The organism is Streptomyces sp. NPDC088794 (assembly GCF_044750545.1).
In the GTDB taxonomy this organism is placed as follows: Bacteria; Actinomycetota; Actinomycetes; order Streptomycetales; family Streptomycetaceae; genus Streptomyces.
This window is the reverse complement of sequence record NZ_JBIVKB010000006.1, coordinates 222,401-437,672: the sequence shown is the minus strand read 5'-3', so window position 1 is coordinate 437,672 and position 215,272 is coordinate 222,401. Positions and strand designations below refer to the sequence as shown.

At 70.3% G+C, this 215,272-nt stretch carries 205 protein-coding genes, 2 tRNA genes and 4 pseudogenes (1 of these 211 only partly in view); 125 read left to right on the top strand and 86 right to left on the bottom strand.

What is annotated here, in order from left to right:
* Nucleotides 1–216: pseudogene (locus ACIP6U_RS20545) on the top strand (ABC transporter permease); the annotation flags it as partial.
* On the opposite strand, the gene ACIP6U_RS20540 reads toward ACIP6U_RS20545, so the two are convergent.
* Both ACIP6U_RS20540 and ACIP6U_RS20535 read right to left on the bottom strand, forming a co-directional pair.
* On the bottom strand, nucleotides 194–3,388 hold the full coding sequence (locus ACIP6U_RS20540; protein WP_401719596.1) for an ATP-binding protein: 3,195 nt from the start codon (nucleotides 3,386–3,388) through the stop codon (nucleotides 194–196). The pseudogene ACIP6U_RS20545 and the gene ACIP6U_RS20540 sit on opposite strands and share 23 nt — an antisense overlap.
* An 83-nt stretch (nucleotides 3,389–3,471) precedes the next feature.
* Complete coding sequence (locus ACIP6U_RS20535) at nucleotides 3,472–3,921, bottom strand: DUF5707 domain-containing protein (protein ID WP_401719594.1); 450 nt, start codon at nucleotides 3,919–3,921, stop codon at nucleotides 3,472–3,474.
* 271 nt (nucleotides 3,922–4,192) lie between these two features.
* On the opposite strand from ACIP6U_RS20535, the gene ACIP6U_RS20530 reads away from it, so the two are divergent.
* From ACIP6U_RS20530 to ACIP6U_RS20510, 5 genes are all read left to right on the top strand, one after another.
* Nucleotides 4,193–6,523: a histidine kinase gene (locus ACIP6U_RS20530; protein WP_401719591.1), complete on the top strand. Its 2,331-nt coding sequence runs from the start codon at nucleotides 4,193–4,195 to the stop codon at nucleotides 6,521–6,523.
* Nucleotides 6,520–7,203 (top strand): response regulator, encoded by a 684-nt coding sequence (locus tag ACIP6U_RS20525; protein WP_401719588.1) that lies wholly within the window; start codon nucleotides 6,520–6,522, stop codon nucleotides 7,201–7,203. The genes ACIP6U_RS20530 and ACIP6U_RS20525 overlap by 4 nt, the downstream gene beginning before the upstream one ends.
* A gap of 25 nt (nucleotides 7,204–7,228) precedes the next feature.
* On the top strand, nucleotides 7,229–7,573 hold the full coding sequence (locus ACIP6U_RS20520; RefSeq protein ID WP_401719586.1) for an SCO4225 family membrane protein: 345 nt from the start codon (nucleotides 7,229–7,231) through the stop codon (nucleotides 7,571–7,573).
* Nucleotides 7,574–7,648: 75 nt separating this feature from the next.
* The gene (locus ACIP6U_RS20515) at nucleotides 7,649–8,194 is read left to right on the top strand and encodes an RNA polymerase sigma factor (protein WP_401719583.1); all 546 of its coding nucleotides are present in this window, start codon (nucleotides 7,649–7,651) and stop codon (nucleotides 8,192–8,194) included.
* Nucleotides 8,191–9,396, top strand: coding sequence for a CU044_5270 family protein (locus ACIP6U_RS20510; RefSeq protein WP_401719580.1), 1,206 nt, complete (start codon nucleotides 8,191–8,193; stop codon nucleotides 9,394–9,396). The genes ACIP6U_RS20515 and ACIP6U_RS20510 overlap by 4 nt, the downstream gene beginning before the upstream one ends.
* Nucleotides 9,397–9,408: 12 nt before the next feature.
* Here the strand turns inward: ACIP6U_RS20510 and ACIP6U_RS20505 are convergent, their stop codons facing one another.
* Nucleotides 9,409–9,591 (bottom strand): hypothetical protein, encoded by a 183-nt coding sequence (locus ACIP6U_RS20505; RefSeq protein ID WP_401719577.1) that lies wholly within the window; start codon nucleotides 9,589–9,591, stop codon nucleotides 9,409–9,411.
* A 134-nt stretch (nucleotides 9,592–9,725) separates the two neighbouring features.
* Nucleotides 9,726–9,947 (bottom strand): hypothetical protein, encoded by a 222-nt coding sequence (locus ACIP6U_RS20500; RefSeq protein WP_123998827.1) that lies wholly within the window; start codon nucleotides 9,945–9,947, stop codon nucleotides 9,726–9,728.
* Nucleotides 9,948–10,249: 302 nt separating this feature from the next.
* Between ACIP6U_RS20500 and ACIP6U_RS20495 the strand changes: the two genes are divergently transcribed.
* The 3 genes from ACIP6U_RS20495 (at nucleotide 10,250) to ACIP6U_RS20485 (ending at nucleotide 13,661) form a co-directional block, all read left to right on the top strand.
* Nucleotides 10,250–12,181: a serine/threonine-protein kinase gene (locus ACIP6U_RS20495; RefSeq protein ID WP_401719573.1), complete on the top strand. Its 1,932-nt coding sequence runs from the start codon at nucleotides 10,250–10,252 to the stop codon at nucleotides 12,179–12,181.
* Entirely contained in the window at nucleotides 12,181–12,975 is a 795-nt protein-coding gene (locus tag ACIP6U_RS20490; protein WP_401719570.1) for an FHA domain-containing protein, read from the top strand. Before ACIP6U_RS20495 ends, ACIP6U_RS20490 begins: the two co-directional genes overlap by 1 nt.
* 161 nt (nucleotides 12,976–13,136) lie before the next feature.
* Nucleotides 13,137–13,661 (top strand): hypothetical protein, encoded by a 525-nt coding sequence (locus tag ACIP6U_RS20485; RefSeq protein ID WP_401719567.1) that lies wholly within the window; start codon nucleotides 13,137–13,139, stop codon nucleotides 13,659–13,661.
* Nucleotides 13,662–13,707: 46 nt separating this feature from the next.
* Here the strand turns inward: ACIP6U_RS20485 and ACIP6U_RS20480 are convergent, their stop codons facing one another.
* Nucleotides 13,708–14,445, bottom strand: a complete 738-nt coding sequence (locus ACIP6U_RS20480; protein WP_401719564.1) for an alpha/beta fold hydrolase — start codon at nucleotides 14,443–14,445, stop codon at nucleotides 13,708–13,710.
* Between the two features lie 78 nt (nucleotides 14,446–14,523).
* Between ACIP6U_RS20480 and ACIP6U_RS20475 the strand changes: the two genes are divergently transcribed.
* Nucleotides 14,524–15,183 (top strand): TetR/AcrR family transcriptional regulator, encoded by a 660-nt coding sequence (locus ACIP6U_RS20475; protein WP_401719561.1) that lies wholly within the window; start codon nucleotides 14,524–14,526, stop codon nucleotides 15,181–15,183.
* Here the strand turns inward: ACIP6U_RS20475 and ACIP6U_RS20470 are convergent.
* Entirely contained in the window at nucleotides 15,159–16,445 is a 1,287-nt protein-coding gene (locus tag ACIP6U_RS20470) for a helix-turn-helix domain-containing protein (protein ID WP_401719559.1), read from the bottom strand. The genes ACIP6U_RS20475 and ACIP6U_RS20470 overlap by 25 nt on opposite strands.
* Before the next feature lie 214 nt (nucleotides 16,446–16,659).
* Here ACIP6U_RS20470 and ACIP6U_RS20465 point away from each other — a divergent pair, with 214 nt between their 5' ends.
* Nucleotides 16,660–17,412 (top strand): DUF4232 domain-containing protein, encoded by a 753-nt coding sequence (locus tag ACIP6U_RS20465; protein ID WP_401719556.1) that lies wholly within the window; start codon nucleotides 16,660–16,662, stop codon nucleotides 17,410–17,412.
* Between the two features lie 76 nt (nucleotides 17,413–17,488).
* On the opposite strand, the gene ACIP6U_RS20460 is transcribed toward ACIP6U_RS20465, so the two are convergent.
* The 3 genes and pseudogenes from ACIP6U_RS20460 to ACIP6U_RS20450 form a co-directional block, all read right to left on the bottom strand.
* Nucleotides 17,489–18,274, bottom strand: a complete 786-nt coding sequence (locus tag ACIP6U_RS20460; protein ID WP_401719639.1) for an amino acid ABC transporter ATP-binding protein — start codon at nucleotides 18,272–18,274, stop codon at nucleotides 17,489–17,491.
* Between the two features lie 63 nt (nucleotides 18,275–18,337).
* Nucleotides 18,338–18,991 (bottom strand): annotated as a pseudogene (locus ACIP6U_RS20455) (amino acid ABC transporter permease); the annotation flags it as partial.
* Nucleotides 18,992–18,997: 6 nt separating this feature from the next.
* The gene (locus ACIP6U_RS20450) at nucleotides 18,998–19,807 is read right to left on the bottom strand and encodes an ABC transporter substrate-binding protein (RefSeq protein ID WP_401719553.1); all 810 of its coding nucleotides are present in this window, start codon (nucleotides 19,805–19,807) and stop codon (nucleotides 18,998–19,000) included.
* Nucleotides 19,808–19,989: 182 nt separating this feature from the next.
* On the opposite strand from ACIP6U_RS20450, the gene ACIP6U_RS20445 reads away from it, so the two are divergent.
* Nucleotides 19,990–20,700, top strand: a complete 711-nt coding sequence (locus ACIP6U_RS20445; RefSeq protein WP_401719551.1) for a GntR family transcriptional regulator — start codon at nucleotides 19,990–19,992, stop codon at nucleotides 20,698–20,700.
* Nucleotides 20,697–21,581 carry an urea carboxylase-associated family protein gene (locus ACIP6U_RS20440; protein WP_401719548.1) on the top strand — a complete coding sequence of 295 codons (885 nt, stop codon included), beginning with the start codon at nucleotides 20,697–20,699 and terminating at the stop codon, nucleotides 21,579–21,581. Before ACIP6U_RS20445 ends, ACIP6U_RS20440 begins: the two co-directional genes overlap by 4 nt.
* 96 nt (nucleotides 21,582–21,677) lie before the next feature.
* Here the strand turns inward: ACIP6U_RS20440 and ACIP6U_RS20435 are convergent, their stop codons facing one another.
* Nucleotides 21,678–23,939 carry an MMPL family transporter gene (locus ACIP6U_RS20435; RefSeq protein ID WP_401719544.1) on the bottom strand — a complete coding sequence of 754 codons (2,262 nt, stop codon included), beginning with the start codon at nucleotides 23,937–23,939 and terminating at the stop codon, nucleotides 21,678–21,680.
* 128 nt (nucleotides 23,940–24,067) lie between these two features.
* On the opposite strand from ACIP6U_RS20435, the gene ACIP6U_RS20430 reads away from it, so the two are divergent.
* The 4 genes from ACIP6U_RS20430 (at nucleotide 24,068) to ACIP6U_RS20415 (ending at nucleotide 27,048) form a co-directional block, all read left to right on the top strand.
* Complete coding sequence (locus ACIP6U_RS20430) at nucleotides 24,068–24,721, top strand: TetR/AcrR family transcriptional regulator (protein ID WP_401719542.1); 654 nt, start codon at nucleotides 24,068–24,070, stop codon at nucleotides 24,719–24,721.
* A 62-nt stretch (nucleotides 24,722–24,783) separates the two neighbouring features.
* The gene (locus ACIP6U_RS20425) at nucleotides 24,784–25,356 is read left to right on the top strand and encodes an RNA polymerase sigma factor (protein WP_401719539.1); all 573 of its coding nucleotides are present in this window, start codon (nucleotides 24,784–24,786) and stop codon (nucleotides 25,354–25,356) included.
* Nucleotides 25,353–26,018, top strand: coding sequence for a hypothetical protein (locus tag ACIP6U_RS20420; protein WP_401719537.1), 666 nt, complete (start codon nucleotides 25,353–25,355; stop codon nucleotides 26,016–26,018). Before ACIP6U_RS20425 ends, ACIP6U_RS20420 begins: the two co-directional genes overlap by 4 nt.
* Before the next feature lie 199 nt (nucleotides 26,019–26,217).
* Nucleotides 26,218–27,048, top strand: coding sequence for an alpha/beta fold hydrolase (locus ACIP6U_RS20415; protein ID WP_401719534.1), 831 nt, complete (start codon nucleotides 26,218–26,220; stop codon nucleotides 27,046–27,048).
* Between the two features lie 121 nt (nucleotides 27,049–27,169).
* Here the strand turns inward: ACIP6U_RS20415 and ACIP6U_RS20410 are convergent, their stop codons facing one another.
* A complete protein-coding gene (locus ACIP6U_RS20410; protein ID WP_401719531.1) occupies nucleotides 27,170–27,772 on the bottom strand; it encodes a TetR/AcrR family transcriptional regulator in 603 nt (200 codons plus the stop codon).
* A 124-nt stretch (nucleotides 27,773–27,896) separates the two neighbouring features.
* Here ACIP6U_RS20410 and ACIP6U_RS20405 point away from each other — a divergent pair, with 124 nt between their 5' ends.
* Nucleotides 27,897–30,173: an MMPL family transporter gene (locus tag ACIP6U_RS20405; protein WP_401719529.1), complete on the top strand. Its 2,277-nt coding sequence runs from the start codon at nucleotides 27,897–27,899 to the stop codon at nucleotides 30,171–30,173.
* Nucleotides 30,174–30,223: 50 nt separating this feature from the next.
* On the opposite strand, the gene ACIP6U_RS20400 is transcribed toward ACIP6U_RS20405, so the two are convergent.
* Nucleotides 30,224–30,871: an Lrp/AsnC family transcriptional regulator gene (locus ACIP6U_RS20400; protein WP_401719526.1), complete on the bottom strand. Its 648-nt coding sequence runs from the start codon at nucleotides 30,869–30,871 to the stop codon at nucleotides 30,224–30,226.
* A gap of 205 nt (nucleotides 30,872–31,076) precedes the next feature.
* Between ACIP6U_RS20400 and ACIP6U_RS20395 the strand changes: the two genes are divergently transcribed.
* The 7 genes from ACIP6U_RS20395 (at nucleotide 31,077) to ACIP6U_RS20365 (ending at nucleotide 38,155) form a co-directional block, all read left to right on the top strand.
* Nucleotides 31,077–32,663 (top strand): ABC transporter substrate-binding protein, encoded by a 1,587-nt coding sequence (locus ACIP6U_RS20395; RefSeq protein ID WP_401719523.1) that lies wholly within the window; start codon nucleotides 31,077–31,079, stop codon nucleotides 32,661–32,663.
* 37 nt (nucleotides 32,664–32,700) lie between these two features.
* Complete coding sequence (locus ACIP6U_RS20390; protein WP_401719520.1) at nucleotides 32,701–33,804, top strand: ABC transporter permease; 1,104 nt, start codon at nucleotides 32,701–32,703, stop codon at nucleotides 33,802–33,804.
* On the top strand, nucleotides 33,801–34,691 hold the full coding sequence (locus tag ACIP6U_RS20385) for an ABC transporter permease (protein ID WP_401719518.1): 891 nt from the start codon (nucleotides 33,801–33,803) through the stop codon (nucleotides 34,689–34,691). Before ACIP6U_RS20390 ends, ACIP6U_RS20385 begins: the two co-directional genes overlap by 4 nt.
* The gene (locus ACIP6U_RS20380; protein ID WP_401719515.1) at nucleotides 34,688–35,473 is read left to right on the top strand and encodes an ABC transporter ATP-binding protein; all 786 of its coding nucleotides are present in this window, start codon (nucleotides 34,688–34,690) and stop codon (nucleotides 35,471–35,473) included. The genes ACIP6U_RS20385 and ACIP6U_RS20380 overlap by 4 nt, the downstream gene beginning before the upstream one ends.
* The gene (locus ACIP6U_RS20375; protein WP_401719513.1) at nucleotides 35,470–36,420 is read left to right on the top strand and encodes an oligopeptide/dipeptide ABC transporter ATP-binding protein; all 951 of its coding nucleotides are present in this window, start codon (nucleotides 35,470–35,472) and stop codon (nucleotides 36,418–36,420) included. The genes ACIP6U_RS20380 and ACIP6U_RS20375 overlap by 4 nt, the downstream gene beginning before the upstream one ends.
* A 91-nt stretch (nucleotides 36,421–36,511) precedes the next feature.
* On the top strand, nucleotides 36,512–37,639 hold the full coding sequence (locus ACIP6U_RS20370; RefSeq protein WP_401719510.1) for a M24 family metallopeptidase: 1,128 nt from the start codon (nucleotides 36,512–36,514) through the stop codon (nucleotides 37,637–37,639).
* A gap of 57 nt (nucleotides 37,640–37,696) precedes the next feature.
* Nucleotides 37,697–38,155: a DUF4440 domain-containing protein gene (locus ACIP6U_RS20365; protein WP_401719507.1), complete on the top strand. Its 459-nt coding sequence runs from the start codon at nucleotides 37,697–37,699 to the stop codon at nucleotides 38,153–38,155.
* Nucleotides 38,156–38,160: 5 nt separating this feature from the next.
* Here the strand turns inward: ACIP6U_RS20365 and ACIP6U_RS20360 are convergent, their stop codons facing one another.
* Nucleotides 38,161–39,330, bottom strand: coding sequence for a serine hydrolase domain-containing protein (locus tag ACIP6U_RS20360; protein WP_401719505.1), 1,170 nt, complete (start codon nucleotides 39,328–39,330; stop codon nucleotides 38,161–38,163).
* A 291-nt stretch (nucleotides 39,331–39,621) separates the two neighbouring features.
* Between ACIP6U_RS20360 and ACIP6U_RS20355 the strand changes: the two genes are divergently transcribed.
* Complete coding sequence (locus tag ACIP6U_RS20355) at nucleotides 39,622–40,848, top strand: serine hydrolase domain-containing protein (protein WP_401719503.1); 1,227 nt, start codon at nucleotides 39,622–39,624, stop codon at nucleotides 40,846–40,848.
* Between the two features lie 13 nt (nucleotides 40,849–40,861).
* On the opposite strand, the gene ACIP6U_RS20350 is transcribed toward ACIP6U_RS20355, so the two are convergent.
* The 7 genes from ACIP6U_RS20350 to ACIP6U_RS20320 form a co-directional block, all read right to left on the bottom strand.
* A complete protein-coding gene (locus ACIP6U_RS20350) occupies nucleotides 40,862–41,437 on the bottom strand; it encodes a hypothetical protein (RefSeq protein WP_401719500.1) in 576 nt (191 codons plus the stop codon).
* A gap of 56 nt (nucleotides 41,438–41,493) precedes the next feature.
* Nucleotides 41,494–42,921, bottom strand: coding sequence for a hypothetical protein (locus tag ACIP6U_RS20345; RefSeq protein WP_401719497.1), 1,428 nt, complete (start codon nucleotides 42,919–42,921; stop codon nucleotides 41,494–41,496).
* Entirely contained in the window at nucleotides 42,918–43,727 is an 810-nt protein-coding gene (locus tag ACIP6U_RS20340; protein ID WP_401719494.1) for an ABC transporter ATP-binding protein, read from the bottom strand. The genes ACIP6U_RS20345 and ACIP6U_RS20340 overlap by 4 nt, the downstream gene beginning before the upstream one ends.
* A gap of 55 nt (nucleotides 43,728–43,782) precedes the next feature.
* Nucleotides 43,783–44,628, bottom strand: a complete 846-nt coding sequence (locus ACIP6U_RS20335; protein ID WP_401719492.1) for a zf-HC2 domain-containing protein — start codon at nucleotides 44,626–44,628, stop codon at nucleotides 43,783–43,785.
* 17 nt (nucleotides 44,629–44,645) lie between these two features.
* Nucleotides 44,646–45,206: an RNA polymerase sigma factor gene (locus ACIP6U_RS20330; protein WP_401719489.1), complete on the bottom strand. Its 561-nt coding sequence runs from the start codon at nucleotides 45,204–45,206 to the stop codon at nucleotides 44,646–44,648.
* 118 nt (nucleotides 45,207–45,324) lie between these two features.
* Nucleotides 45,325–46,095, bottom strand: coding sequence for a polysaccharide deacetylase family protein (locus tag ACIP6U_RS20325; RefSeq protein ID WP_401719636.1), 771 nt, complete (start codon nucleotides 46,093–46,095; stop codon nucleotides 45,325–45,327).
* Between the two features lie 167 nt (nucleotides 46,096–46,262).
* Entirely contained in the window at nucleotides 46,263–49,487 is a 3,225-nt protein-coding gene (locus ACIP6U_RS20320; protein ID WP_401719486.1) for an alpha-L-rhamnosidase, read from the bottom strand.
* Nucleotides 49,488–49,785: 298 nt separating this feature from the next.
* Between ACIP6U_RS20320 and ACIP6U_RS20315 the strand changes: the two genes are divergently transcribed.
* Nucleotides 49,786–52,410, top strand: coding sequence for a hypothetical protein (locus ACIP6U_RS20315; RefSeq protein ID WP_401719483.1), 2,625 nt, complete (start codon nucleotides 49,786–49,788; stop codon nucleotides 52,408–52,410).
* An 86-nt stretch (nucleotides 52,411–52,496) separates the two neighbouring features.
* On the opposite strand, the gene ACIP6U_RS20310 is transcribed toward ACIP6U_RS20315, so the two are convergent.
* Complete coding sequence (locus ACIP6U_RS20310; RefSeq protein ID WP_401719480.1) at nucleotides 52,497–52,934, bottom strand: hypothetical protein; 438 nt, start codon at nucleotides 52,932–52,934, stop codon at nucleotides 52,497–52,499.
* 89 nt (nucleotides 52,935–53,023) lie between these two features.
* Between ACIP6U_RS20310 and ACIP6U_RS20305 the strand changes: the two genes are divergently transcribed.
* From ACIP6U_RS20305 to ACIP6U_RS20295, 3 genes are all read left to right on the top strand, one after another.
* Nucleotides 53,024–53,260 (top strand): hypothetical protein, encoded by a 237-nt coding sequence (locus ACIP6U_RS20305; protein WP_401719478.1) that lies wholly within the window; start codon nucleotides 53,024–53,026, stop codon nucleotides 53,258–53,260.
* A 183-nt stretch (nucleotides 53,261–53,443) separates the two neighbouring features.
* Nucleotides 53,444–53,989 carry a hypothetical protein gene (locus ACIP6U_RS20300; RefSeq protein ID WP_401719475.1) on the top strand — a complete coding sequence of 182 codons (546 nt, stop codon included), beginning with the start codon at nucleotides 53,444–53,446 and terminating at the stop codon, nucleotides 53,987–53,989.
* 75 nt (nucleotides 53,990–54,064) lie between these two features.
* A complete protein-coding gene (locus tag ACIP6U_RS20295; RefSeq protein WP_401719474.1) occupies nucleotides 54,065–54,523 on the top strand; it encodes a hypothetical protein in 459 nt (152 codons plus the stop codon).
* Here the strand turns inward: ACIP6U_RS20295 and ACIP6U_RS20290 are convergent.
* Both ACIP6U_RS20290 and ACIP6U_RS20285 read right to left on the bottom strand, forming a co-directional pair.
* Nucleotides 54,501–55,214 carry a hypothetical protein gene (locus ACIP6U_RS20290; RefSeq protein WP_401719471.1) on the bottom strand — a complete coding sequence of 238 codons (714 nt, stop codon included), beginning with the start codon at nucleotides 55,212–55,214 and terminating at the stop codon, nucleotides 54,501–54,503. The genes ACIP6U_RS20295 and ACIP6U_RS20290 overlap by 23 nt on opposite strands.
* 55 nt (nucleotides 55,215–55,269) lie before the next feature.
* A complete protein-coding gene (locus ACIP6U_RS20285) occupies nucleotides 55,270–56,166 on the bottom strand; it encodes an alpha/beta fold hydrolase (protein WP_401719468.1) in 897 nt (298 codons plus the stop codon).
* A 295-nt stretch (nucleotides 56,167–56,461) separates the two neighbouring features.
* Between ACIP6U_RS20285 and ACIP6U_RS20280 the strand changes: the two genes are divergently transcribed.
* Entirely contained in the window at nucleotides 56,462–56,989 is a 528-nt protein-coding gene (locus tag ACIP6U_RS20280) for a MarR family winged helix-turn-helix transcriptional regulator (protein ID WP_401719465.1), read from the top strand.
* A gap of 171 nt (nucleotides 56,990–57,160) precedes the next feature.
* Here the strand turns inward: ACIP6U_RS20280 and ACIP6U_RS20275 are convergent, their stop codons facing one another.
* Nucleotides 57,161–58,099, bottom strand: a complete 939-nt coding sequence (locus ACIP6U_RS20275; protein ID WP_401719462.1) for a sigma-70 family RNA polymerase sigma factor — start codon at nucleotides 58,097–58,099, stop codon at nucleotides 57,161–57,163.
* Nucleotides 58,100–58,109: 10 nt separating this feature from the next.
* The gene (locus tag ACIP6U_RS20270; protein ID WP_401719459.1) at nucleotides 58,110–59,312 is read right to left on the bottom strand and encodes an NAD(P)/FAD-dependent oxidoreductase; all 1,203 of its coding nucleotides are present in this window, start codon (nucleotides 59,310–59,312) and stop codon (nucleotides 58,110–58,112) included.
* Nucleotides 59,313–59,565: 253 nt separating this feature from the next.
* Between ACIP6U_RS20270 and ACIP6U_RS20265 the strand changes: the two genes are divergently transcribed.
* Nucleotides 59,566–59,763, top strand: a complete 198-nt coding sequence (locus ACIP6U_RS20265; protein WP_401719457.1) for a hypothetical protein — start codon at nucleotides 59,566–59,568, stop codon at nucleotides 59,761–59,763.
* A 615-nt stretch (nucleotides 59,764–60,378) separates the two neighbouring features.
* Here the strand turns inward: ACIP6U_RS20265 and ACIP6U_RS20260 are convergent.
* Both ACIP6U_RS20260 and ACIP6U_RS20255 read right to left on the bottom strand, forming a co-directional pair.
* Nucleotides 60,379–61,530 carry a hypothetical protein gene (locus tag ACIP6U_RS20260; protein ID WP_401719455.1) on the bottom strand — a complete coding sequence of 384 codons (1,152 nt, stop codon included), beginning with the start codon at nucleotides 61,528–61,530 and terminating at the stop codon, nucleotides 60,379–60,381.
* A gap of 695 nt (nucleotides 61,531–62,225) precedes the next feature.
* Nucleotides 62,226–63,338, bottom strand: coding sequence for a DUF1152 domain-containing protein (locus ACIP6U_RS20255; protein ID WP_401719452.1), 1,113 nt, complete (start codon nucleotides 63,336–63,338; stop codon nucleotides 62,226–62,228).
* 83 nt (nucleotides 63,339–63,421) lie between these two features.
* On the opposite strand from ACIP6U_RS20255, the gene ACIP6U_RS20250 reads away from it, so the two are divergent.
* The 3 genes from ACIP6U_RS20250 (at nucleotide 63,422) to ACIP6U_RS20240 (ending at nucleotide 65,687) form a co-directional block, all read left to right on the top strand.
* The gene (locus ACIP6U_RS20250) at nucleotides 63,422–64,162 is read left to right on the top strand and encodes a GntR family transcriptional regulator (RefSeq protein ID WP_401719449.1); all 741 of its coding nucleotides are present in this window, start codon (nucleotides 63,422–63,424) and stop codon (nucleotides 64,160–64,162) included.
* Nucleotides 64,163–64,437: 275 nt separating this feature from the next.
* Nucleotides 64,438–64,875, top strand: a complete 438-nt coding sequence (locus ACIP6U_RS20245; protein WP_401719446.1) for an ATP-binding protein — start codon at nucleotides 64,438–64,440, stop codon at nucleotides 64,873–64,875.
* Nucleotides 64,876–64,958: 83 nt separating this feature from the next.
* Nucleotides 64,959–65,687 carry a GntR family transcriptional regulator gene (locus ACIP6U_RS20240; protein ID WP_401719444.1) on the top strand — a complete coding sequence of 243 codons (729 nt, stop codon included), beginning with the start codon at nucleotides 64,959–64,961 and terminating at the stop codon, nucleotides 65,685–65,687.
* A 13-nt stretch (nucleotides 65,688–65,700) separates the two neighbouring features.
* Here the strand turns inward: ACIP6U_RS20240 and ACIP6U_RS20235 are convergent, their stop codons facing one another.
* A complete protein-coding gene (locus tag ACIP6U_RS20235) occupies nucleotides 65,701–66,138 on the bottom strand; it encodes a hypothetical protein (RefSeq protein ID WP_401719441.1) in 438 nt (145 codons plus the stop codon).
* Nucleotides 66,139–66,318: 180 nt separating this feature from the next.
* Between ACIP6U_RS20235 and ACIP6U_RS20230 the strand changes: the two genes are divergently transcribed.
* From ACIP6U_RS20230 to ACIP6U_RS20185, 10 genes are all read left to right on the top strand, one after another.
* Nucleotides 66,319–66,675, top strand: a complete 357-nt coding sequence (locus tag ACIP6U_RS20230; RefSeq protein ID WP_401719439.1) for a hypothetical protein — start codon at nucleotides 66,319–66,321, stop codon at nucleotides 66,673–66,675.
* A 5-nt stretch (nucleotides 66,676–66,680) separates the two neighbouring features.
* Complete coding sequence (locus ACIP6U_RS20225) at nucleotides 66,681–68,066, top strand: FtsK/SpoIIIE domain-containing protein (RefSeq protein WP_401719436.1); 1,386 nt, start codon at nucleotides 66,681–66,683, stop codon at nucleotides 68,064–68,066.
* 3 nt (nucleotides 68,067–68,069) lie between these two features.
* Complete coding sequence (locus tag ACIP6U_RS20220) at nucleotides 68,070–68,699, top strand: DUF2637 domain-containing protein (protein WP_401719434.1); 630 nt, start codon at nucleotides 68,070–68,072, stop codon at nucleotides 68,697–68,699.
* A gap of 19 nt (nucleotides 68,700–68,718) precedes the next feature.
* Nucleotides 68,719–68,910, top strand: coding sequence for a hypothetical protein (locus ACIP6U_RS20215; RefSeq protein WP_401719431.1), 192 nt, complete (start codon nucleotides 68,719–68,721; stop codon nucleotides 68,908–68,910).
* Complete coding sequence (locus ACIP6U_RS20210; protein WP_401719428.1) at nucleotides 68,910–69,101, top strand: mobile element transfer protein; 192 nt, start codon at nucleotides 68,910–68,912, stop codon at nucleotides 69,099–69,101. Before ACIP6U_RS20215 ends, ACIP6U_RS20210 begins: the two co-directional genes overlap by 1 nt.
* A 9-nt stretch (nucleotides 69,102–69,110) precedes the next feature.
* Nucleotides 69,111–69,305 (top strand): hypothetical protein, encoded by a 195-nt coding sequence (locus ACIP6U_RS20205; protein WP_401719426.1) that lies wholly within the window; start codon nucleotides 69,111–69,113, stop codon nucleotides 69,303–69,305.
* A 13-nt stretch (nucleotides 69,306–69,318) separates the two neighbouring features.
* Complete coding sequence (locus ACIP6U_RS20200) at nucleotides 69,319–69,561, top strand: SpdD protein (RefSeq protein WP_401719423.1); 243 nt, start codon at nucleotides 69,319–69,321, stop codon at nucleotides 69,559–69,561.
* A 129-nt stretch (nucleotides 69,562–69,690) separates the two neighbouring features.
* Nucleotides 69,691–70,992 carry a replication initiator gene (locus tag ACIP6U_RS20195; RefSeq protein ID WP_401719421.1) on the top strand — a complete coding sequence of 434 codons (1,302 nt, stop codon included), beginning with the start codon at nucleotides 69,691–69,693 and terminating at the stop codon, nucleotides 70,990–70,992.
* The gene (locus ACIP6U_RS20190) at nucleotides 70,989–71,201 is read left to right on the top strand and encodes an excisionase family DNA-binding protein (protein WP_401719418.1); all 213 of its coding nucleotides are present in this window, start codon (nucleotides 70,989–70,991) and stop codon (nucleotides 71,199–71,201) included. Before ACIP6U_RS20195 ends, ACIP6U_RS20190 begins: the two co-directional genes overlap by 4 nt.
* Nucleotides 71,201–72,394, top strand: a complete 1,194-nt coding sequence (locus tag ACIP6U_RS20185) for a tyrosine-type recombinase/integrase (protein ID WP_401719415.1) — start codon at nucleotides 71,201–71,203, stop codon at nucleotides 72,392–72,394. Before ACIP6U_RS20190 ends, ACIP6U_RS20185 begins: the two co-directional genes overlap by 1 nt.
* Nucleotides 72,395–72,443: 49 nt before the next feature.
* Here the strand turns inward: ACIP6U_RS20185 and ACIP6U_RS20180 are convergent.
* Nucleotides 72,444–72,517, bottom strand: a tRNA-Gly gene (locus ACIP6U_RS20180).
* A 515-nt stretch (nucleotides 72,518–73,032) separates the two neighbouring features.
* Between ACIP6U_RS20180 and dcd the strand changes: the two genes are divergently transcribed.
* Nucleotides 73,033–73,608 carry a dCTP deaminase gene (gene dcd / locus ACIP6U_RS20175; RefSeq protein WP_401719412.1) on the top strand — a complete coding sequence of 192 codons (576 nt, stop codon included), beginning with the start codon at nucleotides 73,033–73,035 and terminating at the stop codon, nucleotides 73,606–73,608.
* Nucleotides 73,609–73,610: 2 nt separating this feature from the next.
* Nucleotides 73,611–74,120 (top strand): phosphoribosyltransferase, encoded by a 510-nt coding sequence (locus tag ACIP6U_RS20170; protein ID WP_401719409.1) that lies wholly within the window; start codon nucleotides 73,611–73,613, stop codon nucleotides 74,118–74,120.
* A 334-nt stretch (nucleotides 74,121–74,454) separates the two neighbouring features.
* On the opposite strand, the gene ACIP6U_RS20165 is transcribed toward ACIP6U_RS20170, so the two are convergent.
* Nucleotides 74,455–74,874: a hypothetical protein gene (locus ACIP6U_RS20165; RefSeq protein ID WP_401719407.1), complete on the bottom strand. Its 420-nt coding sequence runs from the start codon at nucleotides 74,872–74,874 to the stop codon at nucleotides 74,455–74,457.
* A 122-nt stretch (nucleotides 74,875–74,996) separates the two neighbouring features.
* A complete protein-coding gene (locus ACIP6U_RS20160; protein WP_401719404.1) occupies nucleotides 74,997–75,458 on the bottom strand; it encodes a pyridoxamine 5'-phosphate oxidase family protein in 462 nt (153 codons plus the stop codon).
* Nucleotides 75,459–75,733: 275 nt separating this feature from the next.
* On the opposite strand from ACIP6U_RS20160, the gene ACIP6U_RS20155 reads away from it, so the two are divergent.
* Complete coding sequence (locus tag ACIP6U_RS20155) at nucleotides 75,734–75,958, top strand: hypothetical protein (protein WP_401719401.1); 225 nt, start codon at nucleotides 75,734–75,736, stop codon at nucleotides 75,956–75,958.
* 101 nt (nucleotides 75,959–76,059) lie between these two features.
* Here ACIP6U_RS20155 and ACIP6U_RS20150 read toward each other — a convergent pair whose 3' ends face one another.
* The 5 genes from ACIP6U_RS20150 to ACIP6U_RS20130 all read right to left on the bottom strand — a co-directional run bounded on the left by ACIP6U_RS20150 (nucleotide 76,060) and on the right by ACIP6U_RS20130 (nucleotide 82,173).
* A complete protein-coding gene (locus ACIP6U_RS20150; RefSeq protein WP_401719398.1) occupies nucleotides 76,060–77,112 on the bottom strand; it encodes a Yip1 family protein in 1,053 nt (350 codons plus the stop codon).
* Nucleotides 77,113–77,173: 61 nt separating this feature from the next.
* Nucleotides 77,174–78,622 (bottom strand): FG-GAP repeat protein, encoded by a 1,449-nt coding sequence (locus ACIP6U_RS20145; RefSeq protein ID WP_401719395.1) that lies wholly within the window; start codon nucleotides 78,620–78,622, stop codon nucleotides 77,174–77,176.
* Nucleotides 78,619–80,052, bottom strand: coding sequence for an FG-GAP-like repeat-containing protein (locus ACIP6U_RS20140; protein ID WP_401719392.1), 1,434 nt, complete (start codon nucleotides 80,050–80,052; stop codon nucleotides 78,619–78,621). The genes ACIP6U_RS20145 and ACIP6U_RS20140 overlap by 4 nt, the downstream gene beginning before the upstream one ends.
* A gap of 168 nt (nucleotides 80,053–80,220) precedes the next feature.
* Nucleotides 80,221–81,495 (bottom strand): FG-GAP repeat domain-containing protein, encoded by a 1,275-nt coding sequence (locus tag ACIP6U_RS20135; protein WP_401719390.1) that lies wholly within the window; start codon nucleotides 81,493–81,495, stop codon nucleotides 80,221–80,223.
* Between the two features lie 150 nt (nucleotides 81,496–81,645).
* The gene (locus ACIP6U_RS20130; RefSeq protein ID WP_401719387.1) at nucleotides 81,646–82,173 is read right to left on the bottom strand and encodes a peptidoglycan-binding protein; all 528 of its coding nucleotides are present in this window, start codon (nucleotides 82,171–82,173) and stop codon (nucleotides 81,646–81,648) included.
* A gap of 167 nt (nucleotides 82,174–82,340) precedes the next feature.
* Here ACIP6U_RS20130 and ACIP6U_RS20125 point away from each other — a divergent pair, with 167 nt between their 5' ends.
* Nucleotides 82,341–83,432, top strand: coding sequence for an ArsR/SmtB family transcription factor (locus tag ACIP6U_RS20125; RefSeq protein ID WP_401719384.1), 1,092 nt, complete (start codon nucleotides 82,341–82,343; stop codon nucleotides 83,430–83,432).
* A gap of 36 nt (nucleotides 83,433–83,468) precedes the next feature.
* Here ACIP6U_RS20125 and ACIP6U_RS20120 read toward each other — a convergent pair whose 3' ends face one another.
* Nucleotides 83,469–85,751 carry a (Fe-S)-binding protein gene (locus ACIP6U_RS20120; RefSeq protein WP_401719381.1) on the bottom strand — a complete coding sequence of 761 codons (2,283 nt, stop codon included), beginning with the start codon at nucleotides 85,749–85,751 and terminating at the stop codon, nucleotides 83,469–83,471.
* Nucleotides 85,752–85,956: 205 nt separating this feature from the next.
* On the opposite strand from ACIP6U_RS20120, the gene ACIP6U_RS20115 reads away from it, so the two are divergent.
* From ACIP6U_RS20115 to ACIP6U_RS20095, 5 genes are all read left to right on the top strand, one after another.
* The gene (locus tag ACIP6U_RS20115; RefSeq protein WP_401719378.1) at nucleotides 85,957–86,976 is read left to right on the top strand and encodes an MraY family glycosyltransferase; all 1,020 of its coding nucleotides are present in this window, start codon (nucleotides 85,957–85,959) and stop codon (nucleotides 86,974–86,976) included.
* Nucleotides 86,977–87,070: 94 nt separating this feature from the next.
* Nucleotides 87,071–88,918 carry a molecular chaperone DnaK gene (gene dnaK / locus ACIP6U_RS20110; RefSeq protein ID WP_401719375.1) on the top strand — a complete coding sequence of 616 codons (1,848 nt, stop codon included), beginning with the start codon at nucleotides 87,071–87,073 and terminating at the stop codon, nucleotides 88,916–88,918.
* Nucleotides 88,915–89,568 carry a nucleotide exchange factor GrpE gene (gene grpE, locus ACIP6U_RS20105; RefSeq protein ID WP_401719372.1) on the top strand — a complete coding sequence of 218 codons (654 nt, stop codon included), beginning with the start codon at nucleotides 88,915–88,917 and terminating at the stop codon, nucleotides 89,566–89,568. Before dnaK ends, grpE begins: the two co-directional genes overlap by 4 nt.
* A 33-nt stretch (nucleotides 89,569–89,601) precedes the next feature.
* Nucleotides 89,602–90,795, top strand: a complete 1,194-nt coding sequence (dnaJ, locus tag ACIP6U_RS20100; RefSeq protein WP_401719370.1) for a molecular chaperone DnaJ — start codon at nucleotides 89,602–89,604, stop codon at nucleotides 90,793–90,795.
* Nucleotides 90,796–90,800: 5 nt separating this feature from the next.
* Nucleotides 90,801–91,262, top strand: coding sequence for a heat shock protein transcriptional repressor HspR (locus ACIP6U_RS20095; RefSeq protein WP_401719367.1), 462 nt, complete (start codon nucleotides 90,801–90,803; stop codon nucleotides 91,260–91,262).
* An 84-nt stretch (nucleotides 91,263–91,346) separates the two neighbouring features.
* On the opposite strand, the gene ACIP6U_RS20090 is transcribed toward ACIP6U_RS20095, so the two are convergent.
* Nucleotides 91,347–93,314 (bottom strand): PA14 domain-containing protein, encoded by a 1,968-nt coding sequence (locus ACIP6U_RS20090; RefSeq protein ID WP_401719364.1) that lies wholly within the window; start codon nucleotides 93,312–93,314, stop codon nucleotides 91,347–91,349.
* 5 nt (nucleotides 93,315–93,319) lie between these two features.
* Nucleotides 93,320–95,356, bottom strand: a complete 2,037-nt coding sequence (locus tag ACIP6U_RS20085; protein WP_401719361.1) for a PA14 domain-containing protein — start codon at nucleotides 95,354–95,356, stop codon at nucleotides 93,320–93,322.
* 295 nt (nucleotides 95,357–95,651) lie between these two features.
* Here ACIP6U_RS20085 and ACIP6U_RS20080 point away from each other — a divergent pair, with 295 nt between their 5' ends.
* Nucleotides 95,652–96,767 carry a sugar ABC transporter substrate-binding protein gene (locus tag ACIP6U_RS20080; RefSeq protein ID WP_401719358.1) on the top strand — a complete coding sequence of 372 codons (1,116 nt, stop codon included), beginning with the start codon at nucleotides 95,652–95,654 and terminating at the stop codon, nucleotides 96,765–96,767.
* Nucleotides 96,768–96,872: 105 nt separating this feature from the next.
* Here the strand turns inward: ACIP6U_RS20080 and ACIP6U_RS20075 are convergent, their stop codons facing one another.
* The 3 genes from ACIP6U_RS20075 to ACIP6U_RS20065 are packed head-to-tail and all read right to left on the bottom strand — an operon-like array spanning nucleotide 96,873 to nucleotide 100,190.
* Nucleotides 96,873–97,715 carry a transglutaminase N-terminal domain-containing protein gene (locus tag ACIP6U_RS20075; RefSeq protein ID WP_401719357.1) on the bottom strand — a complete coding sequence of 281 codons (843 nt, stop codon included), beginning with the start codon at nucleotides 97,713–97,715 and terminating at the stop codon, nucleotides 96,873–96,875.
* A 1-nt stretch (nucleotide 97,716) separates the two neighbouring features.
* On the bottom strand, nucleotides 97,717–98,649 hold the full coding sequence (locus ACIP6U_RS20070) for an alpha-E domain-containing protein (protein ID WP_401719354.1): 933 nt from the start codon (nucleotides 98,647–98,649) through the stop codon (nucleotides 97,717–97,719).
* Nucleotides 98,646–100,190, bottom strand: coding sequence for a circularly permuted type 2 ATP-grasp protein (locus ACIP6U_RS20065; protein ID WP_401719351.1), 1,545 nt, complete (start codon nucleotides 100,188–100,190; stop codon nucleotides 98,646–98,648). Before ACIP6U_RS20065 ends, ACIP6U_RS20070 begins: the two co-directional genes overlap by 4 nt.
* Before the next feature lie 300 nt (nucleotides 100,191–100,490).
* Between ACIP6U_RS20065 and ACIP6U_RS20060 the strand changes: the two genes are divergently transcribed.
* A complete protein-coding gene (locus ACIP6U_RS20060) occupies nucleotides 100,491–101,528 on the top strand; it encodes a LuxR C-terminal-related transcriptional regulator (protein ID WP_401719348.1) in 1,038 nt (345 codons plus the stop codon).
* Here the strand turns inward: ACIP6U_RS20060 and ACIP6U_RS20055 are convergent.
* Both ACIP6U_RS20055 and ACIP6U_RS20050 read right to left on the bottom strand, forming a co-directional pair.
* On the bottom strand, nucleotides 101,491–102,468 hold the full coding sequence (locus tag ACIP6U_RS20055) for a LuxR C-terminal-related transcriptional regulator (RefSeq protein ID WP_401719346.1): 978 nt from the start codon (nucleotides 102,466–102,468) through the stop codon (nucleotides 101,491–101,493). The two genes, ACIP6U_RS20060 and ACIP6U_RS20055, sit on opposite strands and share 38 nt — an antisense overlap.
* Before the next feature lie 50 nt (nucleotides 102,469–102,518).
* On the bottom strand, nucleotides 102,519–103,463 hold the full coding sequence (locus tag ACIP6U_RS20050) for a helix-turn-helix transcriptional regulator (RefSeq protein WP_401719633.1): 945 nt from the start codon (nucleotides 103,461–103,463) through the stop codon (nucleotides 102,519–102,521).
* Nucleotides 103,464–103,645: 182 nt separating this feature from the next.
* On the opposite strand from ACIP6U_RS20050, the gene ACIP6U_RS20045 reads away from it, so the two are divergent.
* From ACIP6U_RS20045 to ACIP6U_RS20020, 6 genes are all read left to right on the top strand, one after another.
* A complete protein-coding gene (locus tag ACIP6U_RS20045) occupies nucleotides 103,646–103,873 on the top strand; it encodes a hypothetical protein (protein WP_401719344.1) in 228 nt (75 codons plus the stop codon).
* Nucleotides 103,870–104,205, top strand: coding sequence for a hypothetical protein (locus ACIP6U_RS20040; RefSeq protein ID WP_123998759.1), 336 nt, complete (start codon nucleotides 103,870–103,872; stop codon nucleotides 104,203–104,205). The genes ACIP6U_RS20045 and ACIP6U_RS20040 overlap by 4 nt, the downstream gene beginning before the upstream one ends.
* A gap of 223 nt (nucleotides 104,206–104,428) precedes the next feature.
* A complete protein-coding gene (gene clpB, locus ACIP6U_RS20035; protein ID WP_401719341.1) occupies nucleotides 104,429–107,026 on the top strand; it encodes an ATP-dependent chaperone ClpB in 2,598 nt (865 codons plus the stop codon).
* Nucleotides 107,027–107,172: 146 nt separating this feature from the next.
* A complete protein-coding gene (locus tag ACIP6U_RS20030; RefSeq protein WP_401719339.1) occupies nucleotides 107,173–108,453 on the top strand; it encodes an ATP/GTP-binding protein in 1,281 nt (426 codons plus the stop codon).
* Nucleotides 108,431–109,027 carry an RloB family protein gene (locus tag ACIP6U_RS20025; RefSeq protein ID WP_401719336.1) on the top strand — a complete coding sequence of 199 codons (597 nt, stop codon included), beginning with the start codon at nucleotides 108,431–108,433 and terminating at the stop codon, nucleotides 109,025–109,027. The genes ACIP6U_RS20030 and ACIP6U_RS20025 overlap by 23 nt, the downstream gene beginning before the upstream one ends.
* A 100-nt stretch (nucleotides 109,028–109,127) precedes the next feature.
* On the top strand, nucleotides 109,128–109,664 hold the full coding sequence (locus ACIP6U_RS20020) for a YbjN domain-containing protein (RefSeq protein WP_401719333.1): 537 nt from the start codon (nucleotides 109,128–109,130) through the stop codon (nucleotides 109,662–109,664).
* Between the two features lie 28 nt (nucleotides 109,665–109,692).
* On the opposite strand, the pseudogene ACIP6U_RS20015 reads toward ACIP6U_RS20020, so the two are convergent.
* Both ACIP6U_RS20015 and ACIP6U_RS20010 read right to left on the bottom strand, forming a co-directional pair.
* Nucleotides 109,693–110,869: pseudogene (locus ACIP6U_RS20015) on the bottom strand (mannosyltransferase family protein).
* 132 nt (nucleotides 110,870–111,001) lie between these two features.
* Nucleotides 111,002–112,228, bottom strand: coding sequence for a pyridoxal phosphate-dependent aminotransferase (locus ACIP6U_RS20010; RefSeq protein WP_401719330.1), 1,227 nt, complete (start codon nucleotides 112,226–112,228; stop codon nucleotides 111,002–111,004).
* Nucleotides 112,229–112,357: 129 nt separating this feature from the next.
* Between ACIP6U_RS20010 and ACIP6U_RS20005 the strand changes: the two genes are divergently transcribed.
* The 8 genes from ACIP6U_RS20005 to ACIP6U_RS19970 all read left to right on the top strand — a co-directional run bounded on the left by ACIP6U_RS20005 (nucleotide 112,358) and on the right by ACIP6U_RS19970 (nucleotide 120,400).
* On the top strand, nucleotides 112,358–112,654 hold the full coding sequence (locus ACIP6U_RS20005; protein WP_401719327.1) for a hypothetical protein: 297 nt from the start codon (nucleotides 112,358–112,360) through the stop codon (nucleotides 112,652–112,654).
* Between the two features lie 440 nt (nucleotides 112,655–113,094).
* Nucleotides 113,095–113,631: a DUF2617 family protein gene (locus tag ACIP6U_RS20000; RefSeq protein WP_401719324.1), complete on the top strand. Its 537-nt coding sequence runs from the start codon at nucleotides 113,095–113,097 to the stop codon at nucleotides 113,629–113,631.
* A 91-nt stretch (nucleotides 113,632–113,722) separates the two neighbouring features.
* The gene (locus ACIP6U_RS19995; RefSeq protein WP_401719322.1) at nucleotides 113,723–115,366 is read left to right on the top strand and encodes a polyamine aminopropyltransferase; all 1,644 of its coding nucleotides are present in this window, start codon (nucleotides 113,723–113,725) and stop codon (nucleotides 115,364–115,366) included.
* 113 nt (nucleotides 115,367–115,479) lie between these two features.
* Nucleotides 115,480–116,262 (top strand): SRPBCC family protein, encoded by a 783-nt coding sequence (locus ACIP6U_RS19990; RefSeq protein ID WP_401719320.1) that lies wholly within the window; start codon nucleotides 115,480–115,482, stop codon nucleotides 116,260–116,262.
* An 87-nt stretch (nucleotides 116,263–116,349) separates the two neighbouring features.
* Entirely contained in the window at nucleotides 116,350–117,138 is a 789-nt protein-coding gene (locus tag ACIP6U_RS19985; RefSeq protein WP_401719317.1) for an aldose 1-epimerase, read from the top strand.
* A 10-nt stretch (nucleotides 117,139–117,148) separates the two neighbouring features.
* Nucleotides 117,149–117,697 carry an orotate phosphoribosyltransferase gene (pyrE, locus tag ACIP6U_RS19980; protein ID WP_401719315.1) on the top strand — a complete coding sequence of 183 codons (549 nt, stop codon included), beginning with the start codon at nucleotides 117,149–117,151 and terminating at the stop codon, nucleotides 117,695–117,697.
* A 113-nt stretch (nucleotides 117,698–117,810) separates the two neighbouring features.
* Nucleotides 117,811–118,842, top strand: a complete 1,032-nt coding sequence (gene fbaA, locus ACIP6U_RS19975) for a class II fructose-bisphosphate aldolase (RefSeq protein WP_401719312.1) — start codon at nucleotides 117,811–117,813, stop codon at nucleotides 118,840–118,842.
* A 91-nt stretch (nucleotides 118,843–118,933) separates the two neighbouring features.
* Complete coding sequence (locus ACIP6U_RS19970) at nucleotides 118,934–120,400, top strand: MFS transporter (protein ID WP_401719309.1); 1,467 nt, start codon at nucleotides 118,934–118,936, stop codon at nucleotides 120,398–120,400.
* Nucleotides 120,401–120,418: 18 nt separating this feature from the next.
* On the opposite strand, the gene ACIP6U_RS19965 is transcribed toward ACIP6U_RS19970, so the two are convergent.
* On the bottom strand, nucleotides 120,419–120,838 hold the full coding sequence (locus ACIP6U_RS19965; RefSeq protein WP_401719306.1) for a DUF3151 domain-containing protein: 420 nt from the start codon (nucleotides 120,836–120,838) through the stop codon (nucleotides 120,419–120,421).
* Nucleotides 120,839–120,974: 136 nt separating this feature from the next.
* Between ACIP6U_RS19965 and ACIP6U_RS19960 the strand changes: the two genes are divergently transcribed.
* From ACIP6U_RS19960 to ACIP6U_RS19940, 5 genes are all read left to right on the top strand, one after another.
* Nucleotides 120,975–121,814: a tryptophan 2,3-dioxygenase family protein gene (locus ACIP6U_RS19960; RefSeq protein WP_401719304.1), complete on the top strand. Its 840-nt coding sequence runs from the start codon at nucleotides 120,975–120,977 to the stop codon at nucleotides 121,812–121,814.
* Nucleotides 121,807–123,012: a kynureninase gene (gene kynU, locus ACIP6U_RS19955; RefSeq protein WP_401719301.1), complete on the top strand. Its 1,206-nt coding sequence runs from the start codon at nucleotides 121,807–121,809 to the stop codon at nucleotides 123,010–123,012. The genes ACIP6U_RS19960 and kynU overlap by 8 nt, the downstream gene beginning before the upstream one ends.
* 200 nt (nucleotides 123,013–123,212) lie before the next feature.
* Nucleotides 123,213–124,097, top strand: coding sequence for an alpha/beta hydrolase family protein (locus ACIP6U_RS19950; protein ID WP_401719299.1), 885 nt, complete (start codon nucleotides 123,213–123,215; stop codon nucleotides 124,095–124,097).
* Nucleotides 124,098–124,242: 145 nt separating this feature from the next.
* Nucleotides 124,243–125,595, top strand: coding sequence for a sensor histidine kinase (locus ACIP6U_RS19945; RefSeq protein ID WP_401719297.1), 1,353 nt, complete (start codon nucleotides 124,243–124,245; stop codon nucleotides 125,593–125,595).
* Nucleotides 125,592–126,257 (top strand): response regulator, encoded by a 666-nt coding sequence (locus ACIP6U_RS19940; protein ID WP_401719294.1) that lies wholly within the window; start codon nucleotides 125,592–125,594, stop codon nucleotides 126,255–126,257. The genes ACIP6U_RS19945 and ACIP6U_RS19940 overlap by 4 nt, the downstream gene beginning before the upstream one ends.
* Here the strand turns inward: ACIP6U_RS19940 and ACIP6U_RS19935 are convergent, their stop codons facing one another.
* Complete coding sequence (locus ACIP6U_RS19935; RefSeq protein WP_401719293.1) at nucleotides 126,258–127,193, bottom strand: GntR family transcriptional regulator; 936 nt, start codon at nucleotides 127,191–127,193, stop codon at nucleotides 126,258–126,260.
* Between the two features lie 321 nt (nucleotides 127,194–127,514).
* A complete protein-coding gene (locus ACIP6U_RS19930; RefSeq protein WP_401719292.1) occupies nucleotides 127,515–127,937 on the bottom strand; it encodes an ATP-binding protein in 423 nt (140 codons plus the stop codon).
* A 220-nt stretch (nucleotides 127,938–128,157) separates the two neighbouring features.
* On the opposite strand from ACIP6U_RS19930, the gene ACIP6U_RS19925 reads away from it, so the two are divergent.
* From ACIP6U_RS19925 to ACIP6U_RS19915, 3 genes are read left to right on the top strand one after another with little or no spacing between them, the layout of a single operon-like run.
* A complete protein-coding gene (locus ACIP6U_RS19925; RefSeq protein WP_401719290.1) occupies nucleotides 128,158–129,009 on the top strand; it encodes a helix-turn-helix domain-containing protein in 852 nt (283 codons plus the stop codon).
* Nucleotides 129,010–129,201: a DUF397 domain-containing protein gene (locus tag ACIP6U_RS19920; RefSeq protein ID WP_401719287.1), complete on the top strand. Its 192-nt coding sequence runs from the start codon at nucleotides 129,010–129,012 to the stop codon at nucleotides 129,199–129,201. It begins immediately after the preceding gene.
* On the top strand, nucleotides 129,198–129,383 hold the full coding sequence (locus ACIP6U_RS19915; protein ID WP_401719284.1) for a DUF397 domain-containing protein: 186 nt from the start codon (nucleotides 129,198–129,200) through the stop codon (nucleotides 129,381–129,383). The genes ACIP6U_RS19920 and ACIP6U_RS19915 overlap by 4 nt, the downstream gene beginning before the upstream one ends.
* On the opposite strand, the gene ACIP6U_RS19910 is transcribed toward ACIP6U_RS19915, so the two are convergent.
* From ACIP6U_RS19910 to ACIP6U_RS19890, 5 genes are all read right to left on the bottom strand, one after another.
* Nucleotides 129,368–129,772, bottom strand: coding sequence for a nuclear transport factor 2 family protein (locus ACIP6U_RS19910; RefSeq protein ID WP_401719282.1), 405 nt, complete (start codon nucleotides 129,770–129,772; stop codon nucleotides 129,368–129,370). The two genes, ACIP6U_RS19915 and ACIP6U_RS19910, sit on opposite strands and share 16 nt — an antisense overlap.
* 34 nt (nucleotides 129,773–129,806) lie before the next feature.
* A complete protein-coding gene (locus tag ACIP6U_RS19905; protein ID WP_401719279.1) occupies nucleotides 129,807–131,093 on the bottom strand; it encodes a hypothetical protein in 1,287 nt (428 codons plus the stop codon).
* A gap of 187 nt (nucleotides 131,094–131,280) precedes the next feature.
* A complete protein-coding gene (locus tag ACIP6U_RS19900; protein WP_401719276.1) occupies nucleotides 131,281–132,225 on the bottom strand; it encodes a hypothetical protein in 945 nt (314 codons plus the stop codon).
* A gap of 64 nt (nucleotides 132,226–132,289) precedes the next feature.
* Nucleotides 132,290–132,691, bottom strand: coding sequence for a hypothetical protein (locus tag ACIP6U_RS19895; RefSeq protein WP_401719274.1), 402 nt, complete (start codon nucleotides 132,689–132,691; stop codon nucleotides 132,290–132,292).
* A 218-nt stretch (nucleotides 132,692–132,909) separates the two neighbouring features.
* A complete protein-coding gene (locus tag ACIP6U_RS19890; protein ID WP_401719271.1) occupies nucleotides 132,910–133,773 on the bottom strand; it encodes a helix-turn-helix domain-containing protein in 864 nt (287 codons plus the stop codon).
* Between the two features lie 999 nt (nucleotides 133,774–134,772).
* Here ACIP6U_RS19890 and ACIP6U_RS19885 point away from each other — a divergent pair.
* On the top strand, nucleotides 134,773–135,978 hold the full coding sequence (locus tag ACIP6U_RS19885; protein WP_401719268.1) for a cytochrome P450: 1,206 nt from the start codon (nucleotides 134,773–134,775) through the stop codon (nucleotides 135,976–135,978).
* Nucleotides 135,979–136,050: 72 nt separating this feature from the next.
* A complete protein-coding gene (locus ACIP6U_RS19880; RefSeq protein ID WP_401719630.1) occupies nucleotides 136,051–136,647 on the top strand; it encodes a Uma2 family endonuclease in 597 nt (198 codons plus the stop codon).
* Nucleotides 136,648–136,659: 12 nt separating this feature from the next.
* On the opposite strand, the gene ACIP6U_RS19875 is transcribed toward ACIP6U_RS19880, so the two are convergent.
* Together ACIP6U_RS19875 and ACIP6U_RS19870 are read right to left on the bottom strand one after the other, a co-directional pair.
* Nucleotides 136,660–138,228 carry an ABC transporter permease gene (locus ACIP6U_RS19875; RefSeq protein ID WP_401719265.1) on the bottom strand — a complete coding sequence of 523 codons (1,569 nt, stop codon included), beginning with the start codon at nucleotides 138,226–138,228 and terminating at the stop codon, nucleotides 136,660–136,662.
* Entirely contained in the window at nucleotides 138,225–139,145 is a 921-nt protein-coding gene (locus tag ACIP6U_RS19870; RefSeq protein ID WP_401719262.1) for an ATP-binding cassette domain-containing protein, read from the bottom strand. Before ACIP6U_RS19870 ends, ACIP6U_RS19875 begins: the two co-directional genes overlap by 4 nt.
* Nucleotides 139,146–139,219: 74 nt before the next feature.
* Between ACIP6U_RS19870 and ACIP6U_RS19865 the strand changes: the two genes are divergently transcribed.
* The gene (locus tag ACIP6U_RS19865) at nucleotides 139,220–139,747 is read left to right on the top strand and encodes a GbsR/MarR family transcriptional regulator (protein ID WP_401719259.1); all 528 of its coding nucleotides are present in this window, start codon (nucleotides 139,220–139,222) and stop codon (nucleotides 139,745–139,747) included.
* Between the two features lie 47 nt (nucleotides 139,748–139,794).
* On the opposite strand, the gene ACIP6U_RS19860 is transcribed toward ACIP6U_RS19865, so the two are convergent.
* Nucleotides 139,795–141,360 carry a hypothetical protein gene (locus ACIP6U_RS19860; protein WP_401719257.1) on the bottom strand — a complete coding sequence of 522 codons (1,566 nt, stop codon included), beginning with the start codon at nucleotides 141,358–141,360 and terminating at the stop codon, nucleotides 139,795–139,797.
* Nucleotides 141,361–141,485: 125 nt separating this feature from the next.
* A complete protein-coding gene (locus ACIP6U_RS19855) occupies nucleotides 141,486–142,994 on the bottom strand; it encodes an APC family permease (RefSeq protein WP_401719254.1) in 1,509 nt (502 codons plus the stop codon).
* A gap of 150 nt (nucleotides 142,995–143,144) precedes the next feature.
* Here ACIP6U_RS19855 and ACIP6U_RS19850 point away from each other — a divergent pair, with 150 nt between their 5' ends.
* Together ACIP6U_RS19850 and eutC are read left to right on the top strand one after the other, a co-directional pair.
* Entirely contained in the window at nucleotides 143,145–144,536 is a 1,392-nt protein-coding gene (locus tag ACIP6U_RS19850; protein ID WP_401719251.1) for an ethanolamine ammonia-lyase subunit EutB, read from the top strand.
* A complete protein-coding gene (eutC, locus tag ACIP6U_RS19845; protein WP_401719248.1) occupies nucleotides 144,533–145,282 on the top strand; it encodes an ethanolamine ammonia-lyase subunit EutC in 750 nt (249 codons plus the stop codon). The genes ACIP6U_RS19850 and eutC overlap by 4 nt, the downstream gene beginning before the upstream one ends.
* Nucleotides 145,283–145,335: 53 nt before the next feature.
* Here eutC and ACIP6U_RS19840 read toward each other — a convergent pair whose 3' ends face one another.
* Nucleotides 145,336–146,217 carry a diacylglycerol kinase family protein gene (locus ACIP6U_RS19840; protein WP_401719245.1) on the bottom strand — a complete coding sequence of 294 codons (882 nt, stop codon included), beginning with the start codon at nucleotides 146,215–146,217 and terminating at the stop codon, nucleotides 145,336–145,338.
* Between the two features lie 196 nt (nucleotides 146,218–146,413).
* Here ACIP6U_RS19840 and ACIP6U_RS19835 point away from each other — a divergent pair, with 196 nt between their 5' ends.
* The 4 genes from ACIP6U_RS19835 to ACIP6U_RS19820 all read left to right on the top strand — a co-directional run bounded on the left by ACIP6U_RS19835 (nucleotide 146,414) and on the right by ACIP6U_RS19820 (nucleotide 150,821).
* Nucleotides 146,414–147,697 (top strand): adenylosuccinate synthase, encoded by a 1,284-nt coding sequence (locus ACIP6U_RS19835; RefSeq protein ID WP_401719242.1) that lies wholly within the window; start codon nucleotides 146,414–146,416, stop codon nucleotides 147,695–147,697.
* Between the two features lie 137 nt (nucleotides 147,698–147,834).
* Nucleotides 147,835–149,190, top strand: a complete 1,356-nt coding sequence (locus ACIP6U_RS19830) for an aspartate aminotransferase family protein (RefSeq protein WP_401719239.1) — start codon at nucleotides 147,835–147,837, stop codon at nucleotides 149,188–149,190.
* A gap of 139 nt (nucleotides 149,191–149,329) precedes the next feature.
* Nucleotides 149,330–150,025: a GntR family transcriptional regulator gene (locus tag ACIP6U_RS19825; RefSeq protein WP_401719236.1), complete on the top strand. Its 696-nt coding sequence runs from the start codon at nucleotides 149,330–149,332 to the stop codon at nucleotides 150,023–150,025.
* A gap of 145 nt (nucleotides 150,026–150,170) precedes the next feature.
* Nucleotides 150,171–150,821 carry a hypothetical protein gene (locus ACIP6U_RS19820; protein ID WP_123998725.1) on the top strand — a complete coding sequence of 217 codons (651 nt, stop codon included), beginning with the start codon at nucleotides 150,171–150,173 and terminating at the stop codon, nucleotides 150,819–150,821.
* Here the strand turns inward: ACIP6U_RS19820 and ACIP6U_RS19815 are convergent.
* The gene (locus ACIP6U_RS19815) at nucleotides 150,818–151,108 is read right to left on the bottom strand and encodes a hypothetical protein (RefSeq protein ID WP_401719233.1); all 291 of its coding nucleotides are present in this window, start codon (nucleotides 151,106–151,108) and stop codon (nucleotides 150,818–150,820) included. The two genes, ACIP6U_RS19820 and ACIP6U_RS19815, sit on opposite strands and share 4 nt — an antisense overlap.
* Nucleotides 151,109–151,295: 187 nt before the next feature.
* On the opposite strand from ACIP6U_RS19815, the gene ACIP6U_RS19810 reads away from it, so the two are divergent.
* Nucleotides 151,296–152,159, top strand: coding sequence for an NAD(P)H-binding protein (locus tag ACIP6U_RS19810; RefSeq protein WP_401719230.1), 864 nt, complete (start codon nucleotides 151,296–151,298; stop codon nucleotides 152,157–152,159).
* A 22-nt stretch (nucleotides 152,160–152,181) separates the two neighbouring features.
* On the opposite strand, the gene ACIP6U_RS19805 is transcribed toward ACIP6U_RS19810, so the two are convergent.
* Nucleotides 152,182–152,634, bottom strand: coding sequence for a pyridoxamine 5'-phosphate oxidase family protein (locus tag ACIP6U_RS19805; RefSeq protein ID WP_401719227.1), 453 nt, complete (start codon nucleotides 152,632–152,634; stop codon nucleotides 152,182–152,184).
* A gap of 83 nt (nucleotides 152,635–152,717) precedes the next feature.
* Complete coding sequence (locus ACIP6U_RS19800) at nucleotides 152,718–154,538, bottom strand: bifunctional metallophosphatase/5'-nucleotidase (protein WP_401719225.1); 1,821 nt, start codon at nucleotides 154,536–154,538, stop codon at nucleotides 152,718–152,720.
* Nucleotides 154,539–154,823: 285 nt separating this feature from the next.
* Between ACIP6U_RS19800 and ACIP6U_RS19795 the strand changes: the two genes are divergently transcribed.
* The 6 genes and pseudogenes from ACIP6U_RS19795 (at nucleotide 154,824) to ACIP6U_RS19770 (ending at nucleotide 162,354) form a co-directional block, all read left to right on the top strand.
* The gene (locus tag ACIP6U_RS19795) at nucleotides 154,824–155,270 is read left to right on the top strand and encodes a hypothetical protein (protein WP_401719222.1); all 447 of its coding nucleotides are present in this window, start codon (nucleotides 154,824–154,826) and stop codon (nucleotides 155,268–155,270) included.
* 34 nt (nucleotides 155,271–155,304) lie between these two features.
* Nucleotides 155,305–155,859 carry a hypothetical protein gene (locus ACIP6U_RS19790; protein WP_401719219.1) on the top strand — a complete coding sequence of 185 codons (555 nt, stop codon included), beginning with the start codon at nucleotides 155,305–155,307 and terminating at the stop codon, nucleotides 155,857–155,859.
* Between the two features lie 106 nt (nucleotides 155,860–155,965).
* Nucleotides 155,966–156,595 (top strand): LUD domain-containing protein, encoded by a 630-nt coding sequence (locus tag ACIP6U_RS19785; protein ID WP_401719216.1) that lies wholly within the window; start codon nucleotides 155,966–155,968, stop codon nucleotides 156,593–156,595.
* Between the two features lie 128 nt (nucleotides 156,596–156,723).
* Nucleotides 156,724–159,153 carry a protein kinase gene (locus ACIP6U_RS19780; protein WP_401719213.1) on the top strand — a complete coding sequence of 810 codons (2,430 nt, stop codon included), beginning with the start codon at nucleotides 156,724–156,726 and terminating at the stop codon, nucleotides 159,151–159,153.
* Nucleotides 159,154–159,248: 95 nt separating this feature from the next.
* Nucleotides 159,249–160,825: pseudogene (locus ACIP6U_RS19775) on the top strand (PstS family phosphate ABC transporter substrate-binding protein).
* A gap of 122 nt (nucleotides 160,826–160,947) precedes the next feature.
* Nucleotides 160,948–162,354: a M20/M25/M40 family metallo-hydrolase gene (locus ACIP6U_RS19770; RefSeq protein WP_401719210.1), complete on the top strand. Its 1,407-nt coding sequence runs from the start codon at nucleotides 160,948–160,950 to the stop codon at nucleotides 162,352–162,354.
* A gap of 24 nt (nucleotides 162,355–162,378) precedes the next feature.
* Here ACIP6U_RS19770 and ACIP6U_RS19765 read toward each other — a convergent pair whose 3' ends face one another.
* Together ACIP6U_RS19765 and ACIP6U_RS19760 are read right to left on the bottom strand one after the other, a co-directional pair.
* Complete coding sequence (locus tag ACIP6U_RS19765; RefSeq protein WP_401719207.1) at nucleotides 162,379–162,984, bottom strand: DNA-binding response regulator; 606 nt, start codon at nucleotides 162,982–162,984, stop codon at nucleotides 162,379–162,381.
* Complete coding sequence (locus ACIP6U_RS19760; protein ID WP_401719204.1) at nucleotides 162,981–164,213, bottom strand: histidine kinase; 1,233 nt, start codon at nucleotides 164,211–164,213, stop codon at nucleotides 162,981–162,983. The genes ACIP6U_RS19765 and ACIP6U_RS19760 overlap by 4 nt, the downstream gene beginning before the upstream one ends.
* Nucleotides 164,214–164,414: 201 nt before the next feature.
* Here ACIP6U_RS19760 and ACIP6U_RS19755 point away from each other — a divergent pair, with 201 nt between their 5' ends.
* Entirely contained in the window at nucleotides 164,415–164,972 is a 558-nt protein-coding gene (locus tag ACIP6U_RS19755) for a hypothetical protein (protein ID WP_401719201.1), read from the top strand.
* Between the two features lie 31 nt (nucleotides 164,973–165,003).
* Here ACIP6U_RS19755 and ACIP6U_RS19750 read toward each other — a convergent pair whose 3' ends face one another.
* A complete protein-coding gene (locus ACIP6U_RS19750) occupies nucleotides 165,004–165,753 on the bottom strand; it encodes an SLATT domain-containing protein (RefSeq protein WP_401719199.1) in 750 nt (249 codons plus the stop codon).
* 261 nt (nucleotides 165,754–166,014) lie between these two features.
* Here ACIP6U_RS19750 and ACIP6U_RS19745 point away from each other — a divergent pair, with 261 nt between their 5' ends.
* From ACIP6U_RS19745 to ACIP6U_RS19730, 4 genes are all read left to right on the top strand, one after another.
* Nucleotides 166,015–166,359 carry a YbaB/EbfC family nucleoid-associated protein gene (locus tag ACIP6U_RS19745; RefSeq protein ID WP_401719196.1) on the top strand — a complete coding sequence of 115 codons (345 nt, stop codon included), beginning with the start codon at nucleotides 166,015–166,017 and terminating at the stop codon, nucleotides 166,357–166,359.
* Between the two features lie 89 nt (nucleotides 166,360–166,448).
* Nucleotides 166,449–167,048 (top strand): recombination mediator RecR, encoded by a 600-nt coding sequence (recR, locus tag ACIP6U_RS19740; RefSeq protein ID WP_401719193.1) that lies wholly within the window; start codon nucleotides 166,449–166,451, stop codon nucleotides 167,046–167,048.
* Nucleotides 167,041–167,700, top strand: coding sequence for a DUF5063 domain-containing protein (locus ACIP6U_RS19735; RefSeq protein ID WP_401719191.1), 660 nt, complete (start codon nucleotides 167,041–167,043; stop codon nucleotides 167,698–167,700). The genes recR and ACIP6U_RS19735 overlap by 8 nt, the downstream gene beginning before the upstream one ends.
* Before the next feature lie 173 nt (nucleotides 167,701–167,873).
* Complete coding sequence (locus tag ACIP6U_RS19730; RefSeq protein ID WP_401719188.1) at nucleotides 167,874–168,371, top strand: SgcJ/EcaC family oxidoreductase; 498 nt, start codon at nucleotides 167,874–167,876, stop codon at nucleotides 168,369–168,371.
* Here ACIP6U_RS19730 and ACIP6U_RS19725 read toward each other — a convergent pair.
* Together ACIP6U_RS19725 and ACIP6U_RS19720 are read right to left on the bottom strand one after the other, a co-directional pair.
* Nucleotides 168,337–169,629, bottom strand: coding sequence for an ATP-binding protein (locus ACIP6U_RS19725; RefSeq protein WP_401719186.1), 1,293 nt, complete (start codon nucleotides 169,627–169,629; stop codon nucleotides 168,337–168,339). The two genes, ACIP6U_RS19730 and ACIP6U_RS19725, sit on opposite strands and share 35 nt — an antisense overlap.
* Complete coding sequence (locus tag ACIP6U_RS19720) at nucleotides 169,626–170,309, bottom strand: response regulator transcription factor (protein WP_401719184.1); 684 nt, start codon at nucleotides 170,307–170,309, stop codon at nucleotides 169,626–169,628. Before ACIP6U_RS19720 ends, ACIP6U_RS19725 begins: the two co-directional genes overlap by 4 nt.
* A 187-nt stretch (nucleotides 170,310–170,496) precedes the next feature.
* Between ACIP6U_RS19720 and ACIP6U_RS19715 the strand changes: the two genes are divergently transcribed.
* The 4 genes from ACIP6U_RS19715 (at nucleotide 170,497) to ACIP6U_RS19700 (ending at nucleotide 175,095) form a co-directional block, all read left to right on the top strand.
* Complete coding sequence (locus ACIP6U_RS19715) at nucleotides 170,497–171,780, top strand: aspartate kinase (RefSeq protein ID WP_401719181.1); 1,284 nt, start codon at nucleotides 170,497–170,499, stop codon at nucleotides 171,778–171,780.
* Nucleotides 171,780–172,838 (top strand): aspartate-semialdehyde dehydrogenase, encoded by a 1,059-nt coding sequence (locus ACIP6U_RS19710; protein ID WP_401719178.1) that lies wholly within the window; start codon nucleotides 171,780–171,782, stop codon nucleotides 172,836–172,838. Before ACIP6U_RS19715 ends, ACIP6U_RS19710 begins: the two co-directional genes overlap by 1 nt.
* Before the next feature lie 401 nt (nucleotides 172,839–173,239).
* Nucleotides 173,240–173,917, top strand: a complete 678-nt coding sequence (locus ACIP6U_RS19705) for a SigE family RNA polymerase sigma factor (RefSeq protein WP_401719175.1) — start codon at nucleotides 173,240–173,242, stop codon at nucleotides 173,915–173,917.
* Nucleotides 173,914–175,095, top strand: coding sequence for a hypothetical protein (locus ACIP6U_RS19700; protein ID WP_401719173.1), 1,182 nt, complete (start codon nucleotides 173,914–173,916; stop codon nucleotides 175,093–175,095). The genes ACIP6U_RS19705 and ACIP6U_RS19700 overlap by 4 nt, the downstream gene beginning before the upstream one ends.
* A gap of 55 nt (nucleotides 175,096–175,150) precedes the next feature.
* On the opposite strand, the gene ACIP6U_RS19695 is transcribed toward ACIP6U_RS19700, so the two are convergent.
* Nucleotides 175,151–175,930 carry an SURF1 family protein gene (locus ACIP6U_RS19695; protein ID WP_401719170.1) on the bottom strand — a complete coding sequence of 260 codons (780 nt, stop codon included), beginning with the start codon at nucleotides 175,928–175,930 and terminating at the stop codon, nucleotides 175,151–175,153.
* A 44-nt stretch (nucleotides 175,931–175,974) separates the two neighbouring features.
* The gene (locus ACIP6U_RS19690; RefSeq protein ID WP_401719169.1) at nucleotides 175,975–176,343 is read right to left on the bottom strand and encodes a nuclear transport factor 2 family protein; all 369 of its coding nucleotides are present in this window, start codon (nucleotides 176,341–176,343) and stop codon (nucleotides 175,975–175,977) included.
* Between the two features lie 162 nt (nucleotides 176,344–176,505).
* On the opposite strand from ACIP6U_RS19690, the gene ACIP6U_RS19685 reads away from it, so the two are divergent.
* The gene (locus tag ACIP6U_RS19685; RefSeq protein ID WP_401719166.1) at nucleotides 176,506–178,332 is read left to right on the top strand and encodes a prolyl oligopeptidase family serine peptidase; all 1,827 of its coding nucleotides are present in this window, start codon (nucleotides 176,506–176,508) and stop codon (nucleotides 178,330–178,332) included.
* A 106-nt stretch (nucleotides 178,333–178,438) separates the two neighbouring features.
* Here the strand turns inward: ACIP6U_RS19685 and ACIP6U_RS19680 are convergent, their stop codons facing one another.
* Complete coding sequence (locus ACIP6U_RS19680) at nucleotides 178,439–180,346, bottom strand: NAD-binding protein (RefSeq protein ID WP_401719628.1); 1,908 nt, start codon at nucleotides 180,344–180,346, stop codon at nucleotides 178,439–178,441.
* A 170-nt stretch (nucleotides 180,347–180,516) separates the two neighbouring features.
* Here ACIP6U_RS19680 and ACIP6U_RS19675 point away from each other — a divergent pair, with 170 nt between their 5' ends.
* The 3 genes from ACIP6U_RS19675 (at nucleotide 180,517) to ACIP6U_RS19665 (ending at nucleotide 183,108) form a co-directional block, all read left to right on the top strand.
* Nucleotides 180,517–181,599 carry a permease gene (locus tag ACIP6U_RS19675; protein ID WP_401719164.1) on the top strand — a complete coding sequence of 361 codons (1,083 nt, stop codon included), beginning with the start codon at nucleotides 180,517–180,519 and terminating at the stop codon, nucleotides 181,597–181,599.
* A complete protein-coding gene (locus ACIP6U_RS19670; RefSeq protein WP_401719162.1) occupies nucleotides 181,596–182,354 on the top strand; it encodes a TIGR03943 family putative permease subunit in 759 nt (252 codons plus the stop codon). The genes ACIP6U_RS19675 and ACIP6U_RS19670 overlap by 4 nt, the downstream gene beginning before the upstream one ends.
* Nucleotides 182,355–182,523: 169 nt before the next feature.
* Nucleotides 182,524–183,108: a hypothetical protein gene (locus tag ACIP6U_RS19665; protein WP_401719159.1), complete on the top strand. Its 585-nt coding sequence runs from the start codon at nucleotides 182,524–182,526 to the stop codon at nucleotides 183,106–183,108.
* Between the two features lie 33 nt (nucleotides 183,109–183,141).
* On the opposite strand, the gene ACIP6U_RS19660 is transcribed toward ACIP6U_RS19665, so the two are convergent.
* The 10 genes from ACIP6U_RS19660 to ACIP6U_RS19615 all read right to left on the bottom strand — a co-directional run bounded on the left by ACIP6U_RS19660 (nucleotide 183,142) and on the right by ACIP6U_RS19615 (nucleotide 195,815).
* Nucleotides 183,142–183,891: a GAF domain-containing protein gene (locus ACIP6U_RS19660; RefSeq protein ID WP_401719156.1), complete on the bottom strand. Its 750-nt coding sequence runs from the start codon at nucleotides 183,889–183,891 to the stop codon at nucleotides 183,142–183,144.
* Nucleotides 183,888–184,643: an ANTAR domain-containing protein gene (locus ACIP6U_RS19655; RefSeq protein WP_401719154.1), complete on the bottom strand. Its 756-nt coding sequence runs from the start codon at nucleotides 184,641–184,643 to the stop codon at nucleotides 183,888–183,890. Before ACIP6U_RS19655 ends, ACIP6U_RS19660 begins: the two co-directional genes overlap by 4 nt.
* A gap of 39 nt (nucleotides 184,644–184,682) precedes the next feature.
* Nucleotides 184,683–184,970 carry an SCO5918 family protein gene (locus tag ACIP6U_RS19650; RefSeq protein ID WP_401719151.1) on the bottom strand — a complete coding sequence of 96 codons (288 nt, stop codon included), beginning with the start codon at nucleotides 184,968–184,970 and terminating at the stop codon, nucleotides 184,683–184,685.
* Nucleotides 184,971–185,126: 156 nt separating this feature from the next.
* Nucleotides 185,127–186,647 carry a DEAD/DEAH box helicase gene (locus tag ACIP6U_RS19645; RefSeq protein WP_401719148.1) on the bottom strand — a complete coding sequence of 507 codons (1,521 nt, stop codon included), beginning with the start codon at nucleotides 186,645–186,647 and terminating at the stop codon, nucleotides 185,127–185,129.
* Between the two features lie 329 nt (nucleotides 186,648–186,976).
* On the bottom strand, nucleotides 186,977–187,180 hold the full coding sequence (locus ACIP6U_RS19640) for a cold-shock protein (protein ID WP_055489522.1): 204 nt from the start codon (nucleotides 187,178–187,180) through the stop codon (nucleotides 186,977–186,979).
* Nucleotides 187,181–187,424: 244 nt separating this feature from the next.
* Nucleotides 187,425–187,763, bottom strand: a complete 339-nt coding sequence (locus tag ACIP6U_RS19635) for a MerR family transcriptional regulator (RefSeq protein WP_401719145.1) — start codon at nucleotides 187,761–187,763, stop codon at nucleotides 187,425–187,427.
* A 312-nt stretch (nucleotides 187,764–188,075) separates the two neighbouring features.
* Nucleotides 188,076–192,134 (bottom strand): polymorphic toxin-type HINT domain-containing protein, encoded by a 4,059-nt coding sequence (locus ACIP6U_RS19630; protein WP_401719142.1) that lies wholly within the window; start codon nucleotides 192,132–192,134, stop codon nucleotides 188,076–188,078.
* A 131-nt stretch (nucleotides 192,135–192,265) separates the two neighbouring features.
* Nucleotides 192,266–193,030, bottom strand: a complete 765-nt coding sequence (locus ACIP6U_RS19625; protein ID WP_401719139.1) for a DUF6193 family natural product biosynthesis protein — start codon at nucleotides 193,028–193,030, stop codon at nucleotides 192,266–192,268.
* Between the two features lie 27 nt (nucleotides 193,031–193,057).
* The gene (locus ACIP6U_RS19620) at nucleotides 193,058–195,205 is read right to left on the bottom strand and encodes a trypsin-like serine protease (RefSeq protein WP_401719136.1); all 2,148 of its coding nucleotides are present in this window, start codon (nucleotides 195,203–195,205) and stop codon (nucleotides 193,058–193,060) included.
* Nucleotides 195,206–195,311: 106 nt separating this feature from the next.
* Nucleotides 195,312–195,815 carry a hypothetical protein gene (locus tag ACIP6U_RS19615; protein WP_401719133.1) on the bottom strand — a complete coding sequence of 168 codons (504 nt, stop codon included), beginning with the start codon at nucleotides 195,813–195,815 and terminating at the stop codon, nucleotides 195,312–195,314.
* Between the two features lie 1,190 nt (nucleotides 195,816–197,005).
* Here ACIP6U_RS19615 and ACIP6U_RS19610 point away from each other — a divergent pair.
* Nucleotides 197,006–197,323: a hypothetical protein gene (locus ACIP6U_RS19610; RefSeq protein ID WP_401719130.1), complete on the top strand. Its 318-nt coding sequence runs from the start codon at nucleotides 197,006–197,008 to the stop codon at nucleotides 197,321–197,323.
* A gap of 417 nt (nucleotides 197,324–197,740) precedes the next feature.
* Nucleotides 197,741–198,199: a hypothetical protein gene (locus ACIP6U_RS19605; RefSeq protein WP_401719129.1), complete on the top strand. Its 459-nt coding sequence runs from the start codon at nucleotides 197,741–197,743 to the stop codon at nucleotides 198,197–198,199.
* A gap of 38 nt (nucleotides 198,200–198,237) precedes the next feature.
* Here ACIP6U_RS19605 and ACIP6U_RS19600 read toward each other — a convergent pair whose 3' ends face one another.
* Both ACIP6U_RS19600 and ACIP6U_RS19595 read right to left on the bottom strand, forming a co-directional pair.
* The gene (locus tag ACIP6U_RS19600) at nucleotides 198,238–199,485 is read right to left on the bottom strand and encodes an XRE family transcriptional regulator (protein WP_401719126.1); all 1,248 of its coding nucleotides are present in this window, start codon (nucleotides 199,483–199,485) and stop codon (nucleotides 198,238–198,240) included.
* 158 nt (nucleotides 199,486–199,643) lie between these two features.
* Entirely contained in the window at nucleotides 199,644–199,979 is a 336-nt protein-coding gene (locus ACIP6U_RS19595; protein WP_401719123.1) for a winged helix-turn-helix domain-containing protein, read from the bottom strand.
* A gap of 512 nt (nucleotides 199,980–200,491) precedes the next feature.
* On the opposite strand from ACIP6U_RS19595, the gene ACIP6U_RS19590 reads away from it, so the two are divergent.
* The 10 genes from ACIP6U_RS19590 to ACIP6U_RS19545 all read left to right on the top strand — a co-directional run bounded on the left by ACIP6U_RS19590 (nucleotide 200,492) and on the right by ACIP6U_RS19545 (nucleotide 207,067).
* Nucleotides 200,492–200,779 (top strand): hypothetical protein, encoded by a 288-nt coding sequence (locus ACIP6U_RS19590; protein WP_401719121.1) that lies wholly within the window; start codon nucleotides 200,492–200,494, stop codon nucleotides 200,777–200,779.
* Nucleotides 200,776–201,375, top strand: a complete 600-nt coding sequence (locus ACIP6U_RS19585) for a hypothetical protein (protein WP_401719118.1) — start codon at nucleotides 200,776–200,778, stop codon at nucleotides 201,373–201,375. Before ACIP6U_RS19590 ends, ACIP6U_RS19585 begins: the two co-directional genes overlap by 4 nt.
* Complete coding sequence (locus ACIP6U_RS19580; RefSeq protein WP_401719115.1) at nucleotides 201,372–202,349, top strand: DUF2637 domain-containing protein; 978 nt, start codon at nucleotides 201,372–201,374, stop codon at nucleotides 202,347–202,349. The genes ACIP6U_RS19585 and ACIP6U_RS19580 overlap by 4 nt, the downstream gene beginning before the upstream one ends.
* Complete coding sequence (locus ACIP6U_RS19575) at nucleotides 202,346–202,996, top strand: GGDEF domain-containing protein (RefSeq protein WP_401719112.1); 651 nt, start codon at nucleotides 202,346–202,348, stop codon at nucleotides 202,994–202,996. Before ACIP6U_RS19580 ends, ACIP6U_RS19575 begins: the two co-directional genes overlap by 4 nt.
* The gene (locus ACIP6U_RS19570) at nucleotides 202,996–203,379 is read left to right on the top strand and encodes an RRQRL motif-containing zinc-binding protein (protein ID WP_401719110.1); all 384 of its coding nucleotides are present in this window, start codon (nucleotides 202,996–202,998) and stop codon (nucleotides 203,377–203,379) included. The genes ACIP6U_RS19575 and ACIP6U_RS19570 overlap by 1 nt, the downstream gene beginning before the upstream one ends.
* 95 nt (nucleotides 203,380–203,474) lie before the next feature.
* Entirely contained in the window at nucleotides 203,475–205,700 is a 2,226-nt protein-coding gene (locus tag ACIP6U_RS19565) for a cell division protein FtsK (protein WP_401719107.1), read from the top strand.
* Between the two features lie 140 nt (nucleotides 205,701–205,840).
* The gene (locus ACIP6U_RS19560; protein ID WP_401719104.1) at nucleotides 205,841–206,095 is read left to right on the top strand and encodes a hypothetical protein; all 255 of its coding nucleotides are present in this window, start codon (nucleotides 205,841–205,843) and stop codon (nucleotides 206,093–206,095) included.
* Between the two features lie 20 nt (nucleotides 206,096–206,115).
* A complete protein-coding gene (locus tag ACIP6U_RS19555) occupies nucleotides 206,116–206,370 on the top strand; it encodes a hypothetical protein (RefSeq protein WP_401719102.1) in 255 nt (84 codons plus the stop codon).
* Between the two features lie 14 nt (nucleotides 206,371–206,384).
* A complete protein-coding gene (locus ACIP6U_RS19550; protein WP_401719099.1) occupies nucleotides 206,385–206,579 on the top strand; it encodes a hypothetical protein in 195 nt (64 codons plus the stop codon).
* A gap of 14 nt (nucleotides 206,580–206,593) precedes the next feature.
* Entirely contained in the window at nucleotides 206,594–207,067 is a 474-nt protein-coding gene (locus ACIP6U_RS19545; protein WP_401719097.1) for a hypothetical protein, read from the top strand.
* A gap of 11 nt (nucleotides 207,068–207,078) precedes the next feature.
* Here ACIP6U_RS19545 and ACIP6U_RS19540 read toward each other — a convergent pair whose 3' ends face one another.
* Complete coding sequence (locus tag ACIP6U_RS19540; protein WP_401719094.1) at nucleotides 207,079–207,765, bottom strand: hypothetical protein; 687 nt, start codon at nucleotides 207,763–207,765, stop codon at nucleotides 207,079–207,081.
* Here ACIP6U_RS19540 and ACIP6U_RS19535 point away from each other — a divergent pair.
* The 6 genes from ACIP6U_RS19535 to xerC all read left to right on the top strand — a co-directional run bounded on the left by ACIP6U_RS19535 (nucleotide 207,764) and on the right by xerC (nucleotide 213,417).
* Nucleotides 207,764–209,134, top strand: a complete 1,371-nt coding sequence (locus tag ACIP6U_RS19535) for a DNA cytosine methyltransferase (protein ID WP_401719092.1) — start codon at nucleotides 207,764–207,766, stop codon at nucleotides 209,132–209,134. The genes ACIP6U_RS19540 and ACIP6U_RS19535 overlap by 2 nt on opposite strands.
* Nucleotides 209,135–209,294: 160 nt before the next feature.
* Entirely contained in the window at nucleotides 209,295–210,185 is an 891-nt protein-coding gene (locus ACIP6U_RS19530; RefSeq protein WP_401719089.1) for a bifunctional DNA primase/polymerase, read from the top strand.
* Complete coding sequence (locus tag ACIP6U_RS19525) at nucleotides 210,182–210,535, top strand: hypothetical protein (RefSeq protein ID WP_401719087.1); 354 nt, start codon at nucleotides 210,182–210,184, stop codon at nucleotides 210,533–210,535. The genes ACIP6U_RS19530 and ACIP6U_RS19525 overlap by 4 nt, the downstream gene beginning before the upstream one ends.
* Nucleotides 210,532–211,698, top strand: coding sequence for a DUF3631 domain-containing protein (locus ACIP6U_RS19520; RefSeq protein ID WP_401719085.1), 1,167 nt, complete (start codon nucleotides 210,532–210,534; stop codon nucleotides 211,696–211,698). Before ACIP6U_RS19525 ends, ACIP6U_RS19520 begins: the two co-directional genes overlap by 4 nt.
* Before the next feature lie 230 nt (nucleotides 211,699–211,928).
* A complete protein-coding gene (locus ACIP6U_RS19515; protein WP_401719082.1) occupies nucleotides 211,929–212,138 on the top strand; it encodes a helix-turn-helix domain-containing protein in 210 nt (69 codons plus the stop codon).
* A gap of 73 nt (nucleotides 212,139–212,211) precedes the next feature.
* On the top strand, nucleotides 212,212–213,417 hold the full coding sequence (xerC, locus tag ACIP6U_RS19510; RefSeq protein ID WP_401719079.1) for a tyrosine recombinase XerC: 1,206 nt from the start codon (nucleotides 212,212–212,214) through the stop codon (nucleotides 213,415–213,417).
* Nucleotides 213,418–213,500: 83 nt separating this feature from the next.
* Here the strand turns inward: xerC and ACIP6U_RS19505 are convergent.
* From ACIP6U_RS19505 to ACIP6U_RS19495, 3 genes are all read right to left on the bottom strand, one after another.
* Nucleotides 213,501–213,574, bottom strand: a tRNA-Pro gene (locus tag ACIP6U_RS19505).
* A gap of 40 nt (nucleotides 213,575–213,614) precedes the next feature.
* On the bottom strand, nucleotides 213,615–214,394 hold the full coding sequence (locus ACIP6U_RS19500) for a Pr6Pr family membrane protein (protein WP_401719076.1): 780 nt from the start codon (nucleotides 214,392–214,394) through the stop codon (nucleotides 213,615–213,617).
* Between the two features lie 283 nt (nucleotides 214,395–214,677).
* Nucleotides 214,678–215,272, bottom strand: partial view of a metallophosphoesterase gene (locus ACIP6U_RS19495; protein ID WP_401719073.1) — the 3' portion only. 350 nt of this gene lie beyond the right edge of the window; only the last 595 of its 945 coding nucleotides appear in the window; its start codon lies off the right edge, out of view; the stop codon is at nucleotides 214,678–214,680.

The window sequence follows — 215,272 nt, the reverse complement described above, 5'->3', positions numbered from 1 at the left end:
AGCGCGTTCGTGCCGGTGGACGCCATGCCGGGCTGGTTCCGCTGGTTCGCCGAGTACCAGCCCTTCTCGCCCGCCATCGAGACCCTGCGCGGACTGCTCCTCGGGACCGAGATCGGCACCAAGAACGCGCTGCTGGCCGTCGGTTGGTGCCTGGCCATGACCGTCCTCGGCTACCTGTGGTCCAAGGCGAAGTTCAACCGCGAGCCCCGGCACTGAGCTCGTGCAGTGCGGCGGCCCGCAGCTCCTCCCGGTTCAGGGTGGCGTACGTCGACCTCGCGTCGTCGTAGGCCGCCCTGTCGGCGTTCTCGGCCGCCCGCCGGGACCGGGCCGAGGACAGGGTGGGGAACTCCCGTACCGCCGGCATCCGTTCCGCCAGCGCCACCAGCCGTACGGCCGTCGGGTCGCCCTCGGCCAGCCCGGCGAAGCCGAGCGCGGTCAACATCGTGCCGTGGACCTGGAGTTCAAGGGGGGAGCTGGTCTCCGAGGGATCAGAAGAGCCGGAGGAGCCGGACGAGCCGGAGGAAGCGGTCAGCATCGCGAGCAGCCGCTCCCGCAACTGCCCGGCCAGCGCGGCCACCGGCTCCGGTCGCCCCTGCTGCGCATGCGCGGCCACCGCGGCCGCCTGCACCTCCAGGGCCCACGGGTCCACGAACGGATCGCCGTCGCGCAGGGCGAGCACCGCGCTGTCCTCCCGGATCCGCTCCACCGCCCGGCGCCACAGCCCGAGCCCGACCTCGGTCAGCCCGCGGGCCAGCGCGATCTCCGCGCGGGCGGCCAGATCGGGGGCGTAGATCCGGACGGACTCCGGCTGCTGGTCCAGGGCCGCGAGCCCGAGCCAGTACTCCGCCTCGTCGATCTCCCCGCGTTGCAGACAGGCCAGGACCAGGCCCCAGCGGACGCCGATCGAGTCCGGCCAGCCGTCGAACTCCTCCAACGTGCGCAGCGCGGCCCGCAGATGGTCGTACGCCTCCGCGCCCCGCTCGGCCTGCATGCACAGTTCGCTGATCCGCCCGTGGCTGAGCAGCCGCATGGCGGGGTTGGCCAACTCGCCCAAGGTGTCGGGCATACGGCGGGCGCACTCCAGGGCGCGCTCGGTCTCGTGCTCGGCCTCCCAGACGTAACTGAGGACGCCCCAGGCCATGCCCGACAGCAGGGGCGCGTCGGACGCGCACAGTTCCTGGAGGCTCGCGTACTCGGGCGGGCGCATGTCCGGGGTGGCCCTGAGCACCACGGCCATCGCGCGTACGACCGTGTCCGGCGGGGCGGGCGGCAGCCGGCGCACGGTGGCGAGCTGCCGTACGGCGTGCGGGCCCAGGCCCATGAAGAGGGCGCCCGCGCACATGGTGGCGGCGGTGCGGGCGGTCTCCACGTCCTCGGGGCTGTCGGGCCCGGGGCGGAAGTGGGACAGCGGGCCGCCGGTCTCGGCGCACAGGGTGATGACCCGGCCGAAGCTGGAGTCGGTGACCCACAGGGAGGCCAGTACGGCGGTGAGGGCGGCGGTGGTGGGTCCGTCGGCGCGGGCCAGCGCGTGGCGCAGGGCCAGGACGAGGTTGTCTCGCTCGGCGCGGATGCGGTGCCAGGCGGGCAACGGGTCGGCGCGGAACAGGACATCGTGGTGGGCCCGCCCGAAGTCCCGTGCCCAGAGCAGGAACCGGTCGGTGACCACGTCGTCCTCGCCGGCCTCGGCGCGCCGGGCGGCGCTGAACTCCCGTAGCGTCTCCAGGAGATGGAAGCGGACGCCGGCGGGGCTGTCGCCCACCTTGAGCAGGGACTGGCCGGCCAGCTGCTCCAGCAGGAACAGCGCGTCGCCGCTCTCGCCGAGCACGTACTCGGCGGCCTCCTCGGAGAAGCCGCCGGGGAACACCGACAGCGCGCGCAGCGCGGCCCGGCCGTCGGGCTCCAGCAGGTTCCAGCTCCAGTCGACCACGGCCCGCAGGGTGCGGTGCCGCTCGGGCGCGTCCCGGGCGCCGCCGCGCAGCAGCGCGAAGCGGTCCTCCAGTCGGCGCGCGATGTCGGCCACGGACAGCACCCGTACGCGGGCCGCGGCGAGTTCGACGGCGAGCGGCAGGCCGTCCAGATGCCGGCAGATCTCGGCGACCCGCTCGGGGTCCAGCTCCACCCCGGGCCGCGCGGCCCGCGCCCGCTGCTCGAACAGCTCGACCGAGGTGGCCGGCGACAGCTCCGGCAGCGCGTACACGGACTCCGAACTCAGCCCGAGCGGCGCCCTGCTGGTGGCCAGGATCCGCAACTCCTTGGACCGCGACACGAGTTCCCGTACGAGGTCGGCGGCGCCGTCGACGACGTGCTCGCAGTTGTCCAGCACGAGCAGGGCGGGGCCGGTGCCCAGCGCGGCGACGATGCCGCTCACCATGTCCCCGCCCCCGGCGAACCGCCCGCCCTCACCGGCGCCGACGGCCGAGGCGACCTCGTCGGTCACGTCGGCGTCGGAGGTGACACCGGCCAACGGTACGAAGTGCACCACGGGTTGGGCCGCGGCCCGGCTCACCGCGTGCGAGAGCCGGGTCTTGCCCAGCCCGCCGGGTCCTACGACGGTGACCACCCGGGCGTCCCGCAGCAGCGCGCCGACGGCGGCGATGTCGGCGTCCCGGCCGAGCAGCGGGTTCGGCTCGTGCGGGACGTCGTGCCGGACGGGCGGCGCGTCCGCCTTGAGCAACTCCTGGTACACGGACCGCAGTCCGGGCCCGGGGTCGGCGCCCAGCTCCTCGCGCAGCCCGCGCCGATACGTGTCGTACCGCCCGAGCGCCGCGGCCCGTCCGACGGTCACCGCCTCGCAGCGCAGCAACTCGGCGAGGACCTCCTCGTCCCGGGGCACCTCCAGCGCCAACTCGCCGAGCGGGCCCGCCGCTTCCTCCCGCCGCTCCAGCCGCGCCAGGGCGAGCGCCCGGGACCGCACCAGCGCACGGAAGGTCCGCATCCGGGCGACGCGCAGCGCGATCACCGGATCGTGCAGATCCTCACCGGCCCCGGCGCCCACGCTCCCGTCCCACAGCGCCAGCCCCGCCTCGGCCTGCGCCAACGCCCCCGCGTGGTCCCCGTTCCGCGCCCGCTCGGCACTGCCCGCCTCGAACAGCAGCAGCGCGGAACTGTCGATCCGCGCGGCCTCAAGCCCGAGCCGGTACCCGGTGGGCGTACTCAGAACGACATCGGCCCCCAACTGCCCCCGCACCCGGGACACCAGCACCTGCACGGCCTTCCCCGGCCGCTCCGGCACCCCGTCGTCGCCCCACAGCCCCTCCGCCAGCCGCCCCGTGCTGCACCCGCCCCGCGGGTCCTCCGCCAGCAACGCCAACAGCCCGCGCAGCCGGGGCGCGGTGATCTCCCGGCCGCGGAAGGCGACACGGGACAGCAGGGCCAGGTCGGTGGTCATGCGTGCAGGTTATCCACAGGGCGAAGCCCCGGCACCGGCGTGCTGCCGAGACCGGGGCCGGCCCATCACCTCGGCTCGTCACTTCAGCCCTTCATCTCGAAGGTGGCCGCCGCCGGGACGTACAGCGTGTTTCCGTCCTTGGCCGTGAGCAGCGCGGAGACGTTCCAGGTGCCCTGCGCGGCCTCGGCCGCCTCCTTCTCGGTGACCTTGAAGGTGTAGGTGCAGCGGGACGTCTCGTCCGAGGTGCGCACGCAGGTGGCGGTGTCCACGAACCGCAGGTCCCCCTCGGTCGGGGCCAGCTCCGAACTCGCGGGCCAGGCAACGACGTTGAGGCCGCGGATGCCGGAGTCGTCGCTGACGTCGGCGGTGTAGGTGAACGTGCCGGCGCGGGCGCCGGTCGGGGGGACGTAGCGGGCGGAGCCGTTGGTCAGGGTCGGGTCGGTGGCCGAGGAGGCCATGGCGATACCGCCGGCGGTGATGGCGCCGACGGCGGCGACGGCGAGGAGCGAGGAGACGAGAGCGCGCTTGGACATGGGAGATCCCCCTGTGTGGTGGTGTGGGTGAGGTGGAAGCGCTGGTCCGGCGCTTCCTCGATGTGATCGAGCCTAGGTCCGGGGACCCGGCGCGGTCCTCGGGCGGAAGGACGATCGCCGCGTGGAACCGGAGGTAGAGAGAGCCCTTCGGCCGTCCACCCAGGGACGGCCGGGACCGCTCGCGGCCCGCGTCTGCAACCCAGGTAAGAGACGCGAATCCCCCTTCAGCCCGAGCCGGGCCCCGCACCCCCGCCCATAGCCTTGAACCGTCATGAATCGAACCGATGACCGGTTGCTCCCGGTCCTGCTGATCTGCGCCCAGGCCGCCGTGTGGCCCGGAGCCGCGCTCGCACAGGGGACCGTCCCGGACGGCTCCGCCCTGCTGGTGGCCGCCCTGGTCGCCGGCCCGGTGACGGCCGCGCTCGCGCTGCGCCGCACCTACCCGGTGGTCGCCCTCATGGTGATCGCCGTCGCCTGCGCGCTCGGCGCCGGACCACTGCCCACCGGCGGTACGGCGGTCCTGGGCACGGCGGGGGTCGCGCTGGCCCTCTTCACGGTGGCCACCGAGCGGGACACCTTCACCGCCGTGCTGTGCGTCGCGACCCTCGCCGCCTGGCAACTCGCCCAGAACATCACCCTGAACGGCCTCAGCGACCGCGACGGCCTCGACCTCGTCCTGACGGCGGTGCTGTACGCCGCCGCGTGCGGCACGGGCCTGTTCGTACGACGCCTGCGGCACGCGCGACAGGCCGCCGAACACCTGCTGAAGCGGGCCGAGACCGAGCGGCACCGGCTCCCGGCGGTCGAACGACGCCGGATGGAAAGGGAGTTGCACGACGTCAGCGCCCACCATCTGACCGCTGTGGTGGTCACGGTGGGCGCGGCCTCCGGACTGCGCGAGCGACGCCCCGAACTGGCCGACGAGGCGCTGGAGTTCGCGGTCGAGACGGGCCGCGAGGTCACCCGGGCGCTGGGCTCCGTACGGGCCCCGGCCCCCTCACGTGAGGAACTCCCCTCCCCGGAGGAGCGGTTGAAGGCCCTGGTGGCCGGCTTCCGCCGCCTCGACCAGCCCGTCGACTTCGAGATCGACCCCCTCCCCGACGGCGCCGTCGCGGACGCGGCCTACGGCATCGTCCGCGAGGCCCTCACCAACGTGGCCCGGCACGCCCCGGGAGCCCGCACGACCGTGCTGTGCCACTACGGCGACACCCGCACCGACGTCGTCGTCACCAGCGCACCCCCGCCGACCGGCGTCGTGGCGCACGGCGCGGGCCTCGGCGGCGGCCGCGGCACCGGCTTCCTGCGCTCCCGAGCCCGTGAGGCGGGCGGCACCCTGACCACCGGCCCGACGGCGGAGGGCGGTTGGGAGGTACGGGCGACCCTGCCCGGCCGCACCGCGGCCCCGGTGGAGGAGGCGGTCCCGCCGAGTTACCGAGCGGCGCAGCTGGTCGCCGCGTTCGGCCTCTTCGCCCAGCCCCTGCTCGGGGTGGTCGTGATCCGCGACGGATCGGCGTCCGCCGGCTCGCAGGTATCGGCGGGTGTGCTGTTCGCCCTGCTGGCAGCGGCCCAGGCGGTGGCATTGCTGTGGCTACGCAGGGCTCCGGGGTGGGCGCGGGGCGCACTGCTGGGCTTGGCGCTGCTCTGGCCGATGGCGATGACGGTGGGCGACTACAGCGGCCCAGTCCTGCTGCCCCCAACGCTGAGCACCTTGGCAACATGCGTGGCGCTGGCCGACCTGAAGGGGCGCGGGGAACTGCGCGACCAGCCCCCACAGGCGCGCACATACCGACTGCCTCAAGTCCCCCTCTCTTTCTTTCCCATCGCAGCCGTGGCGGTACATGCCACCGCTGTCACCACCGCCGTACTCCACCGCGGAACACCCCTCCCCACCTGGGTGGTAGCCATGGCAGCAACTGCAGGCACCGCCTTGGTGGTCGGCGCGGCCCACTACGGCGGAGCCGTGCGTCGGAAGCACGACAGGACAACTCGGGCAACGCAGACCCAACACCTCGCCACGTGGACGGAGGCCGCCGTAAGAGACGCCTGGGCGGAACGCCAACGCATCGCCGCCGGCCTGGAAACCACCGTCCTGGCCCGCACCGCCGACATGATCGCCGAGGCACACGCGGGCCGCCTCGACGCGACAGCGACCCGCGCCCGCGAGGCACTCGCCGCGATGCGCGCCCTGCTGGACACCGTCAGGGACGGCGAGACCGGCGGAGCCGACCTGCGTCCGCAGCCCACCCTCCAGGCCCTCGACCTGCTCGCCCAGCAGTGCCGGGCCACCGGCCGTGACATCGAGATCCGGCTCACAGACCGGGTGCCGGACCGCCTGCCCACCGAGGTCGACCTCGCCGCCTACCACGCCGCCGAGACCCTGCTGGCGACCGGCGACGACGAGCCGGCCGTCCTCGAACTCGACGCGGCCGACGGTACGTTGACGCTCACGGCCACCGGGGTCCCGGGCGCCGCCGGCGCCGCCGTACGGGAACGGCTGACGGCCCGGATCGCGCCGCTCGGCGGCACACTGACCGCCGGCCCGCCGGGCACGGTCGGTCTGCGGCTGCCGCTCGCGCCGGCCGTCGAGGAGGGGGAGCGATGAGTCTCAAGGTGCTGGTCGTCGACGACCAGGGCATCGTCCGGGCGGGCTTCGCCGCGGTGATCGACGCGGAGGACGACATGACGGTCGTCGGCGAGGCCGCCGACGGTGTCGCCGCGGTCCGGCTCGCCGAGCAACTGGCCCCCGACGTCGTCGTCATGGACGTACGCATGCCCGAACTGGACGGTATCGCCGCCACCCGGATCATCACCGGGCGCGAGAACGCGCCCCGCGTCCTGGTGTTGACCACCTTCGACCTCGACGCGTACGTCTTCGACGCGCTGCGCGCCGGGGCCTCCGGGTTCCTCCTCAAGGACGTGCACGCCTCCGAACTCCTGCACGGCATCCGAGTGGTGGCGACCGGCGAGAGCGTCCTCGCCCCGTCCGCGACCCGTCGCCTCATCGGCCACTACGCGTCGGGGCCGGTGACCGGCGCGCGGTCCGGCAGCGGTCCGCGTGAGCTGGAGACCCTCACCGGCAGTCAGCGCAACGTCCTCGCCCTGCTCGCGACCGGCCTCAACAACTCGGAGATCGCCGAGCAACTCGGCATCACCGTGGGCACGGTGAAGTCGCACGTGAACGCGCTGCTGCGCAAGCTCGGCCTGCGCGACCGCGTCCAGGCGACGATCCTCGCCTACGACCTCGGCCTCACCCGCCCGAACCCACCCGGCCCTCACCTCTGACGGCCCTGAGCTCAAGGAGACCCCTGTGACCGGCACCGGTACCGGCCGATCCGGCCTGCCCTCGTCCCGTTCCCCTTCCCCGCCCCCGTCCCTGCTCCGACGGCTGCGCCACTACCTCACCGACTTCGTCGCCCTCGGCTACCTGGCCGTCTGTGCCGGCCTGCTCGGGTGGCTGCTGTTCCTGTTCCTCGACCCCGACGCGGACATCGGCTTCGCGCCCGTCGTCCCGGCATTCGCCACCGCCCCGGCCAGCTTCGTGTGGTTCCTCCTGCCCGACAGCACCGTCCTGCTCTTCGTCGCCCTCGCGTTCGGCGCCCTGGTCAACGCCACCGTCATCGGCTGGTGTTCGCGCACGCTGCGCCGTCGCTGAATTTCCCCGTGCCCTGTAATAACCCGGCCGCCCCACCCATTCCTCGGTGACAGAGCCGACACGAAGGGACGGCGCGTGACTGAAGCCCAACGCTTCCGGGACGTCTACGAGGAGTGTTATCCGCGCGTGCTCGCCTATGCCACGAGCCAGGTGGGACGGCAGGTCGGGGAGGACATCACCAGCGAGACCTTCACCGTGGCGTGGAGACGGATGCGGGATCTGCCGCAGCCGGCGCTGCCGTGGCTGCTCGGCGTGGCCCGCAATCTGGTGCGGGAACTGCGCCGCCGGGACAGCCACCAGTACGCCCTGGCGGCGCGGGAGGCACAGCGCGTCGGCAGCGGCGGCGCCGAGGCGGCGGACGTGGCGACGGGCGTGATCGACCGGCAGGCCGCGTTGCAGGCCCTGGCGAGTCTGTCCGAGGCCGACCGCGAACTGCTGACGCTGATCGCCTGGCACGGACTGAGCCCCAAGGACGCCGCGCGTGTCCTGGGCTGCGCCACCGCCACCCTGACCGTCCGGCTGCACCGGGCCCGCCGTCGGCTGGAGCGGGCGATGGACGCCCTGCCCGTTCCGCCCGCCCCGGCGGCCCGCCGCACCGACCCCGAAGGAGTACTCGCATGAGGAACACGAAGGAACGCTCCGCGCGGCGGCGCGACGTCATGAAGGCGCTCGCGGACGCCCGCCCCGACGAGCTGGACCCGGTGCTGCTGGCCGGCTCCCGGCGCCAGCGCGAGGACCTGGCCCGCATCACGGCCGAGGCACGCGAGGAGACCGCGGGGCCGCACCCCCTGGCCTGGCTGCGCCCCCGGCTGCTGCCGCTCGGTGCGGTCGCGACCGTCGCCGCGTCGGCGATCGTGGTCGCCGGCCTCGTACAGACGCAGTCGGACGGAACGGCGGGCACCCGCGCGGACAGCCGGACCCCGGCCGCGAGTGCCACGGCGGTGAACGGCCGTATGGAGCTGCTCGGCGTGGCGAAGGCGGCGGCGAGCCCGGCCGCCGAGGGCACGTACTGGCAGGTGACGACAGAGACGGCGAATGTCGACGTCGTGGGGGAGAAGGGGCGGCGCTACACCCTGCTCAGCACGTCGCACGGCGAGTGGTCGGTCGGGGTCCGTCCGGGGACCGAGAGCCTGATGGTGTCCGGCCTCGACTCCGTGACCGGGCCGCGCACGCCGGCGGACAAGAAGGCCTGGGCGGCGGCGGGTTCACCCCGTCGGGTGGAGGGGCCGGCGAGTACTGACGGGCGGATGCGGCTCGGTCACACCGTCGGGTCCGGCACTCCGACCGTCCTGCACACCAATGCCGACGACAAGATCTACGCGCTCGGGCCGGAGAACATCTCCTACCGTGACCTGCGTCAACTCCCGACGGACGCCGACAAGTTGAGCGGTGAACTGGAGCGGTTGTACGAACAGGAGGGGGGCGCCGGGACCAGTGCGGGGCGCACCGCCTGGATGCTGCGCCACACCGCCGACCTCATCACCATGCCGGTCGCGCCGGCGACCCGGGCCGCCGCGTACCGCGTGCTGGCGGAGCTGCCGGGTATCGGGGTGCAGCCCGCCGCCACCGACCCGCTGGGCCGCAAGGGGATGGCCGTCACCCTGCCCGTCGACTCGGCGACCGTACTGGGCGGGGTCGAGCAGCGCCTGGTGGTGAATCCGTCCACCGGCGCGTTGCTCTCCGAGGAGACCGTCCTGACCGCTCCCTCGGCCATCGCCCGCGAGGCGGGACTGACCGCCGGTACGACGGTGAATTACGAGGCGACCACGCGGATGGGGTGGTCGGAGCGGCAGATCACGGTGCCGGAGAACGCGAAGTACTGAAGAGCCTCGGGGTCAGCCGGCCCTGCGTCGGGAGGAGCCGTTGCCCCGGTTGTTGTTGCCCCGGCCCGAACCCGTGCCCCTGCTCGTGGCGATCGCGACGGGTACGACAGGTACGTCGACGTCGTCGTCGAGCAGGGCGGTCTCGTCCTCTTCGAAGTCCGATGCGAAGTCCGGAGCCTGGAAGGGGTTGGTCACCGGAGTGGGCGAGCCCGCGACGGCACGGTCGTGCGCCCCCTCGGGGGCGGAGAACAGCGAGGTTTCGATGAGAGTGCTTCCAATCGTTACAGGGAGATGAGCAGGCCGGCCGTGCCCGACCGGGCACGGCGGTCCTACAGCTTGCTCATCTTGGAGTACGGACTGAGGATCCGGTGCTGAACGGATCCGAAGTCCACCAGCGTCGCGATTCCTTCTTCGACGCCGATCACCCGGCCAAGGCCGTACATGTCGTGTGTGACCCGGTCGCCCACGGCGAAATGCTTGGGAGCTGCCGTGACCGGGGCCTTGAAGGGGCTGGTAGGCAAATAGCGCTTCGGTGCAGCTGGCTTTGTCATTGTCACCAGTATGCGCCCGCGGGCACCTCTTCGGTGCGGTCGGCGGACTTCGTTGCGGCGCTGGAATGTATGACGGACCGTGTTCGCGGGAACGCGTGCGCGGTACTCACGGTCACGTCTGCACCGCCCTTCGCAGGTTGTGTCTACACAGAGTGACGAGAACGTCCAGGATCGGCTGTGCGGGTTCTGCGCTCGTCCCAGTGAAGTTCTGTGAACAGGATCACTGCTGTGTGCACGCTGAGTACACTCCGTGACCGTCGGCGGGGCCACGCGGGCGGGTGGGGCGGGCGAGGAGTGGGGCAGTGCTGGTGACGCCAGAGGCGGGCGATCGGGTCGCCGGCCGGTATCTGTTGCAGGAGACCATCGGCAGCGGCGGCATGGGAGTCGTGTGGCGGGCCTGGGACGAGCGGCTCCAGCGTCGGGTCGCGGTCAAGTGCGCGCGCCTGGACGACGACCGGGCCACCCGGCGGCTGATGGGCGAGGCGCGCAACGCGGGCCGGCTGCACCACCCGAACATCGTGGGCGTCTTCGACTACATAGACGAGGGCGTCACCTGCTGGATCGTGATGGAGTACGTCCCCTCGCGCAGCCTCGCCCAGATCATGGCCGAGCGCGGTCCGCTGCCGCCCGAGGAGGCCGGTTCGATCGGCTGCCAGATCGCGGACGCGCTGGTGAAGTCGCACAACGAGGGCGTGGTGCACGGCGATGTCACGCCGGAGAACATCCTCGTCACCGACGAAGGCGTCGCGCGGCTCACGGACTTCGGGATCTCCCGCGCCCTGTGGAGCGAGGTCACGCACAGCGGCACGCACGGCATGACGGGCGGTGTGCGCGGCAAACCCCGGTATCTGGCCCCCGAGTTGGCCAAGGGGCTGCCCATGGGGGAGAAGGCCGACGTGTTCTCCCTGGGCGCCTCCCTGTTCGCGGCGGTCGAGGGCCGGTCCCCGTACGGGGAGGCCGAGCACCTCATGACGTATCTGGCCCGGGCCGTGGAGGGCCATATCGAACCCGCGCGCCGGGCGGGCCCGTTGACCGAACCGCTCGCCGCGCTGCTGACGGTGGACCCCCGCCACCGCCCCGACGCGGCCGGCGCCCGCAAGCTCCTGACGCAGGCGACCCCACCGCCCCCGCACCTCCAGGCGCAGCTGCACGACCACTCCACCCGCACCCTGGACCTCTCGGCATTGACCCTGCACCTGCCGCGTCTGGTACGTCGTCGGCGGCGCCCCCTGGCGATCGGCGCGGGCGCCCTGGTCACCGCCGGGGCGATCACGGCCGGGCTCGTCCTGTTCGGCCCCTGGGACTCCCACGGCGGGGGCGACCGGGCCGCCGGTGCCGACGCGAAACCCTCGGCGTCCGCGGCGACTTCGGCCGCGGGACGCGCGGGCACCATCGGCGACGACCGCACGGCGGACCCCTGCGCGCTGCTCGACGCGGCCTCCCTGAGCCGGTTCGGGACCACCGAACTCGACCCGGACTACGGCGAGATCGACCGCTGTGACGTCCTGGTGGAGAACAGCAGCGGTGACGACACCGCCGACCTCCAGGTCAACCTCGACGCCGACCGGGACGAGTACGACGGGGTCCAGGCCACCAGGGTCGTCGACGGTCTCACGGTCGTGACCCTCAAGCGGGACGGCGACGTGTGCGAACGGGCCGTGCAGACCGCCGACAGCCGGCAGATCCGGATCATCGGCAAGCGGCTCGCGTCCTCGTCCCCGGACCCGTGCGCCCTCGCGGACGCGGCGACCGACCGCGTGGTGGGCATCCTGGCCGACAGCCCGGTCCCGCGCCGCCCGTCACCTCCGGCGGCCGACTCGCTGGCCCGGGTGGACGCCTGCGCCCTGCTCGACGCCACCGCCCTCGAGCGCCTGCCCGGTGTCGAGGCGGACAACGACGACCGCGGCTTCGGCGGCTGGGACTGCGACTGGTCCAGCGACGACGGCGAGCGCGAGGTGCAGATCCAGTACAGCCGCGACAACTCCCTGACGGACGACGGGAAGCCGGTGGACGTCGCCGGCACGAGGAGCTACTACGTGGCCGACGAGGCCGAGGACGACAGCTGCACCGTACGGACCCCGCACCGCACGTACACGGACTCCGTCGGCGACGAGACGATCGAGCTGTTCCAGCTGACGGTGTACGCGCCGGAGCCGAGCGGGCAATTGTGCGACACCGCGGTGGAGTTGGCGGGCGTGGTCGTGCGGAACATCGCGAAGCGGCTGCCGGAGTGATGACCGCGCATCCGTCGGCTCCGGGCGGCCGTTCGCTCCCCGCGAGCCACGGCAGTCTCGCCCGGGGTGCGTCCGCGCCGCTGCCGGGCACCGTCTTCGCGCTCGCGCTGACCGGCGGGATGACGCTGGGCCCCGGGGAAGGGCGTGAGGTCCTGTTCGGGCGCAACCGGCCCGAGGTGCACGTCTGTCTCGGCGAGGACGACCCCCAGGTGAGCCGCCACCAGGGCACGCTGACCCATCGCGGCGGCCGCTGGTGGGTGAGCAACGCGGGGCGGCTGCCGATCCGGTGCGCCGGTGCCCGGCTGCTGTTCCGGGACGAGGAGCCGCTGCCGCTGGACCTCGGCTACACCCCGCTGTTCGTCGGCGGTTCACGCGGACGGGAGCACCTGCTGGAGGTCTACGTCACCGGCCCCGAGGGCGAACGGCCCCAGCCGCGGCACGGGGACGTCACCCGCCCGCCCCGGATCTGGGTCCTCACCGAGCAGGAGAAGCTCGCCCTGGTCGTCCTCGGCCGGCGCTACCTGCTGCACGAGCCGCGACCGCAGCCGCTGACCTGGCGTCAGACCGCCGCCGAACTCGCCGAGTTGCAGCCGGGCGCGGGCTGGACGGACAAGCGCGTCGAGCACCTGGTCAACGGCGTCCGCACCCGCCTGTCCCGGGACGGGGTGCCCTGGCTGACCCGCGAGGAACTCGGCGAACCGGTCGGCAACGCGCTCAACGACCACCTGATCCGGGCCCTGTTGACGTCGACGACGCTGGTCCCGCTGGACCTGGCACTGATCGACGCGGCCTGAGTCCGCCGCCGACCCCGACCCGGGTGTCGATCTTCTGTAACAGATACCGGCGGTTCACCTCGACCGTGCAACAGCGCCCGGCGCCGGTGAACCGCCTTGCCGCGTACGGCATTTCACAGGGTGAGCTGCACGACGACCCCACGCCGAAAGGGCACCCCGACATGTCTCTCCGCCGCACTCGCACCCGCTCCCGTACCCTCGCCGCCGTCGGTCTGCTGGCCGCCGCCGGTCTGTTCCTCACGGCGTGCGACTCCGGCTCCCCCGCCGCCGAGTCCAGCCCGAGTGCCGTCTCCAGCTCGTCCGGCTCCGCCGAGGACCCGTCCTCCAGCCCCACCGAAGACCCCTCCGCAGGCTCCTCCTCGGTCCCTTCCTCCGCCCCTACCGCCTCCCCGTCCGCCACCTCCGCCCCCTCCGGCGGCACGGGCGCCAGCTCCGACAACCGCGTCGACGGCACGGTCACCGGCAGGCTGACCTTCCTGGCGCCGGGGAAGCTGGAGGTGGACGGGCGTCCCTTCTACGTGGCCACGGACACGGAGATCCGGGGCGGCGACATCTGCGGCGACCCCGAGAGCCAGTCGGCGGAGAAGTGCACCGCCGACGAACTGGACGCGGTCGCCAAGGACGGCAACCTGACCGTCGAGGTCACCATCGAGAAGGGGATCGCCGGGCGGGTCACCCAGGTGTAGCTCGCCCAGGTGCGGCTCACCCAGTGGCAGCTCACCCAGGTACGGCTCACCGGGGTGTCGGGCGACCGGCCGTGGCCACGCGCCCCAACAGGCCGGCGACGGCCTCCGGTTCGGTGATCATCAGGTCGTGGCCGGTGTCGATGTCCCAGAGGCGGCCGGCCGCGCGGGCCGGTTCCAGGTCGGCCGGGGCGCGGAAGGGCAGGGTCTCCGTGCACACGATCTGGGTCTGCGGGAGGGCGCGCAGACGTGCCTCGTGCGTCAGGCGCAGGGGCTGGGCGAAGCACTTCCAGGGGTGCGGGGTGATCTTCGGCGCCAGCCAGGCGATGTCGTCCGGATCGGTCAGGCCGAAGTGCGGCATGGGGCCCTCGCCGGGGAAGTTGACGAGCTCCACGCCGTCGACGGTCCGGGCCGAGGCGCGCGAGGCCGCCATCGGCTCGGGCGCGAGGTCGGCGAGCGACTGGCCGTTCGCCGGGGTGGCGGCGTCCAGGTAGACGAGGTGGCCGACGCGGTTCAGGGCGCGGTCGGCGACGCCGGTGACGACCATTCCGCCGTAGCTGTGGCCCACCAGGATCACCTCGCGCAGGTCCTCGTAGCGCAGGACCTGGACGACGTCCGTGATGTGGGTGTCGAGGTCGATGCCGGGGCCGAGCAGATGCGCCCGCTCGCCGAGGCCGGTCAGGGTCGGGGCGTACACGTCGTGCCCCGCCGAGCGCAGGAGCCGGGCGACGCGCTGGTAGCACCACCCGCCGTGTCCGCCGCCGTGCACGAGAACGTACGTGGCCATGAGGAGCCTCCCGTCCGACGCACCGTGTCCGACGCATGTCGGTTATCCGTCAGATGTGGGAGAGAATAGTGTTGTCCCATGCCGGCGCAACCCCTGGACCGACGTGTTCTCCGTTCCCGAGCCGCCCTCGAAGCCGCCCTGCGCGACCTGGTCGCCGAGCGTGATCTGAACCAGATCTCGGTCGCCGACCTCACCAAGCGCGCGGGCGTCAACCGCTCGACCTTCTACGAGCACTACACGGACGTCCACGACCTGGCCGTGGCCGCCTGCACCTCGACGTACGAGCAGCTGGTGGCCGTGGCGCCGATTCCGCACGGCACGCTCGGGCCCGACGGGCGGCCGTTGGCCAACCCCATGCCCGGCCTGTTCGCCCATGTCGCCGCGCACGCGCCCCTCTACCGGGCGCTCCTGTGCGACGAGGGCAGCGCCCGGATGATCAACCACCTGCTCCACCGCATCGCGCTCGCGGCCCGCAGCAGCCTGGCCCCGGCCGAGGAGGGTCCCCGCGACGGGACGTCCGCCGTCGGGACCCCGTCCGCCGAGACGCCCCACGACCCGGTCGCCGCCTTCCTCGCGGGTGCCGTCCTGGGCACGGTCATCGACTGGCTGCGGCGGGACTGCCCCGGCACGCCCGAGGAGATCGGCGCCGCGATCTGGCCGTATGCCCTGGCCTGCGCCGAAGCAACACCAGGAATCCGTCGGGCGGGACCGGATCAGCCGGGAACGTCAGGATCGTAAGGGTGTCGGATCCACTCGGAGCCACCGAGCGGATAGATGTACGCCGGCCGCCCCACGTGCCCGCTCGTCCGGAAGGGGTTGCCCTTGTCGTCGACGCGGACCACACCGCTCCGGTCGCCGCTGGACCACTCCAGCTCCAGGTACCAACTCACGTTGTACGTCCGCGCGTCGGCGAAGACGTAGAAGACCTCGGGGTCCGACTCGCTCACCTTGTACGGGAAGTCGCGCTGCCCGGCCCTGGGCGCGAGCGCGGGCCGCCCGGCGTCGAGGTTCACCCCGAACGCCGTCGTGCGCACACCGCCGCCGCACCCGTCGCCCATCGCGAAGTCGTTCCAGGCGAGCGGGGCGCTCTTGTCCACCACCCGCACATGCAGCGCCTCCAGGACGACCGTTGCCTTCCCGGTGCCCTGCACGGTCAGCGCGAGCATCTGCTCCCCGGCGGCGATCCCGCCGAGCGCCTTGACCCAGCCGCGCGCGTCCGGCTCGGACGGCGGCGGAGGCACCTGGTCGGCCTTCTGGTCGACCAGGTAGTGCTGGCTGCACTGGTCCTCCCACTTGTACGGGTTGACCGAGACGGTCGGCGCGGTGGCCCCGTCCTCGGTGCCGCCGCCCACCGCCCCGCCGCTGCGGGAGGCCGAGACGGAAGCGGTGGGATCGCCGCTGCGGGAGGCGGTCGGCGAGGGCGACGTGCTCTTCGCGCCGGTCGGCTTCGTGGTTCCGGGACGGTCGGTCGCGGACTCGGAGGCGGCGGCGGCCCCCACCGGCTGCTTCCCGCTCCGGTCGTCCTTGCCGCCGTCGGGCACGAGGTTCACCACGAGCGCGGCCGCGACGACGGCGGCGACCACGGCGGCACCGGCGAGGACGACGGTACGGCGACGGCGGGCGGGAGGACGGTGAACCTCCGGGGTGACGCGCTGGACGTCGGGAACGTCTGCGGGAGCTTCCTCGCCGGGACCTTCCTCAGCCGGAGCTTCCTCAGCGGGAGCGTCCTGCGCGGCGGGAGCCGTCTCGCTCGGCTTCTGCCCCCGGCGGGCGTCCGCGAGGATCCACTGCCGGTGCAGTTCCACCAGTTCCTCGGGGGTCGCCCTGCACAGCCGGGCGAGCCGCTCCACGGGTGCGTAGTCGGTCGGTACGGCGTCCCCGTTGACGTACCGATGCAGCGTGGACGCGCTCATGTGCAGCCGTTTCCCGAGCACTCCGTAACTGAGCCCGGATCGCTCCTTCAACCGGCCGAGCAGCGCCGGGAAGTCGTCCCCCGTCACCGTTCCTCCCTCTCTCCACGTTCCGGCCCGTCATTCCAGGCGGAGGCTGTTCCTGCAGGTCAGAGTGTTCCAGGCGTTCCAGCGTTCCGGATCTCCCGGCGGCCCTGGCGGCCGGGACGGATCACGCCACAAGCTCTGGTCATCCAAGCACGCCGCTCCCGGCACCCGGTCGAGCGGCCTGCGCCACAGACCCGTACCGCACACAGGGGATCACATGTCCACTCGTACCGACCGCACCCGTCTGCTCGCCGCCGCCGCGATCGCGGTGGCCACCCTGACCCTGACGGCCTGCAACGACGGCACGGGCACCAAGGACGAGGGCGCGGCCGAAGTGTCCACGTCCACCTCCACGCCGGCGGCATCCGACGCGTCCCCGTCCAGGGCGAGCGGCGGAACGTCCTCGGGAGCGGGCAAGGCCGACCCGGCCGCGAAGGACTCGACGGGCGGTACGACGGGTTCGAACGGCACGTCCGGCACGTCCGGTACCTCGGGCTCGTCGGGGTCCACCGGCGCCAAGAACTCGACCGGCGGCGGCTCGGACGACTCGGGCGCCCGGCTCAAGCCCTGCTCCCCCTCCGCCACGCGGACGACGGCCACGGTGGTCTCCCGCCCGCTGAACCACCTGCTGCTCAGCGTCACCAACACCGGTTCGAAGAACTGCGACCTCGTCTACTACGCGGCCGTCCAGTTCCAGGACGCCCAGTCCGTCCCGCCGGTCATCAAGGACTCCCAGCCGCAGGCCGTGGTCACGCTGGCCCCCGGCGAGTCCGGCTACGCGAGCGTCCTGCTGTCGGCGGCGGACGGCAGCGGCTCCAACGGCTACACGGCCAAGTCCCTGGCGGTGTACTTCAACACGGACGCGACCGCCGCCGCCCACCCGTCGCTGCCCTCGAAGGGCGTCTACATCGACGACTCGATCAAGGTCACGTACTGGCAGGCGGACATGGCGGACGCCCTGAACTGGTGACTACGGCGGCTGCCGGTGACCCCCACCGGGTCACCGGCAGTTCGTGCACGCCGTGGACGCTCCGCGGTTCCAGGCGTCACGCGGAGCCGATCGCGGCGAAGAACCGTTCCAGGCGCGGTTCCCCGGAGTTGTCGAAGACCTCCTCGGGCGGCCCCTGGACCAGAACGCGGCCCTGGTCCATGAAGACCACCCAGTCCGCGACCTCGCGGGCGAAGCGCATCTCGTGCGTGACGACGACCATCGTCGTGCCGTCGACGGCGAGTTCACCCATCACCGACAGGACCTCGCCCACGAGTTCGGGGTCCAGGGCGGAGGTCGGCTCGTCGAAGAGGAGCACGCTGGGGTCCATCGCCAACGCGCGGGCGATGGCCACCCGTTGCTGCTGGCCGCCCGACAACTGGTGCGGGTACTTGTGCGCGTGGGCGTCCATGCCGACCTTGCGGAGCAGGTCCCGCGCCCGGTCCTCGGCGGCCGCCCGGCCGGCGTGGAGCCGCTGCTGGAGCGGGGCGAGGGTGACGTTCTGGAGCGCGGTCCGGTGCGGGAAGAGGTTGAACCGCTGGAAGACCATGCCCACCCGGCGGCGCTGCGCGGCGAGTTCGCGGTCCCGGCCGCCCATCGGCCGCCCGTCGATCTCCACGCTGCCGTGGTCGGGCTGTTCGAGGTGGTTGAGGGTGCGGACGAGGGTGGTCTTGCCGGAGCCGGAGGGACCGATGACGGCCACCACCTCGCCGCGGTGCACATCGAGGTCCACCCCGTTCAGGACGGACACCGCGCCGAAGGACTTGCGCAGACCCCGGGCGCGTACGACCGCCTCGCCCTCGTGCGGGGTGCGGGGGCGGGGCCGGGTCGGCGCGGCAGGCACCTCACGCTCCGGGATGCCGGCGACCGTCGCTTTCGTACGGCGCTTACGCACGTCCAGGCGGCGTTCGAGTAGGGCGCGGAGCCGGTCGAAGAGGGTGACGAGCAGGACGTAGTAGACCGCTACGGCCAGCAGGGTCTCCAGGACCAGGAAGTTCTGGGTGTAGAGGCGCTGGCCGACCAGGAGGAGTTCGGCCAGGGAGATGGAGCTGACCAGGGAGGTCAGCTTGAGGATGCTGATGAACTCGTTGCCCAGCGCGGGGAGGGCGACGCGGAAGGCCTGCGGCACGACGACATGGCGCTGGACTCCCGCGTACGGGATGCCGAGCGCCTGTGCCGCCTCACCCTGGTCCTTGCCCACGGCGAGCAGGCCGCCGCGGTGGATCTCGGCGATGTACGCGGTCTCGCTGAGCACGAGCGCGACCAGGCCGGCGGCGAAGGGGCTGGAAAGCAGGGGCCTCAAGTCGGGGAAGAGCTGCGGGGAGTTGTAGACGAAGATCAGCAGGACCAGCAGCGGCAGACTGCGGAAGAACCAGACGTACGCGCCGGCGAGCAGCCGCAGCGGGCGCAGCCGGGACTGCTGGGCGAGGGCCACGAGCAGGCCGAGGGCGGTGGAGATCACCCAGGCGGAGACGGCGAGTTCGACGACGAGCAGCGCCGCCCGCCACAGGTCGGCATCGGCGAACAGGCCGATGGCGTAGTTCCAGTCGAAGCTGCCCATCGTCCGTCAACTCCCTTCGGCCTGGCCGAGGTTGTACTTCTTCAGCAGCTCGGCGTAGGTGCCGTCCTGCTTGAGCTTGTCGAGCGCGGTGGTGAGGGTCTTCTTCAGGGCGGTGTCGCCGCGCTTGACCGCGAGGCCCGACTGGACGGGATAGATCAGGGACGTGGAGGAGATGGTGAGCCGGCCGCTCGTCCTGTCGGCGGCCGCCTTGGCCACGGCACCGTCGGTGACCTGGGCGTCGACCTGGCCGGACAGCAGCGCCTGGGTGCCCTCGGGATCGGTGCCGAACTCCCTTACGTCGACGGCCTTTTCGCCCTTGCCCTTGCACTCGGTGCCGGCCTCGCCGCGCAGCTTCTCGACGATCTGACCGCCCTTGATCACCGCGACGGACTTCCCGCACAGGTCGGTGACCACGGTCGGCCGGTAGCCGCCCGAGGACCGCACCACGATGGAGTTGCCGGTGGTGAAGTAGGGGACGAAGTCGACCTGCTTCTTGCGCGCGTCGGTGATGTAGAGGTCGGACGCGATCACGTCGAAGTGGCCGGTGCCGAGCCCGGCGATCAGCTGCTCGAACCGCGTGTCGACGAACGTCGACTTCAGCCCCGCCGCCTTCGCCAGGGCGCGTGAGATGTCCGGGTCGAAGCCCGCCGGGGTCTTGCCGTCGAGGTAGGCGTACGGCGGATAGGTCAGGTCCGATCCCACGGTCAGGGTGCCGGCGGTCTTCGTGCCCGAGCTGTCCGAGGAGGAACCGCTGGAACAGCCGCACAGGGCGAGGAGCAAGCCGGCGGTGAGGGAGCGGAGGAGGGTCACGCGCATGAGGAGGCCTCTCGACCGGGGAACTGAAACTGTTGAACAATCTGGCTGCTGATGATGGTGACGCCTTGGTGTTTCAGTCAAGTAAAAGGTCGGAATTTCCCTGGAAGCAGGACAGGTGGCCTGTGCGCATGGCTGCTCATAGCCCCTGTTTTGTTCAACAGATCGTGCGCTAGGGTGGGGGCATGTCGACTCTGAACGGCGCGGCGGCGGCCGCCGGACGGCCCGTCCTGGTGACCGACGTGCTGCGCGAACGCATCGTCGAGGGCGAGCTCCTGCCCGGCACCCCGCTGCGCGACGTCGCGCTCTCCGCCGAGCTCGGGGTGTCCCGCAACACCCTGCGGGAGGCCCTGCGCACCCTGCACGACGAGGGCCTGGTGGTGCAGCAACTGCACAAGGGCACCGCGGTGAAGACCCTGTCCGCCGAGGACGTGACGGACATCTACGTGGCCCGCCGCACGCTCGAGCTCAGCGCCGTCGACGCGAGCCCGCTCGCCCCGGAGCCGCTGCTCGACGCGATGGAGGCCAAGGTCGCCGCCGCCGAACTCGCCGTCGACGTCGAGGCCTGGGACAAGGTCGGCACCGCGTCCCTGCGCTTCCACCAGTCACTGGTCGCCCTGCTGGGCAGCGCCCGCCTCGACGGCTTCTTCCGGGTGACGATCGCCCAACTCCGCCTGGCCTTCGCGGTGATGGCGGACCAGGGCGCGTTCCAGGCGCCGTGGGTGGCCCGCGACCGCGAGATCTGCGACCTGATCCGCGGCGGCCGGCGCATGGACGCCACGGCCGCGCTGCGGCTCTATCTCGACGACTCCGAGCGGACGGTGCTGGACGCCGTACGCGCCAACTCCCGTACGGCCAACGGCCGTACGACCACGGCAGCGAAAGGCAAGCGATGACCTCCCGCACGGAATCCGCGACGACCGTGGCACCTACGGCGTCCAAGGCCGCGGCCGCCTACCAGGCCACCCAAGGCGGCGCCCTCGACGTCGACCGCGCCTTCTACGACCGTTTCGCCGGGGTGCGCCACGAGCTCGTGGACTCCTTCGAGATCCCGATCCGCTCCGGCCGCGCCTGGACCGTCCCGCAGGGCCATCTGTGCCGGATCGTCACCGTCGAGGGCCCACAGGTCGGCGACCTGAACGTGTGGAACCTGCACGACCCGCGCGAGCGCATGTGGGCCGCCCGCACCCGCCAGTTGCAGCGCGCGCACCTCTCCACCTACGACCGCGTCTGGTCCACTCTCCCCTTCCTGCGGCCCCTGCTCACGGTCACCGCCGACACGCTCGCGGAGTACGGCGTGGACGGCGACGGCGGGCGCGTGCACGACCTGTTGGGCACCCGCTGCGACCCGTACGTCAACCGGATGCTCACCGGCGAGGACTTCGACTTCCACTGTCACTCGAACCTGGTCCGGGCCGTACTGCCGTACGGACTCACCGAGTTCGACGTGCACGACGTGCTCAACGTCTTCCAGTGCACGGGCCTCAACGACGACGACCAGTACTTCATGAAGGACTGTCCGGCCCGCGTCGGCGACCACTTCGAGTTCTTCGCGGAGACCGACCTGCTGTGCGCCCTGTCCACCTGCCCCGGCGGCGACCTGTCCGTCCCGCTGTGGGGCCCGGACGCCCGTGACCCGCTGGACGTCTGCCACCCCCTCGGCATCGAGGTCCTCCGCCCCGACGCCGCCCTGCTGGACGGTTGGGTCCCGCCCGTCAGGGCCGCCTATCGCAACCTTCACGGTATGCGGCGGCCCGAATTCGCCGAAGGCGGCTGACGCGAGGACGAACCGGGTGGGCCGGACCGCCCGCCGGGCCCGCCTCCGTGGTGCAGAGGCGGGCCCGAAGCGGTGTCAAGGGAGTGGGCGCCGGCGTCAGACCTCCGTCGTGTCCTTCACGTACGGCGTCGTAGCGGGGGCGGGTCCGGTGGAGGGCGCGTGTTCCGGGCCGCCCTCGCTGAGGCCGAAGCGGTTGTGGAAGCGGCGGAGGAAGCCGGGGGCGTACCAGGCCGAGCGGCCCAGGAGGCGCATCGCGGCGGGGACCAGGACACCGCGGACGGCGAGGGCGTCGATGAGGACGGCCAGGCCGCTGCCCAGGCCGAACATCTGCATGAAGCTGATCTTGGCGGTGCCGAAGGCGAAGAAGCTCACCGCGAGCAGGAAGGCCGCCGCGCTGACGATGCGTCCGGTGTGGCCGAGGCCGTCGGCGACGGCGGTCTCGTTGTCGGCGCCCTGGTCGTGCAGTTCCTTGATCCGGCTGGTGACGAACACCTCGTAGTCCATGGACAGTCCGAAGGCGATGCAGAACATCAGGACCGTCATCGACATCTCCATCGGCTGGGCCGTGAAGCCGAGCAGGGAGGAGAGGTTGCCGTCCTGGAAGATCCAGGTCATCACGCCGAGGGTGGCGGCCAGGCTGACGCCGTTGAGGAGCAGGGCGCGCAGTGGCTGCACGACGCTGCCGGTGAAGAGGAAGAGCAGGACGAAGGTGGTCAGGGCGATCAGGGCGATGGCGATCGGGAGCCGGCCGCCGATGGAGTCCTTGGAGTCGACCAGTACGGCGTCGGTGCCGCCCACCAGGGGGTGGGTGCCGGCGGGCGGGGCGAGGGCCCGCACCTGCTCGACCAGGTTCTGGGCCGCGTCCGACTTCGGGGTGAGGGAGCTGACCACGCTGAGGCGCTGCGCGTCGGGCCGGCCGAGGGCGGGGTTCGCGGGGCCGGCCGCCGCGGACTGTCCGCCGGCGTAGGTTCCGGTGCTGGTCTCGACGCGGACGACGCCCTCGAGGCCGGACAGTTCGGTTGCGTACGACTCCAGCGGGGCCTTGCTCACGGGCTGGTCGATGACGATGTTGAGGGCCGAGGCCTCGCTGCCGTCGAAGTTCTCCCGCAGTGCCGTGGAGACCTGGCGGCTCGCGGTGTCCTCGGGCAGGACGCGCTCGTCCGGGGTGCCGAAGGTGATGCCGAGGAGCGGGCTCGCGGCGACCAGCAGGACGGCGAGGACGGGGAGCGCGGTGAGCGCGGGCCGCCGCATGACGGTGCGGGCGAGGCGGCCCCACAGCGGCGCCCGGGAGTCGGACCGGCCGGTCTGCGCGGTCCGTGCGGACTTCGCCCACGGCAGCCGGCCGCTGTTGACCCGGTGGCCCAGGACGTACAGCAGGGACGGCATCACGAACAGGGTGCTGAGGGCGGCGATGGCGACGACCCCGACCCCGGCGAAGCCGAACGAGCGCAGGAAGTACTGGGGGAAGACCAGGAGCGCGGCGAGTGCGGCCGCGACGGTCGCCGCGGAGAACGCGACGGTCCGGCCGGCGGTGGCCACCGTGCGCCGTACCGCGTCCTCGACGCTCGTGCCCGTCGCGAGCTGCTCACGGAACCGGCTGACCATCAGTAGCGCGTAGTCGATGCCGAGGCCCAGGCCGAGGGCGGTGGTCAGGTTGGTCGCGGTGTCGGCGACGCTGGTGACGCTGCCGAGCAGGAAGAGCTGGGCGAAGGAGCCGACCACGGCGATGATCGCGATGGCCAGCGGCAGCAGCGCGGCGACCACACTGCCGAAGACGAACAGCAGCAGTACGAGGGTCAGCGGGATGGCGATGGACTCGGCCAGTACGAGGTCGTCGACGACCTGCTCGGACAGTTCGCTGTTCACGGCGGCGCCGCCACCGGCCTCGATCGTGAGCGTGCCCCGGTCGGCGTCGCCGGTGTAGGCGTCGAGGATCTTCGTCGCGTTCTCCTTGCGCTCCGTCTCCGTGCCGGTCACATGGGCCAGCACCATCGCCTCGCGGCCGTCCCGGGAGAGCAGGGCGGGGCTGTCGGTGTCCCAGTAGGAGACGACGTTGGTGAGCGTCTTCTCCTTCTTGAGGTCGGCCACCAGGCTCCGGCCGCCGCGGGTGGCGTCGGGGGCGTCGACGCGGCCCTCGTCGGCCCGGACCAGCAGGACCAGGTTGGTCTCCCCGCCGAACTTGTCGTCGATGACCTTCGCGGCCTTGGTGGACTGCGAGGCGGGGTCGTCGAAGCCGCCGCCGAGCAGCTTGCCGAAGGCGCCGGCACCCAGCACGCCCATGAGAGCCACGGCCACGACGGCGACGACGAGGACCAGTCGGGACCGGCGTATCGCCAGGTCGGCCAAGCGTTCAAACACGGCGTTCTCCTCGATAGTTATTCGCTCTCGGGTTCGTTAGAAGTTGTAACGCATCGACGGAGGGAGTGTCAATAACCTTCGTGATAGCCTCTAACGAAACAATGCGGGGACGAGGGAGGGCAGGTCGCATGGCCGGAGCAGGGACGACGACACCGCGTGAGCGCTACCGCGCCCAGGTGCGGGCGGAGGTCAAGGAGCGGGCCTGGCAGCAGATCGCCACGGCGGGCGCCTCGGCGCTCTCCCTCAACGCGATCGCCAAGCACATGGGCATGACCGGACCCGCCCTGTACCGGTACTTCGCCAACCGCGACGAGCTGATCACCGAGCTGGTCAGGGACGCCTACCGGAGCCTCGCCGACGGAGTGGGCCAGGCGCGGGCCGCGGGCGCGGACGCGGTGGGACTCGGGCACGCGCTGCGGGAGTGGGCGCTGGCCGATCCGCAGCGGTACTTCCTCGTCTACGGGACTCCCGTGCCCGGGTATCACGCGCCCGACGACATCACCGCGATCGCCGCGGAGATCATGGGGCATCTGCTGGACGCGCTCAACTCGCCCGAGGCACCGGCGACTTCGCCGGACGCTCCGCTCGACGCCCACCTCGCCGACCACCGCGACTGGGCCGGCGACCACCCCGCCCCGCCCGCCGTGCTCCACCGGGCCCTGACCTTCTGGACCCGCCTGCACGGCATCCTGTCCCTGGAGCTGGCCGGCCACTTCACCGGCATGGGCTTCGACCCCGCGCTGTTCTACGAGGCCGAACTGACCGAATTGCTGCGGCGCTGAGCCGAGTCGCGGCGGCGCTGAAAGGAAACGGCCGCCGCCGGACAGGACGGTTCGTGGAATCCATGACGGAAGAGGAAGCGCGCCGGAAGCAGCGAGCGCGCTTCGAAGGACTGGCGCACGTGGTGGCGGCACCGCTGCACCGCTATCTGCTGCGGCGGGCGCGCCCCGACCTGGTCGACGACATCCTCGCGGAGACGATGCTGGTGCTGTGGCGTCGTATCGACGACGTCCCCGGCGCCGGGACGGATTCCGTGCCCGAGCCCGATGACGTACTGCCGTGGTGCTACGGCGTGGCACGGGGATGTCTGTCCAACGCCCGCCGTGCGGACGGGCGTCGGCTCCGGCTGATGGAGCGGCTGATCCGGACGCAGGAGGCGCGGCCGCCGGCCGGGGACACCGATCACAGCGACCTGCACGCCGCGCTCGACACCCTCGCGGCGCTGGACCGCGAGGTGCTTCAGCTGTGGGCGTGGGAGGGGCTCGCGCCGCGGCAGATCGCGGACGTCACGGGGATGACGTCCAACGCGGTCAGCATCCGGCTGCACCGGGCGAAGAAGAAACTCGCCGCGCAGTTGGGGCGAAAGGATACGGATCGGTCCGGACACAGGACAGGTGAAGGAAGGAGCAGTCAGTGAACGACGACGAACTGCTGGCCCGGATGAAGGCCGCGGACCCGGCGCTGACATCCCAGGCTCCGCTGCCCGACATCACCCGTCTTGTGGAGACCACTGTGAACACCGACACCGACACCGCGCTCAGCTCGGCGACGAACACCTCCGGCGACAGCGCCGGCACCACCACTCACCCCGTGCGGACCCGTGCGGGACGGGGACGCCGTCAGCTCCTCGGGCTCGCGGCCGCCGGTCTGCTCCTGCTCGGCGGCGGCATCACCGGAGGAATCATGGCGAACAGCGGAAACGGCGGCGGCAACGGCAACGTCCCCGGTCACTCGGCCAAGACCGCCCCAGGTCTGACGCTCAGCGCCGCGCCGGGCGGCATCACCGGCAAGTGCGTGGAACCCACGCCCGACCTCCTGCGCACGTACCCGACCCTCTTCATCGGAACGGTCACCTCCGTCAAGGGCGCCACGGTCACCTTCCGCGCCGACCACTGGCTCAAGGGCGGTGACGCGGAGACGGTCGTCCTCGACAACGGCCCGCAGGACGTGGAGCACCTGACGTTCTCGAAGGGCGAGCGGTACGTCGTGGCCGCCAAGGACGGCGTGGTCCCGATGTGCGGCGCGAACTGGGCCTCGCCCGAGACCGTCACCGAGTTCCGCCAGGCGTTCGGGAAGTAGTTCCGGCAGGCGTTCGGCAACGGTAAGGCTTACCGGACTTCCACCGCGGGTGCGGCTTTGAGGTGTGCCCCCAAAGGCCCCGGCGTAGTGTGTTCGAGGTACATCCGGACCGCGCCTCAAGGCGTCAATTCGTCGGTCCCGCGTGCCCCGCGCACCCCCGAGCAGCCCGGGGCACGAACGGGCGAGCGGAGGATCAGGTATGGGTACAGTCACCACCGACGACGGCACCACCATCTTCTACAAGGACTGGGGTCCACGCGACGCCCAGCCGGTCGTCTTCCATCACGGATGGCCACTGAGCGCCGACGACTGGGACAACCAGATGTTGTTCTTCCTGGCGCACGGCTATCGGGTCGTCGCCCACGACCGCCGCGGGCACGGGCGGTCGAGCCAGACCGCCACCGGCCACGACATGGACACCTACGCCGCCGACGTGATCGCCCTCGCGGCCGCGCTCGACCTGCGGGACGCGTGTCACATCGGCCACTCCACCGGCGGCGGCGAGGTCGCGCGCTACGTCGCCCGCGCCGAACCCGGCCGGGTCGCGAAGGCGGTACTGGTGGGCGCCGTACCGCCGGTCATGATCAAGTCGGAGTCCAACCCGGGCGGCCTGCCCCTGGAGGTCTTCGACGGCTTCCGCGAGGGAGTCGCCGGCAACCGTTCACAGTTCTTCATCGACGTACCCTCGGGCCCGTTCTACGGCTTCAACCGGCCCGGCGCGAACGTCTCGCAGGGGCTGATCGACAACTGGTGGCGGCAGGGCATGATGGGCGCCGCCAACGCGCACTACGAATGCGTCAAGGCGTTCTCCGAGACCGACTTCACCCAGGACCTCCAGCAGATCGACGTCCCGGTCCTGGTCGCCCACGGAACCGACGACCAGGTCGTCCCGTACGAGGACTCCGCGCCGCTGACGGTCGCGCTCCTGAAGAACGGCACGCTCAAGAGCTACGAGGGTTACCCGCACGGGATGCTGTCCACGCACCCGGAGGTTCTCAACCCCGACATCCTGGCGTTCCTGAAGTCCTGACAGCGGCAGTCCTGAGCAGTAGTCCGGGCGGCGCCTTCTCCGTGTGACGGAGGGGGCGCCGCCTCCGGCCCGAGCGGCTCGGCACTACCAGCGTCACCGCACGGGAGCCCACCGCCTCGGGTCAGCCCCGCGCGCTCGCGGTCATCGTCTCGATACCCCCGCTGAGGAAGGTCATCGCCGCACTGATCGCCTGGTCGCGGGCGGGGCCCTCGGACTGGGCGAAGATCTCGGTGACCAGGGCGGCGGCCGCGGCGGCCGCGAGGCGGGGGCCGATCCCGTCCGGGGACTGACCGGTGTCCTCGGCGATCATGCGGGCGCCTTCCTCGATGGCCGCCGTCATCCGCGCGGTGCGCACCGCCCGCAGTTCCGGGTTGACCTCGAACATGCGCCGTTCGAGCTCGTCGGTCCCGTCGTGGCAGGCCATCTCCTCGCGCAGCCAGCCCTCCAGGGCGTGCACGACGGTCTCACCGGAGGCCCGCGTGCGCAGTGTGTCGGTCAGATGCAGCGCCGTGGCGTCGAAGGACGCGAAGGCGATGTCCTGCTTGGAGCGGAAGTACAGGGTCACCGTGCGCGGGGACACCTCGGCCGCCCCGGCGATCTCCGCGATCGTCGTGTCGTCGTAGCCCTGCGCGGCGAACAGCTCGAAGGCCGCCTGGACGATCGCGGCCCGTCGTCTGGCCTTGCCGCGTTCCCGCAGGCCGTCCCCCGTCGCAACCCTGTCCATGGGGCCCAGCATACCCGGCGGACCGCATTTTTACTTCCCATGGTAAACATGCATTACGCTGTAAAAATCGTGCTGGACCGACGGGATCGACTGCTGCCGAACCCCGGAACGAAAGAGACCTGCCGTGGCGAAACGCTTGTACGCGCTGGGACGTTGGGCGGCGCGCCGCCGGGGCCGGGTGCTCGCGGTGTGGGTGCTGCTCCTCGCCGTGGCCGCCGGTCTGGGCACCACCCTCGGCGGAAAGGTGACGACCGAGTTCTCGGTGCCGGGGGTCGAGTCCCAGCAGGCCCAGGACCTGCTGAAGGCGAAGTTCCCGCAGGCGGCCGGCGGCACGGCCCGGGTCGTGTTCGCCGCACCCGAGGGTGCGAAACTCGGCGACGCGAAGGAGCGCCGGGCCATCGCCGCGACCCTCAAGGAGGTCGCCGCGGTGCCCGGGGTCATCAACGTCACCGACCCCGCCACGACCGGAGCCGTGTCCCGGGACGGCACCGTCGGCTACGCCGACGCCCTGTTCGGCAAGCCCGCGAACAGCGTGCCCCAGTCCGCCAAGGACCGGCTCGACGACGCCCTCGACCCGGCCAGGAAGGCCGGCCTGGACGTCGAACTGGGCGGCACCGTGTCCACCCCGCCGGCCGAGGTCGGCGGCCCCGCCGAGGTGGTCGGCGTGGTCGTGGCCTTCGTGGTGCTCGCGCTCGCGCTCAGCTCGCTCGTGGCGGCCGGACTGCCCCTGGTGACCGCCCTCGTAGGCGTCGGGGTCGGCGTGATGACCGTCCAGTTCCTGTCCCGGTACATCCAGATGACGAGCACCGCGACCGTCCTCGCGCTGATGATCGGCCTGGCCGTCGGCATCGACTACGCCCTGTTCATCGTCTCCCGCCACCGCGAACAGCTCGCCGATCCCGAGCAGGACGTGTCCGACTCGATCGGCCGCGCCACCGGGACCGCGGGCAGCGCCGTGACCTTCGCGGGCGTCACGGTCATCATCGCGCTGGCCGCGCTCGCCACGACCGGCATCCCCTTCCTCACCGTGATGGGCCTGGCCGCCGCCGGGACCGTACTCCTCGCGGTCCTGGTCGCCCTGACCCTCGTACCGGCTCTGCTGGGCTTCCTCGGCGAGCGCCTGCGGCCCAAGAGCGCCGACAAGGGAGCCGACAAGGGAGCCGACAAGGGCGGCGACAAGAGCGTCGACAAGAGCAACTCCCGTGCGCGCAAGCCCGGTTCCTGGGGTCTGGCCTGGGGCCGTCTCATGACGCGCTTCCCCGTTCCGGTCCTGGTCGTGAGCGTCCTCGGTCTGCTCGCCCTCGCCCTGCCCGCCACCGGACTGCGCCTCGGACTGCCCAGCAACGAGACCCAGCCCACCGCCAGCACCCAGCACAAGAGCTACGAACTCCTCACCAAGGGCTTCGGTCCCGGCTTCAACGCGACCCTCGTGGTCGTCGTGGACGGCACGCACGTACCGGCCGGGCAGCGCGAGACGGTCGTCAAGAAGGTCGCCGACACCGTCGGCAAGGACCCGGGCATCGCGACCGTGGCCCCGCCCAACGCCACCCCGGACGGCGCGATCACCGTGTTCGGCGTCGTGCCGAGGACCGGCCCCGACGACCGGCGGACCACCGACCTGGTGCACCGGCTGCGCGACGACGCCGTGACCCCGGTGACCGACGCGGGCGGCACGGCCTACGTCGCCGGCGCGACCGCCGCCGGCATCGACGTGTCGGCGAAGCTGGCCTCCGCGCTGCCGCTGTTCGTCACGATCATCGTGGTGCTCGCGCTGCTCCTGCTGATGCTGGCCTTCCGCTCGATCCTGGTGCCCCTCAAGGCCGTTCTCGGCTTCCTGCTGTCCATCGCGGCCAGCGTCGGCGCGGTCGTGTGGGTCTTCCAGGACGGCCACCTCACCGGACTGTTCCAGGTCGCGGCGGCGGCCCCGATCGCGTGCTTCGTGCCGGTCCTGCTGATCGGCGTCCTGTTCGGCCTCGCGATGGACTACGAGGTGTTCCTGGTCAGCCGGATGCGGGAGCACTTCCACCACCACCGGGACGCGCGGGCCGCGGTCGAGCACGGCGTGGAGCGCAGCGGCCGGGTCGTCACCGCGGCGGCGCTCATCATGGCGGCCGTCTTCGGCGGCTTCATCTTCAACCACGACCCGACCGTCAAGACGATCGGCTTCGCGCTGACCATCGGCGTCCTCATCGACGCCTTCGTGGTCCGCCTCACGATCGTCCCCGCGGTGCTGAGCCTGCTCGGCCGCCACGCGTGGGCCCTGCCCAAGTGGCTGGACCGCGCCGTCCCGAACGTCGACATCGAGGGCGACTCCCTGCCCCCGCGCACCACGACCGGGCAGGCGGCGGAGCGGACGGCGGCTCCGGCCGACCCCGAGCCCGTGGGGGCCGACAAGAACTGATCAATAACTGATCAAGAACTGATCAGGCGGTACGGGCGTCCGAGCCGGAGTCACTCCTCCGGCTCGGACGCCCTTTGCAGGTCCGCCCGCCCCTCGGCCGCCCGGATGAAGCGGGTCATGCCGAACTGGCTCGTACCGGGGGCGTCCTGGGAGGTCACACCGGCGGACTCGGGGGAGCGGGGCTCGGCCGGCAGGACGTAGGGCCGGCGCAGCACCTCGTCGAGGATGATCACCGTCTCCGTCGCGCGGACCGCGGGAATGGTGGAGAGCCGGTCGGTGACCAGGCGGTGGACGGCGGTGACGTCGGCCACCCGGATCTGGATCATGGCGTCGTGCTGGCCGGTGGTGACGGCGCAGTACTCCACCTCCGGCATCTGGGCCAGCGCGGTGCGGAACTGTTTCCACAGCTCCTGGCGGACCGTGACGAAGATCAGCGCGCAGATCTCCAGACCGACCCGGGTGTGGTCGACGCGGGCGCTGAAGCCGTTGATCACGCCGTCGGCGCGGAGGGCTTCGAGGCGGGTGTAGGCGTTCGCGCGGGAGACGCCGACACGCTCCGCGAGGGCGGCGACGGAAATACGTCCCTGGGAACGCAGGACGTCGAGGATCTTGAAATGCACCGAATCCAGGGCAAGACCGATGCCGATCCGTCCAGATCGGCGTTCGCCCGAGGTCTCCGGGGTCGACAGATCTTCCATGTTCGCGCCTCTCCGTCACATTTCGTCTCGCGCTGGTCCCGTCGGCCGAGAGTCCTGGTTATTTTCGGCCCACCCTAACGGCGAATCGTCCAGACCCTTCCCGGCGTCCGCCCGTACCCGCCAGGCCTTCTTCCGCTCCGCCCCGGCTCGACCCCCGCTCCGCCCCTCGCGCAACCCTCGCTCCGCCCTGCTCACGGAGGCACGCATGCCCAGACTCAGTGCCGGGTCCTACCCGGCGGCACTCTCCCTCGTCGCGGTCGCGGCGCTCGCCCTGAGCGCATGCTCCGGCGGTTCGAGTGCCTCCGGCTCGTCCGCCGGCAAGACCCTGGTCGTCGACACGTCGTTCAACCTGAAGACCGCCGACCCGGGCCGTGAGTTCGAGCCGACCGGCCAGATCGTGGACAAGGCGCTCTACGAGACGCTGCTGACCTTCAAGGGCGGCGACGTCACCAAGCCGGTGCCGGGCCTGGCGTCCTCGTACGAACTGTCCACCGACGGCAAGACGCTCACCCTGCACCTGCGGACGGGCGCGAAGTTCGCGGACGGCAGTGCGGTCACCGCCGACGACGTGGTCTTCTCGCTGAACCGGGTGATCGCGCTCAAGGGCAACCCGTCCTTCCTGCTCGACGGCGTCACCGTCAGCAAGACCGACGCCTCCACCGTCACCCTGGTGTCGAAGAAGGCGAACCCGGCGCTGCCCTTCATCCTCCCCAACCCCGCGCTCGGCATCCTCAGCGAGAAGACGGTCCAGGCCCACGGCGGAAGCGCGACCTCGGCGGACGCGGCGGAGAAGTACCTCAACACCAAGTCGGCCGGCTCCGGCCCGTACACGCTCACCTCGTTCAACACGAACACGCAGGTCGTCCTGGAGAAGAACCCCAAGTACACCGGCTCGGACAAGCCGACCTACGACAAGATCGTCCTCCGCAACGTCCAGGCGCCCACCCAGAAGCTGAACGTGCAGCGCGGCGACAGCCAGATCGCCCTCGACCTCACCTCCGACCAGGTCAGCGGGCTGACCGGCGGACTCACGGTGGACAGCGGCGCGTCCTCCGACGTGATCTTCCTGCTGCTCAACCAGAACACCAAGGTCAGCAGTACGACGGCCAACGCGAAGTTCGCCGAGGCGGTGCGCAAGGGCATCGACTACAAGAGCCTGCTCTCGCTCGCCGGCAAGGGGTCCGTCCAGTCCGCCGGGATCATCCCGTCGACGTTCCTCGGCGCGCTGCCCGCCTCGCAGGCCGCCGGCCGGGACCTGGCCGGCGCGCAGGCGGCCCTCAAGGCGAGCGGCATCAGCAAGCCGTCCGTGACCCTCGGCTACGCCAGCGACCTGACCGTCGACGGCCTCTCCCTCCAGACCCTCGCCGAACGGGTCCAGGCCCAGCTGAAGGAGGTCGGCATCACCGTCACGCTGGCCCCCGCGCCGACCACCACGGAACTCGACAACTACCGCAACGCCAAGGAGCAGGTGGGCCTCTGGTACTGGGGCCCGGACTACCCGGACCCCAGCGACTACCTCGCCTTCCTGCCCGGCAACCTGGTGGGCCTGCGCGCGGGCTGGAAGGCCGGCGCCGACCCCACCCTCACCGCGCTCGGCGACAAGGCCGCGACCACGATCGGCGACGACGCCCGCAAGGCGCTGTACGAGCAGATCCAGACCCGGCTGAACGCCTCCGGGCCCTTCATCCCGCTGATGCAGCCGAGCCGCAACACCGTCTCCGCCGCGTCCGTCACCGGCGTCGCCTACAACCCCGTATGGACGATCGATGTCGCCGCGCTGGGCGCCAAGTAAGGGAGCGGGCGGGAAAGTCGCGGGTGGCGCCGGTGGCGTGGAAGGCGGTGACGGCGACCGTCTTCCCGACGACCGCCCTCCCGTCGGCCGGCCGGTCGCCCGCCGTCGGCTCCTCGCCCGCCACCCCCTCGCCCGTTTCCTGCTCCGCCGCACCGCCACCGCCGTCCTGCTCGCCCTCGGCGTGACCCTGGTGACGTTCGTCCTCACCAACCTCGTCCCCGGCGACCCGGCGGCGGCCAACCTGGGGCAGCGGGCGATCGGCGACCCGGCGATCGTCGCCCAGTGGCGGCACGCGAACGGCCTCGACAAGCCGCTGCCCGTCCAGTACGTCACCTACCTCGGCAACCTGCTCCAGGGCGACCTCGGCGAGTCCCAGCAGAGTCACCAGCCGGTCCTCGACGACCTGTCGACGGCCGTCCCCGCCACCCTGGAACTCGCCGGGGCCGCGATCGTGGTCTCGCTGGTCGTGGGCGTGGCGTTCGGTGTCGTCGCGGCCCTGCGCCGGGACCGCTTCACCGACCAACTCCTGCGGGTGGTCAGCCTGTTGGGGGTGTCGGTGCCGACCTTCTGGCTGGCGCTGCTCGCCTTCTACGTCTTCTTCTACCGGCTCGGCTGGGCCCCGGGCAGCGGCCGCCTCGACCCCGGCATGACCGCCCCGCCGCACGTCACCGGCCTCTACACGGTCGACGCCGTACTCGCCGGACAGTGGCCGGTGTTCTGGAGCGCGGTGGGCCATCTCGCCCTGCCCGCCCTGGTGTTGACGGCGTACACCGTCGGCCTGCTCACCCGCTTCACCCGCTCCGCCGTCCTGGAGGTGCTCAACCAGGACTACGTGCGCGCGGCCCGCGCCAAGGGCCTGCCCGGCCGCACGGTTCTCTTCCAGTACGTGCTCCGGGCGGCCCTCGTGCCGGTCATCACGGTCGCCGGACTGGCCTTCGGGGCGCTGCTGTCGGGCACGGTCCTGGTGGAGTCGATCTTCGCCTGGCCGGGCCTGGGCGCCTACGCCTACCGCAGCGCGACCACCCTCGACCTGCCCGCCGTGATGGGCGTGGGCCTGGTCGTCGGCCTGGTGTACCTGACCGTCAACCTCGCCGTGGACGTGTTGTACGGCGTGATCGACCCGAGGGTGAGGGTGCAGTGAAACGCAGTCCTGAAAGGGGAGCGAAGTTCTCCCTGCTCCGGCGGCTGCCACCCGCCTGGCGCCGGCCGCTCGCCGTCACCGGCGGTCTGGTCGCCGTGGTCTGGCTGGTCATCGTGGTCGCCGCCCCGCTGCTCGCCCCGCACGACCCCCTCGCGCAGAACCTGCCCCGGCTGGCGTCCCCCGGCTCCGGACACTGGTTCGGCACCGACGAGTTGGGCCGGGACGTGCTGAGCCGGGTGCTGTACGGGGCCCGGGTCTCCATCCCGCTCGCCCTGCTGCTGGTGGCCATGTCGCTGCTGGTCGGCGGGGTGTTGGGAGCCTGCGCCGGGTTCTTCGGGCGGTGGGTGGACGAGACCGTGATGCGGATCGCGGACCTCGTGTTCGCCTTCCCCACCGTCATCCTCGCGATGGTGGTCGCCGCCGCGCTCGGCGCCAGCCTCCAGAACGCGGTGCTGGCCGTCCTGGTGGTGTCCTGGCCGTCGTACGCACGCGTCACCCGGGGCCTGGTCATGGGTCTCAGGAACCGTGAATTCGTGCTCAGTGGACGGCTGTTGGGCTTCTCCGCCTGGCGGTCCCTGCGCGTCGACATCCTGCCCAACGTGCTCGGCCCGTTGCTCGTCCTGGCCACCCTCGACATCGGCACGGCGACGCTGCTGCTGTCCGGGCTGTCCTTCCTCGGGCTCGGCGCCAAGCCGCCGACGGCCGAGTGGGGCGCGATGGTGGCGGACGGCACCCAGCAGTTCGACAAGTGGTGGATCGGGGTCTTCCCGGGCCTGGCCATCCTCACCGTCGTCCTCGCCTTCAACTTCCTGGGCGACACGCTCCGGGACGCCCTCGACCCCGGCACCGCCCGCACGATCGGCGCGGAGAAGGAGCGGGTCGCATGACCGACGGCAACGTGCTGGAGATCAGCGGCCTCACCCTCGACCTGGGCGGCCGACGCATCCTCGGCGGCGTCGACCTCGCGCTGCGGCCGGGGCGCGTGCACGGGCTCGCGGGGGAGAGCGGCTCGGGCAAGACCATGACCGGTCTCGCCGCGCTCGGTCTGCTGCCGCCCGGCTCGCGCACCGGCGGCCGGATCGAGCTGGAGGGCACCGACCTGCTCACCCTTCCGCCCCGCCAACTCGCCGCCCTGCGCGGGCGATCGGTGAGCATGGTGTTCCAGGACCCGTCCACCAGCCTGCACCCCATGCTCGGCATCGGACACCAGCTCACCGACCATCTGCGCCACCACCTCAAGCTGGACCGCAAGGCCGCGAAGGAGCGGGCCGCCGACCTGCTCACGCAGGTCCGTATCCCCAACCCCCTTGAAGCGCTGGGGCGTTACCCCCACCAGTTCTCCGGCGGCATGCGCCAGCGCATCGCCATCGCCATCGCGCTGGCCTGCGAGCCGAAGGTGCTGATCGCCGACGAGCCGACCACCGCCCTCGACGTGACCGTGCAGGCCGGTGTGCTGCGGCTGCTGCGCGGCCTCTGCGACGACCTCGGCCTCGCCGTCCTGCTGGTCACCCACGACCTGGGCGTGATGTCCGCGATCGCCGACGAGGTGAGCGTGATGCGCCACGGCCTGGTCGTGGAGACGGGTGCGCGCGGCCAGGTCCTCACCGAGCCGCGGCACGAGTACACCCGTACGCTCCTGGACGCGCTCCCCGGAAGGAGCACCGCATGACCCCCGACCCCACGGCCCCTCTCCTCTCCGTCGACGACCTCGTCGTCCAGTACCACCGGCCGGGCGCACCGCCCACCCGCGCCGTCGCCGGGGTCAGCCTCCAGGTGCGGGCCGGTGAAGTCGTCGGCCTGGTGGGCGAGTCGGGCTGCGGGAAGTCGACGCTGGCCCGCGCGGTCTGCGGGCTCGTCCCACCGGCGGAGGGGCGGATCGTCTACGACGGCACGCCGGTACGCCCGTTGCGGGTGCGCCGGCGCGAACCGGCCCTGACCGGTGTCCAGATGGTCTTCCAGGACCCGTACGGCTCCCTCAACCCCCGGCGCCGGGTGGGCGCGCAGCTCTCCGACGGCATCCGCACGGTGGCAGGGCGGGGCGAGGCGGCCGAAGGCGCCACCCCGGAGGACCTGTTGGAGCGGGTGGGGCTGTCGGCGGACGCCGCCGGGCGCTATCCGCAGGAGTTCTCCGGCGGCCAGCGCCAGCGCATCGCCATCGCCCGCGCGCTCGCCGCCCGCCCCCGGCTGCTGGTCGGCGACGAGCCGATCTCCGCGCTCGACGCCTCCGCGCAGCTCCAAGTGGCCACGCTGATGCGGTCGTTGGCCGTCGAGTCGGGCGCCGGGCTGCTGTTCATCAGCCACGACCTGTCCGTCGTCCGGCTGATCGCCGACCGGATCGCCGTGATGTACCTCGGGCGGATCGTGGAGACCGGCCCCACCGCCGAGGTCTGGGCCGCACCACGGCACCCCTACACGCAGGCCCTGCTGGCCGCCGTACCCAAGCCCGACGGGGCGGGCGTGCTGCCCGCCGAACTCCCCGGCGACGTGCCCGACCCGGCCGAACCGCCCACCGGCTGCCGCTTCCACCCCCGCTGCCCGCAGGCCTTCGACGGCTGCGACCGGGAGGAACCGCAGCTGATCGCCGGGGGCGTGGCGTGCCGGCTGTACGCGGCCTGACCCGGTCCGGACCGAACGGTCCGGCCGCACGGACACCTTTCACGATCCCTCACGACCTCTCACGATCTCTCACGACCCTCACGGAGGACCGATGCCTGACGACGGACAGCTCGCCGACCTGTATCCGGCCGATCGCCTCCACAGCGCCCGGGAGGCCACGGCCCGGGCCGGTCTGGACGCCCTGCTGATCTCGCCCGGCGCCGACCTGCGCTACCTGACCGGCTACGACGCCCTGCCGCTGGAGCGGCTGACCTGCCTGGTGCTGCCGGCCGACGGCGACCCCTTCCTCCTCGTCCCGGCCCTGGAGGAACCCGCCGCGCAGGCGTCCCCGGCCGCGGACCTGGGCATCGAGATCACCGGCTGGCAGGAGACCGAGGACCCCTACGCCCTGGTCGCGGCCCGGCTGCCCGCCCGCACGGCCCGGATCGGCGTCGACAACCACATGTGGGCGGAGAAGACCCTCGCCTTCCGTGCCGTACTGCCGGGCGCCGAGCAGGAGTTGGCCGGACGAGTGCTCAACGGGCTGCGGATGCGCAAGACCTCGCAGGAGGAGGCCGCCCTGCGCCGGGCCGGGGCCGCCATCGACCGGGTGCACGCCCGCATGGGCGAGTGGCTGCGGGCCGGACGCACCGAACGCGAGGTCGGCCGGGACATCGGGGACGCGATGCTCGACGAGGGGCACGTCCGGGTCGACTTCGTCATCGTCGGCTCCGGCCCCAACAGCGCCAGCCCGCACCACGAGGTCTCCGACCGCGTGATCAGGGCCGGGGACCCCGTGGTGGTCGACATCGGCGGTACGACCAAGGACGGTTACTGCTCCGACTCCACCCGGGTGTACGCGGTGGGCGAGCCGCCCGCCGAGTTCCGCCGCCTCTACGACGTGCTGCTCAGCGCCCAGCGCGCCCAGACCGACGCCGTCCGGCCGGGCATCAGCGCGAGTCAACTCGACGCCGTGGGGCGGGACATCATCACCGACGCCGGGCACGGGCCGCACTTCGTCCACCGCACCGGACACGGCATCGGCCTCGACACCCACGAGGAGCCCTACATCGTGACCGGCAACCCGCTCCCGCTGGCGCCGGGCATGGCCTTCTCCGTCGAACCCGGCATCTATCTGCCCGGCCGGTACGGGGCACGGATCGAGGACATCGTGATCTGCACGGAGGACGGCGGCGAGCGCCTCAACCGCACACCCCGGGACCTGGTCGTCCTCCCCTGACCCGAGCCCCACCCGCGTCCCGTCGCTCACCGCCCGCACCCACGCAAGGACCCCGCCATGCCCGCTTCTCCGTCCCGTTCCGCCACCCCCGCACCCGGCGGTGGTGCCCGCCCGGGTGGCGCGCCCGCCGATCTGGCCGAGGTGTGGGCGGTGATCACCGGCATGTACGAGGGCTACACCGCGGGCGACCGCGAGCGCATCGACTCCTACCTCGACCCCGAGGCCACCGTCTGGGACTCGGCGACCCCCGAACTCCTCTGCGGCAAGGGCGAGTTGGACCGCGTCCGGGACGGCCGTCCGACAGCCGACGGCGCACCCGCCGAGACCGGCCTCACGGCGTACGGCCAAGTCGTCGACGTCTTCGGTGACCTGGCCGTGGCCCGCTACTGGCTGCGGGTCCACTACCGTGCGGCCCCACCGGACCTGGCCCGCAACACGGCGATACTCCGGCGGGCCGACTCCGGCGGGCAGTGGCTCGTGGTCCACCTGCACGAGGACGTCCAGAGCACGCCGTAGAACAGCTACTTCTTCGTGGCGCCGCACAGTTCCGTGTCGATCAGCGCGTTCTGCGCCAGCTCCGTGGACAGGTCGGGCGCGCCGTCGCCGGTCGCCTCCAGGACGACGGTGTGGCGGCCGTCGGCGGTGACTCCGTCGCGGGTGGTGTAGCCCATGAGGTCGCCGGCGTGGCTGTAGTAGACGCCGCCGCAGGTCAGCGGGATCTCCATCAGGCCCAGGCCGTAGCGGGCGCCGGGCCAGACGGGGTCGAGGGAGGCGGCCCGTACCGTCGTCTTCATCTCGGCGAGCTGGGCCGGGCGCAGCAGCCTGCCGCCCAGGAGCGCCGAGAAGAAGCGGGTCAGGTCGCCGGTCGTGCTGATCATGGCGCCGGCCGCTCCGGCGGCCGTCGGGTTGAGGTCGGTGACGTCGATGGTGGGCCCGCTGTCGCCGAAGTCGGAGTAGCCGTGCAGGTGTCGGCCGGGGATGCGGGCGGCGGTGTCGGGGGCCGAGGTGTCGCGCAGGCCCAGCGGACGGATGACGCGCCGGGTCACCTCCTGCTGCCAGGTGTGCCCGGTGGCCTTCTGGATGATCATCCCGGCGACGATGTAGTTGGTGTTCGAGTACTCCCACTGGGTGCCGGGCGCGAAGTCCGGCGCGTGCCGCATCGCGATCCCGACCAACTGGCGCGGGGTCCAGGTGGTGTAACGGTCAGCCTCGAAACCGTCGACGCTCGCGATCTCGGGGAAGTCGGCGGTGTAGTTGAACAGCCCGCTGGTGTGGTTGAGCAACTGCCTTACGGTGATGGCGTTTCCGTCGTTGCCGTTGCCGTCCACCAGGCCGGGCAGCCAGTGTTCGACGGTGTCGTCCAGCGACACCCGCCCCTCGCCGACCAGTTGCAGCAGCACCGTGGAGACGAAGGTCTTGGTGGAGCTGGCGATCCGGAACCGGTCCGTGGCGCGTGCCGCTCGCCCCGTGGCGGTGTCGGACACCCCGGCGGTGGCGTACCGCCGTCCGTCCGGACCCGTCGACTGGGCCAGGACGGCCACGGTCCCCGTCTTCTGGATGGCGTCCACGCTCCGCTGGAGGGTGGAGCGGCGGGACTCCGTGGCGTTCGTGGCGCTCGCCGCGGGCGTCACGAGACCGAGCCCGAGGGCGGCCAGCGCGGCTGCGGCGGTGAGGTGACGGATCGTCATCATGGGCTGTCTCCCGGGGAGTTGGCGATCGGGTGCACCGGGCCTCCGGTGTGCTCACCAACCTAGGAAGCAGCCGCACGGTGATCGATCCAGCTTGCGGGCCGGTCCGTCGTACAGCCTGCTGTACCGCCGCGACCCCGCCCGCCGGCCGGATCAAACCTGAACCCGTGTGGTACGGCCGAACGCCGGTCCGATCGAGTGGACTCCAAGGGGCGCGCACGGCGGGAGGGCCTCGCGGCGGACTCCGGATGGTGGCGTGACACCCTCAGCCCCGATCGGAAGAAGCACCCCCACATGCGACGTACTCCCTCCCGCCGCCTGTTCGCAGCTGTGCTGCTGGTGGCGTCCGTACTGACCCCGATGACGGCGGTCTCCGCCACCGCCGCCACCCCCACGGCTACCGTTGACCCTGTGGCTGCGGACCGGCACGACCATGACGAGTGCCCGTCGGGCGGCCTCGGCCATGACCTGACCGCCCGGCTGGACAAGGCCGTCGCGGACGTCCGCCGACAGGCCGGCATCCCCGGCGTCACCGTCGGCCTGTGGATGCCGGGCAAGGGGTGCTACGTCCGCTCGACCGGCGTCGCCGACAAGGCCACCGGCGCGCCGATGAGCCCCGACATGTACCTGCGGATCGGCAGTGAGACCAAGACCTTCACGGTCACCGCGCTGCTCCAGCTCGTCGACGACGGGCGGATCCGCCTCGACGACCCGATCGACCGCTACGTCCACGGCGTGCCGAACGGCCGCCGCATCACCCTGCGCCACCTGGCCGAGATGCGCAGCGGACTGTTCCCGTACAGCTCCGACCCCGACTTCGTGCACGACCTGCTGAGCGACCCGACCCGTTCGTTCACCCCGGACGAGCTGCTCGCGTACGGCTTCAAGCACCGCAACACCTCCGCGCCGGGCAAGGTGTTCGTCTACAACAACAGCAACCTGGTGCTGCTCGGCCTGGTGATCGAGAAGGTCACGGGACACCACGTCGCCGACGTCATCGACCGGCGGGTGCTGCGCCCGGCCGACCTCGACCACACGCTGTTCCCCGACGGCCCGAACGTCCGTGAGTTCCCCGAGCCGCATCCCCGCGGCTACACCAACCAGACGCTGAGCGGCGAGGTCGTCGACTCCACGGACTGGAACCCGAGTTGGGCCTGGTCGGCCGGCGCGATGATCTCGAACCTGCACGACCTGCACCGCTGGGCGAAGATCGTCGCCACCGGCACGCTGCTCAGCCCGGAGACCCAGAAGCAGCGCCTGAAGACCCTGCCGACCGGATTCCCCGGGCTCGGCTACGGCCTCGGCATCTTCGACAGCGGCGGCTGGATCGGGCACAACGGCTCCATCCCGGGCTACGAGAGCGTGACCGTCTATCTCCCCTCGCGGAAGGCGACGTTGGTCGTCCTGCTCAACACCGACATCACCTCCGGCGGCCAGGAGCCGTCCTCCCTGGTCGCCCGCGCGGTCACCGAGATCGTCACCCCGGACAACGTCTACGACCGCCCGGTGCCCACGAGTTGACGGGTCGCGCCGCCTACCGCCTCGGTCCCGCCAGGGCGTAGGCGGTCGTGCCGCCCGCCAGGAGGAGCAGGGCCGTCCAGCCGGCCGCCGGGGTGCCGGGCGGCAGCAGCAGCCAGGACGTCACCCGCGTCGGCGTACTCGTGGCGGGCGGGGCGACGAACGACAGGGAGAGCCAGGCGAACGGCGGCGTCCACGCGTACCGGCCGCCCGACAGCGCCGCGCCCAGGGCGGCCAGTCCGGTCAGGCCCGCGCTGTCCCGGACGACGAACCCGGCACCGGCCAGGGGCGCGCCCATCGCCTGCACCGCCAGCAGCACCGCGGCGACGACCGTCCCGGCGAGCAGTACGTGCGCCGCTCTGCGCGGCACCCAGCGGATCGCGGCCGTCCGGTCCAGCGCGAGGTCCTGTCCACCGAGCCCGATCGAGGCGGCCATCGTGCCCATGGCGAGCACGAGCACGGGCAGCCGCGGATCACCGGGCGCCCGGCCGCCGTCCGGGGCGAGCGCCCAGATCACCACCGTGCCGGTCACCACGGCGGCGAGCGACGCGGGGACCTGACGCGAGCGGGCGTACAGCGTCAGCCATCTCAACGGCGGCCATCTGGACGGGAGCCGTGCCGATGCCGGCCGTCTCGCGGGAGCGCGCCTCACCGGGCCGTGCCGCCGGACAGCACCTCGAACGGGTCGCCCTCGCAGGACAGCGCGGTCGCGCGCATCGCGTTGATCCGCGCGAGCTGCTCGGACCACGGCAGCGCCTTGAGCTTCTTCCACACCGGGCGCGTCTCGGCCTCGACCTCGCGACGCATGCTCGCCGACGTGCCGGGCAGCGGCCTCAGCTCCCCGAGGATCCAGGCCACCGCGACGGTCTGCGCGTAGTCGGCGCTCCCGAAGCCGCTCCAGCCGACGGGGGTGCAGTCCGGCGCCAGCCCCTTGGCGAGCAGGGCCCGGGTCAGCTCCTCGCCCTTCGCGTCGGCGACGACGGCGTCGTCGAAGCCGAAGAGCACGGTCGTACGGGACCACCGTGGCGTCGACCCGTACGGCAGTACGGCGGTGTTCTCGCGGACCGCGACCGGCGCCCGGTCACCCAGCGCGCCGTGCAGCAGGCGCAGCGCCTCCTTGCCGGGAGCCGCCAGGCCGGCCAGCCGGTCCTGGTGCGCCCTGGCCACGCACACCGGGCCGTCGCACACCGACTCGGCGGCGGCCCTGTCGACGACGTACATCCGGCGTGGGTCGGAGGGCAGGACGAGCAGGGCGAGCACCGCGCCCGCGACGACGGGTGTCAGGGCGAGCAGCCGGGTGCGCGGGGTCGCGGCGACCAGCAGCGCGAAGCCGGTCACGGCCATGCCGAGGAGCCAGATCGTCTGGCCGACGTGCACGGGGGTGGAGACCGTGACGAGGACGTTGTGCACCTCCTCGACCTCCGGTGAGAGGAGGGAGACGCGTTTCGGCTGCGTGCTGTCGAACCCCGTCGCCGGATCGATCGTGCTCGTCCGGCCCAGGGACATGTGCATGAGGGCGGTGAACACGAAGGCACCGACGGCCAGCAGGGGCGGGGTGAGCGCGGAGGGCAGGGCCCGTCCGGCGCCCATGCCCAACAGGGCCCCCGCGACGAGGAAGAGCGCGCCGATCAGGGAGATCGGCAGCCAGCCGAAGTGCAAGTAGTCGGTGTGGGCGGGCACTTGGACGCCGCCCACGAGGACGAGGAGCGCGAAGGCCGAGGTCAGCGTGATCGCCGTGGCGCCCGCCGGCACGGCCGCGCGATGCCGGGCGGGGCGCGGTGTGCTGGTCAGCAGCTCGATCATCTTCGAGCGGTGGTCGCGCAGACCCTGGAGGGCGCCGAACCCCACGGCGAGCGGCCACAGGTAGAACAGCAGGCTGCGGGTCCACATCGCCAGAGACGTCCACTGGGCCGTCCACGCGGTGGTGCCGTTCCACCACGAGGCGTTGCCCAGCAGGTACAGGAACGCGAGCGCGCTCGTCAGGACCACGCCGCCGGCCCATGGGGCGACGGAACGTCTCAACTCGGTACGCAGGACACGGAAGTCGACGTCGAGGCGCGGGACACGGGCGTTCACCAGGAACCCCTCTCCCGCTCGGGGTTCTGGAGCAGCGCCGAGTAGCCGCGCTCCAGCGGGCTGTCGCCCACGTGCTCGGGACCGCCCGCGGCGGCCAGTTCGTCCGGGGTGCCCTGGAAGACCAGCCGGCCCTCGGCGAAGAGCACCACGTCGGTGCAGGCGGCGGCGACGTCCTCGACGAGGTGGGTCGAGACGACCACGCAGGTGTCCGCGCCCAGCTCCTGCAACAGCTCGCGGAAACGCAGCCGTTGGGCCGGGTCCAGGCCGGCCGTCGGTTCGTCGAGGAGCAGGATCGCCGGATCGTTGACGATGGCCTGGGCGATGCCGACCCTGCGCACCATGCCGCCGGACAGCGCCTTCATCCGCTCGTCGGCGCGGTCCGCGAGGCCCACCCGCTCCACGGCACGCTGCACCGCCCCGGGGATGTCGGCCTTCGGCACCTCCTTCAGCCACGCCATGTACTCGACGAACTCGCGCACGGTGAACCGCTTGTAGTAGCCGAACTCCTGCGGCAGATAGCCGATCCGGCGACGCACGGCCCGGTGTTCGCCCATGCCGCCGGCGGACTCGCCGAGCAGTTCGAGGGTGCCCTCGGCGGGGCGCAGCACGGTGGCCAGCGCCCTGATGAGGGTGGTCTTGCCGGCCCCGTTGGGCCCGAGGACACCGTGCACACCGGTGCCGAGCGACAGGTCGAGCCCGTCGACGGCCATCCGCTTCCGGCCGACCCTGACCTTCAGTCCGGTGGCCCGGATCTGCCAGGCGTAGGGCGTCGGCGCGATGTCGGCCGCGCTCACCGCGGGCATCATGGGGCGCTCCTTTCACTTGTCTTCGTGGTGGGTTGTCCGACGGGTGTCTCGGTCGTCATCGATGCGCCCCCAGCACGGAGTACGCACCCCTGCGGGCGATCACGACACCCACGCCGAGCGTGAGGACCAGCCCCCACACCGGCAGACCGCCCGTCTGCAGCGCGAAGGTCGCCCGGCTCGCGGCCACGGTCGGTGTCACGACGACGGCGGCCCATACGACCACCACCGCGACGGCGGCCCGGGTCACCCCGACGACACCGCCGAGCGCCAGGGTCGTCGAGGTGAAGGCCAGACAGGGCAGCAGCCACTGCGCGGCCGTCACGCCCGGCACCCCCGTCGCCCAGCCGGCGACCAGCAGCGCCGGCACGACCACGGCGAGCACGGAGGCCGTACGCCGCAGCACGAGATGGAGCCCGGCCCTGGGCACCGACGCCGTCAACTCGTAGGCGGGATCGAGCCCTTGCGACCAGGAGGCCGCGACGCCGAGCACCGGCAGGATCGGGGCGAGCAGCAGCACCAGCGACACATCGCGGGGTCCGGAGCCGAGGCCGAAACCGCCGCCGACCACGTCGAGCAGGAGCGCGAGCAGGGTGACGCTCACGACCATGGCCAGCCACGGCACCATCGTGGGCGTCAGCCAACTCGACAGCCGTACCGACCGATACCGGCGGCGCGGTACCGGGGTGGTGGCGGCGAGCCGGGGTTCGAGGCCGGACCAGACGGTGCCGACGAGCGCGGCCACGGCGGGCGCGTGCGCGGTGACGGCCGCCGAGAGCCGGTCCCGGCAGACCCGGCACGCCTCCAAGTGGGCTTCCACGGCCCATACTTCGTCGGCGGCGAGGTCCGTGCCGCCGCGTGCGTAACCGTCGATGATCCGCGTCGACGCGTGTTCCCCGTCCATGTCAGCGCCCTCCGCCCTCATGTCAGCGCCCTCCGCATCGCGATCCGGGCCCGGCGCGCACGGGTCTTGACCGTGCCTTCGGGCAGCCCGAGCAGGACGGAGGTCTCCCGGACGGAGAGCCCGTCGAGGACCATGGCCTGTAGTACCTGCCGCAACTCCGGCGCGAGGCGGCGCAGCGCGTCACCGACGTCTCCGCCGACGGTCGCCGCGAGCGCCTCCTCCTCGGCGGCGGGCGCCGCGTCGGCGGGAGCGGCGGCCAGGGGCGGCTCGGCGTGGTGGGCCCTGCGCCGGAAGGCGTCGACGAGCCGGCGTGCGGCGATCGTCCACAGCCAGCCGACGGCCGTCCCGCCCACCGAGGCGCCCGCGAACGCGCCGGCCGCGCGCCACACCGCCAGATACGTCTCCTGCATCACCTCGGCGACGATCTGCTCGTCGCCGCAGCGCCGGCGCAGCCGCACCGCGAGCCACGGCGCGGTACGCCGGTACAGCTCCTCGAACGCCGCGCGGTCACCCTTGGCGACCAGCCGGACGAGACGTTCCTCGTCCGGCTCGCCGGGTGCCTTCCTGACTGATCTCACACCGGCTAGACGCGGGACGCGGTCCGCGGGTTTTCCCTACGAAGTGAGCCCCGTCACACGGTTGGCGTGGACGGGGCCGGAGACGAGAGCGGGGCCTGGGCCGGGGCGGGGCCGGGTCTCAGCACACCGGGAAGCCGAACTCGTATCCCTGCTGCTTGAGTTGGGGCAGGATCCGGCGCAGGGCCTCGACGGTCTGGGAGCGGTCCCCGCCGGCGTCGTGGAAGAGCAGGGTCGGACCGTTCGGCAACTCCCGCTGCACGGTGGCGACGATGGCGTCCGTGCCGGGCTGCTCGAAGTCCTTGGTGTCCACGTTCCAGCCCAGCGGGCGCATGCCGTGGGAGGCGGCGAGCTTGCGGCTGTAGGGGGTGAAGGCCCCGCCGGGCGCCCGGTAGTACATCGGCCGGACGCCCCCGGACGCCTCGGTGATCATGCGCTCGGCGTCGAGGATCTGCTGCGACTGGTAGGCCTGGGACTTCTTGTCCATCGTGGTGTCGTGCGACACCGAGTGGTCGCACAGGCGATGCCCGGCGGCGACGACCTGCTTCACGAGGTCGGGGTGGGCCTGCGCCTGCGTCCCCACCATGCAGAACGTCGCCTTGACCCCGAACTCCTTCAGTACGTCGAGGACTTGAGGGGTCCACTCGGGGTCGGGGCCGTCGTCGATGGTGATGTTGACGCCGCGCGTCCCCTTGTCCGAGGCGTGCGCGATGGTCACGGCGACGCGCTCGACGTGGCCGCCCGCCGCCGAAGGCGCCGACGCGGCGGCCTTCGGCGACGGGGCACCGGCCTGCGCGGTCCAGGTCGAGGCGCCGGCGGCGAGCAGCGCCACCCCGAGCGCCGCGCCGAACACCTTGCCGTACCACCCGTGCCCGCCGCCGTGCCGCGCCATGTCCGCCCCGCTCTCCCGCAGTTCCTCGCCGAATCCCTGGTCACCCAACGACCAACTGGCAGGACGAGAAGCGGCGGCGAAGGGATGCGTCCGTTACCGATCAAGGACAAATCCGGGGTGATTCACGGACGATCGGCGGGCGGCGAGCGGTGGGTACCGGACGTTCGTCAGGTGGTGAAGCGGTGGGTACCGGAACCGACCCGGTAGACCGCGCAGCCCTCCTCCTGCCGCAGGAACGTCCCGTGCGTGTGTCCGACCGCCGCCGGGCCGGACGCGGGCACCCACACCTCCGCGGTCGTGTTGGGCGGCACCTCGCAGGTCAGGGTGAAACGGCCGCCCTTCAGGCGCCACCGCGTGGCGACCGGGCCGTAGAGCGAGGTGAACTCGGCGCGGGCGGAGGTGACGTCCTTGCCCGGGCGGGGCCGGACGACGATCTCGCGGTAGCCGGGCCCGCCCGTCGAGATACCGGCGATGTTCGTGTACATCCATTCCCCCACCGAGCCGTAGGCGTAGTGGTTGAAGGAGTTCATGCCCGCGTCCTGGAAGCTGCCGTCGGGCCGGATGGAGTCCCAGCGTTCCCACATCGTGGTGGAGCCCCGGTCAATCGGATATCCCCAGCTGGGGAAGGTGCGTTGCAGCAGGAGGCGGTAGGCGACGTCGGTGTGACCCGTGTCGGTGAGGACGGGCAGCAGTCGGGGAGTGCCGAGGAAACCGGTCGACAGGTGCCAGTCCTTGGCCTCGATCAGCGCCACCAGCCGGTCCGCCGCGGGCCCCCGCGCCGCGTCCGGCAGCAGGTCCATCGACAGCGCCAGGACGTACGCCGTCTGCGTATCGCCCTTGATCCGGCCGTCGGCGGCGACGTAGGCGTTCTGGAAGGCCGTCCGGATGCGCCCGAACAGACCGCGGTACAGGCCCGCGTCCGCGTCCTCGCCGAGCTCCCCGGCCATCCGGGCGGCGAGGTCGGCGCTGTGCGCGAAGTACGCGGTGGCGACGACGTCCTTCGGCGTCTCGTCCTCGACGTTCAGCCAGTCGCCGTATCCCTGTGCCGGGCGCAGCAGTTGAGCGCTGTTGCGCTCCAGGTACGTCAGCCAGGTCTTGACCGACGGCCACGCGTCCCGCAGGACCTGCTTGTCGCCGTACGCCTGGTAGAGGGCCCAGGGGACGGTGACGCCCGCGTCGCCCCAGCCCGCGGTGCCGCTGCCGAGCGCGCCGACCACCGGCGCCACGTCCGTGAACGCGCCCTCCGAGGTCCGTGAATCCCGCAGATCGACAAGCCACTTGGACAGGAAACGGGCCGATTCCATCGTGTAGGCGGCCGTGGGCGCGAAGACGTTGATGTCTCCCGTCCAGCCGAGCCGCTCGTCGCGCGCGGGCGTGTCGGTCGGCACGGACAGGAAGTTGCCGCGCTGTCCCCAAGTGATGTTGTGGTGCAGCTGGTTGAGCATCGGTACGTCGGTCTCGAAGTCCAGCGTGAAGGGGGCGGACGTGTGCATGACCCGCCCGGTGACGGCCTTCGCGGTCGGCGTGCCCGGGAATCCGGTCACCTCGACGTAGCGGAACCCGTGGAAGGTGAACCGGGGTTCGTAGACCTCCTCCTTCCCGCCGCCCTTGAGGGTGTACGTGTCGGTGGCCGCCGCGGTCCGCAGGTTCGCGGTGTAGATCGTGCCGTCGGGGTTGAGCACCTCGGCGTGTCTGAGCCGGACGGTCCCGCCCGCGGCGCCGGACACCCGCAGCCGCACCGAGCCGACCATGTTCTGGCCGAGGTCGAACACGTGGACGCCGGGCCTGGGTTGGGTGATCGCCTTCGGCGTCAGCTCCTGCTCGACCCGTACCGGGGCGTCCACCTGCGCGACGATCAGGCCGGGCCCGAAGGCACCGGCGCCGCCCCTGCCCCGTACGCCGAGCCAGCCCGTGTCGTCGAAGCCGGGCGCGGCCCAGCCGGGGGTCTCCTTGCGCGCGTCGTACGTCTCGCCGTTGAGCAGGTCGGCGGCGACGATCGGCCCGGCGGCGGCCCGCCAGTCGCCGCCCGAGGTGATGCGCTCCCTCGTCCCGTCCGCGTACTCCACCTCCAACTGCGCGAGCAGCGCCGGTACTTGGCCGTACTGCCCGGGCCCGAACATGCCCACGTTGCCCGCGTACCAGCCGGGTGCCAGATACGCCCCGATCGCGTTGGCGCCGGGCCGCAGCAACTCGGTGACGTCGTGCGCCTGGTACTGCACACGGGTGCGGTAGTCCGTCCAGCCGGGGGCGAGTTCGTCGCGGCCCACCCGGCTGCCGTTGAGGTGGGCCTCGTACAGACCGAGCGCCGTGGCGTACAGCCGCGCGCGTGCCACCTTCCGGCGCGGCAGCCGGAACTCGTGCCGCAGCTGGGTCACGGCGTACGACACCGGAACGACCCGTCCCCACGGTCCGGCGCCCCACGCGGCGGCCACTCTCGCCGCCGGCCAGCCCCCGTCGTCGAACCCCAAGTCCCGCCAGCCCGCCGGGGGTTCATGATCCGTGGCTTTCCAGGAGCCGTCGGTGAACATCTTCTGCTCACCGGTCGCGGTACGGACCACGAGGACGGCGACGAGCCCCGCCGGGCCTTCGGTCGCGTTGGTCGCGGCGACGGCGATAACGTTGTCGCCCGCCCGCACCCGGTCCAGTACGTCGACCACGGCCGGGCGTTTCCAGTCCTCGTTGTCCGTGTCGAGGTCGGTGTGGGCCACCTCGACCCCGTTGAGGGAGACGGCGTACACGTTGTCGACGGTGATCGCGAGCGTGGCCGACGTGATCCCGTCGGGGAGTCGGACGGTCCGCCGGAACCAGCGGGTGGCCGCCGGCACACTGCTCGTCGGATCGCCCTCGGGGAACCAGATCCACGAACCGCCCTCGAAGGACGGCGCGTCGACGAGGCCGGCCGGCGCGGAGATCCACTCGGCGGTCCACTCCCCGCCCGTCATGAGTCCGGTCTCCCACCACGAGGGCGCGCTCCAGCCGGAGACCCGGCCGTCGTCGTCCCACACGCGAACGGACCAGTGGTAGCGCGTCCTTGGCGCGAGCGCGGGACCTCCGTAGGACACGAGGACGGACTCGCCGGACATGACCTTCCCGCTGTCCCAGACGTCCGGCCGGGACAGGCGCGACGCGGTGGTGGCGACCCGGACCTGATAGGCGCTCTGCCGCACGTCCACCCTGTCGGACACCAACGGCCAGCTCAGTCTGGGCCGTTGGGCGTCGAGGCCCAGCGGGTGCCGGACGTACTCCACGGTCGGCGCGGCGACGCGCAGCCCGCCGGCTGTCCGCGCCTGACCCTGCCCGGCTGCCGGCGCGGCCACCGCCGGTACGCCCTCGGCGGTCACCGCCGCGACCGTGGCGACGGCACCCGCGAGGATGCTCCTCCTGCTGATCACTACGACTCCTCACTCGCACGCACTGCTGGAATGGACGACTCGATGAATCGATTCATATGTGAGAGGCGTGGGTAACGTAGAGCCGCGTGGGGTCGGGGTCAATCGTCGTGGCGTTGTTTTCTTGACGTGGATGGTTCGTGATGCGTCGGTGCCGGGGCGGTCCGCGAGTCGAGGCCGATCGGATTGAACGGTTTCAATCAACGCGACGGACCTTAGAGTGAGCTGATCGACTCCTGTGACGGATGTGCCGGGAGTCGGTTCTCAAGGGGACTCAAGGGGAAGGCACAGGGGGCAGTTGATGGCGGGCTATGTGGGTGGGCTGCTGCGAAGACCGGTCGCGGCGGGAGTGAGCGGGGCGTTGGTGACGGCCTCGGTGCTGCTCGCGCCCTTGGCGAGTGCCGCGGACCGCGGGCCGGCCACGGTGGGTGTGGTCTCCGCGGCGCCGGGATCGGCCCAACGCGGGTCGCTGAGTGCCGAGTTGGGTGACGGCGGCCGGGTCGAACTCGTCGACGGACGGGACCTCCGGGTCACGACGGACCCGGAAGGCGCCGGGGGCCGTCCGGCCCGCTACACGGTCGCCGCCACGAACGGCACGGTCTCCATGCGGCCGACCGGTAAGTCCGCGGCGGACCGCAGGGCGGCGACGCTGCCGCTGACGGCGACGGGCACGCGTGTGGGTGTGGGTGCGGGTGCTGGTGCTCGTGCGGGTGCGGCCACGAGTACAGCCGCCGCGCGTGGCGGTCTCGGTACGGCGAGCGCCGCCGCATCGACGTACACGGTGAAGCTGAGCATCACGCACGCCGACGTCCGGTCCAAGATGTTCTACGTCTGGGACCGCAGGACGTGGGCGTCGTACGCCGTCAACATCGGTACCTCGGGCGGCACTTCGAGCGTGAAGCTGCCTCCGGGCGACTACTTCTCGGTGGCGTTGCACGACGACTGGATGGAGCCGAGCTACCTGCTCACCCGTACCTTCACCGTCGGTTCGGCCGCCACCACGGTCACCTTCGACCAGCGTGCGGCCAAGGAGACCGCGATCCGTACCGACGACACCACCGCCGGCCGGGACTCCTCCGCCGTGTGGATCAGCGTCCCGGGCGGCGACCTGGCGGGCTTCGCCGGCGCGGGGCCCGACAAGGTGTACGTCACCCCGTTCTCGGTGCCCGGTGTCTCGCTGCGGCTGCACGAGGTGCTCGCCAAGAAGGGCGCCTCCGCGAGCGCCCCGAGCCCCTACCGCTACGACCTCACGCACAGCTTCACCGGCATGGTGCCCGCGTCGCCCGTCAAGACGGTCCGTACCGCCGCCCTGGCGAAGACCGTCACGAAGATCAACGCCCCGGGCACCCGCACCACCGCGTACCTGCAGAGCGTCCCGTCCTTCGGCGAGTGGACGGGCGTGTTCATCGGGGACTCGGTGCCGGCCGCCGGTTCGGTCACCGAGTACACCACCCCGGACATCACCTACAGCCGCCTGCTCAACTACGGCACCGGCGAGCTGAATCTGAACCTCCCCGACCGCACCCTGCCCGCCGGGGCCAGCCCGGGCGAGGTCCTGGGCGCGGCCCCGCTCCAGCCGGTGCGCGGCCAATCCATCGGCTCACAGCGGTACTTCGGGAAGATCTCGCTGTACGAGGGAAGCGCCTTCGGCGACACCGAGGGCAACACGGGCCTCGACCTCCGCGCGACCTACGCCTACAGGCTGACGTCCGACGGCGTCACCTACGCCCAGGCCTCGGGCCTCGACAGCTCCCAGGGCGTGACGTCGTCGAGCCTGCCGTCGCTGGAGAAGACGTACACCCTCGACCAGACCGTCCACCGCCGCGTCCCGTACGCCCGGTTGTCGACGGACGTGCACAACGAGTGGACGTTCCGCTCGGGTTACGCGGAGGGCAGGGAACTCCCGCTGATCGACGCCCCGTTGAAGGTCTCGGGGCTGGACAGCCTGGGGCGCGCGGCGGCCGGGACGGTCCGGATCGACGCGAGCGCGCGCACCCGCAACACGTCGTCGGAAGCGGCGAACACGAGGATCACGGGCCTCGCGTACTCCACGGACGACGGCACGCACTGGACCGACCTGCCCGTCGGGACCGACGGCTCCGCCACCCTGGACGTACCGGCCACGGCCTCCTACGTCACGCTGCGCGTCACCGCGGCCGACGACAAGGGCGGCAGCCTCGTCCGCACCATCGTGCGGGCGTTCGGGGGCCCGGCCCCGCAGAGCGACGAGACGGTGGGCGCGACGCGCATCTCGAACGTCGTGGTGAACGGCGGAAAGCCGGTGGAACTGACCGACGAGCCGCTTCAGGAGTTCACCGCGAAGTTCACCGCGACGGATCCGTCCGGGATCGCGAGCGGCGACCTCTACCTCTACCGGGGCTCGTACACCACGCCCGACGCCGTCCTCTACGGCACCTGGCCGGCGACCTGCACCAAGGTGAACGCCACCACGTCCACCTGCGCGGCACAGCTGGCCTACATCCAGCCGCGCTGGACCCTCGGCCGCAACTCCCTCGCCGGCGCCTGGAAGGTCGCCGCCTGGACCGAGTCCGCGGACGGCACGGGACACACCGACCTGCACGCCGCCAAGTCGGCCTCGGTGGTGCGCGATGCGACGGTGACGGTGAACGCGTCCCCCGAGCCGGTCACCAAGGGCAAGACCCTCACGATCACCGGCAAGCTCACCCGCGCGGACTGGGAGACCCTCGGCGGCTACCACGGCTACGCCGCCCAGAAGGTGAAACTCCAGTTCAGAAAGAAGGGCACCTCCACGTACACGACGGTGAAGACGATCACCACGAGCAGCACAGGAGCCCTGAAAACCACGGCGAAGGCCACGACGGACGGCTACTGGAGATACGCCTTCACAGCCACCCCCACGACGGCAACGGCCACGTCGGGCGGCGACTTGGTGGACGTGCGCTGACCTGATCGCACCTCGCCGGGCCCTGGATCGCTCCGGGGCCCGGCAGTCGAGCAGCGAAGGACGGCGGCCGTGGGCGCGCCTCTTCCTCACACCCGTGGCTGCCGACTGGCGACCCGGTAGATCAGGTACGTGATTCCGAGGATGAAGTCCACGGCCACCCACAGCCCGATGATCAGGCCCACGCCGATGGTGGTGCCGACGTCGTTCGCGTCGTTGCACAGCTGCAGTCGTGCGCCGGTCCTCCCCTGACATGACTCAGGTGTGCCGTGGCCGCTCGCGGCTCCGGCGATCACCCAGATCAGGAACAGGATCTGGACGGCCAGGAAGACCCAGAAGAAGACGCGATGTCGCTTGCGGCGGAGGGGTGTTGCTGCCTCGCTCTGGTACGGGGATTGGCCAGGTGGGATGCCCTGAGGCTGTGCCGGCCAGGGGTGTGACGGTGACGCTTGCGCCTCGGGATTCCGTGGGCCCCAGGTCTGTGCTGGGGCGGTCCTGGGATGCCGAGCGTGATGCAACTTGCTCATGATCCGGCCCTTCTGGGCGTTACTCATTCCATCGTCCGCCTCGGGGGTCGCATGTGCTCGCCGAGACACCGGGCTCGAACATTTGTCCGTTGAGCTGCACGCGCCGAGTGCCGCCCGACCGCCTCCAGGGCGAACAGCGCACCGACCGCGGCGACGAAACCGCACGTCCGCCAGGCCACCACCCCGGGCCCGTCGTCCAGACCGGCCGCCGCGGAGTACAGCTCACCCGCCAGTACGACGCCATCCTGATCTGGCTCTCCACCGCACTGTGGCGCACGACCCCGGCCGCGGAACACACCACGTCCCCGAACCGGGTGCCGGCCTGAGCCGAACCTCTGCTCTCGCGCACCTTCGAGCGACGCGACTGCGGCCAACTCGCACTCTCAGCCTGGGAAGCCCAGCCCAGCCCAGGACATCCAAGGACATCCAAGGCTCGCCGCTGGAGCTCCACCCGGGACTCCACCCATGGGTCCAGGTGCGGAAAGCCTTGTCCCAGCAGGCTTGAGGGCATGACAACGACCGACTGGATCATCGACATCGCCCTCGTCCTCGTCGTCTTCCGGCAGCTGCGGGAAGACCGGCTCGACCTCAAGACCTTCCTGATCCCGCTGGGCATCGTGGCCTTCGTGGCGCACAGCTACCTCGACTCGATCCCCACCGCGGGCAACGACCTGGTGCTGATCGGATCCCTGATGGGTACAGGCGCCGTCCTCGGTATCGCCGGCGGCGTCTACACCCGGATCCGCTCCGCCGGCGGTCACCTCCTGATCAAGGCGGGCGCGGTCTCGGCGATCCTGTGGGTGCTGGGCATGGGCGCCCGGATGGGCTTCCAGCTGTGGACCGAGCACGGCGGCGGTTCCGACGACGTCGCCCGGTTCAGCCTCGCCCACCACATCACCAGCGAACAGGCCTGGGTCGCGGCGTTCGTCCTGATGGCGCTCACCGAGGTGGTCACCCGGGTGGCCACGATCTACGTACGCAGCCGGATGGTCGACCGTACGCAGCCGGCCGTGACGGCAGTCCCCGCCGCGTCCTTCTCCGGCCGCACGGCCTGACCGCGGGCCACACCCCGACATCCGTCAGGGCCACGACGTCGCATCGGACGACGGGCCGCTGCGATGGTGGTGACGATGATCGCCGGAGTCCTTGTTCCGCCGCCGGCGGTACAGGCACCAGCACAGGCAGCATCGAACGTTGCGGCCGGAACGGCCGGATGGACACCGGAGATCTACCCGCTGTGCTCAGGCGAGTGGGCAAAGCGGGATGTGTCGAGTGCCCAGCGGCCCGATGAGCTGATCGCGCGCTGCTGGGCATCTGGCATTGCCTGCGTGGCGGTTGGTCAGGGCGACGGCAAGCACGGCATCTTCCACCTGTTCAAGTGCGATACGCGGTCGCTCTCGAACTTCGTGGACGCGCTCTCTGTTCGCAACAACCAGACCGGCGCAGCCCAAGTCCGTGTCGGACGCGCACCTGCACAAGGTGGCGAGTTGCGCTCGGAGATGGTGCCGGGTCGCGTACAGCAGAGTCTGGACGACACGAACTCGGCGTCGTACTTACAGGCCTGGATCAGTCGACGGCGATGTTGGTGAGGTCGATGGTGATGATGGGGTTGGGGAGGGGGTGCCCGTCGGCCACGGGCAGTACGTAACGGTGGGTTGGAAAGACGAGACCGGCGACGGTGCGGTGTGCCTCTGTTCGATGGGCAACGGGTCGGTCACCCATGACGTACGGATGGTAGTCGTGGCGGCGCAGCAGGCCTGAGGTGTCGTAGGAGAGGATCTGTTCGGTGCTGTGGGTGGCGATGTGCGGGGGGAAGACGGCTCGGAGTCGACGCCACTGCTCGCCGTCCGGCTGCCAGGGTGCGAGTTCCTCGGTCCGGACGTCCGGGTGCGCGAGAAGGTAGGGCGTGGTCAGGTAGTTCCACATCGCGTATCCGCCGAAGTAGAGGGCGTGCAACTCGTCCCAGGCGCTGGTGAGTTCCTGCCCCTGGTACGCCTCTCGCGGGGAGTGGCGTTCTAGGACGACCTTCCCCGTCGGATCCTCGATCGCCACCCGCCCGGGGGTGTAGACGCCGCGCAGCCCGGGGGTGGTGAAGTCGGTGAAGATCACGTGCTGCTGCTGCACGTCGACTACGAGGTGGGCCTTGCTGAAGATCCCCGCTTGGCCGCGCCGTGCCCACATCGGACCGCCGATGTCGGCCGTTGCGCGGATCGAGGCGGCCTGACTCCAGCGTCGGAGGCCGCCGTGCGCATCGAGCACGGTGTTCAAAAGGTCGTTCACTTGCTTGCTTCCTTGTCGGAGACACCGCGGTGGCGGTTGGCACCTGCGGTGCTTTCTATGTGGTCTGGATGAAATGCTGGAGGAGCGCGATCAGGGCGTCCGGTGCATCCTCCTGGCTGAAGTGGCCCGCGTTCGGCAACTTGATGACGGGGCGGTCCGGCCAGACGGCCTGAAAATCCGCGATCTGCCGGGAGGGCAGGATGGCGTGGTCCTTCATGCCGACAGTGAGCATCGCCGGCTTGGACCTGAGGTTCTCCAGCAGGGGGAAAAGCTCCTTCACATAGGGCGTGAAGCGCCTGAGCACCGCGTCGAGCATGAGTCCTGCCGAGCCGACGGTCTCGTCCTTCGTGGGGAAAGGAGCGCTGTAGGCCGCGAGCCAGTTCGCGTTCACGACTGCGGAGTTTTCGAAGCCGATGCCCTTCATCACGCTGAGGATGTTGACTCCGAGGTTCCCCAGGATCTCCTCCACCGTTCCGGCGTCGTGGTGGTCCTGCACGACCTGGAACCAGGGGCTTGTCTCAGTGGCCGGCGCCAGGCCGAACCCTGTCAGCGTGTTGACCAGGAAGACCCGCTTGATCCGGTCGGGGTGGAGCATGGTGTACGCGGATCCGATGAAGCCGCCCCAGTCCTGGATCACCAGTGTCACGTTCTCCAGATCGAGGTCATCGATGAGGTTCGCGAGGTTCTCGACGTGAGCCTTCGGGGCGTAGTCGCGGTCGCGGGGCGTTCCGCTCTTTCCGAAGCCCATGTGGTCGGGTACGACGACCCGGTGGGTCTCTGAGAGCGGCGGAATGAACTTCCGGTACAGATACCCCCAGGTCGGATCGCCGTGAAGGAGTACGACCGGGTCTCCGTGCCCCTCGTCGACGTAGTGCATCGGAAATCCGTTGCCCTCGAAATAGTGAGGGGCAAAGGGCCATGTTCCACCGAACGTTTCCTTTGCGTCGATCATGCTGACTCTCCTTGATAGTGGTCGCCGAATGCACGTGGGCGACATCGTTGAGTGCTGCGACGCGTGACGCATCCGCAGCGTCTGTCCGGGTCGAGTGCGGCCTGGCCCTCTGCGCGGACCACGGTCGTGGGACGGTGCCCCGATGGACTGCGCGGCTTCCGCATGTGGGTGAACACCCGCAGCGAAATTCCGTACACGGACTATAAGCTCCGTGCACGGACTAGTGCAAGGTCCGTGTACGGAGTATTCTCGGTGGCGGATGTCAGTGGGTCTACGAACTCCGAGGTGGGGCAGCATGACCGGCAACAACGCGCAGTCCGAGGCGGAGTCCTCCGCGCCAGGCCGTGACGGTCAGTTGACACACGGGGGCCCCAGGCGCGTCGACGGCAGCCGGGTGTTCTGTCACCCCGACAGCCCCGCGTACATCATCCGGCGGCTGTGGCAGCGGCGTACACAGCTGTGGCAGGACGTCGCGCCCGGTGATCTCACCTTCGCCCAGTTCATGGTTCTGGCCGTACTGAGCGAGCACGGCCGGATGGACCAGCGGACCCTGGGAACCCACACCTGGCTGGACAAGTCCACCGCCGGCCCTTTGATCAACCGTCTCCACGCGAACGGTCTGATCGACATTGCTCAAGACCCCGCCGACAGGCGTCGCAAAGTACTCGGCCTCACGGACGAAGGCCAGAAGGCGCTGACGGTCGCCGCGCCCTCTGCGGCCGTCGTCGAGGACATGTTGCTCGCGCCTCTGTCCTCTGCCCAACAGGCAGATTTCCTGGCCCTGGCCACGTGCATCCTCAACGCCGAGGAAGGGGACGGCTGATTCGCTCCGGTGAGCGGGGTTCCCGCGATGTGCTCGTACTCAGGCCTTCCGCAGCCAAGGGTGCCGTCGTACCAGGTCCCGTCCACCTGAGATCGGCTGAAGAGCTTGGGCTATCTGCTCGGCGTCCTCTGGCGAGTGCGCATCTTTGGTTGGCTCCTGCGGTGGCTCCGATCACCATGCGTTGATGAACGGTGCGTCGGGTGTGCGCTGCCGCCAGACCTCGTTGAGGCGTGCGAGCCGGTCCGCGGCGGCGATGCCGCGCAGGGACGCGACCTTGCCGTCGCTGACCACGAACGCCACGGCGCCCACGACCCGGCCGTCGACCACGGCGAGGACGGTCGGGGAGCCGTTGACCAGGGCGATATGCATCGCGGGCGAGCCTCCGGCCAGCCGCCGCTTCGCCGGCGTGGGTTTGAAGCCGGCCCGCACGTAGGAGGCGACCCGCTCGCGCGTCTCGTACTGCAACAGCCGCGTGCTCAGTCCGTAGCCGTCCGAGACAGCCGTCACATCGTCGGTGAGCAGTGCCACCAGCCGTTCGGTGCGCCCCGACGTGGCAGCGGCGAGGAATTCCTCGACGACCCGGCGCGCGGACGCGGGGTCGGCCTCGCCGCCGCGGCGGCGCTCGGTGGCGACGCGGATCCGGGCCCGGTGGACATGCTGCTGGCTCGCGGACTCGCTGATGTCGAGGATCCCGGCGATCTCGGCGTGGCTGTACGAGAAGGCCTCACGCAGGACGTAGACGGCCCGTTCGACCGGCGAGAGCCGCTCCATCAGGGTCAGGACGGCGAGGGACACCGATTCGCGCTGCTCGAAGGTATCGGCCGGACCGAGCATGGGATCGCCGTCAAGAAGCGGCTCGGGCAACCAGGTCCCGGCCGCTCGCTCGTGGCGCGCCTGCGCCGAGCGGAGCCGGTCGAGGCAGAGATGGGTGACGACCTTGGTCAGCCAGGCTTCCGGCACTTCGACCCGTTCGCGGTCTGCGGCCTGCCAGCGCAGGAACGTGTCCTGCACGGCGTCTTCGGCGTCGGCGGCCGAGCCGAGCAGACGGTACGCGAGCGAGGCCAGCCGGCCCCGGCTGGCCTCGAACCGATCGATGGCCGCGCTGTCCATGCGCAGCAGCCTATGCAGCGGCCCTTGCACCGGCCCTTGCACCGGCCCGGTCAGGCACGGTGGCCAGGCGGCGCTTGCGCTTCGGCATGCCGAAGGTCGGGTGGGCGATGCCCCACCCGGCCCCCTTGAGCACGCCCGACTTCAGCCGCGCGGCGGCCTTGCCGCCCAGGTACCAGGACTTCGACCGGACGTCCGTGTCCACCATCTGGAAGATCGCGTCCCGCCGCCCGAGGCTGATGTGGTTGCCGTAGTACTTCAGCCCGATGGTCGGCACGTCACGAGCGGTCAGGCGCGCGATGATCGCGGCGGTCGCCTGCATGTTGGTGAAGCCGGCCGAGGCGCAGGACATCGGCAGCGGCCGGCCGTTCTCGCCGATCGCGTAGGCGCAGTCACCAGCGGCGTAGACGTCCGGGTGCGACACCGAGCGCATGGTGCGGTCGACGACGATCTGGCCGGTCTCGGCGACCTCAAGGCCGCCGGCAGCCGCGATGGGGTGGACGGCGAACCCGGCCGACCACACGGTCACATCGGCCGCGATGGATGCACCGTCGGCGGCGATCGCCCGGGTCGGCTCGACGGCTTCGATGCCGGTGTGCTCGTGCACGGTGATGCCGAGCCGGTCGAAGGCATGGCGCAGGTGACGGCGGGCCTTCGGGGAGAGCCAGGCGCCCAGCTCGCCGCGGGCGGCGAGCGCGACCGAGAGGTCGGGCCGGGACTCGGCGAACTCGGTGGCGGTCTCGATGCCGGTCAGCCCCTCACCGACGACCAGCACGGCGGCGCCCGCACCCAGGCCGGCCAGGCGCTCGCGCAGACGCAGCGCCGAGGACCGGCCGGTCACATCGAAGGCGTACTCGGCCACGCCGGGGACGCCATGGTCGGCCACAGAGCTGCCGAGCGCGTAGAGGAGCGTGTCGTACACGAGCTCGCCCTCGCCGTCCTCGCCGGTCACGGCAACGGTCCTGCGCCCGGGGTCGACACCCGTGACGCGCGCCAGGCGCAGCCGCACCCCGGTGCCCTCGAACACGTCGGCGAGCTTGCGAAACGCGAGGTCCTGGCCGATCGCGAGCTGGTGGAGCCGCATCCGCTCAACGAAGTCGGGCACGGCGTTGACGACGGTGATCTCGATATCCGAGGGAGAGAGCCGCCGGGCCAGGTTCCCGGCGGCGAACGCCCCGGCGTATCCGGCACCGAGTACGACGATGCGGTGCTTCATGGCGATGCTCCTGTCTCGTTCGTGTGCCCTTCGAACGAGACGGCGCCCCGATTACTGACAGGAGCCAGGTGTGACGCGGGTCACCAACCCAGGACGAACGACTGGACCGCCACAGGCGTTTGGGCCTGTTTTGGGCAGCCGGAACGGGGCGATGGGGCGACCATCGAGTCGGTGTCACACCCTGACATCGTCCTGTACGGCCAAGTCGAGGTCGCTTCCTCGCACGCTCACGGTGAGGTGGCCCCGGCCTCGGTTGCTGGTGGAACTGCGACTCCATATGGAGCTCTTCGCGGGCAAGGGAGCCGACGGACTCGTGTTCTCGGCGGAAGGTGCTGCCGGGTTCGACGCGACCGTACGCAAGGGTCGCCAGGAAGCTGCGGCCGTGCCAGATGAAGACTCGGTTGATCCAGACGATCAACGTTCTGGCACGGATCTGGCACGCGACGAGTGATCGCTATGGACAGCAAAAAGGCCCCGGTCGATGACCTGGGCCTTGTCGTGAACCATGGAGCGGGTGACGAGAATCGAACTCGCACTCTCAGCTTGGGAAGCTGCGGTCTTCTGGGCGCTATTACCGTACTGACCTGCGGTGGAACTGGGCTCCGGCCCATGGCGGTCTGTGGTCAACTCCCCGTTGATCCCCGTGAGTCCCCGCAGGTTCTGGCACGCGAATGGCACGCCTGTTGTCCTCGTCGTCCCCGAACTGCCGGGCCCTGGACCTTGGACGTCTGAGCCTCAGCCGACGAACGTCAACCACGATGGTGGGTCGTCGAACGATCAGGCGCGCGTGTCAGAGCAACCACCACTGGGCCTCAGCCACGCTGCCCGATAACGTCCGTGAGAGCAAGCCGCACCGCCAGAGGCGGGATGGTGGGCCGTCGGGCGATGACTTCTTCGTCCCGAAGTAACTTGGGTGAGGACGGTGCCTTGGGCTGCTGTGCCCCTCAACTCGGTCCGAAAGGAAACGGCCGGTCAGAACGTTACAGATAGCGGGCTGGGTCAGCCCAGCCCACGGGTAGCCCATTGCCGCGGTATCAGCGCCCGTCCGACGGGGAATACCCGGTTATCATCCCCCCAACAGCGTTACCAGCGCACCTGTAATAGCACCCGAAATTGCACCACCTGCTGTAGCGAAAGAAATTAGGCGATTGTCCAGGCGTGATTCTACCTGGTTGCTGACACTCTCCAGTCGTGAAAGGTCGATAGACTCGATCACCTTTACTTCGTCCGAGTAGTCCATCTCAAAAATTGGCATAGAGGATCCCTCGGAGACTTCGTCTGAGAAATCGTTCTTGAGCTCGCTCCACCTACGCATCATGACTTCGATTCCAGTCATGCATACCCATGTCTGGGCAGAAAGGGATCGGACCTCTCTACGCCACCCACGGTTACCCCAGCGCATTTTGATCCGTTTGCGAATTGGGGCCGCAGATGCTTCAACGTGGGCAGAGTAGTGCGACAGCAGGTGGGAAGCTCGCCCCCATGCCTCAGCTTCTAGGTCGATGATCCGCCGCCCCAAATTCTTTTGTCGGGCGAAAATAAGTGACGTGCGCCCGAAAGTGTAGAAGAGATCAAAAAGAACGCCTTCTGGCTCATCACTTACGGGGGCTGTGATGTTTACTGTGGTCCGGTCTACGCTCTCGACCTTGCAGTCATTTGCGTCTTCCAATTGCCTCACGATGAGATCAGAGTGCATGAAGACATTCGTGCACGCGGGAGAGCACGCCTGATTGAACGCCCCAAGTCCGATTGCTTCGCAAGCTTGCTCAAGCACCTGCATCACAATTTGCCCACCCGACTGCGGGATGCTCGTCGCCTCGTGGCGCCAGAGCACCATAACGACGACGCCATCCCAGGCGATCCAATAAGTATCCGTCGGGATATCGTCCGCGTGATGATGTTTCGGTTGGTTCTTTATCGGCACCACGATCTTAAATAGAAGTGGGCGATCAAGCTGCACGGCCCGCAGAGCGTCGGAGCCGTGCATAACTGCATCCGAATTAGAGTTTTCAGAATTCGGATAGACAGCGAGATGGCTACAGAAATCTGTGTTCAACCTTGGCTGCTTGACCCACTGCACTCTCGGATCGTCCTGGAGGGCTCCTTTCAGATCGTTAGCGTATTCGTCGAATTCCTTCTTTTCTGGAGAGAGGAGGAAAATAGTTCCAATCCGGCAGAGGAAGGTGTCGCTATTTTCCGGCGCATTAGGATTCGTCATTGATTTACCCAACCCTTGTAAGTCAGAAGAGTGCAAGCACTGGGGAGATCATAGAGCGAGGTGACGTCTGGAGTTGGCTGTTTCTGGCGGGTAACTTGAGCGTGAGGTCGGTGTAGCGACTTTGGCCGGGAGCTGCTTTGGCGCGAGTGATCATGGCTCCGTAACCTTCCGGTGCATCGGGCAGTCTGTGGACCGGCCTGTTAAAGCACGACGTTGGGGCCATGATCACTCGCGCCAAAGCAGCTCCGTAAAGCCGCGGAGCTGACCGCCCCAGCAACGGCATGCCCCATCTTTGGCATCAGGCGACTGATTGCCATGAGCGCGGCCCGGGCGCCGGCCGGGCTGGAGCGGGGCGGAGACAGGAGCGCAGGCCCGGCCGGGGGTCGGGCCGCGCGCGGGGAGCGGAGCGAGCCGCCTTGAACCCGTAAGGAAGGTTGTTACTCAGGTGTCTGACGGGTGTTGTGAGCCCGGTGCGCTCTCTGGCTTCGAGGCTGCTGCCATGCTTCGGGATTCCGCGGCTGCTCGCTGAAGTGCCTGGGCTACCTGATCGGCGTCGTCCGGGGAGAGCTGCATTTCTTGGGTCCAGAGGATCGACAGCCTGATGTTGCCGGTCACTAGGTTCAGAGCAACGTCGGCTTCGGCACCGGTGCCAGTGGCGTCCTGCACGGCCAAGTCGAGGTCGCTTCTGAACACGCTCACGGTGAGGTGGCCCCGGCCTCGGTGCTGGTGAGATCCCAGAGGGGAGCCGCGTACCGCTCTGGCCTGGTCTCCATGAGTAGTGCTCGTAGAGCTTCTCGCTGGCTGCCGGGAAGGCTTAGTGCTTCTGTGAGGCGGCGAAACGTCGTGTGAGTGACTCCGCGGCTTCTGGCCTCGTCCTCGAAGGCGTCAAGCTGCGACAGCACGGTACCGGGATCGAACTCCTCCGCCGGCTGGTCCTTGAGCCACGTGGCCTTGTTGCGCTCGTAGTCGATTTCCGAGTAGCCGCAGACTTCCCGGCTACGTGCTTCGGCCTCGTCGAGGGTGGTCGTAGACAGGATGGCGCGAGCCAACTCGTTGCGGCTCAGGGCCTCGTCCAAGTCGACTTCATGGACCGTCGGGCCGTCGTCCGTGAGCGGGATGGGGAGTCCGGCGTCCCGTACTTCGCAGATGCCTCGCACTCCTCGTGCAGTTGCGGCGAGCATCCCGGTTGCCTCAGAAGGGTGCCATTCCAGCACCGAGCTGACTGGCTCCGCGTCCTTCGCTGTGAAGGTGTGGACGAGAGGCCCGAGCAAACCGCGCATCTTCTCGATGGGGAGTTCACCGTCCAGACCGGGGCCGGCGACCAGGAGTCGGATGGACGCGTTCACCTGGCAGCACGCGGCCAGCGTCAGCGCATCGGCCAGCGGGCTCTTCAGCGTCGGTTCGTCGCCTCGCGCGAGGATGTCGCCGCCCACGTCCAAGAGGTCGATCGACGTAGGCTCCAAGTGGCTCACCAGCTCTTCGAGTTGGCGAGTCATGCCCTCGGCGCCGTACTGCGGATCGATCAGCGCGAAGGTGTGCGGGAGCTCTGCCGCAAGCCGCGGGAGGGTGGATCCCGCTGGAGCGATCGGGCGGGCCTCGGCCGGCACCGACCACACCAACTGAGTGACGGGTGCGAGTCCCGTGAAGTCGGAGGGATTTCGAGGGCCTGGGACGGGGTCGACCAACAGGCGGTCCCACGCGTACGTGAGGATCACCGCCTGGTCCTCGTCGCCGTACAGGGCCGCGTCGAGCATTGCGGCGGCGACTGCGTCCCCTCCTCCACCTGCTGCGACGATCAACCGCGTCATGTGGGCAAGATTACGGGTTCGGCCCCTGGCCACTCACCCTATAGTGGCTAGAGGCCATAGCCACTTGGATGGGGAGGGTACACATGCCTCAGATCGAAGAGGCGCAGCCGAAGTATCTCCAGATCGCTCACTTCATCCGCGATCAGATCCTTCGGGGCGACTTGAGGCCGGGGGACGAGGTCCCCTCGGAGCGACAACTGGCGGCGAACTGGAAGGTGTCCAGGCCGACCGCCGCGCGGTCGTTGGAAGCGTTGAGTCATCAAGGGCTCGTGGAGAAGCGGCAGGGTTCGGGCACGTACGTGCGGAGCCTTGAAGTCAACCGGCGGGCACGGGAGTTGTACGGTCGGGCGCGGCAGACCGGGAAGATCTACACCTCTGGTGAGTACGCGGTGATCACTTCGACCGGTTGGCTGGAGGCACCCGATCACGTCGCTGAGGCGCTGGGTCTGGTGAAAGACCGTCGGGCAGTGCACCGCCGGCGCGTGACCAACAACCAGGACGGGCCCATCAACCTGTCCACTTCGTGGTTCGCGCCGGACGTCGGGGAGCGGGCGCCCAAGCTGCTGGAGCCGGAACGGATCCAGGAAGGCACCCTGATGTACGTCGAGAACATGACTGGACGGCAAGGGAGTTACGCCGAAGACCGCATGTGCGCTCGGCCGGCGACAGAGGAGGAGGCTGTGGATCTTCAACTGGAGCCCCAGTCTGCTGTTTTGATCGTGAATCACGTCGTGTTCGATCTCCAGGACAGGCCGTTGGAGTTCGCCGAGGCCACCTATCCGCCGCACCGCTGGGCGTTCGAGCAGGGATATCCGCTCACCTGATGGTTCGTCATTTCGGCGAACCACTTGCGTAGCGCGAGTGGCTAATGCCACTATCCAGTAAGTGGCTAAGGCCACTTACTGGAAGGGGGTACGGCGTGACGGGGCAGCGGCCGGAACAGGACGCGCACTTACCTTGCCGGGGGTGTCGTGGGCGAGGCTGGAAACGAGTCAGTTCACGCACCTCGCTGGCGCTGTCCATCGTCAACGACCGTACCCGTGCCGCATCGAGACGGCGCTGCCTCGACTGTGACGGCAGCGGCAAGGAGTGAGCACGGATGCGCTACACGATCGATCGCAATCCCTCTGAGGGCTCACCACGCCTTGGCGCGATGACCATGGAGCCGTTACCTGACTCGGTGGGGATCGCCCGACGCTGGTTTCGGAAGCTCATCGCCCCGTACAACCCCAACTGCTCGGTCGATGACTGCGTGTTGATGATCTCGGAGCTGGTGACCAACGCGATCATCTACGGCCGGTCGGAGGGCTCGTGGGTCGTCAAGGTTGAGTGGTTCCGCGAGGGAACATCCCTCCGGGTCGAGGTACACAACCCGGGGTTTCCCGCGAACGTGAGGATGCGGCGACCGGAGGCGGCTGACGCGCATGGGCGCGGACTGCTTCTCGTCGACTCCATCGCCGAGTCCTGGCATGCCGGGCCCAGCCGTTTCGGCGGGACGGTCGTTTCCTTCGTGATGGCCGATGCTTGGGCTGCCTGACTGGTCGCCCTGGTTCTCTTCTATAGGCACTGACGCTAATCTGGTTGACCAGTTGACTTGGCCAATCGTGACGGGCGGCGTTCATGGCGTATGAAGTGGAGGCGCCCAAGTACGTACGCCTCGCTCAGACGATGCAAAGCCGCATCGAGGACGGTACGTACCCGCCGGGCACTCGGGTTCCCAGTGAGAATCAGCTGGTCCAGGAGTTCGGGATGTCCCGCCCCACGGTGGTCCGGGCGCTTGAGCTGTTGAAGCGGGACGGATGGCTGGAGTCTCGGCAGGGGTACGGCACGATCGTGCGGGGACGACCGGCCGTCGTCGAGCAGAAGGACCGTCGAGGGCGCCAAGCGCTGGAGCGTGACGAGTCGCGGACTCCTGGGCGTCTGGTTGTAGTCGACCAAGTTCCGGTTCCGGCGCGCGTTGCCTCTGTGCTGGGGCTGCCCAAGCGGGCCGAAGTCCTCATGCGCCGGTTTCTCATCGAGGAGGACGGGGAGGCGGTCGAGCTCGTCTCGTCGTACTTCCCCGCCGGCCTCGTCGATGGCACGGAGCTGGCTAGCCCGAAACCGCTGGCCGTCGGCGCCCGGGAGCATCTTGAGGGCCGCAAGAAGGTGCGCTTCGACCACGTGACGGAACGTGTCTCGGCCCGCTTGCCTGACGCCGTTGAGTCTGAGCTTCTCGGCCTGTCCGATGGCGTCCCAGTCCTCAGCGTCCTGGTCATCGCGCGTGATGCGTCCGGCCAGGCGTTGCAGGTCTCTGACGTGCTGCTTCCTGCCGATGGGCAGGAGCTCGAAGACACCTACCGGCTCAACTGACAAGCCCGGTGCCTCATACTCGCGGCTGCCGAGTGGCAAGTCGGTAGATCAGGTACGTAACTCCGAGGACGAAGTCCGCGGCCACCCAGAATCCAACGATCAGGCCGACGCCGATCGTGGTGCCGAGATCGCTCGCGTCGTTGCAGAACTTCAGGTCATCGCCGGTCATCCCCTGGCACCCCTCCGGTGTGCCGCTGCCGCTGGCGGCTCCGGCGATCACCCAGATCAGGAACAGGATCTGGACGGCCAGGAAGACCCAGAAGAAGACGCGATGTCGCTTGCGGGGGAGGGGAGTTGTTGCCTGGCTCTGGTACGGGAATTGGCCAGGTGGGATGCCTTGGGGCTGTACCGGCCAGGACTGTGACGGCGACGCTGGCGCCTCGGGATTCCGCGGGCCCCAGGTCTGTACTGGGGCGGTCTTGGGATGCCGAACGTGATGCAACTTGCTCATGATCCGGCCCTTCTGGGCGTTACTCATTCCATCGTGCGCCTCGGTCCTCGCTTGCGCTCGCCGGGTGGCTGGAGGTCGCTAGTGAAGTCACTTGACAAGTCAACTTGGCAACTCTACTTTCGAACTTGCTAAGTCAACCTGTCGGGTGACGGGTTGTTGATCTCAGAAGGAGAAGTCTCTGTGCGTGTAATCCGAGTTGACGCCTCGACCGCCACGATCCTGCTCACCGAAGCGCCGGCACCGAAGGTGCGCGACCGGCAGACCGGTGAGATCGCCAAGGACGCCGTGAGCGGTGAGGCGCTGATGACCGTGGGCGTCGTCTACATCGACGAGGGCGACTCGTCGATCGTCCAAGTCACCATCCCTGAAAGCGGAGTGACGGAGGGCCTGACCGTTGGCGCGCCCGTGTCCCTGCCGGGCCTCATCGCCCGGCCGTGGGAGAGCGTGTTCAACGGCCAGCAGCGGCACGGCATCGCCTACCGCGCGACCGCGATCGCGCCGGGTGCCTTCCCGGTCTCGGCCGCTCAGGCGGGTTGATCGTCGTGACGAACCTGATCACCCTCGCCGAGGTGGGCGGGCCGCTCGCTGCGATAGGCGGGGCGGCTTACGCCCGGCACGCCAACCCGGCGGCGTATTGGTCCACGGTCGGGCTGCCGGTTTCAGTGGCCCGGCTGCTGGCCTCGTACTCCTCGACCATGGACGCCTGCGGTCTGACCGTCCAGCCGTCCCGGTTACGGATGCTGGCCGTCAAGGCCACCACTCGCCGGGAGATTCGTCCGGTACCGCCCCGCCGGGGGCTCATCCGGCCCACCACGACCGGCCTGCGCCTCCGGCTGCGGCTCGCGCCGGGCCAGGAACCCGCCGACGTCGCTGCCTCGGCCGAGCGCCTCCGCCATGCCTGGGGCGTGCACGCCGTGTACGTGAAGGACGTCAAGCCCGGTGTCGTCGAACTCCGGCTCATCGGCTTCGACGTCCTCAGCAAGGTCCGGATGCCTCGCCGGATAGAGGGCGGGCTACTCAAGGTGCCGGTCGCGCTTCGGGAGGACGCCACGGCGTTCTTACGGGACTACCGCGCCGTTCCGCATGAACTCGTCCTCGGCGCAACGCTGTCGGGCAAGTCCATGTACCTGCGGAACTTGATCGCTGGTCTCGCTCGACAGCCGGTCGCCCTGGTCGGCATCGACTGCAAGCGGGGCGTCGAGCTGGCGCCGTTCGCTTCGCGCTTCGCCGCGCTGGCGACCGACCCTGACGAGGCGGCCGAGCTACTGCCGGTCCTGGTCAAGGAAATGGAGGACCGCTACGACCTGATCAAGGCCCGGCAGGGGATCGCCTCCGGCACCCCCGACGAGGAGATCACCTCGGACATCTGGGGCTTACCCGAGGGTGAACGCCCTGTGCCCGTCGCCCTGTTCGTGGACGAGGTGGCCGAACTCTTCCTCGTCGCCACGCGCAAGGACGAGGAGCGGCGGGACGAGATGGTCACTCACCTCATCCGGCTCGCTCAACTTGGCCGCGCGGCCGGTATCTACCTGGAGGTCTGTGGGCAGCGCTTCGGCGCCGAGTTGGGCAAGGGCGCAACCATGTTGCGGGCCCAACTCACAGGCCGCGTCTGTCACCGCGTCAATGACGAAGCCTCCGCGAAGATGGCGCTCGGCGACATCGCACCCGAGGCGGTCTATGCCTCCTGCGCCATCGCCGCCGAGCTGCCGGGCCTGGCCGTGGCGGGCGACACCTCCGGCGGCTGGTCCCGCATCCGCACTCCTCACCTGTCCCTCGCCGACGCTGCGGCCACCTGCCGTGACGCGGCCCACGTCGCACCAGACGTACCGGCGCTCACGCCCTTCCGGCCGTATGTCCCGCCCGTGCTGGTCAGCAGCCCCGAGGCGGTGCCCACCGCACGCCTGGCCACTGAGACAGCGGGGGACTGAGTGATGGGCGCCCACCGCATTCGGCTGGACCCGGTCCTGGTCCAAGCGGCCATCGCCGCAGCGCTGTCCTTCGCCCATCTGCACGACCTCGCTGCGGCGGCCGGACAGGCGGGGTGGAAGGCGTGGGCCTACCCGATCAGCGTTGACCTGCTGCTCGTTGCCGCCTGGCGACGCCTGCGCTCCGGTGCGGCGAAAGCCCCGGGCTGGTGCTGGTTCACCGTTGCCCTGACGGCGTCGCTCGGGGCCAACATCGCGACAGCCGGCCTGCTCGACCTCGGAGCGGTCCCGGCCTGGCTGCGCATCCTCGTGGCGGGCTGGCCCGCCGTCGCCTTCCTCGGCGGAACACTCCTCGCCCACGGTGCCCCGGACCGCGACGAAGCGGCGGTGCCGAACCACGACGAGTCACCCGTGCCGCTACTCACGCCAACGGCCCGTGAGCTGCCCGTCGCTGAGTCACAGCCAGTCGCGCAGCCAACCGCCGCCCCTGTCCCACCTGCCCTCGTCGCCCTCGCCCGCAAGGTCGCCGACGACCACCGGACTCGGACCGGGACGGACATCGACACCCCGACCCTTCGCACCCGGCTCGGCGTGCCGCTTCCGCTCGCCGAAGCCATCGCCGCCCAACTCGCCTGATCCCGGAGGACTTTCCACCGTGCGTCCGACCACGCTCCGCGCGCTCAAGCGTGCCGCCGAGCTGACCCGACAGAACCGCCTCACCGAAGCCGTGCTGATCGCCGAACCGGTGATCCTCGCCGCCGACACCTACGAGGGCGACGAGATCTTGCGCTGGCTCGCCGACCACGTCACCGACTTCACCGGCGAGACCGACAAGGAGTTGCCCTGATGCCCGCCAACCGTCGCTTCCGCCGAGTCGTTCGCATCGGCCCCGTCCAGGTCGCCACGTACTTCGACGATCGCGGCCGAGAGAAGCACACCGCTGCCTGCACCGCTCCGCGCTGCGGCTTCTCCAACGACTACGACAGCCGCGCCGCCGCCGAACTCGCCGCCCGCACCCACCGCTGCCGAGTCCGCTGAGGAGATCCCGTGACCGTCACTTTCCCGCTCGTCTTCGTCCTGGGCGTCATCGCCTGGGCCGCGATCAAGTTCCTCGGCGTCCGCATGTGGGTCGCCGTCGTGATCGCCCTGTTCGGCTTCTGGCTCTCCCACACCTTCCTTGCCCCCGCCATCGAGTCCGGCACCCGCTCCGGGGTCGGCGTCGTCGACGGCACCAACCGCTGAGAGGAGCTCCGCCATGTTCCGCCCCAAGCTGCCCGACGTCCCGACTCCACCGTCGGCCCTCTCCCACCACCAACCGCACGTCCCGGCCCCCACCGCCGGCCGCTCGCTCAGCCCCTACGTGGTGCCGGTCGCCGCAGTCCTCGTCGGTGGGGTCGTCCTCACCGCGCTCCTGGCGGCCGTCGCCATCACGGCCGTGTCCGTGGCCATCGCCGCCGTGGTCCTGCGCTCGCTCCTCAACGACGCCAACAGGCGCTGACCGGCCCCGGGGCGGCAAACGCCGCCAAGCATCCCGCCGCCCCGGGGCCGTCCCTCCCAACCGCAGAAACAGCCGAAAGGAAGACCCATCATCACCCGGCAGACTCCGCCCCCGCTGGCGGAACTCTCCATGCTGGCCTCCCTGGGCACCATGCCCGAACTGGCCCAGCAACTCTCCGGACTGGGCGGATGCACCCGCCCCATACGCCTCGACGGCCACCGCACGGAGTACGCGGTCGACACAGCAACCGGCGAGATCGGCCGAGCCGTGCACCATCTCGACTCCGCCACTCTCCCCGCCGGCCAACTCCTCGTCCGCTGCAACAACCGCCGCGCCACCCGCTGTCAGGCCTGCGCCGAGACCTACCGTCGAGACACGTACCACCTGATCACTGCCGGACTGCGTGGCGGTAAAGGCACCTCGGACCAGGTCGCCAAACACCCGCGCGTCTTCGCCACCTTCACCGCCCCCGGCTTCGGCCCGGTCCACAACCGCCCGTCCAGCGGGCGCCCTTGCCGCTGCGGTACCCGGCACGCCGAGGACGACAGAGCGCTGAGCACGCCTCTGGACCCGGACACCTACGACTACGAAGCGGCCGTGCTCTGGAACGCCCATGCAGGGCTCCTCTGGCGGCGCTTCTCCATCTACCTCCGTCGGGAGGTAGCCAAGCGGGCCGGCCTCACGCAGCGCACCTTCCGCGAGCACGCGCGCATCTCGTTCGCGAAAGTCGCCGAGTACCAAAAGCGCGGCGCAGTCCACTTCCATGCGGTCATCCGCCTGGACGGCCCGGAAGGCGGCGACACCTCACCACCGGTCTGGGCGACGGCGGAGCTCCTGACGGACGCCATCGAGGCCGCAGCCACCGCCGCGCGCGTCAACGGCCCGGAGATTGACGGCAGGACGCACACCTTCGTCTTCGGTCGCCAACTCGACGTCCGTACGATCCGATCCGCCGACTTCGACAACGGCCAGGAACTCACCGAACGAGCGGTTGCCGCATACATCGCCAAGTACGCGACCAAAGGCGCCGAGACGGCGACCGGCACCCTCGACCGACCGATCAAGTTCCTCGCCGAGCTGGCCCAAGCGCGCATCACGGACCACGCCCGACGCATGATCCGCGTCGCCTGGACCCTCGGCGCACGCCCCGAACTCGCCGAACTCCGCCTTCGGGTCTGGGCCCACATGCTTGGGTTCCGCGGCCACTTCTCCACCAAGTCCCGCCGCTACTCCACCACCCTCGGCGCGCTTCGCGATGCCCGCGCCGAGTGGCGCCGCGCCCAAGTCGCTCCGGTCATCGACGTCGACCCGGACTCGACTCTCGTCCTCTCGCACTGGGTCTTCGCCGGGACGGGCCTCTCCCGCGGCGAAGCCTGGCTCGCCGCATCCCTTGAACCCGCTCCTGGAACGGAAGGAGAGCCGACCCCATGAACGAGCGCTACCTGTCTGTCGATCAGGTCGCCGAGTTACTCGGCACGAGTGCCCGCTTCCCCCGAAGGCTCGTCGAGGAGCGGCGCATTCGGTACGTCAAGGTCGGCCGGCACGTCCGCATCCCGGAGAGCGCGGTTGAGGCGTTCATTCGGTCCCGAACAGTCGAGCCGCTGAGGCGTCCTCGCCCGCGCTATGGGAGGGCTGCCTGATGGCCAATGACAAAGGCAGGCGACGTCGCTTCGGCGCGATCAGGCGCCTTCCGTCCGGCCGCTATCAGGCGCGCTATCCGGGGCCCGACGGAGTGATGCGACCGGCGCCGGAGACGTTCGAGACGATCGCCGACGCTGACGACTGGCTTGCGGAGAAGCAAACCGAGATCCGGCGTGGTGACTGGCGCGACCCGGATGCGGGGTCGGTCAACTTCAAGGTCTACGCGGAGAAGTGGGTGGAGGAACGAGAGCTGTCCGTCCTCAGTGAGGACCTGTATCACTACCTCTTGGACGATCACATCCTTCCCACCTTCGGTGAATCGGACCTCGACGAGATCACCGCGCCCCTGGTCCGTGAGTGGCGCGCGGAGCGTCTCCGTACGACCAAGGCGAAAACCACGATCGCGAAGGCGTACCGGCTCCTGAAAGGCATCCTGGAGACGGCTGTCGACGACGACCTGATCAAGCGCAATCCGTGCCGGATCAAGGGCGGCGGAAAGGAGAAGGCGGCTGAACGTCGTATCGCCACCGTCGCTCAGGTCGACGGCCTTGCCGACCAGCTCGGACCGCGCTGGCGCCTCATGGTCTACCTCGGTGCTTACGGTCCTCTCCGCCCCGAGGAGCTGGCGGGCCTCCGCCGCCGGGACATCGACGTCGAGGCTCTGAAGATCATGGTTCGGGTCGCCGAACCCGAGCGGACGAACGGTCGACGAGCTCCGGGCGATACCAAGTCCGAGGCAGGAACCCGGACCGTCTTCCTCCCGGAGTTCCTCCGCCCGGAATTGCGACTCCACATGGAGCTCTACGCGGGCAAGGGAGCTGACGGACTCGTGTTCGTCGGCGAGAAAGGGGCGGCTTTCCGGCGCAGCACCTTCGGTCGGAAGTGGCGCAAGGCTCGTACGGTCGTCGACGTGCCCGACGGCTTCCGCTTCTACGATCTTCGCCACACCGGACACACGCTGTCGACGCGTTCCGGCGCCACGCTGAAGGACACGATGGTGCGGGCCGGCCAGTCGTCGGAGAAGGCCGCGTTGATCTACCAGCACTCCGACGACGACCGACAGCAGGAAGTTGCTGCCGGGCTCGACGCGACCGTACGCAAGGCACGGCAGGAAGCTGCGGTCGTGCCAGATGAAGACTCCGTTGATCCAGACGATCAACGTTCTGGCACGGATCTGGCACGCGGCGACTGATCGTCGAGGACAGCAAAAAGGCCCGGGTCAATGACCTGGGCCTTTGTCATGGAGCGGGTGACGAGAATCGAACTCGCACTCTCAGCTTGGGAAGCTGATGTTCTACCACTAAACTACACCCGCGTAAGACGCCGGTTGAGCCGGTGTCGAATGCCCGCTCACTCTACCTCATGCCTGGCCCCCGGCGCTGAAGCCGTGGGGCCAGTTGGCGTTTCGGAGGGTGGACGCGCGTGCGGGCGGCCGGAGTTGGGGCGTACGGTGGAGACGTGGAAGAGGGTCCGGGCGGGACCGGAGTGCCGCCTGGTGAGTCGTCTCTTTGATCCCGTAATGTGGCTTTTCGTCGTCAGGTCAGCAGCAGCCAGACGCGGCTCTTGGGGAAGGGACTCATGGACTTGATGGAGCGCACCGTCGTCCGTTGTGCGGATGGGCACGTGTTCAGTACCGCTTCGTTCCCGATGCAGCAGGCCGAGCGACTCGGCCCCGGCCGGCTCGTGCGGTGTCCACGGTGTGCCCGGCTCCGAAGTGTGGTGCCGGTCAGCCTTGAGAAGCAGTAAGCGGCAGTAGGGAAGCGACAGAGAAGCAGGCGCGCGGGTCCGTCCGATTGTGGTCGGTCCGCGCGTCTTGCGTATCCTCGGGGCGTGCTTCTCTCAGACAAGGACATCCGGGCCGAGATCGACTCCGGGCGAGTACGGATCGATCCCTACGACGAATCCATGGTGCAGCCGTCCAGTGTCGACGTGCGCCTCGACCGCTACTTCCGGGTGTTCGAGAATCACCGCTACCCCCACATCGACCCGTCCATCGAACAGGCGGATCTGACGCGGCTGGTGGAGCCGGAGGGTGACGAGCCGTTCATCCTCCACCCCGGGGAGTTCGTGCTCGCCTCGACGTACGAGGTCATCAGCCTCCCCGACGATCTCGCCTCGCGCCTGGAGGGGAAGTCCTCCCTCGGCCGGCTCGGACTCGTCACGCACTCCACCGCCGGGTTCATCGACCCGGGCTTCTCCGGTCACGTGACCCTCGAACTCTCCAACCTCGCCACCCTCCCCATCAAGCTCTGGCCGGGCATGAAGATCGGCCAGCTGTGCATGTTCCAGCTCAGTTCGGCGGCGGAATTCCCCTACGGCAGTGAGCGGTACGGCTCTCGCTACCAGGGCCAGCGCGGCCCGACCGCCTCCCGCTCCTTCCTCAACTTCCACCGGACGCGGGTGTGAGCATGAGCGACATACGGGAGAACCTGACGTACGAGACGTTCGGCGTCGCCGTGCGCGAGCTCGCGCAGACCATCGCCGACGACGGGTACGAGCCCGACGTCGTCCTCAGCATCGCCCGCGGCGGCGTCTTCGTCGCCGGCGGGCTCGCCTACGCCCTGGACTGCAAGAACATCAGCCTCGTGAACGTCGAGTTCTACACGGGCGTAGGCACCACCCTCGAAATGCCGGTCATGCTCGCGCCCGTCCCCAACGTCATCGACTTCTCCGACAAGAAGGTCCTGATCACCGACGACGTCGCCGACACCGGCAAGACCCTCAAACTGGTCCGCGACTTCTGCCTCGACGCGGTCGCGGAGGTGCGCAGCGCGGTCATCTACGAGAAGTCGCAGTCGCTGGTGAAGTGCGAGTACGTGTGGAAGCGGACGGACGAGTGGATCAACTTTCCGTGGAGCGTTTTGCCTCCGGTCCATAGGTCGGGAGAGGCGCCGAAGGAGAACACGGAAGCGGTCTGACGCGTTTGCGCAGGCCGCTGAGAGAGCGTGCCGGCCCGTGGCGCCGAGGCGCAGATTCCTGAACGATCTCTGTTGTCAGTGGCCATGGCTAGGGTTTTGGTCGCGCGGTCGGCTTCCGAGGTGTCCAGCTCTGTAGAGCAGTTGCATCCCCGGTTCTGTCTGGGGGCGGCCCGGGAGCAACCCGGGACCTAACCGACGGTCGGGCTTCGTCGATGGCCAAGAGTGAGACCTGTCAGCGCCGACCGCGCACCAGTCGCCGTTGCCTGTCGACCGTAGGTGCACGCTTTCCAACTGTGCGGTCCTCGCTGAACGGCCGTGAACGGGGGGCGTGCCCCTACGGGCGCGACAGGTCGTGGGGCAGGTCGCAGGCGTCGTCGCGTATGTGCAGTCTGCGGAGGTCCTGGACCAGTGCGACGGGGTACGGATGCATCGCCCACTTGGCGAGATAGCCGGCCTCGCCGTGTTCCGTGAGCACCGTGTGGGCCGCGTCCAGAACAGCGTGGGCGAATGCCGGACGGGGATGGGTCGACTGCCAGATCACCGTGCCCTGGGAGTCCGGAAAGTCGGGGCTGACGGCGACGTCGGGGAACTTGTGGACAGTCACGTCGACCGTGTCATCTGTTGCGCGGAGCACCCAGCGAAGTTCCTGCGGCTCGGCGTCGAAGAAGAACCGGGCCGAGCGCTGTCGCCCGTACAACTCACCCGCTCCCGCCACAAGGTCCGCCAACGCGTCGGTGCAGTAGCCGGCGACCACCGATGCCGTCTGAGCGCCGTCGGACAGGTGGCATCTTGCCCAACCATGGCCTGTGAGTTCCCACTTCAGCTGAAAGGCACCGGCTGGGAGATTGAGGGCTCCCTTCCGCAGTCCCCGCGCCGCTATCCCAGCCACCCCCCGTCCCGCATGACGACCCTCCCCCGGAGTTCCGGCTCGCCGTGCCACGCGCGCACCGTCCTCGGGGCCACTCGTATGTACAGGAACGCGCCCTCTTCGGCCCGCGGATCCCACCCGAACTTGGCGGCGAACGCCTCCGCCGCGTCTGCGGGCACCTCCTGGTCCGGGAAGCACTCCGCCTCACCCTGGAGGAGCACCACGTCGGAGGTGTCCGGCAGGGCCAGGCGCACGCGCGGCTCTTCGTGGACGTTGCGTGCCGTCACAGACGTGGCGCCGGTGCACATCCACACGGCCCGCCCGTCCCACACGAACCACAGCGGCACCTGGTGCGGCCCGTGATCAGGGTGCGCCGTCGACACCCACACATCCCGCTCGGCAACGAGCCGCGCCATGGCATCGCGCACCCGCTCGGCCGTCCCGCGGCGGACGAATCCCGTGGTCTCCATGAGGATCGACCCTAGCCAGGCAGGCGTGCGGCGCGCCTGAGGCGCAGGACCTACTCCCATCGACCTCCCATCGACCGATGGAGCCCTCGGCTTCCGGTTCGGGAGGCCGACTTCGATGCCCACATCGGCCGGTCCCGCGGACGTCATCTTGGCGTGGCACCCTGCAAGGCGGGTATAGGCGTACTGTTCCGAGGTAATCGAACATTTGATCGAGCTGCGAGGGTCGCATGACGCACCGGAGTGCGGGGCCGTACATCCCGGATGATCCTGAGGACATGTCCGGACAGATTCGGGTGATCGTGCTTCCTCCGTCGCCGACGGGAGGTCGGCGGGTGCGTGTGGACGGCGAGATCCTCGGGTTGGCGCACAACGTGGTGGATCTCGCCGAGTTCCTGCGCCGGGCCGGCCTTGAGATCGATCCGGCGGAGGTCGCGCACGTGTCTTGGATCGACTGGCGTGGGGTAGGTCCCGAGCAGTGGGGGCCCGAGGCGGACGCCTGAGGGGTGAGGGGTGAGGGGGAGCAGATCGGAAAGGGCACCCGCTATCAGAAGGGGGCCCCGGCGATCAGATCACCGGGGCCCCCTCCACGTACCGCCAAAAATCAGAACGTGCCCAGCTTCACGATCGACAGCAGCGCGATCAGCTGGATCGCCGACGCGCCCAGGGCCTTCGGCCAGGGGAGGTCGTGGGAGCGGCCGACCATCATCGTCAGGAGGACACCCGCGGCCACCCACGTGGCCCAGCCGAGGAGTTGGACGAAGGTGGCGTCGCCGCCCAGGAACATCGCCACGACCAGGCGGGGCGCGTCCGTGAGGGACATGATCAGCATCGAGAGGCCGACCGTGGGCTGCCAGGCGCCGTCGCCGCCGAGCTGGCGGGCCAGGGTGTGGGTGACCACGCCCAGGACGAAGGACGACAGCACCATCGCGACGGCCGTGGTCAGGACGATCGGGATGGCGTTCGACAGCGTGGCGTTTATCGCGTCCTTCCGCGCACCGTCGAAGCCGAAGACCGCCAGCAGGCCGTAGAGGAACGTCACGATCAGGGCCGGGCCCCACATCGCGTAGTCGCGCATGCGGAGGAACGTCTGCTGGGGGGCCAGGAAGATGCCCCTCAGCAGGTCCTTCCAGTGCAGGCGCGGGCCGGTCGGGCCCGCCGGGGCGGCCGAGCCCGCGTGGTAGGTCCCGCCCTGGTTGTACGCGTCGTCCGGACCGCCCTGGTGGTACGGGGCCTCGCCGACCGAGAACGCCTGGGTGCTGCCCGGGTTGTTGGCCGCGTACGGGTCCGGGTTGCCCTGCGGTGCGTACGCGCCGCCACCGTCGCCGAAGTACTCCGGCTCACCGTGGTTGCCGTAACCGCCGTGTCCACCCGGCCCGCCGGGGCCACCGTTCGGCTGCGGCCACTGGCCGCCGCCCCCGTTGCCGTACTGCTGCTGCCCGGGGTGGGGCTGCGGCGCGGGCGGGTAGCCGTACGCCGGTCTCTGCGGCGCCTGCTGTCCGTACGGGGGGTTTTGCGGTCGCGTATGCGGAGCGCCGTTGTTTCTGCCGCCGCGTCCGATCCTGAATCCAGCCACGTTGTCGAACGTACCTGGTTCCGAAGGAACGCGTGTCGGGCCCGGCGCCCCGGGGCCGCCTTTGCTGCGGAGCTGTGACATCCCTTAGGGGGCCCGCGAGGGGCGCCCTAAGGGACGAGGAGAAAGACGGAAAGGTCCTCGGTCAGCCGCCCAGCGTCTTTCCGTACCCCGGGCTGCCCGTCGTCCCCACCCCCGTCGCCGACGGGCCGAAGTTCACCGCGCCCGAGGTCGTCGGGCCGGTGGTCGTGGCGCGCAGCGACCACACCGAGCCGTCGCCCGCGTTCTCGCCCGGCGCCGAGACGGTCAGCTCGCCGCGCTTGTCGCCGGAGTGGTCCGCGAGGGAGACGCGGGCACCGAAACGGTCGGACTTCTCGCTGCTGCCCGGGACGCCGGCCGTGTTCTGGGTGTACGCCTTGGCGCCCGTGGTCTTCAGGCCCGTCGCCGAGCCGTACAGGACCGTCACCGAGCCGCCCCCGGAGTTCTCGCCGGACGCGCCGATCGCGAGGTCGGCGTACCCGTCGCCGTTGATGTCGCCGAGCGAGACACTGGAGCCGAAGGCGTCACCGGTCTCGGAGGTGTCGGGGACGCCCGCGGTGTTCTGGGTGAGGGTGAGCGGGGCGCGGCCCGTGTTCACGCCGTCCGGACCGCCGTAACGGACGGTGACCTTGCCGCCCTTCGCGCCCGCCGGGTCGGCCGAGGTCTCGCGATGGTTGCCGACGGCGATGTCGTCGTAGCCGTCGCCGTCGATGTCGCCGACCGCGGAGACGTACCCGCTGGGCAGGGTGACCAGCCAGTCGGTGAAGTTGCCGATGCGGCCGTCCGCCAGCGTGGTGACCGCGTCGTCGGTGCCCTCCTCGCGCCCGTGCACCACCAGCCAGTCGTAACCGCTGCCGGTGACATCGCCGGCGGCGAGGTACTCGATGCCGTACGACTCCGAGTACGGGCGGGTGAGATACGAGAAGGAGGCGCCGTTGCCGCCGCCGAACGCGCCCGTCTTGGTGAAGGGGCCGGAGACGAAGTTGAGGCCGAAGAGGCCGGTCGAGCCGATCGCGATCTCGGGCATGCCGTCACCGGTGAAGTCACCGGCGGCCAGCGCCTTGCCGTAGCCGTCGTTCTCGCGCTCGTTGTGGTTGACGAGGTTGCGGGCGCCGCTCAGGCCGGACTTGGCGCCCCACACGATCAGCACCGAGCCGTCGTCGGTGTCCCCGTCGACGTCCTCGCCGGGCGCGCCGACCAGCAGGTCCGCGTAGCCGTCGCGGTTCAGGTCGGCGGAGGCGAGCGAGGAGCCGAAGGCGTCACCGGTCTCGGCGGCGCCGGGTACACCGGCCGTGTTCTGCGTGAGCAGCTTGTACGAGGCCGGCTTGAGCCCGCTCGAACCGCCGTAGACGACGGAGACCGCGCCCGCCCCCTTCTTGCCCCCGACGGTCGCGGCGGGCGCGCCGATCGCGAGGTCGGCCCTGCCGTCGCCGTTGAAGTCGTACGGCTTCGCGGGCGTCGCGGCTTGAGCTGCGGGGGCGGTGAGGGCGAGCGGGGTGAGGCCGGCTGCGAGCAGGACGGCCAGACGGCGGTAGGTCACTCGGCGGTACGTCACTGGCCGATCACCCAGCCGAAGGACGCGTCGCCCTTGAGGGAGACGTCACGGGCGCTGAGGAACTTGGCGCCGCTGGTGGTGAGGCCGGAGGCGGAGCCGCGCAGGACGGTGAGCGCGCCGTAGCCGTTCTCGCCGCCGGCCCCGACGACCAGGTCGGCCTTGCCGTTCTTGTCGAGGTCGACCAGGCGGACGGACTGCCCGAAGGCGTCGTAGTCCTCATCGGCGCCGGGCACGCCCGCGGTGTTCTGCGTGTACACCTTGGCGCCCGAGCCCTTGAGGCCGGTGGCCGAGCCGAACAGGACCGTCACCGAACCCGACTCCTCCGCCTTGCCGTTGTCCTCGCCGAAGGCGCCCACCGCGACGTCGGCGTACTTGTCGCCGTTGATGTCACCGACGCTCAGCGCCGAGCCGAAGAGGTCCGCGGTCTCGCCGGTGCCGGGCACGCCCGCCGAGTCCTGGTGGATCAGCGTCGGCTTCTGCGCCGGGTCGGGGCCGTTCGGGCCGCCGTACCAGACGCTGATCCGGCCGCCCTTGTGGCCGGACTTCTTGTCGCTGCGCGGGTCCTCGTGGTCGCCGAGGACGAGGTCGCCGTAGCCGTCGCCGTTGATGTCGCCGACCGCGCCTTGGTCGCCGTCGGCCAGCGGCAGGTCGGTCTGGGCGTAGTCCGAATCCGGGTGGGAGCCGGCGCCCTCGGGGTCGTAGCCGAAGTAGCCGATGACCCCGCCGAGGTCGCCGTCGGTGGCGTACGGGTACACGCGCTCGGCCGCGCCGTCGGCGTCCAGGTCGCCCGCGATCACGTTGTACGTCGAGCCGAGCTCGGAGACGTCGGTCAGGCTCGCGGGCTTGCCGGCGCGGGTGAACGGGCCCAGATAGAAGCCGGTGCGGCTCTGGCCGGTGATGGTGACGTCCGTCCTGCCGTCGCGGTTGAAGTCGCCGGTCGCGATGCCGGAGGAGTAGCCGCCCCACTCGGTCAGACCGCCCGGCGAGGGCAGCACCGAGCCGCCGGTCAGGCCGGACTTGCCGCCCCAGATGACGGTGGCGGTGCCGACGCCGTCGCGGGAGCCGATGCTCTCGTACTGGGCGCCGACGACGAGGTCCGCGTACCCGTCGGCGTTCAGGTCGCCGGCGGCGAGGCTGTTGCCGAAGCGGTCGCCCTGCTCGGCGGCGCCGGGGACGCCGGCCGAGTTCTGGGTGATGACCGTCTTCTTCGCCTTCGAGACGCCGGAGGCGGAGCCGTACAGGACGACGACCGCGCCCGCGTACGGGACGGAGCCGACGTCGGCGCTGTCCGCGCCGATGGCGACATCGCGGTAGCCGTCGCCGTTGAAGTCACCGGCCGGCCCGGAGGGCGCCGCGGTCGCGGCGCCGGGCAGGGCGGTGAGCAGGCCGGTGGTCAGCCCGACGGCCAGCAGAAGCGTGCGCTTGCGCAAGGAGGCGCTCCAGGGAGGAAAGGTGAGGAACTCCGGGGAGGTGCGGGGCCTGCGCGGGTGCTGCGCCGGGTCCAGCGATCAAGAGACCGGCGCGGACGGGTAAGGGTTGTACATGAGTTCGGTTAATTTTCGCCACGAGCCTCACGAGCCTCACGAGCCTCACCCGTCTTACGGCGTGAGGAACTCCGACGTCGAGAAGGTGACCGTCGGCCGCCCCGCGACCAACCCGTCCCCCTTCACTCCCGCGTAGACCGCCACCGTGTCCTTCGTCTCGCTCCGATACGTCCGCACCACCATGTCGGCCCGTCCGTCGCCGTCGAAGTCGGCCGCCGTGACGAGGCGGGTGGTGCCGTGGGCGGGCGGCTGGACGATGACCGTGCCGGCCGTGGTCAGGCCGGTCGTACGGCCCTTGAAGACCCGCAACCGCGAGCCGCTGGAGACGAGTTCGCTGAGGCCGTCGCCGTTGAAGTCGGCCGCGTCGAGCACGGAACCGGGGGAGGCGAGGGTGGCGCGGGTGGGGTCCGGCAGGTCGTAGCGCAGGGACGTTTCCCCCATCGCGCCGACCGCCGCGTCCAGCGCCTTGCCCTTGCCGAAGCGGCCGAGCGCCACGTCGATGCCCTCCGGCAGGACCACGCCGGTCTCGGCCGGGCCGTCCGGTCCACCGAGGACGACCGCGGACGTGCCGGCGCCTTGTGCGGTACGGACCATCAGGTCGTCGTACCCGTCGCGGTTCACGTCGGCGGCCGGACCGGTGGGCACCTCGCCCGGCGAGGGGAGGGGCGCGCCGGCCTTCTTGGGGGCGCCCTTGCGCGTGAACGGGCCCCGCAGATAGGTGAGTCGGCCGCCGGACGCGTGCAGGACCAGGTCCTTCGCGCCGTCCCCGTCGAAGTCGCCGCACACCGGCTGGTCGGCCCAGTCGTTGCCGAAGCGGGCGGCGGGCGGGACGACGAGCTGGACGGCGCGGGTGGTCAGGCCGCCGGGGGAGCCGAAGAGGAGTTGGAGCGGGACCGGCGGCTGCCCCTGGCCGTCGTAGGGCGGGTCGGTGGAGACCACGAGGTCGGTGAAGCCGTCGCCGTCCAGGTCGCAGCTCTCCTCCGCGTCGAAGACGGCGGGGAGTTGACCCTTGGTCGGCGCCGCCTGCTTCCTCGGACTGAGCAACTGGCGTGCGCCGGGCGTGAGTCCACGCGCGCCGCCGTAGACGATGCCGATCCCGGGGTCGTCGGCGTGCGCCTGATCCTTCACCAGGTCGTTGAGCACGAGGTCGCGGTGCCCGTCGCCGTTGAAGTCGTCCGGGGTTCTGCTGCCCTTGCCGTGCGGGATCGGGAGCTCGGCGGGCGCGTTGGCGATGGACACGGGGGTGTGGGAGGCGGAACCGGCGCCGGAGTTCGTGCCCGGGCCGCAGGAGGCGAGGAGGAGGGTGCCGCAGAGGGCCGCCGTACACACAACACCTCTATGGGCGCGCACCGTTCACCTCGTCAGCATCTTTGACAACGATCGATCAATGATGCACGTGTTCGAGGTGGAGCGACAGTCCTGGGCCCTTGCCGTGCGCGAGGGGGGCGGACAGTCCTCGCGCACGGCGGGTGGTCGGTGCTAGCTGCAGGTCCGGTAGTTGTAGCCCGCGATGCGGCCGGAACCGGTGCCGTCGAGGAAGTGGTAGTAGCCGTCGCTGTCGCGCGTGACGTCGATGATGAACTCGGTGCCGATGTACCGGGCCACGGTGCCGTCGAATCCGTTGGACGAGTTGCGCAGCCAGTTGCCGGCCGCGGTCCAGGTGTTCTGTCCGGCCGAACCGTCGCTGCCGACCTGGAACTTGGTCTGCCACCTCGCGGTCGCGGCCTTGGTGGTGGGCCCGAAGTCACCGTCGATGTCTGCGGCGGCGAGTTCGCCGTCGGCCCACAGGACCTTCTGCCACAGGCAGGTCGCGTTGGACGCGGTGTTGTGGCTGGTGGCCACGATGCCTTCGTTGTCCCAGTCGTCGGTGAAGACCCCGCCACCGTAGACGTAGGCCAGGCCGCTGTAGCTGCCGCTCGCGGACGCGGGTGTGGCGCTCAGGGCGAGGACCCCGGCGGTCAGGGCCCCGATGGTGCCGGCGGTCACCTTGGCTCTCTTCGAAAACACGCGAGTTCCTCCTGGTTCGAGCGATCGTTCAGGCAGCCGTTCAGGCGGTCGAACGCGGGATTCGGCCATTGCGCCTTCTTGGCCTGGCGGAACCTTGGCAGGGCCTCGTCAACGGCGACACACTCTTGCGCCTGGGCGCAAATGTGGAGTTCCTCGGGGGGAATCACGTGCTCCGTATCCACTTCACCGAGGTCGACCTCGCCCGGGTCCGCGTCGCGGCCGAGCCGGACCCGATGTGGGAAGTGCTCTCGACGCTCCACCGACTGCAGTCGCGCGGCGGCCGGTGGCAGTTCGCCGACTGGCGTCGGACGGTCCGTGCCGACCTGGACGCGGCCGGACTGGCCCGGCCCGTGCGCAAGGTGCTGTTCGCCCTCTATCCCCTCGGGCCCTACCAGCCCGACTTCCTCACCCCGCCCGAGTCCGAGGGCGGGATCACCGCGGCCCTCGACGGCATCCTCCGTATGCCCCGGCGGGACGTGCTCACCGAGTTACGGCAGCTCGACCGCGTCTCGCCCGTGCCGTCCTGGGCGCTGCGGCTGGATCAGGGGGCCGAGCGGCGGGAGTTCACCGAGCTGGTCCGCCGGTATCACGAGGTGGCCGTCGCGCCGTTCACGGAGCGGGTGGCCGGCGGGATCGTCGCGCACCGCGGCCTGCTCGCCCGCGCGTTGCTGACCCGCGGTGTCGAGGGGCTGCTGTCGAGCCTGGGGCCACGGTTCCGCTGGCGTCGGCCGGTGCTCGAAGTGGACTACCGCACGGACCGCGACCTCCATCTGCGCGGCCGCGGGATCAGGATCGTGCCGACGTACTTCTCGTGGGGGACGCCGGTCGCCTTGGCCGACGCCGATCTGCCGCCCGTGCTGTCGTACCCGCTGAACCATCCGACGGTTCCCGAGGAGGCGCTCCCCGCGGAGCGCGTGCCGCTGGCCGCGCTGCTCGGAGGCACGCGCGCGCGTGTCCTGCGGTGCGTCGCGGACGGTCTGACCACGGGAGAGCTCGCGCAGGTCGTGGGGGTCTCGCTGTCCGCCGCCAGCCGGCACGCCTCGGTGCTCCGTGACGCCGGCCTGACGACCAGCCGGCAGATCGGCCCGGCGGTCCTGCACACGCTGACCCCGCTCGGGGCGGCGCTGCTGCGGCAGGCGCTCGGCGGAGGGGCCGGCGAGTCCGGCGGGTCCGGCCGGGGGCCGGGCGGCGGGCCCGGGAACGGCGATGCCCCTCAGGCCCTGCCCGGGCGTGAGGGGCATCGAACGGAACAGCTGTGACCGGCAGCGCTACTGCACGTACGGCACGGGGTCCGGCTACTTCACCGGCTCCGGCTCCGGAGCGTCCGCCGTCTCCTCGTCGCCCGCCGGGTCGACCGGCGTCCTGACGGAGTCCAGCAGGAGCTGGGCCACGTCGACGACCTGGATGGACTCCTTCGCCGAGCCGTCGTTCTTCTTGCCGTTGACCGAGTCGGTCAGCATGACCAGGCAGAACGGGCAGGCCGTCGACACGATGTCGGGGTTGAGGGAAAGAGCCTCGTCGACGCGCTCGTTGTTGATGCGCTTGCCGATCCGCTCCTCCATCCACATCCGCGCACCACCGGCGCCGCAGCAGAAGCCGCGTTCCTTGTGGCGGTGCATCTCCTCGTTGCGCAGACCCGGGACGCTGGCGATGATCTCGCGCGGGGGCGTGTAGATCTTGTTGTGCCGGCCCAGGTAGCACGGGTCGTGGTAGGTGATGATGCCCTCGACCGGCGTGACCGGGATCAACTTGCCCTCGTCGACGAGGTGTTGCAGCAGCTGGGTGTGGTGGATGACCTCGTAGTCGCCGCCGAGCTGCGGGTACTCGTTGCCGATCGTGTTGAGGCAGTGCGGGCAGGTGGCGACGATCTTCTTCGCTGACCTGGGCTTCGCCGACTCGGCGACCACCTTGCCGTCGTCGTCCAGCTCCTCGCCGAACGCCATGTTCAGCGCCATGACGTTCTCCATGCCGAGCTCCTGGAACAGGGGCTCGTTGCCGAGCCGCCGTGCCGAGTCGCCCGTGCACTTCTCGTCGCCGCCCATGATCGCGAACTTCACGCCCGCGATGTGCAGGAGCTCCGCGAAGGCCTTCGTCGTCTTCTTGGCGCGGTCCTCCAGGGCGCCCGCGCAGCCGACCCAGTAGAGGTACTCGACCTCGGTGAGGTCCTCGATGTCCTGGCCGACGACCGGCACCTCGAAGTCGACCTCCTTGGTCCACTCCAGGCGCTGCTTCTTGGCGAGCCCCCAGGGGTTGCCCTTCTTCTCCAGGTTCTTGAGCATCGTCCCGGCCTCGGAGGGGAACGCGCTCTCGATCATCACCTGGTAGCGGCGCATGTCGACGATGTGGTCGACGTGCTCGATGTCGACCGGGCACTGCTCGACACAGGCGCCGCAGGTGGTGCAGGACCACAGGACGTCCGGGTCGATGACGCCGTTCTCCTCGGCGGTGCCGATGAGGGGACGCTCGGCCTCGGCGAGAGCCGCCGCGGGCACGCCCGCCAGCTGCTCCTCGGACGCCTTCTCCTCGCCCTCCATGGACTTGCCGCCACCCGCGAGCAGGTAGGGCGCCTTGGCGTGCGCGTGGTCGCGCAGGGACATGATCAGGAGCTTCGGGGAGAGCGGCTTGCCCGTGTTCCAGGCGGGGCACTGCGACTGGCAGCGCCCGCACTCGGTGCACGTGGAGAAGTCCAGCAGGCCCTTCCAGGAGAACTGCTCGACCTGCGACACACCGAAGACGTCGTCGTCACCCGGGTCGGTGAAGTCGATCGGCTCGCCGCCGGAGGTCATCGGGAGCAGGGCGCCCAGCGAGGTGCCGCCGTCCGCGTTCCGCTTGAACCAGATGTTCGGGAAGGCCAGGAAGCGGTGCCAGGCGACGCCCATGTCGGTCTTCAGGGCGACCGTGATCATCCAGATGAAGGAGGTCGCGATCTTCACGCCGGCGAAGAGGTAGGTGAGGTTCTGGAGCGTGGAGACGTCCAGGTGCTCGAGCGCCGAGATCACCGGGTACGAGATGAAGAAGGACGCCTCGTACGCGTCGACGTGGTGCTGGGCGCCCTCAAGGGCGTGCAGCATGAAGATGCAGACGCCGACGATGAGGATGACGGCCTCGACGAAGTACGCCTGGCCGAAGTTGGAGCCGGCGAAGCGGGACTTGCGGCCCGGCTTGTTCGGCTTGCTGAGCTGGCGGATCACGATCAGCGCGAGGATGCCGAGCACGGTCATCGTGCCGATGAACTCGACGAAGACGTTGTACGGCGCCCACTCGCCGATGACCGGCAGCAGCCAGTCGGCCTGGAAGAGCTGGCCGACGGCGTTGACGATCGTCAGCAGCAGCGAGAAGAAGCCCACCGCCACGAACCAGTGCGCGACACCGACGACGCCCCAGCGGTTCATCCGGGTGTGGCCGAGGAACTCCTTGGCCACGGTGACGGTGCGCTGCACCGGCTCGTCGGTGCGGGTGCCCGCGGGGACGTTCTGGCCGAGCCGCATGAAGGTGTAGATCTGCAGGACGGCGCGGGCGAACAGCGCCACACCGACCACGATCAGAACCAGCGACACGATGATCGCGGCGAGTTGCATTCAGGGCTCCTCGGGCCTGCGAGGGGGTCTCCGAGCGGGATCGGAGCACATTACTAAGCGGTAACTTATGGAGTCCGTCTGAGACTACCCCCATCTTCCATCGCACTGTAGCCAGCCGTGCAGTGATCTGAATCGCTGAGGGTTGCCTTAAGATCCGAACGTGTTATTCGTACCAAATTGGTACATTCGCGCCTACTTTAGATCCGTGCTCTACGGGATCGTCGCCGCCACCACCGCCCTGCTCCTCGCCGCCGTCCTCACCGCGCTGCTGCGGGTGCCCGCCCTGCGGCTGGGGATCCTCGACCGGCGGCGGCAGCGTCCGGTGCCGCTGTCCGGCGGGGCGGCGCTCGCGATCACCACCTGTCTGGTGGCCGCCGCCGGGGACTGGACGGGCGCGGCCCCTCTCGGCGCCGGTGTCGGCCGGCTGCTCGTCGCGGGCGCCGCCGTCGCCGCGCTCGGGCTCGTCGCCGACGTACGGCGGGTCAAGGCGCGCGTGCTGGTCGCCGGTACGGCGGTGGCGGCGGCCTGTGTGGTGCCGTACGCGGAGACCGGGGTGGCCGGCGGGGTGCTGGCGGTGGGGTGGATCGTGTTCGTCGCCGTCGGTTTCCGGGCGCTGGATCATGCCGACGCGGTCGCGGGGACCGTCGGGGTCGTCACCGCCTTCGGGGTGGGCGCCTGTGTCGCGGCCGAGGTGATGGACGGGCTCGCGGTGCTGCTGAGCGTGCTGGCCGCCGCGCTGACCGGGTTCCTGATGCACAACTGGCATCCCGCGCGCGTGGCGCTCGGTGCGAGCGGGTCGCTGTTCACCGGGTTCGTGCTGGCCGCCGCGGCCGTGATCGCCCGCACCGGGCACGGGTTCGCCTCCAGCGCGGGGGTGCTGTTCGCGCTCACCGCCGTGGCGAGCGCCGACGTCGTCCTCGTACTGATGTCGCGCAGATTTGCCGGACGGCCGTTGCTGCGGGGCGGGCCCGACCATCTCGCGCACCGGCTGCGGCGGCTCGGGCTGACCGCGCAGGGGGCCGCCGTGCTGCTCGGGCTCGGGGCGTTCTCCTCGGTGCTCGTCGGAGTGCTCGTGCATCTGGGATGGGTCGCGGAGTCCGGGGTGTTGTGGGTGGTGGCGGTGGCGCTGGTGGCCGTGTTCGCGCTGCTGCGGGTCTCTGTGTACGGTGCCAGACGGCCCGAGTCCGCGCAGGTCGGGGCCCGGTTGCGTGTAAGGAACGGATAAGAGTTGAGCCCCGGTGACTCAGGTCTGTTGACCGAGCGGCCGCCTTCATGCACACTTGAGCCTGTTCCACTCAAGTCAGCTGGAGGAAACCACCATGGCACGTGCGGTCGGCATCGACCTGGGCACGACTAACTCCGTCGTCAGCGTTCTGGAGGGCGGCGAGCCCACCGTCATCACCAACGCCGAGGGTGCCAGGACCACGCCGTCCGTCGTCGCCTTCGCGAAGAACGGCGAGGTGCTGGTCGGCGAGGTCGCCAAGCGTCAGGCGGTCACGAACGTCGACAGGACCATCCGCTCCGTGAAGCGCCACATGGGCACGGACTGGAAGATCGAGCTCGACGGGAAGCAGTTCAACCCGCAGCAGATGAGCGCCTTCATCCTGCAGAAGCTCAAGCGTGACGCCGAGTCCTACCTGGGCGAGAAGGTGACCGACGCGGTCATCACCGTCCCGGCGTACTTCAACGACTCCGAGCGCCAGGCGACCAAGGAGGCCGGCGAGATCGCGGGCCTGAACGTCCTGCGCATCGTCAACGAGCCCACCGCGGCGGCGCTCGCGTACGGCCTCGACAAGGACGACCAGACGATCCTCGTCTTCGACCTCGGTGGCGGCACCTTCGACGTGTCCCTCCTGGAGATCGGCGACGGCGTCGTCGAGGTGAAGGCCACCAACGGCGACAACCACCTCGGTGGTGACGACTGGGACCAGCGCGTCGTCGACTACCTGGTGAAGCAGTTCGCGTCCGGCCACGGTGTGGACCTGGGCAAGGACAAGATGGCCCTGCAGCGTCTGCGTGAGGCCGCCGAGAAGGCCAAGATCGAGCTGTCCAGCTCCACCGAGACCTCGATCAACCTGCCCTACATCACGGCGTCCGCCGAGGGCCCGCTGCACCTGGACGAGAAGCTCACCCGCGCCCAGTTCCAGCAGCTGACGGCCGACCTGCTGGAGCGCTGCAAGACGCCGTTCCACAACGTCATCAAGGACGCCGGCATCTCCATCAACGAGATCGACCACGTCGTCCTCGTCGGTGGCTCCACCCGTATGCCCGCCGTCGCCGAGATCGTCCGCGAGCTCACCGGCGGCAAGGACGCCAACAAGGGCGTCAACCCGGACGAGGTCGTCGCCATCGGCGCCGCCCTCCAGGCCGGTGTCCTCAAGGGTGAGGTCAAGGACGTCCTGCTCCTCGACGTGACCCCGCTGTCCCTCGGCATCGAGACCAAGGGAGGGATCATGACCAAGCTCATCGAGCGCAACACCACGATCCCGACCAAGCGTTCCGAGATCTTCACGACGGCCGAGGACAACCAGCCGTCCGTCCAGATCCAGGTCTACCAGGGCGAGCGCGAGATCGCGGCGTACAACAAGAAGCTCGGGATGTTCGAGCTCACCGGTCTGCCGCCGGCCCCGCGTGGCGTCCCGCAGATCGAGGTCGCCTTCGACATCGACGCCAACGGCATCATGCACGTGACCGCGAAGGACCTGGGCACGGGCAAGGAGCAGAAGATGACCGTCACCGGCGGCTCCTCGCTGCCGAAGGACGAGGTCGACCGGATGCGCCAGGAGGCCGAGAAGTACGCGGAGGAGGACCACGCCCGCCGCGAGTCCGCCGAGACCCGCAACCAGGGCGAGCAGCTCGTCTACCAGACCGAGAAGTTCCTCAAGGACAACGAGGACAAGGTCCCGGGCGACATCAAGACCGAGGTCGAGGCCTCCGTCGAGGAGCTGAAGGCCGCGCTCAAGGGCGAGGACACCGCCGAGATCCGCACCTCCACCGAGAAGGTCGCGGCCGTCTCGCAGAAGCTGGGCCAGGCCATGTACGCCGACGCCCAGGGTGCCCAGGCCGCCGGCGGCGCCTCCGCCGACGGCGGTGACGCCCCGAAGGCCGACGACGACGTCGTGGACGCGGAGATCGTGGACGACGAGCGCAAGGACGGTGCCGCGTGACGGAGGAGACCCCGGGCTTCGACGAGAAGCCCGACGTCCCCTCCGGCGCCACCCCCGAAGACGCCGAGCCGAAGGCCGCCTCCTCCACCACGGGGGAGGGGGCGGCCCCGGCCGGGGACGCAAGTCTGCAGATCGCCGGTCTGACGGCCCAGCTGGACCAGGTGCGCAAGGCGCTCGAGGAGCGCACCGCGGACCTCCAGCGGCTGCAGGCCGAATTCCAGAACTACCGCCGCCGCGTGGAGCGGGACCGGATCACGGTCAAGGAGATCGCCGTGGCGAACCTCCTGACCGAACTCCTGCCCGTGCTCGACGACATCGGCCGCGCGCGGGAACACGGCGAGTTCGTCGGCGGTTTCAAGTCCGTCGGGGAGTCGCTGGAGACCGTCGCGGCGAAGATGGGACTTCAGCAGTTCGGCAAGGAGGGCGAGCCCTTCGACCCGACCATCCACGAGGCCCTGATGCACTCGTACGCGCCGGACGTCACCGAGACGACCTGCGTGGCGATCCTGCAGCCCGGGTATCGCTTCGGCGAGCGCACCATCCGCCCCGCGCGGGTGGCCGTCGCCGAACCCCAGCCCGGGGCGCAGCCCGTCAAGGCCGAGGACGTCGAGGCCGATGACGAGAAGGACAACGGCCCTGAGGAGGGCTGACGTAGACACCGTACGAAAGGAGGGACGTCGAGGATGAGCACCAAGGACTTCATCGAGAAGGACTACTACAAGGTCCTCGGCGTCCCCAAGGACGCCACCGAGGCCGAGATCAAGAAGGCGTACCGGAAGCTCGCCCGCGAGTTCCACCCGGACGCCAACAAGGGCAACGCCAAGGCGGAGGAGCGCTTCAAGGAGATCTCCGAGGCGAACGACGTCCTCGGCGACCCCAAGAAGCGCAAGGAGTACGACGAGGCCCGCGCCCTCTTCGGCAACGGCGGCTACCGCCCGGGGCCGGGCGGCGCGGGCGGCGGCAACTTCAACTTCGACCTGGGTGACCTCTTCGGAGGCGGCGCCCAGGGCGGCGGCGGTGGCGGCCAAGGCGCCGGCGGCTTCGGCGGCGGCCTCGGCGACGTCTTCGGGGGCCTGTTCAACCGCGGCGGCGCGGGCACGACCCGTACCCAGCCGCGGCGCGGCCAGGACATCGACACCGAGGTCAGCCTCAGCTTCACCGAGGCGATCGAGGGGGCGACGGTCCCGCTGCGGATGTCCTCGCAGTCCCCCTGCAAGGCCTGTTCGGGCACCGGCGACGCGAACGGCAACCCCCGGGTGTGCCCGACCTGCGTCGGCACCGGCCAGGTGGCCCGGGGTTCGGGCGGCGGCTTCTCGCTCACCGACCCCTGCCCCGACTGCAAGGGCCGCGGCCTGATCGCCGAGACCCCCTGCGAGGTCTGCAAGGGCAGCGGCCGGGCCAAGTCCTCCAGGACCATGCAGGTCCGCATCCCCGCCGGGGTGGCGGACAGCCAGCGGATCCGGCTGCGCGGCAAGGGCGCACCGGGCGAGCGCGGCGGTCCGGCGGGCGACCTGTACGTCACCGTGCACGTCGACGCCCACCCGGTCTTCGGCCGCAGGGACGACAACCTCACGGTGACCGTGCCGGTGACGTTCTCCGAGGCGGCACTCGGCGGCGAGGTCAGGGTCCCCACCCTGGGCGGACCGCCGGTCACCCTGAAACTGCCGCCCGGCACGCCCAACGGCCGCACCATGCGCGCCCGCGGCAAGGGCGCGGTCCGCAAGGACGGCACCCGCGGGGACCTGCTGGTCACCGTCGAGGTGAGTGTTCCGAAGGACGTGACGGGGAAGGCTCGTGACGCACTGGAGGCGTACCGAGAGGCGACCGCGGGCGAGGACCCGCGGGCGGAGCTGTTCCAGGCCGCGAAGGGAGCTTGAGAGTGATGGACGGCCGTCGACGCAGTGACAATTTCCGGGGGCCATATGAACTGACCGAGGAAACCCCGGTCTACGTCATCTCGGTGGCGGCCCAGCTCTCCGGCCTGCACCCGCAGACGCTGCGCCAGTACGACCGCCTCGGCCTGGTCTCCCCGGACCGCACGGCCGGGCGCGGTCGCCGCTACTCGGCCCGCGACATCGAACTGCTGCGCACCGTCCAGCAGTTGTCGCAGAACGAGGGCATCAACCTGGCCGGCATCAAGCGCATCATCGAGCTGGAGAACCAGGTCATCGCGCTCCAGCAGCGCGTCGCCGAGCTCCAGTCGGCGGTCGAGGGCGCGGCGGCGGCGATGCAGCAGCGCGAGGCCGCGGTGCACGCCTCGTACCGGCGCGACCTGGTGCCGTACCAGGAGGTGCAGCAGACCAGCGCGTTGGTGGTGTGGCGGCCGAAGCGGCAGCCCGAGTAGTCACCATCTGGCAGGAGGGGCCCGGAGATTTCTCCGGGCCCCTCTCGCATGCCGGTCCTGCTCGGGCACGTGCTCAGATCGCGGCTACGGCTCCAGGATCGCCCAGTCCGCCCCGGGTGCCGACTCCGTGCCGTCGGCGTACAGCGCGCTCACCCAGTAGTGGTGGGTGGTGCCGCGGGCGGCGGTGGTGTCGGCGTAGGAGCGGTCCGTGGTGGTCGCGAGCTTGTCGTACGCCTCGGTGGCCGGGTTCCAGCGGTAGACCTGGTAGCCCGTCGCCGAGTCGACCGTGTTCCACTCCAGGTCGACGCCCGAGTCGGACGCGGCCGCCGTCAGGCTGACCGGTGAGTCCTCCGGGGTCGCCACCGACGGGGTCAGGTCCAACTCGTCGACGGTGACGGCGTACACGGGACCCGACGACCATCTGGTGGAGTTGCCCGCGGTGTCGACCGCGGCCACGAAGTAGCAGCGGTGGTCGCCGTCGGGCAGGGTCACGTCCGTGTAGCGCGAGGTGGACGGGGACAGCCATGCCCACTCCGACATGGAGCAGACCTGGTCCTCGCCCTCCTCGCCGAGGACCGTGCCCCGGTAGACCGCGTACCGGGCCAGGTCGGGCTCGGTGTTGTCGGCCCAGTCCAGCTCGATGCCGTACTCCGTGGCCGTCGCGGTCAGTCCGGTCACCGGGGCCGGCGCCTTGTCCGAGGCGAGCGGGGTGACGGTGACCGTCGCGGAGGGGAGGGAGACGGCGTGCGCCTGGTCCTCCGTCGTCACCGCGTAGTGGTACGTGGTGTCTTCCTCCGCCGCGTAGTCGCCGCAGCTGTACCGCCGTGACCCGTCGGCGCGTTCGCTGTACGTCGTGGTGCACGTCACCGGTGTGCCGGACGTGTTCACCGGCAGGGTCGTCGAGCGGTACACGTGGAAGGTGAGGACGCGCGCGTCCTCCGGCTTCACCGTCCAGGACAGCAGCGCGGCGCCGATGTCCGCCGTCGCCGTGAGGTCGCGCGGCGCGGCGGGCGGCCGGTGCGCGTTCACGGTGTCGGTGTACGGGGAGAGATGACCGGAGCCGTCCACCGCGGCGACCTTGTAGGAGTACGTGGTGACCCGGTCGAGCGTGTCGTCGCTGAGGTGGTTCGAGTTGACGTCGGTGACCTTGTCGGCGCCGCCCGGATTGGTGCGCACCACCCGGTACTTGACCGCGCCGGGCACCGTCCGCCAGGACAGGTCGGCGGCGGTGTCCGTGACCGAGGAGGCCAGGCCGAACGGCGCGGTCAGCGTGATGCTGGTGACCGACTGGTCGGCGGTGCCCGCCGATTCGTTGCCCGCCTTGTCGTACGCGCGCACCTCGTAGTAGTAGGTCGCGCCGGTCGCGGGCGGGGTGTCCGTGTACGAGGTGCCGGTCGTGCCGGTCAGGCGCGTCCAGCTGGTGCTGTCCCGCAGCCGCCGGTAGACCCGGTAGCCCGCGAGATCCATCTCGACGTTCTTGCCCCAGCTCAGCTTCGCCTTGTTGCTCGCGGTGTCGTACGACACCAGCGGGTCCTTCGGCGTGAGCGGCTTGACCTTGTCGACGGTGGCCGAAGTGCGGGGCGTGTACGTGAACTTGACCTTGGCGGCGCCGGTCCAGTTCACGTAGTCGATCCGCAGGGTGTGCTTGCCCTTGGGGACGGTCACGTTGACGGTCTTGCCTACGGCCTTGGACGTGTTCTTCCACAGGTCGACCTTGCGGACGCCGTCGACGTACACCCGTATCCCGTCGAGCCCCGAGGCGACGAGGGCGAAGGGCCCGCCGGAACCGAAGTCCCGGGTCACGCTCCAGCGCACGCCGAAGTTGTCCTTCGGGAGGCCGGAGGCGGGGGCGCCGCTCCAGCTCTCGTCGACCGCGCTGTCGCAGTCGGTCTTCTTCGGGGTGCCCTTGAAGGTGGTGTTCGCGAAGAACTGCCGCTTCAGAACAGGGGAGTTGCAGCTGGTGGCGGCCGATGCGGAGGGCGCGGCCACGGTGGTGAGGAGACCGGCCGTGGTGGTCAGCACCACGGCCGTCGCCTGGAGGGTGGTCTTCACCCGGGTCACTCCCCGCTCGGCAGGGACACGGCCGCGTCCACGTTGCTGAAGGTCTCCGAGCCGTCGGGGGCGACGACCGAGAGCAGGTAGTGGACGGTCGTGCCGCGGGGCAGGGTCCTGTCGACGTAGCTGGTGGCGGTGGGCGCCAGCGGTACGTCGGTCACGCGGACGTAGGCGCCGCTCGTACGGTCCCAGCGGTACACGTTGATGCCGGCGGCCTCCGTCGCGACCGAGTCCGCGCAGTCGATGTACATGCCGCCCGCGTCGCCGCGGGTCGTGTACGCGGTCACGGAGCACGGCGCGGTGTCCTCGGGGACGGTCGTCGGCCGCAGGTCCTGCTCGGTGACGGTGACCGAGGCGACGGGGCTGTCCCAGTAGGCGCCGGTGAATTCGGCGTAGTTGCCGTAGATGTCGGCCGGGACGACGACGTAGGTCTTCTCCTCACCGTCCGCGACCTCCGGGCCGACGACGAACTCCGAGGTGCCGGCGGGTACTTCGCCGAGGAAGTCCGGCGTGCAGCACGACCGGTACTCGTAGACCTCGTAGTGGGCCAGGTCGGTCGCCGGACTGTCCGCCCAGTCCAACCTGACGCCGTACTCAAGGGGTTCGGCGGTCAGGCCGGTCACGGGCGGTGGCGCCTTCTCGTCGCCGGGGCGGGTGACGGTCATGTCGGCGGAGCCGGTGGACCAGCGGCCCGCGGTGTTCCTCCGGGTCATCACGTAGTGGTACGTGGCGCCCTGGTCGCCGTCGTAGTCGACACAGGTGCGGACCTTGTTGCCGGCCGCGTCCGTGGTGACCTTGCGGCTGCGGCAGTCGGTGAGGTTCGCGTAGGTGGTCGCCACCGGGGACGTGGTCGAGCGGTAGACCTCGTAGTCGGCGGTGTCACCGCCCGGCGCCTCGGTCCAGGTGAACACCGCGCCGTAACTCGGCACGGTCGCCGTCACGTTCTGCGGCGGGAGGATGGACCGGGTGGAGCGGACGACGTTGGAGTCCCGCCCGTTCTTCGCCGCGTCCAGCGCCGTGACCTTGTAGTCGTAGGCGTGGCCGTAGCTCGCGCCGGTGTCGGCGTAGCCGGTGCCGGTCGTCTCGGCGATCCGGGTGTACGCGTCCTCGTCGTCCTCGTCGTCCTTGCGGTAGACCCGGTAGAGCACGGCTTCGGCGGAGGCCGTCCAGGAGAGGTTGTTGGAGGCTTCCACGGCGGTGGCGGTGAGCACGGGAGCGGCGGGGGCGGTCCGGTCCAGCGTGGTGATCGGCTGGTCGGCGGTGCCGGTCGACTCGTTGCCCGCCCTGTCGTAGGCGCGGGCCTCGTAGTAGTACGACTGTCCGGTGGGCGGCGGGGAGTCACCGGCCGTGCGCTTGGCGGCCGCGGTCGTCACCACCAGGGTCCAGGTGCTGGAACCCTTGGGCCGGCGGTAGACGCGGTAGCCGGCGAGGTCCATCTCCTTGTTGGCGGACCAGGCGAGTTCGGTGTACGCCGACTCCCCGTCGGGCATGTAGTCCGCCCAGAAGCCCGTCGGGGCCAGCGGCTTCACCTTGTCGACGGTCGCCGAAGTGCGGGGCGTGTAGCCGACCTTGACCTTCGCGGCGCCGGTCCAGTTCACGTAGTCGATCCGCAGGGTGTGCCTGCCCTTGGGGATCGTCACGTTGACGGTCTTGGTGCGCGAACCCGTGGTGTTGGACCACAGGTTGATCTTGCGGCTGTCGTCCAGGTAGACGCGGATGCCGTCGGTCGCGGTGGCGGTGAGCGCGAAGGGGCCGCCCGAACCGAAGTCCCGGGTCACGCTCCAGCGCACGCCGAAGTTGTCCTTCGGGAGGCCGGCGGCGGGGGCGCCGGTCCAGCTCTCGTCGATCGCGCTGTCGCAGGCGGTTTTCTTGGGGGTGCCCTTGAAGGTGGTGTTCGCGAACAACTGCCGTTTGTAGACCGGCGAGGCACAGGTCGTGGCGGCGGAGGCGGGGGCGGCGGACACGGTGAGCGCTGTGGCCGCCGCGGTCAGCGCGACGGCAGCCGCGGCGGCGGCGGTCGTGCGTCTGGCTGGGTTCATTCGGTCCTCTGGGCGAAAGCGGAACGGAGGTTTGGGCCTTCGTGATCACGACTCGCGAGGAATCGGCTTGGTTGTACGGATCTTTGCCCGCTGTTTGTGGAGTTCCGGATGGAGGGCTTGCGGAGTACGTCGGGAGGTGGTTGCACGAGTGCTTCACATGCACAACAGAGAGTGGTGTTGCGCACTCGTTAAGTGGTTCCGCTTGACGGCCGGGGTCGCGCACGCGTTGGCTTTTCAGTCACCTGGGTCGCACAGCTGCGGCCGTGTTCGGAAGGCACCAGAAGTGAGCTCCCCAATGCGTCCCACGCGTCGAATAGCCATCGCCGTTGCAGCGTCGTCCATGACCTTCTCGCTGGCCGCCTGCGGTGTGCTGAACGCGTCGTCGGACGGCAGCTCGGCCAGCCCGACCAAGGGCAACGACGTGACGATCGGCCTGCTCCTGCCGGAGACGGCCAACACCCGTTACGAGGACTTCGACTACCCGATCATCAAGGAGAAGGTCGCCAGCCTCACGAACAAGCAGGGCAAGGTCGACTACGCCAACGCCGACCAGGACGCGGACAAGCAGGCCACGCAGATGCAGCAGATGATCGAGAAGAAGGTCGACATCATCCTGCTGGACGCGGTCGACTCGCACGCGATCGCCGGTGAGGTGAAGAAGGCCAAGGACGCCGGCATCCCGGTCATCGCCTACGACCGGCTCGCCGAGGGTCCCATCGACGCGTACATCTCCTTCGACAACGAGCTGGTCGGCGAGGTCCAGGGCCGTTCCCTGCTGGACGCGTTGGGGTCGGAGGTCAGCACCGCCGACAAGATCGTCATGATGAACGGTTCGCCCACGGACCCGAACGCCAAGCAGTTCAAGGCGGGCGCGCTGTCCGAGCTCAACGGCAAGGTGACGATCTCCAAGTCCTACGACACCAAGGACTGGAAGCCGGAGAACGCGCAGGCCAACATGGCCGCCGCGATCCAGGAGATCGGCAAGGGCAACATCGCCGCGATCTACTCCGCCAACGACGGTATGGCGGGCGGCATCGTCAAGGCGCTCGACGCGGCCGGCGTGACCAACCCGCCGCCGATCACCGGTCAGGACGCCGAACTCGCCGCCGTGCAGCGGATCGTGGCCGGCGAGCAGTACATGAGCGTCTACAAGTCCTACCCGCAGGAGGCCGAGGCCGCCGCGCAGATGGCCGTGGCCAAGGTGCAGGGCCACGACATCCAGTTCGACGCCCTCACCCAGGACAGCGTCGACAGCCCCACCGACAAGGAGATCCCGGCCCAGCTCGTCACGGTGACCGCCCTGACGAAGAAGAACATCAAGTCGACGGTCATCGCGGACGGCATCTACAAGACCTCCGACATCTGCACGTCGAAGTACAGCGCGGACTGCGAGGCGATCGGCCTCAAGTAGGCCGTCGGGCAGGCCTTCTGACAGGTCCTCAAGCAGGCGTGGCGGGGCGGGGCGGCGAGCGGTGTGCCGTCCCGCCCTCGCGCGCCCGCCCGCAGGAGCTCCCTCTCACGCCACCCGCGTGAACTCCACCAACACGTCCGGCGGGCCGCCCGCCACGCCCCGGTAGATGCCCTTGTGCGGGGTGACGTCGTCGTAGTCGCGGCCTCGCGCCACGACCACGTGGGACTCGTCGGGGCGGGTGCGGTTGGTGGGGTCGTAGCCGGACCAGTCGCCGGCCCAGTACTCGATCCAGGCGTGGCTCTGGCCGGCGACGGGGCGGTGGAGTTCGGCGTCGGGTTCCGGATGGAGGTAGCCGGAGACGTAGCGGGCCGGGAGGCCGACGCCCCGGAGCATCGCGAGGGTGAGGTGGGTGATGTCCTGGCAGACGCCGGCGCCCTGTTCCCAGGCCTCGGCGGGGGAGGTGTTCACGCTCGTCGCGCCGGGGAGGTAGGAGACCTGGTCGGCGACGAGGGACGAGACCGCGAGGGCCGTCGCGTGCGGGTCGAGGCCGGCCGCCGCCTCCTTCGCCCTGTCGAGCAGCGGCGCCGGGATCGTCGTACGGCCTGTCGCGCCCGCGTACTCCAACAGGCGGGAACCGGAGATGTGTTCGGACAGTTCCGGCCAGGTGGGTGCGTCGGGGAGCGGGCCCTGCGGGGAGGTCTCCACCAGGCTGGACGCGGTGATCGTGAGGTCCGCGTGCGGGTCCATCAGGTCGAAGCCGGTGACCTGGGTGCCCCAGTAGTCCCAGTACGACCAGGTGGCCGCGGCCGGGCTGACGGTGACCCGGGCGTCCAGGGTGGTCTGGCCCGGCAGCGTCAGCGGGGTCATGCGGACCTCGTTGTGCGAGGACGCGGCCGGCTGGGCGTACGCGACGCGCGTGACGTGCCGGATGCGGAGGCGGCGAGCCATCTCAGGCTCCTTCCTGGGCCCACTCGACGGGCCCCTGGTACGGGAAGAAGCGCTCCGCCACCGCGTCGGCGGACGCCATGCAGGACTGCTGGAGGTCGCGCAGGAGGATCGGGAGCTGGTCCTCCAGCGCGTTCGTGTCGAGGTATTCGAGGCGGGTGCGCAGCCGGCCGATCGGGCGGCGCGCGGGGTCCTGGCGCGGGCGGCCGAGCGCGCTGAGGCACTCCTCCGCCGTGGTCAGCGCGTGCAGCGCCGAGCGCGGGAAGTCCCGGTCCAGGAGCAGGAATTCGGCCACCCGCGGGGTGTCGCCGAAACCGCCGTACACGCGCGCGTACGCCTCGTCCGCGCCCGACGCGCTCAGCAGCGTCGGCCAGTCCGGCGCGTGCGCCGCGTCCAACACCCGTACCGCCAGCAGCCGTACGGTCATGTCGACCCTCTCCAGGCTCCGGCCGAGGACGACGAACCGCCAGCTGTCGTCCCGGCTCATGGTGGAGTCGGCGAGTCCGAAGAACAGGGCCGCGCGGCGGCGGACCAGCTCCAGATAGGCGTAGGGGCCCGTACGGCGGGCCGCGAGGCGTTGGTCGGCCAGGGCGTGCCAGGTGGAGTTGAGGCACTCCCACATCTCCGAGGAGACGGCTTCCCGGGCGCTCCTGGCATTGAGCCGGGCCGCGCCGAGCGCGCCCTCGATGGAACCGGTCGACCGGGCGTCGAAGGCGAGCTGGTCCAACACCTGCTGCATGTCGACGCGTTGACCGCCCGCGTCCACGCCGAGGATCGCGTACAGCGACCGGCAGGCCACGTCCTCGTCGCGCCAGGGGTCCTCCAGCATGCGGTGCAGATACGCGTCGAGGATGCGGCCGGTGGCGTCCGCCCGCTCGACGTATCGGCCGGTCCAGGTCAGGGCCTCGGCTATCCGGGACAGGATCACGTCGTTCACTGCTGCTGCGCCCCTTCCGGTACGACGGTGGGGTTGCCGTCGGGTCCGTGCTGACGTGGCGCGATGGCCGGGAGCGTGCCCTCGGCGGCGGGCGCCGGCGGTTCGGCCGAGCCCTCCGCGAGCACCCAGGTGTCCTTGGAGCCGCCGCCCTGACTGGAGTTGACGATCAGGTTGCCCTCCTGGAGCGCGACCCGGGTCAGGCCGCCGGGCAGCACCCACACGTCGTTGCCGTCGTTCACGGCGAACGGGCGCAGGTCGATGTGGCGCGGCGCCATCCGCTCGCCGGCGAGGGTGGGGGAGGTGGACAGGGCGACGGGCCGCTGCGCGATGAAGCCGCGCGGGTCGGCGGCGACGGCTTTGCGCGTGCGTTCGAGGGTGTCCGCGTCGGCCTTCGGTCCGATGACGATGCCCTGTCCGCCGGCGCCGTCGACCGGCTTGATCACCAGCTGGTCGATCTGGTCGAGGACCGCCGCCAACTGCCCTGGTTCGTCCGGCCGGTAGGACTCGACGTTGGGGAGAACCGGTTCCTCGGAGAGGTAGTAGCGGATCAGGTCCGGGACGTAGGTGTAGAGCAGCTTGTCGTCGGCGATCCCGTTGCCCACCGCGTTCGCGAGTGTGACGTTGCCCGCCATGGCCGCGCCCATGATGCCGGGGCAGCCGATCACCGACTCGGGGCGGAAGTGCAGCGGGTCGAGGAAGTCGTCGTCCAGGCGCCGGTATACGACGTGCACGGGCACCTCGCCGCGGGTGGTGCGCATCCACACGCGGTTGCCGCGGCAGGCCAGGTCGTGCCCCTCGACCAGCTGCACGCCCATCAGCCGGGCGAGCAGGGCGTGTTCGAAGTAGGCGGCGTTGCTGGGGCCCGGGGTGAGCACCACGACCCGCGGATCCACCACCCCTTCGGGGGCGGCGGCGCGCAGGGCGGCGAGCAGCCGCTGGGCGTACCCGTCGACGGGCACGACGTGCTGCTCGGCGAAGAGGGACGGGAAGACCCGGGTCATCGCCCGGCGGTTCTCGATGACGTACGAGACCCCGCTGGGCACCCGCACGTTGTCCTCCAGGACCCGGAAGTCGCCCTCCTCGTCCCGGACGAGGTCGATGCCGGCGACATGGATGCGGACCCCGCCCGGTGGCTCGACGCCGTGCGCGGCGCGGTGGAAGTGCGGGGAGTGCAGCAGCAGGCGCCAGGGCACCACGCCGTCCTCGAAGGCCCGGCAGGGCCCGTAGGCGTCGGCGAGGTAGGCCTCCAGGGCTCTGACCCGTTGGCTCACCCCGCGTTGTATGAGATCCCATTCGAGGGCGTCGAGGATCCGCGGCACCAGGTCCAGCGGCCAGGGCCGCTCCTCGCCCGCGAAGGCGTAGGTCACGCCCCGGTCGGTGAACGCCCGGGCCATCTGGTCGGCGCGGAAGCGCAGTTCGCTCGGCTCGATCGGTTGAAGTGCCGCCAGTACCGGCTCGTAGGCGGTCCTGACCTCGCCAGGCCGCTCGAACATCTCGTCCCACGCGTCGGCCAACGCGTACGCGTCAAATATGTCCGCCATGAGGGGACGTTAAGGGCGGTACGTAACACAACGATCACTCCGGCATTTCCGGGAGCGCACGCCCGGCGCGGTCCCGGGGGCGCGCACGGCGCCCGTCCCCCGGCGGAAGCAGGCGTTCCGCACACCCCCAGGTTCCTGCAAAGGGCCATCAGCTTGTTGCAACTCGACGGAAGGAGGCCCGTAAATACCCGGGCATACCGGCGTTTTTCCTGTGCCTCGACCGTTTGAGCCGTGTTGCGGAGCCCGTGCGGGCCGCGCATAGTTGCGCTGCGATGGACGGCGGAACTCGGGGGTTGGGCGATGGCCGGGCACGGGACGGCGGAGCATCCGCACGGTGCCGACCGCTTGTGCGAGGCCGGGGATCGCGTGTACTCCCGGGCCGTACGACGGGGTCGCGTGCCGCGCCCGGACGCGGAGTCGGTGCCGTGCCTGCTGGAACTCGCCCTGCTGCACCCGGACCCCGACGACATGGACTGGCTGGTCCCGACCTCCCCGCAGGAGGTCATGACCCGGCTGCTGCGCGGGGTCTACGACGAGGTCAGCGGCAGCCAGCGCCGGGTGGGCTCGGCGGTCGCCGCCTTCGAGTGGTACGCCGGTCTCGGACCGACGGTGCCCACGGGCGCCGGCGAGGGGGCCGCGATCCGCGTCCTGGACGGTCTCTCCCGGATCCAGGCCGCGATGGACGAGGCGACCGAGGCGTGCACCACCGAGGTCCTGACGGTCCAGCCCGGCGGCATCCGGCCCGAGCACGAGCTGACCGAGGGACTGCACCGGGCGCTCGCCCTGCGCGGCCGGGGCGTGCGCATGCGCGACTTGTACACGCACGTCGCCCGGCACGGCCAGGGTCTGCTCAACTACCTGGAGCTGATGGGCGACACGGTGGAGGCGCGGACCCTGGACGAGGTGATCGACCGCCTCATCCTCTTCGACCGCACGGTCGCCTTCATCCCCGCCAACGCCGACCGCACCCTCGCCCTCGAGCTACGGCACCCGGCGCTGGTCGGCTACCTGGGCACGGTCTTCGACCGCCTGTGGCGCCTCGCGATCCCGCTCACCGCGGCCCTGCCCGACACCGGCATCGAGGGCATCTCGCACCGCGAGCAGTCCATCGCGGCGCTGCTGGCGGAGGGTCACCAGGACGCCGTCATCGCCGAACGGCTCGGCATAAGCGTCCGCACCTGCCGGGCCCACATCGCGCGCCTCTCCGAGACGCTCGGGGCGGCCAGCAGGGCCCAGCTCGGCGTGCGGATAGCACAGGTGGGGCTCGACAACCCGCGTCAGCCGGCCGACGTCGGCCCGCTCACCCTTCCCGGTCAAGAATCCCCGACCGCCCGATGAGATAGCCCAGCTGCGCCCGGCTCTCGCTGCCCAGCGTCGCCGCGAGCTTGGCGATGTGCACGCGCGCGGTACGGACGTTCAGCCCGAGGCGCTCCGCGATGACGGCGTCCGTGTGGCCCTCGACGAGGAGGGCGGCTATGGCGTGCTGGCGGGGGGTGATGCCGTTGAGCGGGGCCGGCCGGACCGTTTCGGGGTACATCGGGGCGGCCATGTGCCACAGGCGGTCGAAGGTGATGGCGAAGTACTCGATCAGGACCGGGTGGCGCACCTCGAGGGCGAGCGTGCGGTCAGCGTTGGCCGGGATGAAGGCCACCGTGCGGTCGATCACGACGAGGCGCTCGGTGACCTGGTCGAGGGTCCGCGCCTCCGCGTCGCCGGCCAGCTGCTCGTAGCGGGCCGTCACGGGCGGCGAGTGGCGCTGGGTGTGCTGGTAGAGGGTGCGGATACGGCCGCCGCGGTCGAGCAGGGCCTGGTCCCGGCCCAGGCTCCTGGCCAGGCGGGAGGCGGGGTTGCGGCCGTCGTAGGGCTGGATGGCCAGGAGTTCGCGGGAGGCGTCGGCCATGGCGGCGGCGATGGCCTCGTTGATCCGGTCGAGTCCGCCGATGAGGCCGATGGCCGGCGGGTCGGCGGGGGCCGTGCGCTGTCCGTCGAGGCGCATGAGCGGCTCGAACGTCTCGGCCAGCCGCTGCTCGCGCCGCCGCTCGTCGGCGATGCGGTCCGCCGAGGCGCTCAGCCGCCGGTGCAGGGCGAGGGCCGGGGCGACGGGCTCCAGGCGGTCGGGGTCCGTGGCGGCCGGGCTCAGCAGGCCGAAGTCGACGAGACAGGGGGCCGCCCGGACGTCCGCGCCGCTGACGTGCCCGGCACGCAGCGCTCGGCCGTACAGCTCCAGGCCCTCCTCGCACAGTTCCTCCGGACCGTGCCGGTGTGGCTGTGTCGTCACGTGTGACCTTCTTCTTCCTGCGGTTTCTTCCTACGGTGTCGTCCGCGAGGTCAGGGCTCCTGCTTCAGGATCCCGGACTGGGCGATGAGGAACCCGAGCTGGGCGCGGCTGCCGCTGCCCAGCGACGTCGCGAGCTTGGCGATGTGGGCGCGGCAGGTGCGCACGTTCATGCCGAGGCGCCGGGCGATCGCCTCGTCGACGTGGCCCTCGATGAGGAGCTTGGCGATCGAGTGCTGGATCTCGGTGATGCCGTCGGGGGCGGTCTCGTACGGTGCGCCGGCGCTCAGCGGGACCGCGCGGTTCCACATGAACTCGAAGACCTTGATCAGGTAGCGGACCAGTCCCGGATGCCGGAGTTCGAGGGCGATCTCCCCGTCGTCGCGGGTCGGGATGAAGGCCACGGTCTCGTCGCAGATGATCAGCCGCTCGACGAGTTCGTCGATCGTCCGGTACTCGACCTTGCCGTCGGTGAACTGGGCGACGTAGGCGAGCGTCTCGGGGCTGTAGCGGGCCGGGTGCTGGTAGAGGGTGCGGATGCGGCAGCCGCGTTCGATCAGCGGCCGGTCGCGGTTCAGGCCCTGGGCGAGGGTGTGTTCGAGGCGGCGCCGGCTCGGCTGCACGGTGAGCATCTCGGTCTGGCACTGGGCGGTGGCCAGATCGAGCGCCGCGTTGATCCGGTCGAGTCCCTCAAGGACCGTGATGGAGTGCGTGGTCGCCGTGGACTGGGCGCTGAGCGTCATGAACGGCTCGAAAGCGTCTGCGAGCTCGATCGACATGCGCCGCCGCTGGGTGATCTCGCTCTCGATCGGGTTGAGCCGCTGGGCGAGGGCAATCGAAGGAGGTACCGGGCGTAGCCAGTTCGGGTCGTCAGGATCGGGATGAAGGAGGGCGAACTCCATCAAACAGGGTGCGGGTTCCACATCCGTACGGGCAACCCGTCCCGTCCGGAGAGCGTTCCCGTAGAGGCGTCGCCCTTCCGCACACAGGTCGGTCAGCCCGTGAGGATGTGTCCGCTTAGTCTCATTTATTGTCAAATCTCCACCCCCCAGGGTCCTGAACGTGCAGGAACATGATGCATCGATTGTGTGGCCATGACGTGCCGGAATGGGCCATCGTCGTATTCGGACGGGGGAGAGGTGACCTTCAAATGAGGACGAAGCCGACTATGCATAAGAGAATGCTTCGCTCGGCGCTAGTCGCCGCCTTCTCCGCCGCTGTGATTTTCGGGGCGCTGAGCGGGTCTGCGGGTACCGACAGTGCCAAGGCGGGCGACAGTACCTGGCGTACGACCAATGTGACTGCCGCCGGCGTCGGCGACAGCACCTGGATCGTCACGGCGTCCGACGCCCCGGACGACAGCACCTGGGTGGCTCCGAGCGACAGCACGTGGGTCGCCGAGTCATGACCACTCCACCCGACGACCGGTCCTTCCGTCGCGAAATGGCCACGGCCTACCGCTCCGGCTGGCACTTCATCGATCTGGTCACCGCGATCCCGCACCCCGGGGACTCGCTGATGGTGACCGTCTTCGGAGAGCCGGTCGTCGTGACGCGGGACGAGGACGAGGACGTACGGGCCTATCGGTGTCTGCGGCGGCCTCGGGGGGCGCCGCAGCCTGTGCGATGTGCGATTCGGTACGGAATGATCTTTGTGAACCTTGATCAGCGAGACCATCGGCTGGTGGAACCGGAAGCCCCCAACCTACGGACCATCTCAGCCACCCCCCGCAGTGCCTGACGCGATTCCCCCGTCGTAACAGATCGCGCAGGTGCTTCCCCCCGCAGCGGCGTCACCGTGACCTGAACACGGTGACGCCGCTGCAGTTTGTGGCCGAAAACAGCCGACGCCTCCGCCTGTGCGGGGGCGTTTTTGTGTCCCCACCGCCTTGAGTGGAATAGACTCAACTTTGTGCACGCTGACTGAGTCAGCCAGGGAGACTCGCAAGGAGGAGAGCGCGAACGTGGACGCAGAGCTGACCAACCGGAGCCGGGACGCGATCAACGCGGCCAGCAACCGGGCCGTGACCGAGGCGCATTCCGACCTCACCCCCGCCCACCTGCTCCTCGCGCTGCTCCAGGGGCAGGAGAACGAGAACATCACCGACCTGCTCGCCGCCGTCGACGCCGACCAGGCCGCCGTCCGGGCCGGCGCGGAGAAGCTGCTGGGCGCGCTGCCCAGCGTGACCGGATCCACGGTTGCGCCGCCGCAGCCCAACCGGGAGCTGCTCGCGGTCATCGCGGACGCGGCCGAGCGGGCCAAGGAGCTCGGCGACGAGTACCTGTCCACGGAGCACCTGCTCATCGGGATCGCCGCGAAGGGCGGCGCGGCCGGTGACGTACTGTCCGGGCAGGGGGCCACCGCGAAGAAGCTGCAGGAGGCCTTCCAGAAGGCGAGGGGAGGGCGCCGGGTGACCACGGCTGACCCGGAGGGCCAGTACAAGGCGCTGGAGAAGTTCGGCACCGACTTCACCGCGGCCGCGCGGGAGGGGAAGCTCGACCCCGTCATCGGCCGCGACCAGGAGATCCGGCGGGTCGTGCAGGTGCTGTCCCGTCGTACGAAGAACAACCCGGTCCTGATCGGTGAGCCCGGCGTCGGCAAGACCGCCGTCGTCGAGGGACTCGCCCAGCGGATCGTCAAGGGCGATGTGCCCGAGTCCCTCAAGAACAAGCGACTGGTCGCCCTCGACCTGGGCGCGATGGTCGCGGGCGCCAAGTACCGCGGCGAGTTCGAGGAGCGGCTCAAGACGGTGCTGGCGGAGATCAAGGACTCCGACGGCCAGATCATCACGTTCATCGACGAGCTGCACACCGTCGTGGGCGCCGGCGCGGGCGGGGACTCCGCCATGGACGCCGGCAACATGCTGAAGCCGATGCTCGCGCGCGGTGAACTGCGCATGGTCGGCGCGACGACGCTGGACGAGTACCGCGAACGCATCGAGAAGGACCCGGCGTTGGAGCGCCGCTTCCAGCAGGTGCTGGTCGCGGAGCCGTCGGTCGAGGACACGATCGCGATCCTGCGCGGGCTCAAGGGCCGCTACGAGGCCCACCACAAGGTGCAGATCGCGGACAGCGCGCTGGTCGCGGCAGCCACCCTCTCGGACCGCTACATCACCTCCCGCTTCCTTCCGGACAAGGCGATCGACCTGGTCGACGAGGCGGCCTCCCGCCTCCGCATGGAGATCGACTCGTCCCCCGTCGAGATCGACGAACTCCAGCGTGTGGTCGACCGGTTGAAGATGGAGGAGCTGGCGCTGGAGAAGGAGACCGACCCGGCCTCCCGGGACCGCCTGGAGAAGCTGCGCCGCGACCTCGCCGACAAGGAGGAGGAGCTGCGGGGGCTGACCGCGCGCTGGGAGAAGGAGAAGCAGTCCCTCAACCGCGTCGGTGAACTCAAGGAGAAGCTCGACGAGTTGCGCGGCCAGGCCGAACGGGCCCAGCGCGACGGCGACTTCGACACCGCGTCCAAGCTGCTGTACGGCGAGATCCCCACCCTGGAGCGGGACTTGGAGGCCGCCTCGGAGGCTGAGGTAGAGGCCTCCCGGGACACCATGGTCAAGGACGAGGTCGGCTCCGACGACATCGCGGACGTCGTCGCCGCCTGGACCGGCATCCCCGCGGGCCGCCTCATGGAGGGCGAGACGCAGAAGCTGCTGCGCATGGAGGACGAGCTGGGCAAGCGCCTGATCGGCCAGCGCGAGGCGGTACAGGCGGTGTCGGACGCGGTACGGCGCACGAGGGCGGGCATCGCGGATCCCGACCGCCCCACCGGCTCGTTCCTCTTCCTCGGCCCGACAGGCGTAGGCAAGACCGAACTCGCCAAAGCCCTGGCCGACTTCCTCTTCGACGACGAGCGGGCGATGGTCCGCATCGACATGTCGGAGTACGGCGAGAAGCACAGCGTGGCCCGCCTGGTCGGCGCCCCGCCCGGCTACGTCGGCTACGAGGAGGGCGGCCAGCTCACGGAGGCGGTCCGCCGCCGCCCGTACTCCGTCGTCCTGCTCGACGAGGTGGAGAAGGCGCACCCGGAGGTCTTCGACATCCTCCTCCAGGTACTGGACGACGGCCGTCTCACCGACGGCCAGGGCCGCACGGTCGACTTCCGCAACGTGATCCTGGTCCTCACCTCGAACCTGGGCAGCCAGTTCCTGGTGGACCCGATGACGGACGAGGCGGAGAAGAAGTCCCAGGTCCTGAACCTGGTCCGGGCCTCCTTCAAGCCGGAGTTCCTGAACCGCCTGGACGACCTGGTCGTCTTCTCGGCCCTCGCCAAGGACGAGCTGGCCCGCATCGCCCGCCTCCAGATCGACCGCCTCGCCAAGCGCCTGGCCGAACGCCGCCTCACCCTGGAGGTCAGCGAGGACGCCCTGACCTGGCTCGCGGAAGAGGGCAACGACCCGGCGTACGGCGCGCGCCCGCTCCGCCGCCTCGTCCAGACCGCCATCGGCGACCGCCTCGCCAAGGAGATCCTCTCCGGCGAGATCAAGGACGGCGACACGGTACGGGTGGACACGTTCGGGGAGGGGCTGATCGTGGGGCCGGCCACGGGCAAGACGCTGTAGTCACCGACGGTCTGCGCAGGCCCGTCACCCTGGTGGGTGGCGGGCCTGTTCTTTGTGGATGAGCGTGCCTAGCATGAGGTAGAGGCATACATATGGCTATACATGCGATTCACTTGTTCACAAAGGCTGGAAGTGGGGTGTGAAGGGTGCTGTTGAGCTTCCGGGTGGCCAATCACGGTTCCTTGCGTGAGCCGCAGGAACTGAACCTCGTACCGGTCTATGAGGACGATCGGCCGGGGCTGACTGTCGCGGCGATCTATGGGGCCAATGCGTCGGGGAAATCGACGGTGCTGGACGCGTACGAGTTCTTTCGGCGGGCGGTGGAGGAGTCGCAGGCACGCTGGCTGCCGGGGGCTCCCATCGAGCGGCGACCGTTCTTGCTGGACCACGCGAGCAGGAACGAGCCGTCGACGTACGCCGTGGATGTGCTGATCGACGGGGTTCGCCATGTGTACGGCTTCGCCGTCTCCGACGCGGCGATCGAGGAGGAGTGGCTGTCCGTCTATCCCAAGGGGCGCAAGCGCATCCTCTTCGAACGCCGGGGCATGGACGTGACGTTCGGGAATTCGCTCACGGGTGAGCGGGCCGCGGCGGAGCGGGTGATGCGGCCGAACAGCCTGTATCTGTCGGCTGCGGCGCAGACGGCGCACGAGCAGTTGGGAGCCGTCTGGGAAGGAGTGGCCAGAGCGCAGGTCGTCAATGACCGCACACGGCATGCGCTCACCACGGGCGGTGCCTTCCTGACCCAGATGTTCGAGAGGTTCGAGAAACTGGGGCTCGCGCGCAGCCACGAGGTCCTGGCAGCGGCCGATCTCGGGGTGTACGGCGTACAGCGAGGTGCCGAGGACGATCCACAGTTCGTGGATCCAGCAGGTATCGAAGGGTGGGACCAACTGCCGGAGGAATTCAGGTCGGCCATGTCGAAGTCCCTCTACTTCGCGCATCGAGTGGGTGACGAGGATTTCCTGCTGCCGGCCAAGGACGAATCGGCCGGTACCAAGACCTGGTTGAACCTCGCTTCCTGGGCGCTGCTCGCTCTGCCGTCGGGGCGCCAGCTCTGGATCGACGAGGTCGACGTCAGCCTGCACCCCCTTCTCACGGCCAAGCTCGTCAAGCTCTTCCAGAACCCGGAACTCAACCCGCTCGGCGCTCAGTTGATCTTTACCACGCACAGTGCCTCGTTGCTCGGCACGATGCTGGGCGAGGAGGTCCTGCGCCGGGACCAGATCTGGTTCGTGGAGAAAAGAGCGGATACCGGGGCTTCCGAGCTCTTCCCGCTCAGCGATTTCAAGCCGCGCAAGGGGGAGAACTTCGAGCGGCGATACCTAGCGGGCAGCTACGGCGCGGTACCGGTCCTCCCGGACACGGCGCTGGAAGACGTGGTCAGGGAGTTCTGGGGGGCACATGCCAAGGCCGTTTCCGCGTGAGGGGTCGGGTCGGCGCCGGGCCCCGACCCGCCGGTCCGCCCGCACGATCCTCGTCGTCTGCGGCAGCAAGGAGACGGAGCGCCAGTACCTCCAGGGCCTGCGGGAGCACCTCCGCAACCCCGCCGTCTCCGTCGTCGTACGCGGGAAGGCCTGCTCCCCGACCCAGCTGATCGCCTACGCCAAGACGCAACGGACAGTCGGCAAGGGCGACTTCGACGAGGTGTGGTGTGTCTTCGACGTGGATCAGTTCGTGGATGTGGCCGAGGCGGCCGTAGCCGCGCGCAGGGCCGGTATCCGGGTGGCCGTCTCCAACCCCTGCTTCGAACTGTGGCTCCTCCTCCACTTCTCCCCGCAGACGGCGCACGTCCCGACGTACAAGAAGCTGCTCCCGCTGCTCCAGAAGCACGTGCCGGGATACGACAAGAGCCGCGTCGATTTCACCGTCTACCGCGACGGTCGAGCCGATGCGGTGGAGCGTGCTCGCGCGCTGGATCCGACCGGTGAGGAGCACACCCGCAACCCCTCCACCGGCGTGTGGCGGCTCGTGGAGCGCATGGAAGAGCACCGACAGTGACCGGATACTGTCAGCCCACGGCGGACAGGTTCGACGGGGCTTGCCACCCCCCTCCCCGCATGAGGGAGGATGACGGCATCCATATGAAGGGAAATTCACGGTGACCATCGACCCGTCCTCGATTCCGAACTTCGGGGGCCAGCCCGAGCCGCAGCCCCAAGGGCCGGCAGGCCCCGTTGTCCCGGATCAGGACCTCGTGAAGCAGCTCCTCGAACAGATGGAGCTGAAGTATGTCGTCGACGACGAGGGAGACCTCGCGGCGCCGTGGGAGCAGTTCCGTACGTACTTCATGTTCCGTGGCGAGGACGACCAGGCCGTCTTCTCGGTGCGGACGTTCTACGACCGGCCCCACCAGATCGACGAGAAGCCGCTGCTGCTGGAGTCCATCGACGACTGGAACCGGCGCACCCTGTGGCCCAAGGTGTACACGCACACGCATGACGACGGCACCGTCCGGCTGATCGGCGAGGCGCAGATGCTGATCGGCACCGGCGTCAGCCTGGAGCACTTCGTCTCCTCGACGGTCAGCTGGGTGCGCGCGGCCATCGAGTTCGACAAGTGGCTCGTCGAGCAGCTCGGCCTCGAGGAGGACGTCAACGACGCGGAGAATAAGGACGAGGACGAGGACGGGGAGTAGTCCCCGGTACTTCGTACTCCGCAGGCCTCTACAGCGGCGTGTTCGCGATCACCACGAGATACGCCCCGTAGCCGAACGAGAGCCCGGCCAGGGCGCCGACCATCACGGTCGCGTGCCAGGGCCGGGCTCTCGCCGTGCGGACCAGGGCGCGGGCGAGGGGGAGCAGAAGGGGGAACGCCGGGAGCAGGAACCTCGGCTTCGACTCGAAGAAGCCCGAGCCGCCGAGTGTGATCAGGAGCAGTACGCCCGTGTAGACGAGCAGCCCGGTCCGTCAGCAGCAGCGCGTACAGGACGACCGACACGGCCACGATCATCATCGTCATCGGGAACACGAAGCGGTCGCCGTGCAGGAGCAGGTGTTTGGCGAAGACGAGCGAGCCCCTGCCGAAGTCGAACCTCGAACCCCACAGGCGCTGCACCTCGAAGTAGCCGCCCAGCAGGTCACCCTTGCGGTGGCCGACCCACAGGACGTACGCGGCCCAGCCGCTCGGCGCGAGCAGCGCGCCCGTCCACAGTCTGTGGACAACTTTGCCGCGCGTCCGAAGGATCTCGTACGCCGCCGCCACGAGTACCGCCGCCGCGACCGCGAATCCGTTGGGCCGGGCCAGACCCGCCAGGGCGGCCAGTGTGCCCGCCCACACCCACCGCCCGTCCAGCACCGCGTACAGGGCCCAGGCGGCGAAGGCCGTCAGCACCGGTTCCGTGTACGCCATGGACAGCACGATCGAGTGCGGGAGCAGGCCCCAGAGGAGGACGAGGGCCGTCGCCACCGCGCGGCCGTGCAGGCGGTTGCCGAGCGCGTAGAGACCGCAGGCCGCGACCGCCGCCGCAAGCCAGGACACGAGCAGGCCCGCCGTGACTCCGCTCAGCGGGCTGAGCGCGGTCACCGCGCGGACCAGGGCCGGGTAGAGCGGGAAGAACGCCAGGTCGCTGTGGACGACGCCGGGCTGGAAGTACAGGGTCCGGCCGTAGCCGTGCGCCGCGATCCCCAGGTACCAGCGGGAGTCCCAGGAGTGGCCCAGGAGTGCCGGCCAGTGCCGGTCGGTCGCCCAGGCCGTCAGGGCCAGCGCGGCGACGCCCAGCAGGCGTGCGGCGGCGAACAGACCCAGGGCGCCGCCGAGGGCCGCCGCCGTGGAGGGGCGGGTACGGGTGTGGGTGCCGGGCTCCGTGACAGGGCGGGGCGCGAGGGTACTGGCGTGGGTCACACCGGCACATTGCCGGGTGAAACGGGCGTAGGCGAGCATTGCGCGGCCGGGCGGGTACGGATTCGCTCCGCTCGGCGTGGCGGCGTGACTTCACGCCGGGGATCTCTCGCCGACGCCTCTACGTTCGCGACTTCACGCCAGTGACTTCAGGCGGCTCACGGCCTCCTCCAGCACCCCGGTGCGCTTGCAGAACGCGAACCGCACGAATGGCGCGCCCGCCTCCCGGTGGTCGTAGAAGACCGCGTTCGGGATGGCGACGACGCCGGCCCGTTCCGGGAGTGCGCGGCAGAAGGCGAAGCCGTCGCCGTCGTGGGACTGCTCCGCGCCGAGGGGGCGGATGTCGGTGGTGACGAAGTACGTGCCGGCGGGCTTGAAGACCTCGAAGCCCGCGTCGGTCAGACCCGCCGCCAGCAGGTCCCGCTTGGCCAGCATGTCCGCGCGGAACCCGGCGAAGTAGGAGTCGGGCAGGGCCAGCGCCTCCGCCACCGCGTACTGGAGGGGCCCGGACGCCACGTACGTCAGGAACTGCTTCGCCGAGCGGACCGCCGAGACCAGCTCCGGCGCGGCCGTCACCCAGCCGACCTTCCAGCCGGTGAAGGAGAAGGTCTTGCCGGCCGAGCCGATGGTGACCGTGCGTTCGCGCATGCCCGGGAAGGTCGCCAGTGGGATGTGCTCGGCGTCGTCGAAGACCAGGTGCTCGTAGACCTCGTCGGTGACGACCAGCAGGTCGCGCTCGACGGCCAGTTCGGCGATCGTGGTGAGTTCCTCGCGGGTGAGGACCGTGCCGGTGGGGTTGTGCGGGGTGTTGATCAGGAGGAGGCGGGTGCGGTCGGTGACGGCGGCGCGCAGCTCGTCCAGGTCGAGACGGAAGCGTCGATCCGCGATTCCGTCGTGCGTGCCCTCGTGCGGGCGCAGGGTGACCGGTACGCGCGTGCCGCCCGCCATCGCGATGCACGCCGCGTACGAGTCGTAGTACGGCTCGAGGGCGATCACCTCGTCGCCGGGTTCCAGCAGCGCCAGCAGGGCGGCGGCGATGGCCTCGGTGGCGCCGGCCGTGACCAGGACCTCGGTGTCGGGGTTGTGGGTCAGGCCGTAGAGGCGCTGCTGGTGGGCGGCGATCGCGGTGCGCAGTTCGGGGACGCCCGGGCCGGGCGGGTACTGGTTGCCGCGGCCGTCGCGCAGCGCCCGTACGGCCGCCTCCCGGACCTCTTCGGGGCCGTCGGTGTCGGGGAAACCCTGGCCCAGGTTGATCGCGCCCGTCCGCACGGCGAGCGCGGACATCTCGGCGAAGATCGTCGTCCCGAACTCGGCGAGACGGCGGTTGAGGAGCGGGCGGCTGCTGGAGGTCATGCCGGTCATCCTGCGCCGAAGCTCTGGAGTTCCTCAACTCTGCTTTGGCCGGTCGCGTGGGAGGGCATCCCCCGTTCACGCAAGACGCGAGGCGCCCACGGGGGGCTGCTTCAGGCGAATCAGAAGGGCGGTGGCGCCATGGCAATCGGCTTCATCGTGGCAGCGGTTGTGATCGCGTTCGTGCTGGTCGTGGTGGCGAAGGCGCGCCGGACCAGGAACACCGTGCTGGCGGGCCGCGGCGGTCGGCGGCGCGGCTCCGGCGACAGCTGGTGGGCCGGCGGGGCGGCCGGGGGCAGCGGCGGGGCGGTGTCCTGCGGGTCGTCCTCGGGCGGTGACTCCGGGGGGCACTCGGGTGGTCACTCCTGTGGTGGCGGTTCGTCCTGCGGGGGCGGCTCGTCCTGTGGCGGCGGGGGCGGATGCGGAGGAGGCAGCTGATCCGGCGGGGGCGGATGCGCGGGAAGCGGCCGTACCGGCGGAGGCAGCTGACACGGGGCAGCTGAGCTCCACCGGGAAAGTCGTCACCGGGCATACGTCCCACCCGTCACTCCAGTAGAGCGCCCGCCGGGCACCACGCCCCGCGGGCGCTTTGGCGCTCCGGCGCACGCCATGGCCGCCGTGGCGCACGCCGTGGTTGAACAGTTGAGCTGTGGAGCCCTCTGAGGGATGGAAACCCCACGAAGTTGGGTAAAAACGCTGTGGTGGCGCCACCGTTCATGATTCCCTCTAAAACACCAACGCAGCCCCTCGGACGTCCTGCACACACACCTTCCGATGATCCGACTGGGTTGACCGGGCCGATCTCCCGGTACCGACCGGGGTGCGCCGGACCACACCTCCTCACCTCCCTTTTCTTTGCGTGCTAGCGGAGCCGATCCATGCTCACGACCCTGAACACCTCGTACACAGACACGCGCGCGGCCGACCTCGCCTGGGCCCTGGGGCGGGAGCCGCTCCCCGCCCTCGCCACGCTCGACCTCGAACTGGGCGGGGCGAAGCTGCAGTTGAGACTCCTCGGAGCGTCCCACCAGGTGCTCCTTGAGGAGGAGCGGGGCAGTTGTTCGGAGACGGTGGCGTGCATCCCCGGCAGCAGCACCCCGCTGCCGCTGGGCGTCGCCAAGCGGGTGGGCGACTGGGAGTACGAGTTCGCGGCCCGGGTCGAACTGCTCTCGCCGGGCTCCTTCGCGGGCCGCGCACAGGAGTTGCTCGCCCTGGTCGCCGACCATCCCAACGGCCTGGCGGGCGTCTTCCCCGGCAGCCCGCACGCGTTCACCGCCCTGCTGGCCCAGCGTCAGGGCGGCCAGGTGCACTGGCGCACCTGGCACGCGTACCCGCAGGACGGGCAGTTGGTGGCGACCCGGACCCGGGTCGGCGTGCGGATTCCGGTGCCACAGCTCAGTCCGTCCGGCGTTTGACGTATTTCCGCCTCGTGTCGGGCGTTTGGGGCGTCAGATCCACACGTGTGGGTGACGAAGCGTGACTCCGCTGTGACGTAACGTCGCAGTCGTGATCGAACCGCACGCACCGGCCCCGCCGGGCTCCCCGCCCTCCTGGCCCGGCCCCGCGCCGCTGCCGGTGCGGCCGGGCACCGGACGGTTCCTGGTCCTCGCGTGCGTCTTCGTCTGCGCGGCCTGCGGACTCGTCTACGAACTCGAACTGGTCGCGCTGGCCTCGTACTTGATCGGCGACTCGGTCACCCAGGCCTCCGTCGTGCTGTCCGTCATGGTGTTCGCCATGGGCATCGGCTCGCTCGCCGCGAAGAAGCTGCGCTGGCACGCCGCGGCCGGCTTCGGCGCGATCGAGGCGACGCTCGCGCTGGTCGGCGGGTGCAGTGCGATGGCCCTGTACGCCGTGTTCGCGTGGACCGGCGGCTGGGGCGGGCTGTGGGCGAGCGGGCCGCGCTGGCTGCTGGTCGCCTTCTCGCTCGCCATAGGCCTGTTGATCGGCGCCGAGGTCCCGCTGCTGATGGAGCTGATCCAGCGCGTACGGCGGCAGGACGCGGGCGGCGCGGTGGCGGACCTGTTCGCCGCGGACTACGTCGGCGCGCTCGTCGGCGGCCTGGCCTTCCCGTTCCTGCTCCTGCCGCTGCTGGGCCAGTTGACCGGCGTACTGATCACCGGCACGGTCAACGCGGTCGCCGGCTGCGCGTTGGTCCTCGGTCTGTTCCGGCGCGATCTCACGCGCCGCGCCCGCTGGTTGCTGGTGATCGCAAACGTCGCCGTGCTCGGTCTCCTCGCGTCCGCCGCCGTCCTGGTCGACGACTTCGAACGGGCCGCGCGGGAAGCGGTCTACGGCGAGGGCGTCCGGGTGGCGGTGCAGACCGGCACCCAGGAGGTCGTCCTCACCGGCGGCACCCACGGCCGCCCCCTCGACCTCTTCCTCGACGGCCGCCTCCGGGTCAGCGGACGCGACGAACGCCGCTACCACGAGGCGCTGGTCCACCCCGCGATGAACGGCCCCCACGCGCGCGTGCTCATTCTCGGCGGCGGCGACGGACTGGCCGCCCGCGAGGTGCTCGAACATCCCGGCGTCCGACGCGTCGACATCGTCGAACTCGACGCCGGGGTCGTCCGGTTGGCCCGTACCGATCCGGCGCTCGCCCGCCTCAACGACCACGTCTACGCAGACCCGCGCGTCCACGAGACGACCCAGGACGCCTTCCGCTGGCTGCGGGCGGCTCCGCCGGGGACCTTCGACGTGGTGATCTGCGATCTGCCCGATCCGGGGATCACCGCGAGCACGAAGCTGTACTCGCAGGAGTTCTACGGCCTGGCGCGGCGGGCGATGGCCGACGGCGGCCGGCTCGTCGTGCACGCCGGGCCGGTCGCCAGCCGCCCGCGCGTCTTCTGGACGGTCGACGCGACGGTGCGCTCCGCGGGGCTGCGGACGGTTCCCTACCGGGTCGGGGGCCGGGACTCGGGGTTCGCGGCGGGGCCCGATCGGGCGGCGAGCGGTGCGGTTCGGGCGCCGCGGGACTGGGGGTTCGTCCTGGCGGGGGTGGGGGTGCGGCGGCTCGGACTGGATCCGGGGGCACCGCGGCCGCGGACGCTGACGGTGGATGGGTTGGCGGCGGATGCGCGAGCCGTGGGGCGGACGCGGGTCGAGGGTGTGCGGGCATCGACGTTGGTGGATCCCAGGTATGCGGAGTGAGGGTCTGTGTCCTTCAGCCCGTCCGGCGTTTGAGTACGACGGCGACACGAGCGCCGGGTACTTTTCAGGCAACGTGGGGCCAGTCTCCGCACTCCCCGGTAACCTCGGCCCACATGGAGCATGAGGTGTTCGTTCCGGTTCCCCCCGCCCACCTGCGGGACGCCCTCGCCGACCCCGCACGCGTGGCCCGCGCGGTTCCCGGACTTCAGCAGGACGCCGGTGCGGCCCCCGTCAGCGGCCGGCTGAAGGTGCGCGTCGGCAGCCACTCCGTCACCTACCGCGGCACGGTCCGCGTCACCGCGCAGGACGACGGCACGTACACCGCCGAGGGCGACGCCACCGAGGCGCGCGGCACCGGCTCGGTCAAACTCGCCCTCACCCTGCGGGTGTCGGAGGCCGACGGCGGCTGCACCCTCGCCGTCGAGGGCACCGCCTCGGCCGACGGCCGCCTGATGGAACTGCCGGCGGACTCCGTGGCCGCGGCGGCGACCCGGCTGCTGGACCGCTTCGCGGAGAACCTGGGTACGACGGTGACGGCACCGGAGGAGACCCCCGAACCGTCCGTCCTCGACACCGAGGTCCCGCCGCCGGCGCTCGATCCGGTGGCCGAGGTCGACGACCTGCTCCCGGACCCGACCCCCGACCCGGCCCCGATTCCCGCGGAGATCTACGCGGAACCCTCCGAACCCCCCGCCGAAGCCGCGCACGCCCGCCGCACGATGATCGGCCGCAGCGCGGAGGAGGTCGACCACGCCCCGCCGCGCGGCCGCTACGCCCCCGTACCGGCCCCGCAGACCATCTCCCCCGGCTCGTCCCTCCGTTGGGCGGCCCCGGCGGCGGCACTCGCGCTGGCGTCGGCGATCGTGGTGACCCGGGCCCTCCGCAAGCGTCGCTGAGCCACGGACCGTCCTGATCGCGCCCAACCTCCGCGCACACTCCAAGTGGTCTGCACCACCGCCCCACCACCCCAGTACTGTCATCCCGTGAGCAACGAAGACATCACGCTGACCGCGGGCGACGCGGAGGTGACCGTGCAGCCGGGCAACGGCGGCCGGGTGGGCGGGCTTCGCGTCGGAGGCGTCGAACTGCTGCGCCAGGGCGAGCGGTTCGGCTGTTTCCCGATGGTGCCCTGGTGCGGCCGGATCAGGGACGGCCGGTTCCGCAACGGCGGCACCGTCCACCAGATGCCCCTCAACTCCCCGCCGCACGCCATCCACGGCACCGTCCGCGACGGCGCCTGGCGCGTGGCCCGCCGAAGCGCCGACGCGGCCGTCATCACGTACGACCTGGTCGAGCCCTGGCCCTGGCCCGGACGGGTCACCCACCAGCTGGACCTCACGCCGGACTCCCTCACGCTGACCATGGCCGTGGAGGCGCACGACTCCTCCTTCCCGGCGCAGATCGGCTGGCACCCGTGGTTCAACCGGAACCTGGGGGGCGAGGACGTCCAGGTCGACTTCTCGGCTGCCTGGCAGGAGGAGCGCGGGGACGATCACCTGCCCACCGGTACACGGATCGAGCCGAAGGCCGGGCCGTGGGACGACTGCTTCGGGATGCCCGGCGGGGTCGATGTGACGCTGACCTGGCCGGGGGAGCTGGAGCTGAAGGTGGCCAGCCCGGAGGAGTGGGTCGTCGTGTACGACGAGCAGGAGGCCGCCGTCTGCGTGGAGCCGCAGACCGGGCCGCCCGACGGGCTGAACAGCCTGCCCCGGCTGGTCACCCCGCTGGAGCCGCTGGAAGCCACGATGACCTGGGCCTGGCGCCGCCTCTAAGCTGGCCGGTATGACGGACGTACGTGGCGCGCTGCTGCAACAGATCAAGGACAAGGCCGTGGTGCACGGCAAGGTGACCCTGTCGTCGGGGCTGGAGGCGGACTACTACGTCGACCTGCGCCGCGTCACCCTCGACGGCGAGGCCGCCCCGCTGGTCGGTCAGGTGCTGCTCGACCTGACCGCCGAGCTGGACTTCGACGCGGTGGGCGGGCTGACCATGGGCGCGGACCCGGTCGCCGGCGCGATCCTGCACGCGGCCGCCGCCCGGGGGAAGCGGGTCGACGCCTTCGTCGTACGCAAGGCGGCCAAGGCGCACGGGATGCAGCGGCGGGTCGAGGGTCCCGACATCGCGGGGCGGCGGGTGGTGGTCGTCGAGGACACCTCCACCACCGGCGACTCCCCGCTGACCGCCGTCGAGGCGGTGCGTGAGGCGGGTGCGGAGGTCGTGGCCGTGGTGACGATCGTGGACCGTGCGACCGGCGCCGCGGAGAAGATCGAGAAGGGCGCGGGGGTGCCGTACTTGTACGCGTACTCCAAGGACGACCTGGGCCTGGACTGACCCGGCCGCCCGTCTGGAAAGATGGGGCCGACGATGACGTCACTCCCAAGGTCTAGGTCAGGGCCGTAGGACGCAGCCAGCACGCCAACCCGCACATACCAAGGAGCGGACAGATGCCCATCGCAACCCCCGAGGTCTACAACGAGATGCTCGACCGGGCGAAGGCAGGCAAGTTCGCCTACCCGGCCATCAATGTCACCTCGACCCAGACCCTGCACGCGGCGCTGCGCGGCTTCGCCGACGCGGAGAGCGACGGCATCGTCCAGATCTCCACGGGTGGCGCCGAGTTCCTGGGCGGCCAGTACAGCAAGGAGATGGTGACGGGCTCGGTCGCGCTGGCCGAGTTCGCGCACATCGTCGCCGAGAAGTACCCGGTGACCGTCGCGCTGCACACCGACCACTGCCCCAAGGACAAGCTCGACGGGTACGTACGCCCGCTGCTCGCCGTCTCCGAGGAGCGCGTGAAGGCCGGCGGCAACCCGCTGTTCCAGTCGCACATGTGGGACGGCTCGGCCGAGACGCTCGCCGACAACCTCGCCATCGCGCAGGAGCTGCTGGCCCGCGCCGCCGCCGCGAAGATCATCCTCGAGGTCGAGATCACCCCGACCGGCGGCGAGGAGGACGGTGTCTCGCACGAGATCAACGACTCCCTCTACACCACGGTCGAGGACGCGATCCGTACCGTCGAGGCGCTCGGCCTGGGCGAGAAGGGCCGCTACCTGCTGGCCGCCTCCTTCGGCAACGTGCACGGCGTGTACAAGCCGGGCAACGTCGTCCTGCGTCCCGAGCTGCTCAAGGAGCTGAACGAGGGCGTCGCCGCCAAGTACGGTCAGCCGGCCGGCAGCAAGCCGTTCAACTTCGTCTTCCACGGCGGCTCCGGCTCCACGGAGGAGGAGATCGCCACCGCGCTGGAGAACGGCGTGGTGAAGATGAACCTCGACACCGACACCCAGTACGCCTTCACGCGTCCCGTCGCGGACCACATGTTCCGCAACTACGACGGCGTCCTGAAGGTCGACGGCGAGGTCGGCTCCAAGAAGACCTACGACCCGCGCACCTGGGGCAAGCTCGCCGAGGCCAGCATGGCCAAGCGCGTCACCGAGGCCTGCGGCAACCTGCGGTCCACGGGCACGAAGATCAAGTAACCGGCGGTCGTCCGGTACGAAGATCGAGCAACGGCATTTCACCACGAGCCCGGCGCTGTCTACGGCGCCGGGCTCGCTGTATACCTAGGGCATGTCCGATGTGCGGCTGGCCTCGCCCCAAGGCAAGTGGATCCTGCTCACCACCGTGCTCGGCTCCAGCATGGCCATGGTGGACTCGACCGTCGTCAACGTCGCCCTGCCCCGCATCGGCCGCGATCTGGACGCCGATCTGGCCGCGCTCCAGTGGACGGTCAACGCGTACATGCTCACGCTGGCCGGACTGATCCTGCTCGGCGGCTCCCTCGGCGACCACTACGGGCGCCGCAAGATCTTCGTGATCGGTGTCGTCTGGTTCGCGACCGCCTCGCTGCTGTGCGGTCTGGCGCCGAACGTCGGCATCCTGGTCGCCGCGCGCGCCCTCCAGGGCATCGGCGGGGCCCTCCTGACGCCCGGCTCGCTGGCACTCATCCAGGCCTCCTTCCACCCCGACGACCGGGCCCGTGCGGTCGGTCTGTGGTCCGGCTTCGGTGGCGTCGGGGCCGCCGTGGGGCCGTTCCTGGGCGGCTGGCTGGTGGACGGGCCCGGCTGGCGCTGGGTCTTCCTGATCAACGTGCCGCTGGCCCTGCTCTGCGCGCCGATCGCGGTCCGCCATGTGCCGGAGTCGATGGACGGCCGCAGCCACGGACGCTTCGACGTGCTCGGCGCGGCCCTGGGCGCCCTCGCGCTGGCGCTGGTGACGTACGCGCTGATCGAGGCCCGCGAGGGGTCGGTCGTCGTGGTCCTCACGGCGGTCGCCGGGGTCGCGGCGGGGGTCGCCTTCGTGCTCGTGGAGCGGCGCAGACCCGATCCGATGATGCCGCTGGACATCTTCGGCTCCCGCCAGTTCACGGCGGTCAACGTGGTCACCCTCTGCGTCTACGCGGGCTTCAGCGGCTTCTTCTTCCTGGCCGCCCTGCAACTCCAGGTCGCGGTCGGCTGGTCGGCCCTGGCCGCCGGCACGGCGCTGCTGCCCACGACCATCCTGATGCTGCTGCTCTCCGCCCGCTCGGGCGCCCTCGCCGACCGCATCGGCCCGCGCATCCCGCTCACGGTGGGCCCGCTGCTGTGCGGGGCGGGCATGCTGCTGATGCTGCGGGTGGGGCCCGGCGCCTCCTACCTCGCCGACGTCCTGCCGGCCCTGCTGGTGCTTGGCCTCGGCATGGTCACCCTGGTCGCCCCGCTGACCGCCACGGTGCTCGCCTCCGTCGACGTGACACGGGCGGGCCTGGCCAGCGGCATCAACAACGCGGCGGCCCGCGCGGCAGGCCTGATCGCGGTCGCCGCGCTGCCGCTGCTGGCCGGCATGGGCCCGGAGGCCTACCGCTCCGCGAACGCCTTCGACGACGCCTTCCACACCGCGATGCTGCTGTGCGCGGGAGTCCTGGCGGTCGGCGCGGTGATCGCCTTCGCGACCGTCCGCCGCCCACCGCCGGACTGCCGCCGCCCGGAATGCCGTACGCACGGCAACGTGATGGCGCCGCCGCTGGAGGCGGACCGGAACGCGGGGAAGCTCTCCTGACGGGGTTTCGAGCTCAGGTCAGCCCAGCAGTTCCGTGAACGCCTGCGGGTCGCTGTCGCGCAGGAACTGGCGGCAGCGGTCCGACTCCTCCTTCTCGTCGATCGCCTCGGCGGCGCGGGCGAGGGCGGCGAGGCAGCGCAGGAAGCCCCGGTTGGGCGCATGGGTCCAGGGGATCGGGCCGTGGCCCTTCCAGCCGTTGCGGCGCAGGGCGTCCAGGCCGCGGTGGTAGCCGGTACGGGCGTACGCGTAGGACTCGATCACCCGGCCGCCCGCGAACGCGTCCTCGGCGAGCAGCGCCCAGGCGAGCGAGAAGGTCGGGTGCTGCGCGGCTACCTCGGCGGGGGCGAGGGACTCCTCGTCCAGCAGGCGGTAGGCCGCCTCGTCGGCGGGCAGGAGCGTGGGGTCGGGGCCGCCGAGCAGGTTCGTGTGGGTGGTCATGAGGGAAGTCTGCCACCGCCGCGGGGTGGGGTTGCCGGGGCGGGGGGCGATTGTGGAGGATGCGGGTGGGGACCGGGGCCCCCGTGTCGGCATCGGCAGGGGCGGACCGCTACCCGGAGCACAACAGGAGACAGCGATGTCCCACGAGGCTCAGGAAACCCAGGAGCCCGAGGCCCCGCATCTCGACTTCCAGGGGACGACCCCGTACGAGGACTACGTCCAGGCGGACGTCCTCACCCACCTCCAGCACACCCGCTCCGACGACCCCGGCGAGATGGTCTTCCTGGTCACCACCCAGGTCATGGAGCTGTGGTTCACCGTCATCGTGCACGAGTGGGAGACCGCCGCGCGGGCCCTGCGCGAGGACCGGGTGCCGGTCGCGGTCGACGCGCTGAAGAGGTCGGTACGGGAACTGGAGGCGCTGAACGCCTCCTGGCGACCGCTCGGCCAGCTCACGCCGACCCAGTTCAACTCCTACCGGGCCGCCCTCGGCGAGGGCTCCGGCTTCCAGTCGGCGATGTACCGTCGCATGGAGTTCCTGCTCGGCGAGAAGTCCGGGTCGATGCTCGTGCCGCACCGCGGCGCACCCCGTGTCCACGCCGAACTGGAGAAGGCCCTGCACGAGCCGAGCCTGTACGACGAGGTGCTGCGGCTGCTCGACCGGCGCGGGCACGCGGTCCCGGCGGCGGTGCTGGAGCGGGACGTGTCGCTGCGCTACGAGCCGTCGCCCGAGGTGGAGGCGGTGTGGACCGACCTGTACGCGGGGGACCCCGGTGATGAACTCGCCCGCCTCGGCGAGGCGTTGACCGATGTCGCCGAGCTGGTGTGGCGATGGCGCAACGACCATCTCGTCGCCACCCGGCGCGCGATGGGCGCGAAGACCGGGACCGGCGGCTCCGCCGGAGTGGCCTGGCTGGAGAAGCGGGCGCAGAAGAACGTGTTCCCCGAGTTGTGGACGGCGAGGTCCCATGTCTGAGTCCGCCGTGCAGGCAGAGAAGGCCGTGCAGGCCGAGAAGCTGGACGCCGATGATGAACTCGCGGGCGTACGCGGCCAGTTCGTCCTCGACGAGGTTGTCTACCTGGACGGGAACTCGCTCGGCGCGCTGCCCGCCGCCGTCCCCGGACGGGTCGAGGACGTGGTCCGCCGACAGTGGGGCGAGCTGCGGATCCGGTCCTGGGACGAGAGCGGGTGGTGGACCGCGCCCGAGCGGATCGGTGACCGGATCGCCCCGCTGGTCGGGGCCGCGGCCGGGCAGATCGTGGTGGGCGACTCGACAAGTGTCAATGTCTTCAAGGCACTTGTGGCGGCCGTGCGGATGGCGGACGGCGCCGGCCGGGACGAGATCGTCGTCGACGCGACGACCTTCCCCACGGACGGGTACATCGCCGAGTCGGCGGCCCGGATGACGGGCTGCACGGTGCGGCCGGTGACCCCGGCCGAGGTGCCGGCGGCGCTCGGCGACCGTACCGCCGCCGTGCTGCTCAACCACGTCGATTACCGCACCGGGCGGCTGCACGACCTGCCCGCGCTGACGGCCGCGGTGCGTGCGGCGGGCGCGGTCTCGGTCTGGGACCTGTGCCACAGCGCGGGCGCGCTGCCGGTGGGGCTCGACGAGCACGGCGTCGACCTCGCGGTCGGCTGCACCTACAAGTACCTGAACGGCGGCCCGGGTTCACCCGCGTACCTGTATGTGCGCGGCGACCTCCAGGACCGGTTCGACTCGCCGCTGCCCGGCTGGAACTCGCACGTCGAGCCGTTCGGCATGCGCAGCGAGTACGCCCCGGCCGACGGCGCCCTGCGCGGTCGGGTCGGCACCCCGGACATCCTCTCCATGCTCGCCCTGGAGGCGGCCCTGGAGGTCTGGGACGGGGTCCCGATCGAGGCCGTGCGGGCCAAGTCCCTTGCCCTGACGGACTTCTTCCTGGAGTGCGTGGCCGCGTACGCGCCGGCGGGGCGGGTGGAGTCCTTGACGCCGGTCGCGCACGGGGAGCGCGGCAGCCAGGTGGCGCTGCGCTGTTCGGACGCCGGGGACGTGATGAAGCGGCTGATCGAGCGGGGTGTGGTGGGCGACTTCCGGCACCCCGACGTACTCCGTTTCGGTTTCACGCCGTTGTACGTCGGTTTCGCCGATGTCGAGCGGGCGGCACGGGTGTTGGGGGAGGTGCTCGGGTAACGCGCGTTCCACCTCTCGACGATGCGGCGAGGGTCCGGTACAGAACCGTTTATCCCTCACCGTGCGTGACATCCGCGTGTCCACGCACGTCACGGGCCTGGTAGCGTCCCCGCCAACGGCCTGTTTCGTACGTGGTCCGCGAAATCCTCCCCCAGTGCCGAAAGCCTGGGAGGTACCCATCGTCGCTGAGAGGTTGGAGCATGCCCGACGACGCCGCAGCATCCCGGGCCGCCGCGGAAGAGGAGTCGGCCTTCTCGCACCCGGCGGTCGACCCCGACTCCACCGGGACGTACGGCGACCACCCCGACCAGGTGATCGACTTCTACGCCCCGCGTGCCGAGCAGATCGCCGGCGTACCCGCCCCGCTGGTCGTCGCGCTGCACGGCGGCGCCTGGCGGGCCCCGTACGACCGCCGTCATCTCTCGCCCTTCGCGGACTTCCTGGCCCGTCGCGGGTTCGCGGTGGCCAGCGTCGAGTACCGGCGCGGGGGCGTGCTTCCCGCGCAGGGCGGCGCGGGGCCGGTCGCCGGGCGGTGGCCGGACACCTTCGACGACATCGCCGCCGCGCTGGACGCGCTGCCCGGCCTGGTCCGCGAGGCGCTGCCGCAGGCCGACCCGCGCCGTACCGTGCTGGTCGGTCACTCGGCGGGCGGGCACCTGGCGCTGTGGGCCGCGTCCCGGCACGTCCTGCCGGCCGACGCCCCCTGGCGCACCGGCGGCCCCGCCGCGCTGCGCGGAGTCGTCGCCCTCGCCCCGATCGCCGACTTCGAGGTCGCCGAGAAGCTGGACGTCTGCGGCAACGCCTCGCTCCAACTCCTGGGCGGTGAGGAGCACTTCGCGGACCGCAGGCCGTACGCGGACCCCGCCCTCCTGCTCCCCACCGGCATCGCGACCACGCTGGTCCAGGGCCGGAGCGACCTCGTCGTCCCGCAGGCGGTCGCCGAGGCGTACGCCGACGCGGCGGCGAAGGCCGGCGAGGTGGTGGGCCTCACGCTGCTGGAGGACGTCGGCCACTTCCCGCTGATCGACCCGGCGGCGGACGCGTGCGCGGTGGTCGCGGAGGAGATCGCGCAGCTGGCGTTCTGAGCCGGCCCGCGCATCGGGGCGGCATACGTCAGGGGCGGCGCCCGGTACCCGCGTACAGGATGAGCCCGTAGTACCTGAGACGGAGGGCGCAGGACCCTCCTCACAGGTGACGACCGGGGCGCCGGGCCCGCTTACGTTTGTTCGCGTGACCGAGACGACCCAGATGCAGACGAAGACGCCGGGCGGGGCGGCGGCGCGCAGCCCCGAGTTCCGGCTGGCCGCGGACGCCCTGCGGGGGCTGCGGCAGGACCTGTTCGACGACGGCCTCGCCTTCCGCCCGCTGGCCCGTTCCGCGGACGGCCCGCTGACCCGCCGCCTCAGGGGCCGGGCGCGGGAGTACGCGGCCTGGAGCCCGCACGTCCTGATCCTCGCGATCGGCCTGATCGCGATGTTCATCGCGACCAGCGAAGGCATCCGCGGCCCGGTCACCAACCTGTTCCTCGGCCTGCTCACCCTGGTGCCGGTGCTGCTGACCATGGTGCGGCCGGTCGGCGCGTTCTGGCTGTCCATGGCCGCGACCCCGGTCGCCACCATGCTGGGCAACGAGTGGGACGACGACTGGCCGTGGCTGGCGGGCAGCTTCGTCTGCCACCTGGCCGTGCTCACGATCGTCGCGATACGCACCCGGCCGCGCACGGCCGCCTGGATGTGGGCGCTGACCGCGGTGTACGGCATCGGCGTCGGCACCTTCGCCGGCGGCCACGCCTTCAGTTCGGACACCGCGCCGATGCTGTTCCTGTCCGCCGTGATCCTGCTCGGCGTGACCGTCTGGCAGATCCGCCGCGAGGCCCGGCAGGAGGTGACCGCGCAGCAGACGGTGACCGCGCACGAGCGCTCCCGGCGCACGCTGTTGGAGGAGCGCACGACGATCGCCCGCGAGCTGCACGACGTGGTCGCCCACCACATGTCGGTGGTCGCCATCCAGGCCGAGGCCGCGCCCTACCGGGTGGAGAACCCGCCGCCGGAGCTGGAGCGCGCGTTCGTCACGATCAGGGAGAACGCGGTGGCGGCCCTGACCGAACTCCGCCGCGTCCTGGGCGTCGTACGGGCCGAGGACTACGAGGCCCCGGACGCCCCGCAGCCCACCCTCGCGGACCTCGACGGACTGCTCGCCAACGTGCGCGACGCCGGGCTGTCCGTCGAGAAGGTCGTCACCGGCGCGGTGCGCGAACTCCCGCAGGGCGTCGAGCTGTCGGCGTACCGGATCGTCCAGGAGGCGTTGAGCAACAGCCTGCGGCACGCGCCGGGGGCGAGCGCGCGGGTGGAGATCGGGTACGTCCTCGGCGGGCTCGGCGTGCGGATCGTCAACGCTCCGCCGCCCGCGCCGTCCCTGGTCAAGCCCTCGCCCGGGGCCGGCCACGGCATCACGGGCATGCGCGAGCGCGTCTCCATGCTGAACGGCGAGATGACGGCGGGCGCGACGGACGACGGAGGCTACGAGGTGGCGGTGTTCCTGCCGGTGCCGGCCGCCACCGCCGCGGGCGAGGGGGCGGCATGACCATCCGCGTCCTGATCGCGGACGACCAGATGATGGTGCGCGAGGGCTTCTCGGTGCTGTTGAACGCCATGCCGGACATCGAGGTCGTCGGCGAGGCGGTGAACGGCCGTGAGGCGGTGCAGCGGGTGCGTGAACTCGCCCCGGACATCGTTCTGATGGACATCCGCATGCCCGAACTGAACGGCATCGAGGCGACGAAGGAGATCGTCGCGGCGGACGCGACCGCGAAGGTGCTGGTCCTGACCACCTTCGACCTCGACGAGTACGTCTACCAGGCGCTGCGCGCGGGTGCCTCCGGCTTCCTCCTCAAGGACGCCTCGGCCCGCCAACTCGCCGAGGGCGTCCGGGTGGTGGCCTCCGGCGAGGCGCTCCTCGCCCCCTCGGTCACCCGCCGCCTGATCACCGAGTTCTCCAAACTCTCCGACACCCCGCGCCTGATGCCGTCCGCCCACGCGGCCTACGGCGACCTCACGGACCGCGAGACGGAGGTCCTGGTCCTGATCGCCCAGGGCCTGTCCAACTCGGAGATCGCCGGACGGCTGGTGGTGGCGGAGTCGACGATCAAGACCCATGTCAGCCGGATCCTGGTGAAGTTGGGCCTGCGGGACCGGACGCAGGCGGCGGTGTTCGCCTATGAGGCGCGACTGGTGACGCCGGGGTAGTCAATTGGTGGTTACGGCCTCCGTGGAGACCGTTTCCCACAGGGCGTTGAACCACAGGTGCGACTGTTCGACGAAAGCCGCGTCGGCGGAACCGGCCGTGTCCGAGGTGAACCGTCTCTGCAGCGACAACTCTGTCATCACGTCGAAGAACTCCCGCGGTTGACCGTCGATGTCCTCCCCGCGCCGAGTGGCGACGCAGTAGGAGAAGAGCGCTTCGGATCCGTTGATCAGGTAGAGCTCCACCACGGGGGTGAAGGGCACGGCGCGGAATCTCACGTCCACGTCGATGCCATGGGTGGAGCGGAGCGATTCCAGCGACGTTCGCAGCGACTGTGCATGGGCGTTGCGTCTCATCAGCCAGCGTCGATGCAGCTGGTCGCTGATGTCGTAGTCCGCTTCCACCGGAACCGGGAATGCCAGGTTTATGTCTCGGCTCGGCACCAGGACGCGAAGAGAGACCTTCTCGGGGAGGACTCTTCCCGCGTGGATGTCCTGAAGCGGTCTCGCCGCGGCCAGGGACAGCGATTGACCCGTCAGGCACAGCGCGTCAACTTCCACGTGCCGTTCGGAGAAACCGAGCGAGAGTCGGTCCGCGAGCCCGACCATGGACGTCGTCCACAGCGTGCTGTCCGTGGAGTTGTTCGTCGAATGGCCCTTGGGGGCGCCCGAGTTGTTCCTCGGTTCGACCAGCTGGATCCACTCGCGGACATCCGGGGCGGGCAGTTCGGCCCACTGGCACAGGAGGCGCACGACCTCCAGGAATCGGTCGGCGTCGCGTGGGGCGTGGTGTCCGGTGCGCCAGTCGCTCAGGGTAGCCACCGGGACTCCGGTCTCCTTCCGGACGCCGTGCAGGGTCACGCGGCTTCCTGCGGCGGCTCGACGGGTGCGCGCCGCATCCCATAAGTCGGAGAAGGCCCTCATCGTGGGTGACGCCATGCGTTGCTCCCAGCCCGCCGCGTGCGAGTCGGAAGTTCCGACCAACTTGGAGTGTAGAAGTCCGGAATCCGGACCGTCACGACATCTGTGGCACCAACTCGCCGGCACCCCTCCAATGGGCAACAAGCAGCGTGACGTCGTTGCTCCGCTCGGCATCCACGGGGGTTCACGTGAGCGACAGGACTCGAAATGGGCGTACCGCCCGGCGACTTGGGCGGACCGCTCTGTTCGGGGTCGTACGCGGTGTCAGTACGGCCCTGGGCAGTGCGGCGGTCGCCGGGTTCGTCTGGTGGGCGCAGAGCCGTTGACGTGGCGGGCGTTTCAGGCCGTCGCCAGTTCGCACCACACGTACTTGCCGCGGTTGCCGAACCGGGACAGGGGTTGCCAGCCCCAGAGGTCGGCGCAGCTGCGGACCAGGAGGAGACCTCGGCCGTCCTCTTTCTCGGCGAGGTCCGAGACCTCCTCCAACTGCCTTGGGGGCGGCGGTGGTTCGGGGTCCGCGTCCCATGCGCCGACCTGTAGGACGCCGGGCGCCCAGCGCATCCGCAGCGCGGCGGGGCCCTTCGTATGGCGTACGGCATTGGAGACCAGCTCTGCCGCGAGCAGCTCCGCGGTGTCGGCCAGGGCGATCAGGCCGTGCAGGGTGAGGACGAGACGGACGGTACGGCGGCAGACGGTGACGGCGCGGGGGTCGTTGGGGATGTAGAGGGAGTACTCCCAGGGGGCGGATTCGTGTTCGGGCATGGCTGACTCCGGTGGGGGAGGAGGGAGTTGAGGGGGAGTGACCAGTGGCAGTGCCGCGCTCGTCATGGCATGACGGGGCGGTGCGCTTCCGGTACCTCGGAGTTTGCGCAGCGTGTGTGTCACGTCACCGACGGTAGAGGAGTAATTACTCCTCTCGCAACCTGTTGGCGTAGCCTGACACCTGAAAGAGGCATCAGAGCAGGGGTGTTGAGGAGCGTGCATGGCACCGAGGAGTCACGCGACCGCGAGGCAGGTGCGGCTGGGCACCGAACTGCGTCGGTTACGGGAGGCCGCAGGACTGAAGGCGCGCGAGGTTGCCGAGCTGCTGAATTCGACCTCGGCCCAGATAAGTCAGGTGGAGTTGGGACTCTCCGGAGCCAGCGAGGAGCGGGTGCGGCGGCTCGCGGCTCATTACGCCTGTACCGATGAGGCGTTGATCGACGCGTTGGTGGCAATGGCCACCGATCGGACTCGTGGCTGGTGGGAGGAGTACCGAGGAGTGCTGCCACCAGCGTTCCTGGACACTGCCGAGATCGAACATCACGCGACATTCCTGCGCGAGATTGTGATCACGCACGTTCCCGGGCTACTGCAGACCGCCGACTACGCCCGCTCAGTTTTCACGTATACGCGTCCCGAGTTGCCCGAGGTCGAAGTGGCTCTCCGTGTCGATCAACGGATGCAACGCCGGGCAGTCATCGAGAGTGATGCTCCGGTTCCCTACGAATCGATCATCCATGAGTTCGCTCTGCGGATTCATGTGGCGGACCGTCAGGCGTCGCGCTCCCAACTGCGCTTCATCCTGGACAAGATCGAAGCCGGGCAGGTTGCCGTGCGTGTCATTCCCGTGGAGCGAGAAGGCTTTGCTGGTGCGGGAGCCTCGATGATGTACCTGGGAGGTCCGGTACCCGAGTTGGACACAGGCCAGCGGGACGCCCCTACCGGCGTTGCGTTCGTCGATGCGCCGCCTCAGCTGAGACAACTTCGCAGGCTTTTCCGTACGGTGCAGGCAGCAACTCTGGGGCCTGCTGCGTCGCAGGACTTCATCCACCGTATGACGAAGGAGCTCTGAATGTACTGGCGAAAGTCTTCCCACTCCGGCGGTGGCGACGGCGACAGCTGCGTCGAGATAGCCACTCTCCCCACCCGCACGGCCGTCCGTGACTCCAAGTTCCCCAGCCGCGCGACCCTTTCCTTTCCCACTGCTTCCTTCTCCGCGCTGGTCGACCACCTCAAGGCCAGCTCCGTGGAGGAACTCCGATGAACTGGCGTAAGTCCACGTACTCCAGCGGCGGCGACGGTGACACCTGCGTCGAGATAGCCAGCCTCCCCACCCGCACGGCCGTCCGCGACAGTAAGTTCCCCTCTCGCGCCACCCTCTCTTTCCCCACCGCCTCCTTCTCCGCGTTCGTCGATCACCTCAAGGGCGATCACTCGTCGAAGTAGGCCCTGGCGACCGCGTACGTGTCCTCGTACAGGTGGTAGCGGGTGATCCGGCCGTCCTGGACCGTGACGTGCAGGGCGAACGCCGTGTCGATGTCGCGGCCCGTTTTCCTGACCTCGGAGACCATGCGGCCGAGGAGGACCACGTCGTCGCCGTCGGAGATGATCTGGCGAAGGTCGAGCTCTTTGCCCTGGACATGCGTGCCCAGCAGTTCGAAGAACGTCCGCATGCCGTCCGCCGAGTCGACGTCCGGTACCCACGGGATGCCGGGCGGGTGCGGGATCGAGAAGGACACGGAGTCGGCGAACAGGGCCGCCGCCTCCGTGCTCTTACCCTCGGCGAGCAGGGGGAACAGTCGTTGTACGGTCTGGGCCGGTGATTCCGTCGTCATGGAGCAAGACGCTACCGCCGGCCCGGCCGCTCCGTCAGAAACCGTTCAACGGGACCGAGAACAGCACCCGTTCCGGAATCGGGTCCCCGATCCAGTGCGCGTTGGCGTCCGCCGCCCACTCGGTCTGGGACCACATCTGCTGGGTGCTCCACCACAGGGACGCGCCCTCGGCATGCTGGGCCCAGCAGGCCTTTTCCGAGTCGGTGCCGCTGCAACCCTGCCACGTCGTCGTGCTGTTCCTCAGTTGCCACAGGATGCCGTGCTGGCCCCGGCCGCCGCGCGCGTCGTTGGCGTAGAAGACGTTGTCGTGCGCGAGCACCGACTGCAACCCGACTGCCTTGGTCTTGAAGGCCGCCGATGTGGTCGCCTTGCCTCCGGAGGTGACGAGGGGCATCTCACCGCCGGGCGCGGCGAGCTTGTAGCGGAAGATCCGGCCGGGTGTGCTGCCGCCGGACGAGAACCACTCGTTGGCCACGATGGTGAACGGGCTGGTGGTGCGATCCAGTGTGATCGAGGCGAAGCACGGCAGGTTGTCGGAGGTGTCCGGGTCGCAGTAGTCCGTGCCCAGGCTGTAGGAGCCGATCGCGGGCATTATGTACTGGTAGCCGTGCGCCGAGTAGCCGCCGCTGACCTTGCCGATCTCGTGGGCGTTCACCGAGGCCTGGAAGATGTGCGCCATCGAGAAGACGTACAGCGCGTTGTGGCTGTGGTCCCTGTCCCACGCCGTGACGAGGAGCTTGTCGCCGAACCAGACGATGCCGCCCACGTGCGAGCCGAACTTGGCGAAGTTGTCCCCGCCCTCGGTCGGGATCACCGGCAGCACCCAGCGGTACTTGAACGCGCTGGAGTTGTTCGCGTCGATGAACGCGAACCGCGCCAGGTGCGCGTCCTCTTTCGGCCAGCTGTAGTCGTGGCTGTCGTTGTGCGCCCAGGCCGAGACGATCACCTTGTTGGTGCCCCACATGCCGTCGTCGTCGGCATCGCCGGACGAGGTCAGGCCCTGCGGCAGGAACACCCTGGTGGTGTCGTCGCCGGTGTCCCAGCAGTAGGCGTTCGACGCGGCAGGCTGGACGGGCAGCGCGCCGGTCTCCGTGGCGCGGCACGACGACCTGTTCCGCATCGGGTGGTTGGCACTCTTGAGGACCTCGTCCACACCAACGCTGTCAAGGTGAGTGCCGAGCTTGCTGATCGTCGAACCCAGCACCTGGTGCTGGGTCAACGTCAGCTTCGCCAGGTCGCTCGCCGAGGTGATGGTGGTGATCGGCCCGGGATCGTCCCCCGGCGCGGCCTGAGCCGGAGTCCCCGCCGCCATCAGCGCCATGAGGGCAACTGCCGCCGTACCGAAACCTGTTCGCCACTTTCTCAATGCTTCCCCCACAGATTCCTCTGATCGAGCAAAGGCGTCATGCTGCCATGTCCATGGCGCAATCCGGGTAGTCCGCGCATAAAGGTTGAGGCAAGGGCGGGTCAGGGTGGCGTCACCATCCCGCACACCTCGACCTCCCCGTTCAGGACAGGGTGGGGAAGGAGAAGCTGACCCCGTGGCGTTTCTCCAGTCGCTCCATGGTCGGGCCCAACTTCGCTCGGAGGGCGGCGATTTCGTGGCTGTTCTCCGCGACGAACCGCTCGCGCAGCTTCTCGCGCAGGGGTTCGCGGACCGCCTCCACCGGGCGCATGCAGTCGGCGTAGGCACCGGCCAGCTCGCGGTCCTCCGCCGCGAAGGCGTCGGCGTCGTCGGCCCGGCGCGCGAGTCGGCTGTCGACCAGGGCGAAGAAGTCGTCCTCGCTGCTCACCCGCAGGTCGTGCCGTCGCTCCAGGCATTCCGGCAGCTCGGCCAGCACCTGCCGCACCTGCGGCCGGGCCGCCAGTGCGTCGAGTCGGTTCCACCACTTGCTCTGCAGGGGCGAGACGAGTGCGTCGAGGCCGCGTACGGCGTCGGCCCCGGCCGCGGCGCAGCGGCGGACGACTCCGTCGTCGGAGGCGGCGCCCGGCACCGCGGAAGCGGAGTCCGCGGTGGTCCGCAGGACGCTCGGCAGATCGGGCGCGGGGCCGCCGTTGAAGCCGTCGCGTTCCAGGAGGTCGAGGTCCGGCAGCGTACCGAGCCGGACGAACATGGGCGGCGGGCCCTGCGGCCGCGGGCGCCCGGCGTCCTGGGCACAACGGGCGGTCACCGCCGCGCCGACGGTCTGGCCGAAGGTGCCCAGACCCACGGTCAGCCGGGTATCGGCACCGGTCGCCGGGAGCACCATGGGGATCGGGTCGTGGGGGAGCCCGTGGGACAGCCGGGCCGCCGCGGTGGTCCGGCGGGCCGTGTCGGACTGGCCGGACCGGTCGGACCGGTGGGGTGCGGGGCTCGCGGACGGGGAGCAGCCGGCGATCGCCACGACCATCAGGAGCACGGCCGTCACGAGCACGGCCGGCACCGACTGCGCCGGGCGGAGGCGGTAGGGCACCGGGAAGCCTCTCTGTGACGGGAGCCGGGGCCCGCGGCGGGCGTGGGCCCCGGGTTCCGCTGGGTCAGTGCGCGACGTCGGCGATGTCGTTGCTCGTGTTGTAGCTGCCGACGCTCATCGGCACACCGTTGTTGACGTCGGACAGCAGCACGATCCACGGGCTGTGCGTGCCGTCGTAGGCGCGGATGTAGCCGCGGGAGCCGCGGATCCAGGTGCCGGCGGAGTTGCGGTAGAAGCCCGCGTACAGATCACTGGTCGCCGCGCTGTTCTCGTACGAGGCCGTGAGGTTGAGGTCGTTGCAGGAGCTCGTGGACGACTTGTTCACGACGGTGCCCGGGCCCCGGTAGCCGGTGCGGATCTCCGCCGTGGCGCACGCCTGGGGCGCCGCCTCGGCGGCCGGGACCAGGACGACCAGCGAGGTGGCGACGACGGCCGAGGCCGCCAGCGCGGACCAGGTCCTCTTCATCGGATGATTCCCCCTTCGGTCTGCGGACGGACCGGTTGATGTCCGCCCGTCGCCCCGCACACTGACAGCGGCGCGGCGGCGCGGTCTTGAAGGAATGCGCACTGTCGGTCGGATCCGCCGGATCCGCCGGATCCGCCGGATCCCGGGTGGGCCCTTCGGCCGGATCCCGAGCCCGCGCCTCAGCCAGGCTCCTCAGCCCATCTCCTCCGCCCGGCCCCTCAACGGTCCAGCAGCACGCTCGTCGGGTGCCCGGGGACGCGCTCGACGACGCGGTGCTCGGCGATCGCCTGCACGTACTGGCGTGGCCTGAGGGACGTCATCGCCTTGAACTCCCGGCTCAGATGCGCCTGGTCGGAGAAGCCGACGGCCGCCGCGGTCTCGCACGGACCATGGCCGGCGGCCAGTGCGCGCAGGGTGTTGTTGAGGCGCACGATCCGTCCGGCGGTCTTCGGGGAGACACCGATCTGTTCGCGGAAGCGCTTCTCCAGCTGTCTGCGGCCCCAGCCCACCGAATCGGCCAGCACGTCGGTGGTGACGTTGCCCCGTCGCGCGCCCATCTCGTACCAGGCCTGTGCGACGCGCGGCGAACAGGGCGGGCCCGCCGCCGCCCACGCGGTGAGGGCCGCGTCCACCAGGGCGAAGCGCCGGGGCCAGTCCGGTGCCGAGGCCAGCGCGTCCGCGAGCGTGCCGAGCCGGCGGCCCAGCACGTCCTCGGCCGCCAGATGACGGCCGGCCAGCTCGTGCATCGACGCCCCCAGCAACGGGTACGCGGCCCAGGGCGTCATCACGATCTCCATGCCGGACAGCCGGCCCTGGTGCCCACCGGTGCCGGCGGACGCCTGCACGCCGGTGAGAACCGCGCTGTACAGGGCGGCACCGCACCCCTGCGCGTTGTCCAGCGAGAGTCGCTCGTCGAATCCGACGACGAGGGTCACCATCCCGGTGGGGAGTTCCAGCCGCCGCCGCGGCCGGCTGAAGCGGGCCCGGAAACCGTGGTAGCGCAGGACGCCGGGTCCCAGACTCGCCGTCGGGCGGCCGGGCACACTCTCCCAAGTGCCTTTCGGGCATGCGTAGTCGCTCATGTACGTCCCCCTGTGGCCGATCTCTGGCCGATCTGCGGTCGGTCTGCGGTCGAGGGCATGCTGGCACCCGGCGGAACGGGACTCGCCGGGCCCGATCGGAACCGGACGGCCCACCTCGCACCGCGCAGCCGCACGGCTTCCTGAAACGGGTGTGCCGAGCGTCGAACCTCCTGGCGTATCCCAACTCCTGTGCCCGCTGCGGTGGATGGGGTTGGGCAGGAGGAAGTTCCGGCCGGTGTACGGATGTCCGGGATGCCGTCGACGCGCGGCGGGCCCGCGTCCGGCGGCCCGGAAGCCGTCCGGTCGCTCGGACGCGGGCCGCCGACGACGTCCGCCGTCGGGCGGTCAGTCGTACGGGTTGATCGACGCGCTGGAGGAGCTGCAGTTGTCCAGGGTTGTCGCGGCAGACCGTCACCCACAGGCTGTGGATGCCGCCGTCGAGGCTGCCCGGCAGGGCGCTCCAGGTGGCGGTGGAGCCGCAGCCGCCGGTGTTCCAGTGGTTCGGGTACTGGAAGCCCGGCACGGTGACGTAGAAGAACACCGGGTGCGCGTCGCAGGAGGTGTCGCTGAGCTTCACGTTGCGCAGGGTGAAGGACTCCGAACCGGTCCAGTCGACGGTGAGCGAGACGGAGGCGCCCGTCGTGCTCGCGCTGCGCACGTCGTTGTCGGCGGCGCTTGCCGTGCCCGGCGTGAATCCCAGGACCGTGGCCGCGAGGCCGGCGACGACGGCGGTGATACAGCGTTTCCTCATGGTTCCTCCTGTGGGTTCGGGCGAGTGGCGACAGGCTGTCGGCACGGCCGGGCGCGGCACCAGGGGCTCCGGGCACGCTGGGACGGTGGGACGGCGGTGGGCTCTGTGGCCTGCGGCGACACGGAGCCGCTGGGAGGCCGCCGGGACGGCCGCCGGCGGGCCAGGACCCGGCCAGGCACTCGGCCGGCGGACACTCGCCCGTAAGACAGTGCTGGTCAGGACGGGGATCGTCGGTCTACCGTCCGTGCATGGCAGCCTTCGATCCCTGGGACCCGGCGTTCCTCGCCGACCCCTACCCCGCCTACGCCGAACTGCGTTCCCGGGGCCGCGTGCACTACTACGAGCCCACCGACCAGTGGCTGGTGCCCCGGCACGCGGACGTCTCGGCGCTGCTGCGCGACCGGCGCCTGGGGCGGACGTATCGACACCGCTTCACGCACGAGGACTTCGGCCGTACGGCCCCGCCGCCGGAGCAGGAGCCCTTCCACACCCTCAACGACCACGGGATGCTCGACCTGGAGCCCCCGGACCACACCCGCATCCGGCGCCTGGTCTCGAAGGCGTTCACCCCGCGCACGGTCGAACAACTCAAGCCGTACGTCAGCCGGTTGGCGGGCGAGCTGGTGGACCGGCTGGTCGCCTCGGGCGGCGGCGACCTGCTCACCGACGTCGCCGAGCCCCTCCCCGTCGCCGTGATCGCCGAGATGCTCGGCATCCCTGAGTCCGACCGCGCCCCGCTGCGCCCCTGGTCGGCGGACATCTGCGGGATGTACGAGCTGGGCCCGTCCGAGGAGACCGCGGCGAAGGCGGTGCGCGCGTCGGTCGAGTTCTCGGACTACCTGCTGGAGCTGATCGCCGCCCGCCGCAAGGAACCCGGCGACGACCTCATCTCGGGCCTCATCGCGGCCCACGACGAGGGCGACCGGCTCACCGAGCAGGAGATGATCTCCACCTGCGTGCTGCTGCTGAACGCGGGGCACGAGGCGACGGTGAACGCCACGGTGAACGGCTGGTCGGCGCTGTTCCGCAACCCGGACCAGCTGACCGCCCTGCGCGCCGACCACTCCCTGATCCCGTCCGCCGTGGAGGAGTTGATGCGCTACGACACCCCGCTCCAGCTCTTCGAACGCTGGGTCCTGGACGAGATCGAGATCGACGGCACGACCATCCCGCGGGGCGCGGAGATCGCCATGCTCTTCGGTTCGGCGAACCATGATCCCGAGGTCTTCACGGACCCCGACCGACTCGACCTGTCCCGCAAGGACAACCCTCACATCTCCTTCTCCGCCGGCATCCACTACTGCATCGGCGCCCCCCTGGCCCGTATCGAACTGGCGGCTTCCATGGGGGCGTTGCTGGAGAGGGCGCCGACACTGGCCCTGGCGCAGGAGCCGGTCCGCAAGCCGAACTTCGTGATCCGGGGGTTGGAGGGGCTGAGCGTCGAGGTGGGGTGATCACCCGTTCGGATGATCACGTATGGAACCCGGTCGGTGGTCGCGGATGGCTCGGCAGGGTGGTGTCCGTCTATGAAGGGGGACATCGTGCCAGGCACGCCGGATCAGTTGTCGGTGGAGGAGTTCGAGCAGATCGCCGCGTTCGCCGAGCGGGAAATCGAGACCGTCCGGTTCGAGTTCGTCGGCGGGCGGATGGGGCTCAGGAAAGCGACCGATGGCAATCACGGCTCGATCGTCATGTGGTTGATCCGCACATGGTTGCCGTCCTGGCCCGAACTCGGCCTCTATCCCTCCCGGGGTCTGAGGGTGGAGGTCCATCGCCAGGGGCGTGTCCTGCCCGACGGTGTGCTCGCACCGGTGGGGCACTTTGCGGGGGACGGTGACTGGTCCGACCCCGACGGTGTGCTGATGACGATGGAGATCACGTCCTACGACTCCGACACGCACCACCTTGACCGTGTGGAGAAGCCCCGAGCGTATGCCGAGGCCGGGATCCCGGTCCATCTGCTGATCGACCGGGACAAGCGCTCGGTCGTCGTGCACAGCGAGCCTCACCCCGACGACGGTTACCGGGACCTCCACACAGTCAGGTTCGGTGGGGAAGTCAAGCTCCCGGACCCCGTCGGGATGGTGATCGACACCGAGGTACTCAAGCAATACGTCGGCTGAGGACCGCCCCCGTCACGTCGTCATGTCCCGGCGTCGCAACCCCGCCAGCCCCCCGCCCACCAGCACCAACGCGATACCCAGCAGTACCAGCACCGGTCCCCACTCCATCCCCCCGCCCGGCAGCTTCGGCAGGTGTCCGAAGGGGGAGATGTCCAGGACTGTCTGCGGTACGTCCAGTGCCGGGCCCACCCAGCCGATCAGCAGGACCGCTCCGGCGACTCCCCACGCCGCCGGGGCGAGGCGTGGGGCCAGTCCGTACAGCAGGACCGCCAACCCGCCGATCACCCACACGCCCGCCACCTGGACGACGCACGCGCCCAGGATCGGGCCGACCTCCTTGCCGTAGCCCGCCGCCAGACCGGCCCCCGCCAGCAGCATGATCAGGACCGAGCCGCCGAAGGCCACCGCCAGATGGCCGGCGGCCCAGCGCAGGCGGCCGACCGCGTTCGCCAGGAGGGGTTCCGCGCGGCCCGAGGTCTCCTCGCCGTGCAGGCGCAGGACGGAGGCCACGACGTAGAGGGCGGCCACCAGGCCCAGCATGCCCGTCATAGACGCGAGGAACGCGTCCGTGATACCGCTCTGGCCGCCCATCCGCTCGAAGATCTCGCGGGCCTGCTTGTTGTCGCCGACCAGGTCGGCCACGCCGTCGGTGAGGCCGCCGTAGACCACCCCGGCCAGGAAGAAGCCGATCGACCAGCCGAGGACGGCGCCGCGTTGGAGGCGCCAGGCCAGGGCGGCCGCCGTGCCGAGAGAGCCGGTCGGCGGGCCCGGGCGGGTCGGCAGGAAGCTCATGCCCACGTCCCTGCGGCCCGCCAACCCGTAGGCCACCGTGCCCTGGAGCGCGACCGCCGCCGCGAACAGGCCCAGCACCCACCAGCGTTCGGCCGCGAAGGGGCGCAGGTTCTCCAGCCAGCCGAGGGGAGACAGCCAGGTGAGCGGGGACGAGCCGTCCGTCGAGGCCGCGTCGCCCGCCGCGCGCAGGACGAAGGCCGTGCCCAGCAGGCCCGCCGTCAGGCCCCGGGCCAGACGCGCGCTCTCCGTCAGCTGGGCCACGATCGCCGCCATCGTGGCGAAGACCATGCCCACCCCCGCCAGACCGAGGCCGAAGGCCACCGCCCCGGCCGCGCCCTGACCGGACAGGCCCGCCGCAACCAGCAGTCCCAGTACGGCACTTGCGACCGCCGCCGCGAGCAGCGCCGCCGTCAGCGAGGCCCTGCGGCCCACCGCGCCGGAGGCGATCAGCTCCTGCCGGCCGCTCTCCTCCTCGTCACGCGTGTGGCGTACGACGACCAGGAGCGCCGTGACACCGGCGAGCGCGCCCGCGTAGACGCCGACGCGCCAGGCCGTGAGTGCGCCGAGGGAGTCGTCGAAGACGGGGCCGATCAGCGCGCGGAAGGAGGAGTTGGTGGCGACCTGGTGGAGCAGGTCGGCGCGGTCGGCGGCGGTGGCGTACGTGCTCTTGAGGGTGCCGGGGATGGACAGCACCATCAGCGTGTTCACCGCCACCCACACCGGGATCATCACCCGGTCCCGGCGCAGGGAGAAGCGCAGCAGCACCCCCGTGCCCGTGAACGTCGTCATCGGGCCGCCACCCCTTCGGTATCGGTGTCGGTGTCGGTGTCCTGGTAGTGCCGCAGGAACAGCTCCTCCAGGGTCGGCGGTGTCGAGGTCAGCGAGCGGACCCCCGACGTCGTCAACGACCGCAGTACGGCGTCGAGTTCGTCGTTGTCGACCTGGAGCCGGACCCGCTTTCCCTGGACGTCGAGGTCGTGCACGCCGGGCAGTCCGGCCAACCCGTCCGGCTCGCCCGCGAGTTCGGCCGTCACGCTGGTCCGGGTGAGATGGCGCAGGTCGGCGAGCGAACCGCTCTCCACCGTGCGGCCGTTGCGGATGATGCTCACCCGGTCGCACAACTCCTCGACCTCGCTGAGGATGTGGGAGGACAGGAGGATCGTGCGGCCCCGGTCCCGCTCCTCCTCCACGCAGCGCTGGAAGACCTCCTCCATCAACGGGTCCAGGCCGGAGGTCGGTTCGTCCAGGATCAACAGGTCGACGTCCGAGGCGAACGCGGCCACCAGGGCCACCTTCTGCCGGTTGCCCTTGGAGTAGGTGCGGCCCTTCTTGGTGGGGTCCAGCTCGAAGCGGTCGACCAGTTCCGCGCGCCGCCCGGTGTCGAGACCGCCGCGCAACCGGCCGTAGAGGTCGATGACCTCACCCCCGGAGAGGTTGCGCCACAAGGTCACGTCACCAGGGACGTACGCGATCCGGCGGTGGATCTCCACGGCGTCCGCCCACGGGTCGCGGCCCAGGACCTGCGCGGCGCCCGAGTCGGCGCGCAGCAGGCCGAGCAGGACCCGGATGGTGGTGGACTTGCCGGCGCCGTTGGGGCCGAGGAAGCCGTGCACCTCGCCGGTTTCGACGTCCAGGTCGAGGCCGTCCAAGGCGTGGGTGCGGCCGAAGGACTTGTGGAGCCCGACGGCCGTGATTGCCTTCGTCATGGTTCAGAACGTACGCTTCTTTCAGAAATTTGTGAAGTTAAGGAAGCGTATGAAGCCCGGTTAGGGTGGTGACCATGACGGAACAGACGGGCAGGAACCGGGAGGCCAGGGACCCGGAGGCGGTCTCGAAGTTCGTGGAGGGCTTCGCGGCGCAGCTGGTCGAGGCCGGGATGCAGCGGATGCCGGCCCGGGTCTTCGCCGCGCTCCTCGCGTCCGACGAGGGCGTGCTGACCTCGGCCGAGCTGGGCGAGCGGCTGCGGATCAGTCCGGCGGCGGTCTCCGGGGCGGTGCGCTATCTGTCCCAGACGCACATGGTCGCGCGCGAGCGTGAACCCGGTTCACGGCGCGAGCGCTACCGCGTGCACAGCGACCAGTGGTACGAGGCGCTGACCAGCCGGGAGGCGATCCTCAAGCGCTGGGCGGTCGCGCTGCGCGAGGGCGTCGAGAACCTCGGGGCGGATTCGCCCGCAGGACGCCGACTCGCCGAGACCCAGGCCTTCTTCGAGTTCATCGACGGTGAGATCGCGCTGATGATGGACCGTTGGCGCGTCCATCGTGACCAGGTCTTCGGCGGGGGCCGACGCCCCGCCGAAGACACCTGATCCTCTGACGAGTTGTTGCTCAGGACTACCTGCGTACGACTTCCTGCCTACGACTTCCTGCGCCGCGCGATGACGACGAGCCCGCCGCCCAGCAACAGCGCGCCCGCGCCCCAGGCGGCGGCCACGCGCACGGTGCCGCTGCTGCCGGTGGAGGCGAGGGAGCCGGTGCCGTCGGAGGAGACCGTCTGTGTGCTGGGGTCGTTGCCGCCGGTGCCGGTCCCGGACGTGGGGGACGCCGAGGGGCTGGGTGTCGCGGTGCTGTCGGTGCCCTCGACCTCGACGGTGACGGCCGAGGTGTCGTTGGCGTGGTTGTCGTCGAACGCCATGACGTTGCCGTAGACCGTCATCGCCTTGGCCTCACCGGTGGTGGTCTTGGCGTTCGCGCGGATCCGCAGGCCGAACTCGAAGGTGCGGGAGTCCCCGACGGTGAACTCGTTCGGACTCGACTGGCAGATGTACTTCGGTGCGCCGGGCGTCTGTTCGCCGCTGGGGCCGTCGATGTGCCACACGCTGCACAGCTCGGGGATCTCCACCGCCTTGGCGCCGGTCGGGACGGTGAACATGAGCGCCGGCTGGTCGTCGCTGGCGTTGTAACCGACCCAGCCCGGGCCCTCGTTGGTGAGGGACATGGTCACGTGCACCAGGTCGCCGCGCTCACCCTTGACGTTGTCGCCGTCCGCGACCATGTCGGCGGTGTTGTCGGCGTCGATGTGCTGCCGGTCGAGGTCGACGCCGTCGGTGGCGGCGGCTCCGGCGGGGACGAGGGAGAGCACGGGGCCGCTGCCGGACCGCAGGTCGGCACCGGGACCCGACAGGGGCAGGGCCTCATGGCTGAAGTAGTCGAACAGGGCCTGCTCGGTCACGTCCAGGCCGACCGGCTGGTCGACGCGGTAGCTCTTGCCGGGCTCGACGACCGTGTCGAACGTGCACAGCGCCTGCTCGGTGAGGCCGTAGCCGTCCGGACTCTCCTTGGAGTACACGCAGTTGGAGTAGTGCACCGCGTACCCTAGGCCGATGGTGGTGCGCATCCGCAGCTGGACCCCGTCGGAGGGCAGGGTGCCGACGTTGCTGATCGTGATCGGGGTGTCGATCGTGGACCCGGGCTTGTCGCCCTTGCGGGTCTTGAGCTGGTTGACCGTCAGGTCGTTGGTGCCCACGGTCACCTTCACGGTGACCGGGACCACGGTGCCGTTGGTGGACGTACCGCTGAGGGTCACCGTGCCCGTGGTGCCGAGCGGGGTGCCGGGCTTGGCGCTCAGGCCGATGAGCGAGCCGTCCCCCGGGCCTTCGGGGACGTCACGCGTCGACCAGGTGTAGATGTGGTCGGCGGGAACGGTCGCGTCCGGGGTGACCCAGTCGATGACGTCACTCAGGTCCGCCTTGATGGTGACGTCCTTCGCCGTGCCCGGACCGTCGTTGTCCAGGCCCCAGTTCACCTGCGGCGGGTCGTCCGTCGGCGGCAGCGGCAGTCCCAGGTTGTCGTCCTGGACATGGATGCGTACGACCGGGCCGTCGGCGTCGGCCGCCTGGGCGGACGTGACGGGCAGCCAGGCGGCGATCGAGGCCGCGAAGACCGCGAGCGCGGCCCCCAGTCGGTACCGGCGGTTGGACATCGGTGGCTCCCCTCGGCGAAGCGACCATCGCTCCCGCCACGCCACGTGAGACACACGGGGAACACCAATGGTTGTCCGTCAGTTCACCATTCCGCCGCCGCCGGCCGGTCACCGCCCGCCCACCTCTACCGTTCCTTGGTCTCCTCCAGCACCGTCCGGCCCAGGAGCGCGTACCGCTCGGGTGCGCGGTGCTTCAGGTACTGGGCGTAGCCGATGCCCGTCGCCGCGACCAGGGCGACCAGCCAGGGTGTCGCCTTCAGGACCAGGGAGCCGGATTCCGCGCCCGCCGCGACGCCCATGTTGGACACCAGCAGCACGACCACCGCGAGCATCGCGATGCCGCCGACGAGCGGGGCGGTGAAGGTCCTGAACCAGTGCCTGCTCTCGGGGTGGTTCTTGCGGAAGTAGGCCAGGACGGCGAACGAACAGACCGCCTGCACCACCAGGATCGCCATCGTGCCGAGGATGGCCAGCAGCACGTAGAGCGCGTTGTACGGGTCCTTGCCCGCGACCCAGAACGCCCCGATCAGTACGGCGGAGACGACCGTCTGCACCAGGCCCGCGATGTGCGGGGAGCCGTGCCGGGCGTGGGTGCGGCCGATGGTGTTCTTCAGGGAGGGCAGGACGCCCTCGCGGCCGAGCGCGTACATGTAGCGGCTGGCGCAGTTGTGGAAGGCCATGCCGCAGGCGAGCGAGCCGGTGATCATCAGCCACTGCATGACGTCGACGGCCCAGTGCCCGACGTAGCGCTCGGTGGGGTTGAAGAAGAGCGCGAGGGGGTTGTCGGTGGCGACCTTCACGGCGTTCGCCTCGCCCGTGCCGGAGATGGCCATCCAGGAGACGAAGACGTAGAAGACGCCGACGCCCAGGACGGAGATCATCGTCGCCTTGGGGATGATCTTCTTCGGGTTGCGGGACTCCTCGCCGTACATCGCCGTCGACTCGAAGCCGACCCACGACCAGAAGGCGAAGAAGAGGCCGAGGCCTGCGCTGGTGCCCTTGAACGCGTTGACCGGGTTGACCGGGTCGAGGCTGAAGCCGTCCGGGCCACCGCCGTGCAGGGCGACCGAGATCGCCATCGCCGCCAGGATCGTCACCTCGGTCCCGAGGAGCACGATCAGCAGCTTCTCGGCGACCGAGACACCGAACCAGGTGCCGGTCGCGTTGATGGCCAGCATGACGATCGCGAAGGCCCACCAGGGGATGTCAAGTCCCGTCTGGTCCTTGAGGGTTCCGGTGGCGAAGGTCGAGAAGATGCCGATCAGCGCCGGCTCGAACACGACGTACGCGAAGGTGGCGAGGAGGCCCGACGCAAGGCCCACGGTCCGGCCCAGGCCGTACGAGATGAAGCCGTAGAACGCGCCCGTCGACGTGATGTGCTTCGCCATCGAGGTGAAGCCGACGGAAAAGATTGCCAGGACGACCATTGCGACGAGGTAGCTCGCCGGGGCGCCGATGCCGTTGCCCGACGACACCATGAAGGGCACGTTGCCGGTCATCGCGGTGATCGGCGCGGCGGTCGCGACGGCCATGAAGACCACGCCCAGCAGGCCGATCGCGTTCGGCTTGAGCCGGTGAACGGTCCCTTCCTCGTCCGTCTTCGCCGCCGGGGCGACTCCCTCGTCCACTGCCATCGGGGTGGCCCCTCTCCTGGTCGTCCGCTGGTGTACTGGACCGGAACTCTGTCGCCCGAATGAGTCGGTCAAGGGTGTCGGGACGTTAAATACTTGTCAACCAGACCTTTAGAAATCTGGCCGCAACAAGTGGCTCGTACGGTCACCGGCATGAGCGCCTACACCTCCACCCTCGGCGGCGAGCGCCACCGTTTCGACTCGCTCGCCCGCCTCCTCGCCGCCGCGAGCCCCGAGCGCTCCGGCGACCGGCTCGCCGGACTCGCCGCCGGCAGCGCCCGCGAACGGGTCGCGGCCCGCTGGGCGCTGGCCGAGGTGCCGCTCGCGGCCTTCCTGACCGAGCCGTTGATCCCGTACGAGACCGACGACGTCACCCGGCTCATCCTCGACACCCACGACCCGGCCGCCTTCGCGCCGGTGGCCGGGCTGACGGTCGGGGAGCTGCGGGAGTGGCTGCTGTCGGAGGCGGCGGACGCGGCGGCGCTGGCCGCTGTCTCGCCCGGGCTCACGCCGGAGATGGTGGCGGCGGTGTCGAAGCTGATGGGCAACGCGGACCTGGTCGCGGTCGCCCGCAAGGCGCGGGTGGTGACGGCCTTCCGCTCCACGATCGGCCTGCCGGGCCGCCTCGCCACCCGCCTCCAGCCCAACCACCCCACCGACGACCCGGCGGGCGTGGCCGCGGCCCTGCTCGACGGCCTGCTGCTCGGCTCGGGCGACGCGGTGATCGGCATCAACCCGGCGACGGACAGCCCGAAGGCGGTACGGGACCTGCTGGAGCTGCTGGACGGAGTGATCGGCCGGTACGCGATCCCGACCCAGTCCTGCGTCCTGTGCCACGTCACGACGAGCGTGGATCTGATGGAACGCGGGGCCCCCGTCGATCTCGTCTTCCAGTCCATCGCCGGTACGCAGGCGGCGAACGCGTCCTTCGGCGTCACCCTCGGCCTGCTCGACGAGGCGTACGAGGCGGCGCGCAAGCTCGGCCGGGGCACGGTCGGGCAGAACGTCATGTACTTCGAGACCGGCCAGGGCAGCGCGCTGTCGGCGGACGCGCACCATGGGGTGGACCAACAGACGGTGGAGGCAAGGGCGTACGCGGTGGCCCGCCGCTACGACCCGCTCCTGGTGAACACGGTGGTGGGCTTCATAGGTCCGGAGTACTTGTACGACGGCCGCCAGATCCTCCGGGCGGCTTTGGAGGACCACTTCTGCGGCAAGCTGCTGGGCCTGCCCATGGGCCTGGACATCTGCTACACCAACCACGCGGACGCCGATGACGACGACATCGCCACGATGCTCACCATGCTGGGCGTGGCAGGCGCCTCCTTCGTGATCTGCACGCCGGGCGGCGACGACATCATGCTCAACTACCAATCGGCCTCGTACCACGACGCGTTGTACCTGCGTGAGGTGCTGGGACTGCGCCCGGCACCGGAGTTCGAGGCCTGGCTGGGGTCGATCGGACTGCTGGACGAGCGGGGCGCGATCGCGGCCGCGCCGGGAGCGCACCCATTGACGGCGATCGGACGGGAGCTGGCCGCATGACCGACCAACTGGCTCTGGATACAGGCGACTTGTGGGCATCCCTGCGCCTGCGCACCCAGGCCCGCATCGGCCTCGGCCGGGCCGGCACCGCCCTCCCGACCCGCCACCGCCTCGAGTTGCAGACCGCGCACGCCGCCGCCCGGGACGCGGTCCACTCGCCGTTCGACCCGGACCTGGTCGCCGCGGGACTGGCGGGCATGGAGACGGTACGGGTCCGCAGCGCGGCCGGCGACCGCCTGACCTACCTCCAACGCCCCGACCTGGGCCGCCGGTTGCACCCCACCGACCGCGCCCATCTGCCCACCGGCGACTGGGACGCGGTGTTCGTGATCGCGGACGGCCTGTCCAGCCGGGCGGTGCACGACCACGCGGCGGCGATGGTGAGGGAGACGGTGACCCGCCTCCCGGCCTGGCGGATCGCGCCGGTGGTGCTGGCCGAACAGTCCCGCGTGGCCCTCGGCGACGACATCGCGTCCGCGATGGGCGCGGAAGCGGTGATCGTCCTGATCGGCGAACGCCCCGGCATGTCCGCGGCGGATTCGCTCGGCGCGTACCTGACGTACCGGCCCACACCGGGAGTGACGACGGACGCGGACCGCAACTGCCTCTCCAACATCCGACCACCACTGGGCCTGTCGTACGAGATGGCGGCCGGAAAACTGGCGGGATTGATGGGAAGGGCAAGGGAGTTGGGAGCGACGGGGGTGGGGCTGAAGGACGAGACGGACACGCCGCTTCTTGAGTAGCCGGCCCCGCGAACCATCCCGTCGATCCGTCACCCCGTCACCCCGTCACCCCGTCACCCCGGCAACGTAAGTCCCCACGCCCCCTCCCGGACCACCCACGTCCGCGTCCGCACCGGCCCCGCCACCACCGCGTCCGCCCGGTACCGGAAATCCGCCCCCGACACCGTCACCCGCCGTCCCCGCGCCACCACCGGAGACGCCTCCGCCCCCACCGACACCGGCCGCACCTCCACCTCGGCAAGACCCGAAGCACACGGAGTCACCGAGATGCCCTCCACCGGCTGGTCGAGGTCGACCAGCATCACCCCGTCGACCTCGATCCGCAGCCGGGCCGGTCTGGGCCGGGGCAGGACGTCGAGCGGATCGCGGGAGTCACGGGCCGGCCGGGCCGGCACCAGGGTTCGTACCAGCGACTGGCACGTCCGCAGCCACGAGCCGTGCCCGGCCCCGCCACCGGGAGCAGCCGACAGAGGCTCCTCCAGCGCGGCCTCCCGCAGGGACACCGGGGGGATCCGCAGCGCACCGAGCACCACCCCGTCACTGTCGTCCACCAGCAGATCCATCCGCCGCGCGACCCCGTCGAGCACAGCCCGCGCCGCCGCGACCGCCCCCGTGGGCACCCCTAGCGCCCCCGCCAGGGACAGCGCACTGCCCACCGGCACCACCGACAGCACACATCCGGCCAGCTCCCGCTGCCGGTGCAGCAGGGCCACCGCGCGGATCAGGGCCCGGTCGTCGCCGATCACCACCGGCCGCCGTGCGCCCCGGCGGGCCAGTGCCCGGGCGAATTCCTCCGGTCCTTCGGGCAGGCACACCTTCGTGGTGGCACCCGCGCTGAGCACGTCCTTCGCGATGCGTACCGACTCCCCGTCCGTCCGCCGGGCGACCGGATCGATCACCACCAGCAGCTGTTCGGAAGTCGCGGAAGTCGCCACCTCGGTCCTGCCTCGCTTCCTCGGGTAGCATCTTTGTGCAAGAGCCCCTTGCGCTATTGCGCCAGGGGCTTGGTCTATTCCGGGGCACCCGGGTCCGGCAATTCGCGGCCGAAGACGGTCGCGGCGCACACGGCGGTGAACCGTACGCGTGCGCCCCTGACCTTGGACATGCCCCGCCCGGAAGGGGTGTACGCGCGTGCCCGCACTTGTGCTGCTCGGTGCTCAGTGGGGTGACGAAGGCAAGGGGAAGGCGACGGACCTGCTCGGCGGATCCGTCGACTACGTGGTGCGCTACCAAGGCGGCAACAACGCCGGCCACACGGTAGTCGTGGGCGATCAGAAGTACGCCCTGCACCTGCTCCCTTCCGGAATTCTGTCGCCCGGATGTACTCCTGTCATCGGCAACGGAGTCGTCGTCGACCCGTCGGTCCTGTTCTCCGAGCTGAACGGACTGAACGACCGCGGCGTCGACACCTCCAAGCTCCTCATCAGCGGAAACGCGCACATCATCACGCCGTACAACGTGACGGTGGACAAGGTGACGGAACGCTTCCTCGGGAAGCGGAAGATCGGTACGACCGGCCGCGGCATCGGCCCGACCTACGCGGACAAGATCAACCGCGTCGGCATCCGGGTCCAGGACCTCTACGACGAGTCGATCCTTACCCAGAAGGTCGAGGCGGCCCTCGACGGCAAGAACCAGCTCCTGACCAAGGTCTTCAACCGCCGCGCCATCGAGGTCGGCCAGGTCGTCGAGGAACTGCTGGGCTACGCCGACCGGCTCAAGCCCTACGTCGCCGACACCGTCCTGGTGCTCAACCAGGCCCTGGAGGCCGACAAGGTCGTCCTCTTCGAGGGCGGCCAGGGCACGCTCCTGGACATCGACCACGGCACGTACCCCTTCGTCACCTCCTCGAACCCGACCGCGGGCGGCGCCTGCACCGGCGCCGGCGTGGGCCCGACGAAGATCAGCCGGGTCATCGGCATCCTCAAGGCGTACACGACCCGCGTCGGCTCGGGCCCGTTCCCGACCGAGCTGTTCGACGAGGACGGCGACGCGCTGCGCCGCATCGGCGGCGAGCGGGGCGTCACCACCGGCCGCGACCGGCGCTGCGGCTGGTTCGACGCGGTGATCGCGCGGTACGCGACCCGGGTCAACGGCCTGACGGACTTCTTCCTGACCAAGCTCGACGTCCTCACCGGCTGGGAGCAGATCCCGGTCTGCGTGGCCTACGAGATCGACGGCAAGCGCGTCGAGGAACTCCCGTACTCCCAGACCGACTTCCACCACGCGAAGCCGATCTACGAGAACCTGCCGGGCTGGTCGGAGGACATCACGAAGGCCAAGACCTTCGCCGACCTCCCCAAGAACGCGCAGGCGTACGTGAAGGCGCTGGAGGAGATGTCCGGCGCGCCGATCTCGGCGATCGGGGTCGGCCCGGGCCGCACCGAGACGATCGAGGTCAACTCGTTCCTGTAGGCCTACAGGCCCTGTAGGCGGCGCCCGCTGTCAGCGGCAGCGCGCCCGTCCCTTCGACAACCTGTCCAAGGGACGGGCGCGACCGCAGACAGGACGCCGATGTCGCGTCCGTATCGCGGACACCTACCCTCACCCGCATGACCCCTCAGACAGATCCCGAGGTCGGCGCCGCCGTGAAGGCCGCGGACCGTGCGCACGTGTTCCACTCCTGGTCCGCGCAGGAGCTCATCGACCCGCTCGCCGTGGCCGGCGCGGAGGGGTCGTACTTCTGGGACTACGACGGCCACCGGTATCTGGACTTCACCAGCGGGCTCGTCTACACGAACATCGGCTACCAGCACCCGAAGGTCGTCGCCGCGATCCAGGAACAGGCCGCGACCCTGTCCACCTTCGCGCCCGCCTTCGCGATCGAGGCCCGCTCCGAGGCGGCCCGGCTGATCGCCGAGCGGACGCCCGGGGACCTGGACAAGATCTTCTTCACCAACGGTGGCGCCGACGCCATCGAACACGCGACGCGGATGGCCCGGCTGCACACCGGCCGCCCGAAGGTGCTGTCGGCGTACCGCTCGTACCACGGTGGTACCCAGCAGGCGATCAACCTCACCGGTGATCCCCGGCGCTGGGCCTCCGACGGGGCCGCCGCCGGTGTCGTGCACTTCTGGGCGCCCTTCCTGTACCGCTCCCGCTTCTACGCGGAGACCGAGGAGCAGGAGTGCGCGCGGGCCCTGGAGCACCTGGAGACGACGATCGCCTTCGAGGGGCCCGCGACCGTCGCCGCGATCGTCCTGGAGACGATTCCGGGGACGGCCGGGATCATGGTGCCGCCGGCGGGCTATCTCGCCGGGGTCCGGGAGATCTGCGACAAGTACGGGATCGTCTTCGTGCTGGACGAGGTGATGGCCGGGTTCGGGCGGACCGGTGAGTGGTTCGCGGCCGACCTGTTCGACGTCACCCCCGACCTGCTGACCTTCGCCAAGGGCGTGAACAGCGGTTATGTGCCGCTGGGCGGGGTCGCCATCTCCGGCGCGATCGCCGAGACCTTCGCGAAGCGGCCCTACCCCGGCGGTCTGACGTACTCCGGGCACCCGCTGGCCTGCGCCGCCGCCGTCGCGACGATCGACGTCATGGCGGAGGAGGGGGTCGTCGAGAACGCCAAGACCCTGGGTGCGACGGTCGTCGAGCCTGCCCTGCGGGCGCTCGCCGAGCGGCACCCGAGCGTCGGCGAGGTGCGCGGCACCGGCATGTTCTGGGCGCTGGAGCTGGTCAAGGACCGTGAGACGCGCGAGCCGCTGGTGCCGTACAACGCGGCCGGTGAGGCGAACGCGCCGATGGCCGCCTTCGGGGCCGCCGCCAAGAAGCACGGCATCTGGCCGTTCATCAACATGAACCGCACCCATGTCGTGCCGCCGTGCAACGTGACCGAGGCCGAGCTGAAGGAGGGCTTCGCGGCGCTGGACGCGGCGCTCGGTGTGGCGGACGAGTACACAAAGTAGTCACAGCGGACGCATCGGCGGCGACTCCGATCGTGCGCTGTTACGCGGGTCAACACGGCGAATCCGAACGCGTAGGGTGGCTTGCTCGTAGTGATGTGTACGAGCACGCCATCCGACGCGACGAGGAGACGTCCGACACATGCCCGGCAGCAGCGGCGCCGTCACCCGCAGCACCCTGCGACAGCAGATCGCCGACGCGCTTCGCGACGAGGTGCTGGCCGGACGGCTCCAGCCGGGTCAGGAGTTCACGGTCAAGGAGATCGCCGAGCAGTACGGCGTCTCCGCGACGCCGGTGCGCGAGGCGCTGGTCGACCTGTCCGCGCAGGGGCTCCTGGACGCGGACCAGCACCGCGGCTTCCACGTCCACGAGTACTCCTTCGCCGACTACCGGGGCATCGTCGAGGCCCGCAGCCTGGTCACCGACGGCATGTTCCACGCCCTGCACGCCGGCCACGAGCTCATGCGCCCGGGTGAGGATCCGCGCCGGGCCCTCGCCCTCGCCGGGGTGCGCAGGCGCGGCGAGGAGGCGCAGCGGTCCGCGCTCGCCGGTGACGTCACCGTGCTGATCGGCTACGACCTGCGGTTCTGGCGCGAGCTGGGCATCCTCTTCGGCAATCCGTATCTGACGGACTTCCTGCACCGGCTGCGGGTCCAGTCCTGGGTGTGCGTGGTGCAGCACCTGCGCCGGCTGACCGAGCTGCGCGGCCGGCTGTGGTCCGACCACACCGATCTGGTCGACGCCCTGGCGCTGCTGGACATCAGCACGGCCCACAAGATCGTCGCCGCGTACAACACGCACTCGCTCGCGCTCATCGAGTGCCTGGCCGAGGACTGACCCGACTGCGTCCGGGGCTGCTCCGAACGACGTGCCCCGGGAGGGGATCCGGCCAGTGGAGAGGGAAGAACAGTCAGGAGGGGGCTGGCTGAGCCCCTCACCGATTACCCTTCCCTGACTGACCGATCCGCACTAGGAGCGACCTTTGGCCTGTGACCTGTGGCTGGTCCCACTCGTCGACGTGTTGTGCCACACCCCCGACAATCCGTTCGCCGAGGAACTCGCGCAGTTCAACAAGGCGCTGGCCGACGCCGGGCTCCCGCCGGTCCCGGTGTACCAGTACATGCCGGGCCTGTCCGGCGACGTCGCCCCGGTGGCCGGCTTCGACTACGACGCGCTGCACTTCCTGCGCCGCGTGTACCTGTTGCAGCTGTGCCAGCTGCCGGTGACGCCGGTCGACGAACTGGGCGGCGACTACGAGCAGTTGCTGGAGATGTTCGAGACGACGGCCCAGCAGTCGCACCTGGTCTGGCACTACGACCACGCGGGCGCGTACGTCCCCGTGGACTTCCCCCATCCGCTCTCCAACGACGAACTCCTCGCCGGCGGCGGCCCGCTGGGCTCCGCGCAGGCGCTGCTGCGCGAACTGGAATTCGTCGCGCCGTCGATCGGCATCGACCCCGCCAACCCGCCGACGCCCCCCGAACCGCCGCGGGCGCCCACCGGGTTGGAAGAGCCTGCCGTACCGCCTCCGTACGACCCCAGCCCCTTCTCCCGGGAACGTCATGTCTGGCTCGGCCTGCACGCGGCGGCGACCCGGAGTCTGGCGCAGGGGTCGATGATCGTCTTCAGCTAGCGCAGTTGGGACAGTCCCTTCTGGAGGTCCTCGCCGTTCATCACGGGCGTCAACTCGATCTTGGCGTCCATGTCCAGGAAGAAGGGCTCACCGAGCGCGGGCATCTGCGAGCTGTCCTGCATGTCGAAGAACAGGAAGGCCGTACGGACACCGCCGTCGACGGTGAAGTAGGCCGCCTCGGGCTTGATGTTGTCCAGGGCTTCCTGCATCAGCTGGGGCATCTTGCCGCTTCGGATGATCTCGTTGGCCTTCTCGGTGTTGAGCGAGGCTTTCAGCAACACGCGCATAGCACTCACCTTCTTCTGCCGGCGCTCACACGCGTACGGTTCCACCCTATGCCTGAAATGTAAGGATTGGCCGGTCTCGTCCCGCCCGTACTCCACGGGGAGACCCGGCGATGCCTCCCACCGTCCGATGACCTCGCCTTCCGGCCCGAGCACGCTGAGGAAAAGCGCGAGCGAAGGGGAGACGGCGATGATCCTGGTGACCGGAGCGACGGGCCATGTGGGGAACGAGCTGGTACGGCGGCTGACGGCCGCGGGCGAGCCGGTACGGGCGATGACGCGCCGCCCGGCCGAGGCCCGGCTGCCCGAGGGCGCGACGGCGGTGTACGGCGACGCGGACGACCCGGCGAGCCTGGCGGCGGCGTTCACGGGCGTCACCGGGGCCTTCCTGATGTCGGCGCAGGGCGTCGGCGCGGCCGACGGTCCCACCCACGACCGCGCGCTCGCCGAGGCGGCGGCCCGGGCGGGCGTACGCCGGGTGGTGAAGCTGTCGGTGCTGGACGGCGGCGCCGGGTCCGACGTGATCGCCCGCTGGCACGCGGCGGCGGAGGCGGCGGTCACCGACCCGTCGTACGGCCTCGCCTGGACCCTGCTGCGTCCCGGCCGTTTCATGTCCAACGCCCTCCAGTGGGCGGGCCAACTCCGCGCCGGAGACGAGGTGTCCACCCCCTTCGCCGACCGCCCGGCGGCGAGCGTCGACCCGGCGGACCTGGCGGAGATCGCGGCCATTGCCCTGACGACCGACGAACACGGGGGCGCGACCCACGAGTTGAGCGGCCCGCAGACCCTGACCCCCGCCGAGGAACTCCGCATCCTCGGCGAGACCCTGGGCCGCGCCGTGCGCCTGCGGCCCCTCCCGGACGACGTGGCCCGCACCGGCATGTCCCGCTACGGCTTCCCGCCCGAGGTCGTCGACGCGATCATGCACCGCACCCTGAACAGCGACCGGGGCGCGGAGGTGCTCCCCACGGTGGAGAAGCTCCTGGGCCGCCCGGCACGGACGTTCGCGCAGTGGGCGGGGGAGCATGCGGACGCCTTCACTCCGCGGAGTTGAGGACAGCGGGCGGCACCGCACCTCACCGCGGCGGCCAGAACTCCCGTGTCACCGCGTAGGGGTCCTCGACCCCCGGCCTCGTGCACATCACCGTCTCGACCTCCAGCTCGAACAGCACGAAACGGTCGAGCACCGGATAGTCGGCCGCTAACCCCACGGCCGCGCGATTCTCCGTGTCCTCGACCGCCCTGCCGCGCCCGGCGAAATAGACCTGGGCGACGGTCGGTATCGGCGCGTCGACCGGCGCGTGCAGCGCGAAACGGCCGTCTCTCCTCAGGTCGTGGCCCTTGGGAGAGTCGGGCTCCATGAACAGGTAGAGACCCTCGTCCGTGAGGATCGGCGTCACGGGGTGCACCCGCGGCGCACCGCCGCGCGAGGTGGTCGCCAGATAGGCGATGAGCAGGGCCTGCAGACGCTCACGCGCGACCGCTTCGAGTGCGGGAGCTTCTTTCGCGAAGGTGGACCAGGACGGCACAACGCCTCCATCGGTTCGGGGCATCCTCTTGGACTGCCGGGTCATTGAGGCTGCCCCGATGCGCCGTCACTGGAACGCCTCGGCTAGAAGACCGCCGTCCCCGCCTGCGTCAGCTTCCAGTTGGTCGACGCGAAGTCCGCCGGGTTCAACTCGCCCTTGCCGACGACGTAGTCGATCATCAGCTGGCGGATCTCGTTGGTGGAGCTGTACGCGATGTCGGCGGCGGCGATGTGCGGATAGCCCGAACCGCCGTTGGCGCGGTAGTTGTTGACGGCGACGACGAAGACCTGGTCGTCGGTGACGGCCGTGCCGTTGTAGGCCAGGTTCTTGATGCGGGAGCCCTCCGGCTGGGCGATGTCGATGTCGTAGGAGACACCGGCCGCCGTGTCGTACATGTAGTCCCAGAAGCTGTTGGCGTTCGTCAGGGTCGCCGTGTCCACCTTCGTGCCGGCCGGCACCTGGAAGTAGTACTTGGCCGCGTACTCCAGGTAGTCCTTGAGCTGGGCGCCCGTGAGCTTCTTGCCGTACAGGGTGTTGTCGTAGATGTAGAGCCCGGCGATGTCCTTGATGGTGACGTTGCCGGCCGGGATGTCGGCCGTGCGGGAGAAGGGCGCGGCGACCGAGATCAGCGGGAGGGCCGCGTCCGCCGTGGACAGGCCCGCCTTCACCGTCTGCGTCTGGACCTCGTGGATGAAGTCCATGATCGGGACGTCCTTCCAGCAGGACTCCGCCGCGGAGAGGTCCTCGGTGCACGTGCCGACGGCCGTGTTGACGTATTTCACGACCAACTCGTGGTCGGCTTCGAGGAGTTCGCGGATCTCCGGGTCCTCGTCCACGGTGTTGGGGTTGAGGGTCTGCGCGGTCTTCTTCGTGACCTTCCAACGGCCGTGCTCCAGCTCGACCTCGAAGTCGAAGACGCTCAGCCGGTAGCCCCAGCAGTACGGCTCGGACAGGAGCACGTCCTCGCCGGTCTTCTCGTTCTTGACGGTGTACGACGGCACCTCGACGTGCGTGTGGCCGACGAGGATCGCGTCGATGCCGGGGACCTGTTCGGCCACGAGGTTCGACGCGTTCTCCACGTACGGGAGTTGGTCGCCGTAGGACGAGGAGCCGTCGAGGCCGGAGTGGTCGGTGAGGAAGACGACGTCACAGCCGAGGGCGCGCAGCCGGGGCACGTACTTCTTCGCCTGCTCCACGAGCCCCGGGAAGACCATCTTCCCGCTGACGTTGTCCTTGTCCCAGATCGCGATGCCCGGGTTGGTGAGGCCGAGGATGCCGACCTTGATGTCCGGGGCGCCGGGGACCCGGATCTTCTTCACCGTGTACGGCGCGAACGCGGGCCGCAGGGTCTTGGCGTCCAGCGCGTTGGCGCCGAGCAGCGGGAAGCGGCACTGGCTCTCGAACTTGCGCAGCACGTCGATGCCGTAGTTGAACTCGTGGTTGCCGAGGGCGGCGGCGTCGTAGCGCATGTGGTTCATGGCCGTGGCCATCGGGTGCTTGGGGCCTCTCTTGCCGGCCGTCCCGGTGATCGGGTCGACGCGGGCGAAGTAGTAGGCCAGCGAGGTGCCTTGGATGATGTCGCCGGCGTCGACGAGCAGCACGTGCCCCTCGCCCTTCGCCGCGCGCTGCTGCTTGACGAGGGTCGCGACCCGGGCGACGCCGACGGAGTTGCCCTTGGCGTCCGAGTAGGCCTTGTCCAGGTAGTAGTCCCAGTCGAAGACGTGGCTGTGCAGGTCGGTGGTGCCCAGGATCGAGAACGACCAGGTCTTCGGCGCCTTGTGGGGCTTGTGCGGCGTGCGGTCGGCCGCCTGGGCGGGCGCCGCGGCCACGGTGGCGGCGACGGCCGCCCCGGTGACGGCCGACTTCTTCACGAACTCCCGGCGGTTCAGGGGACTGACGGGCATGGAAGGGCTCCTGGTGATGAGGGACGGAGTCAACGGGGGCGAAGCGTCTGCGGGATGTGCGTCCGAGGGATCTGCCGTGCGGTGGCACTACACGCGTAGATGCTTCTCGGCCGACCGTGCGCCAGGAACCAGGAACAGGCCATCTCCGGGTCAATTTCCGGACGGCGGGAGGGAAAGGGGTGGTCAACGGGGGCCGTCCGGTCGGGGAACCGTTTCGCCCGGGTGTCATGTCCTCTCCAGCGGAAGGCGGTTCCGACGCGGAACCGCCCGCGAAGGGGGATGGCCATGTGGGGGGTACGCGAAGGGGCACGGTTAGGGGTCTGGTCGGTCGCCGGGGTGATCGGGCTGGCGGTGCTGTACGTGATCGGGGCGTTCGCGTTCGGCAGTGCCGCGTGGATCACCGCTCCGTTCCGCGGTGAGGTGGAGAAGCGCGAGAACACCGTCGCCTCGGGCGATTTCCGGCAGACGACGTACGAGGAGTTCTTCGATCTGTGCGAGGCCGCGCAGAACGCCGAAGGGACGATCCGGGTGCTCCAGGAGGAGCGCGAGTCCGCTTCACCGACGCGCAGGGCGCAGATCGACCAGTCGATCACCGCGCTGAAGGTCAGCCGGCTCGAGTCGGTCAACGACTACAACTCGAAGGCCGCCCAGGAGCACCGCGCGCCCTTCCACGACAAGGACCTGCCGTACCGGCTGGATGTCTCCGCCGAGCGCACGACGTGCACCAACTGATCCCCGTCGCATCCAGGGAAGAGGGCAGCACCGCATGAAGAAGTCCGTACGCATGGCCCTGGCCGCCGTCATCGCGCTCGTCGTGGGCCTCGCTCTGACCTCCTGCACCGACTCCAGCCAGGACAAGGAGAACAAGCGCAAGCAGGACAACTACGACCACCTCGTGGCCCAGCAGCCGGCGGGCCGCATGGAGTACTCGCCGACCCGCGAGGCGATCAACCAGTGGATCAAGACGTGGGGGCAGCGGGGCAAGCTCTCGTACGTCTACATCCAGAACGCCAAGGGCGAGTACGGGTACTTCATCATGAAGGGCCTGCCGGTGCCGCGCTGCAAGATGCTCACTCCGACGGAGAAGGTGGAGTCCAGCGACAGCGGCGTCGCGGTGCTCGCGCAGCCCGGCATGGACGGCGTGTACACATCGGGCTCCACCTGCAACGCCTACTACGGCTTCGACGCCACGACGAACGCGTACATGGAGTTCACGGTCGGCACGAACCAGTCGTTCTTCCTGTTCGACAAGCCCATGACGATGCCGGAGTACGCCAGCGCCAAGCAGTTGGGACCGTCCTCGGTGAAGGACATCAGGTAGGGCCTCACATTCCGGCGGGCTGCGGTGTCGAAGAGGTGGGGCGGCTGCTGCTGCCCCGCCGTCGACACGACCGCGTCACCCAGCGGACGGGAAGCCCGGAGGCACCATGACCACCCAGATGCCCGCGACATCGTTCACCGACCCCGCTCCCGAGCCGCGACTCGAGCGCGCGGCCGCCGCGCTGACCGCGCACGGTTTCGCCGTGGAGATCCTCGACGACGTCGCCGCCGCGCGGATCCGGGTCAAGGACCTGATACCGGAGGGCGCCCACGTGTTCACGGGCGCCAGCGAGACCCTCCGGCAGTCCGGGATCGAGGAGGACATCAACGCCGATGGACGGTACGAGGCCATCAGGCCACGCGTGCTGGCCATGGACCGGGCCACCGAGGCCGACGACATCCGGCGCCTGATCGCCGGTCCCGACGTGATCGTGGGCAGTGTCGCCGCGGTCACCGAGACCGGCTCCCTGGTCGTCGCCTCGGGCAGCGGCACCCAGTTGCCCGGCTACGCCGGCGGGGCCGCCCGCGCGATCTGGATCGTCGGGGCGCAGAAGGTCGTACCCGATCTGGACACCGCGCTGCGACGCGTCGAGGACCACTGCCTGCCGCTGGAGAGCGCCCGTACGACGGAGGCGTACGGGTGGCCCAGTGCCGTCAACCGGCTGCTCGTCCTCAACGCGGAACACCAACCCGGACGCGGCACCGTGCTGTTGCTGCGCGAGGCCATCGGATTCTGACCGGTCCGTACCAGGGCGCTGTTACGGAACCGTAGACACCACTCCCGCCATCTCCCCCCGCGCCCGCACTATTCTCGATCTGTCGCACAGGGGCGTAATGGGGTATTTCGGGGGGAGGCGGCGCGCGGATGGACGAACTGGGGGCCGGGGATCCACAGCGGATCGGGGCGTATCGACTGCTCGCCCGGCTGGGGGCCGGCGGGATGGGGCACGTGTATCTCGCGCGCTCGGAGCGCGGTCGTACCGTCGCGGTGAAGCTGGTGCGGGGCGAGCTGGCCGAACAGGAGGAGTTCCGGGCGCGGTTCCGGCAGGAGGTGCAGGCCGCCCGGCAGGTCGGCGGGTACTGGACGGCGCCCGTGCTGGACGCCGACACCGAGGCCGCCGTGCCGTGGGTGGCCACCGGGTACGTCGCTGGGCCCAGCCTCGAGCAGGTCGTCGGGCACGACCACGGGGCGCTGCCCGAGCGGTCGGTGCGGATCCTGGCCGCCGGGCTCGCGCACGCGCTCCAGGACATCCACGCCGCCGGGATCGTCCACCGGGACCTGAAGCCGTCCAATGTGCTGGTGACCATCGACGGGCCGCGCGTCATCGACTTCGGGATCGCCCGGGCCCTCGAGACCGTGGCCGAGGCCGGGCTCACCCGCACCGGCGCGCTCGTCGGCTCGCCCGGCTTCATGGCGCCCGAGCAGGTGCGCGGGGACCGGATCACGCCCGCGTGCGACGTCTTCTGCCTCGGCTCGGTGCTGGCGTACGCCGCCACCGGGCAGCTGCCGTTCGGCAGCACGAGCAGCGGTGTGCACGCGCTGATGTTCCGGATCGCGCAGGAGGAACCCGACCTCACGGGTGTGCCCGAGGGCATCGCCGACCTCGTACGGGACTGTCTGAAGAAGGACCCGGCCGCCCGGCCCCCGCTGGAGCGGATCCTGGAGCGCACCGGCGCCGAGGACACCGTCTCCGACGGCCGCTCCCGCGACCCGTGGCTGCCGAGCGCGCTGGTGGCCCAACTCGGGCGGCACGCCGTGCGGTTGCTGGACGCGGAGAACCCGACGGGACCGGCGGGGACCGTACCGGAGGAGGGGGAGCCCGAGCAACGGTCCGGGGTGTCCGAGTCCCCGCCGGGTCCGCCCGCGTATCCCGCCGGGGCACCCGCCCGCCCGCCGGCTCCGCCCGCGTACCCGCCCGCGGCGCCTGCGCACGCGCCGGGTTCGTCCGCACAGCCGTCGGCTGCGTCCGCGTACCCGCCCGGTTCGCCCGCGCGCCCGGCGGGTTCGCCTGTACAGCCGTCGGGTTCGTCGTCGCACCCCGGGACACCCGCACACTCGCCCGGGACACCCGCACACTCGCCCGGGACACCCGCACACTCGCCCGGGGCTCCCGCACACTCGCCCGGTGCGTCCGCGTATGCGCCGGGTTCGCCCGCACAACCGCCCGGGGCGCCCGCGCACCCGCCTGGTCCGTCCGAGCGCGCCGCCGGCTCGTCCGAGGTTGCGCCCGAGCACGCCTCCGCCGACGCGGACGCCAACTCTGCCCCGCAGTCGGGCAGTTCGCCCGACGGGCCGCCGCCACCGGGACAGCCGGGAAGCGGGCCGCCGCTCAACCACCTGCCCACCATGGCCGTGGGGCAGGGCGACACCCGGCCCCCGGCACCCGCGCCGGGCGCGAGCCGATCACCCGCCGGTGGCTTCGGCACGGTCCCCGCAGCTCCCCCCGGCTCCGGGTACGGCCACCCGCAGCCGCACCCGCACACCCCGGCCCAGGGCCATCCCCAACAGCCCGCCGGCTACGGCGATCCCCAGCAACCCGGTGCCTACGGTTACCCGCAACAGCCCGGCGCCTACGGCTATCCGCAGCACCCCGCGGGCTACGGCTACCCGCAGCAGGGCGCCCCCGGCGGCACCCCGCCCTACGGCCCCACCCCGCCGTTCGGACCCGGCGGGCCGACCCCGCCCTACGGCCCGACGCCGTTCCTGCCGGCCGAGCCGACGCAGCGCCGCAACGGCCGGTCCACGGCGGCGCTCGTCGCGGTCGCGCTGGTCGTCGCGCTGGGCGCCGGCGCCTCGGTCTACGCCCTCATGAACGGCGACGGCGACCAGGCCGACGGCAAGCCGTCCGCCGCCCCGAGCGACAGCGCGCCCGAGGCACCCGGTCCGACCACGCCGGACCCGTCCCAGGCAAGCCCTGCCCCGTCCGCCTCCACACCTTCCGACGGCGCTGTCCCGACCGGCTACCTGGGCACCTGGACGACGACGATCACCAACGCCGACGGCGAGAACACCCGCACGCTCACCATCCGGCAGGGCGCGGTCGGCGACTCCGTCCTGTCCCTGATCGCCGACGGCCCCACCAGCAACGGCAGCTACCACTGCGTCTTCGAGGCGACTCTCACCCAACAGCCGTCCGCCGACGGCCCGTTGGAGATCGGCCCGTCCACGGTGACCTCCGGCGACTCGGGCAACTGCGCGCCGGGCGACCCCACCGAGATCACGCTGCTCGCGGACGGCAGCCTGGAGCGGGTCAACACCAGCAACGGGGAGAAGCTCACGTACAGCAGGCAATGAGGTGAAACGGCGTTTCCTGCGAGGTAGTTGAACGTACGGCGAACTTCGGCTCCCGCACACGCACCGTGCGCCCGCACAGTCGTACGGTGACGCCGGTGGAGTGGCTGAGCGCAGAGAACGTCGTGGCCGTGGGCACCGCGGTGCTCGGCATATTCGCGTCCGGGATCATGGTCTGGTACGAACGCCGGGTCCCGCGCCGCTGGGGGCACCTCCCACGCCCTTAAGGCAGTGGGGGAGTATCGGCTACCGCGTCCAGATGGACAACCCGATAGGCGACGACGTCCGGCTGGGGCGGGCCAACGTCCGGCTCGGCCTCTTCGACGAGGCGCCCGGCATGTCCGACGCCACCCTCGTGCTGATCCGTGTCGAGAACGACGGCTCGCAGGGCATCGACCGCGACGACTACACCAGCCCCGAAGTCCACGGCCTGACCGCGGTGTTCACCGACCGCACCATCCGCGGGGTCTCGGTCACCCAGCCCTCCGACACCGACCACCTGATGGACCACTTCACCCCGGCCCGCGGCTTCGGCTACGACGGCAACACCCTGCGCATCCCGCGCGTCCCGCTCAACCACGGCGACCACTTCAAGCTGCTCGTGCTGCTGTCCGGCGGCGATGTGGGCCGTGAGATACGGCTGTTCGGCGGCATCCGCGAGGGCGAGGTGCACCCCAACCGCAGTGCCACGCCGGACGAGGTGCCGCCGCTGTTCAGCCGGGCCGCACGGCTGATCTCCGTCATGCTCACCGTCAGCGTGCTCACCCTGGCCACGATCGTCGTCGTCCGCGACGACAACCCGCCCCCGATCGGCTGCGAGACCGGCTCTCTGCGGATCACCGGTTCGACGGCCTTCGAGCCGGTGGTGACGGAACTGGCGAAGGTGTACGAGAAGAAGTGCCCGGACTCCGACATCTCCCTGGACGCGCGCGGCAGTTCGGGCGGCGTCAACGCGCTCGCCGAGCTGGGCGCCACGTCGAAGAAGGGCGCGCGCTCGGTGATCGCCTTCTCCGACGGCCCCGCGGTCGGCGTGACCGACCGGCTGATCGGCCGCAAGGTCGCCCTGTCCGCCTTCACGCTGGTCGTCAACGACGGCATCGGGCTGCCCAAGGGACTCACCCTGGAGGACGTGCGTCGCGTCTACCGCGGCGAGGTGACCCGCTGGAAGCAGCTCGACCGCACCCTGCCCGACGTCCCCATCGTCCTGGTCAGCCGCAACGCCGACTCCGGGACCCGGCAGATCTTCCAGAGCCGGGTGCTCGGGTCCTGGGAGCGGGTGCCGAGCACCTCACTGGACTGCCTGCACAAGGACGGCACGTCAGCGCCCGTCATGCGCTGCGAACTCGACTCCACGGAGGACGTGTTGGCCAAGGTCGCCGCCATCCCCGGCGCGATCGGCTACAGCGAGGTCACCCTCGCGGCGGACCGGCGCGGCGTGCGGACCGTCCCCCTCGACGGCGCCGCGCCCTCCATCGAGGACATCGAGTTCGGCCGCAGCGACTACCCCTACCGGGGCGTGGAGTACGCCTACACCTACGACCGCCCCGGCGACGGCTCCCTGGCCGCCGCGTTCCTCTCCTACATCACCGAGGCCACCGGCGAGAACGCCATCCGCGGCCACGGCCACCTGCCGTGCTCGGCGGCGGCGGTGGTACGGCTGTGCGCGGAGGACTAGAGCGGGACCAGGCGGACCGGCAGGGGAGCGACGGGAGTCGAGGGCGCGGCGGCAGGCGCCCTTGTCCCGGACTGGCGTGTCCATGACGATGGCCGGAGGCATGCGCGGCCACAGGAGGACACATGCGTCCCAGCCCCACCAGGAGAACGGTTCTGACGGCCACGGCGGCGAGCGCGGCGGTGACGCTGGGCGCGGCCTCCGGCGCCGAGGCCACGTCCGCGGGCGGCGCCCGTCCGCCGGCCACCGCGCAGCCCCCGACCCGTGAACTCCGTTCCCTGCTGCGGGAGATCGACCCGGCCCGCATCGAGGCGACGGTCCGCAAGCTGGTCTCCTTCGGCACCCGCCACACCCTCTCCGTCCAGGACGACCCGGCGCGCGGGATCGGCGCGGCCCGCGACTGGCTGCTCACCGAACTCCGTTCCCACGCGGCCGCGTCCGGCGGCCGGATGACGGCCGAACTCCAGTCGTACGTCCAGGAACCGGCCTCCCGCATCCCCACCGCCACGAAGATCACGAACGTGCTCGCGACCCTGCGCGGCTCGGTGACGCCCGAGCGCGTCTACGTCGTCTCCGGGCACTACGACTCCCGCGTCACCGACGTCATGGACGCCACCTCCGACGCGCCGGGCGCGGACGACGACGCCTCCGGGGTGGCCGTGGTCCTGGAGCTGGCCCGCGTGCTGGCCCGGCGCCGGCCGGCCGCGACGATCGTGTTCGCGGCGGTGGCGGGGGAGGAGCAGGGGCTGTACGGATCGACGTATCTGGCCCAGCAGTTGAAGGCGGCCGGCACCGATGTGCAGGGCATGTTCACCAATGACATCGTGGGCAGCCCGACCGCCGACGACGGTACGAAGGACCCGTACACGATCCGGCTGTTCACCGAGGGCGTGCCCTCCTCGGAGACGGCCGCGCAGGCCGCGCTGCGCCGTTCGGTCGGCGGCGAGAACGACTCCGCGACCCGCCAACTCGCCCGGTTCGTACGGGATGTGGCCGACAACGACGCCACCGGTATGCACGTCCGGGTCGTCTACCGCCGGGACCGCTATCTCCGCGGCGGCGACCAGATCCCCTTCCTGGAACGCGGCTACCCGGCCGCCCGCTTCACCGAACCGGCCGAGGACTTCGCCCACCAGCACCAGGACGTACGCGTCGACGGGACCGGCAAGCAGTACGGCGACCTGCCCGAGTTCTGCGACTTCGGGTATGTCGGACGGGTGGCCCGGGTCAACGGCGCGGCCCTGTGGACCCTGGCACAGGCGCCGGGCACCCCGCGCGGCGCGAAGATCGTCACCAGCGCGCTCACCAACTCCACGACCCTGGTGTGGACTCGGGGCACCGAGCCGGACCTCGCGGGCTACGAGATCGTCTGGCGCGAGACGACGGCACCGGAGTGGACACATGTGCTTCACGCGGGTGACGTGACGACGTACGGGGTGGATCTGTCGAAGGACAACGTGTTCTTCGGGGTGCGGGCGGTGAACCGGCAGGGCCTGCGCAGCCCGGTGGCGTTCCCGGACCCGCAGTCGTGACACGGGCCTTGCGGGGAGGCGGGTTCAGATCCAGCCCTGCTGCCAGGCGTGGTGGGCGGCGGCGTGCCGGGTGGGGGCGTTGAGCTTGGCCATGGCCGCGGAGAGGTAGTTGCGGACGGTACCCGGCGCGAGGTGCACCACGGTGGCGATCTCGGCGACCGACGCCCCGGTGCGGGCCGCCGTCAGCACCTCCAACTCCCGTTCGCTGAGCGGGCAGTCGTCCTCGGTGAGGGCGGACGCGGCGATCTCGGGATCGACGTAACGGCGGCCCGCGGCGATGTCCCGGACGATCTCCGCGAGCCGTGCCGCGGACGTCGTCTTGGGCACGAACCCGCTGACCCCGGCGGCCAGCGCCCGGCGCAGCACGGCGGGCCGGGCGTGCCGGGTGACCAGGACGATCCGGGTCGGCAGGGCGGCGGCCCGCATCTCCCCGGCCGCGAACAGCCCGTCGGCGGGCGGCATCTCGAGATCGAGCACGGCGATGTCCGGCCGGGTCTCGACGGCGAGCCGCACGGCGTCGGTGGTGGTCGCCGCCTCCGCCACCACGACCAGATCCTCCTCCAGCCCCAACAACGCGACCAGCGCACTGCGCAGCAGATCCTCGTCATCGGCGATGAGCACACGGATCATCGCCGGCCCCCGCCCGACCGACTGCTTCCCGGCCCGTCCTTCCGAAGCCGGCCCCCTTGCACCGGCAGCACGGCCGTCACCGTGAAGCGGTCGCCGTCCCGGTGCCACGTCAACTCCCCGTCCGCCGCTCGTAGTCGTTCGGCGAGGGTGGTCAGGCCCGTGCCGTCGGAGCTCGCGGTGGTCTCCTCGGCTCCGTCGTTGTCGATGCGGAGGCGGGCGGTGTCGTCGGTGACGCGGTAGTCGACCTCGGCGTGGTGGGCGGTGCTGTGCCGCAGCACGTTGGTGGTGGCCTCGCGCATCACCAGGCCCAGCAGGTGGCGGGCGGTGTCGGGCAGTTCGTCCGCGCCGGGCGCCTGGTCCGTGCGGGCGTCGATGCCGGCCGCGGCCAGCACGCGGGTGGCGTTGACGATCTCGTCGTCCAGCGTCGTACGCCGGTAGCCCTGCACCACGGCCCGGGTGTCCCGCAGCGCGTCCGCGCACAGCTGCCGTACCTCCTGCATCTCGGCGGACGCGCGCGCCGGGTCCGTCCCGGTGAGGCGGGACGCCAACTCCGCCTTGAGGGCGATCACTTGGAGATGGTGCCCCTGGATGTCGTGCAGGTCCCCGGCGAACCGCAGCCGCTCGTCCTTGACCGCCAGCTCCGCCTCCAGCCGCCGCGCCCGGTCCAGCCGCCCCGCCACGTCCCACGCCCACATCGGCCCCAGCATCATCCAGACGGTGAACACGACCAGCCCCGCCGGGAACAGCGCCGCGTGCACCGACTCCCCGTCCCCCGCGGCCAGGCTCACCGCCGCGCCGGGCACGAGCGCACCGGACGTGGCGCCGGCCACCAGCAACCGCCGTGCGGGCACCGGGAGACAGGTCGCGCCGATCGCGACCGTCACCGCGGGGGCGATCGCCCACAGGCCGTAGTTGTGCCGGGCCAGCGGCAGGACGGCCAGGACGAGGGCGGCGCAGCCCGCGGCGACCAGCCAGCCCCGGCGGAGCCGCGCGGGCGGGTCGGGCCGCACGGTCAGCAGGTCGCCGAGCAGGACGACCGTCGCCGCGACCTCGACGACGAGCGCGGGGACGGCCGGCGCACGGGCCCAGAGCGGCACGTCGCCGTCCAGGATCCAGGCGCCGTAGGTGAGCACCAGCAGCACGACCGTGGTGCCCGGCACGGCCCACCAGGTGTAGCGGCGGAAGCTCGTCAGCCCCGCCGCGCGGTCCCCCCTCGGCCCGTCCTCCACGCGGTCATTGTGACAGCGGACGGGCCGTCCGGTCAGTGCCGAACGGCCTTGTCCCGCATGACAGATGTCATTCGGGGACATGCGCGTCCGGCACTACTGGCGGTTCGTCGCGCGGGCCAGGCTGAGGGCGTCCAGATACCCCTCCCCGGTATATCGGCCGTCAGGTGGACGACCGGGGATCCGTGCAGGAACGGAGATGTCATGAAGTCCGACCTCGTCCGCCGTTGGCCCACGGCCCTGGCCCTTCTCCTCGCCACCGGTGTGATCGCCGCCGGCTCCGGTGACGACCTCGGTGACGCCGTGAGCGGCTACGCCGACGCCCTCCCCCTGCTCCCCCTTCTCTACGTGGTCATCGCCCAGCTCGGCCGACCCCGGCTGACCTGGCCCGTGCTCGGCGCCGGCGTGGTGCTCCTGTTCGGCCTCGGGGCGCAGGACGCGGTCCCGGCCGGCGGCGCCATGATCGTCGTAGCGCTGGCGGTGTTGCTGTGGGGCATGCTGCGCGGGTCCCCGCACGGTGGGACCGTTCTGGGCGTGCAGGTGGCCGGTGCGGTCGGCTTCGGGGCGCTGGCCGTGGCGGGACTGGCGGTCGACGCGGATCTGGGCCGGTACCTGGTGGCGGCCGGCTGGTTCGGCCACGGGGTGTGGGACCTGGCCCATCTGCGGCTGGCCAGGCTCAAGGGCGTGGTGGCGCCGACGTTCGCGGAGTGGTGCGCGGTCGTGGACATCGCGGTCGCGGTGGAGCTGCTGTTCCTGCGGTGAGCGCGCCGGTGTCCTGCGGTGACCGCGTGGGTCACCGCGGCTCCGGCGGTCGCTGCCTCGGCATGTTCGGGCGGGCGTTCGGGCCCGGGGGCAGGGGGAAGCGGCCCTGGGGGGCGCCGGCGTCCGGGCGGGCCGTCGCCGAGACCGCCGCCTGGAGGCCCATGGGGGCCGTGCCGGTGCGGAACTCCACCATCCAGTCCGCGGTCTCCGTACGCACCAGCTCGGTCACGTCCTCCGAGAACCGCCGCAGGACCCCCAGGCACCGCTCGGCCGCCTCGCTCGCCGTGCCGTCCGCGGGGCCCAGCATCTCCCGCACGCTCTCCGTGGCCCACTCGAACTGGAGCACCTGAAGCCGGCGCTGCACCGCCTGCGCGGTCGCCACGTCCCTTATCCAGCCGGACGTCAGCCCGAAGAACCGGTCCACGGCCACGCAGGCCACCGCGAGCAGCAGTGCGAGATAGCCCCAGGGGGCGGCCCCCGGGAGCGCGCCGGTCAGGTCCAGCAGCGGCAGCGCGGCGGCCGTGACCGCGCCCGTCGCCGCCCCGGCCCGCAGCGCCCGAGCGCCCCGCCGCTTCCACACCCGGTCCGCGAGATACCAGGACGCCGTCTCCAGCGCCCCGCGCTCCACCCACCGGTACAGCTCGTGCAGCCGCTCGGCGGGCTCGCCCCAGTCCCCGAGCGGAAAGGCCCGCCCGGTCAGATCGCCCGGCCGCAGCCCGGCCGCGCCCTCGCCCCGCCCGTCCTGACGCGGACCTTCGGGCTGCATCTCCGGCTGACCCACCCGGCGCTCCCTAACTGATCGGTCACCCTGCGTGACGCCTGATGCTGATGTGCCAGAGCCTTCCTACCGCCCAATGGGTGGCGAAGGGGGAGCTTTGACGGCTTTTCCGCCCGGAAGAGGCCCTTGATCAGGTATAGGCCTTGCGATCAAACCACTCGAAAGAGTGCCGGGGCGATGCCTGCGCGGAGCACGTAGGCTCGTGCCGAGCGCGAACACCGCGGGACGACCGCGGGACGACCGTACGGACCAAGGAGCTGAATCGTGATCCCCGGTGGTGGCCAGCCGAACATGCAGCAGCTGCTGCAGCAGGCGCAGAAGATGCAGCAGGACCTGGCGCGCGCGCAGGAGGAACTCGCCCAGACCGAGGTGGACGGTCAGGCGGGCGGTGGCCTGGTGAAGGCGACCGTCACCGGCGCCGGTGAGCTGCGAGCCCTGAAGATCGACCCCAAGGCGGTGGACCCGGACGACACCGAGACCCTCGCGGACCTGATCATCGCGGCGGTCCAGGCGGCGAACGAGAACGCGCAGAACCTCCAGCAGCAGAAGCTGGGCCCGCTGGCCCAGGGCCTGGGCGGCGGCAGCGGCATCCCGGGCCTGCCCTTCTGAGACCGGCCCCGCCTCGCCTATCTAAGAGGGGCCGCGGCCAACTACCGTACGTACCGTAAGGAACCACCCCCAGGAAGGACGGCAGTCCGTTGTACGAAGGCGTGGTGCAGGACCTCATCGACGAACTGGGGCGGTTGCCCGGCGTCGGTCCCAAGAGCGCCCAGCGGATCGCCTTCCACATCCTCCAGGCGGAGCCGACCGACGTACGGCGGCTCGCGCAGTGCCTGATGGAGGTCAAGGCGAAGGTCCGCTTCTGCGCGACCTGCGGCAATGTCGCGCAGGAGGAGCTGTGCAACATCTGCCGGGACAGCCGCCGCGACCTCACGGTCATCTGCGTGGTCGAGGAGCCCAAGGACGTGGTCGCCATCGAGCGCACCCGTGAGTTCCGCGGCCGGTACCACGTGCTCGGCGGCGCGATCAGCCCCATCGAGGGGGTCGGCCCCGACGACCTGCGTATACGAGAACTTCTCGCGCGGTTGGCCGACGGGACGGTTACGGAACTGATCCTTGCGACGGACCCGAATCTGGAAGGCGAGGCCACGGCCACGTACCTCGCCCGCATGATCAAGCCCATGGGCCTCAAGGTCACCCGCCTGGCCAGCGGCCTCCCGGTGGGTGGCGACCTGGAATACGCGGACGAGGTGACCCTCGGCCGCGCCTTCGAGGGGAGACGACTCCTAGATGTCTGACGCCAAGCTGCACGCCACAGCGCAGGACCCGGACGACTTCGCGGTCCAGATCGCGGACCAGGTCGAGAGCTTCCTGGTGGCCACCGCGGAGGTGGCGAAGGGCGACGAGCCGGGTTCGGCCGTGCCCTTCCTCCTCCTGGAGGTCTCCCAGCTGCTCCTGGCCGGCGGCCGCCTCGGCGCGCACGAGGACATCGTCCCCGACGAGCGCTACGAGCCCGACCTGGGCCCGGAGGCGGACGTGGACGAGCTCCGCGAGAACCTCGCGCGCCTGCTGGAGCCGATCGACGTCTACTCCGAGGTCTTCGACCCCTACGAGCCCAGCAAGTCCCGGGTCCCGGCCCGGATCTCCGACGACCTGGCCGACGTCATCGCCGACCTCCGCCACGGCATGGCCCACTACCGGGCCGGCCGGGTGACGGAGGCCCTGTGGTGGTGGCAGTTCTCCTACTTCTCCAACTGGGGCTCCACCGCCTCCGCGACCCTGCGCGCCCTGCACTCCGTCCTCGCCCACATCCGCCTCGACCAGCCCCTGGAAGAGCTGGACGGCCTCGACACGGACCAGGGCATGGGCGACGAGACCCTCGAGTTCGAGGCGGGCAAGGTCATGGTGGAGGAGATCGCGGAACCGCTGGGCCTGCGCTCGGCGAAGTAACCCTCGGCCCGAGGGCCGGGCGGGATCCGGTGCGCGCCGTATGTCATGCGGCGCGCACCGTGCGTGAATTGGCCATGCCCTGGACGTCTCCTGTACGTCGGCTGCACGGGCGCTAACCGGCACGAAGCGAGTCTTGAGTCATCCCAACGGACACCAGATCAACTGGAGTTGTGATGACTCGCCCCATCAGCGTGCGTGCAGCCATCGTCACCGTCACCACCGCCCTGGCCCTCGGCACCGCCGGCACGGTCGTCGCGACCGCCGGCCCCCAGCACGACGCGAAGCCCACCAAGAAGCAGATAGCCGCCCTCTTCGACGGCTGGAACGCCGCGCTGGCGACCGGTGATCCGAAGAAGGTCGCGAACCGGTACGCGCCGGACGCCGTGCTGCTGCCCACCGTCTCCAACGAGATCCGCACCGACCGCGCCGAGATCGTCGACTACTTCGAGCACTTCCTGCCGAACAAGCCGGTCGCGAAGAAGGTCGAGACCTACATCAACGTCCTCGACAGCAACTCGGCCATCGACGCGGGTGCTTACGACATCACGCTCACCGACCCGAAGACCGGCGAGAAGCGGGTCGTGGAGGCCCGTTACACCTACGAGTACGAGAAGCGCGGCGGCACGTGGCTGATCGTCAACCACCACTCCTCGGTGATGCCCGAAGGGTGATGACCACCGACAGACCGCTGTTTCCGGGAGCGTCCCGCAGGGTCACCGTGCCGCCGTCGTCCGTCACCAACTGCCGTACGACGGCGAGGCCCAGCCCCGAACCGGTGCGCCCGGTGAGGCCCTGACCGCGCCAGAAGCGGTCGAAGGCACGGGACTTGTCAGCGTCGGACATGCCGGGACCCTCGTCCACCACCGACAACTCGACCTCGTCACCCCGTGATTCGGCCCGCACGGTGATCGTCGCCCCGTCCGGCGACACCTCCAGGGCGTTGGAGAGCACGTTGTCCAGGACCTGTTCCAGATGACCCGGGCTGGCCAGCACCAGCGGCCGGCCGTCGGCGACTTCGCCCCCGAGCAGGATGTGGATGCCGCGCTCGTCGGCCGCCGGCCGCCACACCGAGAGGCGCTCGGCCACGATCTCCTTCAGCGGCAGCGGTTCCGCCGCCGTCACCTTCGCCTCGGCCCGTGCCAGCACGAGCAGGCCGTTGACGAGACGGCTCATCCGGACCACCTCGGCGGTCGCCTGGTCCACGTCCTCGCGTACGAACTCGTCGTCGACGCCGTCCGCGATGTTGTCCAGCGACAGCCGCAACGCCGTGAGCGGGGTGCGGAGTTGGTGGGAGGCGTCGGCCACGAAGATGCGCTGCGAGGCGATGAGGGTGTCGAGGCGTTCGGCGCCCTGGTTCAGGGTGCGGGCGAGCGTCTGTGTCTCGTGCGGGCCCGTCACGGGGGAGCGGGCCGTCAGGTCGCCGTCGCTGAACCTGCTCGCCATGTCGTTGAGTTGACGCAGGGGGCGGGTGAGGCGACGGGCGACGAGCGCGCCCAGTCCGGCCGCCACGGCCAGGACCCCCACCGCGAGGAACGCCCGGAAGCCCCAGATCTGCCAGAGCCGCCGGGTCAGGTCGGAGGTCGGGTAGGTGATGCGTACGGCGCCGACCGTCCGGCCGTCGCGCTGCGCCGGTGCCGTCACCTCCAGCTTTCCGTCGCCCCAGTGCGTCGCGGTCTTGGCCCGCGCGGCGGGCAGTACCTCGGCCGTGCCGGGGGTCTCCTGCGCGTAGGCCACCACCATGCGGTCCAGGGCCGCGCGCGAGGCGGCGTCGCCGCTCAGCAGCAACGCCATCGTCTTCGCCTCGCGCCGCACCGACTGCTCGGTGTCGCCCCGGAGTTGGGCGGTCAGCGTGAAGGCGACCGGCACGGTGAACGCCGTCAGCGCCACGGCGACGAGCAGGACGTAGCTGACGATCAGCTGCCGGATCATGAGGCCGGAGGCCCGTCGATGATCTCCAGGCGGAAGCCCACTCCCCGTACCGCCTCGATGGTGATCGCGCCCGCCAACTTCCGTCGCAGCGCCGCCACATGGACGTCCAGTGTCTTCGTCGGCCCGAACCAGTTCGCGTCCCAGACCGCCTCCATGATCTGCTCGCGCGACATCAGCGCGCCGGGCTCCTCGGTGAGGAAGGCCAGCAGGTCGTACTCCTTGGGGGCGAGGGCCACCTCCGTGCCGTCCAGGCGGACCCGGGCGGCCTTGCGGTCGAGGGTGAGACGCGGGCCGTAGCGGTCGGGGCCGGCGGAGGCGTCGGCGGGCGGCTGCACGCGCCGCAGCACCGCCCTTATCCGCGCGATGACCTCCCGCACCCCGAACGGCTTGGAGACGTAGTCGTCCGCGCCGATCTCCAGGCCCACCACCCGGTCCGTCTCGTCGCTGCGCGCGCTGATCACGATGATCGGCACGCTCCCGCGCAGGCGCAGCGCCTTGCAGACGTCGAGCCCGTCGGTGTCGGGCAGCCCGAGGTCGAGGAGGACGACGTCGTAGGGGGCGGAGTGGGCCAGGGCGGCGGCGCCCGTGGTGACCCAGTCGACCTCGAAGCCGTACCGGATCAGTCCCCGTCGCAGTGACTCGGCGACCGGCTCATCGTCTTCCACCAGGAGTACGCGCACAGCCGCACCCTATTACTTGAAACTTAATTCACAGCGTTCACTTGTGACGCTCGGCACTTTTCCCGCACCCCCGAAGTGGGCATGCGCTGACCTGGGCGTCCGAATCTCACGATGCGATACCGCGGAAGCGAAATTCGGCTGCTCGATAGACTGAGCCGACATATACGGGACTGAGCGAGGAGCGCACGTGGGCCTTGTCGTGCAGAAGTACGGAGGCTCCTCCGTAGCCGATGCCGAGGGCATCAAGCGCGTCGCCAAGCGAATCGTGGAAGCCAAGAAGAACGGCAACCAGGTGGTTGTCGTGGTTTCCGCGATGGGCGACACGACGGACGAGCTGATCGATCTCGCCGAACAGGTATCCCCGATGCCTGCCGGGCGTGAGTTCGACATGCTGCTGACCGCCGGAGAGCGTATCTCCATGGCACTGCTGGCCATGGCGATCAAAAACCTGGGCCACGAGGCCCAGTCGTTCACCGGCAGCCAGGCAGGCGTCATCACCGACTCGGTCCACAACAAAGCCCGGATCATCGACGTCACGCCGGGCCGCATCCGCACCGCGCTCGACGAGGGCAACATCGCCATCGTCGCCGGCTTCCAGGGCGTCAGCCAGGACAAGAAGGACATCACCACGCTGGGCCGCGGCGGGTCCGACACGACCGCCGTCGCCCTCGCCGCCGCCCTCGACGCCGAGGTCTGCGAGATCTACACCGACGTCGACGGCGTGTTCACCGCCGACCCGCGCGTGGTGAAGAAGGCCCAGAAGATCGACTGGATCGCCTTCGAGGACATGCTGGAGCTCGCCGCGTCCGGCTCGAAGGTGCTGCTCCACCGGTGCGTGGAGTACGCCCGTCGCTACGACATCCCGATCCACGTCCGGTCCAGCTTCAGCGGACTGCAGGGCACCTGGGTCAGCAGCGCACCACTCAAGACACAGCAAGGGGACCAGAAGGTGGAGCAGGCCATCATCTCCGGTGTCGCGCACGACACCTCCGAGGCCAAGGTCACGGTCGTCGGCGTACCGGACAAGCCGGGTGAGGCCGCGGCGATCTTCCGCACGATCGCGGACGCCCAGATCAACATCGACATGGTCGTGCAGAACGTGTCGGCCGCGTCCACCGGGCTGACCGACATCTCCTTCACGCTGCCCAAGACCGAGGGCCGCAAGGCCATCGACGCCCTGGAGCGCAACAAGCACGGCATCGGCTTCGACTCGCTGCGCTACGACGACCAGATCGGCAAGATCTCCCTGGTCGGCGCCGGCATGAAGACCAACCCGGGCGTCACCGCGTCCTTCTTCGAGGCGCTCAGCGACGCCGGGGTGAACATCGAGCTGATCTCGACCTCCGAGATCCGTATCTCGGTCGTCACCCGTGCCGACGACGTCCCCGAGGCCGTCCGCGCCGTGCACACCGCCTTCGGGCTCGACTCAGACACCGTCGAAGCCGTCGTCTACGGAGGCACCGGACGCTGATGTCCGGAACCGGACGACCGACGCTCGCGGTCGTGGGCGCGACCGGAGCCGTCGGCACGGTCATGCTCCAGATCCTGTCCCAGCACGCGGACATCTGGGGCGAGATCCGCCTGATCGCCTCACCGCGCTCGGCCGGCCGCAAGCTGACCGTGCGCGGTGAGCAGGTCGAGGTGGTGGCGCTCACCGAGGAGGCCTTCGACGGGGTCGACGTCGCGATGTTCGACGTACCCGACGAACTGGCCGCGCGGTGGGCGCCCGTCGCCGCCGCCAAGGGCGCGGTGGTCGTGGACAACTCGGGCGCGTTCCGGATGGACCCGGACGTGCCCCTGGTCGTCCCCGAGGTGAATCCGCACGCGGCCCGGCTGCGGCCGCGCGGGATCGTCGCCAACCCCAACTGCACGACCCTGTCGATGATCGTCGCCCTGGGCGCGCTGCACGCCGAGTTCGGGCTGCGCGAGCTGGTCGTCTCCTCGTACCAGGCCGTGAGCGGGGCGGGCCGGGAGGGCATCGACACCCTGCGCCGGCAGCTGAAGCTGGTGGCCGGCACCGAGCTCGGGACCCACCCCGGGGACGTGCGGCGGGCCGTCGGTGACGACACCGGGCCCTTCCCGGAGCCGGTCGCGCTGAACGTCGTACCGTGGGCCGGGTCGCTCCGCGAGGACGGCTGGTCCTCGGAGGAGATGAAGGTGCGGGACGAGACCCGCAAGATCCTCGGCCTGGCCAAGCTGCCCGTCGCCGTGACCTGTGTGCGCGTCCCGGTCCTCACCACGCACTCCCTGACGGTCCACGCCCGCTTCCAGGGCGAGGTCACCGTCGACGGGGCCCGCGAGATCCTCGCCACGGCGCCCGGGGTCGTCCTCTTCGACAATCCGGCCGCGGGGGAGTTCCCGACGCCGGCCGACGTGGTGGGCACCGATCCCACGTGGGTGGGCCGGGTGCGAAGGGCGCTGGACGACCCGACGGCGCTCGAACTCTTCGTTTGCGGGGACAACCTGCGCAAGGGAGCGGCCCTCAACACCGCACAGATCGCGGAGCTGATCGCGACCGAGTTCGCCTGACCCCGGCCTGGCCGAGGGGACCGCGGCTCTTCGGCCATACCCAAAACGTCCTGGCCAGCACGGGAATCATTTGTAGGATTCACGTGAAGTGTGAGCCGATCGATGGTTCATACCACTTGAACCGGGCCTCTTCGGCGTCCGAAGATTCTCTCCCCGCTCTTCGCAACCGCGCGAAGGGCGGGGAGCGTCTTTGCGAACGCCCTTCGGGGGCGCGGGGATGCGGTACGGGGCGTGGGGACGCCCTGACTCATTCAGGACACAGGGGAAGAGCGGGTAGGCATGAGGGCGCTTGACGCACGGTCGGTTGCGCTGCCTGACACCAGACGACCGGTGGCATCACGCGAAGCAAACGTGACGCCCGGCACGTACAACCCTCCAGGGGGGAAGCGTGTCCAACTGGCGTGGCAGAGGTTCTCGATTTCTTCAGCGCGGCGCCCGGAGGCACGGCTCTACGGCCGCCCCGCGCGACCGTCAGGCCCCGTGTGCCCGGTGCGCCCGGCGGCATGCCGGTGATCGCGCCCATGCCCGCAGCGCGGCCCGCCCGCATCCCGAACCAGCGCGACGACGCCGACGAAGCGGTGGCGGCCGGCACGACCGTCGACCACCTCACCGAGACCTACCGTGCCCACTACCGCTCGCTGCTCGGGCTCGCCGCCCTGCTCCTTGACGACACGGCCTCCTGCGAGGACGTCGTCCAGGAGGCCTTCATCCGGGTGCACTCGGCCCGTAAGCGCGTGCGCGACCCCGAGAAGACGCTCGCCTATCTGCGGCAGACGGTGGTCAATCTCTCCCGCTCCGCCCTGCGCCGCCGCATCCTCGGACTCAAGCTCCTGTCCAAGCCGATGCCGGACATGGCGAGCGCCGAGGAGGGCGCCTACGACCAGCTGGAGCGCGACTCCCTCATCAAGGCGATGAAGGGGCTGCAGCGCCGCCAGCGCGAGGTCCTGGTGCTGCGCTACTTCGCGGACATGACCGAGGCCCAGGTCGCCGACTCGCTCGGCATATCGCTGGGCTCGGTCAAGGCGTACGGCTCGCGCGGCATCGCGGCCCTCCGTATCGCGATGGAGGCGCCGGCATGAGCAAGGACGCCGGCGCCGACAGGGACGCCGAAGGACCGGATTCCCATGAACGTCACGAGCCCTACGCCTGGCACGAGCCGACGGCACCGCACGACCAGAAGCACAAGCAATCGCACGCTGGGAACGGAACTGTGAACCACGACGGCCCCGAGGACCAGAGCCCGGAAGGGCTGGACTCGGACGAGCGGACACTGCGCACCCTGCTGCACCAGGCGGTGCAGACGGTCGAGCCGCGCGACGGCACGCTCGACCACCTGCGCAAGGCCGTGCCCGCCCGGCGGGCCCGCAAGCGACAGGCCGTCGTCGGCATGGCGGCCGCCGCCCTCTTCGTCGGCACCGCCGTCCCCGCCCTGCTGCACGTCTCCAACGCCACCGGCTCCGGCGTCAACCCGTCCGCCGTCGGCCAGGCCTCCCAGGCCCAGGGCGGGGCGGGCTCGGGAAAAGGCGCCGACGGAAACGAGAGCACCGCAGGGGGCACCTCGGGCAAGACGGAGGACAAGGACCCCGGCAGCACCAAGGGCGGTGACGGAGGCAAGGGCACGGGCGCGGGCACGGGTGGCACCTCGGGCGCCGACCCCTCGGCGACCACCACCACCGACGCCCCTGTCTGCACGGCCGTCCAGCTCGGCAACCCCACCGGGACGTCCGGCGCCGCCGACGCCACGGGCGCGGTCTACGGCACCTTCAGTGTCGTCAACGTCTCCACCGCCGCGTGTACGGTCTCCGGCCCCGGCACCGTCAGCACCCTCGCCCAGGGCGCCGCGGACAGCACCAAGGTCGGCGCCGTCCGGCACGTGGCCGGTGACCCGGCGGCCGGACTGCCCGACCCGTCCACCGAGTCCACCTCGCTGGTGCTGCAGCCCGGCGCCGCCTACGAGGTGAAGTTCGCCTGGGTGCCCTCGGAGACCTGTCCCAGCACGGGGACGAGCGACGGCGGCAACACCGGCGAGCCCTCGCCCGACCCGAGCACCAGCGCCTCCTCGGGCGGCACCTCCGGCACGACGTCCGGCACCACCGACGGCACCACCACCCAGCTCCTCACCGACGGCGGCACGGCCGACGGCAGCGTCGAGGTCTCGAACACGGCGCAGTCCGGATCACCGACGGTCTCGACGGTCGTGAACAACGCGTGCGCGGGCACGGTGTACTACACGGGAGTGCTGGCGTCCGGAGCGTGACAACGGTCGTACGGTGACGGGTCGAGCGGTCGTACGGTGACGGGCTCAGCGGTCGTCATACGGCGACGGGCTGCTCCTCCTCCGCCACCAGTCCCATCTCCGCGTCCCGCAGGAACTCCACCTCGCGGCGCAGCAGCCGGAACCACATGAACACCACGAACCCGGCGAAGACGAACCACTCCCCGGTGTAGCCCAGGTTCTGGAACGCCTTCAGGTCCAGGCCGGTGTTCTGCGGCGCGGTCGCCGGCACGGCCGTCATCCCGGCGTCGGCCTTGTCCAGCGTGACCCACGCGTCGTACACCTTGTACGGCACGATGTTGATCAGGGACGCCGAACTGATCGCCCCGGTCTGCCCGGCCGGCAGCCCGCCCTGGGCGCTCACCCCGTTGTCCCCCGGCGTCTCGGACGCCTGGAGCGCACCGGTGACGGTGACCTCACCGGTGGGCGCGGCGGGCGCCTTGGCCGCGTCGGCCTTCCCCGGCAGCCAGCCCCGCACGACGGGCAGCGCCTGGCCGCCGTCGGTGCGCAGCAGCGTCAGGACGTAGTAGCCGTCCTTGCCGTCCAGTTGGCGGTCCGGGACGAGCAGCTGCTTGCCGTAGTGCCCGGTCGCGGTGGCCTGCTCGCCGGAGGTCGCCTGGTCCACGGGCAGCAACTCCCGCAGCGGGCGGGCCTTCTCGTGGGTGTCCGCCAGCTGCTCGTCCGCGGTGTGGTGGCTCTGCACACGGTCCTCGAAACGGCTCAGCTGCCAGGACCCCATGAAGATGCAGAAGGGGATGGCGAGCAGCACGAAGACGTTGATTCCCCACCAGCGGCGCGTCAGCAGAAACCGGTACACGCCTTCCACGGTACGGGGCCCCTGCGGGGGGCTCGGCCGCGGGGTCAGTACCTCTCGGAGAGGTGGTCGCGGCCGGCCGGGGGTTCGTAGGGCTCGGGCCAGAACTCGGTTATGGACGTGATCTTCTCGGTGCCGGTGAAGAACGTGATCGCGTACATCTCCTCCAGCCCGACCGTGAAGTGCGCCCAGGTGACCACCTGTCCGGGCTCGGCGACGATGCGCTCGGTCCGCAGGTGCCAGTCGCCCGGGTACTCCCGGTTGAACTGCACGTACCTCTCCCGTCCCGCGATGCGCTCGCGGGTCTGCGGCAGGGTGTAGACGACGTCCTCGGCCAGGGTCTCGGCGAACGCGGTCCAGTCCCGGGCCTCGGCGGCGGCCCAGAACCTCTCGACTGTCTTGCGCAGATCGGTCATGCCGAAGAGTCTGCACCTCGCCACTGACAATCGGTCCCGACCTGCACAAACGCCCCTTCCCGGGCGGCCCGGGACGCGTGCAGGGTAAGCGGTGGGTAGAAGTTGTCCACAGCCTGCGCACCCGGCCAGTGAATTGTCTGTGAGGACGGGCAGTATGGGGCCATGACTGAGAGCAACGGGTCCGCCTCGCCGGATCAGCAGGCACAGCGCGAGGTAATGCCGGACTGGGAGAAGCGCTTCCGGGCGCCGAGGGTGTCGCTGCCCGACTGGGCGGAGGACGCCCCGGACCGCTCCCTGTTCGTGTCGAACGCGACGGGGACGTACGAGCTGTACGCCTGGGACCGCGCGAGTGGCGAGCAGCGTCAGGTCACCGACCGGCCCAACGGCACGACGGACGGCGTCCTGTCCCCGGACGGCGCCTGGATCTGGTGGTTCGACGACAAGGACGGCGACGAGTTCGGCGTCTGGCGCAGGCAGCCCTTCGGCGGCGGCACGGACGACCCCGCCGCCCCGGGCCTAAAGCCGTCGTACCCGGCGGGCCTGGCCCTTGGCCGGGACGGCCGCACGGCGGTGGTGGGCCGCTCGACCGACGAGGACGGTACGACGATCCACCTCGCGCGCGAGGGCGAGGCCCCGGCGCAGATCTACCGCCACCGCGAGTCGGCGGGCGTCGGCGACCTCTCCCGCGACGGCACGCTGATCGCGATCGAGCACACCGAGCACGGCGACGCGATGCACTCCGCGCTGCGCGTGCTGCGCCCCGACGGCACGGCGGTCGCCGACCTCGACGACACCGAGGGCGGCACGAAGGAACTGGGCCTGGAGGTCCTCGGCTTCGCGCCGGTGGACGGCGACACGCGGCTGCTCATCGGCCATCAGCGCCGGGGCCGTTGGGAGCCGCTGGTGTGGGACGTGGCGACGGGGGAACAGACCGACCTCGCCCTCGACCTGCCCGGTGACGTGAGCGCCGAGTGGTACCCGGACGGCACGGGCCTGCTCGTCGTGCACAGCTTCGAGGCCCGCAGCGAGCTGTTCCGCTACGACCTGGCGAGCCGTGCGCCGGAGCGGATCCCGACCCCGCCCGGCACGGTCTCCGGCGCGACGGCCCGCCCCGACGGCACGGTCGAGTACCTGTGGTCGTCGTCGGCCGAGCCGTCGGCGGTCCGTTCCACCAAGGGAGGCGTGGTCCTGGACCCGCCCGGCCTGAAGTCCCCCGGCTCGGTCCCGGTGGAGGACGTGTGGGTGGAGGGTCCGGGCGGCCGGATCCACGCCCTGGTCCAGAAGCCGGCCGGCGCGACCGGCCCGCTGCCGACGGTCTTCGACATCCACGGCGGCCCCACCTGGCACGACAGCGACTCCTTCGCGGCCGGCCCCGCGGCCTGGGTCGACCACGGCTACGCGGTGGTCCGGGTCAACTACCGCGGCTCCACGGGCTACGGCCGCGCCTGGACCGACGCCCTCAAGCACCGGGTCGGCCTGATCGAGCTGGAGGACATCGAGGCGGTCCGCGAGTGGGCGGTGACCTCGGGCCTCGCGGACCCGACCCGCCTGATCCTCACGGGCGGTTCCTGGGGCGGCTACCTCACCCTCCTCGGCATCGGCACCCAGCCGGACGCCTGGACCCTGGGCATCGCGGCGGTCCCGGTCGCCGACTACGTCACGGCGTACCACGACGAGATGGAAGCCCTGAAGGCCATGGACCGCACCCTTCTGGGCGGCACCCCGGAAGAGGTCCCGGACCGCTTCGAGGCGTCCTCCCCCCTGACCTACGTCGACAAGGTCAAGGCCCCCGTCTACATCTCGGCGGGCGTCAACGACCCCCGCTGCCCGATCCGCCAGATCGAGAACTACGTGAAGCGCCTGGAGGCCCGAGAGGCCCCGCACGAGGTGTACCGCTACGACGCGGGCCACGGCTCCTTGGTGGTCGACGAACGAATCAAGCAGGTCCGCCTGGAGCTGGAGTTCGCGGAAAGGCACCTATCGGCTTAGCTGCGGGCAGTCGTGCCGCTAGGGGCGGCGCCCGTCCCAAAGAGAGCGCCACCCCGAAGGCGGGCCAAGTGAACCCACCCGACCCCCGCCCCAGCGCCGGCCCAAATCAAGAACCAGAACCAGAACCGGCCCGATCCCGCCGCCGACGCCCCAACAACTCAGCCATGCCCCTCCGCGTGGCGGCCAGCACAACCCGATCCGAGCCCCGCAGAACATACGTATCAGGCAGATCCCACACCAACCCCGTCCCCCGAATTTCCTCACGCGCCCCCTTGGCCGTGTCCAAGGCCAACACCCGCCACGCCCCCGCCCGAAACGCCTCAGCCACCGTCCGCCCCACCAACTGAGGATGCGCCCCCACCTCGACGGCAGCGAAAAGCAGCACCCGCCGCTCCACAGGAATCGCCCCCAGAATCTGCCGCCCCATCATCGCCCCGGCAAAAGCAGGCGCGGCCAGATGGGAAACACTCCGACTCCGGGTGGTCGCAAGAGGATGCGCGGCCCGCAGCGTCCGGTACACGGCGGTCGCGAAGTCGTCGTCGTACAGCCGCAGAACCACCCGTAGTTCGGGCCGCACGGACCGGGCGTACAGCGCGGCCTCGAGATTCGTCGTGTCCGCACTGGTCACCGCGAGCAGCGCGTTGGCGCGGTGGATCTTGGCGGCCTCCAGGACGCCCTCCTGGGTGACGTCACCGAGCACCACCGGCACCCGCAGCCGGCGCGCGACCGCCAGCCCGCGGGCCTCGGGGTCGGACTCGACGCACACCACCGGGATGTTCAGTTCGCGCAACCGGATCAGCACCCGCGTGCCGATCTTGCCGAGCCCGAGCAGCACCACGTGCCCGCCGAACCCGCGCGGCGGCTTCCGCAGCCCGGACGCGGTCCGGAAGGTACCGAGCGCTTCGAGGACCGCGGCCAGCAGCACCGGCAGCAGCAGCAACCCGACGAGACCGGAGAGGAGTTGGAGGATCTGCCGGCCCAGCGAGGCACCGATCGCCGGATCGTCGATGGCGAAGAGATCGAGGAGCGTCAGATAGAACGCGCTGAGCGGATGCATGTCGGCCACCACCGACAGCGCGACCGCGAGCCCGACCACACACGCCACGAGTCCCGCCAGCGACCACCGCAGCCGCCGCGAGAACAGCGACGCGAACGGCGGCACGACACCCCCGCGCGCGGGCGGCAACGAGGGCCCGGAGTACGCCACTTGTTCCAGTACGACGGTCCCGCGCCCGGTCGCGGCCCGTACCGTCGCCGCGTCCGGCAGCAGCCGCGGCCCCGAGTCGCCGTCGCGTTCGGAGCCGTCGGCGGGATCGCTGCCGGCCGTGGACAGCAGGGCCAGCGTGGCCAGGCCCGGATCGGCGACCTCCCCGGGCTCCGGCGCCGGCCGCTCCACCGCGCGCAGCATCAGCCCGTCGGTCTGGACGACCTTGCTGGTGCCGGCCACGGCGGTGGCGGCCAGCGCCGGCGCGGCCGTATCGGCGTCGGACAGCACGGTCGTAGAGGCGTCGAACGGGGAGCCGTCGCCGTCCGTCGAGCCGTCGCCGGCCGCCAACGCGGCCGCCTGGTCGAGGAGTTCCTCGATGTGCTGGCCCAACCGGCGGTTGTAGAGGCGCAGGACGAGACGGAGGCGGGGGTTGAGGCGGCGGGCGGTGAGGGCGGCGCGGATGTTGGTCTCGTCGTCGTCGTACACGAGCGCCAGTGCGGCGGCCCGTCCCACGCCCGCCTCGGCGAGCGCGGCCTCGGTCGCCTCGGTGGCCTCCACGACCCGTTCACCGCCGTTGACGGCGGTCGCGGCGGTCGCGGTCGGATCGCCGCCGCCGGCCGCCCGGTTGACGGCCGCGCTCACCACCCGGTCGAGCAGCGCCGCGGTGGTCGCCCGCGCCCTGCCGACCACGGGGGTCCGGACACCGCGCTCGGACGGTGGCACGATGAGCGTGACCTGCTCGCCGTACACCCCCCGCAGTTCGGTGGCCAGCCGGTGCGCCAGCCCGTCGTCGCCGCACACGACCATGTGTCCGGACAGGTCGCCTGTCACACCCTGCTGAGGAACGCTCGCCACGAGGGGAAAGACTGCCTTATGGGGAGGGGCGGTTCCAGGGTCAACTGAACGGCTGTTCCCTCTCCATCGTATGGATAGGGACGGAAACCAGCGCTTTCCGCACCACCGGAGGTACCTCGCCCGTGGCCATCACCAAACCAGCCCCCACCGGGGCGGACAGCCATGAGCCGGTACGGGGTGCGCCGGAGCCCGCAGCGGGAGCCGCGAAGTCGCAAGCGCCGCCTGCTGCCCGGCCCGAGCCTCAGTCGCAGCCCCAGCCGCAGTCCCGTTCCTCCTTGATCCTCATCCTGCTGCTGCTCGTCCTGGTGCTGATGCAGGGCCCCATCCGCGGTGCGCTGTCCGCGCCCGTGATGCAGAGCTGGATGACGGTGTTCGTCGCCGTGCTCGTCCAGGCGCTGCCCTTCCTGGTGCTCGGCGTGCTGCTCTCGGCGGCGATCGCGGTGTTCGTACCGCCGACGTTCTTCGCCCGCGCCCTGCCGAGCCGGCCCGCCCTGGCGGTACCGGTGGCCGGGATGGCGGGCGCGGTGCTGCCGGGCTGCGAGTGCGCGTCCGTGCCGGTGGCGGGCGCGCTGGTGCGCCGGGGCGTCACCCCGGCCGCGGCGATCGCGTTCCTGCTGTCCGCGCCGGCGATCAACCCGATCGTGCTGACCGCCACGGCCGTGGCTTTCCCGCGCAACCCCGAGATGGTCCTCGCCCGCTTCGTCGGCAGCCTGCTGGTGGCCTGCTCGATGGGCTGGCTCTGGCAGCGCCTGGGCCGCACGGACTGGCTGCGCATGCCGCACCGTTCGCACTACGAGGGCCAGAGCAAGGGCGCCGCGTTCTGGGGGTCGGTCCGGCACGACGTGATGCACGCGGGCGGCTTCCTGGTCGTCGGCGCGATGGCCGCGGCGACGCTGAAGGCGGTGGCCCCGGCGAGCTGGCTGCGCACGGCGGCGGACAACCCGGTGGTCGCGATCCTCGCCCTGTCCCTGCTCGCCGTACTGCTGTCGATCTGCTCGGAGGCGGACGCGTTCGTGGCGGCCTCGCTGACCCAGTTCTCGCTCACGGCCAAGCTGGCGTTCCTGATCGTGGGCCCGATGATCGACCTGAAGCTGTTCGCGATGCAGGCGGGCACGTTCGGCCGGGGCTTCGCCCTGCGCTTCGGGCCCGCCACCTTCGCCGTCGCCATCGTGGGCGCGGTCCTGACCGGGGCGGTGCTGCTGTGAACCGGCAGGCACAGGCGGCGGTCCTCTTCCTCACCGGCGCGGCACTGCTGCACGCCGGGTTCACCGATCTGTATCTGCGGTACGTCAAGGCGGGCTTGCAGCCGCTGTTGCTGCTGGCGGGCGTGGTGCTGATCGCGGCGGCGCTGGCGACGGTCTGGTACGAGTGGCGGGGGCGGAAGCAGGGGGAGGCCGACCTGGATGACCCTGACCAGGACGCCGAGTCCGAATCGGAGTCCGACCACGTCCACCGCGAACCCCGTATCTCCTGGCTCCTCGTCCTCCCCCTCCTCGCCCTGATCCTGGTCGCCCCGCCGGCGCTCGGCTCGTACAGCGCGATGCGCACCGGGACGGCGCTCCAACAGCCTTACGGCTACGACAAGTTGCCCGCGGCCGGAGCACTCCACCTCTCCGTGGTCGACTACGCGAGCCGTGCCGTCTACCAGCACGGCCGCACCCTCGACGGCCGCCAGATCAAGGTCACCGGCTTCGTCGCCCTGGACAAGGCCGGTACGCCGTACCTGGTCCGGATGGCCCTCAACTGCTGTGCGGCGGACGCCCAGCCGGTGAAGATCGGCCTGACCGGCAAGGTCCCCCCGGTCCTGCAACCCGACAAGTGGCTTGAAGTGACCGGCACTTACACAACCCGCGAGGTCAAGGACCCGGTGAACAACGGCCCCATCCCGTTCCTCCAAGTCAGCTCGGCGACACCGGTGCCGACGCCGGCGGATCCGTACGACGAGACATGGAACAACTGAGGCGCGGCCTCTCCCGATGAGGCGGGGTTGATCCCGAGGGCGGTCCGTGGGGCCCGGAGTATCGTGAAAGAACCGAGGGTTCCTCGTGTGCCGGCCTTCACGCCCGTGCCGTTCTCGGCGATCGACGAGACCAGGTCGGCTGCGACGGCGCCGGGAACAGGTCCGCCTCATGACACAGAACGCGCTCCGGCCGCCCCGGGAACATCCAGGGGCCCGGGCCAGGCCCCGCCAGCAGTGCCCCTCGCCCTGGGAGGCGGAGCGGCTGCGCCCGTTGTCCCGGTGCCAGGTCATGGACCGGCTGCCGGAGCTGGGCGAGATGTACGCGGCCAACTCCGGCGCCGAGCCCTGGCGGTGGGATGACCTGCGCCTCGCCTTCCTGGGCCGGCTGGCCGACGACATGCGCCGCCCCGGCTTCTCCCTGCTGGTCGCGGAGAACTCGACGATGACGACGGCCTGCGCCTACGGATTTCCGCTGCGCGCAGGGCTGTTCGCGATCCGCGAGATCGTCGTACGCCCCCAGGTGCGCCGGCAGTCCACGGACCGCGACTGGAACCTGGCCCGGCGGCTGCAACGGCGCCTGCTCGGCGAGCACGCGGACGCCACCGGTGTCACCCTGGTCGCCCGTTTCGACGTACCGACGCTGGCCGCCCTGCGGGCCTGGGGCTGGCGGGACGTGTCGGCCGGTGAACGCTGGACCCCGTCGGCCGATCCGCGCCGGGTCCTGCTCCTCGACCCGTGGCCGTCACCCTCGTAACCCGCACGCTCGCGGCCCGCCCACCCGGGACCGTCAGTCGACCCCGTCGGGGGCCGGAATGGTGGACGTGTCGAACGTGCCGTCGACGATGTGCCGGGCGAAGTCGGTCAGCCGCAGGTGATGGGCGCGGGCGTAGGAGCGGAACGCGGCGAAGGCGTCGTCGACCGAGGTGCCCCAGCGCTCGGCCAGCACGCCCTTGACCTGTTCCACCAGGATCCGGCTGGTCAGCGCGGAGTTCAACTGGGTGTTCTCCACATAGGACTTCTCCAGCGTGCGCTGCTGGAGGATCGTGATGGTGGCCACGTCCGCGAGCGCCTGGGCGAGCGAGATCTCGGCGTCGTCGAGCCGGTGCGCGGCGGTCTGGAAGAGGTTCAGGGCGCCCACCACCCGGTCCCGCAGCCGCAGCGGGATGGCGTGCGTGGCGACGAACCCGAGTTCGCGGGCCCGCGGGGTGAAGCGTGGCCAGGCGGCGGCCGCCTCGGGGCGCCGGAGGTCGATGTTCGTACGGGCCGAACCGGTGTGGAAGCACTCCACACAGGGCCCCTGGTCGTGCTGGAGGGTGAGCAGCTCCAGCAGTCGGGTGTGTTCGTCGGAGGCGGCGATGACCTGAAGTTCACCGTGTGGGTCGGCGAGCAGGATGCCGGCCGCGGAGACCTCCAGGAGCTCCACGCAGCGCGTGGACAGCCGTTGTAGCAGGTCGAGGACGTCGAAGTCGTCGATGAGTGAGTCCGCGATCTCGACGAACACCTCCGCGAGGCGCTGTTCCCGCGTCATGCCGATCATCCCTCTCCAGCGACGGGCGCGTAGGTCCCGCTTCCATCGTCGTCGAATCGCAGCCTTCGGGCCACGACGTCTTCCGCCACGTCGCCGACCAGGCGCTCGCTGCCGTAGGCGAAGGCGCGCAGCCGCACCAGGGCCTCGGCCAGGGGGATGTCGAGCTGGACGCTGATCATGCCGGTCGCCTGGTGCACGACGGCCCGGTGCAGCCCGTCGGCCGGCCACGGCAGTCCTTCGTCGCCGTTGCCGTCGCGGCGGTCGGCCGGTCGCCGTCCGTCCAGCAGGGCCGCGGTCAGGGCGGCGGCCAGCGTGTTCGCGTCCGCGAGCTGCCCGTCGTCCAGACTGCTCCGCCCGTCCCACAGCAGGGTGAACATGCCCAGCCGTACGGCGCCCAGGCCGAGCGGGAAGCAGCAGACCCCGTCGACGCCGAGCTGTCGGGCGGCCGGCAGCAGCGTGGGCCAGCGGTCCGGGCGCACCCGGTCGAGATCCGGTTCCAGTACGGCGAGACCGGCGCGGTCGGCGTCGGGGCCGGGGCCCTCGCCGAGCGTGAACTGCAGTTCCTCGAACCGCAGGCTCGACTCCGGGTACCACCAGAGCGGTTCCGGTGCGCGGCCGCCGTTCGGGGTCGCGGGCGGCAGCGGGAAGACGGAGATCACGACGCCCGTGACGCCCAGCGCCCGGGCGGTGGTCCGCGCGGGATCGGCGCCGCTGCCGGCACGTAGCGACCGCAGCGCCTCGGCCATCCCGTCGCGGGTCACCGGTCTCCGTTCCGCCGGGGGCTCAGCGGCCCCGCTCCTTCACCAGCCGAGCGATTCCTGGTCGGGGGCAACGGTACGGGTCGGGGCGGGCTGCGGAGCCTCGTGGCACACGAAACCGAGCCGGGTGAGCGCGCGGCGCATCTCGCCGGTGGTGAAGTCGCGGCGGTTCTGCCGGGTGATCACTTCACCGACCTGGAGGACGGGGTAGACCTTCGTGCCGATGGTGACGGAGACACCGGTGACGGTTTCGGGCGTGATGCCGTCCATCGACTGCTCGACCTCGTTCTTGCGCAGGTCGAAGGGGAATCGGGCGATGACACAGCGCATGAATGCCTCCAACAGAAAGGGGAGTTGAACCGAGGGGAAGGCAGGGGAAGAGAGCGGGGTACAGCGGCGGACGGTGACACGGAGGAGCGGTCAGGACGCGCGGTGGCGTCCTGACCGCGGGGAGCGAACCCCTGTGCCTGGACCTGTGCGGTGGTACTAGCGGGGGTTGCGGGTCGGGGTACGACGCCCGCGGGAGCCGCCGGCCCGTCCGCCCCGGCCACGACCGGGTGCCCCGGACCGGTCACGTCGCTCCGCGGCCGGCGCGGGCGCCGCCACGACGACTGGTACGCCGGAGGGGGTGCGGGCGCCGGTGATGCGCTGCAGCTCGGGCTCGCCGGGGCTGACCCGGGTGCTGGTGGCCGGGGTGATCCCGGCGTCCTGCATCAGCCGGTCCATCGAACGCCGCTGGTGCGGCAGCACCAGGGTGACGACGGTGCCGGACTCGCCGGCGCGGGCGGTACGGCCGCCGCGGTGCAGGTAGTCCTTGTGGTCGCCCGGCGGGTCGACGTTCACGACCAGGTCGAGGTTGTCGACGTGGATACCGCGCGCGGCCACGTTGGTGGCGACCAGGGCGGTGAGGTGACCGTCCTTGAACTGGGCGAGCGTGCGGTTGCGCTGCGACTGGGACTTGCCGCCGTGCAGCGCCGAGGCCCGTACACCGACGGACAGCAGGTGCTTGGTCAGCTTGTCCACCGCGTGCTTGGTGTCCAGGAAGAGGATCACCCGCCCGTCGCGGGCGGCGATCTCGGTCGCGGTGGAGTGCTTCTCGGTGTCCCGCACGTGCAGCAGGTGGTGCTCCATCGTGGCGACACCACCCGCGGTCGGGTCGACCGAGTGCACGACCGGGTCGCTCAGGTAGCGGCGGACCAGGAGGTCGATGTTGCGGTCCAGGGTCGCCGAGAACAGCAGTCGCTGGCCGCCGGGACGGACCTGGTCGAGCAGCGCGGTGACCTGCGGCATGAAGCCCATGTCGGCCATCTGGTCGGCCTCGTCCAGGACCGTGATACCGACCTGGTCGAGGCGGCAGTCGCCGCGCTCGATGAGGTCCTTGAGCCGGCCGGGGGTGGCCACGACGACTTCGGCGCCGCCGCGCAGGCTGCTGGCCTGGCGGCCGATGGACATGCCGCCCACCACGGTGGTGGTCCGCAGCCGCAGGGCGCGGGCGTAGGGAGCGAGCGCGTCGGTGACCTGCTGGGCCAGTTCGCGGGTGGGGACCAGGACGAGGGCGAGCGGCTGCCGGGGCTGTGCCCGCTTGCCGTTGAGCCGGGCCAGCAGGGCCAGTCCGAAGGCGAGCGTCTTGCCGGAGCCGGTGCGACCGCGGCCCAGGACGTCCCGGCCGGCCAGCGCGTTGGGCAGCGTGGCGGCCTGGATCGGGAAGGGCACGGTGACGCCTTCGGCGCCGAGCGCGGCCAACAGGCCCTCGGGCATGTCGAGTTGGTCGAACGACTCGACGGCCGGGAGCGGTGCGGTGACGGTGGTGGGGAGCGCGAACTCCTGCTGCGGGCCGGCCGAGCGCGGGCCCTGGCCGTTCTTCCCGGCGCCGGCCGGACGCGAGGTCCGGCGGGGCTCGTGGGTACGGAAGCGGCTGCCGTGTGCGGAGCCGGATCCTCCCGTGGACTTCCTGTCCGTGCGGACGCGGCCCGAACTGGCGCTGCTGCTGCGACGGTCGCGGTTCATGGTGGAACCCTCCTCGATACGGCACGTATCGAGGAATTCCGTCCAGCGGCGAATAGCCGCATGAGGATTCACAAGAATGAGCCGTGAAAATAGCGAAAGCCGCGCCTGGCGGTTTGTGAACCGGAGTCGACCGGGGGTCGACCGGCGGATGAAACCGAGGCGGTCCCTCATGCGGGAATCAGCGTGTACTGGCTGGAACGTGAACTGGCTTGGCGCAGCAGGTAACGGCCGGAGTCAGCTGAGAGCGGCTGGGAACATGCGAAAAGTGAACGAGCTGAGGCCCGCACCCCATAGAGTGCGGGCCCCAGCTACTGTCATGCGTCAAGCAATCAGGCGGGAACGATGTTCTCGGCCTGGGGGCCCTTCTGGCCCTGCGTGACGTCGAAAGTAACCTTCTGGCCTTCCTGAAGCTCGCGGAAGCCGGAGGCGGCGATGTTCGAGTAGTGGGCGAAGACGTCAGCGCCGCCGCCGTCCTGCTCGATGAAGCCGAAGCCCTTTTCCGCGTTGAACCACTTCACGGTGCCAGATGCCATATTGAATCTCCCTTGGGGGGCAGTGCCGGGACCTGCACTTTGCCGATCCCGAGTCGCCGCGATGATCACCCCTCCGGAAAGATCCGGAAAGCTCTGCAAAGAAACTGGCTGTGAAACAAGTCTCTGGTAACCAAAACTGCAACTGGTATCACGCTAACACAGGTCGGCCGGAAACCCCATGTTGATCTGGAGTTCGATCACGAATTCTGGCTCGGCCGAACACCCGGTTTCTGTACCCGCCGCACTAGATATCCGCGCCGCGCTCCGCCAGCAGCTTGCGCATTTCATCGTTCAGCCGGAGGGCGTCCTCCAGCTGGTCCTCCAGTGACACGATGCGGCACGCGGCCTCGATGGGGGTGCCCTGGTCGACGAGCTCGCGGGCCCGGGCGGCGACCCGCAACTGCCGCCGCGAGTAGCGCCGGTGACCGCCCTCCGAACGCAGCGGTGTGATCAGCTCGGCCTCGCCGACGGCCCGCAGGAAGGCCGGGGTGATGCCGAGAACGTCGGCGGCCCGACCCATGGTGTAGGCCGGGTAGTCGTCATCGTCGAGGTTGCCGGTGACGGGATCGATCTCAGCGGGCATGGCACCTTCGTTTCGGGGCGAGGCGGACGGCCCGGCCGGGTCCACGACCCGAGTTCCCTCAGGATCCGGCACCGAATCCGCCTCCTTCCCCAACCCTAACGCCGCGAGCCGCACGGATGTGTCTTGGCCGTGACAGATTTCCCTCGACGGCGCGGACAGCATCACCACGCACCTCGAAGGACCGCAGGCCGGCTCGCTCCGTGATCTTCGGGGACCGAGGGCTGCGTCACAGGGCCGTGTCAGGGTGTTGCGTCAGGTTGCCGTGCTCGGCGGGCGGGGCGGCGCCCCTGGTGGGGGCGCTGCCCCGGCGGCCTACTCCTTCGGCTTCGGCGGGTCGATGCTCACCTTCACGCCGTTGTCGTCATAGAACTTCACGTTGTCCCAGTCCAGGTCGCCCCACCTGTTGTACTTCACGAGCTGGCCCATCTCCCAGTCCGTGGCACTCCAGGTGCCGTTCTCGAAGTTCTCTACGGCTTTGTCGAACTTCTCCTGGTATGTGCCGTTGATCGGTTTGAAGCCCTTCAGGCTCACGGCGATCTTGCCGTTGTTCCGCATCACGTTGGTGACCTCGGACATCCAGGAGGCGTACGGCGTTCCGTCGGGCATCCTGCCCTCCTCCTTCGCGTACTTGGGGTCCATGAAGTTGTAGCCCTTGTGCTGTGTGGTCGCCTCCTCGATAAAGTCCTTCAGGCCGAGGACCAGGGGCTTGCACTCCGAGTTGTGGACCAGGACCGGGGTCTTCCCGGCCAGGACGTAGAAGGAGTGCAGCCCCGCGACCGTGAGGCTGTACGTGACGGTCGTACGGGTGTAGGGGCGGTTGGCGAGCACCGTGGCGGTCCCGCCGCCGTCCGTGCGCAGGGTGTCGCCGGGGCGCAGGTCCTCCGCGGGCACCCAGGAGCGGAGGTCGACGCTCCAGAAGGGGTGCTCGTAGGTGGCCGAGAGCTCGCTGACGTCGCCGGTCGGTCCCCGGATGCTGAGGGCCGCGAGGTACTTGTCGTCGTACTCCGTGACGATCTGCTGCGCGACCCGTCGGGCCGCGGTCTCGCCGGTCTCCGGGTCGGTGGCCCGGACCAGGTCGCCGGCCCGGACCTTCTCGATCGGCCGGGTGCCGCCGTCCGACATGAGGACCCGGGTGCCGGGCAGGAAGCACTGCGTGCAGCCGCGCTGGAGGACCCGCAGTGTGCGGTAGGCCGCGCCCAGCATGCGGAACTTGGACGACATGATGACGTCCTTGTTCAGCTCCCAGCAGGCTTCGAGATCGCCCTTGCGTGCGCAGTTCTCCAGCTGGGTGAGACCGGTGATGGCGTTGATGATGTCGTTCAGCTGCTTCATGCTCGCCTCGAAGGCGGGCCCCTGGGAGAGCACGTCGCAGTAGGCCTCGTGGTGCTGGCACCACCGGCCGGGGTTGTCGATCGCCTCGCAGCCGAGGATCCCGCACCGGTAGAGCTCGGCGGCCGAGACGCCGTCCTTCTCCTTGGCCTCCTTCGCCGCGACGGCCGCGCGGCGGCGGGCCTCCTCCTCCTCGCGGTACTTCTGGACGGTGGCCACGAACGCCTCGGTCGCGGCGGTCGCCGCCTCGGACGCGCTCTTGCCGGCCCGCTCCGCCGAGGTCTGGGCCTGGGCGGCCGAGGCCCACGCCGACCCGGCGGAGGTCTGGGCGAGTTCCGCGGACACGGTCGCGTCGCTGGCGGACCTGGCGGCGTTCTGCGCCGCCGCGTCGGCCCGGTTCGCCGCGGCACGCGCCGTCCTCGCCGACTCCGCGGCCTGCGCGGCGGACGCCTTCGCGTCGTCGGCGTACTGATCGGCCTGCGCGGAGTAGTCGGCGGCCTTCTCGGAGGACGCCTTCGCCTGCGCCGCCCAGTCCTGTGCCTCGGCCGACGCCTTGCGGGCCGTCGCCGCGGTGGCCTGGGCGGTGGCGGCGTCGTGCTGTGCCTGCGCGGCCACCTGGGCGGCCTCGACGACCAGCTGCTGGACCTGCAACTGGTGGGTCAGGGACAGGAAGTCCTTGCGCTGCGCGGTGTACTGCCCGGACTGCACGAACCGGTGCAGCAGGTCGGCGGGGCCCTCGAGGGCGATCCGCGCGGCGGACTTCACCTCCGGATCGCCGCTGTCGATCAGCTGCGCGGCGGTCACCCGGTCGTCCTGTACCTGGGCCTCGGCCAGGGTCTTGGTGAGGAAGGTGCGGTAGGCGTCGATGGTGCCGGTGCTCAGCGCGGCGCGCGCCTTGTCCTTGACGTTGGGGCCGCCGCCGTCGGCCGCCTGGGCGACCGCCACCCGGAACGCCTCCCGGCCGGCCTCGTACTGACCGTCCTTCAGGAACGCGCTGACCGTGGCCGTGCCACCGTCCAATGCGGTCTCCGCCGCGTCCCGGACCTCCTTGACGGAGCTCTCCTCGGCGAGTCGCTCCACCTCCGTGCGGTCGTCCTGGGCCTGGGCCGCGGCCCGGCCGGTGCGGACGTACGCGACGACTCCCGCGGTGTCACTGCCCAGCGCCTCCTGGGCGGCCTCGCGCAGCCAGGGCTCGCCGTTCTTCATGTCGAGCAGGGCGAGTCGACGGCCCTGCGCCGCGATCTCCTCGTCGTCGGTGCCCGCCCCGGCCTGCTGCGCCAGCTTCTCGGCGGTGGCCTGCTGTTCGGCGAGGCCGGCGGCCTCCTGCTCGCGCTGTTCCCGCTCGGCCGTCTCCTGTGCCTTGAGGTCGCGGGCGTTCTCGATGCCGGCGTTGGTCCGGCCGAGCAGCTCCTCCGCCTCGACCTCGCGAGCCAGCGTGTAGACGGTCTGGGCCTGGGCGGCGGCCTCGGTGGCGACCTTCGCCGCCTCGGTGGCCGCGTTGGCGTGGGCGGTGGACCTGGCGGCCGCCTTGGACGCGTCGACCGCGCTGTCGGCGGCCTCCTGCGCTGCCGTCGCCGCGTTCCTGGCGTGCGTGGCGGCCGACCGTGCCGCGTCCCGCGCCTCGCCGGCCGCTGTGGCCGCCTTGCGCGCGAGCGACTCGGCCTGGCCCGCGGCCCGGTTGGCCTCGGCGGCCTGCCGGTGCGCCGAAGCAGCGGCGGCCCGGGCGTTCGCCGCCGCGGTGCTGCCCGCGCCGGCGTACTGGCTCGCGGTCACCGCCGCGTCGGCCGCCGCGGCGGCGTTGGTGCCCGCGCTGGCAGCGGACGCCGCGGCGTCACCGGCCGCGTTGGCGGCCTTCATGGCCTTGTCCGCTGCGTCCGCCGCCTTGTCCGCGCCCTTGGCGGCGTCACTGGCCTTGGTCGCGGCCTTCCGCGCGGCGTCCGCGTTGGCGGCGTCCGTCGAGGCGGCCGCCGCCGCGTTGCGCGCGTCGGAGGCCGCGTTGGCGGCGCCGACCGCTGCCGCCGCGGCCTGGGCGGCTGCTGCCGCCGCCGTCCGCGCGGACTGTTCGGCGGAGTTGGCAGCGGAGATGGCCCGCTGCGCGGCCTTCGCGGCTCCGGACGCGGCGCTCGCCGCCCGGTTCGCCGCGCGTGCCGCGTCCTCGGTGTCCTCCTGGGTGGCCTCGGCCTCCGCGGCCGCCTTCAGCGCGGCCTTCTTCGCCTGTGCGGCGGCCTCGACGGCCTCCTTGGAGGCGTCCTCGGCCTTGGTCGTCTCCGCCGCGGCGAGCTTGCCCGCCTTCTCCGCCTGTTCCGCGAGCTCCGCGACGCTGGCGTGCTCCTCGTCCCGGTTGCGGGCGACGAACTGACCGACGTCCAGGAACTCCCGTATGTCGTCGGTGGTTCCGCTCAGCGCGAGCCGTCCGGCGGCCCGCACGTTGGTGCCGCCGGTGGAGATGATCTGGGCCAGCAGGACCCGGTCGTCCTGCTCCTGGGCCTCCGTGATCCCCGTGTCGAGGAAGGCCTCTATGTCCTCGGTGGTGCCGGCGAGCGCGGTGCGGCCGCGCTCCTGCACCTCGGGGCCGCCCGCGTCGATCGCCCGTGCGACCAGGATCCGCTGATCCTGTTCCAGGGGCTCCGCCCAGCCCGACTTCATGAAGGCGGCGAGGTCGCCGTCGCTGCCGGCCAGCGCCGCGCGGACGGCGTCGAGGGTGTTCTCCCCTCCGACACTGGCCAGTTGGGCCGCCTCGACCCGGAAGTCCTGGACCTGCCGGTCGCCGTAGGTGGTGAGGAAGGCGGCGATGTCGTCACCGCTACCGACCAGGGCGGCCTCGGCGGCCGACCGCACCTCGCTGCCACCGGACGCCCAGAGGTCCACCACCTGCTGACGGGAACTGCGCGACAGCGGTACGACCGTGTCGTCCGCCGTGTCGTCGGCGGCGGCCGGGTACACACCGAGCAGTCCGGCCAGCACGGCCAGGGCCAGGGAACCCGCCGTGCGTCTGAGGGCGCCCCTGCCTATTCCGGGGCGCCCGGATTGTTTCCCTCTCACAAATGTCCTCTTCCACCCCCGGGAAAGCTGCCTGCTCGGGCGGCTGTTCCCTTTTGTCGAATTCTGGATATTGCCACGGAAGAGCATAACCAGAGGGGTGCGGAAAACGCTTGCGGAGAATTTATTCAGGTTTATTCAGGTCTGTCGGTGAAACCCGCCACAGCCGGACCGACGGATTCCGGAAGGTGCGACAGAGCCAATGTCACCGCCTCTTCCGCGGTGGCGGATTCACCGAGCATTCCGGTGTTCGCATGCCGCAGGACGAGGTACGGGCCGCCGCCGTACTGCGGGGCGATCGCGATCTCGTCGTGGTACGGGCCGTCGGTGCAGGAGCTGAAGGCGACCGTCCAGTGGCTGGTGAACGGGAAGAGCCGCCGCAGCCGGGGTTCCGCGTACGCCGCTTCCACCAGCCGCCCGAACTCGGGGAAGGAAGGAGTGTCGGCCGCCTTCTCCTTCAACCGGTCCCACTGCGCCGCCACCGCCGCCTCAGGTCCGAGCTCATGGGCCTCGGCCAGCGCGTCGACCTGAAGGAAGGGCTGCGCGGCGCGCATCACCGGCGCCGGCGTGCCCGCCGCCCAGGCCGCACCTGCCTCTACGACGTCCCCGAGCTCCCGTGCCTCCCCGGTGAGGATGTCGACCTCTCTGGACCGGCCGACGAGCCGGAAGCCGCGGGCGTCGGCGCGCGGGAACACCAACAATGGGAGCCGTCCGGCGGCCGTGGTGTCGATACCGACCGAATCCGCTATTTCCTTTCGACCGGCAACGAGAACAAGAGGGATATCGAGGCCGGCCGCCGTTTGTTCCAGCGCGTTCGCCAGGCCGCCGGCTTCGATGACGTCCGCATAGAATTCAGAATTCACCCGGACATTGTCGCATTGCGAAACCGGCCGTACCACCTGCTCGGCGGTACGGCCGGAACGCTCCTACCGTGCCGCGTAACCGAAGCTGACGTCCGCGGCCGGCAGACCGCCGGCGCCCGGCTGATACGTCGTGACCGCGGCGACCGAGCCGCCGGCCGTCACGTTGGACAGTGGCAGGGCGTACAGAGTGCCGTAGACCGACGGACCGAAGGGCAGACCGACGTACAGGTTCGTACCGGTGTAGTGGATGCTGCCACCGAGGTGCTGGCCCGCGGCCGCGGTGCCGGGGACACCGTCGCCGTCGCCGATCTCGGTCCAGCGGTCGTTGGCGCCGGGCGAGCCCAGCAGCGAGAAGGTGCTGAACGCGCCCGCGCCCGTCGCCGACGTGCCGATGACCTCGTCCGGGATACCGACGGCCAGTTTGAGGGTGTCGGTGGTGCTCACCGCGCGGGGCGCGGTGTTCACCGCGGTCAGGGTCTGGCCGAAGTGGTCCCCGACCTCGGAGGTGCCGGCCACGTCGTCGCTGTCGGTGCCCGACATGTACGAGTTGAGCTGGGTGTAGGTGCCGGTCGAGGTGATCCCGAAGGTCAGGACGTTGCCCACCTCGGCCTTGGCGACCGAGTCGATGGTCAGGCCCTCGCCCGGCGAACCGACCGCGAGGATCGACTCGTTGGCCGAGGCGGCCCCGGACGGGCGGTAGGGCACGAGCGCCACCGAGCGGCCGAAGTCGTCACCGGCCTCCGCGCCCCCGCTCACCGTGGCCAGGTCCTGGTCGAGGCCGAACAACGGGGTCGGGCGGCTCTCGGCGTTCAGCGTGTTCGGGTCGAAGACGGTGAGGTTGCCGGCGCCGGTGGCCGTGGTGCCGATGGTCTCGCCCGGGGCGCTGATGACGATGTGGTTGGAGTCGGCCGCGAGGGCGCCGCCGAAGCCGTCGTTCGGCTCGATGGAACCGGGGACGTCGAGGCTGTCCTGGTGGATGGAGACGTTGGCGTTGCCGTGGACGTAGAAGGCCTCGCCGGCGTCGGGGGAGGTGCCCAGGTCCTCGCCCGGGCTGCCGATCACCACGAACGGCTCGCCCGCGTTGGTGACTCCGGCCGTGAGCGACGCGCCCAGCTGGTCGCCCGTCTCGTAGCTGGAGGCGGCCAGGGAGCCGGTGCCCGCGCCCTGCTGGAAGTTGGTGTCCTTCAGGGTGCCGGTGCCCAGGCCGCCGGTCGCGCCGTACAGGATGTCGGCCATGCCCGCGTCGGGTGCGGTGCCGAGGTCCTCGGCGGGGGTGCCGACGACCAGGTCGGTGCAGCCGTCCGCGTCGTAGTCGACCGTGTCGATGGCCTGGCCGAATCCGTCGCCGGCCTCCGCGCTGCCGTTGACCCAGTCGAGCGCCTGGTTGATCTCGGCGGTGCCCTTGCCGCCGCCGTAGACGATCCGGACCAGGCCTGCCTTGGCGTTGCTGCCGACCGTGGCCTCGGGGTCGGAGATCGCGATGTCCTCGACGCCGTCGCAGTTGAAGTCGGTGACGGGCGCCGCTCCGGTGGTGGCGGTCACCCAGGCGGACAGGTCGTCGGCGCGGGCGGCGACGGCGCCGGTGCGGGTCTCCGTCTCGCCCATGCAGCCGCCCTGCCAGGACCGGCTGCCGACGCCGACCAGCTGGACGGTGCCGCCTGTCTCGCGCAACAGGGGGCCGCCGGTGTCGCCCTGGCACAACGCGCCGTTCAGGCCGGTGACATTGAGGTCGGCGGTGCCTACGGCGTCCACGTTGAAGGTGGTGGTGTGCGGGCTGTCCGGCACCCACTCGGTGGTGGTACGGCCGTAGCCGACCGCGCGCAACTGGTTGCCGGCGGCGGGCGCGACGGACGCGACGGTCACCGGGGTCACGCCGACGACGGGCCGCGCGAGGCGGGCCAGCACCAGGTCACGGCCGGCCTTCGGCACCAACTGCACCACGGCGCTCGTCTTTCCCGCGACGGTGGCGGTGGCCGCCAGGGCGGGCTTGCCCGCGGCGACGGTCGGCACCTCGGGGTCGGCGGCGAAGCAGCTCGCCGCGGTGAGGATCCAGTCCGAGGCCACGAGGGCGCCGCTGCACGCGCGGGCCGTGTCGTCGGCGCCGAGGGACACCTTGGCGGTGAAGGCATAGGAGCCGGCCGTCACGGTGTCGCCCGTGACGGCATGGGCCGGTACGGCGAGCAGGGCGCCGGCGGTGGCGACGGCCGCCATCAACGCCGCGCCCGCGGAATAACGTGCGGAAGAACGTGCGGAAGAACGTGCGGAAGAACGCAGGGAGGTCACGTTTCTCGATTCCTTGACGCTGGGCACGGCCGGGTCAGCCGGTGACACGGATCTCTACGAGCACGGAGCGGGCGCCGCCCGTGGTGCCCTCGCCGACGCTCTCGAAGCCGCCTTCAGCGACATCGACGGTGCTCGTGGCACCGTTCGCGGTGAGGTCGGCGCTGATCGGGTGGTCACCGGTCTCCAGGGCGAAGACGCGGGGCAGCGAGAGCGTGAGATAGCCGGACGCCGCCGTGGCCTTGAAGCAGTAGTCGCCCCTGCGGCCCACGGTGCTGTCCAGCACGGTGTAGACCCGGATCTGGTCGGTGGAGTCGTCGCAGGTGACGAGCAGGATGTGCCCGTCACCCTTTTTCAGCTCGATGCCGTCCGACGTGAGAATGCCCGCCGCGCCGGGATAGGAGAACCGCTCCACCGCGACGGGCGGAGTGTCGGTCGCGGACGCCGAGGAATCATCGGCGACAGCGAGAGGAACGGCTATCGCCGCTCCCATCAATACGGCCAGCCCAGCAAAAAGCAGATTCCGAGCACGGAAAAACACCGCACCCTCCTTCCGGGCGCGGCAAATTCCATACCGAAAGCCGCTCCCCCCGTGGAAACAGAATTACTAACGACCGTTCACAATCTAACCACAAATAAGCCGCCCGTCAACGAGATTAATTCGCGGCTATTTCGCTGGTTGTGCGGGTAAGGGTGTAGCGCCCAAGCGTGTGCTCAGATGACCACCAGAATCCGACATGCGGTATTTGCCGAGCGGGTGAGCAGGGCCCTTGCGCCGGGCGGACTCGAAGGCGGCGGCCGGGCACCTATGGCCTGCACGCAGCTCGAACGCAGGGATCGCGAGGTCGCAAACTGGCTTTTGCGGACGGTGCCCGACTTACGGAGCTTGAGGTATGTGTCATGCGGGGGGCGGTGGATCCGATTGAACGCCGAGGCGCTGGAAACCAAGCCTGTAAATGGGGCTGGTGGCGGTCGCCTTCCTTCTCGATGGACCGCCCGTACTGCTTTCGCAGCTACCGGGACCGGAAAATGGAAAAGATGGTTCCGGTACTGCCTGCCGAAATCCGCGGATCCCGTCGGCCATTTCTCCCCAGATCCAACCCATGGCCGATCTGACGCCGAACAGCGTACGCGACACGGATACCGAAGTGACGGCGCGGTGACGACCGGACGCCGGCGGGGGGAGCCGCGCCATGACCACGTGGGGCTCGCCGCGCTTGGCGCATGATCGAGCGGGCTCGGCGACGGGGTGGCGGGGCCGGGATGCGGGTATGGCAAAGTCCGCCCTCAAAACGGCCCCCACAACCACTCAGGGGCCCGACCCGCGATGCGGATCAGGCCCCTGACCTGGTGTCACAACTGTCGGGGTGGCGGGATTTGAACCCACGACCTCTTCGTCCCGAACGCGATCGGGGCCCTCGTGACCTTGCTCGTGCGCTGTTGGACTGCCTGTGCGTGTCCTAGTCCGTCCGCTACCGTCCACGGCGGTCTCGGGCAGGCTGCCTGGTTTGGCCCCCCGTTTGGCCCCCTGCTGCGAGCCTCATAGTTGCTTGCCACGCTGGCCACTACCGGCGTGGCGCCGTCAGAAGAGCGTCACAGAGGTTGGCGCACTGCGCTCCGCTGGGTATCGACTCGGTAGAGGCTGTCAGCCTGGTGTGAGTTGCAAGCCGGATGGCTGACAGATGGCCGGCCCTATATCCGATGTCCGAGGGGCATGCAAGGATGTGATGTATGGGAGACAACGACACCGCCAGGACGGTCGCGGTCCCACTCCTGTGGGTGGGGCTTGACGACCTGCCCTTGCTCAGCTCTAACCAGGCGATCGCACAGTTCGATAGTGATCATGTCTACCTTGCCTTTGGTAGCGCAACGCCTCCCGTGCTGATGGGGCAGGACGAGGATGCCGTGCGTGACCAGGCGAAGCAACTGAGCTACGTCCCAGCGCGGACCGTTGCGCGACTCGCTGTGTCCCGGCGGTTCCTGGGGGAGCTAATTGACGTTCTTGAGAAAACGGCGGCTAAGTTTGACGCCCAAGGGGGGGAACAGTGACTTCAACATATGCTGTGCGTCTGAACTCTACAGCCAGTACGAACCAAGGATCTGTGCAGGTCACAGGATCTGGCAATGCTATTCAACCTCCAGCACATCTCATTGCGGTTGTGCCTGAAGTCGTTGAAGTTGATTACGCGGCCGGAGCGGAGATTGTAGACCGCGCTGCGCGACGCAAACTTGGCATCTCCGGGGAAGAGTTCATTGCTCGATGGGATGCAGGGGCATACCAAGGGTCGTCAGAGCAGGTGAAGGCTGAAGAAGTCGCTTTGCTGCTTCCCTTCGCACGCCCAGAAGAGTGAAATGCCCGGTAGAAATCCACACGGAGCCATCGAAGCATTCTTGATGCCGCTGCGGACATCGGCTGCATGTCTGACCAGATCACAGTGGGTGTGCAGTCCGATCAAAGGGCAACCTGTGGGAGAACTCCACACGGTTGCCCTTAATCGTGGTGACCCCGTGTCTCTGGGCGGAGTAGATGTTCGACTCCAATTCGAGGCTTCAATCAAATTCACAGTCGTCGAGCAGGACAAAGACAAATTTGGCCAGGCTGTGGGGTCAAGCGGTCGTTACAAAGTCTCGACGCGTGGCTACATGTATACGGTGATGATGCGTGATGGGGCTGAGTTGATCGCATACCACTGGCATCCTGGTGGCAGTAGTGACGTTGATTTCCCCCATGAGCACATTGGTACAGCTGCGCTGAGTCCGAACGTTCCGCTAACTAGAAGAGATCATCTTCGTACGGGGCGAATGTCGTTCGAGAGCGTAGTGTTTAATTTATTTCAAATCGGAATTACGCCACTAAATTGGAACTATCCGAAGATCCTGGAAATGAATCAGGTGGCGTTCGACAAGTGGAAGACCTGGGGCTAGGGGTGCACGCCTTGGTTATTCCCCACCCTGCCTGAGGATTACTGTGGGAGGAACCCTGGCTTCTCTTGGCCGAGCGAATTTAGTCGGGCTAGGTAGTCTTGTGCTGCGGGTTCTCTCGCGTAACGGCGTTTCATCTCGGCGGCGAGTTCTCGACTTGTCATGATGAGCGATGGCACCGACTGCCGGTCCCCTTCGAGGGCGCGTTCACCCATGATGAGTGCCTGCTCCAAGTCGCCCTCACGTGCTGCCGTGACGCCAAGCGTGACGCGGGCTTCAGCGTTGCGCATTGGTGAGCGCTCGGTACCGTCGAAGTCAGTTCCCGCCCTCAGTACCTCTTCGGCGAGCGTGCGTGCGAGCTTGTCCTCACCGACCAGTCGGTAGCAGTCCATCGCGTAAAAGTCGAACTTAGCCGGGTCCACCACAAAGTGGTTGTCCAGGTTCTCCGGGTACGGCATTCCTTCAAGGATTCGCCGCCCATTGTCCAAGGCGACCTCCACTTGCCGACGGTCTCCGAGTCGCGCCCAGGCTTTGGCTTCCTGGGCAGCGAGTTGCACGGCCACACCGTGGTGCGCCGCTGTCTCGGATCCTGCCCGCGCTGCTGCGATGACGCCGCGATAGTCGCCGGTCGTGAGGGCAAACCATGCACGCATTTCATGCGCCCACCCGGCTACCTCTGCATGTTCTGCCTCGGTCGCGAGCGAGAGCGCGGCCTGTCGCGTCGACTCAGCCGCGTGTCGAGCGCCGGTGTCGTACTCGACACAGCCGACCAGGAGCGCGAGCCAACCGGACAGTGCAAGAACTTCGCGATGCTGGGCGAGCGTGAGGCTCTTTTTGTGAAGGTCAACGACGCGTCGGAGCCATTGCCGGCCCTCGATGAGGAGCTGCTCGCTCGGCATGAACGGATACTCCGAGCTGAGCCGGTCCGCCGTGATCCGCAGCGCATCGAGCGTGGAGTTGTCGACGTCGGACCGGTTGAGGCGACTCACGATCTCCAGCGTCTCCATGCCGGATGCAGCCAGGATCTCCCTGTCGCCGTCCCGCCGTGCTGGCGCCGGGAAGAGTGCGTGCGTCACGGTGCCGAAGAGTGCCGCGATGATCGGCTGGTAGAAGTCGTTCGGCATCTGCCCTGACTCCCAGCGCTTCCACTGGCGAATCATGCTCTCCTCTGCGGGTAGCTCCGTGGGAGCGTGCACCCGCAGTGCCCTGACTGCGTCGCGCTGCGACCAGTCGCGTGCGCCTCGCTCGGCAGCGATGCGCCGCGCCCATGCGGGCCTGTCGTCGGTCATGTCCCCTCCTCCGAGTGCCTGCTCCGAGTCTCACCCGCGCGCCAGGGGGACAGGGAAGGGGACACCGGGGTGTCACTGGACATGTCCCCACCTCCGCCTCTCCGTCCCCTGGCTGTCACTTACGTCTCAACTCCCGTTCCTCGCATGCTGGTTGCAGATCACGCACCATCCGGGGCGGAACGTTCTTCGAGCGCTGCGACCCGTTCAGTCAACGCCTGAATCTGGGAGCGGATTTCCGTGATGTCGTCGTGCACGTCGTTGCTGGGGGAAGCTCCGTCACTGACGAAGTTACCGAGGTTCCCGGCCGAGACAATGAGCCCTTCGGCCCTGAGTGCGGCCAAGCCGTTCTGGATGGTCTGGCTCGCGAAGCCGAACCGGTCGATCAGCTCGCGCTGTGACGGGAGCTTGTCGCCCGGCTTCATCTTCTTGATGTCCGCGCGAAGTGCGTCCGCGACCTGCGCCGCTTTCGGCTTCGGTCCTCCTGTGACAGTCATGCCCTGAGCGTACCCACCACAGCGAACTAGTGCGCATCACTCCCTGGGGGTTGTGCACCACAGCAGACTAGTGCAAGCTAGTCCACGAACCGCCTTCGGAAATTTCGAGGGTGGTAACTGCCTGAACTGCACGAATGGCTCGGGATTGCCCGTATGGCTGCCGCGTGCGGCGGTCGGAAGGCGGCTTCTGCCGCGCGCCGCGGGCCCCGCGCTTACCGCACTTTGAGAACTCAACAGTGGACCGAGGAACTACCGCCTGTCCTCAGCTCCAAGAAGGCGGCTCGCGCGGAGAAAGACTCGCGCACCTGATCTTGCAAGCGGGCCCGGCCTGGCGTTCAGGTCGTCGGCCCCGCTTGCTTCAGAACTGCCCCGATGGTCGTAGGCGGGTTCGACTCCCGCCGGGGCGCTACCCCCTGCCGCAACTTGCGGCTCGGGACTTCCGGAACGGTCACCGTCTCACCAACACGCCTGTACCGCTCCGGCTCCATGTCCCTCCATTTCAGGAGCCCTGAATGCGTACCTACATCGGCGGTCATCAGGCCGTCTCCGTAAACGACTTCATCGAGCTGGCCTTTGGCACTCCGGTTGAGCTGTGGCTCGGGGTCGAGGGCGAGACGAACGAAGAGCGCATGGCCCGTGAGGATGCGGCGCACGACATCCTTGCCGAGAACCCCGAGATGCCCGACGACCTGATTCGCATTGCGGCCGGCGTTGTCGAGGCGCACCCGGAACTGTTCGACGTTGCCCCGCTGGTCCGCACCGCCCGCAGTCACACCGTCCGCCGGGGGGTGGCGGCATGACGACCATGGCCCCCGCCCCCGAGTTCCTGGCCGACCACACCGGCCAGCCGCGCCCGCTGCAAGAGATCCCGCTCACCTACGAGCAGGCCCGGTTGGGCATGGCCTTCCACGAGGCCGGCCATGCCGTGCTGTCGCTGGCCTACGGCATGCACATCGTCTCCTCCGAGGTCATCGCGTGGGAGACGGAGCCCGGCCGGTGGGCACTGACGGGCAGGACCGTGCACCAGGCGGCGGGTACCTCGCCGTGGCACTTCGCGGCGCAGTGCGCGGCCGGCACGCTCGCTCACGTCACCTACCTGATGGCCTACGGGCTGTGGACCCCGGAGCGCTCCGCTGCGTGCGCTGCCGAGCATGACCGTGAGCTGGCCATCGACGTGCTGGCCCGTTTCGGCTACCGGCTCGGTCGCGGTCACGTTCCTGCGGGCGGGAAGTCGTGGGGGATGGTGCAGGGCATGGCCCGCCGCAAGGTCGGCCACCTGTGGCACGAGATCCGCACCACCGCGCACGCCATGAACGAACACACGGTCCTGAGCGGCGACGAGATCGCCGCGCTGACCGGCATGGTCAACCCTCTCTTCCAGGGAGGCGCGGCATGACCGCCACCGACACGACACAGAGCAACGAGCGTGCGGCCGTTCCGCCGCTGACACGACCTGAGTTGGGCCTCGCCGGAATCGGCGCCCTGGCCGCTGCCGGCGTCGGTGCGCTGGGTCTGATCTCCTCCTTCGACGCGGTGTCCGCCGCCGCGCTGCGCTGGGGGTTCAGTACGCCGTGGATGCTGCCGGTCGGTATCGACGTGGCCATCCCGGTGTTCACCGTGGCCAACTTGCTGTTGATCCGGATGGACATGGCGCTCGCGTGGGTGCGGTTCGTGCCCTGGGCGCTCACGCTGATCACGTGCGGGCTGAACGTCGCCGCTGGACACTCCCTGTCCGCGAAGGTCGCGCACGGCACCATGCCGCTGTTGTGGGTGGTGTTCTCCGAGATCGGCGCGCACATCTACGCCGTCCGCATCGGCGCGGCCACCGGCCGGCGCATGGAGAAGATCCGGTTCTCCCGCTGGCTGCTCGCCTTCCCCTCCACCTTCGCACTGTGGCGCCGCATGACGCTGTGGGAGGTCACCTCCTACACCGAGGCACTGAAGCGGGAGAAGGAACGGCAGTTGGCCCACGCGGACCTGCGCGAGACCTACGGCCGCAAGTGGCGGACGAAGACCCCGCGGCGCGAACGCGTGATGCTGCGCATGGGCGAACTCGCCCCCGCCAACGGCGACATGACCGCTCCTCCCGCACCGCCGGAGACCCCGAAGCCCGAACCGCGTAAGGCACCGCGCAAGCAGCCGGCCAAGCCCAAGGCCGCCGCACCGCAACGCACCCCGGCCGACCTGCTCGCCGAAGCCCGCACGCTCACGGCCGACTGGGACGACAGCGCGATCAACGCTGAGGCGCTGCGCAAGGCGCTGCACTGCGGTTCCGCTGCCGCCCGGCAGGTGCGTGACGTCCTGCTCGCCGAACGAGCCGACGGCCGCGCCCTGCACCCCGTCAACGCCAGTGAAGGGGTGGCCGCATGAACACCCTGACCACGGTCCTGCTGTCCACGCTGCCCCTGCTCGCCGGCTGGGCGGTGCACGTGTGGTGGCTGCGAGGCTGCCTGAACACGGCACGGCGTGACCCGCTCACCGGGTTACGCACCCGCGACGGCTTCACCCGCCGCGCCACCACCCTGCTCAAGGACCCACGCGCGGTCGTGGTGCTGGCCGACGTCGACAAGTTCAAGCACATCAACGACACCTACGGGCACCCGGCCGGCGACGCGCTGTTGAAGGCAACCGCCGAACGCCTCGCCCACCACGTCGGACCGCGCGGGGTCGCCGGACGGCTCGGGGGCGATGAGTTCGCCGCCGTCCTGATCGACGACCACGGCACCGCGGCGGACATGCTCGCCGTACTGCACGGCGTGCTCGCCCGACCGGTCGACGGCCAGGACCCTGCCGCGCACACCACGGTCTCACTCGGCTGGGTCCGCGCCGCCGACTTCCCCGCCGATGACCTGTCGGGGCTGTTGCGGCGGGCGGATGAGGCGATGTACGCGGCCAAGCAGGCTCGCGCGGGAATGCGCCGCGCAGGGTTGGGCTGGCTGTTCGCCACGGTCGCCAGTCGCCGTTCCGGACGCGTCGGCGCGCGCACCGATTCTCCGGTCGTTGCGGTGGCCGCCTGATGTCCGGCTACACGAAGTGCTTCGACCCGTCCGGCGCTCAGTTCGGAGTGCCCACCTTCCCCTGGAAGTTCGCTCCGGACGGCTACGCCACCCGCCGCCAACTCCGTGCCGACGGACTGCGTCCGGGCGGTCAGCCGGTCGCCGCGCAGGTGATGCGCCGTCACCGGGGCCGCAAGTCGGGGGTGCAGGTCGCCTACCTCTACCGCGTCGACCTGGCCAAGCCGGTACGGCCGATGACCTCCCGCAAATGCGGTGCGCTCGCGCTGGCGATGCTCGCCCGCCGCACCTGCCCCGAATGCGGCGTGATCTACGACTACTGCCTCCCGACCTCGCTCGGGATGTGCATCCTCTGCGCCTACCCCGAGGAACAGCGCGCCGCCTGAACACCCCTGCACCGCGAGCCGGCGGGGTCCGTCCGCACACCTCCTACAGCGACGGACCGACCCCGCCCTTCCTCCTCTTGGAAGGAACCCATTCAGTGAACCAGCCCGACGACAACGAACTGTTCAACCGGCTCGAAGCCGAGTTGGCCAACTCTTCCGGCCCCGACTCCGGCGCGGATGTGGTCGACCTCGACAAGGCCCGATCCGCCCGCGACCAGTCGACCGCCCCGGGCGACCGGTTGCCCGACTCCCGCCCGACCGAGTCGGGCAACCAGTCGGCCGACTCCCATGATGAGGAGTCGCCCGACCCGGTCGCCCGACCGGTCGACCGGCCCGACCTCCCCGCCCCGGGCATCACGACCTACAAGCGGCGGCCGATCCTGCCGACGTGGCTCACCTCCAAGCCGGGGTTCGTCTCGACCGCCCAGCGAGCGACGGGCAACGCGTTCTACGCCACCGCCTTCCACGGCATCCGCACCCCCTGGTACGCCTTCCAGCTCACCCTCAACTCGCCCCGCGGCGCCGTTCGTTTCGTGCGGGAAACCAATCAGTGGGTGTGGGACGCGGAGGGCGCCCCGCTGCGCGCGTACGAGGTGCGGCGGGAGAACACCGCCGAGTACCTGAAACTCTCGCGTCAGCGCGACGGACGAGTCCGGCTGCGAGTTTTGGTGACCACCGTGGCACTCGTCTTCGGCAGCCTGTTCGCGCTGACCCTGTACGTCATGGCCCCCGCCTGGCTGGGCGTGCTGGCCTGCGCCGCGGTGCTGGTCTGCGGGTTCTGGGGTGCCCCGCAGGACCACCCCGTGATCGGGCCCGCGGTACTCAAGACCGAGATTCAAAAGCTCACCGGTCCCATCGTGCTGCGCGCTTTGGACAACATCGGCAACCCGAAGCTGTGCGCCGCCATCAAGAAGGGCGGCGACATGAACGGGATGCGCTTCACCTCCGAGATCACCCGCGACGGCCCCGGCTACCGCGCCGACCTCGACCTTCCCTGGGGTGTCACCCCGGAGGACATCATGGAGTCCCGCAAGCAGATGGCGTCCGGACTGCGCCGCAAGGTCGGCTGCGTGTGGCCGGCGCCCGACCCGGACGAACACGAGGGCCGGTTGATCCTGTGGGTGGGCGACAAGCCCATGAACGAGACCACCAAACCCGCCTGGCCACTGCTGAAGTCGGGCACCGTGGACCTGTTCAAGCCGGTCGTGTTCGGCAACGACCAGCGCATGGGCGACGTCGCCGTCACCCTCATGTTCGCCTCGGTCGTGGTCGGTTCGATCCCGCGCATGGGCAAGACGTTCCTGATGCGCCTGTTCCTGCTGATTGCCGCCCTGGACCCGCGCGCGGTGCTGTACGCGTTCGACTTCAAGGGCACCGGCGACTTCGGCGCCCTGGAACCGGTCTGCCACCGCTACCGCGCCGGCGATGAGGACGAAGACATCCTCTACGTCCTCCAAGCCCTGCGGGAGTTGCGGGCGGAGTTGCGCCGCCGCGCGAAGGTCATCAAGGCCCTGCCGCGCACCCGCTGCCCGGAGTCGAAGGTGACCCCGGAGTTGGCGAACGACAAGGCGCTCGGGCTGCACCCGATCGTGGCGGGGTTCGATGAGTGCCAAGTCCCCTTCGAGCATGAGAAGTACGGCGCGGAGATCGAAGAGATCTGCACCGACCTGGGCAAACGCGGTCCCGCGCTGGGGATCGTGGCCCTGTTCGGCACCCAACGCCCGGACGCCAAGTCCCTGCCCCCGGGCATCTCCGCCAACGCGGTACTGCGGTTCTGCCTCAAGGTCATGGGCCACACCGCCAACGACATGGTCCTCGGCACCGGCGCCTACAAGGCCGGCTACCGGGCCACCATGTTCTCCCGCTCCGACCGCGGAATCTGCTGGATGTCCGGTGAGGGCGATGACCCGCGCATCGTCGCGTCCGCGTTCGTGGACGCGGTCGGCGCCGAACACGTCGTCGTGCGCGCCCGCAAGATGCGCGAGGCCTACGGCAACATCACCGGCCACGCCATCGGCGAGACCCCCGACAGCGGCGAGGCCGCCTACGACCTGCTCGCCGACATCCTGCGCGTCGTTGCCGCGGATGAGGACAAGGTGTGGAACGAGAAGGTCGCCGCCCGCCTGGCCGCGTTGCGCCCGGAGGTCTACGGCGGCTGGAAGGCCGAAACGGTGACCACCAACCTGCGTCCGCACGGCATCACGGCACAGGACGTGTGGGGCACCACCGACAAGGGCAAGGGCACCACCCGCCGCGGCATCGCCCGCGCCGACCTCACCACCGCCATCACCCAGCGTGACGGAAAGCGGTCCGGGGACTGACGCGCACCGCTGCTAGGTCTAGCACCCTGCGCTGCTAGACCTAGCAGCGCCTCTAGCACCCCGAACCGGCCCTGATCAGCAACCTCGCACCTAGCACCCGACCTGCGAGAACGCCGGAAACCCTGCCTGGAAGGCACCCCATGACCTCCCTGCTCCTTGCTAGCACCTGCCTGCTTGCCGTCACTCTCGGTTACGTCGGTGTGTGTGCGGGCAGCCCGTACGGCACCTGCCGCAAGTGCCGCGGCTTCGGCTTCGCGATCAAAACCGACCGCAAGGGACGCCAGAAGCGCGGCAAGGACTGCCGCCGCTGCAAGGGCCACGGCAAGCGCATCCGCGCCGGCCGCTGGCTCTACAACCGCTGGGCGCGCATCTACCGCGCCGGCACCACCAACTGAGCCCCGGGAGGAACCCCGCCATGCGCACGTTCACTCCCGCCGCTGTCGCGACCGTAGCGCTCCTCGCAACGCTGACCGCGTGCGGCCCGCAGTACGCCCCGGGCCCGGACGGCACCGTGACCGACCGCAGCGCCACCTACTTCAAGTCCGGCGGCTGGCGCTACCGCCTCACCGTCACCGCCCCCGATGGCCACCGCGAGACCTTTCGCGTCACCGGCCACGACTACGAACGCTGCTTCCACCAGTCCGCCTACCCCACCTGCACCCACCGCTGACCCGGGAGAACCACATGGTCCTCACCATCCCGATCGTGCTGCTACTCGCCGTGGTGGCCGCGCTGTTGCTGCGCTTCAAGGCCGTCGGGTTCGGCGCGGCCGTCGTCGTCGCCCTGTTCGGCTTCTACCTCGCCGACACCGGCGCAGCCGACACCGTCAACCAACTCATGACCGCCGTCACCGACGCCCTCGCCGGCACCGGCCGCTAGAAGGGGAGACAGACGTGAACGAGCCCACCACGTACCGCCGTTCGGCCGGACATCAGAGTGCGGGCGTCGAAGTCCACCACCCCACTCCGATCACCCCCGCGCACAGCGCGCCGCTCATCCCGGTCCAGCCGGGCACCATCCCGTCAGTGGCGAGCATCGTCCTGCCTGACGGCCGCGTCGTCACCGGCTACGCGCTCACGCCCACGCAGCCCGACCCGGTCACCACGGCCAAGCCGGCCGTCTCCCGCGCGGCCGTGAACACCGCGCTCGGAGGCGTCGGGTTCCTCGCCGTGTGCGGCGGCCTGCTTCTGCTTACCACCTTCATCACCGCCCTGACCGCGCTGATCACTCAGCTCATCACGCTTGCTGCGGTCATCTTCGGCGGGTTCGTCGCCGTGCAGGTCTTTCGTCCGAGCGGCCGCCACAGCGGCGGGACCACGGTCAACATCCGCAAAGCCGTGGTCAAGCGCAGCCACTTCCACGGCTGATCACAGCCGCGTCAAAGAGAGTCGATCTGTGGTGAGTGGCCATGCGTGTCCCTGGCACCCAGGTCGTCACGCATTGCGCGCCGCATATCCCGAGAGCGTTGCCAGAACTGACCCAAGTACGCCTCGATTTCCTCGAAGGAGCCCTCTGGACCCGGATGGCCTTCCTCCAAGTCCTTCGTCCTGCCGTACGCAGTTCCCAGGGCGATGGCCTGCTGGTCCAAATGTTCCAGAACGGTGTCAGAGGCAATCATCTGCGCCTCGGAAAAGGCCGCGTGGTGCGCATGGCGTGCTGCCTCAAGCTCCTGCTTGGCGGCATCGTCGACCTCTTCTCGACGAACACGCCAGAGATAGATCATCAATTGGACGCGATACCTGCTCATAGCGGCGTTCGCCGCGATGTAACCCGCACGCCGCTTCTCGAACTCCGCCTGAAACTGCTCTCGCTGCCAATGTCTCTGGGCTGCTCGCTGCTGCCGCTCAAAGTCCGCTGCCAGAGCTTTGGCTTGTGAGTGCTGGGAGAGAACGGGCGCCAGCAAGGTTCCTGTCACACCGAACACCGCCGCCATCAACGCGAGTAACGCACTACTCACAGCTCCCCCAATCGCCCGGAAAAGCAGGGCGGCCCCACCTCTCGCCAAAGAACCGCGGCCACCCATGCCCAACCAGTCCGCATCAGACCTGTTGGAGGTCTCCAGCATGACCCAACCCCTCATACCGTCGGAAGGCGGCAACGTCAGCCTGTGCACCGGTTCCGGTGCGCTGGACCAGGCCGTGGAAACGGTGACCGGCCTGCCCACGGTCCTGGTCGGCGAGAAGGACCCCGCCGCATCCCGCCTGCTCGCCGCCCGCCTGCCCGGCATCCGCAACCTCGGGGACATCACCGCCGTCGACTGGCCCGCGCTCGCCGCCGAGATCGCACGCCCCCGGTCGCTGACAGCTGGCTTCCCGTGCCAGGACATCTCCAACGCCGGACCCCGGGGAGGGATCGCGGGTGACCGCTCAGGACTCTGGAAAACCATCGCCCAAGCCATTCGCCACCTACGACCCCGCCTCGTCTTCCTGGAAAACGTCGCCGCCCTCCGGTCCCGGGGACTCGACGTCGTTGCCGCCGACCTGGCCGCGATCGGGTACGACGCACGCTGGATGTGCCTACGCGCTGGAGACCCCGAAGTCGGCGCCTGCCACCGCCGCGACCGCTGGTTCGCCGTCGCCTATCCCTCTGCTGAAAACCCCCACCTCACAGTTGGGACGCAACGGAGGACCCCAGCACCCCGACAAGCGCAAGGCCGGCGGGCACGGGCCCACGCTGGAGGACGAAGTGGTCTTCTTACTGCCCCCGACGGCCGCCTGAGCCTGCTACCCACCCCGGCCGCCGCCGACGGCACCGGCGGCCCCGGCACCTCCGCCAAACGACAGGGCGGCATGAACCTGCGCACCGCCGTCACCCTCCTGCCCACCCCCGCCGCACGCGACTGGAAGTCCGGAGCCTCCAACCTGCTAGGAACCAACTCACGCCCGCTGAACGAGGTGGTCGTCAACCTGCTGCCCACCCCGACCGCCGCCCGCTACGGCCGCAACCGCTCCGCCTCACCCGGTGCGAGCTCACGCCCCTCCATCGAGTACCTGGTCCGCGACCTGCTGCCCACCCCGAAGGCGTCCGACGGACCGCACGGCGGACCCAACCAACGCGACAAGGCGGGCAACTACTACCTGCCCGGCCAGGCAGTGCGCCTGGACGAACGGTGGGTGGCCACCAACGGCACCGACTACGGCCCCGCCATCCACCGTTGGGAGCAGGTACTGGGACGCCCCGCACCCGAACCCACGGAACCCGGTACGAAGGGCAACCGGCGCCTGTCACCGGCGTTCGTGGAATGGATGATGGGCGCCGACCTGGGCTGGGTGACCGGCGCGGACCTGGGACTGTCCCGCTCCGACCAGCTCAAAATCCTCGGCAACGGGGTGGTCATTCATCAGGCCGTGTTCGCCTACCGCACCTTGCTCGCGGTCAGCGTCCCCGAGGCCACGATCCCTGTCCCGTCCCAGCTCACCCTGGATATCGCCTAGCTACGCCCGAGGCGGGCGCCGTCTCACCACAAGCCTGCGCCCGCCCCGGTTCTCCAGTCCCTCCAAGAGAGCAGGAGACCTACAGCATGACCCAACGTCGTACATTCGGCGAGGGCCGTCCGGCCCATGCCACCCCATCGAGCATGTCGGGGGTGAGCGGATGAACCGCCACCTCCTATTCGCCGCGTTGGACGCTGCCGAGCGAGGGTGGGCCGTCCTCCCGCTTCGCCCCGGCGACAAGCGTCCGGCCCTGCACGGTGAAGACGTCTGCCCTGGCATCGGGGACTGCGCAGGCGGTCACCGCAAGTGGGAAGAGCGCGCCACCATCGACCCGGACCGCATCCGCCGCGCTTGGGGCGACCTGCCGTTCAACGTCGGCATTGCGACCGGTCCGTCCGGGCTGGTTGTCGTCGACCTCGACATGCCCAAGCGCAAGTGCAGTGCGGACACGCCTTCCGGCGTGACGACCTTTGCGGCGCTCTGCGAGCGCGCCGGACAGGCCATCCCCACCACCCGCACGACGCGGACCGCGAGCGGCGGGATCCACCTGTACTTCACCGCCCCGCCCGGCGTGCGGCTCGGCAACACGGCCGGACGGCTCGGCAAGCGCATCGACACCCGCGCTTGGGGCGGCTATGTCGTCGCCCCCGGCAGCCTCACACCCGCCGGTGCCTACGCGATCGTCGACGACACCCCGCCCGCTCCGCTGCCGGAATGGCTGTACGGCCGCCTGACGGTCCGTCAGGCATCGCGGGCACTATCGGCTGCACCGTCATCGGTTCGAGCGTCCAGCTACGCCGTATCGGGTCTGAACGCTGAAACCGCGAGCGTGCGCACGGCACCGGAGGGTGAGCGCAACGCCACCTTGCTCCGGGCAGCGCGAGCCTTGGGGCGGTTCATCGCGTGGGGCGACCTCCCCAGGGAGCGGGTTGAGGAGGCTCTTCAGTGGGCGGGGGAGCAGGCCGGTCTTGCTCCGCGGTCCTGCGAGGCGACCATTCGCAGCGGTCTGAACTGGTCGATTGCCCGCAACAGCCAGGGGAGGGCGGCATGAGCACCCCTCCCGCCCCCTCCCTGAAGAGCCTTCCCGCCACCCCGGCCGGTCCGCGCGCCGCCGCACCACGGGTGCCCGGTACGGCCGTGGGCGAGCCGAAAGGCGCCGCCGTAGGCGTCCGCACTGCTTTTGGTTCTGGCCCGCGCGCGGACGACGGCCGGTTCCCGGTCGCGTGGCTGTGCATCAGCGCCCCACGCGGCGCCGTGCCCACTGCCACCTCGAAGTGCCTGTGCGGCAGGGACCGCAGCGCGGTCGGCCACACGAGGGTGCTGGCCCTGATCGCCGACCACACCGGCCACCGCGACGAATGCCCGCTCCGCACCACCCAGGAAGAGAGGGCTGCGGCATGAGCACCAATCCGCCGGCACACCCCACGGACGGTTCCGCCCTGCTCGATGAGGTCGAAGCCTTCCACCGTCGCTTCAACGTTTTTCCCCTCGAAGCCGCCTACGTCGCAGTCACGCTGTGGAACGCGCACGCACATCTGCTCGACTGCTTCGACGCCACACCCCGTATCGCGTTCCTCTCGCCGGAACCCGGATCGGGGAAGTCGCGAGCACTGGAGATCATCGAAACCCTGGTGCCCAAGCCGCTCGTTGCGGCCAACGCGTCCGCCTCGGTGCTCTTCCGTGCCGTCTCCACTCTGGAGACGCGTCCCACGATCCTGTTCGACGAAGTCGATACGGTCTTTGGCCCCAAGGCTGGAGACAACGAGCCCCTTCGCGGATTCCTCAATGCCGGACATCGCCGCGGGGTCGGCATGTGGCGCTGCGTCGGAGACGGAGCCAATCAGCAAGTACAGGAGTTCCCGTCGTACTGCGCGGTGGCGATGGCGGGGCTCGGCTCGCTGCCGGACACGATCCTGACCCGCTCGGTTATCATCCGGATGCGCCGCCGTGCGAGGAACGAGTATGTGGAGCCCTACCGGCAGCGCATCCATGAGAAGGAAGGCAATGCGCTGCGCGACCGGCTCACCAACTGGGCACAGTCCGTGGCGCACCTGGTCGACGGGGTGTTTCCCGAATTGCCCCCGGAGGTCACGGATCGGCCGGCGGACGTCTGGGAACCGCTCATCGCGGTTGCCGACGCTGCCGGCGGCGAGTGGCCGGAGCGAGCACGCACAGCATGCGTGGAACTCGTGAACGCGGCCAAGGTCGGAGACAAGGGCAGCATTGGTATCCGGCTGCTTATCGACCTGCGCGACCACGTGTTCAACGGCATTGACCGTCTGCCCACGGTGGCCGTTCTCGACCGCCTGCACAGTCTCGACGAGGCGCCGTGGGCGGACATGAGCGGCAAGCCGCTGGATGCGCGAGGGCTGGCACGGATGCTGCGCGAGTACATGACCGCGGACAACACCCCGATAGCGGCACGGAACATCAAAGCGGGTGGCAGCGTGATGAAGGGCTACTACGCCGCGGATCTCCACGACGCGTGGGAACGCTACTGCCCCCCACCCCCTGAGAGTCCGCTACTTCCGCTACCGCCGCTACCGAGCAGGTCAGAGGCCTGAAAAAGGTAGCGGCAAAGGCGGATTCGTCCGCTACCCGCACCGCTCTATCCGCTACCGGTCCCGCAGCACCCCGAGGGCCGGTAGCGAATTCATCCGCTACCCCTACCCCTACCCCTATCCGCTACCTCGATCATGCTCCTGACCAGGGCGGTAGCGGAGGTAGCGGAAGTAGCGGACCTGACAGGAAGGGGGCCACCGCCCCTGAGTCCCTGCCGAGGAGGCGCCGCCGCGTGAGCACCGCTGTTTCACCTGATGAACAAGTCCTCTACAAGCCCGAAGAGGCCGCCGTAGCTCTCAGGATCGGCCGCTCGATGGTCTACGAGGAGATACGGCTCGGACGTCTTCGGACAGTTCGCATAGGCCGTCGTCGACTCGTACCGCCTGAGTACATCTCGCAGTACGTCGAACTCCTCAAGCGCGAGGCAGAAGCCACCGCCTGAACTCCCAACCACCCACCGCGACATGGCCGCGCCCTTAAGGGCGCGGCCATGTCGTTTGGAGGCGCAACACAGCATGACCGAGACTCCGAAGCAGGCCCGTAGTAGGGCAGGCCATGGTCAGGACACGATCTATTGGGACCCGGCCAAGAACAGCTATGTGGGAGCCGTTTCCCTGGGACACGCGCCGAACGGCAAGCGCCGCCGGCCGAAGGTGTACGGGAAGACCAAGACGGAAGTTCGCAACAAGATCCGCGAGTTGAAAAAGGAGGTGCAGACCGGCGTCAAGTCACCCGTCAACTACACCGTGGCCGATGCGGTGAACGACTGGTTGAAGGGCGGTCTGAAGGGCCGCGATGAGACGACCGTGAGCAAGAACCGCACCTTGGCAGACAAACACCTGATTCCGTTCATCGGCAAAGCCAAGCTGCGCGACCTCACCGCAGACGACGCAGACGACTGGTTGGACGACAGGGCCGAATTCCTCGCCACCCGAAGTCTCCGCGACCTGCTCGCCGTCTTGCGCCGTTCGATCACGCATGCGCAGCGCAGGGACAAGGCCGTGCGGAACGTCGCACTACTCGTCACCGTGCCGGAAGGACGCCCCGGCCGTCCTAGCAAAGCTCTGAACTTGGAACAGGCAAAGGCTGTTCTGGCCGAGGCGCGCGGATCGCGGCTGTACGCCTATCTGGTGCTTTCGCTCCTGAGCGGCGTACGGACTGAAGAGGCGCGACCCCTCACCTGGGATCACGTGTTCCTGGAGACGAAAGACGGCATTCCGGCACACGTCGCAGTGTGGCGCTCGGTGCGCAAGCACGGTGAGACCAAGACCAGGAAGAGCCGCCGGACTATCGCTCTCCCAAAGCAGGTGGTCGAAGTGCTCGAAGAGCATCGGAGGTGGCAGAAGCAAGAGCGCGCGTCGAAGGGAAAGGAGTGGAGTCCGGCCGGCCGTGTCTTCACGACCCGGAGCGGCGAACCGCTCGATGCGGCCAACGTTCGGCGAGACTTCAAGGCCATCGTGAAGAAGGCGGGGCTGAAGCCTGAGTGGACTCCGCGGGAGTTGCGGCACAGCTTCGTGTCCCTGCTCTCGGATCACGGCATCCCGTTGGAACGGATCGCGCTGTTGGTCGGTCACAGCAGCCAGACGACGACAGAAGCGGTCTACCGCAAGCAGCTTCGTCCGGTGATCACACAGGGGGCGGAAGCCATGGACGAGATCTTCGCTGAAGATCAGGAAGGGGCGGACGCGGAGGACCAGGGCGAGGGCGACGCGGTGGCCTGACTCAATCCCTTTGGCCCCCTGTTTGGCCCCCCGGGCATGAAAGAGGCCCATTCGCGATCAAGCGAATGGGCCTCTGACCAGCGTCGGGGTGGCGGGATTTGAACCCACGACCTCTTCGTCCCGAACGAAGCGCGCTGCCAAGCTGCGCTACACCCCGATGTCGCCGCTGTACTGCTCGTCGCGGCGACATCGCTACTTTAGCCCACGGGTGGCCCGAGACGAAATCCGGTTTTGGGGCGGTGGCGGATCAGGTTCGGGCGGGCGTGGTCCAGGGCGACCAGCAGGATCGCGAGGGCGTAGAAGGCGAGGCCGAGGAGGAGGGCGTTGCCCAGGACGCTCTTGTAGCCGTGGAGGTCGACGTCCAGGAACGGGTAGAGATAGCGCCCCCGCGTGCCCGGGACGATCAGCTCGCCGCGGCCGAGTGAGAAGGCCAGGTACGCCAGGGGGTACAGCAACCACGCCGCCGCTTGCCGGAGGTGCAGGCGGCCGGGGGAGGTCATCAGCAGCCAGTCCAGGACCGCCGCTATCGGCGTCACCGTGTGCAGGACCTGGTTGGTGATCGTCTGCCAGCCGGTCAGGGAGCCGCTCGTCACGGAGAACGGAGTCGCCGCGTCCGCCAGCAGCAGGTGGTACACGAGGCCGGTGATGGCGACGTAGAGGAGGGTCGCGCCGGTCAGTGCCGAGGGGAGCGGGCGGCGGGCCGACCAGGCTCGGCGGGCCGAGAGGACCAGGACCAGGGCGAGCAGGATGTTGCTCTGGATCGCGAAGTGGCTCAGGACGCGGACCGGGCTGCCGAGCAGCAGGTCCACGGTCACCGCCCCTGCCGCGACCAGGGCGACCAGGAGTCGGTAGACGGCGGTGAGTGGGCGGCGTACCGGAGTCACCACCGCGGTGGCGGGGACGAGGGAGGGGAGCAGCGCGGGTACACCCGGGATGGCGGGGAGGTTCGGGATGTCCCTGGGTATCGGGGCGGTCATGCCCTCACGCTAAGCAGGAGGGACGAAACGGGCGATACGGGCGGGCTGTGTGGGTTACTCCATTGCCGTTTCGGCGTCTCGCCCTTTCAGCGCCTCGCGCCCTTTCAGCGTCTCGCCGTCTCGCCGTTCGGGCGGCTCGCTGGTCGGCGTCGCCGTTTCCTCGACTCCTGCCCTGCCGTCTTCTACGCCCAGCCCTCCACCCCGTACCCCTTGCCCCCGTACCCCGTGCCCTTGCCCCCGTGCCCCGTACCTCTTGCCCGCCTACCCCCCTTGCCCCTGCCCCTTACTTCCGTCCCCGCCCCTCGTCCCGCCCCACCAACGTCAACAACGTCACCTCCGGCGGGCACGCGAACCTCACCGGCGTATACCGGTTCTGGCCGCAGCCCGCGGAGACGTGGAGATACGACGTACGCCCCTCCGCACGATGCGTCGACAAGCCCTTCACCCGGTCCGCGTCCAGGTCGCAGTTGGTGACGAGGGCGCCGTAGAAGGGGATGCAGAGCTGGCCGCCGTGGGTGTGGCCGGCGAGGATCAGGGGGTAGTCGTCGGCGGTGAAGGCGTCCAGGACGCGCAGATACGGCGCGTGGACGATGCCCATCGAGAAGTCCGCCGTACCGGACGGGCCGCCGGCCACCTCGGCGTAGCGGTCGCGCTTGATGTGCGGGTCGTCCAGGCCGGTCAGCTCGACGGACACGCCCTCGACCTTCAACTGCCCGCGGGTGTTGGTCAGGTTCTGCCAGCCCGCCGCGTCGAAGCCGTCCCGCAGGTCCTCCCACGGGTTGTGGATCGCGCCGACGACCGGTGGGTTGCCGTTGAGACCGTGCTTGCCGTGCACCTTCTCCAGCAAGTAGCGGGCGGGGTTACGGGGTTTGGGGCCG

Bases quoted from the DNA above. Each gene is read 5' to 3' on its own strand.
- ACIP6U_RS20540 (WP_401719596.1), bottom strand. From the start codon at position 3,388: ATGACCACCGACCTGGCCCTGCTGTCCCGTGTCGCCTTCCGCGGCCGG.
- ACIP6U_RS20535 (WP_401719594.1), bottom strand. From the start codon at position 3,921: ATGTCCAAGCGCGCTCTCGTCTCCTCGCTCCTCGCCGTCGCCGCCGTC.
- ACIP6U_RS20530 (WP_401719591.1), top strand. From the start codon at position 4,193: ATGAATCGAACCGATGACCGGTTGCTCCCGGTCCTGCTGATCTGCGCC.
- ACIP6U_RS20525 (WP_401719588.1), top strand. From the start codon at position 6,520: ATGAGTCTCAAGGTGCTGGTCGTCGACGACCAGGGCATCGTCCGGGCG.
- ACIP6U_RS20510 (WP_401719580.1), top strand. From the start codon at position 8,191: ATGAGGAACACGAAGGAACGCTCCGCGCGGCGGCGCGACGTCATGAAG.
- ACIP6U_RS20500 (WP_123998827.1), bottom strand. From the start codon at position 9,947: ATGACAAAGCCAGCTGCACCGAAGCGCTATTTGCCTACCAGCCCCTTC.
- ACIP6U_RS20490 (WP_401719570.1), top strand. From the start codon at position 12,181: ATGACCGCGCATCCGTCGGCTCCGGGCGGCCGTTCGCTCCCCGCGAGC.
- ACIP6U_RS20485 (WP_401719567.1), top strand. From the start codon at position 13,137: ATGTCTCTCCGCCGCACTCGCACCCGCTCCCGTACCCTCGCCGCCGTC.
- ACIP6U_RS20480 (WP_401719564.1), bottom strand. From the start codon at position 14,445: ATGGCCACGTACGTTCTCGTGCACGGCGGCGGACACGGCGGGTGGTGC.
- ACIP6U_RS20475 (WP_401719561.1), top strand. From the start codon at position 14,524: ATGCCGGCGCAACCCCTGGACCGACGTGTTCTCCGTTCCCGAGCCGCC.
- ACIP6U_RS20465 (WP_401719556.1), top strand. From the start codon at position 16,660: ATGTCCACTCGTACCGACCGCACCCGTCTGCTCGCCGCCGCCGCGATC.
- ACIP6U_RS20450 (WP_401719553.1), bottom strand. From the start codon at position 19,807: ATGCGCGTGACCCTCCTCCGCTCCCTCACCGCCGGCTTGCTCCTCGCC.
- ACIP6U_RS20445 (WP_401719551.1), top strand. From the start codon at position 19,990: ATGTCGACTCTGAACGGCGCGGCGGCGGCCGCCGGACGGCCCGTCCTG.
- ACIP6U_RS20440 (WP_401719548.1), top strand. From the start codon at position 20,697: ATGACCTCCCGCACGGAATCCGCGACGACCGTGGCACCTACGGCGTCC.
- ACIP6U_RS20430 (WP_401719542.1), top strand. From the start codon at position 24,068: ATGGCCGGAGCAGGGACGACGACACCGCGTGAGCGCTACCGCGCCCAG.
- ACIP6U_RS20425 (WP_401719539.1), top strand. From the start codon at position 24,784: ATGACGGAAGAGGAAGCGCGCCGGAAGCAGCGAGCGCGCTTCGAAGGA.
- ACIP6U_RS20415 (WP_401719534.1), top strand. From the start codon at position 26,218: ATGGGTACAGTCACCACCGACGACGGCACCACCATCTTCTACAAGGAC.
- ACIP6U_RS20410 (WP_401719531.1), bottom strand. From the start codon at position 27,772: ATGGACAGGGTTGCGACGGGGGACGGCCTGCGGGAACGCGGCAAGGCC.
- ACIP6U_RS20400 (WP_401719526.1), bottom strand. From the start codon at position 30,871: ATGGAAGATCTGTCGACCCCGGAGACCTCGGGCGAACGCCGATCTGGA.
- ACIP6U_RS20395 (WP_401719523.1), top strand. From the start codon at position 31,077: ATGCCCAGACTCAGTGCCGGGTCCTACCCGGCGGCACTCTCCCTCGTC.
- ACIP6U_RS20380 (WP_401719515.1), top strand. From the start codon at position 34,688: ATGACCGACGGCAACGTGCTGGAGATCAGCGGCCTCACCCTCGACCTG.
- ACIP6U_RS20375 (WP_401719513.1), top strand. From the start codon at position 35,470: ATGACCCCCGACCCCACGGCCCCTCTCCTCTCCGTCGACGACCTCGTC.
- ACIP6U_RS20370 (WP_401719510.1), top strand. From the start codon at position 36,512: ATGCCTGACGACGGACAGCTCGCCGACCTGTATCCGGCCGATCGCCTC.
- ACIP6U_RS20365 (WP_401719507.1), top strand. From the start codon at position 37,697: ATGCCCGCTTCTCCGTCCCGTTCCGCCACCCCCGCACCCGGCGGTGGT.
- ACIP6U_RS20360 (WP_401719505.1), bottom strand. From the start codon at position 39,330: ATGATGACGATCCGTCACCTCACCGCCGCAGCCGCGCTGGCCGCCCTC.
- ACIP6U_RS20355 (WP_401719503.1), top strand. From the start codon at position 39,622: ATGCGACGTACTCCCTCCCGCCGCCTGTTCGCAGCTGTGCTGCTGGTG.
- ACIP6U_RS20340 (WP_401719494.1), bottom strand. From the start codon at position 43,727: ATGATGCCCGCGGTGAGCGCGGCCGACATCGCGCCGACGCCCTACGCC.
- ACIP6U_RS20335 (WP_401719492.1), bottom strand. From the start codon at position 44,628: ATGGACGGGGAACACGCGTCGACGCGGATCATCGACGGTTACGCACGC.
- ACIP6U_RS20325 (WP_401719636.1), bottom strand. From the start codon at position 46,095: ATGGCGCGGCACGGCGGCGGGCACGGGTGGTACGGCAAGGTGTTCGGC.
- ACIP6U_RS20315 (WP_401719483.1), top strand. From the start codon at position 49,786: ATGGCGGGCTATGTGGGTGGGCTGCTGCGAAGACCGGTCGCGGCGGGA.
- ACIP6U_RS20310 (WP_401719480.1), bottom strand. From the start codon at position 52,934: ATGAGCAAGTTGCATCACGCTCGGCATCCCAGGACCGCCCCAGCACAG.
- ACIP6U_RS20300 (WP_401719475.1), top strand. From the start codon at position 53,444: ATGACAACGACCGACTGGATCATCGACATCGCCCTCGTCCTCGTCGTC.
- ACIP6U_RS20295 (WP_401719474.1), top strand. From the start codon at position 54,065: ATGATCGCCGGAGTCCTTGTTCCGCCGCCGGCGGTACAGGCACCAGCA.
- ACIP6U_RS20285 (WP_401719468.1), bottom strand. From the start codon at position 56,166: ATGATCGACGCAAAGGAAACGTTCGGTGGAACATGGCCCTTTGCCCCT.
- ACIP6U_RS20280 (WP_401719465.1), top strand. From the start codon at position 56,462: ATGACCGGCAACAACGCGCAGTCCGAGGCGGAGTCCTCCGCGCCAGGC.
- ACIP6U_RS20275 (WP_401719462.1), bottom strand. From the start codon at position 58,099: ATGGACAGCGCGGCCATCGATCGGTTCGAGGCCAGCCGGGGCCGGCTG.
- ACIP6U_RS20270 (WP_401719459.1), bottom strand. From the start codon at position 59,312: ATGAAGCACCGCATCGTCGTACTCGGTGCCGGATACGCCGGGGCGTTC.
- ACIP6U_RS20260 (WP_401719455.1), bottom strand. From the start codon at position 61,530: ATGACGAATCCTAATGCGCCGGAAAATAGCGACACCTTCCTCTGCCGG.
- ACIP6U_RS20255 (WP_401719452.1), bottom strand. From the start codon at position 63,338: ATGACGCGGTTGATCGTCGCAGCAGGTGGAGGAGGGGACGCAGTCGCC.
- ACIP6U_RS20250 (WP_401719449.1), top strand. From the start codon at position 63,422: ATGCCTCAGATCGAAGAGGCGCAGCCGAAGTATCTCCAGATCGCTCAC.
- ACIP6U_RS20245 (WP_401719446.1), top strand. From the start codon at position 64,438: ATGCGCTACACGATCGATCGCAATCCCTCTGAGGGCTCACCACGCCTT.
- ACIP6U_RS20240 (WP_401719444.1), top strand. From the start codon at position 64,959: ATGGCGTATGAAGTGGAGGCGCCCAAGTACGTACGCCTCGCTCAGACG.
- ACIP6U_RS20235 (WP_401719441.1), bottom strand. From the start codon at position 66,138: ATGAGCAAGTTGCATCACGTTCGGCATCCCAAGACCGCCCCAGTACAG.
- ACIP6U_RS20220 (WP_401719434.1), top strand. From the start codon at position 68,070: ATGGGCGCCCACCGCATTCGGCTGGACCCGGTCCTGGTCCAAGCGGCC.
- ACIP6U_RS20210 (WP_401719428.1), top strand. From the start codon at position 68,910: ATGCCCGCCAACCGTCGCTTCCGCCGAGTCGTTCGCATCGGCCCCGTC.
- ACIP6U_RS20200 (WP_401719423.1), top strand. From the start codon at position 69,319: ATGTTCCGCCCCAAGCTGCCCGACGTCCCGACTCCACCGTCGGCCCTC.
- ACIP6U_RS20195 (WP_401719421.1), top strand. From the start codon at position 69,691: ATGCTGGCCTCCCTGGGCACCATGCCCGAACTGGCCCAGCAACTCTCC.
- ACIP6U_RS20190 (WP_401719418.1), top strand. From the start codon at position 70,989: ATGAACGAGCGCTACCTGTCTGTCGATCAGGTCGCCGAGTTACTCGGC.
- ACIP6U_RS20185 (WP_401719415.1), top strand. From the start codon at position 71,201: ATGGCCAATGACAAAGGCAGGCGACGTCGCTTCGGCGCGATCAGGCGC.
- ACIP6U_RS20170 (WP_401719409.1), top strand. From the start codon at position 73,611: ATGAGCGACATACGGGAGAACCTGACGTACGAGACGTTCGGCGTCGCC.
- ACIP6U_RS20160 (WP_401719404.1), bottom strand. From the start codon at position 75,458: ATGGAGACCACGGGATTCGTCCGCCGCGGGACGGCCGAGCGGGTGCGC.
- ACIP6U_RS20155 (WP_401719401.1), top strand. From the start codon at position 75,734: ATGTCCGGACAGATTCGGGTGATCGTGCTTCCTCCGTCGCCGACGGGA.
- ACIP6U_RS20150 (WP_401719398.1), bottom strand. From the start codon at position 77,112: ATGTCACAGCTCCGCAGCAAAGGCGGCCCCGGGGCGCCGGGCCCGACA.
- ACIP6U_RS20120 (WP_401719381.1), bottom strand. From the start codon at position 85,751: ATGCAACTCGCCGCGATCATCGTGTCGCTGGTTCTGATCGTGGTCGGT.
- dnaK (WP_401719375.1), top strand. From the start codon at position 87,071: ATGGCACGTGCGGTCGGCATCGACCTGGGCACGACTAACTCCGTCGTC.
- dnaJ (WP_401719370.1), top strand. From the start codon at position 89,602: ATGAGCACCAAGGACTTCATCGAGAAGGACTACTACAAGGTCCTCGGC.
- ACIP6U_RS20095 (WP_401719367.1), top strand. From the start codon at position 90,801: ATGGACGGCCGTCGACGCAGTGACAATTTCCGGGGGCCATATGAACTG.
- ACIP6U_RS20085 (WP_401719361.1), bottom strand. From the start codon at position 95,356: ATGAACCCAGCCAGACGCACGACCGCCGCCGCCGCGGCTGCCGTCGCG.
- ACIP6U_RS20080 (WP_401719358.1), top strand. From the start codon at position 95,652: ATGCGTCCCACGCGTCGAATAGCCATCGCCGTTGCAGCGTCGTCCATG.
- ACIP6U_RS20075 (WP_401719357.1), bottom strand. From the start codon at position 97,715: ATGGCTCGCCGCCTCCGCATCCGGCACGTCACGCGCGTCGCGTACGCC.
- ACIP6U_RS20065 (WP_401719351.1), bottom strand. From the start codon at position 100,190: ATGGCGGACATATTTGACGCGTACGCGTTGGCCGACGCGTGGGACGAG.
- ACIP6U_RS20060 (WP_401719348.1), top strand. From the start codon at position 100,491: ATGGCCGGGCACGGGACGGCGGAGCATCCGCACGGTGCCGACCGCTTG.
- ACIP6U_RS20045 (WP_401719344.1), top strand. From the start codon at position 103,646: ATGCTTCGCTCGGCGCTAGTCGCCGCCTTCTCCGCCGCTGTGATTTTC.
- ACIP6U_RS20040 (WP_123998759.1), top strand. From the start codon at position 103,870: ATGACCACTCCACCCGACGACCGGTCCTTCCGTCGCGAAATGGCCACG.
- ACIP6U_RS20025 (WP_401719336.1), top strand. From the start codon at position 108,431: ATGCCAAGGCCGTTTCCGCGTGAGGGGTCGGGTCGGCGCCGGGCCCCG.
- ACIP6U_RS20010 (WP_401719330.1), bottom strand. From the start codon at position 112,228: ATGACCGGCATGACCTCCAGCAGCCGCCCGCTCCTCAACCGCCGTCTC.
- ACIP6U_RS20005 (WP_401719327.1), top strand. From the start codon at position 112,358: ATGGCAATCGGCTTCATCGTGGCAGCGGTTGTGATCGCGTTCGTGCTG.
- ACIP6U_RS20000 (WP_401719324.1), top strand. From the start codon at position 113,095: ATGCTCACGACCCTGAACACCTCGTACACAGACACGCGCGCGGCCGAC.
- ACIP6U_RS19990 (WP_401719320.1), top strand. From the start codon at position 115,480: ATGGAGCATGAGGTGTTCGTTCCGGTTCCCCCCGCCCACCTGCGGGAC.
- pyrE (WP_401719315.1), top strand. From the start codon at position 117,149: ATGACGGACGTACGTGGCGCGCTGCTGCAACAGATCAAGGACAAGGCC.
- fbaA (WP_401719312.1), top strand. From the start codon at position 117,811: ATGCCCATCGCAACCCCCGAGGTCTACAACGAGATGCTCGACCGGGCG.
- ACIP6U_RS19970 (WP_401719309.1), top strand. From the start codon at position 118,934: ATGTCCGATGTGCGGCTGGCCTCGCCCCAAGGCAAGTGGATCCTGCTC.
- ACIP6U_RS19965 (WP_401719306.1), bottom strand. From the start codon at position 120,838: ATGACCACCCACACGAACCTGCTCGGCGGCCCCGACCCCACGCTCCTG.
- ACIP6U_RS19960 (WP_401719304.1), top strand. From the start codon at position 120,975: ATGTCCCACGAGGCTCAGGAAACCCAGGAGCCCGAGGCCCCGCATCTC.
- kynU (WP_401719301.1), top strand. From the start codon at position 121,807: ATGTCTGAGTCCGCCGTGCAGGCAGAGAAGGCCGTGCAGGCCGAGAAG.
- ACIP6U_RS19950 (WP_401719299.1), top strand. From the start codon at position 123,213: ATGCCCGACGACGCCGCAGCATCCCGGGCCGCCGCGGAAGAGGAGTCG.
- ACIP6U_RS19940 (WP_401719294.1), top strand. From the start codon at position 125,592: ATGACCATCCGCGTCCTGATCGCGGACGACCAGATGATGGTGCGCGAG.
- ACIP6U_RS19935 (WP_401719293.1), bottom strand. From the start codon at position 127,193: ATGGCGTCACCCACGATGAGGGCCTTCTCCGACTTATGGGATGCGGCG.
- ACIP6U_RS19930 (WP_401719292.1), bottom strand. From the start codon at position 127,937: ATGCCCGAACACGAATCCGCCCCCTGGGAGTACTCCCTCTACATCCCC.
- ACIP6U_RS19925 (WP_401719290.1), top strand. From the start codon at position 128,158: ATGGCACCGAGGAGTCACGCGACCGCGAGGCAGGTGCGGCTGGGCACC.
- ACIP6U_RS19920 (WP_401719287.1), top strand. From the start codon at position 129,010: ATGTACTGGCGAAAGTCTTCCCACTCCGGCGGTGGCGACGGCGACAGC.
- ACIP6U_RS19915 (WP_401719284.1), top strand. From the start codon at position 129,198: ATGAACTGGCGTAAGTCCACGTACTCCAGCGGCGGCGACGGTGACACC.
- ACIP6U_RS19910 (WP_401719282.1), bottom strand. From the start codon at position 129,772: ATGACGACGGAATCACCGGCCCAGACCGTACAACGACTGTTCCCCCTG.
- ACIP6U_RS19905 (WP_401719279.1), bottom strand. From the start codon at position 131,093: ATGGCGCTGATGGCGGCGGGGACTCCGGCTCAGGCCGCGCCGGGGGAC.
- ACIP6U_RS19895 (WP_401719274.1), bottom strand. From the start codon at position 132,691: ATGAAGAGGACCTGGTCCGCGCTGGCGGCCTCGGCCGTCGTCGCCACC.
- ACIP6U_RS19890 (WP_401719271.1), bottom strand. From the start codon at position 133,773: ATGAGCGACTACGCATGCCCGAAAGGCACTTGGGAGAGTGTGCCCGGC.
- ACIP6U_RS19885 (WP_401719268.1), top strand. From the start codon at position 134,773: ATGGCAGCCTTCGATCCCTGGGACCCGGCGTTCCTCGCCGACCCCTAC.
- ACIP6U_RS19880 (WP_401719630.1), top strand. From the start codon at position 136,051: ATGAAGGGGGACATCGTGCCAGGCACGCCGGATCAGTTGTCGGTGGAG.
- ACIP6U_RS19875 (WP_401719265.1), bottom strand. From the start codon at position 138,228: ATGACGACGTTCACGGGCACGGGGGTGCTGCTGCGCTTCTCCCTGCGC.
- ACIP6U_RS19870 (WP_401719262.1), bottom strand. From the start codon at position 139,145: ATGACGAAGGCAATCACGGCCGTCGGGCTCCACAAGTCCTTCGGCCGC.
- ACIP6U_RS19865 (WP_401719259.1), top strand. From the start codon at position 139,220: ATGACGGAACAGACGGGCAGGAACCGGGAGGCCAGGGACCCGGAGGCG.
- ACIP6U_RS19860 (WP_401719257.1), bottom strand. From the start codon at position 141,360: ATGTCCAACCGCCGGTACCGACTGGGGGCCGCGCTCGCGGTCTTCGCG.
- ACIP6U_RS19855 (WP_401719254.1), bottom strand. From the start codon at position 142,994: ATGGCAGTGGACGAGGGAGTCGCCCCGGCGGCGAAGACGGACGAGGAA.
- ACIP6U_RS19850 (WP_401719251.1), top strand. From the start codon at position 143,145: ATGAGCGCCTACACCTCCACCCTCGGCGGCGAGCGCCACCGTTTCGAC.
- eutC (WP_401719248.1), top strand. From the start codon at position 144,533: ATGACCGACCAACTGGCTCTGGATACAGGCGACTTGTGGGCATCCCTG.
- ACIP6U_RS19830 (WP_401719239.1), top strand. From the start codon at position 147,835: ATGACCCCTCAGACAGATCCCGAGGTCGGCGCCGCCGTGAAGGCCGCG.
- ACIP6U_RS19825 (WP_401719236.1), top strand. From the start codon at position 149,330: ATGCCCGGCAGCAGCGGCGCCGTCACCCGCAGCACCCTGCGACAGCAG.
- ACIP6U_RS19815 (WP_401719233.1), bottom strand. From the start codon at position 151,108: ATGCGCGTGTTGCTGAAAGCCTCGCTCAACACCGAGAAGGCCAACGAG.
- ACIP6U_RS19810 (WP_401719230.1), top strand. From the start codon at position 151,296: ATGATCCTGGTGACCGGAGCGACGGGCCATGTGGGGAACGAGCTGGTA.
- ACIP6U_RS19800 (WP_401719225.1), bottom strand. From the start codon at position 154,538: ATGCCCGTCAGTCCCCTGAACCGCCGGGAGTTCGTGAAGAAGTCGGCC.
- ACIP6U_RS19795 (WP_401719222.1), top strand. From the start codon at position 154,824: ATGTGGGGGGTACGCGAAGGGGCACGGTTAGGGGTCTGGTCGGTCGCC.
- ACIP6U_RS19790 (WP_401719219.1), top strand. From the start codon at position 155,305: ATGAAGAAGTCCGTACGCATGGCCCTGGCCGCCGTCATCGCGCTCGTC.
- ACIP6U_RS19785 (WP_401719216.1), top strand. From the start codon at position 155,966: ATGACCACCCAGATGCCCGCGACATCGTTCACCGACCCCGCTCCCGAG.
- ACIP6U_RS19780 (WP_401719213.1), top strand. From the start codon at position 156,724: ATGGACGAACTGGGGGCCGGGGATCCACAGCGGATCGGGGCGTATCGA.
- ACIP6U_RS19770 (WP_401719210.1), top strand. From the start codon at position 160,948: ATGCGTCCCAGCCCCACCAGGAGAACGGTTCTGACGGCCACGGCGGCG.
- ACIP6U_RS19765 (WP_401719207.1), bottom strand. From the start codon at position 162,984: ATGATCCGTGTGCTCATCGCCGATGACGAGGATCTGCTGCGCAGTGCG.
- ACIP6U_RS19755 (WP_401719201.1), top strand. From the start codon at position 164,415: ATGAAGTCCGACCTCGTCCGCCGTTGGCCCACGGCCCTGGCCCTTCTC.
- ACIP6U_RS19735 (WP_401719191.1), top strand. From the start codon at position 167,041: ATGTCTGACGCCAAGCTGCACGCCACAGCGCAGGACCCGGACGACTTC.
- ACIP6U_RS19730 (WP_401719188.1), top strand. From the start codon at position 167,874: ATGACTCGCCCCATCAGCGTGCGTGCAGCCATCGTCACCGTCACCACC.
- ACIP6U_RS19725 (WP_401719186.1), bottom strand. From the start codon at position 169,629: ATGATCCGGCAGCTGATCGTCAGCTACGTCCTGCTCGTCGCCGTGGCG.
- ACIP6U_RS19710 (WP_401719178.1), top strand. From the start codon at position 171,780: ATGTCCGGAACCGGACGACCGACGCTCGCGGTCGTGGGCGCGACCGGA.
- ACIP6U_RS19700 (WP_401719173.1), top strand. From the start codon at position 173,914: ATGAGCAAGGACGCCGGCGCCGACAGGGACGCCGAAGGACCGGATTCC.
- ACIP6U_RS19690 (WP_401719169.1), bottom strand. From the start codon at position 176,343: ATGACCGATCTGCGCAAGACAGTCGAGAGGTTCTGGGCCGCCGCCGAG.
- ACIP6U_RS19685 (WP_401719166.1), top strand. From the start codon at position 176,506: ATGACTGAGAGCAACGGGTCCGCCTCGCCGGATCAGCAGGCACAGCGC.
- ACIP6U_RS19680 (WP_401719628.1), bottom strand. From the start codon at position 180,346: ATGGTCGTGTGCGGCGACGACGGGCTGGCGCACCGGCTGGCCACCGAA.
- ACIP6U_RS19665 (WP_401719159.1), top strand. From the start codon at position 182,524: ATGACACAGAACGCGCTCCGGCCGCCCCGGGAACATCCAGGGGCCCGG.
- ACIP6U_RS19660 (WP_401719156.1), bottom strand. From the start codon at position 183,891: ATGATCGGCATGACGCGGGAACAGCGCCTCGCGGAGGTGTTCGTCGAG.
- ACIP6U_RS19650 (WP_401719151.1), bottom strand. From the start codon at position 184,970: ATGCGCTGTGTCATCGCCCGATTCCCCTTCGACCTGCGCAAGAACGAG.
- ACIP6U_RS19645 (WP_401719148.1), bottom strand. From the start codon at position 186,647: ATGAACCGCGACCGTCGCAGCAGCAGCGCCAGTTCGGGCCGCGTCCGC.
- ACIP6U_RS19640 (WP_055489522.1), bottom strand. From the start codon at position 187,180: ATGGCATCTGGCACCGTGAAGTGGTTCAACGCGGAAAAGGGCTTCGGC.
- ACIP6U_RS19635 (WP_401719145.1), bottom strand. From the start codon at position 187,763: ATGCCCGCTGAGATCGATCCCGTCACCGGCAACCTCGACGATGACGAC.
- ACIP6U_RS19620 (WP_401719136.1), bottom strand. From the start codon at position 195,205: ATGGCGGCCGTCGCCACCGCCGGCGCCCTGCTCGCCGTACCGGCCCAT.
- ACIP6U_RS19610 (WP_401719130.1), top strand. From the start codon at position 197,006: ATGGGAGACAACGACACCGCCAGGACGGTCGCGGTCCCACTCCTGTGG.
- ACIP6U_RS19600 (WP_401719126.1), bottom strand. From the start codon at position 199,485: ATGACCGACGACAGGCCCGCATGGGCGCGGCGCATCGCTGCCGAGCGA.
- ACIP6U_RS19595 (WP_401719123.1), bottom strand. From the start codon at position 199,979: ATGACTGTCACAGGAGGACCGAAGCCGAAAGCGGCGCAGGTCGCGGAC.
- ACIP6U_RS19590 (WP_401719121.1), top strand. From the start codon at position 200,492: ATGCGTACCTACATCGGCGGTCATCAGGCCGTCTCCGTAAACGACTTC.
- ACIP6U_RS19585 (WP_401719118.1), top strand. From the start codon at position 200,776: ATGACGACCATGGCCCCCGCCCCCGAGTTCCTGGCCGACCACACCGGC.
- ACIP6U_RS19580 (WP_401719115.1), top strand. From the start codon at position 201,372: ATGACCGCCACCGACACGACACAGAGCAACGAGCGTGCGGCCGTTCCG.
- ACIP6U_RS19575 (WP_401719112.1), top strand. From the start codon at position 202,346: ATGAACACCCTGACCACGGTCCTGCTGTCCACGCTGCCCCTGCTCGCC.
- ACIP6U_RS19570 (WP_401719110.1), top strand. From the start codon at position 202,996: ATGTCCGGCTACACGAAGTGCTTCGACCCGTCCGGCGCTCAGTTCGGA.
- ACIP6U_RS19560 (WP_401719104.1), top strand. From the start codon at position 205,841: ATGACCTCCCTGCTCCTTGCTAGCACCTGCCTGCTTGCCGTCACTCTC.
- ACIP6U_RS19555 (WP_401719102.1), top strand. From the start codon at position 206,116: ATGCGCACGTTCACTCCCGCCGCTGTCGCGACCGTAGCGCTCCTCGCA.
- ACIP6U_RS19550 (WP_401719099.1), top strand. From the start codon at position 206,385: ATGGTCCTCACCATCCCGATCGTGCTGCTACTCGCCGTGGTGGCCGCG.
- ACIP6U_RS19535 (WP_401719092.1), top strand. From the start codon at position 207,764: ATGACCCAACCCCTCATACCGTCGGAAGGCGGCAACGTCAGCCTGTGC.
- ACIP6U_RS19540 (WP_401719094.1), bottom strand. From the start codon at position 207,765: ATGCTGGAGACCTCCAACAGGTCTGATGCGGACTGGTTGGGCATGGGT.
- ACIP6U_RS19530 (WP_401719089.1), top strand. From the start codon at position 209,295: ATGAACCGCCACCTCCTATTCGCCGCGTTGGACGCTGCCGAGCGAGGG.
- ACIP6U_RS19525 (WP_401719087.1), top strand. From the start codon at position 210,182: ATGAGCACCCCTCCCGCCCCCTCCCTGAAGAGCCTTCCCGCCACCCCG.
- ACIP6U_RS19520 (WP_401719085.1), top strand. From the start codon at position 210,532: ATGAGCACCAATCCGCCGGCACACCCCACGGACGGTTCCGCCCTGCTC.
- xerC (WP_401719079.1), top strand. From the start codon at position 212,212: ATGACCGAGACTCCGAAGCAGGCCCGTAGTAGGGCAGGCCATGGTCAG.
- ACIP6U_RS19500 (WP_401719076.1), bottom strand. From the start codon at position 214,394: ATGACCGCCCCGATACCCAGGGACATCCCGAACCTCCCCGCCATCCCG.